This is a genomic window from Ectopseudomonas toyotomiensis (genome assembly GCF_900115695.1).
Taxonomy (GTDB): Bacteria; Pseudomonadota; Gammaproteobacteria; order Pseudomonadales; family Pseudomonadaceae; genus Aquipseudomonas; species Aquipseudomonas toyotomiensis.
Window position 1 is genome coordinate 446969 of record NZ_FOXK01000002.1, and the last position, 189701, is coordinate 636669.

The following is a 189701-nucleotide window of genomic DNA, read 5'->3' on the forward strand; positions in this document are numbered from 1 at the left end:
GCCAGGGCTTGAGCGGCTCGTCATCGTCTTCACGCAGGTCTGCTTCGTCGAAGTCATGCTCGGCGCAGGGCTCTTGCGGTTCGTCGAAGCGCTTGTCGTCCTCGTCATGCAGATAGTCCTCGCTGTCATCCTCCAGCAGCGGCTCGTCATCGAGTTCCGGCTCGGGCTCCGGCTTTTCCGGTACCAGGCGCGCCTGTAGCTGGCGCGCTAGATCACCGATCTCGTCGTTGCGTCCGGCGCCCGGTGCAGGGTCGTCCGGGTCGCGCAGCCACAGGCGCATCTGCAGCAGTGGGGTGGAAATATGCCGGCCGAGGCGCATGCTCAGTGACAGTGTCAGGGCCAGCAGAATCAGGCTGAGAATGCCCATGCTCTGCAGGCTGATGGTCATCGGTTGCTGGAACTGGCTCATGTCCAGGCTGATGCGCAACTGCCCGGCCATCACCTCCTGGAAGGTGATGGGGGTGGTGTACAGACCCTCGGTCTCGCCCAGCACACTGCGCGTCGGACGCGCGCCGGCTTCGGCGAGGATGCGATTGTCCACGCTGTAGATGGCCGCATGGGCTACCAGCGGGTTCTTCGCCAGGTTGTTCAGCAGTACGTTGAGGCTGAGGATGTCGTTGGACACCAGCAGTTCGGTGGCCGAGGCCGCCGTCTGGGTGATCAGCGCCTGACCCAGTGCATCGGCCTGCTGCTGCATGGCTTGCTTGAACTGCATGCCCATGACCCACGCATAGATGACCATGGCCAAGGCCACCAGCAGCAGGCTGTGGCTGGCGATGCGCAGCACCAGAGGCACCCGCCGCTGACGCAGCGCGTGGAAGATCATGATGAAGAAGTTATCGGGTTTGACGGGCGCGGGCCGGTTCACAGAGCACGGCTCTTGTCGACTGAAGTTGCCGCGCAGTATAGCGAGCGCCCTGGGGCGGGCAAAGCGCATGGCTGCCCGGATTGGCGGGAAACTGGGTAGAATGTGCGCCTTTTCGTCGGTCAGTGGTCAATTCGCCGCTTGCCTGCCTCAATCGTTTGCCTTGGAGGGTGCGTCTTGCGCGAAATCGTCCTGATCAATATCACCGGCGAGGATCGCCCCGGACTTACCGCAGCCATCACCGGCGTGCTGGCTCAGGGCGGGGTGAACATCCTCGATATCGGCCAGGCGGTAATCCACGACACCCTGTCCTTCGGCATCCTCATCGAGATTCCTGACAACGGCCACTCCCAGTCGGTGCTCAAGGATCTGCTGTTCACCGCCTACGAGCTCGATCAGCAGGTACGTTTCACCCCGGTCTCCGAAGACGACTACCGCCAGTGGGTTGGTGGCCAGGGCAAGGCGCGCCATATCGTGACGCTGTTGACGCGCAAGGTCAGCGCCGAGCAGTTGCAGCGCGTCAGTGCCATCACCGCCAAGTACGGCCTGAATATCGATCATATCGACCGTCTTTCCGGGCGCATGCCACTGGACATGCCAGCCGAGCAGGGCAAGGGCTGCATCGAGTTCTCCGTGCGTGGCGAGCCAGCCGATCCTGCAGCCCTGCGCGCCGAGTTCCTCAGCGTGGCGCAGGAGCTCAACGTCGACATCGCCTTCCAGCGTGATTCGGTGTTCCGTCGCAATCGCCGTCTGGCAGTGTTCGACATGGATTCGACGCTGATCGAGGCCGAGGTGATCGACGAGCTGGCCAAGGCTGCCGGTGTTGGCGAGCAGGTAGCCGAGATCACCGAGCGCGCCATGCGTGGCGAGCTGGATTTCCGCGCCAGCTTCAAGGAACGTCTGGGCTTGCTGCAGGGCCTGTCGGAAGACGTGCTGGAAGAGATCGGCGCGTCCCTACGTCTGACCGAAGGCGCCGAGGTGCTGTTCGCTGAACTCAAGCGCCTGGGCTACAAGACCGCGATTCTCTCTGGCGGCTTCACTTACTTTGCCAAGCAGCTGCAGGCCAAACTGGGCATCGACTACGTGTTCGCCAACGAACTGCAGATCGAGAACGGCAAGGTCACCGGCGTGGCCGTCGAGCCCATCGTCGACGCGCAGCGCAAGGCGGATCTGTTGCGTGAGCTGGCGCAGAAGGAAGGTTTGCAGCTGGAGCAGACCATCGCCGTCGGTGATGGCGCCAACGACTTGCCGATGCTCGGGCTGGCCGGTCTCGGTGTGGCCTTCCGCGCCAAGCCGCTGGTCAAACAATCGGCCAAGCAGGCGATCTCCACCCTGGGGCTGGACGGCATTCTCTATCTGCTCGGCTTCCGTGACCGTGAGGGACAGGAATAAATACCAGCGCTGCGTCGGATATGAAAAAGCCGCCTGTTCAGGCGGCTTTTTTGTCGGTGGAATTTATTCGTCGCCGGCCGAGAAGTCGTAGTCCATCGACTGGCTCGGGCCCTGCAGGTAGTAACCCTGAATGAAGTTGACTCCGGCCTGCCACAGCGTGGCCAGTACGCTGGCACTTTCGACGAAGGGCACGATAGTCAGCTTGGCCTGGGCATGCAGGCTGCTGAGCAGGGTTTTCAGCGCTTCCTGGTTCTCTGCATTGCTCAGGTCCTGGGAGAACGAGCCGTCGACTTTGACGAAGTCCACTTGCAGGTGTTTGAGCGTATTGAACGGGTTCAGCGCACAGCCGAACTGGCTCAAGGCCACCTTGCAATGCAGTTCCGCCAGACCCTGGGTCAGCGCCTTGGCCTGCTTCAGGTAGGCGATGGCGTCCGGTTCGCTGAACTGGAACACCAGCGAGTCCGATGGCAGGCGCGCGGCTTTGAGTGCCACGCTGAGCCAGGGCAGCAGCGTCTGGTCCTGCAGGCTGGCGCTGGACAGGTGTACGAATAGACGGGTGTTATGGCCTCTAGAGCGGTGGTCTGCCAGTAGCTTGATCGAGTTGAGGATTACCCAGCGGTCGATCTTCTCGCCGAGGCCGGCATCCTTGGCGGCGGCGAGAAATTCCATTGGCGGCACCTCTGCACCCTGCGGATTGAGAAGGCGCAGCAGCACTTCATAGTGTTCGTGAGCATCGCCACGCAGGCTGATGATCGGCTGGAACAGCAGTCGGAAGCTGTTGTTCTCCAGTGCCTGCTGCACCATCGCCAGCAGGCTGCCGCGGTTGGCTGCTGCGGCGAGTTCATCGGCCGGGTTGAACACTTTGATGGCATTGCCGTCACTGAGCTCGTCGGCGCAGCGGTGCGCGCGATCGAGGACTTCCTGCGCCTTGGCGGTTTTCTCGCTAAGGCCGGCGACGCCAATCGACAGGGTGGTCTGCGCGGTGCGGCCGCTGACATCGAACAGGTGGGCTTCGACCTTCTTCAGCAGGGGCGCCAGGCTGGCTTGGCACTGCTCGGGCGTCTGGCCCGGGAGCAGGGCGGCGAACACGTCGTCACCGAAGCGGGCCAGTTGAGTGTCCGCCGGGAAATGTGCGCGCAGCAGGCCGGCCAGGTCGGTCAACAGCAGGTCGATACCGGCGAGGCCGATCTCGCCCTGCATGCTGGCATAGCGGTCGACACGGATGTACGCCAGGGTCGAGGGCTGACCGGTGTTGACGGCGCGCTCTGCGGCGCTGTCCATCAGCTCGAGGAAGTGATTGCGGTTGAACAGGCCGGTGACCAGATCCTGGCTGCTGATCTCGCGCAGTTTCTCTTCCAGTTCGGCATTGGAGGTTTCCGCGCGGATCACCACCTGAATGCACGGTTCGCCATCATAGGTGGCGGGGGAGAAGGTCATTTGCGCGGCGAAGCTGCTGCCATCGGCGCGTACGCCCTGGCAATTGAGCTCGGCATTGCCTTCGGCGCTCTGGTAGTTCTTCAGGAAATCCTTGAACGCAGCGTGATCGGCACTGGCGATCAGGTCGATCATCGGCATGCCTTCCAGCTCTTCACCATCTTCGTAGCTGAACAGCTCGAGATAGGCACGGTTGGCATAGATGTGCATGCCGTCGTGGACGTAGGTGATGGCGTCTACCGAGCTTTCCAGCAGCAGCTGGCAGCGCTTCTCTGCTTCACGCAAGGCCACTTCGGCGGCACGGCGGGCGCGACGTTCCTCGAGGTTGGCCAGCTCGCGCTTGGCCACCAGCACCAGACGCTCGTCCTCACCTTGCGGCAGGGCGTCTTGCGCGCCGAACAAGAGGGCTTCGGTGATGATCTCGGAATCATTTTCCTCGACCAGCTGGATGACGGGGATGTCCTTGGCCTGGCGGCGGATGGCACTGATCGCCTCGCCAGGATCGAGATGCTCGCTGCTCGCTGCGCAGATCAGCAGGTCCCAGGTCTGTTGCAGTGTTTCTGCCAGGTCATCGCTGGAGGTCAGACGATGCACACGAGTGGCATGCCCGGCGTTGCGGAACAGACTGACTAGGCGCTCTGCTTCGTTCTGCGAGTCTTCGAGAATCAGCAGGCGGATGGTTTTTTTTTCGATGGCCATAGAGGGGTCATTACCGCGCCGAACGGACGCGAAAAGGCGACAAATGGTGAGTTCGCCGGAGCCTACAGCGACTTCCAGAGCGAGTCAAAATCTTCCTCCCCCGCAGGCTTCTGGCTTTGCGAGGCTGTGACCGGTGTCCCGGGCGCGCTTTCCTCTTCGCCCACGCGGCGATACTCGAACTGACTGAAGCTGCCGGTACTGACCTGTCTGCGGGTCAGCAGGGCGCGGTGTTCTTCGCCGTGATCGTTGATCAGGACCTTGCTGCCCTCCTGGAATGGCAAGCGTGGAGTGATCAGGCTGGCGGGGCGAGAAATGGCGCTGATTTCCGGTAGCAGCAGGGCGCGCAGAAACTGGCTGTTCTGCTCGGCTTTGCGCAACAGTTGCAGGCCGCAGGGGCGCGCGTGCGGTGCGATCAGCTCGATACCCATCTGCGTGCCGCCGCCGCGCACTTGGCGAATCCAGCGCACGATGGCCACGCTCCAGCCCTGGCTGGGGTTGTCTTGTACGCCTAGCAGTTCACCAGCCTGCAGTTGGCTGGGGACGTCCTTGGGCCAGGACAGGCAATAGCCACCTGGGCTGTGATTGACGATGGGCAGGGGGAAGGTCGGGTAACTCTCGCCATTGCTCTCAGGCTGCGCCTGCTCACCGGGGGTTACCTTGGTGTACTGAATCTCTTCGAAGTGGATTTCGTCAGCCGCATTGCGCTGAGCATCGAAGGCGTTCGACCAGACATCAGGCTCGCCCGTGGACGGCTTGAATACCGCAGCGCCCAGCTCTACCGGGCGTTTCAGTACTTCAGCGAACGAGCAGCGTCCGGAGAGGAAGAAATGCAGCGCGGTCATACCGATGCACAGGGTCAGGCTGCCTTGCCCCGGCGTGCGCTGGAAGGTGCGCTCGGCGATGTCGCCCCAGGCTGCGGCAACGTGCTGTAGCAGATCGAGGGTAATGCCCTCCGGAATCATCAGGCGCGATTTGCTGCGCTCTTCTTCGGGGAGTTCCAGGTATTCCTTGATGGCATCGACCAGCGGCTGCGTATCGATGCCCAGCAGGTTGTGCAATTCGCTGCTCTGATACAACGACTTGTAGCGCGGCGGGCCGTCGACCTGCGGCGCCAGCACGAACAGGCTGTCGGCATGATCGCCTGGCTGCAGCTTGACCAGTGCGCTCCAGGGTTCCAGCGCTTGCGCCAGGCGGGCGATGCCGTTCTGGCGCATCTGGTTGGTGCGCGCGCAGCCGAGTAGCAGTGCGGTCACGTAGGTCTGCTCGGTGCTCAGGCCCTGAGTATGGCGTGCCAGTGGGTCGCGAATGACCTGACGCTGCAGGCGCTGCTCGCAGGCAATCTGATAGAGCTGGTGCAGCTCCAGCCAGAGCCCTTCCGGAACCGGGCAGTAAAGCTGACTGGCACGAATCAGCGGACTGCACAGGCTGTGGCTGGCGCGTTGCAGGGAGACGGCGAGCAACTGGTCGCGATCCTTGCCGCTGCGGGCGATCACGCGGGAAATGATCAGCTTGTAGCCGACGGCCAGGTGGTTCTGCAGCGCCTGGCACAGATTGGCCACCTTGCGCGGGCGCTCGTCGAGAACGATGGCCTGGTTGAGAAAGTGACGCTCCAGGTGTTGGCAGACGAAGCTGACTTCCGGGCGCAGCAGTTCGAGCAACTGCAGGCGATTTTCCGAAGGGGTGAGGAATTGATTGAGTTCCACCAGGCTCTGATACAACTGACGTGCGGTTTCACCGATGTTCGCCTTGGGCAGGCCTGCGATCCAGCGTTTCAGATCGCGGGGGCTGCCGTCGCAGAAACTGAGGCTCTGCTTGCTCGGCGTGGGAACGCGCAACAGTTGAAGGTGGGTACTCTGTCTATCCATCAAACTCGGATACTCCGGCCACGCAATACCAAGCGGCTCTAGTAATAGTCTTTCGAACTCTAGCAGTATCTGCCTGTGCTGGCAGCCCATCCGCGCGGACGGCCTGCCTCGCCAGAGTACGGATCTATGACCGAACGGTCGAGATGCGGGTTCCTTTTCTCAGCGGCTCAGTTCTGAACCGTGCCCATCAGCTGGCCCATGCGCACTGCGCTGCCTGCGCCCAGCTCCTGGGCCCATTGCACCTGATTCGGGCCGAACAGGACGATGGCAGTAGAGCCCAGTTTGAAGCGGCCCATTTCTGCGCCCTTGGCCAGTTCGATCGGCCCGCGTGCTTGCGCGTCATAGCGGGTGCTCTTCAGCTCGCGCTTGGGTGGCGTGACCAAGCCGGCCCATACGGTTTCCACGCTGGCAACGATCATCGCGCCCACCAGTACCACGGCCATCGGCCCGCGCTCGGTGTCGAACAGGCAAACCACGCGCTCGTTGCGGGCGAATAGTTCCGGCACGTTTTCCGCGGTGGTCTGGTTGACCGAGAACAGGCGGCCCGGCACGTAGATCATCTCTTTCAGCGTGCCGCCCAGCGGCATATGGACGCGGTGGTAATCCTTCGGCGAGAGGTACACGGTGGCGAACTGGCCGCCCATGAACGGTGCTGCACGTTCGGCGTCGCCGCCAAGGAGTTCGACCGCGCTGAAACTGTGACCCTTGGCCTGGAAGATGCGGCCGTGCTCGATGGCGCCGAGTTGGCTGATTGCTCCGTCGGCCGGGCTGAGAATGGCCCCGGGAGTTTCATCCAGCGGGCGCGCGCCGTCTTTCAGAGCGCGGGTGAAGAACGCGTTGAAATGTTCGTAAGCACGCAGGTCCTCGACTTGCGCTTCGCTCATGTTGACCTGGTACTGCTTGGCGAACCACGAGATCAGCGGATTCTTCAGCCAGCCGATACGGCATTCGGCAACGCAGCCGATCAGGCGCGACAGCAGGTGATGAGGCAGCAGGTACTGGCTGAGGATAAAAAGACGTTGTTTCATCGTGTTTCCTTGAAGGTTCTGAACCGGCATTGGCGTGGCCAGGCCGGGTGCAACTGAATGGTCGACGGACTCAGCGTTCGATGGGCGTGTCGGGCAGGTTGCCCCACTCGGACCAGGAGCCGGCATAGGCCTTCACGCGTGGATAGCCGAGTGCCTTGGCTACCACATAGCTGAAGCCGGAGCGGCGGTGAGTCTGGCAGTGGGTGATCACTTCCTTGTCGGGTGTGATGCCCAGGCCTTGCAGGATTTCTGCGATATCCGTGCGAATGCGCATACCGCGTTGCGGGTCCATGCCGGCGGTCCACTCGAAATGGGTGGCGCCGGGGATATGCCCGCCACGCGCTGAACTCAGTTTTTCGCCGCGGTATTCGTCCGCGCCGCGCACGTCCCAGATGGCCAGGTCGGTGGCGTCCAGGCGCGATTGCAGGTACTCGCGGGTGGCGGTGGGGGCATCGCTCAGCGTCAGCGATACGTCGGTGCGGGTTACTGCGGGCACCTCCTGGCTCAGCTTGAGGCCATCGCCGATCCAGGCCTGCAGACCGCCATTGAGGAAGTGGTAACGCTGATGGCCGATCACGTCGAGCAGCCAGATGAAGCGACCGGCCCAAGGGCCGCCCTCATCGTCGTAGACCACATAAACGGCATCCGCGTGATGACCGATATCGGCGAACAGCGCTTCGAGCTGCGCTCGCTCGGGCAGCAGACCGGGGGCGGGCGGCAGGCCCAGTTGCGTACGCTTGGCATCCACCCAGCGCGCGCCTGGGATGTGGCCGGTGGTGTAGCGCGCTGCGCTGCTCAGATCGAGCAGGATCAGGTCGGCTGCATCCAGGCGTTCGGCCAGTTGGGCTGGCTCGATCACCAGTGGCAAGTTGTCGAAGGCGGACATGACGGCCTCCTTGAATGAAAAGAGGTCGATTGTAGCGGAAACAGAGCGCTTCAGCGCCCGCGCCTGGAAAAGCTGCCCAGCGCGCGCTCGATGCACTGCACGGTCTTGGTAAAGGCCTGCAGGCTGACGTCATTGAGCGGTTGGCCGCCCTGGTCGGCCACGACCAGCATCACTACCCGACCGTTGTTGGCCACAGAGCGCAGCAGCAGATGCTCGCTGGGGAACAGGGCCTTGAGGTTGCCTGGCAGCAGTGCCGAAAACTGCGCCACGTTGCTGGGCGTCAGGCGCAGTTGTCCTGGCGCGCTGAGCAGGCGTTTCAACACCTGGCTTTGTGCCGGGTCGAGGCTCAGGGTGCTCGCGCTGGCATCGAGCCCCGCCTGTTGCTGGGTTTGCAGGCGGGTGTGCTGGCGATCGGCAAGAAGCAGCAGCACGCGCTTCAGGCCGCAGGCCTGTAAGGCGTCGCGGGCGCAGGCAGTCAGCTGCGGCACATTGGCAAAGGTGCTGGGCTCGGCGAGCAGGCGTGCACAGTGCTGGCGCCAAGTGGCCAGGTCATCGCGCTTGGGTGGCGCTGCGGTGCTGACGGCAGGCTTCAGGCGATGGGTGTCCCATGGCCAGATCAGTGCCTGGGCCGGGTGCCAGAGTGCGTGATCGTGAATCAGGCGTGCGCTGCTCACGGCGTGCTGGTGCACTTCCTGTTGTAGCTCATTCAGAGGGATCTGCAGGTAAAGTCCGGTAAGACGTTGCCAGCGCAGGCTGTGCGCGGTATCCCAGGCGTGGTGGGCGGATACTGCCAAGCCGTTGGCCAGCAGCACGCAGTTGCTCGGATGGGTGAGCCAGTGGCGCAGGGGGATGTCGGCGTCGAGCATTTGCTGTTGATGCAACGGATGCTCGTTGTCGCGAGCGATGTGCAGTGCCCGGACCAGTTGGCGACGATCACGCTCGAGCAGGCGGTAGCCGCGCACGATCCATTCTGGCAGTCGCCAGCGCTCGGCCAGTTTGACGCACAGCTGGATCAAGGTGACGCCGAGCAGCTCTTTCTCGACTGCAGCGGGTCGCTCACCCTTGAGCAGTACACGTTGCTCCCAGGCCTCGAACAACTGCGGATGGGCGCACAGCAATGGCCAGATGGGTGAAAGAAACAGCAGGCTGCAGCCGTGCAGTTCATTCCACAGGCGAGCCAGGCGTGCACCGAACAGGCCACGAGCTTGTTGGCTGGCATGCTGACTGATCAGCAAAATCTGCTTGAATGCTAGAGGGATGTCGCTTTCTGGCAGGGCAGGCGCCTGGCTGAGAAGGGCTTCGCAGCGGCTCAGGCCCAGGCGCGACAGCGCGGTTTCGACGCTCTCGGCTGGATCACTGAGGCTGTTGCTCGATTGGTTTGCCTCGCGCAGTACCTGCAGGGCGAAAGAGGGGCTGGACTCTATCGCCTCGGCAATTTCGCGCCAGGTCCGGCGACTGTCTGCCAGGATGCGACGCAGGCGCACATGCTGCTGCTGCTCGATAGGCAGTGGCAACTTGCCCAGATGTTGGACCCAGGCGTCCAGAGTGCGTGGCAGAGACTTTGACGTCGGCATATTGGCTCGAGTCGAACTGGCTTTTGACCATAACTGGCTATAGTCTGGCGTATAAGCTCCGATAATTAGAAGGGTTGTTTTTAATAACCCGTCCACTAGGCTCTACAAGCGTTTATTCCATGGTAAAAATCTTAGGCATCATTGTCGTCTTTGGCTGTGTGCTCGGCGGGTTCATACTCTCGGGCGGGAAGTTCATGGCATTGGTCCACCCCTTCGAGGTTCTGATTATTGGCGGCGCGGCGCTGGGTGCATTCCTCCAGGCCAACCCCGGCAGCATGTTCATGCAGGTTTTCAAGAAATCGCTGAGCATGTTTGGCAGTCGCTTTACCCACGCTTATTACCTCGAAGTGCTCAAGCTGCTGTACGAGATCCTCAACAAGAGTCGCCGCGAGGGCATGATGGCCATCGAGGCGGACGTCGAAGATCCCAATGCCAGTCCGATCTTCAGCAAGTATCCCGGTGTGCTCAAGGACGCGCGGATGACTGCGTTCATCTGCGATTACCTGCGCATCATGTCTTCCGGCAACATGGCGCCGCACGAACTCGAAGGCCTGTTCGACATGGAACTGGCCAGCCTCAAGGAGGAAGTGGAGCACCCGGCGCACGCTGTGGCCAAGGTCGCCGACGGCATGCCGGCCATGGGTATCGTCGCGGCCGTGCTGGGCATCGTGATCACCATGTCGATCCTGGCAGAGGCGGACAACGCGCAGATCGGTGAGAAGGTGGGTACTGCTCTGGTCGGTACCTTCCTCGGTATTCTCGCTTCCTACGGTTTCTTCGGCCCACTGTCGAACGCGCTGGAACATGACGCCAAGGAAGAGCTGAACCTTTACGAAGCGATCAAGGCGACCCTGGTCGCTTCTGCCTCGGGCATGCCGCCGACCCTGGCCGTAGAGTTCGGGCGCAAGGTGCTGTACCCGGCACATCGTCCGAGCTTCAGCGAGCTCGAACAGGCCATGCGCGGCAGCTAAGCCATGGAAAATAACCAACCCATCATCGTCAAGCGGGTCAAGAAGACCGCTGGCGGACACCATGGCGGTGCCTGGAAGATCGCTTTTGCCGACTTCGCAACCGCCATGATGGCGTTCTTCCTGGTCATGTGGCTGATGACATCGGCCACTCCGGAACAGAAGAAAGCCATTTCCGGCTATTTCCAGGACCCGATCGGTTTCACCGAGAGTGCCAGTCCATACGCCATCGACCTGGGCGGCACGCCTACGCCAGCGCCCGAGCGCACCCTCAATCCGGATATCTCCGAGACGCCGGAGAGTCAACCGGATGAGTCCGGCGTCAGTACCGATCAGATCGAAACCCTGGCGGAAAAGATGGAGCAGGAACGTCTGGAACTGCTGTTGCAGGAGCTGCAGAACAAGGTCGAAGAGAATCCCGAGCTGCAGCGTTTCAAGGACCAGATACTGTTCGAAATCACCCAGGATGGCCTGCGCATTCAGATCATGGACGCCGAGAACCGACCGATGTTCGCTCTCGGCAGTGCCAACCTTCAGCCCTATTTCGAAGACATCCTGCTGGCCATGGCCGACACCATTCGCGCGGTGCCGAACAAGATCAGCATCAGCGGTCACACCGATGCCAAGCCGTTTGTAGGGCGCGGCGATTTCGGCAACTGGGAGTTGTCATCCAACCGTGCCAACGCCGCGAGGCGCACATTGGTGGCGGGCGGGTACCCGGACGAGCAGGTGGCGCGTGTGGTCGGCTATGCCTCGTCGGCGCTGTTCGATCGCGAGGACCCATTCAATCCGGTCAATCGGCGCATCGATATCGTTGTGCTGACCAAGAAGGCGCAGCGCGCCATCGAGGGTGAACAAGGCGTCGAGGAAGGCACTGCGCCCGCGCCAGGCGAGGTTCCGGCGGACGCGGCGAGTGAGCCGCTAGCGCCAGAGCAACTGCAGCAGCGCCTGAATATCTTCGAAGAAGGCGCCTTGCAGTTCGATCAACTGAATAATCAGTAATCGTCTTCCGGCAGGCTGGCGATGATGTGCCGGTAGCTGGCCATGCGCTGTGGCTGCACGCGGCCGTCTTCCAAGGCCTGCAAAAGCGCGCACCCGGGTTCGCGATCATGCTTGCAGTCGCGGAAGCGACAGCGCCCGAGCAGGTCGTGGAATTCGATGAAGCCCGCTTCCACGTCATCACGGCTGACATGTCCGAGGCCGAATTCGCGAATGCCTGGGGAGTCGATCAGTTGACCGCCACCGGGAAAGTGGAAAAGCCGTGCGGTGGTGGTGGTGTGCGTCCCCTTGCCGGTCAACTCCGACAGCGCGCCGACACGCGTATCGACGCCGGGCAGCAGGCTGTTGACCAAGGATGACTTGCCCACGCCAGACTGGCCGACGAATACACTGACGTTTCCGTTCAGGCGATGTTTCAGCTGCTCCATGCCATCGCCCTGATGGGCCGAGACTTCCAACAGCGGGTACTCGAGCTCACGATAGACCTTGAGCAACGCGTCCAGCACTACCTGGTTCTGCTCATCGATCAGATCGGCCTTGTTCAGCAGCAGTAGCGGGCGAATGCCCGCGTGCTCGGCGGCAACCAGATAACGGTCGATCAGGTTGGCGTGCGGCTCGGGCAGCGGCGCGAAGACGATGACGATCTGGTCGACGTTGGCCGCCACCGGCTTGAGTTGGCCGCGCATGTCGGGGCGGCACAGTTCGCTGTTTCTCGGCAGTTGCGCGACGATGACGCCGTCACCCTGGTTGCCGGGGCGCCAGACCACCTGATCACCAGTGACCAGTGCCGGCAGGTTGGCGCGCAGGTGGCAGCGAAACACCTGGCCGGCCATCTCGCCCTGTAAACCTTCGATTTCCACCTGTACGCCGAAATGGGCGATTACCAGTCCGGTCTGTTCCGGGCCGAGGTCACCGCCTTCCAGTGCTTCCATTGCCCGTGATTCACGCTTGGCGGCGCGGGCGGCGCGCTCGCCTTGAATCTTTTCGATCCGCCAGTTCTGGCGTCGGTTGAGTTGGCGTTTGGCCATGGAGCATCCGGGTAGTGGAGTGTTGATCGCGGCGAGTTTAGCATGAGCGCTCGGCGGCCATTCGGCTGTCAGGAACAGAGGTCGGGAATGACGGCAGGCGAGGAACGAGCGGTGCTGCGGCTACCGCTATTGCGCGCTCTTTTGGCGCAGGGTCTGGCCCTGGCGCTGGTGGTGGTGCTGGTCTATCTGCTGGCGTTGCTGCCCTGGCGCATGTCGCTTTTTTCGGTGGCGCTGCTGCAAGGTGTTGTGGCCGCCGGGATCGGCTGGCGCCTGGGTCTGTCACGCTGGTGGTTGTGGATCAATCTGGCGTTTCTGCCCGCGCTGCTGGTAATGCAGCGCGCCGATTTACCGGCCTGGTTGTTCCTGCTGGGCTTCGTTCTGCTGCTACTTGTTAACTGGAACAGTCTGCGTGAACAGGTGCCGCTCTACCTGAGTGGGCGCAAGGCGCAGCAGCGTCTGCAGCAGTGCTTGAGCGAGCGTGAGCCGCCGCTGCGCTTCGTCGACCTGGGCTGTGGTACTGCTGGTACGTTGCTGCAACTGGCCAGACGGTTTCCGCGCGGGCAGTTCGTTGGTGTCGAGACGGCGCCACTGCTCTTCGCTTTCGCCTGGCTACGCTGCCTGCTGCAGGAGAACTGCAGCATTCGTTATCGGAGTCTGTGGCAGGTCGAGCTCGGCGACTTCGATGTCGTCTACTGCTTTCTCTCGCCCGTGCCGATGCCGCGTCTGTGGGCCAAGGCGCACGTCGAGATGCATGCCAATAGCTGGCTGATCAGCAACACCTTCGAGATTCCGGGCGTGCCGGCTGATCGCGAGCTCGAGATCAACGAAGGGCGGCAAACGTCCCTGTTTCTCTGGCGTATGAAGGGTCACGAGATCCGCTAGACTTGGCGCCTGAGCCAAGGAGCCTAACCATGCAAAACCCCAACAACCTGATCTGGATCGACCTGGAAATGACCGGGCTGGAGCCGGAGCGCGATGTGATCATCGAGATGGCCACCATCGTCACCGACAGCGAGCTGAACGTGTTGGCCGAGGGCCCGGTGATCGCCGTCCACCAGAGTGACGAAGCTCTGGCCGGCATGGACGAATGGAACACCCGCACCCATGGCCAGAGCGGCCTGACCCAGCGCGTACGTGAAAGCAAGATCGACACGGCTGCGGCCGAAGCACAGACCATCGCCTTCCTCGAACAGTGGGTGCCCAAGGGCAAGTCGCCCATCTGCGGCAACAGCATCGGCCAGGATCGCCGCTTTCTCTACAAGTACATGCCGGCCCTGGAAGCCTACTTCCACTACCGCTACCTGGACGTGTCGACGCTGAAGATCCTCGCTGGCATGTGGGCGCCAGCGGTCAAGGACAGCTTTCAGAAAACCGCCACCCACCAGGCGCTGGATGACATTCGCGAGTCCATTGCCGAGCTGCGCCACTACCGTGAGCATTTCCTCAAGGTGTAAATCAGCCACTCCGGCGCGTCGCGCGTACCGTGCAAGTAGCGTAGCCCGGATGCAATCCGGGGAAGCGGGCGGCGCCATTCCCGGATTGCATCCGGGCTACAGAGCACCGTGTCGCGCCAGTGCCCACTCGACATGCTCGCGCACTAGCTCCGACGGGTGTTCGCGGCGCGCCTGCAGAGCCTGTAGTACCGGGATGGTGGATGGCGCGTTGCCCAAGCCGACTGCCAGGTTACGCAGCCAGCGCTCGTAGCCGGCGCGGCGTAGCGGCGAGCCTTCGGTGCGGCTGAGAAACTCCTCTTCCGTCCACATGAACAGCTCGGCCAGGCCGCTGTTGTCCAGGCCGTGGCGCGGTTGAAAGTCGCCCTGGTCGGTGGGGCGAGCGAAGCGATTCCAGGGGCAGACGATCTGGCAGTCGTCGCAGCCGAACACGCGGTTGCCGATGGGCGCACGCAGCTCTTCGGGGATCGAGCCTTTCAGCTCGATGGTCAGGTAGGAAATGCAGCGCCGGGCATCCAGCACGTAGGGCCCGGCGAAGGCTGCAGTGGGGCAGATATCCATGCACGCGCTGCAGCGTCCGCAATGCTCGCTGGCGTGTGGGGCATCCACCGGCAGTGGCAGGTCGACGAACAGTTCGCCGAGAAAGAAATAGCTGCCGGCCTTGCGGTTGAGCACCAGGGTGTTCTTGCCGATCCAGCCGAGACCGGCTTTTTCGGCGATAGCCTTTTCCAGCACCGGGGCGCTGTCGACGAAGGCGCGGTAGCCGAACGGACCGATCTGCTGCTGGATGCGTTCGGCCAGTTGTTGCAGGCGCTTGCGGATCAGTTTGTGGTAGTCGCGGCCCAGGGCGTAGCGCGACACGTAGGCCTGCTCCGACTCTTTGAGGCGCTGGGCCATCTGCGTGTCGCCGGGCAGATAGTCCATGCGCAGCGACACCACGCGCAGGGTGCCAGGTACCAGTTCGTCCGGGTGTGAGCGCTTGCTGCCATGGGCGGCCATGTACTCCATCTCGCCCTGATAGCCAGCTGCCAGCCAGCGTTGCAGGTGCGCCTCGTGTTCGCCCAGCTCGACATCGGTGATGCCGACTTGCTGAAAGCCCAGCTCACGTCCCCAGTCCTTGATGGACAGGGCCAGAGCATTGAGGTCGAGGGTTTGATCGGACATGGGCGGGCGCAGGCGATGGACGTAGGTATAATTCTGCCAGACATCCGTGGTGAGCGAGCCATGCATCTATTACCAGCCTCTTTGCCGTTGAGCCTGCACAGTGCCGAACAGGTGCGTGCGCTGGATGCGCAGTTGATCGCCGCCGGCACGCCCGGTTTCGAGTTGATGCAACGCGCCGCCCATGCGGCCTGGCGCGCGTTGCGCAGACGCTGGCCGGATGCCGGCGAAATCACCGTACTGGCCGGGCGTGGCAACAATGCCGGTGACGGCTACCTGATTGCGGCTCTGGCTCAGCGTGCCGGTTGGCGCGTGCGCGTGCTGGCAGTGGGTGATCCCGCTGCTCTGAGTGGCGATGCTGAGCAGGCCTGCGCCGAGGCGCGAAGGGCGGGTGTGGATCTGCTGCCCTGGAGCGAATGCGCGCCACTGGCTGGCATCGTGGTCGATGGGTTGCTCGGCACAGGTCTGGCTGGCGCGGTGCGTGAGCCTTATGCGCAGGCGATTCGCATGCTCAACCAGAGTGGCTTGCCGGTGCTGGCGGTGGATATTCCTTCTGGTTTGCACGCCGATAGCGGCGCGTGCCTTGGCGTGGCCGTGCGCGCCGATCTGACCGTGACCTTCATCGCCCTCAAGCTCGGCCTGCTCACGGGCATTGGCCCGGAGCTGTGCGGCGAGCTGCAGTTCGACGATCTGCAAGGCGATGCCCAGCTATTGGTCCAGGCGCCCAGCGTGGCGCAGCGTCTCGACCCGGCCAATCTGCCGCGCCTTGCGGCGCGGTCGCCGGTGGCGCACAAGGGCCAGTTCGGTCACCTGCTGGTGATCGGAGGCGATCTGGGCATGGGCGGCGCCGCGCTGCTCTGTGCCGACAGTGCCCTGCGTGCCGGCGCTGGCCTGGTGTCACTGGCGACACGAGGTGAGCATGTCACGGCCGCTTTGGTGCGGCGGCCTGAAATCATGTGTGCGGCGGTGGCTTCGGCCAATCAGCTGTTGGCACTCACCGAGCGAGCCGATGTCTGCGTGGCAGGGCCTGGCCTGGGTCAGGGGGGCTGGTCGCGCAGTTTGCTGTCTGGCGTCTGTAGTCTCGATATGCCTCAGGTCTGGGATGCCGATGCGCTCAATCTGCTGGCTGCCGGGCAGGTCGCCGCGCCTGATCAGGGCGTGCTCACGCCGCATCCGGGCGAAGCGGCGCGTTTGCTGGGCATCGATACCGCGAGCGTGCAGGCTGATCGGCCGGCTGCCGTGCGGGCCCTGGCGCACCGTTTTGGCCTGGTGGTAGTGCTCAAGGGCGCAGGCAGCCTGGTCGCAGCACCGGACGGGCGTATGGCGCTGTGTGATCGTGGTCATCCGGCCATGGCGGGCGCGGGGCTTGGGGATGTGCTGGCCGGTTTGATTGGCGCGCTGCTGGCGCAGGGCATGGCAGCGTATGATGCGGCCTGCCTGGCGGTATGGCTGCATGCACGTGCCGGTGAGGTGCTGGCTGCGCAGGGGCGCGGGCTGGCTGCCGGTGATCTGCCCTGCACCATTCGTCACTTATTGGAGGAGTTGTGTCCTTGTGTGAAGTGAAACTCGAAGCGGCCGACGAAGCCGCAATGCTGACTCTGGGGGCGCGGATCGCCAAGATCAGTGGGGGGCAGGGCATCATCTATCTGCATGGTGATCTGGGCGCCGGCAAAACCACCCTTTCACGCGGAATTCTGCGCGGCCTGGGCCACGCTGGCGCGGTCAAGAGCCCGACCTTTACCCTGGTCGAGCCCTACGAAATTGGCGACGTGCGCGCCTTCCATTTCGATCTTTATCGTCTGGTCGACCCTGAGGAGTTGGAGTTTCTCGGCATCCGCGATTACTTCGAGGGGGATGCCTTGTGCCTGATCGAATGGCCGCAGCGTGGCGCGGGCGTTTTGCCAAAGCCCGACCTGGACATTACCATTAGCCCCCAAGCGAGCGGCCGTTCGCTGTTGCTGCAGGGGCGTGGGGCTCGAGGGGAGGCCTGGTGCAAGGCCCTGAGCAGCAAGGAATGAATAAGAAGCGATGGGGTTGGTTATGCGCATAGGCGCGCTGGTTACAGCTGTGGGGGTGTTGTTGGCGGCCCTGGCTGCCGAGGCCCTGGCTGCCTCCGATATACGGAGCGTGCGTTTGTGGCGTGCCCCGGACAATACCCGTCTGGTCTTCGATCTGTCTGGCCCGGTACAGCACAGCGTGTTCACCCTTGCCGCACCTGATCGCATCGTTATCGACGTCAGTGGCGCCAAGTTGGCTACCAGTCTCGAACAGCTTTCGCTGGCCAATACCCCGATCACCGGTGTGCGCTCGGCCCAGCGCAGCGCTGATGACCTGCGCGTGGTCATCGATTTGTCGGCGCCAGTGTCGCCGAAGAGCTTTACCCTGGCGCCTAACCAGCAATATGGCCATCGCCTGGTGGTCGATCTGTTCGATCAGGGCAGTGCGCCACCCGCCACGCAGACGCCCAGCATTGCCGCCAGCGCACCTCCTGTGCCGGTCACGCCGACCCAGCCACCACCGAAGTTGACGCCTGTGCCCAATGGCAAGCGCGATATCGTCGTCGCCATTGATGCCGGCCATGGTGGTGAGGACCCGGGGGCGCTGTCGCCGGTCAAGGGGCAGTATGAAAAGCACGTGACCCTGGCCATCTCCAAAGAGTTGCAGCGGCAGATCAATGCCGAAAAGGGTTTCCGTGCCGAACTGGTGCGCACCGGTGACTATTTCATCCCGCTGCGTAAACGCACCGAGATCGCGCGCAAGAAAGGCGCGGACCTGTTCGTGTCCATTCATGCCGACGCGGCGCCGCGGGCTTCGGCGTTCGGCGCTTCGGTCTATGCCCTGTCCGAACGGGGTGCTACGTCCGAGACGGCGCGCTGGCTGGCCGACGCCGAGAACCAGTCCGACCTGATCGGTGGCGCCGGCAATGTCAGTCTCGACGACAAGGACAAGATGCTCGCCGGCGTGTTGCTGGATCTGTCGATGACCGCTTCGTTGTCCTCCAGTCTCAATGTCGGGCAGAAGGTGCTGTCGAACATGGGCGGCATCACCCCGCTGCACAAACGGCGCGTCGAGCAGGCAGGCTTCATGGTGCTGAAATCGCCGGATATTCCCTCGATTCTGGTTGAGACCGGTTTCATCTCCAACCCCAACGAGGCCAAGAAACTGCATAGCGCCAGCCATCAGCAGGCGCTGGCGCGTTCGATCACTACCGGGGTCAAGCAGTTCTTCCATGAGAACCCGCCGCCTGGCACCTACGTTGCCTGGCTGCGTGACGAAGGCAAAATCGCCGCTGGTCCGCGTGAGCATGTGGTGGCACGCGGCGAGAGCCTGGCGCTGATCGCCCAGCGCTACCAGATCAGCCTGGCGTCCCTGCGCAGTGCCAACAAGCTCAATGGTGACGTGATCAAGGTCGGCCAGACATTGCAGATACCCGCCACAGCGCTGGCAGCCCAGTAGTGAGTGTCATGTCCCGTATTCATTTGCTCAGCCCGCGCCTGGCCAACCAGATCGCTGCGGGAGAGGTGGTTGAGCGCCCGGCTTCGGTCGCCAAGGAACTGCTGGAAAACAGCCTGGACTCCGGGGCGCGGCGTATCGATGTCGACGTCGAGCAGGGCGGTGTCAAACTGCTCAAGGTGCGCGACGACGGTGGTGGTATCGCCCCAGACGACCTGCCGCTGGCGTTGGCGCGCCATGCCACCAGCAAGATTCGTGAGCTGGAAGACCTCGAAGCCGTGCTCAGCATGGGCTTTCGTGGCGAGGCGCTGGCGTCGATCAGCTCGGTGTCGCGCCTGACCCTGACCTCGCGTACCGCCGACGCCGACCAGGCCTGGCAGGTGGAAACCGAAGGCCGTGATATGGAGCCGCGCGTGCAGCCTGCTGCGCACCCGGTGGGTACCTCGGTGGAAGTGCGTGACCTGTTTTTCAATACCCCGGCGCGGCGCAAGTTCCTGCGTGCCGAGAAGACCGAGTTCGATCATCTGCAGGAGGTGATCAAGCGCCTGGCGCTGGCGCGGTTCGATGTGGCTTTCCATCTGCGTCACAACGGCAAGACAGTGTTTGCCCTGCACGAGGCTGGCGACGAAATCAGCCGTGCGCGCCGCGTTGCTTCTGTCTGCGGCCCGGCTTTTCTGGAGCAGGCGCTGCCCATCGAGATCGAGCGCGGTGGCCTGCGCTTGTGGGGGTGGGTCGGCTTGCCGACCTTCTCCCGCAGCCAGGCGGATCTGCAGTATTTCTACGTCAACGGCCGCATGGTGCGTGACAAGCTGGTGGCCCATGCGGTGCGCCAGGCCTATCGCGACGTGCTGTTCAATGGCAGGCACCCGACCTTCGTGCTGTTTCTGGAAATCGATCCGTCGACGGTGGACGTCAACGTTCACCCGACCAAGCATGAAGTGCGTTTCCGTGACAGCCGCATGGTTCACGACTTCCTATACGGCACCCTGCATCGCGCCCTGGCCGATGTACGCCCAGAAGATCAGGTGGCGGCTCCGGCAGCCATTTCATCCGTGGCGCGTCCGACCGGCATGGCTGCCGGAGAATTTGGCCCGCAGGGCGAAATGGGTCTGGCGGCCAGCATTCTTGAAACGCCGGCTCCCAGCGTGCAGCCAGCCTGGCGCGGCAGTGGTGCCGGGTATCAGCAGTCGGCAGGTAATCCCTGCGTATCCGCTGGCGAAGCCCAGGCTGCATATCGCGAGTATTTTTCGCCACTGCCGACTGCCCAGGTTCAGCCCATGCCCCAGGAGCAGGGCGACATTCCACCACTCGGTTATGCCGTGGCGCAGCTCAAAGGCGTTTACATCCTCACCGAAAACGCTCAGGGCCTGGTGGTGGTGGACATGCACGCCGCGCACGAACGCATCACTTACGAGCGTCTTAAGCACGCCATGGCCAGTGAAGGCTTGCGCGGCCAGCCGCTGCTGGTGCCTGAGTCCATCGCCCTCAGCCAGCGCGAAGCCGATTGCGCCGAGGAACATGCCGAGTGGTTCCAGCGTCTGGGCTTCGAGCTGCAGCGCCTGGGTGAGGAAACCGTGGCGATTCGCCAGATTCCGGCGTTGCTCAAACAGGCTGAGGCCACCCAGTTGGTGCGTGACGTGCTGGCCGATCTGCTCGAGTACGGCACCAGCGACCGTATCCAGGCGCATCTCAACGAGCTGCTGGCGACCATGGCCTGTCATGGCGCGGTGCGCGCCAACCGGCGCCTGACCATTCCCGAAATGAACGCCCTGCTGCGTGATATGGAGCAGACCGAGCGCAGCGGCCAGTGCAACCACGGGCGTCCGACCTGGACGCAGTTGAGCATGGATCAGCTCGACAAGTTGTTCATGCGTGGTCAGTAATTGAATGAAGCCCTGAGTCAGGGGCGCCCGTCTTCGTGTTTCGAGCCATATCGATGTCTTCGCTTCCTCCTGCAATCTTCCTGATGGGCCCGACTGCCGCCGGCAAGACCGATCTGGCCCTGGAGCTGGCGCGCGTATTGCCGTGTGACCTGATCAGCGTCGATTCGGCGCTGGTCTATCGCGGCATGGATATCGGCACGGCCAAGCCTGAGCGCGCCATTCTTGATGAATTTCCCCACGCGCTGATCGACATCCGCGACCCGGTCGAGAGTTATTCGGCGGCGGAATTTCGCGCCGATGCCCTGGCTGCCATGGCCGAGAGCGCCGCGCGTGGGCGTATTCCGCTGCTGGTAGGCGGCACCATGCTCTATTACAAGGCGCTGTTGGAGGGCTTGGCCGATATGCCCAGCGCTGACCCGGCCATCCGCGCCGAGCTGGAAGCAAGGGCCGCAGCCGAAGGTTGGGAGGCGCTGCATCGGGAGCTGGCTGAGGTCGATCCGCAGTCCGCCGCGCGCATCCATCCCAACGATCCGCAGCGTCTGACCCGGGCACTTGAGGTCTATCGCGTGAGCGGCCTGAGCATGACCGAGCATCGCCTGCGCCAGGCTGCAGGAAATCCCGATGCGGGCACATCAGGCACCGGGCAATTACCCTATACTGTTGCTCAGCTTGCTATCGCACCAGCGCAGCGTCAGGTTTTGCATGACCGCATCGCTCAACGATTTCGGGTGATGTTGGAACAGGGTTTCGTGGAAGAGGTCGAAGCCCTGCGTAGACGAAGTGACTTGCACGCGGGATTGCCGTCTATACGGGCGGTGGGTTATCGCCAGGTATGGGAATACCTCGATGGCGAGCTGTCCCGGGACGATATGGTCGAGCGGGGCATCATCGCCACTCGGCAATTGGCCAAGCGTCAGTTCACCTGGCTACGCGGTTGGGAGAACTTGCATTGGCTCGATAGCCTGGCCTGCGACAATCTGTCTCGCGCCTTGAAATACCTGGAAAGCGTCTCCATATTGAAATGAGACCTTGCCGCTGGTCGTCTATCCTTGGGGGTGGGGCGGCCTGAAGCCATTGTTTACCTACTAAAATTATTGAAATTGATCCTCGAAAGGAGTGCGGCACATGTCAAAAGGGCATTCGCTACAAGACCCTTACCTGAATACCCTGCGTAAGGAACGCGTCCCTGTTTCCATCTATCTGGTCAACGGCATCAAGCTGCAGGGCCAGATCGAATCCTTCGATCAGTTCGTCATCCTGCTGAAGAACACTGTCAGCCAGATGGTCTACAAACACGCTATTTCAACCGTCGTACCCAGCCGTCCGGTGCGTCTGCCGAGTGCTGGCGACGCCGAACAGACCGATGGCGAGCCGGGTAACGCCTGATAGGGGGCTGCATTGTTCTTCGAGCGTCATGAGGGCGGTGAGCGGGCCATCCTGGTTCATCTGGAAGGCCAAGACTCCGAGGCGAGCGAAGATCCCCAGGAGTTCCAGGAATTGGCCATGTCGGCAGGCGCCGACATGGTCGCTTTCTTTAGCGTGCCCAGCAGTCGTCTGACTGCCAAGTTCCTTATCGGCAGCGGCAAGGTCGAGGAGCTGCGCGACCAGGTCAAGGCCATCGAGGCCGATCTGGTCATCTTCAATCACACCCTGACCCCGAGCCAGGAGCGCAACCTCGAGCGCGCCTTCGAGTGTCGTGTGCTCGATCGTACCGGGTTGATCCTCGATATCTTCGCCCAGCGTGCGCGCACCCACGAAGGCAAGCTGCAGGTCGAGTTGGCCCAGCTCGATCACATGAGTACGCGCCTGGTGCGTGGCTGGACCCACCTTGAGCGGCAGAAGGGTGGTATCGGCCTGCGTGGTCCGGGTGAAACCCAGCTGGAAACCGACCGCCGCTTGCTGCGTGTGCGTATTCGCCAGATCAAGCAGAAGCTCGAGAAGGTGCGCAGTCAGCGCGAGCAGGCGCGCCGTGGGCGCAGGCGCGCGGATATCCCTTCGGTTTCCCTGGTGGGTTACACCAACGCCGGTAAGTCCACGCTGTTCAATGCGCTCACCACCTCCGAGGTCTATGCGGCCGACCAGCTGTTCGCCACGCTCGACCCGACCTTGCGGCGTCTGCAACTCGATGACCTGGGTCCGATCGTGCTGGCCGACACCGTTGGTTTCATTCGCCACCTGCCGCACAAGCTGGTTGAGGCCTTCCGCGCTACGTTGGAAGAGTCGAGCAACTCCGATCTGCTGTTGCACGTGATCGATGCCCATGAGCCCGAGCGTATGGCGCAGATCGAGCAGGTGCAGAACGTGCTCAAGGAGATCGGCGCACACGAGTTACCGATGCTCGAGGTATACAACAAGCTGGATTTGTTGGATGGTGTCGAGCCGCAGATCCAGCGCGATGCTGATGGCAAGCCGCTGCGTGTCTGGCTGTCGGCCCGCGAGGGGCGTGGTCTTGAGCTGTTGCGTCAAGCAGTGGCGGAGCTGTTGGGCGAAGATTTGTTCGTTGCTACTCTGCAGCTGCCGCAACGTCTGGGGCGACTGCGTGCGCAGTTCTTCGCGCTGGGGGCGGTGCAGAGTGAAGAACATGACGAGTTGGGGCGCAGCCTGCTAGCGGTACGTTTGCCGCGAGTCGAGCTCAATCGCCTGGTGAGTCGCGAAGGTTTGGAGCCTCAAACCTTCATCGAGCAACATACTTTGCAATAAAGCCTGGGACGGTGGCTTTGCTGTCACCATAGGGCTTTGGGTAGCATTGGCCGGCGCGCCGTGGGCGCGCCTTCGCTTTATCAGTACGGAGAACGCTATGGCTTGGAATGAGCCGGGTGGCAACTCGAACAATCAAGACCCTTGGGGCGGCCGCAAAGGCGGTGGCCGGCAGGGGCCGCCGGATCTCGACGAAGCGTTCCGCAAGCTGCAAGAAAGCCTCAACGGGCTGTTTGGCGGTGGCAAGAAACGTGGTGACGACGACTCTGGTCGCAGTGGCGGCGGTGGCTTCGGCCTGCTGTTCGTCGGCCTCGGCCTGTTGGCGGTGGTATGGCTGTACAGCGCGATCTACGTGGTGGATGAACAGGAGCAGGCCGTTGTGCTGCGCTTCGGTAAGTACCACGAGACCGTTGGTCCGGGCCTAAATATCTATTTCCCGCCAATCGATCGCAAGTTCCAGGAAAACGTCACGCGTGAGCGCGCCTACAGCAAGCAGGGCGCCATGCTGACCGAAGACGAGAACATCATCGAAGTGCCGCTGACCGTGCAGTACCGGGTGAGCAACCTGCAGGACTTCGTGCTCAACGTCGACCAGCCGGAAGTCAGTCTGCAGCACGCCACCGACAGTGCCGTGCGCCACGTGGTGGGCTCCACCGAGATGGATCAGGTGCTGACCGAAGGTCGTGAACTGATGGCCAGCGAGGTGCGTGAGCGCCTGCAGCGTTTCCTCGACAACTACCGCACCGGTATCACCATCACTCAGGTGAACATCCAGAGCGCTGCGGCGCCGCGTGAGGTTCAGGAAGCCTTCGACGACGTGATCCGTGCCCGTGAAGACGAGCAGCGCGAGAAGAACCAGGCCGAGTCCTACGCCAACGGCGTGATTCCGGAAGCGCGTGGTCAGGCCCAGCGTCTGCTGGAGGAGGCCAACGGTTATCGTGATGAAGTCATCGCTCGCGCCCAGGGTGAGGCTGATCGCTTCACCAAGTTGGTCGCCGAGTACCGTAAGGCACCCGAGATCACTCGTGAGCGTCTGTACATCGACACCATGCAGGAAGTCATGAGCAACACCAGCAAGGTTCTGGTCACCGGTGACAAGGGGCAGAACAACCTGCTCTATCTGCCGCTGGACAAGATGATCGACAGCCGTGGTGGTGCTTCTTCCTCCAGCTCTGCCAACAGCAGCAATTCGACAGCGCGTGATCCGGCCGTGCCGCTGAGCAGCGATATGTCCCAGCGTAACCTGCGTACCCGGGAGGGCCGTTGATGAACAACAAGTCCCTGATCGGCCTGATCGTGGCCGTGGTTGTGGCCCTGGTGGCGTGGAACAGCTTCTATATCGTGGCGCAGACCGAGCGTGCGGTGCTGTTGCAGTTCGGGCGAGTGGTTCAGCCTGATGTGCAGCCCGGCCTGCATGTGAAGATCCCCTACGTCAACCAGGTGCGTATCTTCGACGGTCGTCTGCTGACGCTGGACTCGACGTCCTCGCGCTTCCTGACCCTGGAGAAGAAGGCGCTGATGGTCGATGCCTATGCCAAGTGGCGGGTGAAGGATGCCGAGCGCTTCTATCAGTCCACCTCGGGTATGAAGCAGGTCGCTGATGAGCGTCTGGCGCGTCGTCTGGAAGCATCGCTGCGTGACCAGTTCGGTAAGCGCACCCTGCATGAATCGGTATCCGGTGAGCGTGATGCGCTGATGGCTGACGTGACCGCGACCCTCAACCGCGCCGCCGAGCGTGAGCTGGGTATCGAAGTGGTCGATGTTCGGGTCAAGGCCATCGACCTGCCGCGGGAAGTGAACCGCAGCGTGTTCGAGCGGATGAGCACCGAGCGTGAGCGTGAGGCCCGCGAGCATCGCGCCAAGGGTCGTGAGCTGGCCGAAGGTATTCGCGCCGATGCTGATCGTCAGCGCCGCGTACTGCTGGCTGAAGCCTATCGTGAAGCTGAAGAGCTGCGCGGTGACGGTGATGCCCAGGCTGCCTCCATCTACGCCAACGCTTTCGGTCAGGATCAGGAGTTCTACTCCTTCTACCGTAGTCTGCAGGCTTACCGCGAAAGCTTCGCTGACAAGCGTGATGTGCTGGTGCTGGACCCGGGTAGCGATTTCTTCCGCTACCTGGAAAAGTCCAGGCCTTGATTGGAAACCCTGGCGGCGCGATGCGTCGCCAGGGTGACCTCAAGGTAAAACGTGGTATCATGCGGCAGCCGGGAAAATCCCGGCTTTTTTGCGTCTGTGGGAATCATGTGGCAGGAACTCGGCATCGCGTTGTGTCTGGTATTGGTGCTGGAAGGCATCCTGCCCTTCCTCTATCCGCGCCATTGGCGCGGAGCGGTCATGCAGGCAGCTCGTCTGCCCGACCGCCGACTGCGCCTTATGGGGCTGGCCAGCATGCTGCTGGGTACGGCCCTTCTATATCTGCTTCACTGAAGGCTTGTGCCGCCCGGATCGAGAGGGGAATGGCGAAATGGCAACGGTAGACCGCTGGCTGCTGCCAGATGGCATCGAAGAAGTACTGCCGCCGGAAGCGGCACGCATCGAGGCGGCACGCCGTCAGGTGCTGGATCTGTTCCAACGTTGGGGTTACGAGTTCGTCGTCACCCCCCATATCGAGTACCTGGAATCCCTGCTGACTGGCGCTGGCCAGGATCTCGACCTGCGTACCTTCAAGGTCACCGATCCGCTGTCCGGTCGGCAGATGGGCTTTCGTGCCGACATCACCCCGCAGGTGGCGCGCATCGATGCGCACACCATGCGCCGTGAGGGGCCGAGCCGTCTGTGCTATGCCGGCAGCGTGTTGCATGCGCAGCCGCGTGCACTGACTACCTCGCGTAGCCCGATCCAGCTGGGTGCCGAGCTCTATGGCGACGCCAGTCCGGCCAGCGATATCGAGGTGATCAGCCTGCTGGTCGAGACCCTCGAGCTGGCTGCGGTGCCGGACGTGCACATGGATCTCGGTCATGTCGGTATCTACCGTGGTCTGGCGCGTGCCGCCGGTCTGTCCGGTGAGGCCGAGCAGCAACTGTTCGATGCGCTGCAGCGCAAAGCCATGGATGAGATCGAGAGCCTGACCGCCGCGTTGCCGGCGGGCCTGGGCAGCATGCTGCGTTCGCTCGCCGAGCTGTGTGGCGGCCGGGAAGTGCTGGATCTGGCCCAGGCCGTTCTGGTTGAGGCGCCGGATGCGGTGCACGCTGCGCTCGATGAGCTGGTGGCCATCGCCGATGCGCTGGAGCTGCGCTATCCGGAGCTGCCGCTGTACTTCGACCTGGGCGAGTTGCGCGGCTACAACTATCACACCGGCGTGGTGTTCGCGGCCTTCGTGCCGGGTGAGGGCGGTGCCATCGCTCAAGGCGGTCGTTATGACGATACCGGCGCGGTATTTGGTCGTGCGCGCCCGGCAACTGGCTTCTCCACGGACCTGAAGACCCTGGTAACCCTGGGTGACATGCATGTGGATGAGGCGGTCAGCGGTGTCTGGGCGCCGGACAATCATGATCTCTATCTGTGGCAGGCCGTTCGTCGTCTGCGTGGTGAAGGCGAGCGCGTGGTACAGGCGTTGCCCGGGCAGAGCGAGGCGGATGCGCGTGAAGCAGGCTGTGATCGCCTGTTGACGCTGCGCGATGGACGTTGGCAGGTGGCGCCCCTGGCGTCCTGAATTCATTTTCGCCGGCTCGCAGCCGGCATCGAAGCTTGCGCGAAGAGGACAAGTTTATGGGTAAGAATGTCGTCGTCCTGGGCACCCAATGGGGTGATGAGGGCAAGGGCAAGATCGTCGACCTGCTCACCGAGCAGGCCGCTGCAGTCGTGCGTTATCAGGGCGGTCACAACGCAGGTCACACCCTGGTGATCAACGGTGAGAAGACCGTCCTGCACCTGATTCCGTCCGGCATCCTGCGTGCTGGCGTCGAATGCCTGATCGGCAACGGTGTGGTCGTCGCTCCCGATGCTCTGATGCGCGAAATCACCAAGCTGGAAGAGAAGGGTGTACCGGTGCGTGAGCGCCTGCGTATCAGCCCGGCCTGCCCGCTGATCCTGTCCTATCACGTGGCGCTGGACCAGGCGCGCGAAAAGGCCCGCGGTGACGCCAAGATCGGTACCACCGGTCGCGGTATCGGCCCGGCCTACGAAGACAAGGTCGCGCGTCGCGGCCTGCGCGTCGGTGACCTGTTCCACCGCGAGCGTTTCGCCGCCAAGCTGGGCGAGCTGCTGGATTACCACAACTTCCAGCTGGTCAATTTCTACAAAGAGCCGGCCATCGACTTCCAGAAGACCCTGGATGAGTGCATGGAATACGCCGAGCTGCTCAAGCCGATGATGGCTGATGTGACTGCCGTGCTGCATGACCTGCGTCGTGAGGGCAAGGACATCATGTTCGAAGGTGCCCAGGGTTCGCTGCTGGACATCGACCATGGCACCTACCCCTACGTGACCAGCTCCAACACCACCGCTGGCGGTATCGCCACCGGCTCCGGTTTCGGTCCGCTGTACCTGGATTACATCCTCGGTATCACCAAGGCCTACACCACCCGTGTCGGTTCCGGCCCGTTCCCGACCGAGCTGTTCGATGATGTCGGTGCTTTCCTGGCCAAGCGTGGTCACGAGTTCGGCGCCACCACCGGTCGTGCCCGTCGCTGCGGCTGGTTCGATGCGGTGATCCTGCGTCGCGCCATCGAGATCAACAGCATCTCCGGCCTGTGCCTGACCAAGCTGGACGTGCTCGATGGTCTGGAAAGCATCCGTATCTGCACCGGCTACAAAGATGCCAACGGCCAGGTGCTGGTCGATGCGCCGACCGACGCCGACAGCTACATCGGCCTGCAGCCGGTCTACGAGGAAATGCCCGGCTGGAGCGAATCCACGCTGGGCGCCAAGACCCTGGAAGACCTGCCGGCCGCTGCTCGTGCCTACATCAAGCGTGTGGAAGAGCTGGTTGGTGCGCCGATCGACATCATCTCCACCGGCCCGGATCGCAACGAGACCATCGTACTGCGTCATCCGTTTGCCTGATCGAGATGCTCTCGAGTCGCACAGGAGCCGCCTTCGGGCGGCTTTTTTGTGCCCGTCCGTACCGGCGCTCCTGCATAGGAGCTGGGCATGCGCTTTGCTTATATTCAATAAATCCCGGAAGTCGCCGTTATAGCTATTACGGTTGTTGAGGAGTGTCCCCAGTGTTCGCCATCGTTTCCATGTTGCGTAGCCGTTTGTTGCGCCCGGTGTTCGTTGCGCTTGGCCTGGCCATGTTGGTGCAGGTCGGTTTGGCTGTTTGGCTGATGCGCGCCTCGGTCGACGGTATGGTCGAGGATCTGGCGCAGCGCCTGGGTGGTGAGAGCCGCCGCCTTGGCGAAGAGCTGAACATGGCTGAGCGCGAGATGAGCCAGGGTCTTGCGGCGTTGGCGAGCAGTACCCGCACTCGCCTGGGCGAAGGGCTTTCTGGCCAGTTGAAGAGTGAGCAGGCGCAACTGCGTGCGGTGCTCGAGGGCAATCTCAAGCAGTCCGGCCAGGCGCTGGCGCAATTGCTGGCTGGGGTGGCGCCGAAGTCCATCTGGGATCTGGATATTCCAGCGCTCACGGCACTGACGCGCATCGCCCAGCAGGACCCAGCGGTGCTGTTCGCCATCATCTATGACGCCGAAGGCAAGCGCCTGACGCGCAACTTCAATCGCAGTAATGCGCAGGTGCGCGAGCTGGTCGCTGCCGGGCAGGGTGACTCGCCGCTGGATAAGTTGGTGGAGGCGGCCTCGCGTGATCCGCGTGTATACGTGGTCGAGGCGCAAATCAGTCCGATGGGGGCGTCGATCGGCAAGGTGCAGATGGGCCTGTCGCTGGATCTGGTGGAAAAGGAGCTGACGGCGCTGGACGGTCGTTTCGCGGCGCTGGTCAGTGGTGCGGGTGAGTTGGTCGACAGCAGTCTGGCTGGCGCTTCCGAAGAGGCGACCGGTGCGCTGCGCGAGCGTCTGCAGTCGGCCGAGCGCTACACCCAGGAAATGGCGCGCAACGGTGGTGAGTCGGTGCGCGTGGCGGCGGATTCGCTGCGCTGGAACATCGCCCTCGGCCTGTTGATCGTGGGGGCGCTGGCAATGCTAGTGGTCGCCCTTGTGTTGGGTTGGCGAGTGCTGAGTCGCTTGCGCTTGCTTAGTGCAGCGCTCAATGACCTGGCGGCGGGCGAGGGCGATCTGACGCGGCGTGTGAGCATCGACAGTCAGGACGAGGTCGGCGAGATGGCCGATGCGGTCAATCGCTTTATCGCCAAGCTGCAGCCCATCGTGCGTGAGTCGGGTGAGGTGGCGTTACGTACCGGTGAGCAGATTCGCAGCTTGACTCAGCGCGGCGTGGCGGCCGAGGCGGCTGCCGGGCGGCAGCGCGATGAGGTGGCGGGCAGCCTGCAGGCGTTGGAGCAAATGGCCGACGAGGCGCAGGCGGAAAGCCAGGCCATGCAGGACGCGTTGCAGCGCGTCGACACCATCCGCCAGGCGGCGCACGAGAACGCGGCTATCGCTCAGCGTCTGTCCACGCTGATCGAGGGCTTGGTGGCGCGGGTGGCCGATGGTTCGGCGGTGATCGAGCGCCTGGCCAAGCAGAGCGAGCAGATCGAGGTGGTGCTGACGGTGATTCAGTCCATCGCCGAGCAGACCAACCTGCTGGCGCTCAATGCCGCCATCGAGGCGGCACGCGCTGGCGAGAGTGGTCGTGGGTTTGCTGTGGTGGCTGACGAGGTGCGGGCGCTGGCGAGCAAGACTCAGCAGTCAACCGGCGATATCCAGACCCATATCGCTGCCCTGCAGCGGGGCGCGCAGGAGGCGGTCACCGCCATCGCCCAGGCGGGCGCGCAAGGTAGTGAAGGTCTGCAGGTGCTGCGTGACAGTGCGCGTCTACAGCAGTCGGTGCAGCAGTCGGTGGATGAAGTGCATGGCGCCATCAATGCAGCGACTCAGGCAGCGGCACACCAGGCGCAAGGAGCTGGAGCGGTACGCGGGCGTGTCGAGACCATCCATGCCGAAGCGCAGCGTGCGGCCGAGGCGGTGGCGGCGATTGCGGGTAACGCGCGAGCGCTGGATGAGTTGGCAGCGCAGCTCAAGGCCAGTCTGGGGCAGTTCAAAGTGTAGGGGGGCTGTGCGCACCTCGCTGCTCTAAGGTCTTGGCGGGTGCGCGCAGCGGCGCACCGTGCGAGGTGGCGCGCTTTTTCGTGGGCAATAAAAAACCGAGCCATTGGCTCGGTTTTTTGAAATTTGGTGCCCAGGAGAAGACTCGAACTTCCACGACCGTTAAGTCACTGATACCTGAAACCAGCGCGTCTACCAATTCCGCCACCTGGGCACTGCAGCAATGTTCGTCGTTGCCGACACGGAGCGTTGCATCCGTTTATTTGCAAAGTGGGTTATCAAGCCACTTCACGAAATTTGGTGCCCAGGAGAAGACTCGAACTTCCACGACCGTTAAGTCACTGATACCTGAAACCAGCGCGTCTACCAATTCCGCCACCTGGGCACAGAAACCGATGAATCATCATCTGCTTCGTGTTACAACGTCTGCTCGACGCTGTGGGCGCGAACTATACGGGCGGGCATTTACCTTGTAAACCCCTGACCCCAAAAAAATTATTGTCGCCGGAAAAGCTGCCTTGAATGACGTTTTCGCGCTTCAATAGGCAGATGGCATACACCTCTATAGATAAGCACAGGTAATCCTCCTTACATGGCCGATTGGCAATCCCTCGATCCCGAGGCCGCCCGCGAGGCGGAAAAATACGACAACCCCATTCCCAGCCGTGAGCTGATCCTTTCGCACCTGGCCGAGCGCGGCGCGCCCGCCAGTCGTGAACAACTGGTCGAAGAGTTCGGTTTGCATACCGACGATCAGCTCGAAGCCCTGCGACGCCGACTGCGCGCCATGGAGCGCGACGGTCAGCTCATCTATACCCGTCGTGGCACCTATGCCCCGGTGGACAAGCTCGACCTGATCTGCGGTCGCATCAGTGGCCACCGTGATGGCTTCGGCTTCCTCGTGCCGGATGACGGCAGCGACGACCTGTTCCTCAGCCCGGCGCAGATGCGCCTGGTGTTCGATCGTGATCGCGCGTTGGTGCGGGTGGCAGGTTTCGATCGGCGCGGCCGGCGTGAAGGCGGTATCGTCGAGGTGATCGAGCGCGCGCACGAGAGCATCGTCGGCCGCTACTACGAAGAGAACGGCATCGGCTTCGTCGTCGCCGACAATCCCAAGATCCAGCAGGAAGTGCTGGTCACGCCGGGGCGTACTGCCGGTGCGCGCATTGGTCAGTTCGTCGAGATCAAGATCACTCACTGGCCTACGCAGCGTTTCCAGCCGCAGGGCGACATCGTCGAAGTGATCGGCAACTACATGGCGCCGGGCATGGAGATCGACGTGGCGCTGCGCAGCTACGACATCCCGCACGTCTGGCCCGAGGCGGTAGTCAAGGAAGCGCGCAAGCTCAAGCCTGAGGTGGAGGAGAAGGACAAGGAGAAGCGCGTCGACCTGCGTCATCTGCCCTTCGTCACCATCGATGGTGAAGACGCCCGCGACTTCGATGATGCGGTCTACTGCGAGAAGAACAGCAGCCGCTGGAAGTTGTTCTCCGGTGGCTGGAAACTCTACGTGGCCATCGCCGACGTCTCGCACTACGTCAAGGTTGGCTCGGCGCTGGATGCCGAGGCGGTCGAGCGCGGCAACTCGGTGTACTTCCCCGAGCGCGTCGTGCCGATGCTGCCGGAAGAGCTGTCCAACGGCCTGTGCTCGCTCAACCCGCATGTCGATCGCCTGGCCATGGTCTGCGAAATGACCATGTCCAAGAGCGGCCAGATGGTCGACTACAAGTTCTACGAGGCGGTGATCCACTCCCATGCGCGCCTGACCTACAACAAGGTCAGCCTGATGCTGGAAGATCCCAAGAGCAGCGAGGGCAAGTCCCTGCGCAGCGAGTACAAGGACGTCCTGCCGCATCTCAATCAGCTCTACGCGCTCTATCAGGTACTGGTCGCCGCGCGTCACGAGCGCGGCGCCATCGACTTCGAAACGCAGGAAACTCGGATCGTCTTCGGTACCGACCGCAAGATCGACGAGATCCGTCCGACCCAGCGCAACGACGCGCACAAGCTGATCGAGGAGTGCATGCTGGCCGCCAACGTGGCCACCGCACGCTTCATGCAGGATCACGAGATCCCGTCGCTGTATCGCGTGCACGATGGCCCGCCGCCGGAGCGCCTGGAGAAGCTCAAGGCCTTCCTCGGTGAGCTGGGGCTGTCGCTGCAGCGTGGCAAGTCCAAGGATGGTCCGTCACCCAAGGACTATCAGCGGCTGCTGGAAAGCATCCGCGAGCGCCCGGACTATCACCTGATCCAGACCGTGATGCTGCGCTCGCTGAGCCAGGCGGTGTACAGCGCGCAGAATGAAGGGCACTTCGGCCTCAATTATGAGGCGTATACCCACTTCACCTCGCCGATCCGCCGTTACCCCGACCTGCTGGTGCACCGTGCCATTCGCAGCGTGGTCCGCTCCAAGCGCGACACCAAGCACGTTGAGCGTGCGGGTGCGGCGATCATGCCCAAGGCACGCATCTATCCGTACGACGAAGCGACCCTGGAGAAACTCGGCGAGCAGTGCTCGATGACCGAGCGCCGTGCCGATGAGGCGACGCGTGACGTGGTCAACTGGCTCAAGTGCGAGTTCATGCAGGATCGCGTCGGCGAGACGTTCGCCGGTGTGATCACTGCCGTGACCGGTTTCGGCATTTTCGTCGAGTTGCGCGATATCTACGTCGAGGGCCTGGTGCATGTGACCGCGCTGCCGGCCGACTACTATCACTTCGACCCGGTTCACCATCGCCTGTCCGGCGAGCGCAGCGGCCGCAGCTTCCGTCTTGGCGACAGCGTCGAGGTCAAGGTGATGCGCGTCGATCTGGACGAGCGCAAGATCGACTTCGAGCTGAGCCAGGACAAGGCCGGCAAGGCTGACGATGCGCGTCGCGGCGGCAAACCGAGTGGCATGGGCAATACCGACGTGCAGAAAAGCCGGGACGTGAAGAAGGCGCTGTTGGCTGGTGCCAAGGCTGGCAAGGGCGCGAGTGGCAAAGGTGCTGCCGGCAAGTCGGCGAGCAAGCCGGCCGGCGGTGCGCGCAAAGGCTCCGGGCGTGGTGACAGTGCCCCGCCGCCTGCCGGTAAGCCGCGCAAGCGTAAGGCCAAGTCATGAGTGATCTGGAAAAGATCTACGGCGTACATGCCGTAGAAGCCATGCTGCGTCATCACCCCAAGCGGGTAAAGCAGGTCTGGCTGGCCGATGGTCGCAGTGATCCTCGGGTGCAGCCCTTGCTGGAGCTGGCTGCGCAGTCTCGCGTAAAAGTGGGTCAGTGCGAGCGCCGTGAGATGGATGCCTGGGTCGAGGGTGTTCACCAGGGTGTGGTTGCCGATGTCAGCCCCAGTCAGGTCTGGGGCGAGGCGATGCTCGAGGAGTTGCTCGATCGCTGCGAAGGCCCGCCTTTGCTGCTGGTGCTCGATGGCGTGACCGACCCGCACAACCTGGGGGCCTGCCTGCGTACGGCGGATGCCGCCGGCGCTTTGGCGGTGATCGTGCCCAAGGACAAATCGGCCACCCTCAACGCCACGGTACGCAAGGTGGCCTGCGGTGCTGCCGAGGTGATTCCGCTGGTGGCGGTGACCAACCTGGCGCGCAGTCTGGAAAAGTTGCAGCAGCGCGGCCTGTGGGTGGTTGGTACGGCCGGTGAGGCCGAGCTGGAGGTCTATCAGCAGGACATGACCGGGCCAACGGTGCTGGTCATGGGGGCCGAGGGCAAGGGCATGCGCCGTTTGACCCGTGAGCATTGCGATTACCTGGTCAAGCTGCCCATGAGCGGCAGTGTCAGCAGCCTCAATGTCTCGGTTGCCACCGGCGTCTGCCTGTTCGAGGCGGTGCGTCAGCGTCAGGCCAAGCGCAAGGGCTGATTGTTCAAATAATCGCCAATTCGTCTTGCGTGCGGCAGGGGGCTTCTCTAGAATGGCGCCCCTTGCCGTGACGGCAGGCCTTTTCGCGCCTACCGCCTGGCAAGCTCATCATGAGAAAAACCCACTCCTTGCCTGACCACCTTAGTTGGCAGGCTACAACCCGTAAGGAGCATTTATGCGTCATTACGAAATCATCTTTCTGGTTCACCCGGACCAGAGCGAGCAAGTCGGCGGCATGGTCGAGCGTTACACCAAGCTGATCGAAGAAGACGGTGGCAAGATTCACCGCCTGGAAGATTGGGGCCGTCGTCAGCTGGCTTACGCCATCAACAACGTCCACAAAGCCCACTACGTGATGCTCAACGTAGAGTGCACCGGCAAGGCCCTGGCCGAGCTGGAAGACAACTTCCGCTACAACGACGCCGTGATCCGTAACCTGGTCATCCGTCGCGACGAGGCCGTCACTGGCCAGTCCGAGATGCTGAAGGCCGAAGAAAACCGCAGTGAGCGCCGCGAGCGTCGTGAACGTCCTGAAAACGCCGAGTCCAACGACGGCGATGACAGCGACAGCAACGACAGCGACAACGCTGACGAGTAATCCACGGATCTATTGAGGAGCCAATCACATGGCACGTTTCTTCCGTCGTCGTAAATTCTGCCGCTTCACCGCTGAAGACGTGAAAGAGATCGATTTCAAAGATCTCAACACCCTGAAAGCCTACATCTCGGAAACCGGCAAAATCGTTCCTAGCCGTATCACCGGTACCAAGGCTCGTTATCAGCGTCAGCTGGCCACCGCTATCAAGCGCGCCCGCTTCCTGGCCCTGCTGCCCTACACCGACAGCCACGGCCGCTGAGACCGGACAGTCGACAAGAGTTAAGGAATAGATCGCATGCGCGCCCTGGCTGAATACATCATGCGCGGCCGTATGCAGGCCACCCTCGTGGTGGTGGGATCGGCAGCGATGCCGCTGTTGTTCTGGTTGAGTGCCGCCGCTGGCAGCTTGGTGCTGTTGCGGCGTGGAGTCAGTGATGCCATCGGCATCCTGGCCTGGGCCATGCTACCGGCTATTGCCTGGTGGTATTTCGGCGAACCGCGCACCTTGCTGGTGCTGGTCGGCGCGCTGGGGTTGGCGTTGTTGTTGCGCGCCAACTGGACCTGGAACCGCATACTGCTGAGCAGTGTGGCACTGGGCCTGGTGTATGGATTTGTCCTTGGGGCAGTGTTCCGCGAACCCATCGCGGCCATGGCTGGTGAGCTGCAGAAGCTTTTGCCAACCATGTTCGATGGGGCTCACCAGCAGTTGTCGGTGAGCGAACGCGAGCGTCTCGAGGCACTGATCGCACCGGTGCTGACCGGACTGCTGGCAGCCTTGCTGCAGATCCTGAGCTTGCTGAGCCTGATTCTTGGGCGTTACTGGCAGGCCGTGTTGTACAACCCTGGCGGTTTTGGTCGCGAGTTTCGCGCCCTGAGACTGCCGCTGCCGCAGGCGCTGTTGCTGCTGGCGGGCATGATGCTAGGTCCCAATCTGGGGCCGCAGTTGGCCATGCTCACGCCGCTGTGCAGTGTGCCGCTGCTGTTCGCCGGGATCGCCCTGGTGCATGGCCTGGTGGAGAAGGGTGGGCTCGCTCGCTTCTGGCTGGTGGGTATGTACATCACGCTCCTGCTGTTCATGCAGCTGATCTATCCGTTACTGGTGGTCTTGGCCATCGTCGACAGTCTGTTTGATTTTCGCGGTCGCCTGGCGCGCAAGAACGGCCCGGGCTCTGCGAACGGTGAAGGTTAAAAGTTAAGAGGTAAGACCCAAATGGAAGTCATCCTGCTGGAAAAAATCGCCAATCTGGGCAACCTGGGCGACAAAGTGAACGTTAAAGCCGGTTACGGCCGTAACTTCCTGCTGCCGCAAGGCAAAGCCACCGCTGCCACCGAAGCCAACGTTGCTGCTTTCGAAGCACGTCGCGCCGAGCTGGAAAAAGCTGCTGCCGAGAAGAAAGCTTCCGCTGAATCTCGCGCTGCGCAGCTGGCTGAGCTGGAAGTCACCATCACCGCCACCGCTGGCGATGAAGGCAAGCTGTTCGGTTCCATCGGCACCCACGACATCGCTGACGCCCTGACCGCCTCCGGCGTTGAAGTGGCCAAGGCTGAAGTTCGTCTGCCGAACGGCACCATTCGCCAGGTTGGCGAATACGACGTCGCTGTGCACCTGCACACCGACGTCGAAGCCACCGTCAAGGTGGTTGTGGTCGCTGCTTAATCAAGTAGCCGCCAAGCGGGCTTGCGCTGTAGCGTAGGTCTGCTGACAATCGGGCACGGTATCGCTCTGCGATCCGTGCCCTTTGTTTTTTCTATCGCAGCATTTTCTCCCCGAGCCTATGAACGACATCAGCATTCCCGAGCAATACGACCTGCAGACTGCCGCCCTGAAAGTGCCACCGCACTCCATCGAGGCGGAACAGGCGGTGCTCGGCGGCCTGATGCTCGACAACAATGCCTGGGAGCGCGTGCTCGATGGGGTGTCCGATGTCGATTTCTACCGCCACGACCACCGGCTGATCTTCCGCGCCATCTTCAAGCTGGCCGAGCGTAACGAGCCCTTCGACGTGGTGACCCTGTCCGAGCAGTTGGACAAGGAAGGACAGTTGTCGCAGGTCGGTGGCCTGGCTTATCTCGCCGAGCTGGCCAAGAACACGCCGTCGGTGGCCAACATCAAGGCCTATGCGCAGATCATTCGTGAGCGCGCCACGCTGCGCAAACTGATCAGCATCAGCAACGAGATTGCCGACAGTGCCTACGCCCCGGAAGGCCGCACCGGCGAGGAGATTCTCGACGAGGCGGAGCGCCTGATCTTCCAGATCGCCGAAGACCGCCCCAAGACCGGCGGCCCGGTGGGTATCAACGACATTCTGGTCAAGGCCATCGACCGCATCGATACGCTGTTCAACAACGGTGACGCGATCACCGGTCTGTCCACCGGTTTCGACGATCTGGATAACCTGACCAGTGGCCTGCAGCCGGCCGACATGATCATCGTCGCCGGCCGTCCGTCGATGGGTAAGACCACCTTCGCCATGAACCTGGTGGAAAACGCGCTGATGCGTAGCGACAAGGCGATTCTCGTCTACTCGCTGGAGATGCCGTCGGAGTCCATCGTGATTCGTATGCTCGCCTCCTTGGGGCGCATCGATCAGACCAAGGTGCGAGCCGGTCAGCTCGACGATGACGACTGGCCGCGCCTGACCAGCGCGGTCAACCTGCTCAATGATCGCAAGTTGTTCATCGACGATACCGCCGGTATCTCCCCGAGCGAGATGCGTGCGCGCACCCGGCGTCTGGCGCGCGAGCACGGCGAGATCGGTCTGATCATGGTCGACTACCTGCAGCTGATGCAGATCCCGGGCTCCAGCGGCGACAGCCGGGTCAACGAGATTTCCGAGATTTCGCGCTCGCTCAAGGGCCTGGCCAAGGAATTCAACTGCCCGGTCATCGCCCTGTCGCAGCTCAACCGTGGCCTGGAACAGCGCCCCAACAAGCGCCCGATCAACTCCGACCTGCGCGAATCCGGTGCGATCGAGCAGGACGCCGACATCATCCTGTTCGTCTACCGCGACGAGGTGTACCACCCGGAGACCGAGTACAAGGGCGTGGCCGAGATCATCATCGGCAAGCAGCGTAACGGCCCGCTGGGCACTGCGCGCCTGGCCTTCCTCGGCAAGTATTCGCGTTTCGAGAACCTGGCGCCGGGTAGCTACCAGTTCGAAGACGAATAGGTCGTTTCCGCGCTCGTTGCGGTTTCCACCGCAACGCGGCAGCGGCACAGATCAATGAAAACGGGCGCCCAGCGGTTAAGATGGACGCCCGTTTTTCGTTCAGGCCTTCTGTCATGCGTCCGCTTGCCGCCATCGTCGACCTCTCCGCCATCGCTCATAACTACGCTGTCGCCAAGCGCTGCGCGCCCGGGCGCCAGGCCTTCGCCGTGGTCAAGGCCAATGCCTACGGACATGGCGTGCGTGAGGTGGTAACGGCGCTGTACGAGGTTGCCGATGGCTATGCCGTGGCCTGTCTGGAAGAGGCAGCCGAGGTGCGTGCCATGCATGACAAGGCGCGCATCCTGCTGCTCGAGGGCTGCTTCGAGGCCAGTGAATATGCCATCGCCGCGCAGCTTGGCCTGGATGTGGTGGTGCAGAGCGCGGCGCAGGCCGAGGCGCTGATTGCCGCTGAGTTGGCGCGTCCGCTCAACGTCTGGCTCAAGCTCGACTCCGGCATGCATCGCCTCGGTTTCGATGCCACCAGCCTGCGCCAGTGGCATGCGCGGCTGGAGGATGCTGAACAGGTCGCGGAACTCAACCTGCTCAGTCATTTTGCCTGTGCCGACGAGCGCGGCCATCCGCTGACCGAACAGCAAGTCGAGCGTTTTCTCGACCTGCTGGATCTGGATTTCAATCATCGCTCACTGGCCAATTCGGCGGCGGTGCTGACCATTCCGGCGGCGCATATGGACTGGCTGCGCCCTGGCATCATGCTCTACGGCGCGACGCCGTTCGCCGAGCTGAGCGCACACGAACTTGGACTTAAACCGGCCATGACCCTGGCTGCGCGGGTGATCGCCGTGCGTGAGGTGGCAGCCGGTGAAAGCGTTGGTTATGGCGCGACCTGGGTGGCCGAGCGGCCCTCGCGTATTGCCACGGTCAGCTGTGGTTATGCCGATGGTTATCCGCGCCATGCGCCCAGCGGTACGCCGGTGCTGGTCGAGGGACAGCGTGTCGGGCTGGCGGGCAGGGTGTCGATGGACATGCTGGCGGTGGATATCACGGATCTGCCCGAGGTCGATATCGATTCGCCGGTGGAGCTGTGGGGCAGCCAGCTGCCTGTGGATGAAGTGGCCATGGCGTGCGGCACCATCGGCTACGAGTTGCTGACCAAGGTCACCGCGCGGGTGCCTCGGCGCTATATCGGCTAGCAGGCTGTTGAAAAACTACCTGCGTTGCCATTGCTGCGTTAAAAGCAGGCTCAAAATGCTCATTTACAGTTTGTAAACTCCGCTTTTTCGCCTGTTTTTGCCTTGCACTGGCTGCCTCGCATACGTTTTTCAACGGCCTGCTAGCCTAGGCCAGCCCGCTCGGGACTTTCAGTACGTCCAGCTCCAGACAGGCCTGTTCGCTGAGCTCGCCATCGTCGCCATGCACGCGTGAACCGGAGCGACCCAGTTCCTTTACCCGGTAAAGGGCCATGTCTGCCGCCTTGTACAGCCCGGTGAAGTTTCTCGCATGACGCGGATAGAGCGCTACGCCGATGCTGATGGTCACGCGTAGGCGTTCGGCACCGTAGTGCACCGGCGTGGATAGTTCTGCCAGCAGGCGTTCGGCGATCTCCCTGGCCTGACTTTCGGCATCGCTGCCGCAGATCAGGGCGGCGAACTCATCGCCGCCCAGGCGGGCAACCGCATCGCCTGCGCGAACGTGCTCGCGCAGGCGCTTGGCGATCACCTGCAGCATTAGGTCACCGGCTGCGTGACCAAAACGGTCATTGATCGGCTTGAAGTGATCCAGGTCGATCAGCAGCAAAGCCACGCTCTCCTTGTGCCGCTCGGCGTGAGCCAGGGCCGATTCGCAACGCTCGACCAGATAGCGGCGGTTGGGCAGTTCGGTCAGCGAGTCATGGAAGGCAGCGTGCTGCAGTTCGCGCTCGCGGTCGCGTAGCTGTTCGTTGGTCGCGGCCAGCTCGGCGGTGCGTGCGGTCACCGCTGCTTGCAGCTCATCGGCGCTGGCCTGTAGTTGCGCCAGGCGAGCGGTTTTCTCACGGTCTGCCTGTTGCAGGGCAACGGCGCGCTCCTGCTTGAGTATCTGGATGCGATACGCCAGGGCAAAGGAGAACAGGATGGATTCGGCCGCCACGGCCAGCGGGAATACGTAGGCATTCCATTCGGCCGGTTGCAGCACCCCGGTGGTGCGCAGCAGCAGGATGGCGACGCTGCCCAGGACCAGACCATAACCGTAAAGATACAGCTGCGCCGGGAAGAACCCCTGGCGCCAGCGGATCACGGCGCTGCCCAGGGCTGCAGGGATACTGGTCAGCGACAGCAGGGCAATGGCCCAGGCGGCCAGGTAACGTTGATCGAACAGGGTCAGGGCGATGGCGATGAGGTAGATCACGCAGGCCATGTTCAGCAGATGATGCGCCCAACGTACGTAAACGCGTGTCTGCAGCAGCGTCTGGGTGAAGCGGCTGGCGAACAGGCCCCACAACGACGGCAAGGTGATGCGGTCGAGCCACGCCGGCACCGGGTGGTTGGGCCACAGGTACTGCGCGCCATGGCCGGTCATGCTCATGATGAACAGCAGGGCGAAGGCGGTGGTCAGCACATACCAGAAATAGGCCTTGTCGCGCAGCGAGATGAGGATGAACAGGTTGTACAGCAGCAGTGCGAAGACCACGCCGTAGATGACACCGAGCGCTAGATTCTCGCGGGTGGCCAGTTGCGTGAGGTCGTCGAGCTGCCAGATGCGCAGCGGGAAGGAGTTGCCCGCCGGGTCGAAGGCGCGCAGGTAGAAGGTCGTTGGCTGTTCACCCAGGGTTGGCAGGTCGAACACCATGCGTCGGTAGGGGTGGTCGCGGTTCTCGCTGAAGGCGACGCGCTCGCCAGATTGACGCACCAGCCAGCCGCCCTGGCCGTCGGGTTGATGGAGCTGCAGGTCGAGTTGGGTCACCGAGCCCACTTCCAGTACCCAGTGGGCGGGGGCACGCATATCGCGTTGCAGGGTGAGCTTGATCCACCAGGGATTGAGGCTCTGGCCGACACTGGCACGGCCATTGGCCGGTTGAAAGCGCGACTGCAGCTCAGGGGTGGCAAGGTCATCGATGGTCAGAGTGCCCTGAGCGTCCTCCAGCAGCTCGATATGCGCATTGAGCGGCATGCCGCTGCTGGCGTCGGTGAGCACCACGGACGCCGCCGCCAGGCCCGTGGTCGACAGTCCCAACAGAAGAGCGAGCAGAAAGGCGAAGCGCTGCAGCATAGATGTCCTAGAGTCGGATGACCGAGTACTTGAGTATATGCACAGGATTGTTATCGGACGAAAACAAATATGGCGTATGGCTACTGCAGGAAAATGTTTGATTTTTCTATTCTTTCTTTCCCCAGGTCGGTGCTGCGCCAGAGCCGATGCCCGGACCATTGAGCCAGGCGCGTGCTTGAGCGTTCGTCGCAGTGCGTGCAGGCGGTATTAAACCCAGTGCAACAGTCTGGTTTGGTCAATATTTGTGCTATTATCCGCGCCCCTCGTGATAGCCCATTGATCAAAAAATATGCAAGCCGCCAAGCCGCTGTTCGACTATCCCAAGTACTGGGCCGAGTGTTTCGGGCCTGCGCCCTTCCTGCCGATGAGCCGGGAAGAGATGGATCAGCTCGGCTGGGACAGCTGCGACATCATCATCGTCACCGGTGACGCCTACGTCGATCATCCGTCGTTCGGCATGGCCATCATCGGTCGCCTGCTCGAAGCCCAGGGCTTTCGCGTGGGCATCATTGCCCAGCCGGACTGGCGCAGCAAAGACGACTTCATGAAGCTCGGCGAGCCGAACCTGTTCTTCGGTGTCGCAGCCGGCAACATGGACTCGATGATCAACCGCTACACCGCCGACAAGAAGATTCGCTCCGACGACGCCTATACGCCCGGCGGCCTGGCCGGCAAGCGCCCGGATCGCGCCAGCCTGGTCTACAGCCAGCGCTGCAAGGAGGCCTACAGCCACGTGCCGGTGGTGCTGGGCGGCATCGAGGCGTCCTTGCGCCGTATCGCCCATTACGACTACTGGCAGGACAAGGTGCGCCGTTCGATTCTGATGGACGCCACCGCCGACATCCTGCTCTACGGCAACGCCGAGCGCGCCGTGGTCGAGATCGCCCAGCGTCTGTCGCGGGGCGAGCAGGTCGAAGCCATCAGCGATGTGCGCGGTACGGCCTTTATTCGTCGCGACACGCCCGAAGGCTGGTACGAGGTCGACTCCACTCGTATCGACCGTCCGGGCCGCGTCGACAAGATCATCAACCCCTACGTCAATACGCAGGACACCGAGGCCTGTGCCATCGAGCAGGCCAAAGGCGAGGTCGAAGACCCCAACGAAGCCAAGGTCGTACAGATTCTCGACAGCCCGCGTATGACCCGCGACAAGACGGTGATCCGTCTGCCGTCGTTCGAGAAGGTGCGCAACGACCCCGTGCTCTATGCCCACGCCAACCGCGTGCTGCACCTGGAGACCAATCCGGGCAACGCCCGTGCGCTGGTGCAGAAGCATGGCGAGGTGGATGTGTGGTTCAACCCGCCACCCATTCCGATGACCACCGAGGAAATGGACTACGTGTTCGGCATGCCCTATGCGCGCGTGCCGCACCCGGCGTATGGCAAGGAGAAGATCCCGGCCTACGAGATGATCCGTTTTTCGGTGAACATCATGCGCGGCTGCTTTGGTGGCTGCACCTTCTGCTCGATCACCGAGCACGAAGGCCGCATCATCCAGAACCGCTCGCACGAGTCGATCATCCGCGAGATCGAGGAGATGCGCGACAAGGTGCCGGGCTTCACCGGCGTGGTCTCCGACCTCGGTGGGCCGACCGCCAACATGTACCGCATCGCCTGCAAGGACCCGGAGATCGAGAAACACTGCCGCAAGCCGTCGTGCGTGTTCCCCGGTATCTGCGAGAACCTCAATACGGATCACTCCTCCCTGATCGAGCTGTACCGCAAGGCGCGCGCCCTGCCGGGTGTGAAGAAGATCCTGATCGCCTCCGGCCTGCGCTACGACCTGGCCGTGGAGTCGCCGGAGTACGTCAAGGAGCTGGTCACCCACCACGTTGGCGGCTACCTGAAGATCGCCCCGGAGCACACCGAGCGCGGCCCGCTGGACAAGATGATGAAGCCTGGGATCGGCAGCTACGACCGCTTCAAGCAGATGTTCGAGAAGTACTCGAAAGAAGCGGGCAAGGAGCAGTACCTGATCCCGTACTTCATCGCCGCGCATCCGGGCACCACCGACGAGGACATGATGAACCTCGCCCTGTGGCTCAAGCGCAACGGTTTCCGTGCCGACCAGGTGCAGGCGTTCTACCCGTCACCGATGGCCACGGCCACGGCCATGTACCACTCGGGCAAGAACCCGCTGCGCAAGGTGACCTACAAGAGCGACGGCGTCGAGATCGTCAAGAGCGAGCAGCAGCGTCGCCTGCACAAGGCCTTCCTGCGCTATCACGATCCGAAAGGGTGGCCGCTGCTGCGTGAAGCGCTGGAGCGCATGGGCCGTAGCGATCTGATCGGCAATGGCAAGCATCAACTGATCCCCACCTACCAGCCGCAGAGCGACGAGTACCAGAGCGCCCGACGCAAGAACTCGACGCCCGCCGGCAGCAAGAAAGTGGGCAAGATCCTGACCCAGCACACCGGCTTGCCGCCTCGTGCCAGCGACGGCAGCAAGCCCTGGGACAAGCGTGAGCAGGCCAAGGCGGCGGCTGAGGCGCGTAACCAGCAAGCCGCGCGTGAACGTGCGGGCGCCGCCAAAGGCAAGGGCAAGAAGCACGGGAAGAAGCCAGCGGTACCGCGCTGAATCATCAGCAGCACTCACGAAAACGCCAGCACTGTGCTGGCGTTTTCGTTTCAGAAGCCCTAGCCAGCGCCTCGTAGGGTGGGCTTCAGCTCACCATTGTCGTGTGAGGTGTGGCTTGTCTCAGTCCGTGCTGAAACGGCAGGTCAGGTAGCGATTGCTTGGGCCATAGCGCAGGATCGACCACAAGCGCCTGAACAGATAAAACGGGTGGCTGCGGTAATACGCCAGTACGGCATTGCCGACACCTTCCGAGCGGTGCTGGCGTGCCTCCCTTTTCTCCGGCTTCTTGAACAGCCCGGAAAACTCCCAGCGCTGGATCTGCTCGAAACGCTCATGCGGGCGCAGCCCATGGCGACTGAACAGGCGCGCGAAGCTGGCCGGGCTGAAGTCATGCAGGTGGTGCGGGTTGCCGTCGAGTGTCGGTGTGGTCGGCACCGAGGCAATGATACGGCCACCCTGGGCCAGCAGTCGTACGAGGTTTTCTGCCAGGCGCAGCGGGTCTGGTAGATGCTCGATGGTTTCCAGGCTGACAATGCTGTCGAAGCCTGAACTGTCGGCGAAGGTTTCGGCATTGGCGCACTGATAGCGCAGGTTGGGTCGCTGATAATTCGCCTGCGCGTAGGCAATGGCTTCGGGATCGATGTCGATACCGGTGATCTGCTTGTCCGGATGCCGTTCGGCCAGCAATGCACTGCCATATCCACAGCCGCACGCCATATCGAGCACGCGCGAGCCTGCCAGCGAGTCGCTGGCGAATTCGTAGCGCTGCATGTGCAACTCGAGAGTGGCCAGGTCGGCGGCCAGGCGATCATCCATCTTCAAGGGATAAATGCGTTCGAGGGTGTGCATGGCGGCCTGTCCTTGGGCTGCGAAAGTGTTCGTAGTCTGTTGTTTCCCGGTGGGGGCTGCAAGCATCTGGCTTGGTTTCATGGCGCAGCTTGCGGAGGTTGGCTTGTTCGCTTGTTGGTACTATGGTTCCATAATATAAAAACAACAGTGGAGTCCCATCATGCGCCTTGCCGCCACCTCGTTTATTGCTCTGTCCTTGCTGCTGACAGCATGCGGGGAGAGCGAAGCGCCGCCCGTGGCCAGTCTCGACTTTCAGAAGCAACTGCAGACGCAGCTGATCAAGGCCAAGCCGGGTGAGGTGATCGAGATTCCCGCCGGCACCTGGCAGCTCGACCGCAGCCTGAGCCTCAAGGTCAGCGGTGTGACGTTGCGCGGTGCTGGCATGGATCAGAGCATCCTCAACTTCAAGGGCCAGAAGTCCGGCGCTGAAGGGCTGTTGGTGAACGCTTCCGACTTCACCATCGAGGATCTGGCCCTGGAGGACACCAAGGGCGATGCGCTCAAGGTTGTTGGCGGCCAGAACATCATCATCCGTCGCGTGCGCACCGAGTGGACCAATGGTCCGGCTACCGAGAATGGTGCCTATGGCATCTACCCGGTGCAGACCGAGAACGTGCTGATCGACGGCGTGGTGGCCATCGGGGCCTCGGACGCCGGCATCTACGTTGGCCAGTCGCGCAACGTGGTGGTGCGCAACAGCCGTGCCGAGCGCAACGTCGCCGGTATCGAGATCGAGAACACCATCGGTGCGGACGTTTACGACAACGTCGCCACCGGTAATACCGGCGGCATCCTGGTGTTCAACATGCCCAACCTGCCACAGCCAGGTCACACCACTCGGGTCTACCGCAACAAGGTCGAGAGCAACAACCACAAGAACTTCGGCCACAAGGGCACGCCGGTCGCCAGTGTGCCGGCGGGCTCTGGCGTGTTGGTCAACTCCAACGACAAGGTGGAGATTTTCGATAACGATATTGGCGACCACCGCACGGCCAACGTGATCGTCAGTAGCTACTTCAGCACTGGCTACACCGACCTCTCCACCGAGGCGGACTTCGATCCCTACCCGGAGGCCATTCATATTCATGGCAACCGCTTCGGACCGGGCGGCGACAGCCCCGACAACCTCGAGCTGAAAGCGCTGAGGCTGGCCAAGTTCGGTCTCAATGGCCGCCTGCCGGACATCCTCTGGGATGGTTACGTGAACCCTGAAAAACTGGTCGATGGCAAGCTGCCGGCTGAGTTGGCCATCTGCATCGACAATGGCGATGCCGGCATCGTCAACGTCGACGGCCCCGGCGGCTACAAGAACATCAGCACGGACATCGAGCCGCACCGCTGCGAGCTGCCTCGTCTTCCTGCCGTCGAGCTGCGCGCAGCCCTGGCCGAGGCAGGTAAGTAAGCATGAAGTGCGCCTGGCTGTTGATCGCCGCCTCTCTGCTCGGCGCCTGTGAGCAAGCGCGTACGCCCCTGTATCTGCCCAGCAGTGAAGACTATCCGCACAAGCTCAGCGCCTGGGGTGTGCTGCAACAGCGTGACGGCCAGTTGCAGCCAGTCGAAGGTGTACAGCCCTACGATCTGAATACGCCGCTGTTCACCGATTATGCGCACAAGCTGCGTACGATCTGGCTGCCCGAAGGGAGCCATGCTCGCTATGGCGAAGCACGTTTCGATTACCCCGTTGGCACCGTGCTGAGCAAAACCTTCTACTACCCGATCGATACCCAGGGCCGGTTGCAGCGCAGCGAGCAGCACGATGTCGAGGCGGTGGAACTGAAGCGGGTACGGCTGATCGAGACGCGCATCCTGCTACGTCAGGAACAGGGCTGGGTCGCCCTTCCTTACATCTGGGACGAGGCGCAACGCGAGGCCACGCTGGACTGGGCAGGCGCCGGCTTCGATCTGCAACTGCATGATGAAACTGGCGAGGTGCTGGCAGTCGACTATCAGGTGCCCGATGCCAACCAGTGTGCGGGTTGTCACGAGGAGCAGGCGGGCAAGGGCGTACAACCCCTGGGGCCGAAGGCGCGTCATCTGAACAAGGATTTCGCCTATGCCGATGGAACGGCCAACCAGTTGTTGCGCTGGCAGGGTATCGGTTTTCTGCAAGGCGTTCCGGCTGACATGGCCGGCGTTCCACGCAACGCCCTGTGGGGCGCACCGCATGAAGGGGAGAGTCTGGAGCATCAGGCGCGTAGTTATCTGGATGCCAACTGCTCGCACTGCCATAACCCCGAAGGGCCGGGGCGTACCTCAGGTTTGTATCTCGATCCGGCTACGCCGCTGAGCATCGCCTATGGCCTGTGCAAGCAGCCAGTAGCTGCGGGCAAGGGCTCAGGTGACCGACTGGTGGACATATATCCCGGTGCGCCGGAGAAATCGGTGCTGAGCTTTCGTCTGCACAGCACCGACCCCAGCATCATGATGCCCGAGCTGGGGCGTTCCACCTCCCACCGCGAAGGTCTGGAGGTGATCGACCGCTGGATCGCCAGTCTCGATGGCGAGTGCTGACAGGCTAGAGCTGACCTGCCTGCCACTGCGCTTCGCGGCTGGACAGCGCTGCAGCGATATCCGCAACGCTGTCGGACGCGACGCTCTCGGGCAGCGGGTCGAGGCCGACGCTGGCGAATAGCTGGCCATAGCTGTTACGCAGCTCGGCGTAGGCCAGGTCACGGCGCAGATCCGCCTGTAGTGTATTCAGCTCGCCCTGGATCAGTTCCAGCTCGCCAATGCCCTGGGCCTGGTAGCGATTACGCAGTTGCTCGACGATCTGCCCATCCAGGCCGGCGAGTTGCTGGCTGGTCTGGAATTGACGTTGGGCTTCGCGGAAGTTGGCGTTGGCAACGTGCAGTTGGGCGAGGATCGCCATAGACATGGCCTGACGCCGCGCATCGGCGACCTCCTGGCCTGCTTTGGCAACGTCAATGGCGGCTGGCGCGGAGAGCACGTTGAACAGGTTCCAGGTGACTTTCACGCCGTAGTCGGCCCAGCTTTGGTTCACCAGGAACGAGTTGCTGTCGTAGTGTCCGCCGGCGGAAAACTCCAGGCCTGGCAGCAGACGGAGCATGGCTTTGCGTGTTTCTGCGGCGCTGATGCGCGCCTGGTAATCCTGCTCGCGCAGTTCGGGACGACTGGCCAGAGCCTCCCGCTCCAGCGTGTCCAGCGCCACCTTGAGTTCCGGCATCTGATAACCGGCGTCAGGCGCCAGTTCGACCTGAGTGCCCAGTGGCAGGTTGATCAGGGTAGCCAGCTCGGTCTTGGCCAGCGACAGGGCGCGGCGTTGTTCCTCCAGCTGGCGGGTGGCCTCGATCAGCGCGCGCTGATAGCTCAGGGCCTGGATCGGGTCGCCGATGCGTTGTTCGCTCAGGCGCTGGCTGTTGTCGCGAGCCTGGGCGACGCGGGCCATGAGGCTGTCGATCTGAGTTAGCAGACGATCTGCCGCCACGGCACGCCAGTAGGCGGAGCGCACATCCTGAATGATGGTGTGCACCACCTTGCGCCGGCGCTCTTGCACGATCAGGCGCTGGTCCCCCTGTTGCTTGGCGCTGACGTAGCTGACACCGAAGTCCAGCACGTTCCACACCATGGTCAGATCCGCCACGCCACGGTCGCGGTCCTGCGAGGTGGACGGCTCCAGAGACTGGGTGCCGGTTTCGATGCTCTGGCTGCTTGAGGCGCTGACGTTGTTACGTCCGGCATAGCCGGCGGACAGCGCCATGCGTGGCAGCATGTCGAAGGTGGCCAGGTCGACCTGGCGCTGAGCCATGGCTTCTTCCATGACCTTCAAGCGCGCCTCGAGGTTGTACTTGACCGCGCGGGCCATGGCTTCGTGCAAGGTAAGTGGGCCGCTGAGCGGTTCCTGATCCTTGAACATGCTCGCCAAATCCTGCTGCGCGCGTTGCTCGCTGACGCTGCGGTCGATGGGTTGGCTGGTCACCGCGCATCCACCAACGGCTAGAGCCAGTAGACTGATACTGAAAAATTTCGCTGCTTTGCTCATCCTTGGGCCGCCCCCTGGTATGGCACTCATTCGATTCTTATCTGTCTTGTCGATTACGCTTGTGGCATCTGCAACGGAATTTCTCCCAACGCCCAGGCAAGCTCTCTTATCTGGCGTTGTTCGCTTTCACCGATCTCCTGCAGTTGCTGGCTCAGAGTCGGTGCTCCGAGAACCTCTCCCCCGCCCAAGCCATTGCCGCTGGAAGTCCCCCAGCGGAGCTGGATTTCGCCTGATTCCAGCGGTACGTCCTTGTTGAACATGCTGGAGAAACTGCTGGTACCGAACACGCCGCCGTCGCCCCCGCCAAAGCCGAGGAAACCAATGCCGCTGCCATTGCCGGCACCGCTGTCGCTGCTGGCAAAGACCTGGGCGATGAAGCTGGGCGCCAGCGCACCGTTGTTGATGAAGATGTTGCCCACCGTGGGTACGCCGCTACCGAGAGTCGGTTGCTCGAACAATGGCGGCGGCAACAGTGGCGAGGTGGTGCTGGAGGGTGGCGCGCCGGGCACACTGGGTTGAGCCGGTGCGGTCGGTGTAGTGGGTAAGTTGGGCGTCGGGTTAGCGCGGAACTCCGGATCGCCGGTATTGAGCCCGCCCAGCGTGTAGCCGGCGCTGGAGAAGTTGCTCTGCATGGCGTTACCGACGGCATCAACGATGCCGCTACCAGCGGCCGTGAGTGACAGGCCAAGCGTACCCTGGCCCGTCACGCCGCCGACGCTGATGCGATAGGTACGTGCATCGATCTGTACCAGCGAGAGCAGGGTACCGTTGGCGCTGCCCGTGGTGGCCAGAGCGAAGTCGGTCAGATCGACGCCATTGACGTCCTCGCTGAAGGTAACGGTGAAGCCGAGGGTGGTATTGGTGGTGGGCGATGTGCCGTCGAGGGCGATGCCGGTCACCTGTGGCGGTGCGGCATCCACCAACACGTCTGCTGTGGAGGGAACGTTATTGAGCGCGGTCTGGGTATCATTGCCGGCGGCATCGCGCAGGGTCGCGCCGTTGCTCTGGAAGTTGGTGCCGATGGCAATGCCGTTGCTGTCCTGCTGGCCGTTGGCGACGGTCAGGCGGAACACCAGCGCGGTGCTGCCCGATCCACTCAGGTAGTTGGCGTAGACGGTGCCGCCGGTATCCAGGGTAATCGCCAGGCGCGGTGTGCCGCCAGCGGTATCAACGGTTACGGCTTCGTCGAAGTTCACCGTGAAGTCGAGGGCGTCACCCGCCACGTAGGTGCCGTTGGCTGGCACGTTGACCGAGGTGACAGTCGGTGCCCTGCTGTCGATGGCGTAGTTGCCCGAATCGGTGCTGCCGACGCCGGTGTTGCCGGCGGCATCGGTGTAGCCGGTGTTGTCCAGGGTGATCAGATTGGTGGCATCGGTGACGTCGGCGTCAGGTGTCAGGGTTGCCGTCCAGGTGATGCCGCCATCGCTGGAGCCGAGGTCGCTGAGTGCACCATTGGCCACGCTGAAGTCGGTCGTGGTCAGCCCGGTCACCGCCTCGCTGAAAGTGATGGTGACCGTGGTGCTCTGCCCAGCCTTGAGCGCGGTATCGGTGATCACGATGCCGGCCGTCGGGAGCAGGGTGTCGATGGCGTAGTTGCCCGAATCGGTGCTGCCCGTGCCGGTGTTGCCGGCCTGGTCGGTTACACCGGTATTGTCCAGGGTGATCAGGTTGCTGGCGTCGGTGACGTTTGCACTGGGCGTCAGGGTGGCGGTCCAGGTGATGTTGTCCGAGGTGGACAGGTTGCTGAGGGTGCCATTGGCCACGCTGAAGTCGGCGGTGGTCAGCCCGGTCACCGCCTCGCTGAAGGTGATGGTGACGGTGGTGGTCTGTCCGGCCTTCAGGGCGCTGTCGTTCACCACGATGGTGGCGGTGGGACGCTGGGTGTCGACCACGTAGTTGGCCGAATCCGTACTGCCGCTGCCGAGGTTACCCGCCAGATCCATCACGCCGCTGTTGTTGAGGGTAATGAGGTTGCTGGCATCGGTGATGGTGGCGCTCGGAGTGAAGGTGGCCGTCCAGGTCAGGCCACCGTCACTGCTGCTGGGGTTGCTGAGGCTGCCATTGGCTATGTTGAAGTCGCCGACGTCCAGGCCCTGCACGGCTTCGTTGAAGGTCACGGTGACGGTGGCGGTCTCGCCGATGCCAAGGGTTGTGTCGCTGAGGGTGATGCTGGTGGCGGCAGGCCGAACGCCGTCCACCACCAGGGCCTTGTTGGCCCCCAGGGAACCTGCCGCGCCAGGTGTTGGCAGGGTGAGGATGGCGGCCTGGCTGGCGCCGTCCTGAATGCTGCCGCCGTTGAGGCTCAGGGCCGAGGTGGAGGCGTAGTCGAGGTCGGCGGAGCTGTCACCGGCCTGTATGGTGTAGCTGAAGCTCAGGGTGTCGCTGCCCGAGCCGGAAAGGTAGTTGAGTACGCGATCGGTGGTGCCGGTTTCCAGGGTTAGGGTCGGGGTGCCGGTGACGTCGACCGCGCTGTCGAACTGCACGTTGATGGTGATGGTGTCACCGATCTTGTAGGTCCCGTTGGCCGTGCTGGACGAAACGCTGGTGACCGTCGGGGCGTTGGGGGCGGTCAGGGTCAGATCATTGCCGGTGTCGCCGGCATAGCTTGTGGTCAATTGGGTACCATTGCCCGCCGCGTTGAAGGTGCTGCCTTCGCTGAGGCCACTGAAGGTGCCGGTGATCGCATCGGCGGCGTCATTGAGGATGACCTTGTAGATCTCGCCATTGCCGGCGGCATAACCATGGTTGACCGTCAGGGTCGCGCCGGAAACGTCGACGGAGCCATTGACCACGACCTGGTCGTAGCCGGTGCCAGCACTGGCGCCATTGATATCCAGTGCCAGGGTGCTGCCTGCATCCAGGATCAGATTGCCATTCACGGTCAGGGTGCCGGCACCGCTGTTGCCCGGGGAAAGGGTACCGCCGTTCTGCACGATGACGTCGCCACCCAGGGTGCCGCCGCCGGCCAGGGTGGCGCCATTGGCCACAATGGTAGCGCTGCTGGTGCTGCCGTCCACGACCAAGGTGCCGGCAGACACGCTGGTCGTGCCCGTGTTGGTGTTGCTACCCGACAGGGTCAGGTTGCTGGAGCCCGCCTTGGTCAGGCTGCCCGAGCCACTGATGGTGCCGGACAGGGTAGAGGCCGCGCCGGCATTGATGGTGGCCACGCCGGTCAAGGCCAGGGCATTGTCGATGGTGGTGTTGCCGGTGATCTGTAGGGTGGTGCCGTTGGCCAGGTTGAGGTTGCCGGCGCCGAGGTTGCCGTCGCTGGCAATGCTCAGGGTGCCTGCACTGACGCTGGTGCTGCCGCTATAGGTATTGCTACCGCTCAGCGTCAGGGTTGCTGTGCCGGTCTTGGTCAGATTATTGCTGCCGCTGATCACGCCGGAGAGCGTGGTATCTGCGCCAGTGCTCATGGTGGCGTTGCCGCTCAGGGCGATGGCGTTGTCGATGGTGGTGGCGTTGGTCACGGTCAAGGTCGAGCCGGCAGCCAGGGTCAGCGTGCCGCTGCCCAGGTTGGCATCGCTGGCGACCCTCAGAATGCCAGCGCTGACGGTGGTGGCGCCGTAGGTGTTGCTGCCATCCAGGGTCAGGGTCGCGGCGCCTGCCTTGGTCAGGGTGTAGGCACCGCTGACCACGCCGGACAGGGTGGCGTTGGCTGCGGCAGTGACCGTGGCATTGCCGCCAAGGACGATGGCGTTGTCGACGTTGGTCGCGCCGGTGAGCGCCAACATGGTGCCGGCGGCCAGATTGACCGTTCCAGAGCCCAGGTTGCCGTCGCTGTCCACGCTCAGGGTGCCGGCATTGACAAAAGTGGCGCCATAGCTGTTGCTGGCGGACAGGGTCAGGGTGCCGGCGCCGGTTTTCGTCAGGGCGTAGGCGCCGCTGATGGCGCCGCTGAGGGTGGTGGCGTCACTGTTGTCGATGGTGCTGTTGCCGGTGAGGGCGATGGCATTGTCGATGGTGGTGGCACCGGTGATTGCAAGCGTGCTGCCAGCCAGGGTCAGGCCGCCACTGCCCAGGTTGCCGTCGCCGGCGATCGACAGCGTGCCGGCGGATACGGTGGTGGTGCCGCTGTAGGTGTTGCTGCCGTTCAGGGTCAGGATGCCGCTGCCCTGCTTGATCAGTGAGCCGCTGCCGGAAATAATCCCGGAGACGCTGGTTGAAGCATTGTCGCCCCCACTGGTGAGGGTGTAGCTGCCGAGCTGGATGCTGGCGTTGGTGTTGTTGCTCGCCAGGCTGCCGATGGTCTGATCCGAGAGCAGGGTCAGCACGCTGTTGCCGTTGACCCGTACCGCACTGCTGCTGGACATCGAGGCGTCGCCATCGAGTCTCAGCCAACCGTAATTGAGCAGCGTGGTGCTGCCGCTGTAGCTGTTGCTGCCGGAGAGGGTCAGGGCATGGCTGGCCGAGCCTGTCTGGTTGATAGACAGGCCACCGTTGCCACTGATATTGCCGGAGAAGGTGGTGTCCGCAGTCTGGGTCGTGGTCAGGGTGCTGCTGCCCAGGTTGATCGCCCCCGCCCCGGAGAGATTGCCGATGGTTTCGTTACTGTTCAGCGCCAGGGTGGCGCCTGCGGCGATCGACAAGCTGCTGTTGTTGGCAATGGCATCGCCATTGGCGACGGTCAGGATGCCGTCAGCGATGCTGGTGGCGCCGGAGAAGCTGTTGGCACTGCCGGCCAGGGTCAGGTTGCCGGCCCCCGCCTTGGTCAGGGCGCCGCTGCCGGCGACCACGCTGACGATGGATGCAGTGTCTCCCGAACCGTTGGTGAAGATCTGGGTGGTGCCGCCGGCCAGGGTGATGGTGCCGCCGGTGAGCGTGAGACCGCTCACCTGATCCATGTCGAAGGTCAGGCTTTCGTTGAACGATACGACATTGAGGTTGAGCGTCTGGCCTGCCAGGGAGCCATCGAAGACGATGGTCTGGCTGCCGGTGTTGTCGGCGGCGGCAATGGCCACGGCCTCGCTGAAGCTCACGCCGTTACTGACGTTGATGGTGGCAGTGTCGGTGTTGTTGGTCACGTATATGAAATCGCTGGTGACCGTGACATTTGCGGTTGTCGCAGTGCCTCCGTCGCCATCGGTCAGGGCAAAGCTGATCGTGGCATCGCCGGCTGGGGTATCGCTGCGATAGGTAATGCGTTGGACAACGTTATCGACCAGTGCGCTGGTCGCCGTTGTACCAGTGCTGGTAAAGGTGATGGTCAATACACCGTTGGTGTTGGTGAAGGTCGCGAAGGTTTGACCGCCGGATTGCAGATCGCTACCGCTAACCGTAAACAGTGCCCCTGACGTGTTGAAACCAAAAATATCCGACGTAATGGCCATGCCAGAGCGTTGGACAGTCAGCGTGGCATCTGCCCAGTTGCCATTGCCACTGTTAAGCGCATCCAGTTCCGCGTCGGCTAGATTGGCATTGCCACTGGCATCCAGCGACACGGTGTTGCCTACACCGGCCCAGGCGACGCTGTCGCCGTTGAGGCCGTTGACTACGGGAGCCGCATTGGAGCTGCCGATCACGACATTGTTGAAGCCGTAGTACATGCCATTGTTGGTACCGGCATATCCAAAAACGATCTTGTCGGCTGACTGAAAGCCTATGTGGCTGAGTACGTTCGTCTGGTTGATGGTGTAGATGCCGCTGGCTGTGTTCGGCGGTATGAAAAACTCCGCGTAGGCAACCTGTGCTCCATCCCTGTAGGCCGTGACGGTCTGCAGAATGTCGTCGTTGGTCCATTGGGGATTTAAGGTAAACCACTGATGGTCGATGAGGGTGATACTTTCGAAGTTGAATTCACTGCCGTCGGCAGACTCTATGACCATGCGATCAGGGCGTGGATTGGGGTCTCCGCCTACGCTCCAGTAAATATCCGATGCAAGCGTAGGTAATTCAGGATATTGGCCAGGGTAGTCGTTTGGATGCCAGCCGATCACGTTGCCAGCGGTGTTTCCGGACGAGTCGATGAAGTAGATGTTCAGATCAACTTCCGACAGGTTCAGGGTGCCACCTTCGCCATCGTTGAATACTGATCCGAAGTTCTGGTCACCCGTCATGCTGTAGGCAAGGGTGCCGCCATCGAGCTTTGCCTGATAGGACTCCAGCGACAGCGCTGCCGCTTCCACGCCGCCGATGTGCACTTCCAGTTCGCTATCGCCGCCAATGCTGCTGGACCCGGAGTCATCGTTGCTCGCTGCCACGTCGGTACCCGTAGCGCTTGCCAGGCGTTGAATGAAGTCGGCGCCCTTATCGCCGCTGGCGACATCGCATCCGTAAAGCAGGAGATCGCCCTGTTCGCTGAATACGCGTCCAAGCTGGTTCAACACATCGCTGCGGGCATTGAGTGTGCCTGCATCAATCCAGGTGTTGCCAAGCAATAGCTTGCCTGCGCTGCCGTGGCTGAAAATATGCACCGCGTCGATGCCTTCACGTCCCTCTAGGTAGTCAGCGATCTGCTGCAAGCCATCCTCGCTGCTATCGAGCACGACCACTTCGGTGCCTGGTGCGAAGCCCTCGATCAATTGCTGCTTCTTGGTGACCTGGCCATCGATGAACACCACTTCCTGGCGCTGGTCGGCGGTGCCGGCGGTAGGCGTGGCTGCCAGCCCGTCGTGGCTGGCGGTATCGGTGGTGGTGCTTTCCTGGGCGCTGGGTGTCGCGGCGGGCTGATTGGCCGCAGCATCGGCCACGGTGGCGGCAACCGCGCCGTCGAACAGCATGCGCGGTTCCAAGGATATGGCTAATGGTGTTCTAGGCGTGGCGACTGGGGAACGAGGCGATGACTTCTTATCATTCCAGAACATGACGTAACTCCCTTTGATCGCATCGTGCCATTAGCTGGGTAACCGGATTAGGATCGCGTTGAGTCTAGATGTCAATGGCCGCCAGTTCGGCGTCTGGCGGAGGGCGTAGGCCAGTAATTAAAAACCACTTTCGCGCACGCCGAGCGCCGCGATCCGCCGCCAGGCAGCGCCGAGTAGCGACTGCCGCTCTCCGTCCAGTATCACCACGCCGCGCAGGGGGTGATCGGGATGGATGTCGTTATCCAATAGCGTCAGACGTACGCCGTACTGTGCTTGCACAGGTTCTGCGCGGCGCTGTGCGTCACGGCGTACGGCAATGGGACCGCCGTGATCCGAGCTGAGCGCTTCCAGTTCCAGATAGGCGACGCCGGTGGCGTCCACTTCGTCCAGGCGCACTTTCACCGCCGGGCGTGCCGGGTCGTCAGTGATGAAGCGTCCTTCGCTGCCCGTTTCGACCCGCCAGAGGTTTTCTTCGGCCAGATAGCCGCGCAGGCGTAGTCCCGGCTCGACGATGCGTGCAAGTGATTCGGCAGGGTGCAGCCAGCGGTCCGCGCTCAGGTCGCGTTGCAGGTCGCGTACCACGCCGGCCTGCGGTGAGCGCAGTTGCAGGCGCTCGCGCTGGGCGGCCAAACCGCGGTATTCGGCCACGGCCTCGGCCAGGCGTTGTTCGAGGATGCCGGCATCGGCTGCCGTTTCGCTGCGTGCGGACTGGCGGCGCAGTTGCAGCTGAAGAATTTCGGTCTCGCGCCGGACGATGGCCTGGCGCGAGTCCAGATCGGGCGAATCCAGCTCCAGCAGCAGGTCGCCGACTGCCACGCTCTGCCCGTCTTGCACGTGCACGGCTTTCAAGCGCGCGGCCACCGGCGCATGCAGGGCGCTGGTGCGTGAGGCTTCGAGCACTGCAGGGATTTCCACCGAGCTGCGCCAGGGCACGATGAGCACCAGCATTACCGCGCCAAGGCTCAGGCCGGTGATCAGCACCTTGCGTGAGTCGGCCTGCTCACGGCGTTGCCACCATTCGCCCAGCTCGCGCCAGATGGGCAGGCCAATGAACCAGAGCAGTTCAACCACCATCAGGAAGATGCCGAGCACCTTGAAGAACAGGTGATAGACCGCCAAGGCGATGCCGAGGAACAGGATTGTGCGCCATATCCAGGAGCCGTAGCCCCAGATCAGCAGACGCCGGGTCATGCTGGGTGACCAGGGTTCCGGTGCCGGTTCGCCATAGCCGAACAGGGCTTCGCGCAGGCGCCAGCGACACAGGGCGAAGGCACGGTTCTGCAGGTTATCGACGCCCCACAGATCGCTGATCAGGAAGTAGCCATCGAAGCGCATGAAGGGATTGAGGTTGATCACCAACGTGGTGATCCAGGTCGCGCTGGCCAGCATGAAGGCTGAGGTACGCAAGGGGCCGTCCGGCAGCAATGACCAGGCCAGCAGTGCCAGCACCGCCAGCAGCAGTTCGGCGAACACGCCGCCTGCACCTATCAGCAGTCGCGAACGCCGGTCGCGCACGCGCCAGGCATCGCTGACATCGGTGTAGAACATCGGCAGCAACACCATGAAGGCCAGGCCCATGCTCTGTACCCGGCAGCCGGCGCGCTTGGCCATGAAGGCGTGGCCGAACTCGTGACAGAGCTTGGCGAAGGTCAGCGCGATGCCGAAGGCCAATGCGCCTCCGAGGCTGAACAGATGGGGGAAGGTGGCGAGGAAGCGCTGCCAATCGCGCATCACCAGGAACAAGCCCAGTACAAAGACCAGTGGCAGGCCCCAGCGCAGCAGCCAGGGGCCGTGGCGTTCGAGCACGGGCCAGGCGCGATTGAGGAAAGGATCGGGCCGCCACAGAGGAATGCGAAAGAACAGGTATTGATGCAGCACCCGTTTCCACGGACTTTGGCGCTGGGTGGCGGCTTTCATCGCGTAGCTGGCGCGCTGTTTGTCGTCCAGGGCAGCGATCAGGTCATGGCTGCTGAGAAAGCGCAGCATGTCCTCAAGTTCGGCCTGACCCAAGGGCAGGCCAGGCTCTGCATTGGCCGCCGCCAATACACGCTGCGGTTCGCCCAGTGTCCAGTGGCGCAGCAGGCGCACGGCGGCGGCGCCGAGTTTGAAGTAGCGACCGCGTAACGGGTCGGCCAACGTCCATTGCGGGGCGCCGTCGAGGCCAGGCGCCGCCGGTGAAAGCTGCAGATCGGGGCGCAGGGCAGGCAGCATCAGAAACCCAGGCTCTGGCGGGCCGCGGCCAGGGGCCGGCGCAGCAGGTAATAGGCCAGCGGCGCACGATCACCGAACAGCTTGGCGGTGCCACGCAGCCCTACACGTGGTGGGGTATCGACGAAGCGCGCATCCAGGCGGTAGGCCAATTGCCCGGCGGCGGTGGTCTGGGCTTCATAGGCGGAACGCTCCAACTGAGCCTCATGGCGATTGAGTGGATCGCTGTCGAGAAACAGCGCTACTTCAGCGCCAGGCTGCAGGGCGACGGCGTCACCCACCGGCAGCTCGATACGCAATTCGGCCTGGCTCGGGTCGGCGATCTGCATCAGCCGTTCGCCGGTCTGCACCGGTTTGCCGGTCAGGCGCTCGGCGTCGGCGAAAACGGCGATGCCTGAACGCTCGGCGCGTACTTCGCTGCGGGCCAGCAGTTGCCTGGCATAGTCGCGTTCGGCGCGCTTCTGTTCGACGCGTGCGGCCAGCAGGTCGAGGCGGGCGCTGGATTCGGCATCGGCGAAGGCGCGCTGGCTGTTGGCCTTGAGTTCGGCCTCGGCCACGCCCAGGGCGCGTTCGGCCACATCGGCCTGGGCCTTGAGGCTGGTGGCCTCGAAGCGCACCAGCCGGTCACCGGCGGCGACGCTTTGATTGGGCTTGACCAGAAATTCGGCGATCACGCCATCCAGCGGCGCGGCGACCACCCGGCCACCCAGCGGGACGACTTCGGCAGGTGCCAGTACCGACTGGCGTACCGGAATCAGCAGCAGGAGCGAGAGCGCCGCCGCGACGGCCAGCAGCTTCTTGCGCGGCCAGCGCATGCGCCAGGGCTTGCGCGGTTGCAGCGCCAGCCAGGCGTGGGCGTAGGTATCGGCCAACTGCCTGAGCAATGATTGCTCCGCTTCGCTGAAGGGGGTGTCGCGAGCCAGCCACAGGCCGCCGAAGGTTTCGCCGTTGCGGCTTTTCAGCGGCAGCCAATAGGCATGTGGGGCGGACAGGTCGTTCATGTCGGCGCGGGCCTGCTCGTCCAACTGGGCAGGGTCGATGCTGTGTCCTTCATCCAGTCGGCCGTGCTTGAGCAAGGCCGAGGTGGCGCGTTCGACGAAGGCAACGAACGGTGCATGCGCTTCCACCACGCTGATGCCGGTCAGTGCCTGCACCCTGCCGGCGATCAGCAGGGCGGCGTGGCGGAAGCCGAACAGTGCCTGGCCGTCATTGACCATGGCGAAGGCCAGTTGCTCGGTATTACCGGCCTTGCGCGCCTGTTGCTCGAGCCCGAGGAACAGGGCGAATACACGTTCGGCCGTACTGGGCAGCGGTGCGTTCATTCCGTCACCTGGAACTGGGCCGTGCCACTCATGCCGGCGAGCAGGCCCTTGGCATCGTCGGACAGGCTGCCGATCAGCAGAAGGGTTTGGCTGCCCTCATCGATACGCGCGCCCAGGCGCTTTACCGTGGCCTGGAGCGGCTTGCCGGTTTCGTCGGGGGTGAAATCGAAGGTTTGGCCTGGCTGCAAGCGGCTAAGCCAACTGGACGGCACCAGCAGATAAATTTCCAGCGTGCCGTTATCGACGACATCCAGCAGTGGGGTCCCACTGGCCACGCTTTCGTGGGGTTGCGCGCGGCGTAGAACCACACGGCCATTGAAGGGCGCGACGACGCTGCAGCGCTTCACTTGTACCTGATACACCTGGGTTTCCGCCTGAGCCTGGGCCTGCCGAGCCTCGGCCAGCGCCACTTCGAAGCGGCCGACCGAATTGAGGGCGGCCAACTGCTTCTTGTGGTTCAGCTCTTCACGGGTGGCGCGAGTGGCGGCTTGGGCCGCATTGAGTTGGGCCTGGTAAGCGCTGCAGTCAAAGCGCACCAGAACGTCGCCCTTGTTGAAATCCTGGCCATCGCTGAATGGCATTTCGATGATGCGGCCAGGTAGTTCGCTGGACAGTACCGCCTGGTTTTGCGCGCGCAACACGCCGCGCACCTGGCGCTCACCGGGTTGGGTGGCGGTGGGAGTCGGTGAATCGAGCAGCGGGTCGTCGGCCCAGAGTAGTGGGCTGAACGCAAGGATCAGCAGGCCGAGGAGGGTCGAAAGAGAGCTGTGACGCGGCATGGCATACGTCCTTGCATGAAGTCAGCGCAGTCTACGGCAGAAGTCGGGCCCGGCAAATTGGCCGTAACTGCGCATCTATATGGTGCATGATGTCGACTCTGGTGCGCGCACGGCCTGCTTCTGGTGCGTGGGCTGTCTGGCCGGCCTAGCTGGCGCGTGGTCTGAGCCCTGGCATAAGTCTTGCGCTGCACTGAGTATCGTCCAGGCTAGCAGGAGGCCGCCGTGTCGATTCATGTCGCGCTGCACCACGTCACCCACTACCGCTACGACCGTGCGGTGAACCTTGGGCCACAAGTCGTACGTTTGCGGCCGGCGCCGCACAGTCGCACACGCATCCTTTCCTATGCGCTGAAGGTCGAACCGGGCCAGCACTTCATCAACTGGCAGCAAGACCCGCAGGGCAACTACCTGGCGCGCCTGGTGTTTCCCGAAAAGACTCGGGAGTTCAAGGTCGAGGTCGACCTGGTCGCCGAGATGGCGGTGTTCAACCCCTTCGACTTCTTCCTCGAACCCTACGCCGAGCGCATTCCCTTCGCTTACACCGAGGGCGAGCAGCGCGAGTTGGCGCCGTACCTGGTTAAGCTGCCGGCCACGCCGCTGTTCGCCAAGTACCTGGCCGGCATTTCCCGCGAGCCGGTGCCCAGCATCGATTTTCTGGTCGAGCTGAACCAGCGCCTGTCGGCTGACATCCGCTACCTGATCCGCATGGAGCCGGGCGTGCAGACGCCGGAACAGTCGCTCGAGCTGGCCGCTGGTTCGTGCCGCGACTCGGCCTGGCTGCTGGTGCAACTGTTGCGTCACCTGGGTCTGGCGGCGCGCTTCGTCTCTGGCTACCTGATCCAGCTCACCGCCGACGTCAAAGCTCTCGACGGCCCCAGCGGCACCGACAAGGACTTCACCGACCTGCATGCCTGGTGCGAGGTGTACCTGCCTGGTGCCGGCTGGGTCGGTCTCGACCCGACCAGCGGCCTGTTCGCCGGTGAAGGCCATATTCCGCTAGCCTGCAGCCCGGAGCCATCCTCGGCGGCGCCGATCACCGGCGGACTGGACGAGTGCGAGGTGGAGTTCGAGCACCTGATGAGCGTCGAGCGTGTGTGGGAGGCACCGCGCGTCACCAAGCCCTACAGCGAGGCGCAGTGGCAGGCGATCCAAGCGCTGGGCCGGCAGATCGACGATGACCTGCACAAGCACGACGTGCGCCTGACCATGGGTGGCGAGCCGACCTTCGTCGCCCTCGATTACCCTGATGACGACGAGTGGAATACCGCCGCACTGGGGCCGAACAAGCGCCGCTTGGCCGCCGATCTGTTCTACCGTCTGCGCAGTCACTATGCGCCCAAGGCGCTGGTGCATTTCGGCCAGGGCAAGTGGTACCCCGGCGAGCAGTTGCCGCGCTGGTCGCTGAACTGTTTCTGGCGCCGCGATGGTGAACCGCTGTGGCACGATCCCAAGCTGCTGGCTGACGAGAAGCGCGGTTATGGCGCTACGGCAGAAACGGCCTCGCGCTTTCTCGCCACCCTGGCGGCACATCTGGGCGTAGATGGCGGTAACGTTTTCCCGGCCTATGAGGACTGGTTCTACTACCTGTGGCGCGAGCGCAAGCTGCCGGACAACGTTACCCCGGATGATCCACGCCTGAGCGACCCACTGGAGCGCGAGCGCCTGCGCAAGGTGTTCGATCAGGGCCTCGACGCCGTGGTTGGCCACGTGCTGCCGCTGGCGCGTCAGGTGGTGGGCGATGGCTGGCAGAGCGGGCGCTGGTTCCTGCGCGACGAACATTGCCGCCTGCTGCCCGGTGACTCGGCGCTGGGCTATCGCCTGCCGCTGGATTCGCTGCCCTGGGTCAGTCAGGCCGACTACCCCTACGTCAATCCGGTCGACCCCAGTCAGGCGCTGCCGCCGTTGCCCAGCCCGGCGCAGATCCAGCGTCAGCTGCGCGGTGTCTGGCGCGGTGCGAGTGCCGGCCCACAGAGCGCGCGTCCGGCCAGTGGGCAATCGGCTGCCGGCATCGTGCGCACCGCGCTCTGTGCCGAGCCGCGCGAGGGGCGCCTGTACCTGTTCATGCCGCCGCTGAGCCATCTCGAAGACTACCTGGAGCTGGTCGCGGCCATCGAGGCCGTGGCTGCCGAGCTCAATTGCCCGGTCTTGCTGGAAGGCTATGAGCCGCCGCTGGACCCGCGCCTGCAGTACTTCCGTGTCACCCCCGATCCGGGTGTGATCGAGGTCAACATCCACCCAGCTGCCAGCTGGGATGAGCTGGTCGAGCGCTGCGAATTCCTCTACGAGGCAGCGCGCCAATCGCGGTTGTCCAGCGAGAAGTTCATGATCGACGGACGCCACACCGGCACCGGCGGCGGCAACCATTTCGTTCTCGGCGGCGCGACACCAAGCGACTCGCCCTTCCTGCGCCGCCCCGACCTGCTGCGCAGCCTGATCAGTTACTGGCACAACCACCCGTCGCTGTCCTACCTGTTTAGCGGTCTGTTTATCGGTCCGACGTCTCAAGCGCCGCGCGTGGATGAAGCGCGCAACGATGCGCTGTACGAACTGGAGATCGCCTTCGCGCAGATGCCCGAGCCGGGCCGCGACTGTCCGCCGTGGCTGGTCGATCGTCTGCTGCGCAACCTGCTGGTGGACGTCACCGGCAACACGCACCGCGCCGAGTTCTGCATCGACAAGCTGTACTCGCCGGACTCGGCCACTGGTCGCCTCGGCTTGCTCGAGCTGCGCGCTTTCGAGATGCCGCCGCATGCGCAGATGAGCCTGGCCCAGCAACTGCTGCTGCGTGCGCTGATCGCGCGTTTCTGGCAGGAGCCCTACCAGCCGGCGAAGCTGGTGCGCTGGGGCACCGAACTGCATGACCGCTACCTGCTGCCGCATTTCGTCGAGCAGGATTTCGCCGACGTGCTGCAGGAGTTGGGCAGCTTCGGTTATCGCCTGCGCAGTGAATGGTTCGCCCCGCATCTGGAGTTCCGTTTCCCCAAGGCCGGCGATTTCGTGGTCAAGGGCATCGATCTGGAGCTGCGCCAGGCGCTGGAGCCCTGGCATGTGCTGGGCGAGGAGGGAGCAGTCGGCGGCACCGTGCGTTACGTCGACTCGTCGCTGGAGCGCATGCAGGTGAAGGTTAACGGCATGGCGCCGGATCGCTACGTGCTGACCTGCAACGGCGTGCCGGTGCCGTTGCGACCGACCGGCAAGGTTGGCGAGTTCGTCGGGGGTGTGCGTTTCCGCGCCTGGCAGCCGGCCAGTTGCCTGCAACCGACCATCGGTGTGCACGCGCCGCTGGTGTTCGACCTTGTCGACACCTGGATGCAGCGCTCGCTGGGCGGTTGCCAGTACCATGTGGCACATCCGGGCGGTCGCAACTACGACAGCCTGCCGGTCAACGCGTACGAGGCCGAGAGCCGGCGCCTGGCACGCTTCTTCCGCCTGGGCCACAGCCCGGGCAAGCGCCCTGTCATGCAGCCGATAGACAATAATGAACTGCCGATGACCCTGGATCTGCGTCGCGTTTGACGACATGTTGCTCACCTGAGTGTCGGCTACCGCGATCAGTCCCCTCGCCCCTCTGGGGAGAGGGTCAGGGAGAGGGGAGAGTGGGCGACTTCGCGCTTTTTTCAGCCCTCTCCCCGGCCCCTCTCCCATAAATGGGAGAGGGGAGTTTAAAGCCGCACCGCCTTGCCACTGCCGAGCCTGCCATGCACGACCTGCTAGCCGATTACCCGCCGCCTAACGGCGCCTACCACGAACTGCTCGACGCCAAGGGCAACGTGCGCCCGCACTGGCGCCGCCTTTATGAACAACTGGTACGCAGCCGCCCGGAGCACCTGGCGCAGCGCGAGGCCATGCTGGCGCGGCAGATCCAGGAAAACGGCGTTACCTACAACGTCTATGCCGACCCCGACGGCGCCGACCGCCCCTGGGAACTGGACTTGCTGCCCAACCTGATACCGGCTGACGAGTGGCAGCAGATCGCCGCCGGCGTTGCGCAGCGCGCGACCCTGCTCAACCGTGTGCTGGCCGATCTCTACGGTCCGCAGAAGCTGATCGCCGAAGGCCTGCTGCCGACCGAGCTGGTATTCGGCCACAACAACTTCCTCTGGCCGTGCCAGGGCATGCAGGCGCCTGGAGGCACCTGGCTGCACCTGTACGCGGTGGATCTGGCCCGGGCGCCGGATGGTCGTTGGTGGGTCACCGCCGACCGCACCCAGGCGCCCTCCGGTGCCGGTTATGCGCTGGAGAACCGGCAGATCGTCTCCCGCGCCTTCCCCGAGCTGTACCGCGATCTGCGCGTGCAGTACCTGGCCGGTTTCTTCCGTACCCTGCAGGACACCCTGGCACGCCAGGCGCCGAGCGGCGGTGAGACGCCATTGGTGGTGCTCCTCACGCCAGGGCGTTTCAACGAAAGCTACTTCGAACACCTGTACCTGGCGCGTCAGCTCGGCTACCCGCTGGTCGAAGGCAGCGACCTGACCGTGCGCGATGCCACTCTCTACCTCAAGACCCTGGCCGGCCTGCGCCGCGTGCACGCGGTGCTGCGCCGTCTCGACGACGACTACTGCGACCCGCTGGAGCTGCGCACCGATTCCGCCCTCGGCGTGCCCGGCCTCCTTGAAGCCGTACGCCGTGGTCGCGTGCTGGTGGCCAATGCCCTGGGCAGCGGCGTGCTGGAGTCGCCCGGCTTGCCCGGTTTCCTGCCGGCGATCAGCGAGCATCTGTTGGGTGAGGAACTGCTATTGCCGTCCATCGCCAGTTGGTGGTGCGGCGAGCCGCCGGTGCTGGACGAGGCGCTAGAGAAACTCGACCAGTTGCTGGTGCGCCCGGCGTTCCCCTCGCAGAGCTTCACGCCAGTGTTCGGCCGCGATCTGGACGAGGCGCAGCGCGCCAAGCTGGCCGAACGACTGCAGGCACGCCCCTACGCCTATGTCGCGCAAGCGCGGGCCAAGTTGTCGCAGGCGCCGGTGTGGGATGGTAGCGGTTTGCAGCCGCGGGCCATCGGCATGCGCGTGTTCGCCGTGGCCAGTGCCGATGGCTATCGGGTGATGCCCGGTGGCCTGACCCGCGCGGCCGCCGAGGCCGATGCGGAGGTGGTGTCGATGCAGCGCGGTGGGGCGAGCAAGGACACCTGGGTGCTGGGCACGCGGCAGAGCGGCGGAGAGCCCTGGCAGACGCAACGCACCCTGGGCACTGCCGACCTGGTGCGCAGCGACCCCTTCCTGCCTTCACGCGTGGTGGAGAACCTTTACTGGTTCGGTCGTTACGCCGAGCGCTGCGAGGGCAATGCGCGCCTGCTGCGTATCATGCTGGCGCGCTACGTCGATGACGATGACGACCCGCAGGCGCTGCAGAGCGCGTTGGCATTGGCGCAGGATTTGGGACTGCTGGCAGATCCCGAGGAGGGCGAGCTGGCTGAGCGTCTGCTACAGGCGCTGCTGGGCAGCGACTGGCCGGCCAGCCTGCGCTCCAATCTGCAGCGCTTGCAGTGGGCCGCTGGCAGTGTGCGTGGCAAGCTGTCCCAGGCCAACTGGCAGGCGCTGGTGGAATTGCAGCGCGAGGCGCAGCTGCTCGAGGACCAACCGGCCGACTTTGGCGAGCTGCTGGATTTTCTCAACCGACTGTTGATGTCGCTGGCGGCGCTGTCGGGCTTCGCCCTCGACGACATGACCCGCGACGACGGCTGGCGCTTTCTCATGCTCGGCCGCTATATCGAGCGTTTGCAGTTTCTCTGCGACAGCTTCGCCGGCTTCCTGCGCAGCGGTTCGGCCACTGACCAGTCGGCGCTGGAATGGCTGCTGGAACTGGGCAATAGCAGCATCACCTACCGCACCCGTTACCTGGCTTCGGCGCAGTTGATTCCGGTACTCGACCTGTTGCTGCTCGATGAGCAGAACCCGCACGCCGTGATCTTCCAGATGCGCACCCTGCTGCGTTCGCTGGAAGGGCTCAACGAACGTTTCGAGCTGCCAGCCGAGCGCTACCTGGTCTATCTGGAGCAGCAGCTCACCGCCTTCAGCCTGGCCAGCCTGGAAAACCCATTGTTCGGCCCCGGTAGCACTCGGGCGGTGCTTGAAGGCCTGGCCGATTTGCTGGTGGCCATCAGTGAGGCCGCCGGCGCGGTCTCCGATCATCTCGGGCTGCGTTTCTTCGCCCATGTCGATGTCAGCCAGCGGACGCAATCCTCATGAGCAGCGCGTTGTATCAGGTGCTTCACGACACCCATTACCGATACTCGGCGCCGGTTTCCCTGGCCCAGCAGCTGGCGCACCTGTGGCCGCGTGACTGCCCCTGGCAGCGCTGCCACGAGCAGGAGCTGCGCATCGACCCGCAGCCCTGCCAGCGCCGCGACGGCCTGGACGTGTTCGGCAACCCACTGACTCGGCTGGTGTTCGAGCGCCCGCATGAGCAGCTCAGCGTCAGCGCACGGTTGCGCGTCGAGGTGCTCACGCGTGTGCCGCTGGAGCTGGACGACTCGCCGAACTGGGAGGCAGCGTGCGCCGCGCTCAGCTACAGCGGCAAACGGATGGAGCCTGCATTGCTGGAGGCGGCACGCTACCGTTTCGAGTCGCCCTACGTGCGTCTCAAGCAGGTATTCGCCGACTACGCCGACGATTGCTTCACGCCGGGGCGCCCGCTGCTGCAGGCATGTCAGGCGCTGATGCAAAAGATTTTCGACGAGTTCAGTTTCGATGCCGAAGCCACTCAGGTGGCGACGCCGCTGCTGCAGGTACTGGAGGAAAAGCGCGGGGTCTGCCAGGACTTCGCCCACCTGATGCTCGCCTGCCTGCGCTCGCGTGGCCTGGCGGCGCGTTACGTCAGCGGCTACCTGCTGACCCAGCCACCACCCGGCCAGCCACGCCTGATCGGCGCGGATGCCTCGCATGCCTGGGTGTCGCTGTATTGCCCGCGGCAGGGTTGGGTGGACTTCGATCCGACCAACAACGTGCGTCCGGCACTGGAGCACATCACCCTGGCCTGGGGCCGGGATTTCTCCGACGTGTCGCCGTTGCGTGGGGTGATTCTGGGGGGCGGCAGCCACGACCCGGACGTGCAGGTTACGGTGCTGCCGCTGGGATGAGGTTCGTGGGAGGGCGCGACAGGCGCATCTCCCACGGTTTGTGGTGGCCTCAGTCGACCAGGGCCAGACTGCCTTTCATCAGCGAGTAGTGGCCAGGGAAGGAACAGAAGAAGCTGTAGTCTTCGCCTGCCGCCAGCTTGCTGACATCGAAGGTTACCGAAGTGCTTTCGCCGCCGCCGATCAGATCGGTATGGGCGATCACACGCTCGTCGCCGGCCTTGAGGTAGCTGGCATCAGGGCCGGCAGAGATGCCGTCGGTGGCCACGCCGGGCATGTCGGCGGTCTTGCTCAGCACCCAGTTATGGCCCATCGCGGTCTTGGGCAGCGAGCCGGTGTGCTTGAGGTTGACGGTGAAGGTCTTGCAGCTCTTGCTGACGGAGATGGCCTGGGTGTTGAAGGTCATCTGATCGGTCGACTCGACATCCACCGCGCATTCGGCAGCCAGAAGCGGTGTGCTGGCAAGTCCGAGCAGCGCCAGCAGGGCAACGTTACGCAACATCTTGATTCCTCCAGTTTCTGATAACCCGGTCAGGTCTGAAGAGACTCGCACAGCTGCCTGCGCTTATGGATGCGACCGAACGCCACGCCTGGTTATCCAGAAAAGCTGTGGATAATTCTGTGGGGAAGCTCTGTGATGCCAGCTCGAGGCCTGTTTCCGCGGGCTTTCTGGGTATCTGGTCAGCTTTTGCCCAAGACACCTGCTCGCCACTGAAAAATGCTTTGAAATGAATTGCTTGAGCGAGAAGTCAAGGCTTCTGCGCATGTCTGGACAGCCACTGGCCGGTTATCCACGAAAGCCGTGGAGCAAGCTGTGGATAAGCTTGGGGAAAGCCGGCCTCGACTGCGCCCGGCAAGGGGCGCAGACGATTGATGAGAAAGTGAGCGTTTTCTTAAGCGGACTGCGGTTTGCGCAGGGCCTGCCACAGGCGTGTGGCGAGGCTGACCAGCGGTACGCTGAGCAAGCCGGCGACGACACCCAGCAGGGCATTGAGCAGCGTCGGCACTATCGCCGAGAGCAGGAGGCCGGCGTCGCGCGCGACCCATTCGGCGGCGTGATGCACGGCACTTTCCACAGGCGGCAGACCATGGCTGAGAATGCCGCCACCGACCATGAACATGGCCGCGGTGCCGATCACCGACAGTGCTTTCATCAGCCAGGGGGCCAGGCGCAGGATGCCGCGGCCGCAGGCCTGGGCGAAGGCGCTGGTGCGCTGGCTGAGGTAGAGCCCGGCGTCGTCGAGCTTGACGATGCCGGCCACCAGGCCATAGACGCCGACGGTCATCAGCAGAGCGATGCCGCTGAGCACCAGCACCTGATTGAGGAAACTGGCAGTGGCGACGGTGCCCAGGGTGATGGCGATGATCTCGGCCGACAGCACGAAGTCGGTACGTACCGCGCCACGGATCTTCTCGCGCTCGAATGCCACCAGGTCCACCTGCGCATCGGCGATGGCCTCCAGGTGTGCCTGTTGTTCGTCATCCTCATGCTTGTGCAGCAGTTTGTGCAGCAGCTTCTCGGCGCCTTCGTAGCAGAGGAACAGGCCACCGAGCATCAACAAGGGCACCACTAGCCAGGGCGCCACGGCGCTGATCAGCAGCGCCGCCGGCACCAGGATCGCCTTGTTGACCAGCGAGCCCTTGGCCACGGCCCAGACCACCGGCAGTTCGCGATCCGCCTTGACTCCGGTGACCTGCTGGGCATTGAGTGCGAGGTCGTCGCCCAGTACACCGGCGGTCTTGCGCGCGGCGATCTTGGTCATGGTGGCGACGTCGTCGAGTACCGTGCTGATGTCGTCGATCAGGGCGAGCAGGCTGCTTCCGGCCATGTTGCGGCTTCCATGAGAGAGAGAAGCCGCAGAGCGTAGCATTGTGTTACATGTCTGCGTACAGGTTCAGACGGGCGCGCGATCTACCCACTTCGGCGCCGCGCTGGGGCGCCATTCGCTGAGGGCATCAAGCAGGTTCTGCGGGTTGCCTGCGATCTGCAGCATCTCGCGGTGCTGTGGGCGAACGAAGCGCTCGGCGACCAGATGATCGAGGAAGTCGCCGAGTTTGCTGTAAAAACCCTTCACCTCCAGCAGGCCCAGCGGTTTGGCGTGGTAACCCAACTGGCCCCAGGTCCACACCTCGAACAGCTCTTCCAGGGTGCCGAGGCCGCCGGGCAGGGCGATGAAGGCATCTGACAGCTCGGCCATGCGCGCCTTGCGTGCATGCATGCCGTCCACTACTTCCAGGCAGGTCAGGTTGCGATGGCCGATTTCGGCGCGCTCCAGGCTTTGCGGGATGATACCGATCACTTCGCCACCGGCGTTCAACGCCGCATCGGCGACCACACCCATCAGGCCGACGGCGCCGCCACCATAGATCAGGCGAATGCCGCGCTCGGCCAGGTGCTGGCCGAGCGCTTCGGCAGCCTCGCGGTAAACGGGACTGGCGCCAGGGCTGGCACCACAGAAGACACAGACACTATGCAGGGACATGCAACGACTCCTTGGGCAAATAAGCCAAGGGTAACCAGCCGCTGCGTTCGCACCAAGTATCAGTGCCGCGTATCAATGCCGCAGGTGGCGCAGGCGTAACTGGCGAGCAATTGCTTGAGCAGATCGTTGAGGTACATGGCGCGGCTTCCTGACGCGGGGACATGTGGTTCAGGCTAGTCCCGTTGCTGGCGCCGCGCCGTTAGATTGTTTCGATGATGGCAATAGTCGCGGCTCGCTCAGACCAGTTCCATCGCACTCATCCCGGCCAGACCCAGCAGCACCACGCCGCAGGCTGCGTAAGTCAGGCGGTGCCAGAGCAGCGACGCGGCGCGGCGAAACCAGTCCACCAGGCCGGCGCAGATGAAGCACCAGAGCAGCGAGGACACCATGAAGCCGGCGAAGAACACCGCCAGGTGCGTCGGCGTTGGCTGGGCAACGCCGATGGCCGCCATCGCCCCGCCCATGGCGGCCCAGTAGACGATGTTCTGCGGGTTGGTCAGCGACAGCGCAGCGCCAGCGGCGAATGCGCCTCCGGCCGCGACCTGACCATCGTCGCTGGGTTGCGGCGGGCGATGGGCGTCGCGCAGCGACTGGTAGCCGAGCCAGGCCAGATACAGTGCGCTGGCCAGAGTCAGCGGGTAACGAATCTGTGCGCTGTCGAGCAGCAGCGCCAGGCCGGTCAGGCCCAGGGCGGCCCAGGTAGCATCGCCCACCAGCGAGCCGATCTGTACCAACAATGCCGGTTTGTAGCCGTCACGCAGCCCACGGCGCAGGGTTTCGCTGAAAACGGCACCTGGCGCGGCGTTGAAGACGAAGCCGAGGAGCATGGCAGCGAGGAAGAAACTGAACATGAAGTGTCCTTACGAGAAGAGGCAGGGCAGGGAAGCGTGAGGTTCATAGCAGGTGGCGTGCCAGACGCCGATAATAAAGTTTTCCACGGGGTCTGTGGATATCTCTGTGGTTAAGCTGGTAGTGCTCCTCTGCTGGCCTCGTCGTGCGTTGCTCCGGCCATGCTGACGAATATTTGAGCAACGGAATTTTTCCTTTGTACACAGTGGGTTGACAATTGGAAGGGAGTTTTTCGGGCTGTTGTTGGTTGTCCACGATGTCTGTGGATAGTTTTGTTGGTAAGCGCTGTAAGCATTGCTGAGGGCTCGATTTGGCGGGTCTTTCAGCGCTTTGCTGGTTTTTTGATCAGCGCCTTTGAAGACTCGAGCGAGAGCGAAGGCGGGTCGGTTTGTCCAGCGTTTTCGCCGGCTGCTCTGTGGGCACAGCAGGTTATCCCCGGATTCTGTTGGCAGGTCTGTGGATAAGCTGGTGGCAAGGCCACCAAGCGCCTGTCGGGCGGGCTCGAAGAGCAAGTGGCGAGTTGCTCGCCATCATTGTGGCTGCAGCGCGCCGAGCTGTGTGGAGCGGCCGAGCAGCTGCAAGGCGCGATCCGGGTAGTCGGTGATCAGCCCGTTGGCGCCCATTTCCAGTAGTCGCCGCATTTCCGGCTGTTCGTTGATTGTCCACAGCTGTACGTGCAAGCCACGCGTCTGTGCATTGCCTATGAGGCGCGGGGTGGCCAGGGTCAGGCCGCTGTGCTGGGGCGGAATCTGCAGTACCGGGTAGGAGGGTGATAGCAGGTCGCTCAGACCCAACCAGTTCAGCGCCAGCAACAGGCGCACCGAAACCGGTCCGGCCGAGGTGGCGACCTCCGGACAGAGCTCACGAAAGCGCTTGAGGCTGCGCTCATGAAAGCTGCCGACGATGACCCGATCGAGTTGGTCATAAGCCGCCAGCATTTCGCAGAGCACAGCTTCCATGCCGACATCGGGCACCTTGATTTCGAGCGCCTTGGGGATCAATGGGAAGCGCTCGAACACCTCTTCCAGCGCGGCGATGCGCGTACCCTGGCCACGGTAGGGATAGCTCTGGCCGCCATCGGCCGTCCATTTGTAGCCGGCATCGAGCGCTTGCAGTTCGGCGAGGCTGAAGTGCGCGACCGGGCCCTGGCCATTGGTGGTGCGTTCCAGGGTTTCATCATGGATCACCACCAGCTTGGCGTCCTGACTCAGGTGCAGATCCATCTCCAGCATGTCGACGCCGAGAGCAGCGGCGCGTTCGAAGGCGAACAGGGTGTTCTCCGGCCATAGCCCCTTGCCACCGCGATGGGCGATCACCAGAGGGCGTTCGCCGAGGTCTTCGAGCACCGCAGGCATGCTCGCCTGACGGCTGGTCAGCGTCAGTACCAGCACGATGATGCCGATCAGCAGCAGCGGGACGAGCAGAAATCGGGTGAAGCGCAGCATGGGCCGGGTCTCGAAAGCGGTTCGGGACTTTGTGCCCCAGCGCAGGGGGCGTTGGCAAGTGCTGTGGTGGCGGTCGGTAAGGTACGTCGCGCACCGCAGTGTTCGCGATGGACGAGTCGACATTGGTGCGCATGGCGCACCTTACCGATTGCCGGCGCTTAGCTGGCCAGCAGCCAGACGCCAGTGGCGGCTGACGCAGCGCCAGCGATGCGCACCAGCGGTGCGGCCGCTCGCGGCAGAAAGCGCACCAGGGCGAAGCCGACAGCGTGCAGTGCTGCGGTGGCGACGATGAAGCCGATGGCGTAGCCGAAGGGGCTGGCCAGGTCCGGCAGCTCCAGGCCATGGGCGACGCCGTGGGTCAGGGCAAATACTGCGGTCAGGGTCATGGATGCGGCCATTGGCAGGCGCGCCGCCACGGCCACCAGCAGACCGAAGGCCAGCACCGAACCGGCGATGCCGGTTTCCATCAGCGGAATTTCCACCCCGGCGAAACCCAGCAGGCCGCCGATCAGCATGCTGCCGACGAAGGTCGCCGGCAGCGCCCAGCGTGCTGCGCCACTCTGCTGCGCGGCCCACAGGCCAACGGCGAACATCGCCAGCAGGTGATCCAGGCCAAACACCGGGTGGGCCAGGCCGGCCATGATCCCGGAGTCACCATGCCCTGGGTGGGCGAAGGCCAGCGCCGGGGTGCAGAACAGGGCGATGGCGTAGAGGGTTTTGCGCAGATTCATGTGGATCTCCTTGAGGTGGAATCAGGCCGCCGTGAGCATGCCCTGGCGTTCTATGAAGGCGATGATCTCGTCGAGACCCTGGCCGATTTTTTGATTGCTGAAGACGAAGGGCTTGTCGCCGCGCATCTTCAGCGTGTCGCGCTCCATCACTTCGAGCGAGGCGCCGACCATGGGGGCCAGGTCGACCTTGTTGATCACCAGCAGGTCGGACTTGCAGATGCCTGGGCCGCCCTTGCGTGGCAGCTTGTCGCCGGCGGATACGTCGATCACGTAGAGGGTCAGGTCGGACAGCTCGGGGCTGAAGGTGGCCGACAGGTTGTCGCCGCCGGACTCGACGATGATCAGGTCCAGGCCAGGGAAGCGGCGGTTGAGCTGCTCCACGGCTTCCAGGTTGATCGAGGCGTCCTCGCGGATAGCGGTGTGCGGACAGCCGCCGGTTTCCACGCCGATGATGCGCTCGGGCTCCAGGGCCTCGTTGCGCACCAGGAACTGGGCGTCTTCCTGGGTATAGATATCGTTGGTGACCACGGCGATGTTGTAGCGCTCGCGCAGGGCGCGGCACAGGGCCAGGGTCAGGGCGGTCTTGCCGGAACCGACCGGGCCGCCGATACCGACCCGCAGAGGTTGGCTGTTCATGTGCTGATGTTCCTCGTCAGGAGCGGAAGAGACGCGAGTACTGGCGCTCGTGCGCCATGCTCGCCAGGGCCAGGCCGAAGGCGGCACTGCCCCAGTGTTCGGGAGAAAGGCTGGCGGCCTGCTGCTGGGCGGCCTCGAGCGTTGGCAGCAGGCGGCTGGTCAGGCGCTGGGCGGCCTGCTGGCCCAGCGGCAGCACCTTCATCAGGACGGCCAGCTGGTTTTCCAGCCAGCCCCAGAACCAGGCGGCCAGGGCATCGTCCGGGGTGATCTGCCAGGCGCGCGCGGCCAGAGCCCAGGTCAGGGCCAGGCCCGGTTCGTCCTGGGTTGCGAGCAGTTTACGCGCCGCCTTGTCCAGCTCGGGCAGGCCTTCGAGCAGTTGCCGCAGCGAATAACCCATCTGCCGGCTTTCCAGAGCCAGCTCGCGGGTTTCACGACTGGCGCGGTGCTGTTCGGCCAGCGCCTGCAGGTGCGGCCAGTCACCCTCGTGTGCAGCGCGGCAGTGAGCCAGCAGCAGCGGTGCTTCGAAGCGGGCTAGGTTGAGCGTGAGTTGATCGGCCAGCCAGCGCTCGGCGCCTGTGGCATCAGTGATCAGGCCACTGTCGATGGCCCATTCCAGGCCTTGCGAGTAGCTGTAGCCGCCAATCGGCAACTGCGGGCTGGCCAGACGCAGCAGAGCCCAGGCGGGTTTCATGAACTGGCCCCGATACGCGCGGGCGACGGCGCTTGGCTCACTTGCGCACACCGAACTGGTGCAGGCGCGGGCCGTAGTTGAATTCCTCGTCGCCGTGATGGGAGTGATGATGACCGCCGCCATAGGCGCCTTGCTCGGGCTGATAGGGCGCTTGGACGGCTTCGACCGTGGCGCCGAGCTGCTCCAGCATGGCCTTGAGCACGTAGTCGTCGGGCAGGCGCAGCCAGCCGTCGCCCAGTTGCAGGGCGACATGGCGGTTACCCAGGTGGTAGGCGGCGCGCATCAGCTCGAAGGGGCTGGCGCAGGTGACATGCAGCAGCGGCTCGGCTTTGGCACGCACGCGCACGATGCGCCCGTCCTTGGCTTGCAGGCATTCGCCGTCGGCCAGTGCCGGCTGGCCCCGCTCGAGAAACAGGCCGACTTCTTCACCGCTGGTGGTGAAACAGCGCAGGCGGCTTTTGCTGCGTGCTTCGAAGGTCAGTTCCAGTTCAGCGTCGCAGGCATTTTGCGGCGCGATTCGGGCGTGGATCACCAGCATCTGTGTTTATTCCGGGGCAATGTGCCCGGAAATAGTGCAAGTGGCTTGCCAAGGCTGGAGAGTGGCGCAAGGCAGCGCATTTCTGCGTGCTGTGGATAACTTGGTGAGGTGGTCAGGATTTATTTGGTGCGTTTTCGCTGTCGGTGCACGATTGTGGTGCGCGCTACTCGGAAGGCTTGCCCAGGCCCAGCCAGTGCTTGCCACCGACCATGATGAAGCGCAGCTGCTGAATGACCTTGGCTTCTGCCGTGAGGTGCGCCGGCAGGGTTTCAGCGGGCGGGTCGATCAGTTCGGGCAGGGTGGCGAATACCGTCTTCACCACCAGATCCGACACCACGTCGAGCGCTGCATCATCGAGGTGCGGCATGCGATTCATCAGCTTGAGGTCGGCGGCCAGGTCGCTGGTGATGCGTTCGCGCAGGGCCGCAACGGCCTGGCGCACCGGTTGCGAACCGCCATACTGCTCGCGGGCGAGAAAGAGGAACTGAGCGCGATTGGCAGCCACTTCGGCAAGGAAGATACGCACCGAGGCGTCGATCATGCCGCGCATCTCGAACTCATGGCGGCGCACCTGGCGGATCGCCGCACGGAAGGTTTCGCCTACCTCCGCCACCAGCGCCAGGCCCAGCTCGTCCATGTCGGCGAAGTGGCGATAGAAACCGGTGGGCACGATGCCGGCGACGCGGGTCACTTCGCGCAGGCTCAGGCTGCCAAAACCACGGCCGCTCTCCATCAGGGTGAGCGCGGCTTCCATCAGGGCCTGGCGAGTCTGCTGTTTCTGTTCGGCGCGTGGCGTCATGCGAAATCGGGTCATTGAGCGATGCCGCACTCTAGCAAATGCACGGCGCCAGCGTCGAACCGCGCGAATGTAGTTCGGTGAACGACTGTTGACTGAAATACAGGCTATCTGTCAGCCTCGTGCACAAGTGTTCACTGGAATTCATTCATGGCTCTGCTTTCCCTGGCGCTGGCGCGGCATGTCGCTCGCGGTCTGCAACCGCTGCGCCGGCTCTGTGCGGTCGGTTGGTTGCGTGAGGCAGATGTCGATCTGTGCTTGCGCCTGCTGCACCCGGCACTGCGCCTCAATCGCGTGTTCGCCCAGGTCGAGGCGCGCCGTTGGGTGGCCGACGACATGCTGGCACTTGAGCTGCGCTGCAACGGCAATGCGCAGGACTGGCGAGCCGGGCAACACGTTCACCTGTATCTGGATCAGGACGGCGTGCGTCACGGGCGCAGTTACAGTCTCACGTCAGTGGCTGCCGACGGGCGCATCGAGCTTGCGATCAAACGCCAGCCGGGCGGGCGCCTGTCCAATCGGCTGCTCGATCATCTGGAGGTGGGTGAGGTGGTCGAGTTGGGTCAGGCATTTGGCGATTTCGCCTGGCCGCAGGAGCAGAATGCGGTGTTGCTGCTGGCGGCTGGCAGTGGCATCACGCCGTTGTTCGGTTTGTTGCGTGATGCGCTGGCGCGTGGCTTTTCTGCGCCGGTGACGCTGCTGCACCAGGTACGTCGCCGGGGGCAGCAGGCCTTTGCCGAAGAGCTGCAGGCGCTGGCTGCGCGTTACACCAACTTCCAGGTGCGCTGGGCCTTCAGTGGTGAGGATGGTGGCCGCCTGACGGCCGAACAGCTGGCGGCGCTGTCGGGCGCGCACCTGTTGATATGCGGCCCGCGTGGTTTCGTCGATCAGGCGTGCGGCTGGTGGCGCGACGCCGGGCGCGGGCGCAGCCTGCAGGCGGAAAGCTTCAGCCCACTGCCGGTGCTGGCTGAGGCCGATACCGGCGAGGTTCGTCTGCGCTTTGCGCGCAGCGGCCAGCAGGTTTCGGGCAACGGCAACGCCAGTCTGCTGGAGCAGGCCGAGGCCAGCGGGCTGCGCCCGGCTCATGGCTGTCGCCAGGGCATCTGCACCAGCTGCACCTGCCTGCTGCTGGCCGGCACGGTGCGCGATCTGCGCAGTGGTGAGCTTTTCGCCGAGCCCAACCAATCCATTCGCTTGTGCGTCAGCGCCCCGCATGGGGATGTGGAGATCGATCTGTGACGGCTCGTGTTGATCGTGAGTTGAACCCCGCCGAACTCGAAGCCTTCGGCCAGGAGCTGGATGCTCTGCGCCAGCGCACCCTGGCTGATCTGGGCGAGGCCGACGCGCGCTATATCCGTCGCGTACGCGCGGCCGTGCGTTGGTGTTGCTGGAGTGGTCGCGCGCTGCTGATGTTCGGCTGGTTCCCGCCGACCTGGCTGCTCGGCACCTTCTTGCTGGGGCTGGGCAAGATCCTCGAGAACATGGAGCTGGGCCACAACGTCATGCACGGCCAGTACGACTGGATGAACGACCCGGAATTCGCCGGGCGCCAGTACGAATGGGACATCGTCGGGCCGGCCGATTTCTGGCGGCATACGCATAACCACGTGCATCACACCTACACCAACGTACTGGGCATGGACGATGACGTCGGCTATGGCGTGGTGCGCCTGTTCCCCGAGCAGCGCTGGAAGCCGTTCTACCGCTGGCAACCCTTGTGGGTGACGATCCAGGCGCTGCTGTTCCAGTACGCCGTGGCCATCCAGCACCTGCGCCTGGACAAGCTGGTGAAAGGCCGCATCAGCAAGGAGGAAGTACGGCCGCTGGCGCGTCAGTTCGGCGCCAAGCTGGCGCGGCAGTGGGGCAAGGACTATCTGGCGTTTCCGCTGCTGGCCGTGCTGCTCGGCGCCAATGCACTGGCCGTACTGACCGGCAACCTGGTGGCCAATCTGCTGCGCAATCTGTGGACCTTTCTGGTGATCTTCTGCGGCCATTTCACCGAGAAGGCGGCGGTGTTTGCACCCGAAGTATTGGAAGGGGAGACGCGTGGGCACTGGTACCTGCGCCAGCTGCGTGGTTCCAGCAATCTGTCCGGTGGGCCGCTGCTGCATATTCTGACCGGCAACCTCAGCCATCAGATCGAGCATCACCTGTTCCCCGATCTGCCGGCTCGGCGCTATGCCGAACTGGCGCGCGAGGTGCGCCTGGTCGCCCAGCGCTATGGTCAGCATTACAACTGCGGCACCTTGTGGGGACAATTTGCGACCGTGCTGCGGCGTATCTGGATCTACCGTTTACCCGCTGCCGGGATGGCGTGACTCGCGTGAAAGGCATAAAAAAGCCCGGCATGCGCCGGGCTTTGGGGGTGTGACTACAGGGCTCAGGCCGTGTGGCCACGCTGCTTGATCAGGCGACCGGAACCACCCTCGGCCAGCTGAACACGCTGGGCGCCCGGCGTGCGCTCGTAGCCGCCTTCGGCCAGCTGGATGCGCTGTGCACCCGGGGTACGGTCGGAGCCGTCTTCGGCCAGCTGCAGGCGTTGCGCGCCGGGGGTGCGGTCATAACCGCCTTCAGCCAGTTGAACGCGCTGAGCGCCCGGAGTACGCTCATAGCCGCCCTCTACCAGTTGGATGCGCTGGGCACCTGGGGTGCGCTCATAGCCACCCTCGGTCAGCTGGATGCGCTGGGCACCCGGCGTGCGGTCGGAACCGTCTTCGGCGAGCGGTGCGATGGGTTGCTGTTGTACCTGGCTGTCCTTGGCTTCGCCCACCAGAGGGAAGGGCGCGCTGCTCGATGCGGCGAATACGCTGGTGGTGATCAGACTAAGGGCCAGAGTGGCGAGGGTCAGTTGAGCTTTCATGTCGATGTCTCCTTGGGGAGTAATAAGTGGCGTCGGAGTCAATTCTTGAGGACATGAGCGCAGATAAGAACTTGACTGGCCTGATAGTGAACATCGACCCTCTCAATACTCGATCGGAAGGCTCTATCTCGGGGCTTGTGGGCGGGCGTTACGCGTCGCGACGAATGTTTAGCCAGGCATCGCGCTGAATGCCGGGCGCGCGTATGCTTGGCGACCCTTGCGGGTCGTGCTCGATCCGTCCTCTTTTGCAGTTCCCTGGAGGCAGGCTCAGCAATGCTCGCGGCACAGGCAATTTTGCCGATCTTCGCTTTGATCGTTCTCGGCTATCTGCTCGGCTGGCGCCAGTGGCTCACCAACGAGTCGGCGGCCGGTCTGGCCAACATCACCTTCAAGCTGTTCATGCCGACGCTGCTGTTCGCCGGTATCGCCAAGGCATCGCTGGCCGAAGGTCTGTCGCCGATGCTGCTGTTGGCCTACTACCTGCCGGTACTGCTGGTGTTCGGCGCGGTAAACGTACTGGCGCACTGGCGTCGCGGTACGGCGACGCCGCTGGGATTGGTGGCGGCGTTCTCCAACAACGTGCTGGTGGGCATTCCGCTGATCGCCAGCCTGATGGGCAACGACGGCCTGCTCTACGTGTTCGCCATCCTGGTGTTCCACAGCCTCACGCTGTTTTCCCTGCACAGTTTCTATGCCGCTTTCGGTAGTCAGGAGCGTGTCGACGGTCGCGCGCTGCTGAAGAACCTGGCCAACCCGATGATCATTGGGCTGGGATTGGGCGCACTGCTCAACCTGTCCGGGCTGCAGGTGCCGGAGAGCCTGTGGCGGGCGATCACCTGGCTGGGCCAGGCTGCCTTACCTTGCGCCTTGATCGTGCTCGGCGCCAGCCTGTCGCGTTATCGTCTGCGCCCTACCGGCGAGGCCTGGGGCGTGGCCTTGGCCAAGCTGCTGCTGTTCCCGGCGCTGGTGTGGTGGCTCAGCGGCCAGCTGCCGGGCCTGAACGAGACGGCGCGCAGCGTGCTGGTGCTGCTCGCGGCCTGTCCCAGCGGGGTCAACGTGATGGCCTTTGCCCGTACGGCCGAAGACAGCCGCAGCGTCAGCGCGGCGATCTCGCTGTCGACGCTGTTGGCGGCGGTTTCACTGCCGTTGTGGATGCTGCTGGTAGGGTTCTGATTGTTCTGTCTGGCGATTCCCTCTTCCGGGCGATAGGCGTGTTCGCGGTGGCCGGCTAGCATCGCGCTTCCGATCCATTCAGGACTGCCCAGATGAAACGCCTCGCCCATGTGCTGCTCGGCCTGCTGTTGGTGGTCGGATTGACCCTTGCCACCTTAGTCGCACTCAGCTGGGCCCCGGATCGCCCGCTGGACGAACTCAAGGCGCGCTGGGCGCCACCGCCTTCGCAGTTCGTCGATATCGATGGAATGTCGGTGCACCTGCGTGATCAGGGGCGGCGCGATGACCCCGAGCCCATCCTGCTGTTGCACGGCACCTCCGCCAGCCTGCATACCTGGGACGGTTGGGTAAAAGAGCTGGCCAAGCAGCGTCGCGTGATCAGCCTGGACTTACCTGGTTTCGGCCTGACCGGGCCATTTCCCGATGGTGATTACCGCGTCGAGCACTACACAGGCTTTCTCCGCAGTCTGCTCGATCATCTGCAGGTGAGCCGTGTAGTGCTGGTCGGCAACAGTTTCGGCGGCCAGTTGGCCTGGCGCTTTGCCCTGGCCCATCCCGAACGCAGCGCGCGTCTGGTGCTGGTGGATGCAGCCGGTTATCCGCGCAACGCCGAATCGGTGCCGATAGGATTTCGTCTGGCCGGCATCCCGGCCTTGGCGCCGTTGATGAGCCGCTTGTTGCCGCGGAGCATGATCGAGTCGAGCGTGCGCAATGTTTATGGCGATCCAGACAAAGTCGATGACGAACTGGTCGAGCGTTACTACCAGCTGACCCTGCGTGCCGGCAATCGTCAGGCCTTGCGTCAGCGCTTCGCCCAGGCCCCCAGTGGCGAGCTGCATGAGCGCATCGGCGAACTGCAATTGCCGACGCTGATCATCTGGGGTGGGCGTGATCGGCTGATTCCGCCGGACAATGCCGAACGTTTCGCCGCTGACATCGCCGACAGCCAGTTGGTGCTGTTCGACGACCTTGGCCATGTGCCCCAGGAGGAGGAGCCGCAGCGCACCGTTGCGGTGCTCGTTGCCTTTCTGCAGCGCTGAGGCTCTAGCACGGTATTTTCCAAGCCTTTGATTTTATTCGTGGAAGCGCTGGCTGTTAATGGCTGGCGCGTTTCCTGCTATGGCTCGGCGGGGCGGTTGGCTTTGGCGAATCTTCGTCTAGGCTGACGGGATAACGAACAAGAAAAGCAGGAAACTGCATGCGCAAGGGCATTAGAGCTTTCGTCCGGGTAGTGGACGCATTCAACCGGAGGGTCGGGCGTTTCGCCATGTACCTGATCTTCGCCATGCTGGCGGTGCTCCTGTACTCCTCCATCAGCAAGACCTTCTTCACCCCATCGATATGGACCCTGGAAAGCGCCCAGTTCCTCATGGTCGCCTACTTCCTGCTCGGCGGTGCCTACTCGATGCAGCTCGACGCTCATGTGCGCATGGACCTGGTCTACAGCGCCTGGTCGCCGCGCGCCCGCGCCGTGGTCGATGCGATCACCGTGTTGATGCTGATCTTCTATCTGGTGATGCTGCTGATCGGCGGCATCTCCTCCACCGAGTACGCCATCGAATACAAGGAGACCAGCTACTCGGCCTGGTCGCCCCATATGGCGCCGATCAAGATCGTCATGTGTTTCGGCATCGCCCTGATGCTGTTGCAGGCAGTCGCCACCTTCTTCAAGGACCTGTACGCAGCCCGTGGGGAGACGCTCTGATGAGCTACGAGCTGATCGCGCTGTTGATGTTCTCCTCGATGATGTTGCTGCTGCTGACCGGTAAGCGGGTCTTCGGCGCCATCGGCTTCGTCGCTGCGGCTGCTGCATTGCTGTTGTGGGGCGATGGCGGCTCGGAGATGGCCTTCAGCGCGGCCATGAAACTGATGAAGTGGTACCCGTTGCTGACCCTGCCGATGTTCGTGTTCATGGGTTACATGCTCTCCGAGTCGGGCATCGCCGAAGACCTGTACAAGATGTTCCATGTGTGGATGGGCCCGCTGCCGGGCGGCCTGGCCATCGGCACCATCTTCCTCATGGTGGCGATCTCGGCGATGAACGGCCTGAGCGTGGCCGGTATGGCCATCGGCGCCAGCATCGCCCTGCCCGAGCTGCTCAGGCGTGGCTACGACAAGGTCATGATCACCGGGGTGATCCAGGCTGGCAGCTCGCTGGGCATCCTCATTCCGCCCAGCGTGGTGCTTGTGCTCTACGGCATGATCGCGCGCCAGCCGGTGGGCCAGCTGTGGCTGGCCGGGGCGATTCCGGGCTTGATGATGGCCGGCATGTTCATGCTCTACATCGCCATTCGCTGCCGCCTGCAGCCGCATCTCGGCCCGCCTCTGGCACAGGCCGAACGTGAGCAGATCAGCATGCAGGAGAAGCTGCGGCTGCTCAATGCCGGGTTGGTGCCGGTGTTCATTTTCCTGTCGATGACCGGGCTGTTCCTGCTGGGGTACACCAGCCTGGTGGAAAGCTCGGCGGTGGGCGCCAGTGCTGCGACCCTGGCGGCTTTGTTCAAGGGGCGGCTGAGCGGCAAGGTGATGGAGGAAACGCTGCGCAAGACCCTGGCCATCAGCTGCATGTTCATGTGGATCATTCTCGCCGCGCTGTGCTTCGGCGCGGTGTTCGACGGCCTCGGCGCGGTCAAGGCCATCGAAGGCTTCTTCGTCGACAGTCTGCACCTGGGGCCGTGGCAGATTCTCATCCTGATGCAGATCTCGTTCATCGTGATGGGCATGTTCCTCGACGACACCGCCATGCTGGTGATCGTCGCGCCACTCTACATCCCGCTGGTCGGTGCCCTGGGCTTTGACCTGATCTGGTACGGCGTGCTCTACACCATCACCTGCCAGATCGCCTACATGACCCCGCCATTCGGCTACAACCTGTTCCTCATGCGCGCGATGGCACCACCGGAAGTGACCCTGCGCGACATCTACGTCTCGGTCATACCCTTCGTCTTCATCATGGTCCTGGCGCTGACCCTGGTCATGGTCTTCCCGCAGCTGGCGCTGTGGTTGCCGCAACTGCACTACGGCGGTTGATCAACGGAAATCGGCGCGTCCACGCGCCAGCAGTCGAGCCGGATCGTCCGGCCACTGGTAAGGCCGTCAGCTCTGGCGGCATTGAGCGGTTGTATTGCATCTGCATCGACATTACGGAGAGACCAGCATGAGTACGAGACGCGATTTCCTGAAAACCGCCGCAGTTGGTACCGCGGCCTTGGGCTCGGCGCACATCTACGCCGCCGAGCCGAAGAAGATCACCTGGCGATTGCAGACCTACGCCGGCGCGGCACTGGCCGAGCACGTGATCAAACCCTCGATCGACGCCTTCAACAAGGCCGCCAATGGCCAGATGGAGATCCAGCTGTATTTCGCCGACCAGTTGGTGCCGACTGGCGAGCTGTTCCGCGCCATGCAACGCGGCACCATCGATGCGGTGCAGAGTGATGACGACTCGATTGCGGCGCCAGTGGACGTCTCTGTATTCGGCGGTTACTTCCCCTTCGCCACCCGCTACAGCCTCGATGTGCCGGTTCTGTTCGAGCAGTACGGGCTCAACGAGATCTGGGCCGAGGCCTATGGCGAGGTCAAGGGCGTCACCTGGCTCGGCGCTGGCGCCTGGGACCCTTGCCACTTCGCCACGGTCGAGCCGATCACCAAGCTCGAACACCTCAAGGGCAAGCGTATCTTCACCTTTCCTACCGCCGGCAAGTTCCTCTCGCGCTTCGGCGTGATCCCGGTGACCCTGCCCTGGGAGGACATCGAGGTGGCGATCCAGACTGGAGAGCTGGACGGCATCGCCTGGTCCGGCATCACCGAGGACTACACCGTCGGCTGGGCCAACGTCACCAAGTACTTCCTCACCAACAACATCTCCGGCGCCTGGTGCGGTTCCTACTTCGCCAACTCGGACAAATGGGCGGAAGTGCCGGAGCACCTCAAGACCCTGTTCAAACTGTGCATGGACAGTTCCAACTACTACCGTCAGCACTGGTACTGGGGCGGCGAGGCGCAGCTGCGGGTCGAGGGCGGCAAACTGGAGCTGACCTCCATCCCCGCCGAGGAATGGGCCACGGTGGAGGCCGAGGCGCTGAAGTTCTGGGACGAGATCGCCAAGACCAGCCCGCGCTGCGCCAAGGTGGTGGATATCTTCAAGAAGTACAACGCACTGATGGCAAAGGCGGGGGCGCCTTATCGTTGATGTCATTTGAGTAAGCCAGAGCGCCCGTACCGAGCGGTACGGGCGCGGTTCTATCCCGTACAGCATCGCGCCAGCCAGATTTTTCCCGCCGCTTCCCTGCCATCCCGGCAATCCTGTACCACACTCTATGAGCCTGAAACGGACGCTGTCACACGCGTCGTGCTGCGCTCGTGCGTCGTCGGCCTTGCCTGGCCGGTCATGGATGCCCAGCCCTGCGCTGAACCCGTTGGCCATAACAACAAGACACAGGGGTTAGCATGTTCAAACCACGGGATGTAAAGACCCTGGGCGATGCCCGGCGCATCGTCGAGGAGCGTGGCCTGAGCCACGTCAAGGTCGGTCTGTTCGATAACGACGGGGTGATGCGCGGCAAGTACATGAGCCGCAGCAAGTTCTTCTCCGCCCTTGAGCACGGTTTCGCTTTCTGCGATGTGGTGCTCGGCTGGGACGTCAAGGACCAGCTCTACGACAACGCTCAGTACACCGGCTGGCACAGTGGCTACCCGGACGCGCCGGTGCGCATCCTGCCGCACACCTGCCGCGAGATCCCCTTCGAGAACGGCATGCTGCTGTTTCTCGCCGAATTCGATCAGCAGGCCGAGTCGGTGTGCCCGCGCGGTACCCTGCGCCGGGTGATCCAGCGCTGCCAGGACATGGGCTTCGAGCCCTATGCCGCGCTGGAATACGAATTCTTCATGTTCGATGAAACCCCGGACTCGGCAAGGGCCAAGGGCTTTCGCGATCTGAAGCCATTCACCCCGGACTGGTTCGGTTACTCGATGATCCGCAACTCGGTGCATGCCGAGCTCTATCACCAGATTCTCGAAATGGGCGAGGCGATGGATTTCCCCATCGAGGGCCTGCACACCGAGACCGGGCCGGGCGTGCTCGAGGCGGCAATCGCCTATGACCGCGCCGAGGCGGCGGCGGACAAGGGCGCGCTGTTCAAGACCTTCATGAAGGTGCTGGCCCAGCGCAACGGCCTTATGGCCACCTTCATGGCCAAGTGGTCGGGCAAGTATCCGGGGCAAAGCGGGCACATACATGTCTCATTACGTGATCGCAAGAGCGACAAATCGGCCTTCTACGACCCCAGCCAGGCGCACAACATGAGCAAGTTGCAGCGGCATTTTCTCGCCGGGCAGCAGCGCCTGATGCCGGAGTTCCTGTGCATGGTGGCGCCGACCCTGAACAGCTATCGGCGCCTGATCCCCGGTTTCTGGGCACCGACCGACGCCACCTGGGGCGTGGAGAACCGCACCGCAGCGCTGCGGGTGATCCCTGGGAGCGACAAGTCGCAGCGTCAGGAGTACCGCCTCGGCGCCGCCGACGGCAATCCGTTCCTGGCGCTGTCGGTGGCCATCGGTTCGGGCTTGTACGGCGTCATGCAGGAGTGGGAGCCGACCGAACCGGTCAGCGGTAACGCCTACGCGGTCAAGCATCCAGAGGATCTGGCGTTGCCGCGCACGCTGTGGGACGCCGCGCAGCGTCTGAAGGGCTCGCAGGCCGCCCGCGAACTGTTCGGTGATGCCTTCGTCGAGCACTTCGCCGCCAGCCGCGAATGGGAAGAGCGCGAGTACCGTCGCCATGTCAGCGACTGGGAGCTGGATCGCTACTTCGAAATCATCTGAGCGCTCCCCCTCTCCCCAACCGTCTCCCCGGAGGGGCGAGGGGGCCGAGCGCGCACGCGATCCACCGCGTGGGTCGCGATTCCTCTTACGGAGCACCTTATGAGCAAACTGCAATGTATTTCCCCCATCGACGGTTCGGTCTACGTCGAGCGTCATCTGGCGTCGAATCCCGAGGTGCTGGTCGCGCTGGCCAAGGCCGAGCTGGCGCAGCAGGCCTGGAAGCAGACGCCGCTGCGTGAGCGTATCGCCATCGGCCGGCGCGCCATCGAAGCCTTCGCTGCACGTGAGGCGCAGCTGGCCGAAGAGTTGTGCTGGATGATGGGCCGGCCGATCCGTTACGCCGCCGGCGAGATCCGTGGTTTCGTCGAACGTGCCAGCCATATGGCCGATATCGCCGAGGGCTCACTGGCCGATATCCGCCTGCCGGAAAAGGCCGGTTTCACCCGTTTCATTCGCCGCGAGCCGCTGGGCTTGGCGTTGATCATCGCGCCCTGGAACTACCCCTATCTGACCGCCGTCAACGCGGTGATGCCGGCGCTGTTGGCGGGCAACGTGGTGCTGCTCAAACACTCGGCGCAAACGCCGCTGTGTGCCGAACGCATGGTCGAGGCCTTCGCCGAGGCCGGTCTGCCCGAAGGCGTGTTCCAGTACCTGCACCTGAGCCACGGCGAGACCGAGGCGCTGATTCGCTCGCCGAGTATCGACCACGTTGCCTTCACCGGTTCGGTGCCCGGCGGAGCGATGGTCGAGCGTGCTGCTGCCGGGCGCTTCATCAGTGTTGGGCTCGAACTGGGTGGCAAGGACCCGGCCTACGTCCGGGCCGATGCCGATCTGCAGCACGCGGTGGAAACCACCATCGACGGCGCCTTTTTCAACTCCGGGCAGTCCTGCTGCGGCATCGAGCGCATCTACGTGCACGAGTCATTGTTCGATGAGTTCGTCGAGCGCGCGGTGGCGCTGGTGCGCCAGTACAAGCTGGGGCGTTCGGATGATCCAGAGACCACCCTGGGGCCGCTGGTGCGCAGCGACGCCGCCGACTTCGTCCGCGCCCAGATCGCCGAGGCGGTCGAGCAGGGCGCCAGGGCGCATATCGACCCGGCCGAGTTTCCCCTGGATGCGCCAGGTACGCCCTACATGGCGCCGCAGGTACTGACCAACGTCAACCATGAAATGCGCGTGATGACCGAGGAATCCTTCGGCCCGGTGGTGGGTATCCAGAAGGTCGCCAGCGACGAGGAGGCGCTGGCGCTGATGAACGACAGCGAGTTCGGCCTGACCGCGGCAATATTCAGTCGCGACGTCGATGCCGCCATGGCCCTGGCTGATCGGGTGGAGGCCGGCACGGTGTTTCTCAACCGCTGCGACTACCTCGACCCCGGTCTGGCCTGGACTGGGGTGAAGCACTCCGGGCGCGGCTGCACCCTCTCAAGGGTCGGTTATGAGCAACTGACCCGGCCGAAATCCTTCCACTTCAAGACTCAGCTGTGAGGCGTTCAATGACTCTCGATCAGTACCGTATGAACTGGAACTACCCGACCTCGATGCGCGTCGGCGTCGGCCGCATCAGCGAGCTGGCCGAGGCCTGCCGTCAGCTCGGCATGCGCGCGCCGCTGCTGTGCACCGACCCCGGTCTGGCCGCGCTGCCGATGATCGACGCGGCGCTGCGCCAGTGTCGCGATGCTGGCTTGAACGCAGGGCTGTTCTCGGCGATCAAGGGCAACCCCACCGGCGCCAACGTGATGGACGGTGTGGCGGCGTTCAAGGCCGGCGCTCATGACGGGGTGATCGCCTTCGGCGGCGGTTCGGCGCTGGATGCCGGCAAGGCCATCGCCCTGATGGTCGGCCAGGAGCGGCCGCTGTGGGATTTCGAGGACGTCGGCGACAACGCCAGTCGGGTCAATGTCGCCGGCATGGCGCCGGTGGTGGCAGTGCCGACCACTGCTGGTACCGGCTCGGAAGTCGGCCGCGCCTCGGTGATCACCGATGACGCGGCGCATATCAAGCGCATCATCTTCCACGCGCGCATGCTGCCGGCGCTGGTGATCCTCGACCCCGAGCTGACCGTCGGGCTGCCGGCGAAGATCACCGCCGCCACCGGTATGGACGCCCTGTCGCACAGCCTGGAGGCCTTCTGCTCGCCGCTGTTTCATCCCATGGCCGAGGGCATCGCCCTGGAAGGCATGCGCCTGGTGCAGCAGTACCTGCCACGTGCGGTCAGTCAGGGCGCCGACGTCGAGGCGCGGCTGCAGATGTTGGTGGCCTCGAGCATGGGCGCCACCGCCTTCCAGCGCGGCCTCGGCGCCATGCATGCGCTGGCGCATCCGCTGGGGGCGCTGTACGACGCCCACCACGGCCTGCTCAACGCAGTGCTGATGCCTTACGTGCTGGTGGCCAATCGCGGTGCCATCGAGCCGCAAATGGAAAAGATGGCGCGCTATCTGGCGCTGCCAGGCGGCTTCGATGCGGTACTGGAGTGGGTGTTGGCGCTGCGCAGCGAGGTGGGTATCGCCCACAGCCTGGGCGAAATCGGCATCGACGATGCACGAATCGAGCAGGTGGGACGGATGGCCGAGGTCGATCCCTCTGCCGGCACCAACCCCATCGCCTTCAGCGCCGCGCAGTACAGCGCGTTGTTCGAGAAGGCGCTGCGTGGGGCCTTGTAGCCCGGATGCAATCCGCGAGCGATTGGCCTGCTTTGCCCCGGATTTCATCCGGGCTACGGGCTGAGCAGTGAGTGCGTCAGCGGTCAAGAACCTGGCTGAAACGTAGCAGGTAACCATCCGGGTCCTGGATCATCAGCTGGCGCACCCTGACCCAGCTGTCGCCAGTGCGGTATTCCACCGTCTCCGGTGGCAGGCGCAGCGGTACGTCATTGGCGAGCAAAGCCTGATACAGCGGCTGTAGATCAGCCACGTCGATCTGCAGATTGATGCCGCGTCCCAGCGGTCGGTCGAGCGGCATTATCGTCCAGGGATCGTTTGGCCGAGCGTGCTGGTCGATCTGCTCCAGCATCAATGCGGCTTCACCCAGAACGATGGCTGCAAAGCCATTCTCGGGGCGTTGGTACAGCAGGTTGAAACCCAGTACCTGCTGGTAGAACGTCAGACTGGTCAGCAGATCACCGACCTGTAGTTCGGGCGTCAGGGCCGGCAGGCGTGTTTGGCTCATGCCTGGTCTTGCGCTGCCTGCAGGGCTTCCAGCGCTGGCGCGGCATAGATGCCTACTTCCACCGCCAGCTCCATCACCCGCGGCAGATCGCTGGCGTACACCAGTACCGCCTGCAGCTCGTCGTCCAGCGGTTCGCTGAAGTCCACCAGCACATAGCCGCCGGTTTCCGGCGACAGCGCCGAGAGCTGCACCTGAATACGGTTGAGCGCCTTGAGCGGTTCGGTCTTGGCCAGTTGCTTGGCCTTGAGCACGAACTGCACTTGTGGGCCGAAGGACTCGGTGATGCGCTGGAACAGCTCCTCATAGCTGTCGGCCTGGAACAGCACGGTATCCGGCAGGCTGCCGACCACCACCCATTCGCCCAGCGCAATGGGGAATTCGTCGTCGTAGTTGACGTCCGGGTTGGCGGCGAGGAAGGCGGTCGGGTCGGCGTAAGCCTGGGTGGCCTCGTCGGCGATACGGGCGATCTCGTCCTCGGGCAGGCAGCCGGAGCTTATCTTGGCGATCAGTTCTTCCAGCTGGGCTTTCATCGAGGCATTCCTGTTCGGGGGGCAAAGGCGCGCAGGATAAGTCAAAGCGCGCTGCGCTAGAAGTAGGCCAGCAGGCGGCCCAGGCTCATCACCAGCAGCCAGATCAGAAGCGACAGCGCCGCCTGCAGCCGACCTAACAGTGGTGCGTGCGTATCCCAGTCGCCCAGCCGAGCACTCCATAGCTGGCGAAACAGCAGGGCGTTGCCAATACCCATGGCAATCAGCAGCAGCTTGAGTTGTAGCAGTCCATCGGCGCTCAGAGGTCCCGCGTCGGCGGCGAACAGGCAGAAACCGCTGCCAAGCAGCAACACAAGACCGAACACTGCCAGTGGCGTCAGCGCCCGCGACACGGCAGGCAGGGAGAAAGTACGGCCGGCGCCTAGCAAACGCGCATCGAGTAGCAGCATGGGCCCAAGCAGCAACACCAGGCCAAGCAGATGCAGCAGGTTGAGCGCCGGGTAGAGCAGTGCCGAGCTGCGCATCTGCTCGCCCAGCGCCGTGGCTTCGAGCCAGGCGGCCCAGGCGATCAGACTGTCCATCTAGCGCAGTTCGATGGTGCGCCCGTCGACGATGATACGTTCGGCGCGGATCTCCGCGGTGCCGTCCTTGCGCGGGTAGCCGACTATGGTCACGGTCTTGCCCGCCGTCAGGTCGGATTCCGGCAGCCCACGCGCCTGCAGGCGGCTGATCGGGGCGAGGATCACCTGCCAGGTGCGCCCGTCGTGCTCGATGCTCACGTCGGCGTGCGGGTTGCGGTAGTTGACGGTCTGTAGCGGCACTTCCAGGGTCAGGAGCTGATCGGCGTCGTAGGAGCTCCAGCCATGGTGAGCCTGGGCGAGGGCAGCGGTCAGCAGCAGGCCAAGTGTGGTGGTGAGAAGCAGCAGTTTCTTCAGCATGGCGATCACCCGGTGGACTGATGGAACACCGGGTAAACCTAGACCCTGTAACCGATGCTGCGACGTACGGGCAGCATTTGGAAACAGAATCGGCTCAGCCGTAGCGCTTCTTTGCTTCGATGGCCAGACCACTGCCGATGCTGCCAAAGGTATTGCCTTCTACACTGCGCGCGTTGGGCAGCATGGCGGCCACGCTCTGACGCAGCGCCGGCACGCCACTGGAGCCGCCGGTGAAGAACAGTGTGTCGACCTGATCGGCGCTGACTCCGGCATCGGCGAGCAATTGTGTGAGGCTGGCGCGGATGCGCTCGAGCAGCGGCTCGATGGCGTTCTCGAACAGCGGCCGGGTCAGCTCGGCGACCAGGCCCGGCTCGACGCGCGACAGATCGATGGGCCGCGCGTCCTGTTCGCTCAGGGCGATCTTGCTCTCTTCCACCTGCATCGCCAGCCAATGCCCGGCGCGCTGTTCGATCAGGCCGAACAGGCGGTCGATGCCGGTGGCGTCGACAATGTCGTAGCGCATGTTCTGCAGGGCCAGCTGGGTCTTCTGCGCATACAGCGCGTTGATGGTGTGCCAGGTCGCCAGGTTGAGGTGATAGCTGGTGGGCATGAAGGCGTCGCTCTTCATCCGGCTGCCGTAGCCGAACAGCGGCATCACGCCGGCCAGCGACAGCTGCTTGTCGAAGTCGGTCCCGCCGATATGCACGCCGCCCGTGGCGAGGATGTCGTCCTGGCGCTCGGCCAAATGGTGGCGCTCAGGGGCCAGACGCACCAGAGAGAAGTCTGAGGTGCCGCCGCCGATATCGACGATCAGCACCAGCTCCTCGCGCTCCAGGTTCGACTCGTAGTCGAAGGCCGCGGCGATGGGCTCGTACTGAAACGACACCTCCTTGAACCCGAGCTTGTGCGCCACGGCCACCAGGGTGTTCTGCGCCTCCAGGTCGGCGACCGGGTCGTCATCGACGAAGAATACCGGGCGACCCAATACCACTTCCTCGAAGGCGCGCTCGGCCTGGGCCTCGGCGCGCTTCTTCAGCTCGCCGATGAAGAAGCCAAGCAGGTCCTTGAATGGCAGGGCGCTGCCCAGCACCGTGGTTTCGCTTTTGAGCAGCTTGGAGCCCAGCAGGCTCTTGAGTGAGCGCATCAGGCGCCCCTCGTAGCCCTCCAGATACTCGTGCAGGGCCAGGCGGCCGTATACCGGGCGGCGTTCCTCGGTGTTGAAGAAAATCACCGATGGCAGGGTGATCTTGCCGTCCTCCAGTGTCAGCAAACTGTCCTGGCCGGGGCGCAGCCAGCCGACGGTGGAATTGGAGGTGCCGAAGTCGATGCCGCAGGCGCGGGCAGGAGTGGAAAAGGACATGGAACGCAGAGCCGCAAAAATGGCCGCGCATTCTATGTCAGTAGCGCGGCGACGGCGAGTCGTCAGGACGGCAGGTTGCCGCTCTGCTGCTTGCTCTTCCACTGGCTCCACTCGAAGCCCAGCACTACCAGTAGCGACAGGGCGAAGGGCAGCAGCAGGTAGAACACGCGAAACACGATCAGCGCGGCCAGCACGTCGGCGGCGGGAATTTCTGGCAGGGCCGCCAGGAAGGTCACTTCCAGCACACCCAGGCCACCTGGTGCGTGGGACAGCAGCGCCAGCGAAAAGGAGGCGAGGAATACGCCGAGCACGATCAGATAGCCGGGGTGATTGTCGGCTGGCAGGGCGAAATAGATGATCGCCGCCGCACAGAGCAATTCCAGCGGGCCAGCTAGCAACTGCCGACCGACGATGGGCAGGCGCGGATATTCCACGTGCAGCTTGCCCAGGGTCCAGGGTTTGAACTGGCGCCAGGAGCCCAGCACGTAGAGGCCGACCAGGCTCAGCAGCACACTGCCGATGACCACCGAGACCAGCGGCGTGATGTTGGCGACCCGGTGGATCAGGTCGGGTTGGGCGATCAATACGCAGCCGCTGGCCAGCAGGGTGCCAAGGGCGAAGGTGAAGGAGCAGAAGACGATGAGGATGCCGATTTCCTGAGGCGTCAGGCCCTTGCTGCGATAGGCGCGATAGCGCACCACGGCACCGGAGAACACCGAGGCACCGATATTGTGGGCCAGGGCATAGGTGGTGAAGGAGCACAGGGTGATGAAACGCCAGGGAATCTGCTTGCCGAGGTGGGCGACGGCGATGCGGTCGTACCAGGCCAGTGCCCAGTAGGCACCGAGGGTGGCGGCGGCGGCGAGCAGCCAGTTCATGTGGGAGATCGCCTCGAGGCTGCCCTTGATCTGGTCGAGGGAAATGTTGCCCAACTCGCGGTAGAGCAGGAAGCCAGACAGCACCACGGCACTGAGCCCGATCAGCGTCCAGATCAGGTCGCTGCGCTTCAGTTTGGGTTTGGCTTCTACGACAGACACCGCTATTCCTCGCTCACCAGGCCCGGGGTAGTGGGGCCGTATGCCTCTGACGAGGCGGCTGTTCACCGGCTTGCCGGCCGCTCGCAACGGCCGTTGGCGGATCGTGCCCGCGCGGCGCGCTGCGCAGTATCAGGGAGCCGCCGCCAGTACTCAACTGGCAAGCATGCAGACGCCCCTCAATAGTTGTGTCAGCGATTGTTCCGATATGTTCATATCCAGGTCAGGGTCAGCGCTGCCAGCACCGCGTAGCGGCCGGCTTTGGCCAGGGTGACGATGAGCAGGAATATCCACAGGCGTTCGCGCATCACACCAGCGACCAGCGTCAATGGGTCGCCGATCACCGGCATCCAGCTGAGTAGCAATGACCAGCGCCCGTAACGGGCGTACCAGGCCTGCGCCTGCTGCAAGCGGGCCGGGTTGACCGGGAACCAGCGGCGCTCGCGATGGTGCTCGATGGAGCGGCCCAGCAGCCAGTTGACCCAGGAGCCCAGCACATTGCCCAGGGTAGCTACCAGCAGCAAGGCCCAGAGCGGATGCTGGCCGGCCAGCAGGAGGGCGACCAGCACGGCTTCGGACTGCAGCGGCAGCAGCGTCGCCGCGCCGAAGGCAGAAAGAAACAGTGCCGGATAGGCGGACAGACTCAGCATGACAGGAGCGCGCCGGCCGCAGGGCCGGCGGGGGTCAGGACTGCGATTCCTGGCCGCTGTTGGCCATGATCTCTTCCAGGCTCAGGCCGGTCAGGCCGTGAATGGTCTTCCACAGGTAGTAGAAGATGGCCATCAGCATGATCATCGAGGGAATGGCGATCATCGGGTAGCTGAGCAGGGTCATGCGCCCCAGTTCATCATTGAAGGCCTCGGTGCCGGCCGGGCTGACCACGATCCACTTGGCCAGCACGTAGTTCATGAACGAGGAGAAGAAGAAGGTGCCGCTGAGCCAGTAGGTCGCGCGCATCAGGCGCGTCTCGAAGTGCTCGACGTGGCCGCCTTGCTCCAGGCGATCATGGATCTTGTCGATATTGAGCACCGTCTTGTTGAACAGCAGGGTGCGGATCAGCGGGTAGCGGGTGCGGGTGGAGACCAGCACGGCAATGCCGATCAGGCCGGGAATCAGTGCTTCCTTGACTGCCAGCCACTGAGTGTCGAGCTTGAGCAGGCCGATACCGCCGGTCAGCGCTACGCTGATCAGGCCGAGCAGGGCGATGAAGTTGAATTTGCGATATTTGATCAGCTCGAACGCGCCCCAGCCCAGCGGGAACGCCAGGGCCAGGATCAGTGCGCCATCGGCGCCGAGGCGGTGCTCGCCGCTGAGCTTCATCAGGATGAACGAGGGAATCAGGATGCTGATGGCCAGGTCGATCAGCGGGCGGGGCTTGTGCGTCGGGGTACGGCTGTCAGTAGTGGCGGTCATGGTAGCTGGAGTCTGCGTAGGAAGGCCGATGATCGCCTGCCCGGCGCGCCAGGGCTAGCCCGACCGTCGGTTTTGAATGTGAAAAAGTATGAGTCGACAGCCATCCGACAGGAGAGAAGAGCTGGCTGGCGATGCTAAAGTGATGGCAAGGCCTGGGAGTCGAACATGCCAAGAATCATCCCTTTCATTTGCCTGTTGCTGGCTGCTGTTTTCCTGACGCCTGTGCCGGCCTGGGCGCGGGACTGCATCGGTATGGTGCCGGCCGGCACATCGGCGTTCTGGAGCGAGCTGGAAGCCGGCGCGAGACGCACCGCTGACGATCTGCAATTGGAACTCTATACGCGCGGCCCGACCCAGGAGGGCAGCGTCGAGGTGCAATTGCAGCTGATAGATCGTGTGCTTGCACAGGGCTGCAAGGCGCTGATCATCGCCCCGGCTGGCGATGCCATCGATACCCGGATAGCGGCCTTGCGTGACGAAGGTATTCCCACCGTCTATGTCGACCGCGGCGTTGCGGGAGATGGCGCTTATGCGCTGGTGGCGACCGACAACTTCCTCGCAGGTCAGTTGGCCGGGCAACAACTGGCCGAGCGTCTCGGGCAGGGTGGCAGGGTCGGGGTGTTGCGTTTGCGTCCCGGGCTGCAATCGACCGAGGAGCGTGAGCGCGGCTTTCTGCTGGCGGCACAGGCGTCAGGGTTGCAGGTGGTATTCGACACCTACCTGGGTGATGACCGCCAGCGCATCGCCGAGGCCCTGAGCGAGCAGTTGCCCAGGCTCGACGGCCTGTTCAGCCCCAATGGCACCAGCAGCCGGGCGACACTGGCGGCTCTGCGCCAGTTGGGCAAGGCCGGTACGGTGGACTTCGTCGGCTTCGATGGAGGCGAACTGCTGTTCGATGCCGTGAGACAAGGACAGATTCACGCCCTGTTGCTTCAGCAGCCGCAGGCCATGGGTGATCATGCGGTGCGCCTGGTGCATCGGGCCCTGAGTGGCGAACGCGCCATTTCACGCCTGCAACTGTTGCTCGAGCCACGGGTACTGACCGCCAGGGAATTGGCCGATATGACCGCGCCGCAACAGCCTTGGTGATGGGCAGAGCGCGGGTTTATGATCCTTGTCCTGGCCGCCCTGAATTCGCTGTAGGGCGCGCTCTAGACGGTGGCGTGCAATGAACCTGAAGTACCTGCTCGCAGCTCTGTTGTTCTGCAGTTTTTGCGTCCACGTGACGGCTGCCGAGTTGCGGCTGTATACCGAAGACTATCGACCTTTCAGCTATCTTGAGAATGGCAGGCCGAGTGGCATGGCTGTGGCGGTGGTCGAAGAGTTGATCCGCCGTACCGGTGAGCAGGCGCGCATCGAACTGGTGCCCTGGACACGCGGCTATCACCAGGTTCGTCATCAGGCCGACACCGCGTTGTTTTCTACCGTGCGCACGGCGCAGCGCGAAGCCGAGTTTCAGTGGGTCGGGCCGATCGCGCGAGGCTATACGCGCTTCTACACGCACAAGGATGCCGGGCTGCGAGTCACCAGCCTGGACGACGTGCGCCAGCTCGGCACCCTTGCGGTGCCCAAGCAGTGGTACAGCTACGAACTGCTGCGTGAGCAGGAGCTGGATAACCTGTATGGCGTGCCGACGCCTCAGGACATGCTGCGCATGTTTCGCCATGGCCGGGTCAAGCTGCTGCTGGCCAACAACCTGACCCTCGACGGCATGCTTGCCGAACAGGGCATGCATGCCGGGCAGCTGCAGGCGCAGTTCGACCTGATGCCCAATGACTCCTATATCGCCTTTTCCCTGCAGACGGATGCCGCTCGTGTCGCGCGATGGCAGCAGGCGCTGCAGCAGATGCGTCATGACGGTAGCCTGGAGCGGATCTATCGACACTGGTTTCCGACGGCCGATGAGCGGACGTTGGTCGATTTGCTGCGCCTCGAGTGAAGCGGCTGCATGGCGCTCCACGTCTTGCTAGGCTGCAAGCGGGAGGGGCGGTGATGGCCAAGTGTATTAATCAATGGCTGTGTATCCTGCTGCTGGTGCTGTGCGCTCCAGCGGCGGCACAGCTGCGTCTGCTCACCGAGGATGCGCCGCCGATGAGCTTCTTGCGCGAGGGCGAGCCCAGCGGTTTCTCCGTCGAGGTGGTCAGAGCGTTGCTGGCGCGCACCGGCGACAACGGTCAGATCGAACTGATGCCCTGGACGCGAGCATTGCATCTGGCTCAACAGGAGGAAGATGTCGCGCTGTTTTCCACCGTGCGTACTGCCGAGCGCGAGAACAGATTTCAGTGGGTCGGGCCCATCGTGGTCGGCACCACCAGCTTCTATTCGCTCAAGTCGCGCGACCTGGTCATCGACACCTTGGAGCAGGCCGCGGCCAGCGGGCCACTGGCGCTACCCAAGCAGTGGTACACCTTCGAGACCCTCAGCGCGAGGGGCTTTACCAACCTCTACGGCGTGCCCAGTTCGAAACAGATGGTGACCATGCTCAAGCATGGCCGGGTCAACCTGATTGCTACCGAAGACCTGACCCTGGCTGGCGAGCTGGCTGCTGTCGATCTCAAACCGCAGGACGTCACCGCGCACGTGCCGTTCATGCGCTCGGCCTATTACATCGCTTTCTCCCCGCAGACTTCGGTGGTGCGTGTGGTGCGCTGGCAGCGCGCCTTGCAGCAGATGCATGAGGACGGCAGCCTGGAGGCGATCCTGAAACGCTGGTTGCCGCATGCGCCGATGCCGCCCATCGCTCCGTAGCGCCTCGCGCGGCGACTGGTTAACCTGAGCGCTGCAATCCACCGAGTCCGATCATGTCGCGTCGTCATCTCACTCTCGATCTGCGCAGTCGCGCCGGCTTGTTCGCTCACCTTGGCGCGATGGAGCGGGCTGGCGTGCCCATTGATCGAGCGCTGGCCAGTCTGGATCTCGGTGCGCACCATGAGGCCGCCGTCAAGCGCCTGCGACAGATGGTCGGCGGCGGACGCGACCTGGCGACTTCCGGCCAGTTGAGTGGCGTGTTCACGCCATTGGAAAGCGGCCTGGTGCGCGCTGCGCAGGAGGCCGGTGCTCTGGCGCATATCTACGAGCAATTGGCGCAGCGCTATGACGAACAGGCGCGTTATGCCGCAGAGTTGAAGTCACGTCTGCTATTGCCGGCCGGGGTTTTGCTGTTGGCGCTGGCGGTCAAACCCTTGCCTGCTTTAGTTGGGGGAAGTCTGAGTGGCGCGGGCTACCTGGCGGCTGTGCTGATGCCGATCTTGTGGCTGTCGGCATTGCTGTTCGGTGCACGAGCGTTGTGGCGACGCTGGCAACAGCGGCGAACCGATCAACCGGGCCCGTTGGACGATCTGCTGCTGGCTCTGCCGGTGTTGGGCAGCCTGCAGCGCCGGGCGGATGTCCGTAATTTCTGCGACAGCCTCGGGCTGCTGCTGGAGGCCGGGATGCCCGTGCTCGACGCCTTGCCGCGTGCCTGCAGTGCAGTGAGCGGCGCGCGGCTGCGGCGGGATTTCGCCAACCTGGCACCACGGGTTGCGGCTGGGCAGTCGTTGGTGCGGGCGTTCGACGGGCTGAGTTTTCATGGCAAAGCCATGCTCATCGGCGTGCTCAATACCGGCGAAGCGACCGGCCGGCCAGGCGAGGCGCTGCTGCGTTTCGCCCGCCTGCAGGCGCAGCAGCTGGCTGCGAGCCAACAGATGCTGGCGAGCTGGGCGCCACGGCTGTTCTATTTGGCGGTCGCCGGCTGGATGGCATACGGCCTGCTGACCGGTGGCGGTTTCTTCCCGGCCCTGCCCGCGGAGCTGGCTGGCCGATAATTTGCTGGTTATCGACCACGGCGGTCCGTTTGAAAGCTGGCAGCAAGTGCCTTGCGCTAGCATTCGTCACGTCTACGCCATTACTAAAAAGAGAAAAAAGCGATTCAACCGACTTTGGAATACGCCCCATGCCCATCCTGCAACGTGCATCCCACCATGAGCTACGCAGTGCCTTCCGTGCCCTGCTGGCTTCCGACCGCTGTTACCACACGGCTTCGGTCTTCGATCCCATGTCCGCCCGCATCGCCGCCGATCTCGACTTCGAGGTCGGTATTCTCGGCGGCTCCGTCGCCTCCCTGCAGGTACTCGGTGCGCCGGACTTCGCCCTGATCACTCTCAGCGAATTCGTCGAGCAGGCCGCGCGCATCGGCCGCGTCGCGCGTTTGCCGGTGATCGCCGATGCCGACCACGGCTACGGTAATGCGCTCAATGTGATGCGCACCGTGGTCGAGCTGGAACGCGCCGGCGTCGCCGCGCTGACCATCGAAGACACCCTGCTGCCGGCCCAGTTCGGCCGCAAGTCCACCGACCTGATCTCTATCGAGGAAGGCGTCGGCAAGATCCTCGCTGCGCTGGAGGCGCGTGTCGATCCGGAGCTCTCGATCATCGCCCGTACCCATGCCGGCGTACTGGAGGTGGACGAAGTGATCCGCCGCACTCGCGCCTATGAGGCTGCAGGCGCCGACGGCATCTGCCTGGTCGGGATCAAGGATTTCGCCCATCTCGAGCAGATCGCCGCAGGCCTCAAGGTGCCGCTGATGCTGGTCACCTATGGCAATCCCGAACTGCGCGATAACCAACGCCTGGCGCGCCTGGGCGTGCGCATCGTGGTCAACGGCCATGCTGCCTACTTCGCCGCGATCAAGGCCACCTACGACTGCCTGCGCGAACAGCGCGGTGCACAGCCGTGCGACCTCAACGCCACCGAGCTGACCCACAAGTACACCATGCCCGAGGATTACATTCTGTGGGCCAAGGAGTTCATGGAAGTCCGCGAGTAGCCTGTCGCGACCGGCTGCACTTGCACTTCGCATTCTCCGGGCGCATATCTGTTCGGAGAGTGCGAGGAGGTCGAACATGGCAGGTGGTTGGGCAAGCGACGACGCAGTGCAGGAACAGATCGACAGCAGCATCGAGGACGCCGTTGCGCGTGCTCGCAGCCAGCTACCAAAGGGTGAGAGCCTGAGTCATTGCGAGGAATGCGATGCTGCCATTCCCGAGGCCCGGCGTCAGGCGATTCCCGGCGTGCGCCTGTGCGTCAACTGTCAGGCCGAGCACGACCGGGAGAACGCCGTCTACAGCGGCTACAACCGTCGCGGTAGCAAGGACAGCCAGCTGCGCTGAGCAAGCGGTACGGCACCTATTCGAGTCCTGATGGTCTAGTGCTACTAGACCGTGACTCAGGAAGAGGTGCCTGCATGACGATTTTCGAAGCCTTACGCATCAGCCACGATATCCAGCGCGAACTGGCGCAGAAACTGATCGCCACCCAGGGCGACAGCGCCGAACGCCACGCTTTGTTTTCTCAGCTCAAGCAGGAACTGGCCGTGCACTCGGTGGCCGAAGAACGCCATTTCTATATTCCCCTGATGCAGCAGGACGCGGGCGTGGATCTATCGCGCCACGCGATCGCCGAGCATCACCAGATGGACGAAATGATCGAGGACCTGGAGGAGACCGACCCCAGCAGCCCGAGCTGGCTGGCGCAAGCCAAGGCCCTGGCGGAAAAGGTCGAACACCACCTCAAGGAAGAAGAACACACCTTCTTCCAGATGGCCGGCAAGCTGCTTCGCGACAAGGAGAAACAGCAACTGGCGGGTGACTATCTCAGCGCCTACGACGAGATGAAGCAGGCGTCCTGACAGACCGATAAGAGCCGGGCGCAACACCCGGCTCTTGCATCAGAACAGGAAATAACGCTGCGCCATCGGCAGCACCTCGGCCGGCTCGCACCAGAGCAACTGGCCGTCGGCCCTGACCTGATAGTTCTGCGGGTCGACCTCGATGTTCGGCAGGTAGCCGTTGTGGATCAGGTCGGTCTTTTGCACCTCGCGGCAGCCTTTGACCACGCCGATTTTCTTCTGCAGACCGAGCTGTTCGGGCACACCCGCTTCGAACGCCGCCTGGCTGATGAAGGTGATGCTGGTGGCATGGCGGCTGCCGGCGTAGCTGGCGAACATCGGTCGGTAGTGCACCGGTTGCGGTGTCGGGATCGAGGCGTTGGCGTCGCCCATCAGGCTGGCGGCAATCGCGCCACCTTTGAGGATCAGCGTCGGCTTCACGCCGAAGAAGGCCGGGCGCCAGAGCACCAGATCCGCCCACTTGCCCACTTCGATGGAGCCCACTTCATGGCTGATGCCATGGGTGATCGCCGGGTTGATGGTGTACTTGGCAATGTAGCGTTTGGCGCGGAAGTTGTCGTTGCCCGGCGCGTCTTCAGGCAGCGGGCCGCGCTGCTGCTTCATCTTGTCGGCAGTTTGCCAGGTACGCGTGATCACCTCGCCGACGCGGCCCATGGCCTGGCTGTCGGAACTGATCATGCTGAAGGCACCGAGGTCGTGGAGGATGTCTTCGGCGGCGATGGTTTCGCGGCGGATACGGCTCTCGGCGAAGGCCACGTCCTCGGCGATGCTCGGGTCGAGGTGATGGCAGACCATGAGCATGTCCAGGTGCTCGTCGATGGTGTTCTTGGTGAACGGTCGGGTCGGGTTGGTCGAGGACGGCAGCACGTTGGGGAAGCTGCAGGCCTTGATGATATCCGGGGCGTGGCCGCCGCCGGCACCCTCGGTGTGGTAGGTGTGGATGGTGCGGCCTTTGAACGCGCCGAGGGTGGTCTCGACGAAGCCGGATTCGTTCAGCGTGTCGGTGTGAATCGCCACCTGCACGTCGTATTGGTCGGCCACGCTCAGGCAGTTGTCGATGGCCGCCGGGGTGGTGCCCCAGTCCTCGTGCAGCTTCAGGCCGATGGCGCCGGCCTTGACTTGCTCGATCAAGGGCTCGGGCAGCGAGGCGTTGCCCTTGCCGGTAAAGCCCAGGTTCATCGGAAAGGCGTCGGCGGCCTGCAGCATGCGCGCCATGTGCCAGGGGCCGGAAGTGCAGGTGGTAGCGTTGGTGCCGGTGGCCGGCCCGGTGCCGCCGCCGATCATGGTGGTCACCCCGCTCATCAGCGCCTCTTCAATCTGCTGTGGGCAGATGAAGTGGATATGGGTGTCGATGCCCCCGGCGGTGAGGATCATGCCTTCGCCAGCGATCACCTCGGTGCCGGCACCGATGGCGATGGTCACATCGGGTTGGATATCAGGGTTGCCGGCCTTGCCGATAGCAGCGATGCGCCCGTCCTTGAGACCGACGTCGGCCTTGACGATGCCCCAGTGGTCGATGATCAGCGCGTTGGTGATCAGCGTGTCGACCACATCGGCGGCACACAGTTGACCCTGGCCCATGCCGTCGCGGATCACCTTGCCGCCACCGAATTTCACTTCTTCGCCGTAGGTGGTGAAGTCCTTTTCCACTTCGATCCACAGGTCGGTATCGGCCAGGCGCACCTTGTCGCCGACGGTGGGGCCGAACATCTCGGCGTAGGCTTGGCGGGAAATCTTCATTGGAAGTCCTCGTAGGGTGCGCTGTGCGCACCGTTGCTATCTGTGTCGTTGCTGGTGCGCACGGCGCACCCTACGGGCTATAGATCGCCCATGATCCGGCCGGCGAAGCCGAACACCCGGCGCTGGCCAGCCAGATCGACCAGTTCCACTTCACGGCTCTGCCCTGGCTCGAAGCGCACTGCGGTGCCGGCGGGGATGTTCAGGCGCATGCCACGCGCGGCAGCACGGTCGAACAGCAGGGCGTCGTTGGTCTCGAAGAAGTGGTAGTGCGAGCCGACCTGGATCGGCCGGTCGCCGCTGTTGGCTACGGAGAGGGTCAGGGTGCGGCGACCGGCATTGAGCTCGATCTCGCCATCGGCAATCTGGTATTCGCCGGGAATCATGGTGAAGGCCTCGCAAGCGTCTTGTAGTAGATGGCATTGGCCCGGTAGGTGCCGTCCGGGCCGCAGGCGTAATCGGGTAGGCCACCAATGCACTGGTAGCCGAGGTGGCGATAAAGCTGTTCTGCGTCACTGCCAGCCTCGGTGTCGAGGTACAACAGGCCGCGCTTGCGGGTCGCCGCTTCCTGCTCGACGGCCTGCATCAACAGACGGGCGATGCCGCGACGACGTGAGTCGCTCAGTACCAGCAGTTTCTGAATCTCTGCGCGGTTCAGTCCGTTGGGTTTCTGGCACAGGCTCAGTTGCACGCTGCCCAGAACGCGGCTCTGCTCATGGGCCACCCAGAGCAGCAGAGAGCCGTCCGTCATGGCCGCATGCACCTGGGCGAAATATTCAGCGGCTTCTCGTTCGTCTAGATCGGCGAGAAAACCTATCGATGCACCATCGTTGATCGCATCGAGCAGCAGGACGATCAAACCTTCGCGGTAGTTGGCGAAGTTGGTGCTGTCGAGTCGCTGTAGCGTCACGGCCACGGGGTCACTCCTTGGCGCCGAGGATCAGTTGCATAAAGGTCAGATCCAGCCAGCGCCCGAACTTGCGGCCGACCTGGGGCATCTGCCCGGTGGTGATGAAGCCGAGGCGCTGGTGCAGGCGAATCGAGGCGGTATTTTCCGACTCGATGGCGGCGACCATGACGTGCAGGTTGGCGGCGCGAGCGCGCTCGATCAGCGCCTGCATCAGCGCCGGGCCCAGGCCCTGGCCGCGTTGGTCGGCGCGCACGTAGACCGAGTGCTCGACGGTCTGACGGAAGCCTTCGATGGTGCGCCAGGTGCCGTAGCTGGCATAACCGACTACCTCGCCGGCGGCGTCATGCGCGACCAGCACCGGGAAGCCGGCCGCCGTGCGTTCGACCAGCCAGGCACGGCGGTTGGCCAGGTCTACCAGGGTCTCATTCCAGATTGCTGTGGTGTGCTGCACCGCGTCGTTGTAGATGGCCAGGATGCCGGGCAGGTCGGCTTCGCCGGCATTCACTATGTCGAAACTCATGGTTCAGGCGATCGGTTGGTGGACGGTCACCAGCTTGGTGCCGTCGGGGAAGGTGGCTTCGATCTGGATCTCCGGGATCATCTCCGGCACACCCTCCATCACCTGATCGCGGGCCAGCAGGGTGGTGCCGAAATGCATCAGCTCGGCGACCGTCTGGCCGTCGCGTGCGCCTTCGAGCAGGGCGGCGGAGATGTAGGCCATGGCCTCCGGGTAGTTCAGCTTGACCCCACGCGCCAGGCGGCGCTCAGCCACCAGGCCGGCAGTGAAGATCAGCAGCTTGTCTTTTTCTCTTGGTGACAAATCCATGACGGCTCCAGTCTTGGAGCGGCAAGGCAGTGCCTTGTCCGCGATAGTGCTTCGGTTGCTTGGTGGAAAGCGGCGTGCGCTGTTCCACTCTGGCGTGGCTGTACTGCAATTTGTAGGAGCCGGCTCGCCGGCGATTAGGCTTCTGTTGATCGCCGGTAAGCCGGCTCCTACGTGTCCGTTGTGCTCATGTGCTCCAGATTCGGGGTGGCACTGCTTCGCGCCCCAGCAGCGCCGGACGCAGCAGGCGCCAGAACTCGATCAACCAGGCGCGTGCCTTGAGTGCTTCACTGGCCAGGCAGCGCGCTATAAGCAGGCCTGAAATCTGGCTGAGGTCACCGCGTACACCGTCGATCTTCAGCTCCCGGCAGCGCTCCAGCAAATCACTGTCTACATCGCCGCTGATCAGCAGGGTGGCAAACACCGGCTGGCCGTCGAGGCCGATGGGCGAGTCGAGCAGGCCGTCGCCGCCAGTCAGGCGCTGACGTTCGTGCCAGAGCAGCTTGCCATCGCGGCGGACATCCAGCACGGCCTGGAAATGGCCGCTGGCAAAGCGCTCGTCGGCGGCGGGGCGGCCGAGGGCGACGATATCCCAGTAGAACAGGCGAGCATCGCCGTGCAGCTCGATCTGTGTGTGCAGTTCGGCCTGAGCGCCGGCATAGATGATGGTTTCCTGCGGCAGCCACTCCAGGGTGGCGCCGGTCTCGACGTTCAGGCGCAGAACCTGGCGGGCGACACCTGCTGCGCGGTACCACTTGGCCGCGCCAGGGCTGGTGAGCTGTACCCAGCTGCGCTCGCCGGCACGGGCCGAGATGTTCAGGGTGTCGCCGCCAGCGATGCCGCCAGGCGGATGAACGATGATGTGCTGGCAAACCTCCGGGCCTTCGGCATACAGATGCTTCTGCACTCTAAGTGGGCCGACATGGCGTCGCTGCACTGGTGTGGTGCGTTCGCCGTGACGTGCGTAAGCCAGCTCCAGCTCGGCAGGCCAGCTTGGCGTGAACAGGGCAGCAGGCAGATTCATCAGTGCCAGGGTTCCACGGGATAGTTGACCGAGTGGGCAAGCAAGAGGCGTGCCCTGAACCAAGTCGGTGCGCTTGCCTGCACGCTCACGTGGCCAGTCGAGGTGCTGCATCTGGCTCTGCCTCAAAGCGTCTCCCCGGTTCTAGAGTCGAGCGTCGATTCGTTGGGAGCACTCATGTTTTTTATCATCGCCTTCGCCGCCGGCCTGGTGCGCGGCTACAGCGGTTTCGGTTTCGCCATGCTGATGGCGCTCGGGCTGATGCTGCAGTTGCCGCCAGCCGAGGCGGTGCCGGTGGCGTTGATTCTCGACGTGGCCTGTAGCGTGACGCTATGGCCGGCCGCGTTGCGCGCCGTCCATGGGCGCGTGTTCGGGCGCCTGCTGCTGGGCATGCTGCTGGCGGTGCCGCTGGGCGCATGCTTGTTGCTATGGCTACCTGCAGGCGTCATGGCGCCGTTGGTGGCCTCGCTCTGCTTGTGTGGTGGATTGCTGGTGCTGTGGCGCCCGCCCGTTGGTAAGGCGCTAGGCCAGGGCTTGGCCTGGTTGGCAGGGCTGGCATCCGGTCTGGCGACGACCATGGCCTCGGCCGGTGGCCCGCCACTGATGATCTACCTGCTGCGCAGTGGTCTGGATGCGCGGCAATTGCGTGGCACGGCGGTGCTGTTCTTCCTGGCCAGCAGTTTCTCTGCGTTGATCGGGTTGGGTGTCGCTGGCGTGTTGACCGGCTCGCTGTGGCGACTGGCGCTGGAACTTGCGTTACCGGCGCTGGCCGGCAACCTGCTTGGCCAGTGGCTGTATCCGCGCTGGCAACCTTTGTCGCTAAGGGTGTTGGTAGGTGGGTTGCTGGTGCTGTTGTCGCTGGGAAGCCTGCTGAAGGCGATCTGGTAGGGTGCGCCGTGCGCACCGAAAACGCGTGCTCTCGCTGCGGATCGGCAGAACGTATGCGTTGTTGCGGAGTTACTGCGGCCGCACGGCGCACTCTACGGGCGGGTTCGGTGTCGATGACCCGCCCTGCGAGGCGCGCTCTTCAATCGCGGTCGATGGCGAAGGGCGACCAGGCCTGGCGGCTCGGCATGATTTCCAGGCGGTTGATGTTGATATGGTCGGGCAGGGTGGCGACGTAGAAGATCTGCTCGGCGATATCTTCGGCGGTCAGCGGTGTGGTGCTGCCATACAGCGCGTCGGAGGCAGCCTGGTTGCCCTTGGTGCGCACCAGGGTGAATTCGGTTTCGGCCATGCCTGGTGCGATGTCGGTGACGCGCACGCCGGTAGACACCAGGTCGCAACGCAGGTTGAAACTGAACTGTTTGACGAAGGCCTTGGTGGCGCCGTACACGTGGCCGCCCGGGTAGGGCCATTCGCCGGCCACCGAGCCGATGTTGATGATGCTGGTGCCCTTGCCGATTGCCAGCAGCTTGGGCAGCACCGCGTGGGTGACATTGACCAGGCCGGTGACGTTGGTGTCGATCATGGTGTGCCAGTCTTCCAGTGCGACCTTCTGCGCAGCCTCCGGGGCCAGCGCCAGGCCGGCGTTGTTGACCAGCACGTCGATACGGTCGAAGGGCGCCTGCAGGCCGTCGACCAGCGCCTTCACCGCCGCAGCATCACGCACGTCGAGCGCAGCGATGTGCACCGGCACCTTGTCCTGCAGTTCGGCCTTCAGCTCTTCCAGGCGCTCCAGGCGTCGGCCGCTGAGCACCAGCGCCCAGCCCGCCTCGGCGAAGCGTCGTGCCGTGGCGCGGCCAAAACCGGATGTCGCGCCTGTGATGAATGCCACCTTGCTCATGGATAACCTCGTTTTGCTATCAGGATTCATGGCCTGCTCCTGCATCCACTGTCGGGCGCAGCGAGAACAGTCCTATTGGGGCGGTGCATCAGTGTATGGCCTTGGCCGTTAGGCCGCGCGCCACAGCTGGCCGCGGATTCATGCGGACAGTTCGAGGAACTTGCGCACGCGTTCGGTTTCCGGGTTGGTGAAGAACTTCTCTGGCGCGGATTTCTCGATCAGCAGGCCCTTTTCCAGGAACACCACCTGATCCGACACCGCTCGGGCGAATTCCATTTCGTGGGTGACCACGATCATGGTGTAGCCCTCGCTGGAGAGGTTCTTCATCACCGTCAGCACTTCGCCGACCCGCTCCGGGTCGAGTGCCGAAGTCGGCTCGTCGAACAGGATCACCTCCGGGCTCATGGCCAGGGCGCGGGCAATTGCCACACGCTGCTTCTGCCCACCGGAGAGGGTGTAAGGGTAGGCCTCGGCCTTCTGCTCCATGCCGACTTTTTCCAGCAGCGTCTGGGCGATGGCGCGGGCCTCGTCCTTGCGCATCTTCTTCACCTGCATCGGTGCTTCCATGACGTTCTGCAGCACGTTCAGGTGCGGCCACAGGTTGAAGCTCTGGAACACCATGCCGGTTCTGGCGCGAATCGCCGCCAGGTCGCGGTTGTTCATGCGCTTGCCCTGGGCATCCACGCCGATGCGCTGGCCGGCGATGTGAATACTGCCGCGATCCGGCTCTTCGAGCCAGTTGATACAGCGCAGCAGGGTGGATTTGCCCGACCCGGACGAGCCCAGCACGCTGACCACCTCGCCCTTGTTCACGGTCAGCGAGATGTCGCGCAGCACCTCGACGCCGTCGAAGCTCTTGGACAGATTGTCGATCTGTACCGCGGGTACGTCAGGCATGTTCGAAACCTCGTTTGGCGCCGAACCGGCTCGCCCACTTGAGCGCCAGTTCCAGGCAGATGCTGATGATCCAGTACAGGGCGATGACCACGATGAACGCCTCGGTGGGGATGAAGTAGGTGGCCTGCACCGAGTTGGCTGCAGCGGTCAGTTCCTGCACGGTAATGATGGTGAGAAAGGCGGTGTCCTTCAGCGCGTAGATCAACTGGTTACCGAGCAGTGGACGGGTGCGGATCACCAGTTGCGGCAGGATGATCCGCCAGTACAGGCGAGCGGGGCGGAAGCCATGGGCCTTGGCCGCCTCGACCTGGCCGAGCGGCAGCACCAGGCGCGCGCCGCGCAGTATCTCGGCGAAGTAGGCCGCGTGATAGATGGCCAGCGCCACCAGGCCCGCGCCCCAGGCGCTGGGTTTGATGCCCAGCGCCGGCAGGCCGTAGTAGAGCAGGTAGGCCAGCACCAGAAAGGGCAGCATGCGCATCAGGTTGATCGCTCCGCGCAGCAGCGTCGACAGCCAGTTGCGGCCCTCCAGCAGGTATACGCTGAAGCAGCCGATGACGAAGGCCGCCAGCACTGACAGGACGAACAGGATCAGGGTGTTGAGTGCGCCGTTGAGGAAGGCGCCGCGCGCCTCCCAGATGATGCTCCATTCGGTCATGGTCGCGTCCTCACATGGCCAGTCGGTTGGCTTTCTTCTCGGCGATGGCCTGCACCTTGAGCAGCACGCCGATGATCAGCATGTACAGCAGGGCCGCCGCGAGAATCGGTGGCAGCGGCTCGTAGGTCACGGCGCTGATGCGGTTGGTCACGCGGGTCAGGTCGACGATGCCGATCACCGCGATGGCCGGGCTGCTCTTGATCAGGAAGGACATCTCGTTGACCAGGCCGGGCAGGCTGCTGGTGATCATCTGCGGCAGCATGATGCGGCGGAAGAACACACCGTTGGTCATGCCGCAGGCCAGCGCCGCTTCCTTCTGCTCGCGGGAGAAACTGATGAACGCCGTGCGCCAGACCTCGGCATTGAAGGCCGCGGTGTTCAAGGTGAGGGCGAGGATTGCCGCCGTGTTGCGGTCCATCGCCAGGCCGAAGGTCGGTGCCGAGAGGAAGATGAACAGCACCAGGGTGACCAGCGGCGTGGCGCGCGCCAGGCTGACGTAGAGCACCAGCGCCTGTTCCACGAAGGGAATGCGCGCCATGCGTAGCAGGGCAATGCCCAGGCCGATGACGACGCCCAGGGCGATGGCGATCGAGGAGATCCACAGAGTCGTCCAGGCGCCTTCGAGCAGCAATAACCAGGCTTGTCCGTTCATGTCGGGCTCCAGGGAAAGGGATGGGGTGTTGCAAGCAAGGTCAGGGCCAGGGCTGGCCCTGATAGACGGCAGTGCGTTGGCGATGAGCATGTAGGGTGCGCCGTGCGCACCGAAGCGCTGGCACCTTTGAGGCTGATGCGCGCGGCGCACCCTATGCGGCCATGTCAGAGACTTGGCCGCGGCCCGCTGTCACATGCCGGCCAGTTCGTGGAACTGCTCGACCTTGGTGATCGGCTCCTTGGGCATGGCTGGGAAGGCTTCGCCGAACCACTTGGTCTGCAGCTCGGCCAGGCGACCGCTATCGCGCACCTCGGTCATGAAGCCGGTGAGAAACTCCAGCAGCTCGGGGCTGCTCTTGGGCACCGGCCAGGCGGCGAAGCCGTCGCCGGATACGGCGATGCCCTTGGCGAAGGTGTCGCCACGGGTCTTGACCAGGTCGTTGACCGAAATCAGCGCGTTGATCACGTAGTCCAGACGGCCGTTGGCCAGGTCGGCGTAGGCCTCCGGGTAGGACGGGTATTCGGTCACGGTGCCTATCTCGCAGCCTTCGGCAGCCATCATCTTCTTCAGCTCCGGCAGGCGCGCAAGCAGGGCGCTGCCGGCCTGCAGGCCGACGGTCTTGCCACACAGGCTGGAGATATCGCTGAGGCGGTCGTCACCGGCGCGTTTGACGTAGAAATGCTGCGCCGAGGCAAAGGGCGGGGCGAAGTTGAACACGCGCAGGCGGTCGTCGGTGACCAGGGCGCCGGTGAAGGCCATGTCGTACTGGCCGGCCGAAACCGAGGCAAGCAGGCCGGTCCAGGGCAGGATTTCCTGCTTCACGTCGAAGCCCTGCGCTTTGGCGTAGATCTTCAGGTCTTCCAGCAGTTCCTTGTGAAAACCTTCCGGCTTGCCATCGACGATGAAGTTGAACGGCGCGTAGTCATCCTCGGTGGCGACGGTCATCACGCCCTTGGACTTGATCTCGTCGAGGTCGGCGTGGGCGCTCAGCGAGGCGCCGACCAGGCAACTGGCCAGGGCCAGCTTGCGCAGCAGGCCGAAGGGTTTGGAATCGGTGTTCGATGGCTTCATGGGCGTGCTCCAGAGGTGTCGACAAGGGTTGTCCAGGCCGCTCGGCGGCGGTTTCGTTTTCACCTTAGAGAGGCCTGGCGAGCCGGCGATAGGGGCAGTTCCGGCCTTTGTTCTGGCCAGCGACAGTGGCGCGCTACTTGCTACATCCCAGGGTTGTTTGGCTGTTGGAGGGCGCCATGATCGATCACTTCTACCACCTCGATTTCGACCGTCAGCGCGGCCTTCAGGAGCAGCTTCGCGAGTCGTTGGTGTCGGCCATTCTCGGTGGCGGTTTCCCTGCCGATGAGCCGCTGCCGTCATGCCGCAAGCTGTCCCAGCAGCTGTCGGTCTCGCGCAACACCGTGGCACTGGTCTACGAAAGCCTGCTCGACAACGGCTACCTGATCAGCCGCCCGCGCAGTGGCTACTACCTGCACCCGGACTATTGCGGGCAGGCGGGCGAGGCGGTGCTGCGCATGACCCCGCTGCGTAAGCTGGAGCAGTCCGACGCCAGCAGCGCTGCCACTGCCCCGGATTGGACCGCGCGCTTTCGCATGCAGCCCAGTTTGAAGCACGGCGTGCTGCGCCCGAGCAACTGGAGCCGCTTCACCTACCCGTTCATTTACGGCCAGCCGATCAGTGAGCTGTTCCCGCTGGAGCGCTGGCGCGAGGTGTCGCGCAAGAACCTCAGCGGCGAGCGCGACCAGCTGTGGCTGGGCGACCGTTTCGACCGTGACGATGAGCAACTGATCGAGCAGCTGCGCACCCGTGTGCTGCCCAAGCGCGGCATCTGGGCGCGTGCCGACGAGATCCTGGTGACCCTCGGTTCGCAGAACGCCCTGTACCTGCTGGCCAGCCTGCTGATGGCGCGCGGGGTGCGAGTTGGTGTGGAAAATCCGGGTTTTCGCGACGCGGCGAGCATCTTCGACCTGCACGGCGCCAAGGTGCACCTGCAGGATGTCGACGATCAGGGCCTGGTGGTGGACCGCCGGCTGGATGACTGCCAGTACCTCTACGTAACGCCGGGGCACCAGGTGCCCACCGGTGTGGCGATGAGTGCGGCACGGCGCGAGCAACTGCTGCGGCAGGTTCGCGAGCACGACCAGGTGTTGATCGAGGACGACTACGACGCCGAATTCAACCTCGACAATCACCCGCTGCCGGCGCTCAAGGCCAGCGACAGCAGTGGCCGGGTGATCTACCTGAGCAGCCTGTCCAAGGCTTTTTCGCCAGGGCTGCGCATCGGCTACATGGTCGCCGACGCCGAGCTGATCGACGAGCTCCGTGCACTGCGCCGGCTGATGTACCGCCACCCGCCGCTGAACAACCAGCGCATGCTCGCCGACTTCCTCGCCCAGGGGCATTACGACGCGCACCTGCGGCGCTTTCGCGAGGAACATTGTCGCCGCCGCGAGCTGCTCTACCAGGCGCTGCGCAGCGACCTGAGCGATTGCCAGCCTATGGGCAGCCCCGGTGCCAGCGCCTGCTGGCTGGCGGCACCACGCGGTGTCGATACCCAGCGCCTGGCCTGGGCGGCGGCGCAGCAGAGCGTGTTGATCGAGTCCGGGGCGCAGTTCTTTCTGAGCGACGGCGCGGCACCGACGAACTTCATGCGCCTGGGTTTCCATGCCATCGATGCCGAGCGCATTCGACCGGGTGTGCAGAAACTGGGAGAGGTGTTGGCTGGGTTGTGATCGCTTGTCTCCCCTCTGCCGCTTGCGGGAGAGGGGCGGGGGAGAGGGCTTGCCTGCGACTCCGATCTGCCGCACTTGCCCTCTCCCCGACCCTCTCCACTAGGCGTGCCCCCAATAAATGGGAGAGGGAGCCGTCCGCGGCCCGGACAGAGTCAGGCAAAGCGCGGCGCGAACAGGGCGAACACCTCGTCGAAGATCGCCAACGCCTCGTTCACCTGCGCGGCGCTGACGATGCACGGCGGCACCACATGGATGCGGTTCTCCACCACGAAACTGAGCAGCCCGCGCGCGGTCAGTCCCGCCTTCATTTCCAGCATCACCGCTGCCGGCATCGGGGTCTTCTTCTGCACGTCGCTAACGAACTCCAGTGCCCAGAACAGGCCGACGCCGCGTGCCTCGCCGATCATCGGGTAGCGCTCGGCCAGTTTCTTCAGGCCCGGGCCGAGCACTTGTGCGCCGATATCACGGGCGTTCTCCACCATGGCTTCCTCGGTCATCGCATCCAGCGTGGCGACGATGGCGGCCATGGCCAGCGGGTGTCCAGAGTAGGTCAGGCCACCGGGGAAGAAGTGAGTGTCGAAATGCGCGCAGATCGGCTGCGAGATCATCACCCCGCCAGCCGGCACGTAGCCGGAGTTGACGCCCTTGGCGAAGACGATCAGATCCGGCACCGCGCCGAAATGCTCCAGCGCCAGCCAGGAGCCGGTGCGGCCGAAACCGGCCATCACTTCATCGAGGATGAGCAGGATGCCGAACTCGTCGGCCAGCTTGCGCACGCCCTGCATATAGCCTGTCGGCGGTACGAGGATGCCGGCAGTACCAGGAATGCTCTCCAGCAGGATGGCGGCGATGGCGCCCGGCCCCTCGCATTCGATGACCCGGCGCAGGTGCTGCAGGGCACGCGCGCATTCTTCTTCTTCGTTCGCCGCATTGAACTCGGTGCGGTACAGGTAGGGGTTGAAGAAGTGCACATGTCCACGGGCGTATTCGTTGGGCACGCGGCGCGGATCACCGGTGGCGACTATGGCCGCGCCGGTGCTGCCGTGGTAGGAACGGTAGGCGGAGAGGATCTTGTCGCGACCGGTATACAGGCGCGCCATGCGCATGGCGTTCTCGTTGGCATCGGCGCCGGCGTTGGTGAAGAACACCTTGGAGAAACCGGCTGGTGCGCGGGCGAGAATTCGCTTGGCCGCTTCACCGCGCATCAGGTTGGCGGTGGCCGGAGCGATGGTCACCAGGCTGCCAGCCTGTTCCTGGATGGCGGCGATGACCTTCGGGTGCTGGTGGCCGATGTTGGTGTTGACCAGTTGGCTGCTGAAATCGAGGTAGCGTTTGCCGTCGTAATCCCACAGCGTGCAGCCCTCGCCACCGGCGATCACCAGCGGGTTGAGGGCGCCCTGGGTCGACCAGGAATGGAAGACGTGCTGGCGATCCAGATCGTGGACGTACTGGTTGCTGATCGGTGTGCTCATGATGACCTCGGGCTGGCCGTTGCGGATGCCTGCACCTTAGGAACAAAGCGGTCGTTGGCCGTAGGGCCAGATGCCGGAAGTGGCCGGGTCAGCGCGTCTGGCTCACCGATGCCTGACAACTGTCCCTAGGCGCTGTGTGTGCACAGGCTAGGCTGGAGGCATCCGTTTTCAGGAGTGAAGCCATGGCCCACGCATTCGAGATCAACACCGCCCCCGTGGCGTCCAGCGAAGGCTTGAACAGCCCCGCGATCGCCCAGGCGCGTATCGACCTGGCCGCCTGCTTTCGCATGGCGGCGCGGCTCGGCATGGGCGAGGGCATCTGCAATCATTTTTCCGTGGTGGTGCCGGGGCGGCCGGAGCTGTTTCTGGTCAACCCCTATGGGCTGTCCTTCGCCGAGGTCACTGCTTCGTCGCTGCTGATCTGCGATTTCGACGGGCGCGTGGTGCTGGGCAATGGCCGCCCTGAGGCCACGGCGTTCTTTATCCATGCCCAGTTGCACCGCCTCAACCCGCGCGCCACGGCAGCCTTCCACACCCATATGCCCAACGCCACGGCGCTGTGCATGCTGGAGGGCGAGCCCTTCGTCTGGGCCGGGCAGACCGCGCTGAAATTTTACGAGCGACTGGCGGTGGACGAGGATTACCAGGGCCTGGCGCTCGACTACGCCGAAGGCGAGCGTATCGCCCGCGCGGCAGGCGATGCCGATGTGCTGATGCTGAAGAATCACGGCCCGTTGGTACTGGGGCCGAGCATTGCCGAAGCCTGGGACGATCTCTACTACCTGGAGCGCGCTGCCGAGGTGCAGCTCAAGGCCATGGCCAGCGGTCGGCCGTTGAAGGCTGTGGCACCGGCGATTGCCAGTGCGGCGTGCCGGCAGATGCTGCAGGGCAACGCCGAAAGCGCGCATCTGCATCTTGAGAGCGTGAAACGCCAGTTGCTGCGCGAGGAATCGGATTTCGCCGAGTAGAGCAGCGAACCTCTGTGGGGGGCGCTTAGCGGCGACTGAGGCGATCACCGGGTCGCGGCTAAAGCCCCTCCCACAGGCGGGCGCAGGTCAGATCGCCACCAGCCCGCGCACGCCTTCGGCTTCCATGTTCTCGCCACGGCCCTGCTGGACGATCTCGCCACGGCTCATCACCAGGTACTGGTCGGCCAGCTCGGCAGCGAAGTCGTAGAACTGCTCCACCAGCAGGATGGCCATGTCGCCGCGAGCGGCGAGCTTCTTGATCACCACGCCGATCTCCTTGATCACCGAGGGCTGGATACCTTCGGTGGGCTCGTCGAGGATCAGCAGGCGCGGCTGGCTGGCCAGCGCGCGACCGATGGCCAGCTGTTGCTGCTGTCCACCGGAGAGGTCGCCGCCACGGCGATGCTTCATCTCGCGCAGCACCGGGAACAACTCGTAGATGAATTCCGGCACGGCCTTGGCCTGGCTGCCGGGAAAACGCGACAGGCCCATCAACAGGTTCTCTTCCACCGTCAGGCGGCCGAAGATCTCGCGGCCCTGGGGCACGTAGGCGATACCGGCGTGTACGCGCTGGTGCGGTTTGAAGCCGGTGATTGGCTTGCCTTCCCATTGCACGCTGCCGTCCTTGGCCGGGATCAGGCCCATCAGGCATTTGAGCAGGGTGGTCTTGCCCACGCCGTTGCGGCCGAGCAGGCAGGTGACCTCGCCGACCTTCGCGTCGAACGACAGGCCACGGAGGATGTGGCTGCCGCCGTAGTACTGGTGGAGTTGTTGGACTTGCAGCATATCGATGTCCTTAAGCATGCGGTGCGCGCGGCGCACCCTACGGAGCGCCAGCCTTCTCCCCTCTCCCGCTTGCGGGAGAGGGGCCGGGGGAGAGGGGCTTTTCAGCGACCCAGATAAACCTCGATCACCCGCTCATCATTCTGTACCTGCTCCAGCGAGCCTTCGGCCAGCACGCTGCCCTGATGCAGCACGGTGACATGGTCGGCGATGGAGCCGACGAAGCCCATGTCGTGCTCCACCACCATCAGCGAGTGCTTGCGCGCCAGCGACTTGAACAGCTCGGCGGTGAACTCGGTTTCGGCGTCGGTCATGCCTGCCACCGGCTCGTCGAGCAGCAGCAGGTGCGGCTCCTGCATCAGCAGCATGCCGATCTCGAGAAACTGTTTCTGGCCGTGGGAGAGCAGGCCAGCGGGGCGGTTACGCGAGGCTTCCAGGCGGATGGTGGTCAGCACTTCCTCGATACGATCCTTCTGCTCGCCGCTGAGTCTGGCGCGCAGGCTGGCCCATACCGACTTGTTGGTCTTCTGCGCGAGCTCCAGGTTTTCGAACACCGTCAGCGCTTCGAACACCGTGGGCTTCTGGAACTTGCGGCCGATGCCAGCCTGGGCGATCTCCACTTCGCTCATGGCGGTCAGGTCGTACTGCTCGCCGAAGTAGGCGACACCGTTGTCCGGGCGGGTCTTGCCGGTGATCACGTCCATCATGGTGGTCTTGCCGGCGCCGTTGGGGCCGATGATGCAACGCAGCTCACCGACGCCGATGTACAGGGTCAGGTTGGTCAGCGCCTTGAAGCCATCGAAGCTGACGTTGATGTCTTCCAGGGTGAGGATGGTGCCGTGTCGAACGTTGACGCCCTTGCCGACGTTCTTGCCGGTGTCCAGCGCCAGGCCGGTGGGGTCGAAGGCGGCTTCGAGCATGGTCTCGGGCAGGGGAGTGGCTCTCATTGATCCTTCTCCTTCTTCAGCAGGCCGACGACGCCTCGTGGCAGGAACAGGGTGACGACGATAAACAGCGCGCCCAGGGCGAACAGCCAGTATTCCGGGAAGGCCACGGTGAACCAGCTTTTCATGCCGTTGACCAGGCCGGCTCCCAGCAACGGACCGATCAGCGTGCCGCGACCGCCCAGGGCGACCCATACGGCAGCCTCGATGGACTGCGTCGGCGCCATTTCGCTGGGGTTGATGATGCCCACCTGCGGCACGTACAGCGCGCCGGCCAGGCCGCACAGCACTGCGCTCAGCACCCAGATAAACAGCTTGTAGCCGCGCGGATCGTAGCCGCAGAACATCAGGCGGTTCTCGGCGTCACGCAGGGCGGTAAGCACGCGGCCGAACTTGCTGCGCGCCAGGCGAAAGCCCAGGTACAGGCTGCCCACCAGCAACACCACGGTGGCGAAGAACAGCGCAGCGCGGGTGCTCTGCGCGGTGATGTCGAAGCCGAGGATGCGGGTGAAGCCGGTGAAGCCATTGTTGCCGCCGAAGCCGGTTTCGTTGCGGAAGAACAAGAGCATGCCGGCGAAGGTCAGCGCCTGAGTCATGATCGAGAAGTACACGCCCTTGATCCGTGAGCGAAAGGCGAAGAAGCCGAACACCAGGGCCAGCAGGCCAGGCGCCAGCACCACCAGGCACATGGCCCAGAGGAAGCTGGAGGTGCCGTACCAGTACCAGGGCAGCTCGTTCCAGGCCAGGAAGCTCATGAAGGCCGGCAGGCCGTCGCCCGCCGACTGGCGCATCAGATACATGCCCATGGCGTAGCCGCCGAGGGCGAAGAACAGGCCGTGGCCCAGCGACAGCATCCCGGCGTAACCCCAGACCAGATCCAGCGCCAGGGCAACGATGGCGTAGCAGAGGATCTTGCCCACCAGGGTCAGCGAATAGGCCGAGACGTGCAGGACATGGTCGGCCGGCAGCAGGTGCAGCAGCGGCATGGCGAGCAGCACGGCCAGCACCAGCAGGCCAATGGCGATGGACACCTGCGGGCCGAGCTTGGCGCTGGCGCGGGCCAGCAACGTTTGATTGAGTGGCATGGTCATCAGTCGATCACCCGTCCTTTGAGAGCGAAGAGGCCTTGCGGGCGTTTCTGGATGAACAGAATGATCAGCGCGAGGATGAGGATCTTGCCGAGCACCGCACCGATCTGCGGTTCGAGGAACTTGTTCACCACGCCCAGGCCGAAAGCCGCCAGCACGCTACCGGCCAATTGGCCGACGCCGCCGAGCACCACCACCAGGAAGGAGTCGATGATGTAGCTCTGGCCTAGGTCCGGACCGACGTTGCCGATCTGGCTCAGGGCCACGCCGCCAAGACCCGCGATGCCTGAACCGAGGCCGAAGGCCAGCATGTCGACTCGCCCCGTTGGAACCCCACAGCAGGCGGCCATGTTGCGGTTCTGCGTCACTGCACGCACGTTGAGGCCCAGGCGCGTCTTGTTCAGCAGCAGCCAGGTCAGCACCACGACGAACAGCGCGAAGCCGATGATGACGATGCGGTTGTAGGGCAGCACCAGGTTTGGCAACACCTGCACGCCGCCGGAGAGCCAGGCCGGGTTGGCCACTTCGACGTTCTGCGCGCCGAAGGTGACGCGTACCAGTTGAATCAGGATCAGGCTGATGCCCCAGGTGGCCAGCAGGGTTTCCAGCGGCCGGCCATAGAGGTGGCGGATCACCGTGCGCTCCAGGGCCATGCCGATGCAAGCCGTGACCAGAAAGGCGATCGGCAACGCGGCCAGCGGGTAGAGCGTCAGGTATTCGGGGGCCAGGCGCTGGAAGCTCAGCTGCACCACATAGGTGGTGTAGGCACCGAGCATCAGCATCTCGCCGTGGGCCATGTTGATCACCCCGAGCAGGCCGAAGGTGATGGCCAGACCGAGGGCGGCGAGCAGCAGGATCGAACCCAGCGACAGGCCGCTGAAGGCCTGGCCGAGCAGTTCGCCGATCAGCAGTTTGTTCTTCACCTGGGCCAGGCTCTGCTCGGCGGCAGTGCGCACGGCGGCATCGTTTTCCTCACCATCGAGCAGGCTTTGCAGGCGCGTGCGGGCCTGCGGGTCGCCGGTTTCGCCCAGGCGCTCCACAGCGGCCAGGCGCACGGCCGGGTCGCTGGCCTCCAGCTGCAGGTTGGCCAAGGCCAGGGTGATGGCGTCACGTACGTTCTCGTCGGCTTCCATGCTCAGGCGGTTTTCCAGCAAGGGCAGCAGCGCCGGCGGCGTGTTGCGTTGCAGTTGCTGGGCCGCAGCGAGGCGCACGGCTGCATCGTCGTCGAGCAACTGATGGCTGGCCACGGCGAAGGCGATCAGGCCGCGCAGGCGATTGTTCAGGCGCAGTTTGCGTGGCGTGCCGTTGGCTTCGGCTGCGCCATCGGCGGCTTGCCAGGTGCCATCCTGTTCGATGAATGCGCGTTTGTCGGCATCGCTGCCGATGCGGCCCTGCTGCAGGGCTTGCAGCAGCGGTATACGCTCTGGGCTGGGCGCGGCGGCCCAGTCCTGCAGCAGTTTGGCCTGCTTGCTGGCGTTGGCGGCGACGAAATCGTCGGCCTCGCCAGCCTGCGCCGCCAGTGGCAGCAACAGCAGCAGGCTCAGGAAAATTCGGGTAAGGGCAGTGGGCATAAGGATGTCCTTGGCGTAGCCCGGATGAAGTCCGGGGCGAGCTTCCCGGATTGCATCCGGGCTAAGGCGGCCCTCTCCCCCGGCCCCTCTCCCGCAAGCGGGAGAGGGGAGACAAGCGGCACTGCAAGCCATTGACGAGCTGTGGTTGCCGCTTGCAGGAGAGGGCTTTTGCCTCAGTTCGACTTCACCGGGGTATCGGCTTTCTTGTCGTTGCCTTCGATGAAGGGGCTCCACGGCTGGGCGCGAACCGGGCCGTCGGTTTCCCAGACCACGGAGAACTGACCGTCTTCCTGGATTTCGCCGATCATCACCGGCTTGTGCAGGTGGTGGTTCTTCTCGTCCATCTTCAGGGTGAAGCCGCTCGGCGCGGCGAACTCCTGGCCGGCCATGGCTTCACGCACCTTGTCGACATCGGTAGTGCCGGCCTTCTCGACGGCCTGCGCCCACATGTGGATGCCCACGTAGGTGGCTTCCATCGGGTCGTTGGTCACCACGGTGTCGGCGTTCGGCAGCTTCTTGGCCTTGGCGTAGGCTTTCCAGTCGGCGACGAACTTCTCGTTGACCGGGTTCTCCACGGACTGGAAGTAGTTCCAGGCCGCCAGGTGACCGACCAGCGGTTTGGTATCGATGCCGCGCAGTTCTTCTTCACCCACGGAGAAGGCCACCACCGGCACTTCGGTGGCTTCCAGACCCTGGTTGGCCAGTTCCTTGTAGAACGGCACGTTGGAGTCGCCGTTCACCGTGGAAACCACGGCAGTCTTGCCGCCAGCGGAGAACTTCTTGATGTTGGCGACGATGGTTTGATAGTCGCTATGACCGAAGGGGGTGTAGACCTCTTCGATGTCCTTGTCGGCGATGCCCTTGCTGTTGAGGAAGGCGCGCAGGATCTTGTTGGTGGTGCGCGGGTAGACGTAGTCGGTGCCGAGCAGGAAGAAGCGCTTGGCGGCGCCGCCGTCTTCGCTGAGCAGGTATTCCACTGCCGGGATGGCCTGCTGGTTTGGCGCCGCACCGGTGTAGAATACGTTCGGCGACATCTCTTCGCCTTCGTACTGCACCGGGTAGAACAGCAGGCCATTGAGTTCTTCATAGACCGGCAGCACGGATTTACGCGATACCGAGGTCCAGCAGCCGAAGGTCACCGCGACCTTGTCCTGGGTCAGCAACTGGCGGCCACGTTCGGCGAACAGCGGCCAGTTGGAAGCCGGGTCGACCACCACCGCTTCGAGCTGCTTGCCGAGCACACCGCCCTTGGCGTTGATCTCGTCGATGGTCATCAGCGCCATGTCTTTCAGCGAGGTTTCGGAAATGGCCATGGTGCCGGACAGCGAGTGCAGGACGCCGACCTTGATGGTCTCGGCGGCCTGGATGGACCAGCTCAGGCCCATGGCGGCGATGGAAGCGGAAAGGGTAAAGGCCTTGATCAGGCTGCGACGTTGCATGGTGCGATCTCCATTCACATATGTGAGTAAGTGGACAGCTCGTTATCGGGCCTTACATGCCTTGCTGCGCTAGCCCAGGCTGCGTTGAAAAGGGGTTCGAAATGCTCATGTACAGCTCGTACACTCCGCTTTCTCTCCCCTTTTCGCCTTGCCTGGCCGTCGCTCGCGACAGGCGTGTAAGGCCCTTTGTGTGGCAGTGATTCAAAGGTCATTTACGTCACCCTTGCGCCGGCAGTGCCCGTTGCCGGGCGCTGTGCAGCATGTGCAGGGTGATCTTGCGCACTTCCGCTTTGCTGACCTCTATGTGGGTCTTGAGCAATAGCTGTGCCTCTTCGCAGCGACGCGACAGGATCGCGCCGAGGATGCGGGCGTGTTCCTCGTAGGTGAGCGCCACGCGCGGCCCCTGGGTGAAGTCCAGGCGCCTGATAATTCGGATCTTTTCGCTGATTTCGGCATGCAGCCGGGCCATCTCGCGATTGCCGGCGGCTTCCACCAGTTGGCAGTGAAAACGCTCGTCCAGACGCGAGACTTCGCGGCCGTCTTGCAGACGCTGTTCGGGTTGCACCATCCAGGTGCGGCGCAACTGTTCCAGTGCATCCGGCAGCTCGTCATTGGGGCGTTCGCACAGACGCTTGACCGCCTCCAGTTCGAGGACGATGCGCACCTCGTAGAGCTCTTCGAAGTGGGCGAAATCGAACGGCTTGACCTGCCAGCCGCTGCGGAAATACACCTCCAGATAGCCCTCGCGCTCCAGGCGATACAGCGCCTGACGTACCGGCGTGCGGCTGGCGGCCATGCGCTCGGCGATCTCGCCTTCGGAAAAGCGGTCACCCGGCAGCAGGCGAAACTCGAAGATGTCGTCCTTGAGCTGCAGGTAGATACGCTCGGCGAGATTCTCCGGGCGCTCCTTGCCGCGCTTGGCCGGGCTGACCAGTTGCATCTCAGGCCGCCTCGTTCGGGGTCAGCAGGAGCAGGGCATCGCCCGGCGTCACCGCCTTGCCGGGGGCGCAGCGCAGCGCCTTGACCGTGCCGGCCACCGGCGCAGTCACCGCCAGCTCCATCTTCATCGCCTCGACCACCAGCAACGGCGTGCCGGCTTCCACATGCTGGCCGGGCTCGACCAGCACCTTCCACACGCTGCCACTCATCTCGGCGGCGACCAGATGGCCGTCCACATCGGCGTCGTCATCAGCCATGGCGCTCAGTGCCTGCGCAGCGCTCGGATCGTCGTCCTTCCACAGCTCGACTTCGGCATCGAAGGCGGCTTTCTGCTGGCGCTGGAAGGCTTCGATGTCAGCGGCGTTGTCGGCGATAAAGCGGTTGTAGGCGGCGAAGTCGAATTCGGTTTCCTCGATGCGAATCTGCGCGCGACCCTCGCGGAAGGCTTCGCGGAATTCCTCCAGCTCGGCCTCGCTGACCGGGTAGAAACGCACCTGATCGAAGAAGCGCAGCAGCCAGGGCTGGCCATTCTCGAACTGGGGGTTCTTCACGTACTTGTTCCAGATCGGCAGGGTGCGGCCGACCAACTGATAGCCGCCGGGCGAGTCCATGCCGTAGATGCACATGTACATGCCGCCGATGCCCACGGTGCCCTCGGCGGTGAAGGTGCGCGCGGGGTTGTACTTGGAGCTGAGCAGGCGATGACGCGGGTCCAGCGGCACGGCGCAGGGTGCGTCGAGGTAGACGTCGCCGAGGCCGAGGATCAGGTAGCTGGCGTCGAACAGGATGTCTCTGACTTGTTCGCGGCTGGCCAGGCCATTGGCGCGCTGGATGAAGTCGACGTTGTTCGGCAGCCAGGGTGCTTCGCTGCGCACGGTTTCGCGGTAGCGTTCGACGGCGGCCAGCGTTGCGCTGTCCTCGAAGGCCATGGGCAGGTGGACGATCCGGGTTGGCACCTTGAGGTTGGCCACATCGCCAAGGTTTTCCTCCAGACGCAGCAGATGTTCGAGCAGGGTGCGCTGGTGCAGCACGCGGCTGTCATAGCGCAGTTGCAGCGAACGCACGCCGGGGGCGAGCTCTTCCAGGCCACGCAGCGGCTCGGCCTTGAGTGCCTCCATCAGCAGGTGCACGCGCAGGCGCAGGGCCAGATCCAGTACGTTGTCGCCGTATTCGAGCAGGATGTAGGCGTCGCCGGCCTGGCGATACACCGCACGCGGGCGGCTGCCATTGGCCGGCAGCTCGGCCAGCACGGTGGCAGAAACCGTAGTGTCCGGTTGCAGTGACGGCGCCGGCAGGGTCACTGCGCTGATTGCCGCCAGTGCCTCGATGCTGCCCAGTTGCGCCTGCTCCAGGCTCTGCGCCTGCTGGAAGCCGATGGGGTGAAAGCGCAGCTTGTCGCCAGGTTTGACCTGGCCGACCTTCCACAGCTCGGCCTTGGCGATGGTCACCGGGCAGACGAAACCGCCGAGGCTGGGGCCGTCCTTGGTCAGGATCACCGGGAAGTCACCGGTGAAATTGATCGCGCCGATGGCGTATTCGCAATCGTGCACGTTGGACGGGTGCAGGCCGGCTTCGCCGCCGTCGGCCCGCGCCCAGCTTGGTTTCGGGCCGCTCAGGCGCACGCCGAGGCGGTTGGAGTTGTAGTGCACCTCCCATTCGGCAGCGAAGAACTCCTCGATGGCGTCGGCCGTGAAGAAGTCCGGCGCACCGTGCGGGCCATAGAGCACGCCGATGTTCCAGGTGCTGCCGTAGCTGGGGATCAGGCTCGGGTGAGCCGCCTGCGGCGGGGCGACTGGCGCTGGCGTGGTGCAGGCCGGCAACTCGGGCTGGGAGATGGCCAGCATGTCGGCGGTACGCAGGGTGCGCCCGGCATGCCCGCCGAACTGGCCAAGGGCGAAGGTGGAGCGGCTGCCCAGGTACAGCGGCACGTCCAGCCCATTGCGCACGGCCAGATAAGTGCGGCAGCCGCTGACCGCGCGGCCCAGCTTGAGCACCTGGCCGGCCTTGACCTCGATTGGCTGCCAGTAGGCCACCGGCGCATCGTCCAGGGTGGCCGGGCAGTCGGCGCCGGTCAGGGCGATCAGCGCGTCGCTGTGAAAGCGCAGGGTCGGGCCTTGCAGGGTAAATTCCAGGCCGGCCGCTTCGGCCGCGTTGCCGACGATGCGGTTGGCCAGGCGGAAGGCGAAATCGTCCATCGGCCCGGACGGCGGCACACCGATATCCCAGTAACCGAGACGGCCGGGGTAGTCCTGCACGCTGGAGTAAGTGCCTGGCTCCAGCACTTCGATGACGCTGGCCTTGAAGGAAAAACTGTCGAGCAGACGCGTCCACACTTCACCTTGGGCGAAGCGTTCGTCGGCGACCACTTGGCGCAGGTAGTCGAGGTTGCTGGCGATGCCGTGCAGGCGGGTTTCGCCCAGGGCTTTTTGCAGCTTGGCGATGGCTGCATCGCGTGTGTCGGCATGGACGATCAGCTTGGCGATCATCGGGTCGTAGAAGGCCGACACCTCGCTGCCTGTGCTGACCCAGCCGTCGACGCGCACGTCGTTCGGGAAATGTACGTCGGTGAGCACGCCCGGGCTGGGCTGGAAGTTCTTCAGCGGATCTTCGGCGTAGATCCGCACTTCGATGGCGGCGCCTTGCGGGGCGCGGTCGAGCGTGGGCCAGTCCAGCGCATCGCCTGCAGCCACGCGCAGCATGCACTCGATCAGATCCAGGCCGGTGACCATCTCGGTAACCGGGTGCTCGACCTGCAGGCGAGTGTTCACTTCGAGGAAGTAGAAGTCGTCGCGGGCGGCGTCGTAGATGAATTCCACGGTGCCGGCGCTGCGGTAGTTGACCGACGCGCCAAGCTGTACGGCAGCGGCATGCAAACGCTCGCGGGTGGCCTGCGGCAGGTTCGGCGCCGGGGTTTCCTCGACCACCTTCTGGTTGCGCCGCTGCAGCGAGCAGTCGCGCTCGCCGAGGGCGGCGACGCGCCCGGCACCGTCGCCGAAAATCTGTACCTCGACGTGGCGCGCCTGATCGACGAAACGCTCGAGGAACACCCCGGCATCGCTGAAGAACTGCTCGCCCATGCGCTTGACGCTTTCGTAGGCGCTTTCCAGCGCGACGGCGTCGCTGCAGCGGGTCAGGCCGATGCCGCCACCGCCGGCAGTGGTCTTGAGCATCACCGGGTAACCGATGTTCTCGGCGGCGCTCAGCGCTTCTTCCAGGCTTTGCAGCAGGCCGGTGCCCGGCGCCATCGGCACCTGGGCCTGGGCGGCCAATTCGCGGGCCCGGTGCTTGAGGCCGAACTCGCGAACCTGCTCGCCGGTCGGGCCGACGAAGGCGATGCCGGCTGCCTCGCAGGCATCGGCGAACTCGGCGCTTTCCGAGAGAAAGCCGTAACCGGGGTAGATCGCCTGGGCGCCGGTTTCCTGCGCGGCGGCGAGAATCTTGTCGATACGCAGGTAGCTGTCAGCCGGCTTGTCGCCGCCCAGGGCGATGGCGATATCGGCGTCACGTACGTGCCGGGCATTGCGGTCGGCGTCGGAGTAGACGGCGACGCTTTTCACGCCCAGGCGCTTGAGCGTGCGGATGGCGCGGACGGCGATCTCGCCACGGTTGGCGATCAGTACGGTATGAAACATGGGGCTATCCCTTCCTCAGTTCTTGGCGGCTTGTAGGCTGGCGATATAGGCGCGCCAACCACCAAAGCTGGTGATGTCACGCGCGCCATCCAGCGCATAGGGCTCACAGATGAAGCCCTTGACCCAGCGGCCGTCGGCCAGCTCCAGGTTGCCGATGCCCAGCGGTGGCGGGATCTCGGCGACGAACTCGCCGAAGCGCGCCTGCGGTACGTCCCACAGCTCGACGATGATCGCCGCGCCGTCCTCGGCGACACGCGCCAGGCCTGGCTTGGGCGGCACGGTGCCGGGCAGCGCGTAGAGGCGGTAATGCGCGGCGCTGGTGGTCTGCTCCACCAGCACGGCATCGCGGCTGGTGAGCTGGAAGTTCAGCGGCATGCCGGTCAGGTGCGCGCCGACTACGGCGACGCGGATGCAGCCCGGCGCTGGTTTATCGCTGGCGGTTTGCGCTGGCAGCGGCTTGCCAGTGGCGCCCAGCGGCAGATCGAGGGCCTGCTGCCAGCGCTGACCGAAGGCCGCCAATGCCTGGTCATGCCAGGCTGGGGCGAGCAGGGTGATGCCGGCCGGTAGACCGTCGGCGCGCAGGCCAGCCGGCACCGCCAGGGCGGCCAGGTCGGCGAGGTTGGTGAAGTTGGTGTAGGTGCCGAACTGGCTGTTGAACAGCACAGGTTCCGCTTCCATCTCGGCCAGGGTGCGGATGGTTGGTGAGGTCGGTACCACCATGGCGTCGAAGCCGGCCAGGGCGTCGTTGATCACGCGGCTCAGTTCGGCGCGGATGTACTCGGCCTTGTAGGCGTCGCAGGCGCTGTATTTGTGGCCGTTGTCGACGATGCCGCGCACCACCGGGTTGATGTGCTCGGGGTTCACGCCTTCCACCGCGACGGTGCGTTCGGCGACCCAGGGGCCGTAGTAGAGCTGCTCGGCCAGTTGCTGGAAGGGGGCGAAATCGATCTCCACCAGCTCGGCGCCCAGTTCGCGCAGTTTGCCCAGGGCGGCCTCATAGACGGCCTGGTTCTGGCTGTCACCGAAGAACTCGGGGTTGGCCGGCACCGCCAGGCGCGGCTTGGCCGGCATGCCGACCTTGGCGCTGTTCGGGTTCTTGCGGCTGTAGGCATCGGCGGCGTCATAGCCACCGGCGATATTGGCCACGGCCAGGGCGTCGCCGACGGTCAGGGCGAATACAGAGATGCAGTCGACCGTGCGGCAGGCCGGCACCAGGCCGGTGTTGGGCAGCCAGCCCTTGGTCGGCTTGAGCCCGACGATATTATTGAAACCAGCCGGCACGCGGCCCGAGCCTGCGGTGTCGGTGCCCAGCGAGAAGGGCACCAGGCCACGGGCGACCACACTGGCCGAACCGGAGCTGGAGCCGCCGCTGACGTAATCCGGGTTGAAACTGTTAGGCACCGCGCCGTGAGGCGAACGGGTGCCGACCAGGCCGGTGGCGAACTGGTCGAGGTTGGTCTTGCCGATAAGGATGGCGCCAGCGGCGCGCAGGCGTGCGACCACGGTAGCGTCGGCCTGGGCCTGGTAGGCGAACTCGGGGCAGGCCGCCGTGGTGGGCCAGCCGGCGACGTCGATGTTGTCCTTGATGGCGAAGGGCACGCCGTACAGCGGCAGCTTGTTCAGATCACCTGCTGCACCTTCCAGTGCGCTGGTCAGGGCATCGAGCTGGGCATCGAGCTGCGCTTCGCTGGTCAGGGCGATCCAGGCGCTGTCATCGCTGCGCAGTTCCAGGCGCAGGGCGTGCAGCAGTTCGGCAGGGGATTGGCCGTTGCGGTAGGCCTGTTGCCACTGCGCGAGGGTGAAAGCGATAGGTGCGTTGGACATGCTTAGAGATTCCATCTTGTATCCAAGTTGGAATTGCTAGAGCAATGAGGGTGCCAGTTTTGCGTAGGCCTCTATTTTCGGGGTTCTCAGGGCAACTGCAGGGGCTTTGGCGAGAGGCGTTGCACCGAGGTGGGGCTGGCCTGCAAGCGAATGGTGCAAGGCTTTAAGGACTCGCGGTGCGCATAGCGCACCCTACGGGATCGTGGCGCCAGTGGCGTAGCCCGGATGAAATCCGGGGCAGGTCATACGCTTATCGCGGCGTTACGGCACCAGGTAATTCTTCACCCCGGTGAAGATGATCTGCGCGGCCAGGGCGCAGACGAACAAGCCCATCAAACGGCTGACGATCTGCAGCCCCTGGTCGCCGAGCAGGCGCTCGAACTGGTTGGACAGGTACAGCACCACGCCCACGGTGAGGCTGGCGAGGAAGATCGCAGCCACCGCCACCAGCTTGTCGTCCCAGTGCGGCTGGCTGGCGCCCATCAGCAGAAGCGCGCCGATGGTACCGGGGCCGACGGTGATGGGAATGGTCAGCGGCACGATGGTCACGTCCTGCTGCACGTTATCGCTCTGCACCGCCGACTTGCCCTGGGCCATGCCGAGGGCTGAGATGAATAGCACCGAGCCTGCGCCGATACGGAAGGCGTCGATGGTGATGCCGAACAGGGTGAAGATGTGCTTGCCGAACAGATAGAGCAGCACGCTGGCGATCAGCGTGGCCAGCGCCACCTTCCAGGCGAGGCGCTTGCGCTCCTTGAGGGTGTAGCCACGACTGAGGCCGATGAAGCAGGAGAGGACGAAGAAGGGGCTGTAGAGCACCAGCATCTTCAGGTACAGGCTGAACAACTCGGACGCCATGGCGGCAGGCTCGCAGAAAGGCAGAGAAGGTAAATAAGACTATCAGTGTGGCAGCGCGTCACGCTGGCGGCGCAGCTCGCGCTCGGCGATCCAGTGTTCGATCAGTTCGCGCAGCTGCGACAGCTCCACCGGCTTGGACATGTGACCGTCCATGCCCACGGCGCGCGCGCGTTCCTTGTGTTCGCTCAAGATATGCGCGGTCAGCGCCACCACCGGCGTGCGCGGACGCTTCTCGCTCTTTTCCCAGGCACGCAGCTGTTCGGTGGCAGAGAAACCATCGAGCACCGGCATCTCGCAATCCATCAGCACCAGATCGTAGGGCTGCGCCTTCATCGCGCTGAGGGCTTCCTCACCGTTGCTGGCGGTGTCGGGCTTGAGGTTGAGCTTGCCGAGCATGCCGCGAATCACCTTGGTGGAGATGCTGTTGTCTTCGGCCACCAGAATGCGGAAGTCGGTCGGCACGTTCAGCGGCGTGCTCACCGGTGTCGGCGCGGCCTGTGCGGGCGTGTCGTTGGGGCGCTGGGCCAGTTCGTCGGCCAGGGTAGTCTTGAGCGTGTAGCCCGCCACCGGCTTGGCCAGGATGCGCTTGATCCCGGCGTTGCGTGCGATCACCTTGCTCGGCGCGTTGCTGATGCCGGTGAGCATGATGATCAGAATGTCGTGATTGAGGCTCGGGTCTTCTTTGATCTTGGCGGCCAGCTGCATGCCGGTCATGCCGGGCATGTCCTGGTCGAGCAGCACCGCGTCGAAGTATTCGCGCATGTGTGCCTTGGTACGCAGCAGGGCCAGGGCCTCCTTGCCGGAGGGCACGGCGCTGACCTGCATGCCCCAGGCATTGCACTGCTGCATCAGTACCTTGCGGCAGGTGTCGTTGTCGTCCACCACCAGCAGGCGTGCACCCTGTAGCGGACTGTCCAGGTCGGTTTCCGGCTGTTCCAGGCGGGCCGCGTCCAGCGGCAGGGTCAGCCACAGGGTGGTGCCCTGGTTGCCGCTGCCCTGGATGCCGAACTCGCCGCCCATCAGGCGTACCAGTTGGCGCGCGATGATCAGGCCGAGACGCCCGCCCAGGCGGGTGGCAGAAAGGAAGTCGCGGCTCTGCAGTTCGGCGTTGAGCAGGGCGTCGCGCTCCTCCGGCAGCAGCGGTCGGCCGCTGTCCTGCACGGCGATGCGCAGGCGGTGCTGGCCGTCGCTGCTGTCGAGTGCGGCGACCAGCAGGATCTCGCCCTCGTCGGTCTGCTTGAAGGCATTGTCCAGCAGGCTGAGCAGGGCCTGGCGCAGGCGCGTCGGATCGCCGCTGATCACCCGGGGTACCTGCGGCTGGATGAAGCTGATCAGCTCCACGCGCTGTTGTTCGGCCTTGGCGCGGAAGATGTCAAGGCAGTCCTCGATCAGCGCGCCGAGATCGAATTGCACGTCGTCCAGCTCGATCTGCCCGGATTCGAGCTTGGAAATGTCGAGGATTTCGTTGATCAGGGTGAGCAGCTCGTTGCCCGAACTGTGGATGGTCTGCACGTAGTCACGCTGCTTGGCCGACAGTGGCGTGCCCAGCAGCAACTCGGTCATGCCCAGCACGCCATTCATCGGCGTGCGGATCTCGTGGCTGATCTTGGCCAGGAACTCGGCCTTGGCCTTCAGCTCGGCGCTGCTGGCGGCCAGGGCGGTGCTTTCCTGCAGGGTGTCGCGCTGGATCTGCCGCTGCCGCTCGGTCAGCGACACGCTGAGAATCAGGCCGGCCAGGGTGGCAACGCTGAACACGCCCAGCACCAGCCAGCCCGGATTGAGCTGATCGAAGCCGAGCAGCACCGGCACGAAGAAGCCGAAGCCCAGGTTGAAAACCAGCATGCCGATGGTGATCAGGCGTGCCGGCTGATAACCGGCGCGCCAGTGCCGGCTGCTCACCAGCAGCAGATTGATTGCACTCAGGGCCACCAGCAGGTAGACCAGCGAGCTGAACCAGAACAATCCGGTGACGGCAATACACAGGGCGTAGGCCAGGATCAGCAAGGCATTGCCCTGCAGCAGGCGGTTGAGCGGGCTGCGCTGCACGGGGGTGCCATGCATGAAACTCAGGCCGAAGGCCAAGGCGCTGAAGGCAGCGAACAGCGCGGAGAGGTCGGCGATCAATGACTGGTTGTAGCCCAGGCTGGGTAGCCACTGGGCGAAAATGCCGAGGTTGGCCGACGAGCACACGGCCAGGCCGATGTTCACCCCGGCCAGCCACAGGCCGCTGGCGCTGCGGCTGTAGATGAAGCGGATGAGGTTGTACAGGGTCAGCAGCAGCAGAGCACCGAACAGCATGCCGTAGAGGTAGGCGGGTTTTTCCAGGCTGACCAGTTCGGCCTGATCCATCACCTTGAACCAGGTCATCAGCGGGTGGTTGGAGGTCAGGCGGACATAGGCGACGCGGGCCTGACCGTCATTGGGCAGCGGCATCAGGTAGAAGCGCGACGGCAGCGGTCGCGAATCCAGCGGCATGGCCTCGCCGGTGTGCAGGTTCTGCTCCAGCTGGCCATCTCTCAGCAGGTAGTAATCGAGGTACTGCACCCGCGGCGAGAATATCCACAGCCAGGCGGGCTGCTGCTGCGGTGCGAATTCGGCACGGAGCCAGACGGCGTGGTCACTGGGCGGGAAGGTAAAGGATTGTTTGCTGAGGGGCTTGAATTGCTGGCGCTGGGCGCGGACTTCTTCGAGGCCCAGGCGGGCGCTGGCGTCGACCATATAGGACCAGCTGTGCGCGCTTGGCGGGACCGAGTTCGCACTGGCTGTCAGCGCAAGGCTGAGAAACAGCATGCTGGCGAGTAGTCCGATGGCAATCCTGAGCCGGCGCACGGGCAAAATCCTTCTAAATGAGTGGCCGGATTATAGCCAAGCATCTGCTCGCGGGAACATGGTGCAGCCAGGCATTTTTAAGGCTTTCTGCTGGTAAAAGCCGCCTTTTACCGGGCTGCACCCTGTTTATCAGTCCTCGCCGCGCTCGCGGGCGATGGCCCGATAGCCGATGTCGTTACGGTGGAACATGCCGTTCCAGCGAATCTTCTCGGCCAGGCGGTAGGCCTGCTGCTGGGCATCGGCAACGCTGGCGCCGATGGCGGTGGCGCAGAGTACGCGACCACCAGCGGTGACGATCTGGCCGTCCTTCAGTGCGGTACCTGCGTGGAACACCTTGCCGTCGAGCTTGGCGGCTTCATCCAGACCTTCGATGACATCGCCCTTGGCGTAGTCACCCGGGTAGCCACCGGCGGCCAGCACCACGCCGACGGTCGGACGCGGGTCCCAGGTCGCCTCGACCTTGTCCAGCGCCTTGGCCAGGGCAGCCTCGACCAGCAGCACCAGGGAGCTTTCCAGACGGCACATGATCGGCTGGGTTTCCGGGTCGCCGAAGCGGCAGTTGAATTCGATGACCTTGGGCTTGCCCGCCTTGTCGATCATCAGGCCGGCATAGAGGAAGCCGGTGTAGACGTTGCCTTCGCTGGCCATGCCGCGCACGGTGGGGTAGATCACCTCGTCCATCACGCGCTTATGTACTTCGGCGGTGACTACCGGGGCTGGCGAGTAAGCGCCCATGCCGCCGGTATTTGGGCCGCTGTCGCCGTCGCCGACGCGCTTGTGGTCCTGGCTGGTGGCCATCGGCAGCACGTTCTCGCCGTCGACCATGACGATAAAGCTGGCTTCTTCGCCGTCGAGGAACTCTTCGATCACCACGCGCGAACCGGCGTCACCGAAGGCGTTACCAGCGAGCATGTCGCGCACCGCGTCTTCGGCCTCCTGCAGGGTCATGGCGACGATCACGCCCTTGCCTGCGGCCAGGCCGTCGGCCTTGATCACGATCGGGGCGCCTTTCTCGCGCAGGTAGGCCAGGGCTGGCTCGATCTCGGTGAAGTTCTGGTAGTCGGCAGTCGGGATCTTGTGACGCGCCAGGAAATCCTTGGTGAAGGCCTTGGAGCCTTCCAGCTGGGCGGCGGCGGCGGTGGGGCCGAAGATGTCCAGTTTGCGGCTGCGGAACAGATCGACCACGCCTTTGACCAGCGGCGCTTCCGGGCCGACGATGGTCAGTTGCACGTTCTTCTCGGCGAAGTCGGCGAGCTGCTCGATGGCCAGCACGTCGATGGCGACATTCTCACACTTGGCTTCCACCGCAGTGCCGGCGTTGCCCGGGGCGACGAAGACCTTCTCGACGCGTTTGTCCTGCGCCACTTTCCAGGCCAGGGCGTGTTCACGACCGCCGCTGCCGATGATCAGTACGTTCATGTCTGTCTCCTTGTGGAGGCGGGCTGTTGGCCCGGTTGGTGGATAAGAAAAGCGTTATCCACCCTACGAATTCCGAGGTCGCGATGAAGCCGGTAGATGCTAGGTCCCCAGGTTTCGACAAGCGCAGTTGCCGACTGGCAATGAGCATTGGCGGAACCTGGGGCAACAACGCAGATGCCGGTTTCAGTGCGGCCGATTTTAGTGCCTGAAGTGGCGCATGCCGGTAAACACCATGGCAATGCCGGCTTCGTCGGCCGCCGCGATCACCTCGTTGTCGCGCATCGAACCACCCGGCTGGATCACCGCAGTGATACCGGCCTTGGCGGCGTTGTCGATGCCGTCGCGAAACGGGAAGAAGGCGTCCGAAGCCATCACGGCGCCCGGTACGGGCAGGCCAGCGTGCTCGGCCTTGATCGCGGCGATACGGGCGGAGTTGACGCGGCTCATCTGGCCGGCACCGACACCCACGGTCTGACGGTTCTTGGCGTAGACGATGGCGTTGGATTTGACGAACTTGGCCACTTTCCAGGCGAAGATCAGGTCGTGGATTTCCTGCTCGCTCGGCGCACGTTGGGTGACGATCTTCAGGTCGGAAGCTGCGATCATGCCGATGTCGCGGCTCTGCACCAGCAGACCACCATTGACGCGTTTGAAGTCCCAACCCGCAGCACGCTCGGCCGGCCACTCGCCGCATTCGAGCAGGCGCACGTTGGCCTTGGCGGCCACCACTTCACGGGCGGCGGCGCTGATTTTCGGGGCGATGATCACTTCGACGAACTGACGCTCGACGATGGCCTTGGCGGTTTCGCCATCCAGCTCGCGGTTGAAGGCGATGATGCCGCCGAACGCCGACTCGGTGTCAGTGGCGTAGGCCAGGTCGTAGGCCTTGCGGATGCCGCCTTCGTCTTCCGGTACCACGGCCACGCCGCAGGGGTTGGCGTGTTTGACGATGACGCAGGCCGGCTTGACGAAGCTCTTCACGCATTCCAGCGCGGCGTCGGTGTCGGCCACGTTGTTGAACGACAGTTCCTTGCCTTGCAGCTGCACGGCGGTAGAAACGCTGGCTTCGCCTTTCTTCGCTTCGACGTAGAAGGCTGCGCTCTGGTGCGGGTTCTCGCCGTAGCGCATTTCCTGCGCCTTGACGAACTGGCTGTTGAAGGTGCGCGGGAAGGCGCCACGGCCTTCGGTGGACAGGGTGCCCGCCGCCTGGTCGATGGTGCCCAGGTAGTTGGCGATCATGCCGTCGTAGGCAGCGGTATGTTCGAAGGCCTTCAGCGCCAGGTCGAAACGCTGGGCGTAGCTCAGGCCGCCGGCCTTGAGGGAGGCGACGATGCCGGCGTAGTCGCCGGTATTGACCACGATGGCGACGTCCTTGTGGTTCTTCGCCGCGCTGCGGACCATGGTCGGGCCGCCGATGTCGATGTTCTCGATGGCGTCGGCCAGGTCGCAATCAGGCTTGGCCACGGTGGCTTCGAAGGGATAGAGGTTGACCGCGACCAGGTCGATCGGCTTGATGCCGTGCTCGTCCATTACCGCGCCGTCCAGCGCACGACGGCCGAGAATGCCGCCGTGGATCTTCGGGTGCAGGGTCTTCACGCGGCCGTCCATCATTTCCGGGAAGCCGGTGTAGTCAGCCACTTCCACTGCGGCTACGCCGTTGTCCTTGAGCAGCTTGTAGGTACCGCCGGTGGAGAGAATCTCGACACCGAGGGCGGCCAGTTCGCGAGCGAATTCGAGGACACCGGTCTTGTCGGAAACGCTGATCAGCGCGCGGCGGACGGGCAGAAGGGTGGTCTGGTCGGTCATTTCACTATCCATCAGAGCGGGGATATCAGCAAAAAAGGCGGCTCATGCGGGCCGCCCTTTTCGGGAGTTCAGGGTTACAGCAGGTCGTACTGCTTGAGCTTCTTGCGCAGCGTACCGCGGTTCAGGCCGAGCAGTTCGGAGGCCTTGGTCTGGTTACCTTTCACATAATTCATGACGGTTTCCAGCAGCGGCGCTTCGACTTCGGTGAGCACCAGGTTGTACACGTCGGTGACGTCCGCGCCCTCGAGGTGGGCGAAGTAATTGTGCAGCGCCTTCTCCACGGCGCCGCGCAGGGTCTGGCCCTCTTCGCTCGGCGTGTTCAGGTGCTGTTTAAGGCTGGTGTTGTCACTCACGGGTGCAATTCCACTCACTAGGGTCTCTGTCATCAACGTCATGCGGCCACCTCGTTTCCATCGTTGTGCCGTTCGCGGAAGAACGCGCGAACGTGGGCGCACTGTGCGTCCGTACTGTCCAGACGGTTGAACTGGGCGCGAAACTCCCTGGCGCCCGGCAGGGTTGCCAGATACCAGCCGACATGCTTGCGGGCGATACGCGTGCCCATCAATTCGCCATAGAAGGCGTGCAGTGCAGCCAGGTGCTCTAGCAGAATGCGTTCCACTTCGAGCAGGCTCGGTGCCGGCAGGGTTTCGCCGGTACGCAGGTAGTGCTCGATTTCACGGAAGATCCATGGCCGCCCTTGGGCGGCGCGACCAATCAGCAGGGCGTCGGCGCCAGTGGCGTCGAGCACGGCCTTGGCCTTCTGTGGAGAGTCGATGTCGCCATTGGCGAACACCGGAATCGATATCGCCTGCTTGATGGCGGCGATGGTGTCGTACTCGGCTTCGCCGGTATAAAGGTCGGCGCGGGTGCGGCCGTGTACGGACAGTGCAGCAATGCCGGCATCTTCGGCGATTTTCGCTACGGTAATGCCGTTCTTGTTCTGGCGGTCCCAGCCGGTACGAATCTTCAGGGTCACCGGCACGTCCACCGCACCGACCACGGCAGCGAGGATTTCCCGTACCAGCGGCTCGTCACGCAGCAGGGCGGAGCCGGCGGCCTTGTTGCAGACCTTCTTGGCTGGGCAGCCCATGTTGATGTCGATGATCTGCGCGCCTAACTCGACGTTCTTGCGTGCTGCGTCGGCCATCATCTGCGGGTCGCCACCGGCGATCTGTACCGAGCGCGGCTCGGGATCACCGGCGTGCAGCAAACGCAGGCTGGACTTGCGGCTATTCCACAGGCGCACATCGCTGGTGACCATCTCCGACACCACCAGGCCGGCACCGAGACGGCGGCACAGCTGGCGGAACGGGCGATCGGTGACGCCGGCCATGGGAGCCAGGATCAACCGATTGGGCAATGTGTAAGGGCCAATACGTGGGGCCGACATGGGGCGTCCCTGCTTGTTGGTGCGCAGTTGAGACAAAGGGCGATCAACACCTGCCCTCCACTGTGTCCTCAGGGGAAACTGCGGTGGGTCGGTGCTCGCGAAAGGGTGGGCATGATACCCGCTCTGGATGACCGGATAAAGGTCGTTTTGAACAAATTCTGAACAGCTATGGGCTTATCGCCAGGAGTTAGAAGGAAGGCCTGCGACCACGGGTCGCGCCGTCTTCAGACTACTCGGGCGAGTGGAAGCTCAGGCTGTAGTTCACCGCGCGGGTGCCCGGATCAAGGATGTCCAGGGAGATGTGTATGGGCGTCTGCGGTGGCATCTCGCTCTGTCCGGCCAGCTCGCCGGCCAGGTACTCGCTGGGTTTGAAGCGACGACTGGCGACCAGTTGTCCGCCCAGGTCGGCGAAGCGCATCTCCAGCAGCGGGAAGGGCTGGGCGAAGGAGGCACGGTTGTAGAGGATGGCGTCGACGATCAGTGCGCCGGAGAACTCCGGGTGGCTACGTACCACCAGGTTGCTGCTGCGAATCTGGCTGATGTCGACTTTCGAGGGCAGGGTGCAGCCGATGTTCGGGCACAGTTGTTCGAACCAGGGGCGATAGCGGTCCTGGCGTGCCAGCTCATCGAAGTTGTAGGCAGCGTATTGTGCCAGCAGGCCGCCAGCCGCCAGCAGATTGAGCAAGCCCCAGCCAAACAGGCGGCCCCATGATGTGCCCTGTGGCTGGCGCCAGTCGAGTTGCAGGGGTTCGTCGTCCAGTTCGAACAGACGTTCCTCGCGCAGCCCCGGCTCGTTGCGCACCATCTTGGGTTCTTCAGGTGCCGTGCGCAGGTCTTCGTCCTGGTGCTCCGGTTCGGTCTGCTCGTCATCGAGATCACCCAGGCGCGGCTCAACGGCTTCGTCGCGGTCATCGGCGATGGGCTGCTGCTTGCGGGGTGTGGGGGGCGAGACGAACTCAATGGCTGCTTTGGGTTCAGGTGCAGTGATCGGTTCAGGCTGCTCTTCAGTCGGTTGCAGTTCGAAGCTGTCGCGCTCGCGCTGCACCGGCTCGTCACGCAGTAGGGCCTCGGCCCAGGCTTCGTCATGCACGTCGTCGGGTTCGTCCGTCGCGCGGTTGCCGAAATTCTCGGCGTAGCGCGGCGCCTGTTCCAGTGCGAGGAACTGCTGCGACAGCTGCTGTTCCTGCTCCTCCAGTCTGGCCAGTTCCTCATCGAGGTTGAGGCTGTCCAGGTCGAGGTCGTCATGAATCCACAGGGTATCGTCGGCGGGCTTGCTCGCTGGCGGCTTGGTGCGTGTGTCGGGCTGGGCTGTGGTCGGAGCGCTCACCGTTTTGGCTGCCGCTGGCGCAGGTGCGGCGGCACGCGGGCCGAACAGTTGTTCGGCAGCATTGAACACGTGCAGGCAGGCACCGCAGCGTACTGCGCCATGGGCAGCAGCCAGCTGCGCCTGGCTGACGCGGAAGCTGGTACGGCAATTGGGGCACTGGGTGACGTGGCTTTCGCTCATGCGCGGGTCCGGAAAATCCAAGCAGCTAGTCTATCGCAACGACTGCGCGCGGTTCAGCGCTTGACGCCGCTGATGCGCACCCAGCCGTCCTTGACGGCCGTTGGGTCGAGGTCGAAGGCGCTTGCGTAGGCGGCGCGGACTTCCTCGGCCTGTTCGGCGAGGATACCCGACAGCGCCAGGCGCCCACCGCCTTTGACCAGCGCAGTGATCTGAGGTGCCAGGGAAACCAGCGGGCCGGCGAGGATGTTGGCGACGACCACGTCGGCAGGCTGCTGTGGCAGATCGGCAGGCAGATACACCGGGAAGCGCGCTGGATCGATGCCGTTGCGCGAAGCATTGTCGCGCGAGGCTTCCAGCGCCTGCGGGTCGATATCGGTGCCCGCTGCCTGCGGCGCGCCTAGCAACAGGGCGGCGATCGCCAGGATGCCCGAGCCGCAACCGAAGTCGAGCACGCTGCAGTTGTCCAGACTCTGGCTATCGAGCCATTCCAGGCACAGTGCGGTGGTCGGATGCGTGCCGGTGCCGAAGGCCAGGCCCGGATCGAGCAGCAGATTGACCGCGTCCGGCTGCGGCGCGGCATGCCAGCTTGGCACGATCCATAGGCGCTGACCGAAACGCATGGGCTGGAAACCATCCATCCAGCTGCGTTCCCAGTCCTGATCCTCGATGCGCTCGACATGATGCTCCGGCAGCGCGCCGCCACACAGCAGTTGCAGGTGGGCGAGCAGTGCGGTCTCGTCAGTGTCGGCCTCGAACAGGGCCAGCAGGTGGGTGTTCGACCACAGCGGCGTGGTGCCCAGATCCGGCTCGAAGATCGGCTGATCTTCGGCGTCCATGAAGGTTACCGATACGGCGCCGACTTCCAGCAGGGCATCCTCGTAGGTTTCTGCCTGCTCAGGAGTGATGGCGAGACGGACTTGTAACCAGGGCATGGAAAACCTCATGAAGGGCGCGCGTTTGGCCGCGCAGCTTACTTGAAGGGGCGGGCGGCTTGCCAGTTCGACCGCTGAAACGACAGGGGCCGCCCGAAGGCAGCCCCTGTTGAGCATTTCAGTCATGGCCTCGCGAGCTAGAGCGGAACAAGGCAAAAGTGACTGAGGAAGCGGAGTTTACTGTTGTAAATGAGCATTCCTCGGTCACTTTTAACGCAGGGCCGCCGACGCGCAGCAGGTCATGGACTCAGTGCTTGTCCATACCCAGTTTCTTTTCCAGGTAATGGATGTTCACGCCACCTTTGACGAAACCCTTGTCGCGGGTCAGGTCGCGGTGCAGTGGCACGTTGGTCTTGATGCCGTCGACCACGATCTCGTCCAGGGCATTGCGCATACGGGCCATGGCCTCGTCACGGTCCTTGCCGAAGGTGATCAGCTTGCCGATCAGCGAGTCGTAGTGCGGTGGAACGCTGTAGCCGCTGTACAGGTGCGAATCGACGCGCACGCCATTGCCGCCCGGAGCATGGAAATGCTTGACCTTGCCGGGGCTGGGCATGAAGTTGTCCGGGTCTTCGGCGTTGATCCGGCACTCGACCGAGTGACCGAGGATCTTCACGTCTTCCTGCTTGATCGACAGCTTGTTGCCAGCAGCGATGCTGAGCATCTCCTTGACGATGTCGATACCCGTGACCATCTCGGTGACCGGGTGCTCTACCTGAACACGGGTGTTCATCTCGATGAAGTAGAAACGACCGTCTTCATAGAGGAACTCGAAGGTGCCGGCGCCACGGTAGCCGATCTCGACGCAGGCATCGACGCAGCGCTTGAGCACTTCGGCGCGGGCCTTCTCGTCGATCAGCGGAGCCGGAGCCTCTTCGATCACTTTCTGGTGACGGCGCTGCAGCGAGCAGTCACGGTCGTACAGGTGAATCGCGTTGCCCTGGCCGTCGGACAGCACCTGGACTTCGACGTGGCGCGGGTTGCCGAGGAACTTTTCCAGATAGACCATCGGATTGCCGAACGCAGCACCGGCTTCGGTGCGGGTCAGCTTGGCCGATTTGATCAGGTCTTCTTCCTTGTGCACCACGCGCATGCCGCGACCACCGCCGCCGCCAGCGGCCTTGATGATCACCGGGTAGCCCACTTCACGGGCGATGCGCAGAGCTTCTTCCTCGTCTTCCGGCAGCGGGCCGTCGGAACCGGGAACCACCGGGACGCCAGTTTTGATCATGGCTTCCTTGGCCGATACCTTGTCGCCCATCAGGCGGATGGTGTCGGCTTTCGGGCCAATGAAGGCAAAACCGGAGTTCTCCACCTGTTCGGCGAAGTCGGCGTTCTCGGCGAGGAAGCCGTAGCCCGGGTGGATGCCCGTGGCACCGGTCAGTTCAGCTGCGCTGATGATGGCCGGGATGTTCAGGTAAGACTGAGCGCCGGCTGCCGGACCAATGCAGACGGACTCGTCGGCCAGGCCCAGGTGCATCAGTTCGCGGTCGGCAGTGGAGTGCACGGCAACCGTCTTGATACCCAGCTCTTTGCAGGCGCGCAGGATACGCAGCGCGATTTCGCCACGGTTGGCGATAAGGACTTTTTCCAGCTTCTGCATTGCAGGCTCCCCGTGCATCAAACGATGGTGAACAGGGGTTGGTCGTACTCAACCGGCTGGCCGTTTTCCACCAGGATGGATTCGATCACACCGCTGGCTTCGGCTTCGATGTGGTTCATCATCTTCATCGCTTCGACGATGCAGAGGATGTCGCCTTTCTTCACGGTCTGACCGACTTCGACGAAGTTGCCCGAGGTCGGCGAGGCGGCGCGATAGAACGTGCCGACCATCGGCGAACGCGCCACGGTGCCGTTCAGTTTCGGTGCGGCGGCCGGGGCGGCTTCAGCGCCCGGAGCGGCTGCTGCGACAGGCGCTGCGATCGGAGCCGGTGCCGGTGCGTACATCGGCTGTGGGGCATAGGCCGGTTGTTTGCTGTGACGGCTGATGCGTACGGACTCTTCGCCCTCTTTGATCTCCAGCTCGTCGATACCGGACTCTTCCAGCAGCTCGATCAGTTTCTTGACTTTACGGATATCCATGAATGGTCAACTCCCAGAGGTGAGGTAGGACTTGTCTACCAGGCTACGCGTCAGGCGCGCCTGGTCAGTTGTTCGAGTGCCGCTTCCAGGGCCAGCCGATAACCGCTGGCACCAAGGCCGCAGATCACCCCTACAGCAACGTCGGAAAAGTAGGAGTGATGGCGGAAAGGTTCACGCTTGTGCACGTTGGACAGGTGCACTTCGATGAATGGGATGCTCACTGCCAGCAATGCGTCACGTAATGCGACGCTTGTATGGGTAAAAGCGGCAGGATTGATCAGGATGAAGTCGACACCTTCACCCTTTGCGGCGTGAATGCGGTCGATCAGTTCGTACTCGGCATTGCTTTGCAGGTACAGCAGATGATGGCCCGCCTCGCGTGCGCGGCGTTCCAGATCCTGATTGATCTCGGCGAGGGTGGTGGCACCGTATTTGTCGGGCTCGCGGGTACCCAGCAGATTCAGATTGGGGCCGTGCAGCACCAGTAGGGTGGCCATGGTCGCGTTCCTTGTTGTTCAGGCTGCGCAGGACTATGCCGCAGCTGCGCGATGTCAGCAATAGTCGACACGATGCCTGCTGTTTACGGCAGAAATATGACTATAGCGTTGGTTTTGGTCGTTGCCAGGACATTTGCAACGTGCGGGCGATGATCGCGTCGACAGCGCTCAACGACCTGCCAGGCGGCTGCTGGCCTGATCCAGGCGGCCAGCGAAGGTGGCGGCATCGACTTCACCTACGACACGCAGATCGAGCAGTTCGTCACCATTGCCGGTGAACAACTGGATGGCAGGCGGGCCGAACAACTTGTAACGGTCCAGCAGGGCGCGCTGGGCGGCGTTGCTTTCGGTGATATCGAAGCGGATCAGGCGCCAGTCAGCGAGCTTGCTGCCGACTTCGGCATTGCCGAATACTTCGCGCTCGATGACCTTGCAACTGATGCACCAGTCGGCGTACCAGTCCAGCAGCAGCGGCTGACCGGCGGATTTGGCCGCGGCCAGTGCGGCGTCCAATTCGGCGGGGCTGCTCAGGGTTTGCCAGGCACCGCTCTTGGCGCTGCTCTGGCTGGCACCAGCCTGCAGTTGGCCGAGTGGCTTGAGCGGATCGCTCGCACCCTGTAGGGCACCGACCCAGGCTGCCAGGGCATAGACCAGCAACGCCAGGCCGGCGATCTGGCCGAGCTTCTGTCGATGCGTCTTGGGGCCGAACTCCAGCGCGCCGAGGAATACTGCCACGCCACCCGCCAGCAGGCCCCACAGGGCCAGGCTCAGACTGCCCGGCAGCACGCGCTCGAGCAGCCAGACCGAAACGGCCAGCAGCAGCACGCCGAAGGCATTGCGTACGCTGACCATCCAGGTACCGGTTTTCGGCAGCAGCGCACCACCGCCAACGGCGAACAGCACCAGCGGCGTACCCATACCGAGGCCGAGCGCGAGCAGCTTCAGGCCACCGCCCAAGGCATCGCCACTGGCACTGATATAAAGCAGTGCACCGGCCAGCGGCGCCGAGACGCAGGGGCTGACCAGCAGGCTGGACAGCACGCCGAGCAGGGCTGCATTAAGATGCGAGCCGCCATGGGTTTTGCCTGCCAGGCGATCCAGCGGTTCACTGATGAAACGAGGCAGGCGCAGCTCGAACAGGCCGAACATGGCCAGCGCGAAGAAGGCGAAGAAGGCGGCGAAAGGCACCAATACCCAAGCCGATTGCAGGCGAGCCTGCAGATTGAGGCCCGCGCCGAACAACCCCATCAGCGTGCCGAGAATGGCGAAGCAGGCGGCCATCGGCAGGACATAAGCCAGTGACAGCGTCAGGCTGCGCAGGCCACCCAACTGGCCGCGCAGTACTACGCCGGAGAGGATCGGCAGCATCGGCAGCACGCAGGGGGTGAAGGTCAACGCCAGACCGCCGAGGAAGAACAGCGCCAGCTCTTTCCAGTTCCAGCCTGTCGCGACAGGCGCCACATCATTGCTGGTGGCGGCAGGCATATCACCGATCTCGATATATTCGGTTTCCGGCGGATAGCACAGGCCCTTGTCGGCGCAGCCCTGATAGCCGACCAGCAGGCGTAGCGGGCGGTTATCCGGGTTGTCCAGTGGCACGCGGATATCCAGCACGCCGTAGTACACCTCGACATCGCCGAAGAATTCATCGTGCTTGGCCTCGCCTGCTGGCAATTCGGTGTCGCCGAGCACCAGGTCCGCCGGTTCGACGCTGAAATTGAAACGATGGCGATAGAGGTAATAACCCTCGGCCGCGACGAAGCGCAGCGTCACTGCCTGTGCATCGCTGCTCACCAGGCTCAGCTTGAAGGCTTCACGCACCGGCAGAAAATCGCTGCTGTTGTTCAGGGGGGCGCCAATCGGCGAGGCAGCAGGGCGCTGGTCGAACAGGTTGGCGCTGGCGGGCAGGCTCAGGCAGAGCAGAAGCAGGGGAAGCAGCAGTCGACGCAGTGACATCGGGCGAATATCTCGGCGAAAGGTGGCGGCATGATACCGGAAAGCGCCCACCCGTATCGTCGTCGCCGCGCCGGGGCGTCGATTGCCGGGGATGAGCGGAACCTTGGAGAAGGCCGGCCTTGTCGAGTTCCCGTGCAGATCAAGCCTGCGCTGCCGTGTCGCAGGCGCTTAGACGCGAAACGCCTGTACGGCGCTGTGCAACTGGCCACCCAGGTGCAGCAGGCGTTCACTCTCGCTGCGTCCGTTGGCGATCAGGCCGAGGTTGTCGTCGCCCAGTTGGTGGATGCGTTCGCCGTGTTCGCGAATCTCGCTGACCGCATCGCTCTGCTGCGCGGTGGCCTCGGCGATACGCTCGGCCATGCTGGCGATGGTGCGGATGGCGCTGACGATCTCGTCCAGCGCACCATCGGCCGCTTCGGCCTTGCCCGCGGTAGCTTCGGCATGTTCGACCTGCGCCCGCATGGCCTGTACCGACTGGTGCGCAGCCTGTTGCAGGCGGCCGATGACATCCTGGATCTCTGCCGTGGCGCTGCCGGTGCGCTGCGATAGTGAGCGCACTTCGTCGGCGACTACGGCGAACCCGCGGCCGGCCTCGCCGGCGCGTGCAGCCTCGATGGCGGCGTTGAGGGCGAGCAGGTTGGTCTGTTCGGCGATGCCGCGAATCACCGTAAGCACGCTGCCGATGGTGGCGGTCTCGTCGGCCAGGCGTTCGATGGCCTGGGCGTTGTCCTGCACCTCGGAGACCAGGGCGTGCAGCCCTTCCAGACTCTGGCCGATGACCTGCTGGCCCTGGACCAGGGCGCGGTCGGCGTCGCGGCTGGCGTCGGCGGTCTGGCTGGCGTCCTGGGCAACCTGGCCGATGGTCGCTTCCAGCTCGCTCAACGCGTCGCGGATCAGGGCGGTATCGCCGGCCTGGCGTTCGGCTCCGCCGTGCAGGCCGCCACTGAGGTCGGCCAGGGTACGGCTGGAGCCGGCGACATGCTCGGCGTGGCCGCGGATGCTGGCGACCAGCTCCACCAGATAGCGGCGCAGGTGATTGAGCGAATCTTCGATATCGCGCAGCTCGCGGGTGCGGGAATTGATGCTGATCGGCGTCGCGAAATCACCTTTTGCCCACTGCGACAGCGCCGGTACCAGGCGCTCGAGTACCTGTGACAGGCGCCGCTGGATGCGGTCGATGAGCAGGGCGATCAGCAGGATCAGGCCGATCATCAGGCCTTGAATCAGCCGGACCTCACCCTGAATGCGCGCGTATTCGCCTTTTACCAGGGGCTCCAGCGCCGCCAGTGCCTGTTGTACCTGCGTCACGCGTTCGGTGGTGGTCACGGCCAGTTGCTGACGTTGCTCGACCAGCTCGCGGGTGCGCTGCAGTTCGCTGGGGTAGCGGCGTACCAGGGTGCCCAGTTCGCGTTTCAGTTCGATGCCACGATCCTGCGTCTGTTGCTCCTGCTGTGTTTCATCCAGGCCTAGCAGTGCAGCGAAACCAACGCTGGCAGAGCTGTCGGCCTGTTGCACGCCGAGTAGCGGCAACTTATCCAGCGCCTCTGCCTGCTGAGCAAGAGCCTTGAGTTCGCGTTCGACGTCGCCGAGCAGCTCACTACGACCCTGGCTGGTGAAGCGTTCACGGGCGTGGGCCAGCCTCAGCAGGCGCGAACCGGCTTCCTGCAGCGGTTTGCGGTAGTCACCAGCGGCTGGGCTGCTGGCATCTGCGACGTACTGGGTCAGTTGTTCCAGCGCGGCGAGCATCTCGCGTTCGGCCTGCAACAGCAGTCCCTGCGGGTCACCGGCCAGTTTGCCGGCCGCCAGCAGCTGATTGGCGCTGAAGTCGCGCAGTTGCTCAAGGCTTGAGCGCAGCTCGGTGGTCAATTGTTGCGGCAGTTGTTCGAGGGATTCGTCGAAGGCGTCGATGGCCTGGGTCGCACTGCTGTGTTGCACCGCGTTGCCACTGGCCAGATAGGCCTGAATGTTGTCGGCCACCTCGCGCTGGAACTGCTGGGACAGCGTCAGGTAGCGCTCCATCAGTTGCACCGGTTGCTGCAACGCGCGCTGCGACCACCAGAGCGTCGCCGCCAGCGCGACGCAGACGGTGACCAGCAGCAGGGTGTTTAGGTTGGTGAGCAGCTTGAGGCGCATGACGGGCTCGATCGACGACTGAACGATGCCCGCGAGCTTATTGCGGTTTGGTTACAGGCTGATGACGCCGTGAGCTGCGTCACGTTCTGCAGCGAGTCATTCGCTGCTGTACAGCTCCACCCGGTTACGACCACCGTGCTTGGCCTTGTACAGCGCCTCGTCGGCACGCTTGGACAGGGCATTGCCATCCAGGCCCGGTTGCAGCATGGCGATGCCGCAACTGAAGGTGCAGGACAGGTCCTGCGGCTGGGCCGGGTAGTGAATCTCGGCGAAGCGCTGGCGAATCTCCTCCAGTACCTTGAGCGCCGATTGCTCGTCGGTATCCGGGAGCACCACGGCGAACTCTTCACCACCGTAGCGGCCGATGTAGTCGGTCTTGCGCAGGCGCTGCTTGAGGAACAGCGCCAGGCTCTTGATCACCCTGTCGCCCATGGGGTGACCATAGGTGTCGTTGACCTTCTTGAAGTGGTCGATGTCGAGCATGGCGAAGGCCAGCGGCTGCTCTTCGCGGCGTGCGCGAAAGCAGGCGTCATCGAGCAGTTGCAGGGTATGGGTGTGGTTGTACAGACCGGTCAGGCTGTCGCGCACCATGCGCGCCTTGAGGTTGCGCGCACGGGCCGCGCGGTTGCGCACGGTGGCGATCAGGTGGCGTGGTTTGATCGGCTTGGTGAGGAAGTCGTCGCCGCCCTCGCTCATGGCGTCGAGCTGCTTGTCCAGGTCGTCCTCGGCCGACAGATAGATGATCGGTACGCTGACATAACGATCGTTATGGCGGATCACCTTGGCCAGCTCGGTGCCGTTGCACTCGGGCATGTACATATCGAGGATTATCAGGTCCGGCTGGAATTCGGCCAGCGCGTCCATCGCCTGGATCGGCTCGGTCAGAGTGTGGGTGAGGATGCCGGCGCTGTTGAGCACGCGCTCGGTATGGGTCGCCTGGGCCTTTGAGTCGTCGACGATCAGCACCTTGTACGGGTCGTACTGCGAGACGTGGGTCAGTACCTCGATACGTTCGAGCAGGCTGGAGGCATCCAGCGAACCGGTAAAGAACTCCTGCCCGCCGGCGCGCACGGCGGCCAGGCGCGTTGGCGTGTCGGTATCGCAGTGGCTGAAGAACAGCAGCGGAATCTTCTGCTCCAGACCCTCTTGTACCGAGTTGGCAAGTTCCAGGCCGGCACCGGCGAAGTCGACGTCCATGACGATGGCCGCCGGGTGGCGCTCGCTGATGGCGGCGCGGAAGGCGAGCTCATCACCTAGGGCCTGCGCGGCCAGGCCGAAGAAATCCAGTTGCTGGGCCAGACGCTCGGCACGCTGAGCATCCTGCAAGGCCAGGTACACCGGTTTGCGCAGTGGTGGCAGGAAGGTCTGTTCGAAGGCATCGCTATGCCGCAGACCGGTTCTCGACAAGCGCTGCATGGCCTGATTGAGACGGGCGATCAACGTGCTGTTGAGGCGGCCGCGATTTTCCACCACTTCATCGAGGCTGAGGCCAATGCTTTGCGCCAGCTGCGCGTGCTCGATCTGCTCGAAGCGCTCGGCGTAACGCAGCAGTCGCAGGTTGGCCTCGGTCAGCTCAGCCATGCCGGCATCGTTCCATTCGCTGCGTTGCAGGCGCTGCCAGACTTCCAGCACCTGGCGTGCCTGGTGAATCACGCGCTGGGCGAAATGGTGCTTGAGGCGATCTCGACTGGGATCCGGGTGCTCGGTCATGGGCCGACTTCTATAGATGGTTAAGTCAGTGGTGGCTTGATGCTATCACTTGCTGGAAGCGCTGACATTGCCGTCGATCAATTGGCGTCGGTATTTCTGTCGAATAAGCGACAGAAATGTAGTTTTCCCTTACCAGCGGTAAGTTTGCCCCTCTGCCCTGCGTTTTGCTGTGGGCTTGCCTTATAGTGCGTAGCAGGTCGCAACCCGTTGGTCGGGTTGTGGTCGAACACTCGAATTCGTTTGAAAAGGACACTGCCATGCTGGATTGGAAGAATCGCGCGACGAACTCGCCAGACGACGCCGCCAAGACCTCAGGGGGCAGTCGCACTGGCGGCAGCCTGATCGCTCGCGCTCTAGGCAGTCTGATCGGTGTCTATCTGCTGATCGCCCTGGTGGTCGGTTGGTACTGGAGTCAGGAACCGTCTGCCTTCCAGGTCCAGCAGCATGCGCAGAATTCGGCGCAGCAGGCGCAACGGCAGATGGTCACCGGCTACACCTCGGTGGAAACCCTCAAGCAGGTCGCCAGCACGCTGCTCGACAAGCCAGGTGGTTATCTGTCCAACGATCTCGCGCCGCCCGGCCTTTGGCTGGACAACATGCCGAGCTGGGAATACGGCGTGTTGGTGCAGGTACGCGACTTTTCGCGTGCGTTGCGCAAGGACTTCGCCCGTTCGCAGTCGCAGTCCACCGAGGACCCGGACCTGGCCAAGGCCGAGCCGCGTTTTCACTTCGACAACAAGAGCTGGGCGTTACCGGCGTCCGAGTCCGAGTACCGCGAGGGCATCAAGTCGCTGGACCGCTACCTCGCTCGTCTGGCCGACCCGGCGCAGAGAAACGCGCAGTTCTATGCCCGTGCCGACAACCTCAACAACTGGCTGGGTGATGCCGGCACACGTCTTGGCTCGCTGTCCCAGCGCCTGTCCGCCAGCGTGGGTCAGGTGCGCCTGAATGAGAAACTACAGGTCGGCAACGATGCCGAAGAGTCCGGGCTGATTGGTGAAGGCGGCGTTTACGAGACGCCCTGGCTGCAAATCGACAACGTGTTCTACGAGGCTCGCGGCCAGGCCTGGGCGCTGGCTCATCTGCTGCGCGCCATCGAGGTGGACTTCGCCGACGTGCTGGCGAAAAAGAACGCCACCGTCAGTGTGCGCCAGATCATTCGTGAGCTGGAGGCCGCGCAGGCCACCCTGTGGAGCCCGATGATCCTCAACGGCAGTGGCTACGGCGTTCTCGCCAACCACTCGTTGGTGATGGCCAACTACATCTCCCGCGCCAACGCGGGTCTGATCGATCTGCGCCAGTTGCTGAGTCAGGGGTGATGGTCGCGATTTCGGCAGCGGAGGCGGCGCATCGTGCTGCCTCTGACCGCGAGCGGGTGGCCTGGGTCGACGAGCATGATCGGCCACTGGGTGGTGTTTCCCGGGCCGAGATGCGCGAGCGCCGGCTGATCGGGCGCGGTACCTACATTCTCCTGTTCAACACGGCTGGTCTGCTGTGCGTGCATCGGCGCACCCTGAGCAAGGCGCTGTATCCCGGTTACTGGGACGTGGCGGCCGGCGGCATGGTGCTTGAGGGCGAGGACTACCGCCTCTCAGCCGAGCGAGAGTTGGCCGAGGAACTGGGCATCGTCGATGCCGAACTGGTCGAACATGCGCACTTTCTCTATGACGCTCCGGAAAGTCGCCTGTGGTGCATGGCCTATTCGGCGGTATCCGACGCGCCGCTGGTGCTGCAGCCGGAAGAAGTACTGGAAGCGCGTTTTATCAGCGTCGAGCAGGCGCTGGAAGAAACCCATCGTCTGCCCTATTGCCCCGATTCGTTGGCGGCGCTGGAGCGCTACATAAAAAGGCCATAAACAGGCCGCCTGCGGCTAGCTGATGTCCTCTCCCATTTATGGGAGAGGGTGCCCGAAGGGCGGGAGAGGGTGTTTGTCTCGCCTCCTGTGTGTCGTCGAACTCGTAGGGTGCGCTGTGCGCACCGGCTTTACTCGGATGTGGGACCATGGTGCGCACGGCGCACCCTACGGGCCGAGCTCGCTACGGCGTCGCGGATTCCGAGCGCGCCGTGTGCGATGGTGAACAGCGTCGCCAAAGTGCCGCACAATGACGCAAATTTGGTCTTAGCAAGCCTGGCCTTTGCCGTTACACTGCGCGGCCTTTTCGGCGGACGTCTGTCCGCTTGCGCTGCCCCTGCCTGAGTGGGGCTTCGCGGCTGAACCCGTTCAGCCAGTCGCTATCCTGACCCCTACGAGGACAAGCCGGTGGTCAAGAAAGCCTCTTCATTTGCCGCCCTGAGCGGTCTCGTCTATTCCACCGATGGCGGTCGCCATTGCCCGGATTGCAACCAGGCGGTGGATGCCTGCATCTGCAAACAGACACGCATTCCCGATGGCGACGGTATTGCCCGTGTGCGCCGTGAGACCAAGGGTCGTGGTGGCAAGACCGTCACCACCGTCAGCGGCGTGCCGCTGGCCGAGGAGCCGCTCAAGGAGCTGGCCAGCGCCTTGAAGAAACGCTGCGGCACCGGTGGCGCACTCAAGGACGGGGTGATCGAGATTCAGGGTGATCACGTCGAGCTGTTGTTGGCCGAGCTGAGCAAACGCGGATTTACCGCGAAGAAGTCCGGCGGCTGATAAGTCCTTTTCTAAACTTCGACGATGCTCGTGCGGTCAACCGCCGAGCAAATGTCATCTTGCTTTCATAATTTCTAAACTGGCCGCCAGCAAGGTCAGGCTTTTCTCATGGGAGAACCCGATGTCCGCACGACGCACCCGCAAAGACGACGGCAGCCAATGGACGGTAGCCGATAGCCGTAGTGTCTATGGCATTCGCCATTGGGGCGCCGGTTACTTTTCGATCAACGATGCCGGACGTATCGAAGTGCGTCCCAATGGGCCGGACAGCCAGCCCATCGATCTTTATCAGCAGGTCGACGAGCTGCGTCAGAGCGGCCTGTCGCTGCCGCTGCTGGTGCGTTTCCCGGACATTCTGCAAGATCGCGTGCGCCGCCTGACCGGTGCCTTCGATGCCAGTATCGAGCGCCTGGAATACCAGAGCCGTTACACCGCGCTGTACCCGATCAAGGTCAACCAGCAGGAAGCGGTGATCGAGAACATCATCGCCACGCAGAACGTCTCCATCGGCCTCGAGGCCGGCTCCAAGCCCGAGCTGCTGGCCGTGCTGGCACTGGCGCCGAAGGGCGGCACCATCGTCTGCAACGGCTACAAGGACCGCGAGTTCATCCGCCTGGCGCTGATGGGGCAGAAGCTCGGCCACAACGTGTTTATCGTCATCGAGAAAGAGTCGGAAGTCGCCCTGGTGATCGAGGAGGCCGCTGACCTCAAGGTTGCGCCGCAGATCGGCCTGCGCGTGCGCCTGTCCTCGCTGGCATCTTCCAAGTGGGCCGACACCGGTGGCGAGAAGTCCAAGTTCGGTCTGTCCGCCGCGCAGATCCTGCAGGTGGTCGAGCGCTTCCGCGCTGCCGGGCTGGATCAGGGCATCCGCCTGCTGCACTTTCACATGGGTTCGCAGATCGCCAACATTGCCGACTACCGCAAGGGCTTCCGCGAGGCCATCCGCTATTACGGTGAGCTGCGCGCCATGGGCCTGCCGGTCGATCACATCGACGTCGGCGGTGGCCTCGGCGTGGACTACGACGGTACTCACTCGCGTAACGCCAGCTCGATCAACTACGACATGCAGGACTACGCCGATGCCGTGGTCGACATGCTCAAGGAGTTCTGCGACCGCCAGGAAATCCCCCATCCGCACATCTTCTCCGAGAGTGGCCGGGCGATGACCGCGCACCATGCCGTGCTGCTGGTGCAGGTCACCGACGTCGAGCGGCACAACGACAAGGTGCCGGAGATCGATGCCGGCGCCGAACAGCCGGAAGTGCTGCAAGTGCTGATCGAGCTGCTGGAAGACAGCGACCCGGAAATGGTCGCCGAAACCTACTGGCGCGCCACCCACTACATCGAGGAAGTGGCAGCGCAGTATTCGGCCGGCAAGCTGAGCCTGGCGCAGAAGGCCCTGGCCGAGCAGTGCTACTTCGCCATCTGCCGTCGTCTGCACAACCAGCTCAAGGCGCGTCAGCGTTCGCACCGTGCGGTGCTGGACGAACTCAACGACAAGCTGGCCGACAAGTACATCTGCAACTTCTCGGTATTCCAGAGCCTGCCGGACACCTGGGCCATCGGCCAGATTCTGCCGATCCTGCCGCTGTCACGCCTGGACGAAGAGCCGCTGCGCCGCGCCGTACTGCAGGACCTGACCTGCGACTCCGACGGCAAGATCCGTCAGTACGTCGACGAGCAGTCGATCGAGACCAGCCTGCCGGTGCACGAGATTCGCGAGGGTGAGGACTATGTGCTGGGCATCTTCCTGGTCGGCGCCTATCAGGAAATCCTTGGCGACATGCACAACCTGTTCGGCGATACCGACTCGGTGAACATCTACCAGGGCGCCGATGGCAGCGTGGTGCACGCCGGCATCGAGACCCACGACACCATCGAGGACATGCTGCGCTATGTGCACCTGTCGCCGGAAGAGCTGATGACCCACTACCGCGACAAGGTGGCCAGCGCCAAGATCAGCGCCCGTGAACGTACGCAGTTCCTCGATGCCTTGCGTCTGGGGCTGACCCGCTCGTCCTACCTGGCTTCGTAAGCCGTCAGCGGCAACTTCGATAGCCCGGATGCAACCCGGGGGTGGCGCAACGTCGGGCATCGTTCCCGGATAGCATCCGGGCTACGGTGCTTCCTGAGGCCCTTGGTGCGCGCGGCACACCCTACTGTAGGGTGCGCCGTGCGCACCGAGCCGAAGATTCAGCCGATCATCCCGTAGCCACGCGCCATCAGCGTCGCCAGCAGTGGTATCACCAGCAACAGCAGCAGTTCGATGTGGATGCTCCAGGTCACCAGGCGTACCTGCCGAGCGCTCGGAGTGGGCACCTGGCCTGCCTTAACGGTTTTGCGCCATTTGATGAACACCACCGTGGGCAGGATCGACAGCAGGCCGACCAGGATGAACAGCCCTAACTTCGCATGCAACAGGCTGTTACCCATGTAGTAGGCGGCGCCCTTGCCGAACCACAGCACGCGGGCGACACCGGTGGCCAGCACCAGACCGGCACAGATGCCGTAGACCAGGTCGGTGATCATCAGGCTGCGCGCACGGGACAGATCCAGCGGCGCCTTGAACAGCACGTGCTCGATGCTGAGCAGGGCGAACAGGGCGAAGATCGACAGGTAGTGCAGGTAAGCGACGAACGCGGCAGCCATGATTGCTTCCTTTCAGTGGGAACTTGGGGCGATTTCACTGCGGTTGCGGCCGCCATGTTTGGCCCGGTAGAGCGCCTGGTCGGCGCGTTTGAGCGCATCCACGCTGCTCTCGCCGGGGCCAAGCAGCGTGCAGCCCAGGCTGATGGTCTGCTGCAGTTGGGCGTGCTCCAGTTGCATCGGCTGGCTGGCGATGGCCAGACGGATGCGCTCGGCGATCTGCAGCAGTTCCTGGTCATCGTGCACCTGGGTGAGGATGACGAACTCCTCGCCGCCATTGCGGGTCACCACATCCTGCGGGCGCACGGCACTACTCATGCGTCGCGCGCTTTCCCACAGCACGTGGTCGCCGCCATCGTGGCCATGCCTGTCGTTGACCTGCTTGAAGTGGTCCAGGTCGCAATAGATAACGCCCAGGCGCAGCTGGCTGCGTTCGGCAGTGGCCTGCTCCAGCGGCAGAAAGTGCAGCAGCCCGGCGCGATTCCACAACTGGGTAAGCGGGTCGAGCATGCCCTTGCGCTGCTCGCGGCTAAGGGCGTCGCGCAGGTCGTTGGCCTGTTGCGAGCAGTGCTGCAGGTGCAGATAGTTTTCGGTCAGGTAGGCCAGGTCGCGCAACTGGCATCTCTCCTGACTGCCGAACAGGCGAGGTTTCGGGTCGGCCAGGCACAGCGTCCCCAGCGGCAGGCCATCGGCGTCGTGCAGCGGCCAGCCGGCATAGAAGCGCACATCCGGCGTGCCGCGGGCCAGTTCGGTACCAGCAAAGCGCTCGTCCACCTGGCTGTCCTCGACTATCAGCGGTTCGTCGCGCAATACCGCATGAGAACAGTAGGACAGACTGCGCGGCGTCTCTGCTACATCCAGCCCCTGGCGGCTCTTGAACCACTGGCGATCTCGGTCGACCAGCGTCACCAGTGCGGTTTTTACCTGGAACAGGTCGTGCGCCAGGCGCGTCAGGGTATCGAGGTAAGGGTCGGCAGGTGTGTCGAGCAGTTCCAGGCGATCAAGGGCCTGCTGGCGTTCGGCTTCATTGGCGGGCAGCGGGACGTTGAGCATGAGCGATCTCTCCTAATGCCGGGGAAGGGAACCACTGGTCGCGACGGCTCAACTTCCAAGCATAGCCAGCCAATACCAGGCTGCGCAGCCCCATGAAACTCAGAAATGCCAACCACAGCCCGTGATTGCCCAGGCCTTGCAGCCCCCAGGCCAGCGGCAGGGCCAACGCCAGGGCAATGAGCATGGCGTCGCGCATTTCCCGGGCGCGGGTGGCACCGATGAACAGACCGTCGAGCAGGTAGCTCCACACCGCCAGCAGCGGCAACAGCGCCAGGTAGGGCAGGAAGTTCAGGGCCAGCTCGCGGACCTCGGCGATGTTGGTGAGCATGCCGACGAACCAGTGCCCGCCGAACAGGAAGAACAGCGCGAAGCCGGCGCTAGCCAGCAGCGACCAGGTACCGGCTACCAGCAGCGAACGGCGCAGCGCAGCGCGATCACGCGCGCCCAGCGCATGGCCGCATAGGGCCTCGACGGCATGTGCCAGACCGTCGAGGGCGTAAGCGGTCAGCGTCAGGCCATTGAGCAGCAGCGCGTTGGCCGCCACCGTGGCATCGCCGAGGCGCGTGCCTTTCACGGTGATCAGGAAGAACACCAACTGCAGCGCCAGGGTGCGGATGAAGATATCGCGGTTGACCGCCAGCAACGGACGCCAGTTGCTCCAGCGTTTCAGCGCGCTACTGTCGAGGTGGCCGGGAAAGTGTGCGAGCGCACCGCGGGCCAGCCACAGGCCGAGCAGGGCGCCACTCCACTCGGCGATCACCGAGGCCCAGGCCGTACCGGCCACACCCCATTCGAGCCCGAGCACGAACAGCAGGTCGAGCGCCACGTTGATCAGGTTGGCCGTCAGCAGAATGGCCAGAGGACCACGGGCGCTCTGCGTGCCCAGCAGCCAGCCGATCAGGGCGTAGGTCGCCAGGCTGGCGGGCAGGCCGAGCAGACGGATATGGAAATACTGGCGCGCCAGTTGATCCAGTTCGGCCGAGGGTTGCATCAGGCTCAGCGCGGCGTTACTGAACGGCAACGCCAGCAGGCCCAAGAGCAAGGCCAGCAGTACACCCAGGCCAAGCCCCTGCACCAGTACCTGACGCAGGGCGCTGCCATCCTCGCGGCCTGCAGCCTGGGCGGCGAAACCGGTGCTGCCCATGCGCAGAAAGCCCATGGCCCAGGTCAGCAGGGTGTAGAGGCTGCCGCCCACCGCCACGGCAGCCAACTGGTGGGCATGCGGCAAGTGGCCGACCACGGCGGTGTCGACCAGCGCCACCAGCGGCACCGAGAGGTTGGAGAGAATCATCGGCGCCGCCAGTGCCCAGACCTTGCGCTGGGTCGGGGTGTGGCGCCAGGCATCGAGCAGGGCGGACATGGGCGGCTCCGGCAAAGCGCCGATTATAGGCACAGCGCCGGGGTGGTCGCACGTCGCCTCAGGACTGTGAGTGGCTTGGCGAATTCTTCTGCACGGCTCGTCGTCGGCAGGGCGCCTCGGCTATAGTTGTCGGTCTCTGCGCCCCCTGATTCCGGAGCCCGCAATGCCGAACAAAGGACTGCTTCTGGCCTTGGTGCTGACCCTGCTCAGCGCCTGTGATTCTTCTGAACCCCCTGCCACGGTGACCCCCGCTGCCCCTGCTGCGCAACAGCCACAGGCGCCCAAGCCAGCGGTCGACCGCGACGCGCTGGCCAAGCGCTACGCCGGGCGCGAGCTGGAGGTGGTCGACGTTTCCGAGGTGCAGCTCGACGGTGCCAGTGCGCTGTCGGTGACTTTCTCTATTCCGTTGGACCCCGACCAGCCCTTCGCCGAGCGCCTGCACCTGGTCGACAGCACTGCCGGCAAGGTCGACGGCGCCTGGGAGCTGACCGACAACCTCAGCGAGTTGCGCCTGCGCCACCTGGAGCCGCAGCGCAAACTGGTGCTGACCATCGATGCTGGCCTGAAGTCGATCAATGGCGGCAAACTCGCCAAAGAGCATGTCAGCCGTTTCGAAACCCGCGACCTGCAGGCCAGCGTCGGTTTCGCCAGCCGGGGTTCACTGCTGCCGACCCGCCTGGCCGAAGGCCTGCCAGTGATCGCGCTGAACGTCGACAAGGTCAACGTCGAGTTTTTCCGCATCAAGCCCGAGGCGCTGCCGCGCTTTCTGTCGCGCTGGGGCCGGGCCAGCAACCTGGATACCTGGGAAGCCCGCGAACTGCTGCCGATGGCCGATCTGGTCTATGGCGGGCGTTTCGACCTGAACCCGGCGCGCAACACCCGTGAAACCCTGCTGCTGCCTATCGCCGGCCTGGAGCCGTTCAAGCAGCCGGGCGTTTACCTGGCGGTAATGCGCGAAGCCGGCAGCTACAGCTATTCGCAGCCGGCGACGCTGTTTTCCCTGAGCGATATTGGCCTGTCCGCGCATCGCTATCGCGACCGTCTCGACGTCTTCACCCAGGCGCTGGAGGGCGGCAAGGCGCAGTCCGGTGTGCAGCTCGAGCTGCTTGATGGCGATGGCGCGCTGCTGGCCGAAGGCAAGACCGATTCGGCCGGCCATGCGCAACTACCGCTACCAGCCAAGGCCCAGGTGCTACTGGCCAAGCAGGATGAGCAGACCAGCCTGCTGCGCCTGAACAGCCCGGCGCTGGACCTGGCCGAGTTCGACATCACCGGCCCGAAAGCGCACGCCCTGCAGTTCTTCGTGTTCGGTCCGCGCGATCTGTATCGCCCCGGCGAGACCGTATTGCTCAACGGCTTGCTGCGCGATGCCGACGGCAGCCCAGTCAAGGCCCAGCCGGTCAGCGTCGAGGTGCGCCGTCCGGACGAGCAGATAAGCCGCAAGTTCGTCTGGAATGCCGGCGATGATGGTCTCTATCAGTACCAACTGCCGCTCGCCGAAGAGGCCCCGACCGGCCGCTGGCAACTGCTGCTCGACCTCGGCGACGGCAACCCGCAGCTCTACGAATTCCTCGTCGAGGACTTCCTGCCCGAGCGCATGGCCCTGGAGCTCAAGGGCCAGGACCAGCCCTACGCGCCGGGCGACAGCGCCGAGTTCGCGGTGACCGGACGCTACCTCTATGGTGCGCCGGCCGCTGGCAATCGTCTGACCGGCCAGCTCTATGTGCGTCCACTGCGTGAAGCGGTGGCGAGCCTGCCGGGTTACCAGTTCGGCGACATCACCGAGGCCGATCTAAGCCAGGATCAGGAACTCGACGAGGTCAATCTCGACGACCAGGGCCGCGCCGTACTGCGTCCGGAAAACCGCTGGGGTGATGCCAAATCGCCGCTGCGTTTGATCCTCCAGGCCAGCCTGCAGGAGTCCGGCGGCCGTCCGATTACCCGCCGCATCATTCAGCCTGTATGGCCCGCCGAGCGTTTGCCGGGGCTGCGCGGCCTATTCGACGGCGAGGAAGTCGACGCCGATAGCCTGGCCGAGTTCGAAATACTGGTGGCCGACGCCGCCGGCAACAAGCTGGCGGCCGACAACCTCAACGTGCGCCTGGTGCGCGAACGCCGCGACTACTTCTGGAGCTTCTCCGACGGTGAAGGCTGGCGTCATAACTACAACGAGAAATTCCTCACCCTCAGCGATGAGCCGTTGAAGATTAACGCGGGCGGTACCGCCAAGGTCAGCTTCCCGGTGGAGTGGGGCCCGTACCGGGTCGAGGTGGTGGACAGCCAGACCGGTCTGGTCAGCAGCCTGCGCTTCTGGGCCGGCTACCGCTGGCAGGACAACGCCGACGGCGGCGCGGTGCGCCCGGACCAGGTCAAGCTGGCGCTGGACAAGCCTGCCTACGCCGCGGGCGACGTGGCCAAGATCACCGTCACCCCGCCGGCTGCCGGCAACGGCTACCTGCTGGTCGAGTCCAGCGACGGTCCGCTGTGGTGGCAGGGAATCAGCGTGCCGGCTGAAGGCCAGACCTTCGAACTGACCATCGACGAAAAATGGGCGCGTCACGACCTCTACCTTAGTGCTCTGGTGATTCGCCCTGGCGAGCGCAAGGCGCAGGTCACGCCGAAGCGCGCCGTCGGCCTGCTGCACCTGCCACTGGAGCGCGCTCCGCGCAAGCTGGCGCTGAGCCTGGAAGCGCCGGAAAAAATGCGTCCGAAGCAGCCGCTGAAGGTCAAGGTCAGTGCGCGCAACGCCGACGGCAGCATCCCCGACAAGGTGCATGTGCTGGTCGCCGCGGTGGACGTGGGCATCCTCAACATCACCAGCTACGCCACGCCCGATCCTTTCGCCAACTTCTTCGGGCGCAAGGCCTATGGCGCTGACCAGCTGGATATCTACGGTCAGCTGATCGAAGCGCAGGGGCGTGTTGCCAGCCTGGCCTTCGGCGGTGACGCCGGCCTCGCCGCGGGTGGCAAGCGCCCGGATACCAGCGTGCTGATCGTCGCGCTGCAGAGCGATGCACTGAAGCTCGACGACAAGGGTGAAGGCGAAGTCAGCCTTGATATCCCCGACTTCAATGGCGAGCTGCGTCTGATGGCGCAGGCCTGGACCGACGAGCGCTTCGGCATGGCCGAAGCCAAGACGGTGGTCGCAGCGCCGCTGATTGCCGAACTGTCGATGCCGCGCTTCCTCGCCGGTGGTGATGAAACCACCCTGGCGCTGGACCTGACCAACCTGTCCGGTGCCGAGCAGCAACTCGACGTGCAACTGGGCGTCGAAGGTCAGCTGCGTCTGCTCGGCAAGGGGGACTCGCCGATCAGCCTGAAGGATGGCCAACGTACCACCTTGCGCATTCCGGTGCGCGCCGAAGGCGGCCTGGGCCAGGGCCGTATCCATGTCGAGGTGCAGGGCCTGGCACTGCCGAACGAGGCGCTGGGCGACTTCAGCCGCGAATGGACGCTGGGTATTCGCCCGGCTTACCCGGCGCAACTGCAACACTTCCGCGCCGTCCTGGGAGAGGGCGAGCCCTGGAGCATGCCGGCTGGCACCCTCAACCAGTTCGAGCCTGCCGGGCTGGAGGCCGTGTTGGCCCTGTCGAGCCGGCCGCCGCTGAACCTCGGTGAGCAGATTCGTGCGCTCAAGGCCTACCCCTACGGTTGTCTGGAGCAGACCACCAGCGGCCTGTACCCGTCGCTCTACGCCGACGCCGCGAGTCTCAAGCGCCTTGGCCTCGAGGGTGAGCCGGACGAGCAACGCCGCAAGAGCATCGAGCTGGGTATCGAGCGTCTGCTTGGCATGCAACGACACAACGGTGGCTTCGGCCTGTGGAGCGCCGAGAGCGAAGAGGAATACTGGCTGACCGCCTATGTCACCGACTTCCTCCTGCGCGCTCGCGAGCAGGGCTTCGGCGTACCGGCCGAGGCGCTGAAGAAGGCCAGTGATCGCCTGCTGCGCTACCTGCAGCAGAGCAGCCTGATCGAGGCCAGCTACAGCCAGGACTTCGCCCACACCCGCTTCGCCGTGCAGGCTTACGCGGGCTACGTGCTGGCACGCAGTCAGCAGGCCCCGCTGGGCGCGCTGCGCAGCCTGTTCGACCGGCGCAGCGAGGCGCGCTCCGGCCTGCCGCTGGTACAACTGGCCGCCGCACTGAAGCTGATGGGCGATGCGCCGCGTGCCGAGCAGGCGTTGAATCAGGGCTTGATCCAGCAGCGCGATGGCGAACGTTGGATGGCCGATTACGGCAGTCCGCTGCGCGACCAGGCGCTGATCCTCGCCCTGCTGGAAGAGCACGACCTGGCTGCGGGCCAGCGTGAGCAGCGCCTGTTCAACCTGGCCGATGAGCTGGCTGGCCAGCGCTGGCTGTCGACCCAGGAGCGCAATTCGCTGTTCCTCGCCGGTCGCGGCATTCTCGGCAAGCCGGAACAGGCTTGGAGCGCTGCGCTTAGCAGCGGCGCCTTCCAGTTCGAGCTGAGCAACCAGCAGCCCGGCATCAAGCTGGAGCGTGGCGAACTGGCCGAACCGCTTAGTGTGAGCAACGCCGGCAGCGCCAAGCTGTATCAGCAACTGACCCTGTCCGGTTACCCGACTCAGGCGCCGCGCGCCGGTGGCGAGAACCTCAGCATCGAGCGCGAGTACCTTGGCATGGACGGCCGTCCGCTCGATCTACAGCGTCTGGACAGCGGTGAGCTGGTACTGGTGCACCTGGCTGTGCGGGCCAAGCAACGCGTACCGGACGCGCTGGTGGTGGACCTGCTGCCGGCTGGCCTGGAGCTGGAGAACCAGAACCTGGCGCAGAGCGCGGCGAGCCTCGATGACGCTGGTAGCAACGTCAAGGAATGGCGTCAGTCGATGCAGAACGCGCGGATCAAGCACCAGGAATATCGCGGCGACCGCTATGTGGCAGCGGTGGATGTCGAGGAGTATGGCACCACCCATCTGCTCTATCTGGCCCGTGCCGTGACACCTGGCAGCTACCGCGTGCCGCCACCTCAGGTGGAGTCCATGTACCGGCCGAGCTGGCAGGCGCTGGGCAGTGCGCCGGAGAGTCTGGTCGTCAGGGGGCGATGAAGCGATCCCGGATTCATTTGGGCTACAGTCTGCGTAGCCCGGATGAATCTGGGAGCTTGTACTGACCATGCCATTCAAACGCTGGCGGCGTTGGCTGCTGATCCTCCTGCTTCCCCTCGCCCTACTCTGGCTAGCCGACCGCCTCTTCCCGCTGCCTCTGCCCGAAGACGACCTGGCTCGCGTCGTGCTGGCTGAGGACGGCACGCCGCTGTGGCGCTTCGCCGACCACGACGGCGTATGGCGTTACCCGGTGACGCCCGAAGAAGTCTCACCCTATTACCTCGAAGCCCTGCTGACCTACGAGGACCGTTGGTTCCGCCAGCACCCCGGCATCAATCCACTGGCATTGGGGCGCGCGGCCTGGCAGAACCTCACCGGCGGGCGCGTGGTGTCCGGCGGCAGCACGCTGTCGATGCAGGTGGCGCGGCTGCTCGATCCGCATGGCCGTGACCTTCCAGGCAAGCTCAAGCAACTCTGGCGCACGGCGCAGCTGGAGTGGCACCTGTCCAAGGACGAAATCCTCACCCTATACCTCAATCGTGCGCCCTTCGGCGGCACTCTGGAGGGCGTCGCGGCGGCGAGCTGGAGTTACTTGGGCAAGCCGCCGAGCCAACTGACTCGCGCCGATGCCGCGCTGCTCGCCGTGCTACCGCAGGCCCCCAGCCGCTTGCGCCCGGACCGCCACCCCGAGCGCGCCCAGGCCGCGCGTGACAAGGTGCTGCGGCGCCTGGGCGAATTTCAGGTATGGCCGCAGACGCTGGTGGACGAGGCGCTGGAAGAGCCGGTATTCCTCGCCCCGCGCCGTGAGCCGAGCCTGGCGCCTTTGTTGGCGCGGCGGTTGAATCGCGCCGGCAGTCCGCCGCTGATTCGCACCACGCTGGATGCCGGTTTGCAGCTGCGCCTGGAGGATCTGCTGCTCGGCTGGCGCGCGCGCCTGCCCGAGCGCACCTCGGCGGCGATCCTGGTGGTGGAGCACGAAAGCATGGCCGTGCGCGCCTACCTGGGTTCGGTGGATATCGCTGACACCGCGCGCTTCGGTCACGTCGACATGGTGCGCGCCCTGCGCTCGCCTGGTTCGACGCTCAAGCCCTTTCTCTACGGCATGGCCCTGGATGCCGGGCTGATTCACTCCGAGTCGCTGCTGCAGGACGTGCCGCGGCATTACGGCGACTACCGCCCCGGCAACTTCGCCGCCGGCTTCATCGGCCCGGTGTCGGCCAGCGAGGCACTGGCCACCTCGCTTAATCTGCCAGCCGTGCAACTGCTCGAAGCCTATGGGCCGAAGCGCTTCGCCGGCGAGCTGCGCAGTGCCGGCGTGCCGATTCGCCTGCCGGCGCTGGCCGAGCCGAACCTGGCGCTGATCCTGGGGGGCGGCGGCTCGCGCCTTGAGTCGCTGGTGGCTGGCTACAGCGCCTTCGCGCGTGGTGGCATGGCGGCCAAGCCTCGCCTGCAGCCGGGTGATGAGCTGCGCGAACGGCGCCTGCTGTCGCCCGGCTCAGCCTGGATCATCAGGCGCATTCTCAGCGGTCAGGCACGGCCTGATCGTGACCCACGCGCACAGCTGGCGCAGCGCCCGACCCTGGCCTGGAAAACCGGCACCAGCTACGGCTTTCGCGATGCCTGGGCCATCGGCGTCGGCCCGCGCCATCTGATCGGTATCTGGATCGGCCGCCCGGACGGCACCCCGGTGCCCGGCCAGTTCGGCCTGGCCTCGGCCGCGCCGCTGCTGCTGCAGGTGCATGATCTGCTGGTCAATCGCGACAGCCAACGCGGCATCGCTGCACCGGCCGACCCGCAGCCGGCCGAGGTCGGCGTGGCCGCCATCTGCTGGCCGTTGGGCCAGCCAATGAGCAAGGACGATCCCAACTGCCGTCGCCTGCGCTTTGCCTGGACGCTGGAAGGCACCACGCCCCCCACGTTGCTGGCAGCCGATCAGCCATTGGGTAGCGGCCTGCGCGAGCGCTATTGGCTCAATGCCGAAGGGCGGCGCGTTGGTCCAGGTTGTTCCGGCGCCGAGGCGCGTGAACTGGCCTTGTGGCCAGCGCCATTGGAACCCTGGCTGCCACGCCGTGAGCAGCGCACGGCACGATTGCCGAGCGTCGATCGAAGCTGCCCGCCACCGCGCAGCAGCCAGGTGGCGCCGCTGTCCATCGTCGGGGTGCGCGATGGTGATCGTCTGCGTCGCCCGCAAGGCAATCACGAGCCACTGCGGCTCAGCCTTTCGGCGCTAGGGGGAAGTGGCCGGCGCTGGTGGTTCCTCGATGGCCGACCGCTGGGTGACACTGCGCTGGATGCGCCCTTCAACCATGCCTTCGACAGCGGCAGGCATCAACTGAGCGTGCTCGATGAGGGTGGCCAGACCGCTCGTCTGGAATTCAGCGTAGGGCCGTGACGCGACTCGCTGGCGGTGTGCGAGCGCCGACCGCTCTGGCCTGAGCCCTGATCATCCCTGCAAATAATGCCGCCTAGAGCGAATAAAGCTTGGTCGTGAGCCGCCGATATGAAATCTGGCGGTAACCGATTTGCAATTTGTGTACATTTTTGTATCCAATTGCTCGGCGAACTCAAAATAATAACCGGGAGTAGCCCCCATGCGCCTCTGGCAACGCAGTATTCAGTGGCAGTTGATCCTCAGCATGGGCGCTGCCCTGTTGGCCAGTATTCTAATCGTCGTCGGCATCTACTCGGCGGTGGTCAATCGCCTGACCGAGCGCTACCTGATTGAGGAGGCCTTGCCGGCGCGGGTGCTGGCGATCCGCAACGACCTGGAGCGGGTGCTGACTGCGCCCATTACCGCCAACGCCTCGATTGCCGAGAACAGCCTGGTACAGGACTGGTTGGCCGCTGGCGAGGACGCGGCCCGGCGTGACGAGTTCGCGCGCTATCTGGAGGGCGTGCGCGCCCAGCAGAACGCCATGACCACTTCCATCGTCGCTCTGGCCAGTGGCAACTACACCACCGGTGAAGGGCTGATGCGCACCCTCGATCGCAGTCAGGCCGAAAACCAGTGGTTCTATCGCCTGGTCGACAGCGACCGTGATCGGGTGCTGGAAATCGATATCGACAAGACCACGCGGCTGCCCACGCTGTTCATCAACCAGCGCATCAAGCGCGGTGGCAAGACTCTTGGTGTTTCCGGCCTGGGCTACAACCTGGCGGACATGTCGAAGATGATCAGCGAATTCCGCTTCGGCGAGCGCGGCCAGGTGTTTCTCATCGACAGCCAGGGCAGCATCAAGGTGCACCCGCGTTCGGAGCTGAGTGGCAGTGGCAAGCTCGCCGAACTCTTCGGCGCCGATGCCAGCCGTCAGGTGCTTGCAGGCGATAGCCGGGCGGTACGTTTCGAGCGCGATGGCGAGACCTATCTCGCCGTGGCGCAGAAGTTCGCCAGTATCGACTGGCTGCTGGTCAGCGAAGTGCCCGAGGTCGAAGTCTACGCCGAGGCACGGCAGGCGCTACTGATGACCAGCCTGATCGGTGTGGCTGTGGCGCTGTTGTTCCTGGGGCTGGTGGTGCTACTGGCTCGCGGCCTGGTGCGGCCGATCCGTCAGGTGACTCAGGCGCTAGTGGAGATCGGTGGCGGTGGTGGCGACCTGACGCGGCGCCTGGATGAATCGCGGGCCGATGAGCTGGGTGACCTGGCGCGGGGTTTCAACCGCTTTCTCGCCAGTCAGCGCGATCTGATCGGCGATGTGCTGGCCACCAGCGAGCGACTGCGTACCGCGGTCGGCCAGGTGGCGCGGGTGGTGGAGAACACTGCAGGGCGTGCTGTGCAACAGCAGGAAATGACCGACATGGTGGCCACCGCCGTGCACGAAATGGGCCTGACCGTGCAGGAGATCGCGCGCAACGCCAGCAACGCCGCGCAGTCCTCGCACAGCGCGCGCGACGAGGCGCAGAGTGCGCGTCAGGTGGTGGGCCAGTCCATCGCCCATATCGAGCGCATGTCCGCCGATATTGGCAGCGCGGCGGGAGCGGTGACCGAATTGGCCGAGCAGGTCGCGTCGATCGATCAGGTGCTGGCGGTGATTCGTGGTATTTCCGAGCAGACCAATCTGCTGGCGCTCAACGCGGCCATCGAAGCCGCGCGCGCCGGGGAGATGGGGCGCGGCTTTGCCGTCGTGGCAGACGAGGTGCGCACCCTGGCCAGCCGCACCCAGGCCTCCACCGACGAGATCCAGCAGATGATTCAACGCCTAAAGCAGGGCGCCGAAACTGCCGTCAGCTCCATGCATGCGGGACAATCGGCCACCGGTACCGGCGTCGAATCCAGTCAGCGCACCGGGCAGTCGCTGGGCGCCATCACCGAGCAGGTCGAGCGCATCAGCGACATGAACACTCAGGTGGCTGCGGCGACCGAAGAACAGAGTTCGGTGACCGAGGAGATCAACCGCAACGTGCAGGGCATCGCCGACCTGGCGCACGCCACTGCTGGTGAGGTGCGCGTCTGCCGTGAGGATTGCCAGACCCTGAGCCGCCTGGCCGATGATCTGGCCGGGCAGATGGGCAAATTCAGGCTGTAGTCCTGAGGTCCGTTCTCAGTGATCGGCTGCAACCAGGCGGTTGCGGCCCTCGCGTTTGGCGCGATAGAGCGCACCGTCGACGCGCTTGAAGAAGGCATCGGCGTCGCCGTCATGACTGCTGCTGAAACAGCCGACGCCCAGACTGGTGGTCAGCTCCAGGCGCTGGCCGGCCAGCATCAGGCCTTCTGTTTCCAGTTCCTGGCGAAAGTGCTCGGCCAGATCCCACGCCTGGGCCAGGGTGGTGCCCGGCAGCAGTACGCCGAATTCTTCGCCACCCAGACGCAGCAGGGCGTCGGCATCACGGCGAAACACCTTGCGCATGCGTTCGGCGAAGGCGCTCAGGCATGCATCGCCACCGGCGTGGCCGTGTTCGTCGTTGACCTTCTTGAAGAAGTCGATATCCATGAGCACCAGTGACAGCGGCTCGCCCTGGCGTACCGCATTGGCCACCAGGCTGGGGAACAGGTTGTTGAACTGATAGCGGTTGCCCAGCTGGGTCAGACTGTCGGTGCGGCTGAGCAGATCGAGCTGACTCTGCTGCTCCAGCAGCTTCAGCTCCAGATCGAGGGTGGCGCGGTATTCACGGTGATTTCGCCCCAACACCAGAATCAGATAGCCGAGGTAGAAGGTCAGGGTGATCAGCATCGCATGCTTCTGCTGCCAATTCAGCGCCATCACTGTCAGGCCCGGCAGGTAGAGCAGGGCCAGCGCCAGCAGGGCGCGGCCGCGGCGCATGGCGAAGTTGAAGGTCATTGCCGTGGCGAAGGCTACCGTGGCCAGGGTAGCGATCATTTCCGAGTCATTGTAGGCGTCGCTGTACACCGCCAGCGCATGGGCCTGGCCCCAGCACAACGAAGTCAGGAGGATCAGACCCCAGTGACGATCCAGCCAGCACTGCAACTGTTCAGGGCTGTCGAGGCCATCGGGGCGGTGCAGCAGGCGCGCAGCCAGGAGTACGACGAACACCGTGCAGCCCAGCACGCCGCTGACCATCAGGCTGCCCGGTGCCGCACTGAATACCCAGGTCAGCAGCCAGGCGAGGACGTAGAAGAAACCTCCCAGGCGCGTACGGATGCGAGTGTCATCCACTTCACGCCACAGGGCGAAGGTATTGGGCTGGCGCGGTACTTCGGCGTCGGTCATTTTTGTGATCACAGAATGCTCTCGTGTGAGCATAGCGCTTTTTGATTGCAGCAAGGGTGTCGATTGGCCAGCATCCTGTGCCTTTCGGTTCTCAACACCTTGTTACCTTTGCCGCCCGTTCGCAGCGAACCCACCGCTCTGTAGGCAGTCAGACCCGAGGCTTTGCTGTCTCGAACGACTGCAACAAATCCGCCGCACACTGCCCCATCCACCTTCATGCGAGCGCTACGCGATGATGTCCGCAGCCAAGGGGATGCTTGGAAAGCTTCCTGTTCTGAGTCCATGGAAATGGGCGTTGCTGCTGGGGGCCGTGCTGGCTGCCTACCAGATGAAAGCGATGCACCTGGACGACCGTCTCTATTTCTGGATCACGACGTCCTGGCATCAGGATGACTGGGCTAAACGTAGTCTGTGGCTACCGGAGTATCGGGTCGAGGTCGATGCCAAGCCGGTCGTCGGCGTTTCCGATAATTTCTCTGGTCTTAGCTATGACGACGACCGCCATCAGATCTGGGCCGTGCTCAACAACCCGGAGCAATTGCTGAGGCTGAGCGTCGATGGCGAGGTTTTGGGCCGCTATCCCCTGCATGGCTTTCAAGATGTCGAGGGTGTGACCTACCTCGGTGATGACCTGTTGCTTCTGGCCGAGGAACGCAAGCATGCGTTGGTCGCAGTATCTGTGCCGCACCGTGAGGGTACCTTGCAGCGTGCCGATTATCGCGCACTGACCCTTGGCATCGATCTGAGTGGCAACCAGGGCTTTGAAGGGCTCGGCTACGACCGGGCTGGCGACCGTCTGTTCGTCGTCAAGGAACACTCACCGCGCAAGCTCTATGAGATTCGTGGTCTCAAACGCAGCCTGCAGGGCGAGTTCGGCCTTGAAGTGATCGATCGCCAGGACTGGATAGATCACCGGATATTCGCGAGCGATCTATCGTCTGTACATTTCGATGAGCGCACTGGCCATCTGGTGTTACTGAGCGACGAATCGCGCTTGCTGATTGAACTGGGCAAAGATGGGCAATTGATCAGCTTCCGTTCCCTGCTTCGAGGTTTCGCAGGGTTGCGTGGCAGTGTGCCGCAGGCCGAAGGTGTCACCTTCGATGCACAGGGAAATCTTTACCTGGCCAGCGAACCCAATCTCTTCTACCGGCTGCAACGCCAATGACTTTTCACCCCCGGCGGATCAGCCAGATGCCGGCAACGATCAGCAGCAAGCCCGCCACCTTGCTGAAGGTTATCGGCGCTTCACGAAAGCCTGCCCAGCCGAAATGATCGAGGGTGATGGCCATGGCCAGTTGCCCGGCGATCACCAGCACCATGAACAGCAGCGCGCCCACGCGTGGTCCGGCGAAGGCGGCGGTGGCGATGAAGAATGCGCCTAGCAGGCCGCCGCTCCAGTGCCACCAGGTCAGCTCCTTGAGTGCACCAAGCCCGGGCATCTCGCGCTGGCTCAGGGTCATCAGCAACAACGCCAGGCTACCGACGGCAAAGGAGATCAGCGCCGCGGCGAAGACGCTGGACAGATGGCGGGCGAGTTGGCCGTTGATACCGGCCTGCAATGGCAGTACCGCACCGGCGAGAAAGGGCAGGGCCAGCAGCCAGCCACTGATGTGGTTCATGGGTAACTCCAGCGAGGAAGGGAGGATGGGGCGAGGCGTTACGGCAGGGCTTTTTCCAGTTGCACCAGCGCCACGCGGCTGCCATTCGGGGCTCGGCGTTCGACGATGCCGACGGTCTGGTAGCCGAGGCGGGTGTAGAGCAGCAGGCCGCCAGCGTTGGCGTTGAAGCAGGACACCTTCATCAGTGGCGCCTTGTAGCGCTCGTGGGCGATCTGTTCCATCACTTCCACCAAGTGTTGAGCCACGCCCTGGCTGCGCGCCCAGGGCGCCACCATCAGGTTGCCAAGGGCACAGAACTCGCTGTGTTGCCATTGGTAGAAGTTGGCGAAACCGGCGACTTTCCCATCCAGTTCCACCACGGTGCTTTCGCGCCGTTCAGCGATGGCGGCGGCGAGCTGGCCGACGTTGAGCGGCCAGATGGCCTTGGGGTAGCAGAAGAACAGTTCATCGATGTTCTGCGGGAAGCCGACCACGTCGCCCAGGTCGGTGGCCGTGGCCGGGCGGTGTTGCAGGTGTGCGTTCAAGCCGGGTGGTCCTTGTTCAGCGCGGTGGATATTGCGAGAGCACCTGGGTAACGGTTTCGCGGATCGCTCGTTCGCGTTCGGCCGGCGTCGGTGGTTGGCTGCGCATGACCTGCTCACCGCTGCCGCGCCAGACCAGTTTGCCGTCTTTGGCGTCGTACAGGTCGATCTGCAGGGTCGCGACCTTGTAGTCCACGCGGCGCGTTTCGGTGAAAGCCGGGCCGCCCCAATAGCCACCCCAATAGCCGCCCCAGCCACCGCCGTACTGGGTGGTGATCTGATCCTGGCGCTCGTCGACGATCAGTACGCTCTGGACTTTCAGGTCACCGTTGCCGTCGGCTGCCTGGCGCAGGCCGCGTTGGTCGAGTTGTTCGGCGACGGCCTGGCTGATGCGCGCCTCGGTGATATCGCTCTTCAGGCGCGCATCATTGGGTTGGTAGGCGAGCTTGTCGTCCATCCAGCTCCAGCTGCGGTAGGCGCCGAAGTCGCGGCTGGGGTCGAAGTCGCGCTCCAGGCTGACGCTGGCGCAGCCACTCAGCAGCAGGGCCAGGATCAGGTAGGACAGGTTACGCATGATGCTCTCCGGGGCAGTCGATCAATAGGGGGGATAGCCGTCCAGCGCGCTGCGGATGGCCGCGCGCATGGCGTCGGCCTGCGCCGCCCGGTCCTTGCCGGCCACGGCTTCGCCGCTGCCTGACCAGACCACCTGGCGGTCGCGTGGGTCGATCAGTTCGATGCGCACTACCGCTACTTTCTGTTCGTAGGTGCGCATGATAGGGACACTACCGTAGGCGCCGTAGCGGCGGTCCCAGTGGCTGCCGGTGCCGTAGTAGCCACCGACGTTGTCCTGATATTGGCGCAGGCGGATTTCCTGGCTGATACGGGCGTTGACCAGCACGTCGCCGGGACCATTGAGTGCCGGACGTAGGCCGTACTGGTCGAGGCCGGCGCTGACGCTGTCGGCCAGTTGATCACCGCCTGGCGCACGGCCATCCAGCCAACTCCAGCTGCGGTAGCGGCCGTAGTCGCGCGGTGCCGCTGGATAGGCGCTGCGGTCGAAGGTCGTCGCCGCGCCAGGCGGTGCTGGTGGCATCGGCAGTGATTCGGCCTGGTACGGGTTCTGGCTCTGGCAGGCGGCCAGCAGCGGCAGGATGAATATGGCTATGGCGGTGCGCATGGTTGTCTCCGTAGTCGCGCGCGACATCCCCGATGGCTTCAGGCTACGCCGGACTGCCGGCTTCGTCCAACGCGCTCAGCGTGGTCGGCAGATCCAGTGCAGGTAGCGACCCAGGCCGGCGAAGCTGGGGTGGCGGCGGTGCGCCAGTTCCATTTCCAGCAGGTCGATCAGTTCGGCCTTGGCCTGAAATTGCGGCGGCATGTAATCGTGGAATACGCGTACGCCGCTACGGCTTTCGACCTGCCAGTAGGCCGCGAGTTGCGTGGCCAGTTCGCGTGGGTCGACCGGTCGCTGTGGGGTCAGGCTCTGTTTCTCGCCGGCGAAGTGTTCCTTGCGCAGCTTGCGAAAATGGCCCTTGAGCAGGTTGCGGTAGATCAGCGCGTCCTTGTTGTAGAAGGCCAGCGACAGCCAGCCATCTTTGGCCGTCAGTTGGTGCAGCACCGGCAGGATGGCTGCCGGCTCGGCCAGCCACTCCAGTACGGCGTGGCACAGCACCAGATCGAAGGGCTCTTGCAGTTGGCCGAGCAGTTCCTGCCAGGGCGCCTGGATGAACGTGGCGTTCTGGCCTGCTTCTGCAAAACGCTGGCGCGCACCTTCGAGCATGGGTTCGGCAGGCTCGGCCAGGGTAATCTGGTGACCACGCTGGGCCAGCCACAGGCTCATATGACCCAGGCCGGCACCTACGTCCAATACGCGTAGCGGGCGATCCGGCAGCGCCTCGGCCAAATCGGCCTGCAGCACGGCGAGGCGGATGGCACCCTTGGCGCCGCCGTAGATCTTCTCGGCGAAGCGGGTCGCGAGTTCGTCGAAGTGGCGGTCGCTCATTTGAGGAAGCGCCGTTCGTTGTCGGCGAGCTTGTCGAGCACCGCCTGATTCATGTCGATACCCAGTTCACTGCACAGCTGCAGTAGATAGAGCACCACGTCAGCCACTTCCTGGCCGGCATGGGCGAGCTGTTCGGCAGGCAACTGGCGCGACTGCTCCTCGCTCAGCCACTGGAAGATTTCCACCAGCTCGGCCATCTCTACGCTGGCGGCCATGGCCAGGTTCTTCGGGCTCTGGTAACGGCGCCAGTCGTTGTGATCGCGAATGGCGTGCATGCGGGCGGTGAGTTCGGCAAGGTTCATGGTACGGCTCCGTTCGAGCCGCATAGCTTCGGCCCGAACGGGGCGCGCTGCAAGTTACCGAGTGCTTTTATCCACTTGTAGGATCGGCTTCAGCCGCGATCCATTTCGCGGCTGAAGCGGAATGCCGCCCAGCCGCTCCTACAGGAAGTGGAGATCAGCTTTCCAGCGGCTGCCAGCTACCGGCCATATGCGGCGTGTCGTTCTCGCCGATCAGGCGAAACTGGCCGCTCGGGCCAGGCTCGCTGGCTTGCAGGGCCACGTGGGTGGGCAGCAGCACCGGCTTCTGGAAACGCACCTCGACCATGTAGCCGGCCTGTGGCAGGTGGGCATGCAGGGCCGCCAGGCTGCGCGCCTTGTTCCACAGGCCATGGGCGATGGCGCGCGGGAAGCCGAACAGGCGCGCCGTTGCGGTGTACAGGTGGATCGGGTTGTAGTCGCCGGCCACACGCGCGTAGCGCCGGCCGGTATCGGCGGGTGCGTCCCAGTCAGCCAGTGGTGTCAGTTCCAGCGGCGGCCGTTCGGCGCGCAGTGGCGCCTGCCCTTCGAGACGCAGGGCGCGGCAGAGAATGCGGCTGTCACCTTCCCAAAGCAGGCCGAGCTGATCTTCCAAGCGGGTGATCAGGCTGAAGGTGGCGCCCTTGTCGTGCGGTTGCAGGTCGGTGACCTGCACGCTGATCTGGAACGGCCCCAGCCCACCCAGTGGACGCAGCACACGGATACGATTTTCCAGATGCACCAGGCCCAGCAGCGGGAAGGGAAAGCGGCGGTCGGTGAGCAACTTCATCTGCAGGCCGAACGCGAGCACATGCGGATACACCGGCGGCAGGTACGGGCTGTTTTCGATGGTACACACCTGGCGATAGCGCGCCAGGTGCTGCGGCTCCACCTCAACACGGCAGCGCAGACCGATATTGGGTAACTTTCGGCCAGTCACCTTGCGACGCAGGGCTGCGCGCAGGAACAGGCCAGGCAGGGCAGGTGGTGTATCGAGATCGAGCCAGTCGATGGCCATCGGCGAACTCCTTGGCGAATGAATGACAGCAGCTTAACCCTCAGACCCGCGCTGGCATTGGCTGTTCTGCCCAGCGTGTGGGCAGGCTAGCCAATCCGTCTGCGACGTGGTTTGCGCGCGGCGGCTCGCTGCCCCTAAGATGGCGCCGTTCACGAGTAATGCTCACTAATAAGAAGAACAGCAGGAATCATGCGTGACCTGACCGACGATGTGGCGCTGATGCGCCCGGTAATCGATGCCCTGCGTGCCAGCGGAACCGATCCTGACCGCGTGCTGGTGCGCGTTGGCCTGCCTCCTGGCGGGCTGCCGGCTGGCCGCTTTCCCCATGCGGCCCAGGCCGCGTTCTGGAAGGCTGCCAGCGAAGAGTGTGGCGAGGAGCACGTCGGCCTGTACCTGGCCCAGCACCTGCCCGCCTTCCATGGCCTGCTTCTGGAATACCTGTTTCTCTCCAGCGAAACCTTTGGCGTTGGCTTGCGCCACGCGCTGCGCTACGTGCGCCTGCTCTCCGACACCCTCAGCGCGCGTCTTGACGTGGACGGCGATATGGCCGTGCTGACGTTGGGCGTGGAGGCCGACACGCCGCGTCATTTCCCGGAGATGTTGGCAGGGGCGGTGATCCGCCTGTTCGCGGCCTTGACCGAAAACGATTTCCGCCCACGTGAAGTGCGTTTCATGCATGCCGAGGGCGCATCCGCTGAGCGCTATCAGGCGGTTTATGGCTGCCCGGTGCGCCTCGGCGCCGAAGACTGCGCGCTAGTGTTCGACGCTGCAGTTCTGGACAAGGCTTCGCGCCACGCCGCCCCGGAATTGCTGCGCATGCACGAGTCGCTGGCGCGGCGGCAATTGGCGGAAGTGGAGAGGCTGGACCTGGTGCGCCAGGTGCGAGAGTTGATCGCCGAGTTATTGGTCAATGGTGGCGCCACCCTGGAACAGGTAGCAGCGCGCTTGAACATGCCGGCGCGACGCTTGCGCGAGCGCCTGGCCATGGCTGGGGTGCGCTTCAACGACCTGATCACCGACTACCGCTGTCGCCTGGCCAAGGAGCTACTGCTCAAGACCGACGAGCGCATCGAAGTGATCGTCGAGCGCACTGGCTTCTCCGAGCCGAGCACGTTCTACCGCGCGTTCAAGCGCTGGGTCGGGGAAACGCCGGTGGAGTTTCGCAAACGCGGCAAGATGTGAAGTCGTAGGGTGCGCCCAGGCAGTAGGGTGGGCCGGGCGGCGATCCGCTTCAGCCCACCAGCGCAGCGGTCTCAGGCGCCCAGCAGGCTCTGCCCACACACGCGTAGCACCTGCGCGGTCACCGCGCCCGAGCCCGGTTGGGCGAACCAGGCCACGGCTTCGGCGACATCCTGCGGCAGGCCACCCTGACTCATCGAGTTCATCCGTCGCCCGGCTTCGCGAATGCCCAGCGGAATGGCGGCGGTCATCTGGGTTTCGATGAAACCGGGGGCCACCGCGTTGATGCTGATGCCTTTCTTTGCCAGGGCCGGCGCCCAGGCCTGAGCCAGGCCGATGACGCCGGCCTTGCTCACCGCGTAGTTGGTCTGGCCCATGTTGCCGGCGATGCCGCTGATCGATGCGATCAGCACCACGCGACCATTGTCGTGCAGCTTGTCGGCGTCCAGCAGCGCCTGGGTCAGCACCTGCGGCGCCATGAGGTTGACGTCGATCACAGAGCTCCAGAACGCATCGCTCATCTTCGCCAGGGTCTTGTCGCGGGTGATGCCGGCGTTGTGCACAACGATATCCAGGCCCTCGGGTAGCGCCTCGACCAGGCGCTGTGGCGCATCCTCGGCGCAGATGTCCAGGGTCACCGCCTGCCCACCCAGGCGCGCGGCCAACGCCTGCAGCGCATCGGCCGCCTGTGGTACGTCGAGCAGCACCACCTCGGCGCCGTCACGGGCCAGCACTTCGGCGATGGCAGCACCGATGCCGCGCGAGGCGCCGGTGACCAGGGCCTTCTTGCCGGCCAGCGGGCGCGTCCAGTCCTTGACCTGTTCGCCGCAGGCGCCCAGGCGCAGCACCTGGCCGGAGACATAGGCGCTCTTGGGCGAAAGGAAGAAGCGCAGCGCGCCTTCCAGTTGTTGCTCGCCACCCTTGCCGACATAGAGCAACTGCACGCTGCCGCCGCGACGGATTTCCTTGCCCAGCGAGCGGGTGAAACCTTCCAGTGAACGCTGCACGCTGGCGGCGATCGGGTCTTTGATCGACTCGGGCGCACGCCCCAGTACCACCACGCGAGGGCTATTGGCCAACCCCTTGAAGGTGGGCTGGAAGAAATCGCGCAGCTCGATCAGCTGTTCGAAACGGGTCAGGTGGCTGGCGTCGAATACCAGCGCCTTGAGTTTGGGGCCGTGCTCGGCGGTCCAGCGGGGCAGGTCGAGCTGGCCGTCGCGAGCTGAGAACAATTGATCGGTGAGCTTGTTGGCGAAGGGCATCACGGCCTGGAGCAGTTCGCCTTCACCACCGAGCAGCAGGGCGCCGTCCACAGGTCGTACGCGGCCGGCCATCCAGCGTTCCAGGCGCACAGGCGCCGGTAGGCCGAGGGCGCCAACCAGGCGGCGGCCGGTGGCGGAGTTGGCGAAAGCGAGGTAACGATCGGACATGAAGGGCTCCTGCGGGCGAATCGAAAGTCGTGTCACTGTACGCGGCAGTTGGCAAAGCGCAATTGACTCTGTCGCCTCACATGCCGGCAAGGCGGCCAATGTTCGCAACTGTCTGAGGTTTAGCCTGTGCGGCCAGAAGGCTACAGTGTCACTCTCATGTTTCTGGGAACCGGCTGACGGGCAATAGTTCGCCACAGGTTTCTTCGATTTCTCGACCAGCAAGGAGTCCTCATGACCCAGTTGCGCCGGGTCGCCATCGTAGGCGGCAACCGTATCCCGTTCGCCCGTTCCAACACCGTCTACGCCAGGGCGAGCAATCAGGAGATGCTGACCAGCGCCCTCGAAGGGCTGGTGGAACGTTTCAATCTGCATGGCGAACGCCTCGGCGAGGTGGTGGCCGGTGCCGTACTCAAGCACTCGCGGGACTTCAACCTGACCCGCGAGTGCGTGCTGGGCTCGCGCCTGGCGCCGGAAACCCCGGCCTACGATCTGCAGCAGGCCTGCGGCACTGGGCTGGAGGCGGCGATCCTAGTGGCCAACAAGATCGCCCTCGGGCAGATCGACTGTGGCATCGCCGGCGGTGTTGACACCACGTCCGACGCGCCCATCGGCGTTAACGAAGGGCTGCGTCAGATTCTCCTTGAGGCCAATCGCGGCAAGAGCACTGGCGACAAGATAAAGAGCCTGCTGAAGATTCGCCCGCGCCACCTGGCGCCGCACATTCCGCGCAACGGCGAGCCGCGTACCGGGTTGTCGATGGGCGAGCACTGCGAGCTGATGGCGCAGCGCTGGGCCATCCCGCGTGACGAGCAGGATCAGCTGGCACTGGCCAGTCACCAGAAGCTCGCGGCGTCCTACACCGAGGGTTGGCACGATGACCTGATGACGCCGTTTCTCGGCCTGACCCGCGACCAGAATCTGCGCCCGGACATCAGCGCCGAGAAGCTCGCCACCCTCAAGCCCTGCTTCGAGCGCGGACCGCGTGGCACGCTGACCCCGGCCAACTCCACGCCGCTGACAGATGGCGCCTCGCTGGTGCTGCTGGCCAGCGAGGAATGGGCCAAGGCCCGCGGCTTGCCAGTGCTGGCTTACCTGCGCGATGGCGAGGCAGCGGCAGTGGATTTCGTCCAGGGCAAGGAGGGCCTGCTCATGGCCCCGGTGTACGCGGTGCCGCGCCTGCTGGCGCGCAATGGCCTGACCCTGCAGGACTTCGACTACTACGAGATCCACGAGGCCTTCGCCGCACAGGTGCTGTGCACGCTCAAGGCCTGGGAAGACGCCGAGTACTGCAAGGAGCGCCTGGGCCTGGATGCGCCGCTGGGGTCCATCGACCGCAGCAAGATGAACGTCAAGGGCAGTTCGCTGGCTGCCGGCCACCCATTCGCAGCCACTGGCGGACGCATCGTCGCCAGTCTGGCCAAGCTGCTGTCGGTGGCTGGAGAGGGGCGCGGTCTGATCTCCATCTGCGCGGCAGGCGGTCAGGGTGTGACCGCAATCCTCGAGCGGTAATCCAATACGGGTGGTCGTAAGTCATCGCGATCACTCGATGTAAGCAACTCCGTGATTCGGGCGGCCCGCGTAGCGCGTGGCCGCCCTTTTTTTGCATGCCGCTTGGCTGTGGGAGGGGCTTTAGCCGCGATGACCGCCAGCAATGAATGGTCGCTGCGGTGGCCTGTCGCGCGGCAAATCACCACAGCGCCAGTTAGGCCTTTAGCGGCTAGTCTTTTAGTGCGCATTGATCCAGGTCAATACGCCTTTTCGCGCTTTACCCAGCAGCTTCTCGGCTGCACACCACTTCCATAAGAACAATTTCAGCTCGTTTGACTCCAACACCAGGAGTCTATGGATCGGCTTTGCGTGCTGGGGCCGAAATAACCCTGAATGAGGATGTGACATGTTCGGCCTAGAGGCGCTTGATCTCGCCCGAATCCAGTTTGCCTTCACCATTTCCTTCCACATCGTCTTTCCGGCCATCACCATCGGTCTGGCCAGCTACCTGGCGGTGCTCGAAGGGCTGTGGTTGAAGACCAGCAATACGCTGTACCGCGATCTTTACCACTTCTGGTCGAAGATCTTTGCGGTCAACTTCGGCATGGGCGTGGTCTCCGGTCTGGTCATGGCCTATCAGTTCGGCACCAACTGGAGTGCGTTCTCCGACTTTGCCGGGGCGGTCACCGGGCCACTGCTGACTTACGAGGTGCTCACCGCGTTCTTCCTCGAAGCGGGCTTCCTCGGCGTCATGCTGTTCGGCTGGAATCGCGTCGGGCCGGGCCTGCACTTCTTCTCCACGGTGATGGTGGCCATAGGTACGCTGATCTCGACCTTCTGGATTCTCGCCTCCAACAGTTGGATGCACACGCCACAGGGCTACGAGATCATCGATGGCCGGGTGATTCCGGTGGACTGGTTCGCCGTGGTCTTCAACCCCTCGTTCCCCTATCGCCTGGCGCATATGGCTACGGCGGCGTTCCTCGCCACCGCCTTCTTCGTTGGCGCCTCGGCGGCCTGGCACCTGCTGCGCGGGCGTGACAACCCGGCAATCCGCAAGATGCTCTCGATGGCACTGTGGATGGCCCTGCTGGTGGCGCCGGTGCAGGCCTTTATCGGTGACCTGCACGGCCTCAACACGCTCAAGTATCAACCAGCGAAGATCGCCGCCATCGAGGGCCACTGGGAGAACGTCGGCGACGAGCCGACCCCGCTGATCCTCTTCGGCTGGCCGGACATGCAGCGCGAGGAAACCCGCTTCAAGGTGGAGATCCCCGCGCTCGGCAGCCTGATTCTCACGCACAGCCTGGACAAGCAGGTGCCGGCGCTCAAGGACTTCCCGCCGGAAGACCGGGCCAATTCCACCATTGTCTTCTGGACCTTCCGCGTCATGGTCGCCATGGGCCTGATGATGATCCTCACCGGCCTGTGGGGCACCTGGTTGCGTCGCGGCGAGCGGTTGTACACCTGCCGGCCGTTCCTGCACCTGGCAGTGTGGATGGGCCCCAGCGGCATCGTCGCCATCCTAGCGGGTTGGTACACCACCGAGATCGGCCGCCAGCCGTGGATCGTCCATGGCCTGATGCGTACCGCCGATGCTTCATCAGGGCATAGTGCGGCGCAGCTGGGCTTCACTCTGGCGCTGTTCGTGGTGGTTTATTTCGTGCTGTTCGGTGCGGGTATCGGCTACATGCTGCGCCTGGTGCGCAAGGGGCCGAAGATCGACGGGGGCAAGGAAACCTCAGAGGGTGGGCCTGGCAAGCCTCGTACACCAGCGCGTCCGCTGTCGGCTGCCGAAGAAGGCCTGGAAGATGGCGAAACCGACACCTTGCCGGAGAGGAGCTGAACATGGGTATCGACCTTTCGCTGATCTGGGCGGTGATCATCGCCTTCGGTGTGATGATGTACGTGGTGATGGATGGCTTCGATCTGGGCATCGGCATCCTCTTTCCCTTCGTTCGTGACGACGGCGAGCGCGACGTGATGATGAACACCGTCGCGCCGGTATGGGACGGCAACGAAACCTGGCTGGTGCTCGGCGGCGCCGGTTTGTTCGGTGCTTTCCCGCTGGCCTACGCGGTGATACTCGACGCCCTGTACCTGCCGTTGATCCTGATGCTGCTGGGGCTGATCTTCCGCGGCGTTGCCTTCGAGTTTCGCTTCAAGGCCAAGGCCGCCAAGCGCCATCTGTGGGATAAGGCCTTCATCGGCGGCTCGCTGACTGCCACCTTCTTCCAGGGCGTGGCACTGGGTGCCTATATCGACGGTTTCGAGGTGGTCAATCGCAGCTTCGCCGGCGGTGCGTTCGACTGGCTGACGCCATTCTCGGTGTTCTGCGGCCTGGCGTTGATCGCTGCCTATGCGTTGCTCGGCTGCACCTGGCTGATCATGAAAACCGAAGGTCGTCTGCAACAGCAGATGCATGATCTGGGGCGCCCGCTGGTATTCGTGGTGCTGGGCGTGACCGGTATCGTCAGTCTGTGGACGCCGTTCGAACACCCGGCGATCGCCGAGCGCTGGTTCAGCCTGCCGAACCTGTTCTGGTTCATGCCGGTGCCGGTGTTGGTGCTGCTGTGCACCTGGGCGCTGCTGCGGGCCGTGGCCAGCAACGCCAACTACTCGCCGTTCCTGCTCACCCTGGCGCTGATCTTCCTCGGCTACAGCGGCCTGGGCATCAGCCTGTGGCCGAACGTGATTCCGCCGTCGATCAGTATCTGGGAGGCCGCCGCACCGCCGCAGAGCCAGGGCTTCATGCTGGTGGGCGCGTTGTTCATTATCCCCTTCATCCTCATGTACACCGCCTGGAGCTATTACGTGTTCCGCGGCAAGGTGACGGTGGATGATGGCTACCACTGAGGGGCGTGAAATGACCAAGGCCGAACAGGATAAAAAGCCGCTGTGGCAGCGTCTGGGTTGGCTGGTGCTGATCTGGGCCTGCAGCGTCACTGCGCTGGGTATCGTGGCCTGGCTGTTGCGCCAGTTCATGAGTGCGGCGGGGTTGGGGACGCCGGGCTGAGCCCGGCGATCCAGCCAATTGCCATTTGGCCTATAGGGTCGAATGGATATATTTGAAAATGATTTGCGCTTGTAATATTTTCTCGGGCTTTCCCGGCACCGAGAACCCTTCGTGTCCCTGCCTGTCGATCCACTGCCCCCTGAAGAGCTATTCCGACGTCATTCCTCGGAGCTGCTGCGCTTCTTCACCCGGCAGACACGCTGCAGCGAGCTCGCCGCCGATCTGCGCCAGGAAACCTGGCTGCGCTTGCAGGGGCGTCGTACCGAGGAGATCGGTAACGTGCGCGCCTTTCTCTACCGCATCGCTCGCAACCTGCTTATCGATCACCATCGTCAACAGCAGACTCGTCCGCAGTCGGCACCGCTCGATGAAGCGCTGGAAAGCGAACTCCCCGAACCCGAACGCGCCATTGAGGACAGTCGCCGTTTGGCTCGTCTGCAAATACTGATGCATGAATTGCCTAAACACCTGCGCCAGGCGCTGTTGTGGAATCGCCTGGACGGCCTGACCCAGCGTGAGATCGGCGAGCGCTTGGGCGTCTCGGAAAGCATGGCCGGACGCTATATCCTCAAGGCCCTCGAATATTGCCAGGAACGCATGGATGACCGCTGAGGCTGATCTGCGTAGCCAAGCCCGGGAGTGGCTGGTGCTGCTGAATTCCGGGCGGGCCAGTGCCGCCGATCACGCGGCGATGGAGCGCTGGCGCCGGACCAGTGCTGAGCATGCCAAGGCGCTGGCGGAAGCGGAAAACCTCTGGGCGCTGCTCGGTCAGGTCGAACGGCCCGCCGCCATCGTGCAGGCCATGCCCAGACGCAAGCGGCGTTGGCCGCTACCACTGGCTAGCGCGGCCTGCCTGCTGCTGGCGCTATGGCTGACCCCGCCAGGCTGGCATGCCGATTTACGTACTCAGGCCGGAGAAATCCGCGAGGTAACGCTGGAGGATGGCTCGCGACTGCAGCTCAATGGCGCCACAGCTATGGACTGGAACGCCGATGCGGACGGCCAGCGCCGGGTGCGTCTGTATCGCGGTCAGGTCGATTTTCAGGTAGCGGCCGATGCTGTCCACCCCTTCGTGATCGAGGCCGGTGAGGCGCGTATTCGCGTCACCGGTACTCGGTTCGACGTCAACCTGCTGGGTGATCAGGTGTTGCTGGCGGTCAGCGAGGGGCATGTACAGGTCAGCGACGCCGACGGTCGCGAGCAAGCCGTTCAGGCTGGCGAGCAGATCGCCTGGCTGGCTGGTCGTCTGCAATCACCGCAGCCACTGGATGCCGCGCGGGCCTTGGCCTGGCAGCGAGGGCGGCTGGTATTCCGCGATCGCCCGTTGACTGAAGTATTCGAGGAGTTGCAGCGCCAGCAAACTCAGCAGGTGCTGTTTCTCGATGCAGCGGCGCGTGAGCTGAAGGTCACCGGCGTATTCGCCTTGGATGATCCACAGGCCTTACTGCGCGCCATCGAGACCGCTCTGCCGGTCAAGCTGACTCACTTGCCGGGCGTGCTGCTGGTGTCGTCCGACGGCTGATCATCCTATCTGACAGCCGCCGGATTGCATCCGGGCTACGACTGGGTGATGCCGCGAATCTTTTTTCGAAATATTTGCTGCTCCGGTTCAGGAATGCGAATTACCTTCGTCTTCTGTTTCTGCAAATGCGACTTTTTCGCATGAATAGCCAGCAGAGCACAGGACATCCGCATGCGTTCGATTCCCTTCCTTCCGACATTGATCGCGCTTTCCCTCGGCCTCACTGCCGCGCAGGTGCAGGCCGTCGAGCTCGACATCCCGGCCCAGCCTCTGGATTCGGCGCTCACCGATTTTGCCGAGCAGGCTGGCATTCGCCTGCTCTACGACGCCAGCCTGACGCGCGGGGTCAGTGGTCGCCAGGCACTCAAGGGGGATTATTCCGTCGGCGAAGGGCTGCAGCAGTTGCTGCAGGGCAGCGGCCTGACTTTCAGTATCGGCGCCGACGGCACCGTCACGCTGATCCCGCGTCCTGATAACAGCGATGTGCTGGAGCTGGGTGCTACCACCGTCAGCGGTCAGCTCGATGGTCGCCGCGACCTGCCGGCCATCTATGCCGGCGGCCAGGTGGCGCGCGGCGCGAACATCGGCCTGCTGGGCAACCAGGACATGCAGGACGTGCCCTTCGCTTTTTCCAGCTACACCTCCGAGCTGATCGAAACGCGCCAGGCGCAGACCCTGGCCGACGTGCTGGCCAGCGATCCGGGTGTGCGCCAGTCCTACGGCTTTGGTAACTTCTCGCAGGTCTTCGTCGTTCGCGGCTTCCAGCTGTACAGCGACGACATCGCCTTCAACGGTCTGTACGGGATATTGCCGCGGCAGATCATTTCCACCGAGTCGGTCGAGCGCGTCGAGGTGTTCAAGGGCGCCAACGCCTTCATCAACGGCGTGGCGCCTGGCGGCAGTGGCGTCGGCGGGGCGATCAACGTGGTCTCCAAGCGCGCCGAGGACACCCCGACTCGCAGCTTCACCCTGGACTACGCCAATGACAGCCGCGTGGGTGGGCATCTTGATCTGGGGCGCCGCTTCGGTGAGGACAATCGCTTCGGTGTGCGAGTCAACCTGGCGCAGCGTGAAGGGGAGACGGCCGTCGACGACGAGCATTCGCGCTTCAGCCTGGCCACCGTTGCCCTGGATTACCGTGGCGAGCGCCTGCGCCTGGCAGCCGACCTTGGCTACCAGAAGCAGCGCGTCAACGAGGGACGTTCAGTTGTCTACCTGACCACCGAATCCAACACCACCGTCACCAGCACTCTCAATGGCAAGGTGCCGTCCGTGCCTGACTCCAAACATAACTACGCGCAGCCCTGGAGTTGGTCGCAGCTGGAGGACAGCTATGGCATGTTCAGCGCCGAGTACGATCTGTCGCCGTCCTGGACCGCCTACCTGATTGGCGGCGGCAAGTACACGCGGGAGAACGGTGTGTACGCCTCCAACTACGTCTATGGCGCCGATGGTGCGGCCCGCATCGGCCGCCTGTATTCGCCGCTCGATCAGGAGACCCTGAGCCTGGCCACCGGCCTGCGTGGCGAACTGCAGACCGGCCCCGTCAGCCACAAGGTCAATCTGGCGGCCAACGGCATCTGGCAGGAAAAGCGCAACGCCTTCGAGTCCACCACCGCCGGCAACCGTGGGCACGGCAACCTGTACGAGGGGCTGCCCGTGCCCGTGCCGACTGCCAGTCTGCCTTCCGGCGATCTGCATGACCCGGATACCACCGCCAAGGTGCAGAACAAGAGCCTGGCGATCTCCGACACCCTGGGTTTTGTCGATGATCGTGTGCTGCTGACGTTGGGCCTGCGCCGGCAGACCATTGGCGCCGACGCCTGGAGCGCGGCCAGTGGCGCCCGTACCTCTAACTACCAGGACAGCATCACCACGCCCGCCTATGGTCTGGTGATCAAACCCACCGAGTACCTCTCGCTCTATGCCAACCGTGTGGAGTCGCTGCAGCAGGGGCCGACCGCGCCCAACGCCGCGAACAACCGCGGGACGATGTTCGCGCCATACCGCTCCAAGCAGACCGAGGTGGGGGTGAAGCTCGACTGGGGGCGCTTCGGGGGCAACCTGAGTGTTTTCCGTATCGAGCAGCCGCAAGGTGTGCTCGACGGCAGGGGCAACTACGGGGTGGATGCCGAGCAGCGTAACCGTGGTATCGAGCTGAGCCTGTTCGGCGAGCCACTCAGCGGGTTGCGCCTGTTGGGAGGGGCGACCTGGACCGAAGCCGAGCTGCGTGGCACGGCCGGTGGGGTCAACGATGGCAACCAGGCCGTCGGGGTGCCCGAATTCCAGTTCAATGTCAGCGCCGACTGGGATGTGCCGGGCGTGCCAGGGCTGAGCCTCAATGGTCTGCTGTTGCGCACCGGTGGTCAGTATGTCGATACCGCCAATGACTACAGCATCCCGGCCTGGACTCGCGTCGATCTGGGCGCGCGCTACAAGACCCGTCTGGACCAGCGCGCCGTGACCTTCAACGCGATAGTGGAGAACGTCGCCGACGAGAACTACTGGGCCTCGGCCAATGGTGGCTACCTGACCCAGGGCGCGCCGCGTACCTTCAAGGTCTCGGCCACGGTCGATTTCTGATCGGGAGCGGGGCGGCGTCTGGCTTTTGCTTGCCGGTCGGCGGTTGATCCCGGTGCGTGCTTGTTCCCATACTGGCCTCCTTTCGTCGCCAGCCAAGGAGGCCCGATGTTCGCCCTCAGCGATACCCTGCAGCGCCGCTTCGCCGCGCTGAAATCCAGCGCTGATTTCTGGTCGCTGCGCCATGTGCAGGAAAGCCGGGCGTCCTACTGGGTACGCCGGCATGTGGCGCAGGCGCCGTCCTTCGTCGACGATACCGGCGCCATGCTCACCGTGCGCATCGCCGGTGTCGAAGCCTATGCGGCCACCAGCGATATCAGCCAGGCCGGCTTGCAGGCTGCGCTGGAGCGCGCCGAGCAGATGGCCCGTGCCATGGTCGGACATAACCTGCTGGATCTCGCCAGCCTGTCGTACCCCACTGAGCAAAGCGACGATGTGATGCCGGGTTACGCGCAGCCGCTGGCGGGCGCCGCTCACTGGTTCGAGCTGCTGATGGCGGAGTCGGCGCTGATTCCCCAGGATGCGCGTCTGGTCGACAGCCATGTTGGCCTGACCTTCACCTGCCATGAGCAGATCTACCTCAACAGCGCTGGCGCCTGCCTGCGTCGTGCCCAGCGTTACGTCTTTCCGCAGGTAGGTGTCACCGCCAGCGATGACGGCGACAGCCAGAGCCGCAGTTTCGGCGGCACCCATCTGGCGCGGCAGGGCGGTGCCGAAGTACTGCAGCAGTTGGGCGTGATCGGCAGCGCCGCGCACATTGCCGACGAGGCGTTGCAGCTGCTGCTGGCGCCCAACACCCCGAACGGTTCGCGCGACCTTTTGCTGATGCCGGACCAGATGATCCTGCAGATCCACGAGTCCATCGGTCATCCGCTGGAGCTGGACCGCATCCTCGGTGACGAGCGCAACTTCGCCGGCACCAGTTTCATTCGCCAGGAAGATTTCGGCCATTACCCATACGGCTCATCGCTGCTCAACGTGACCTTCGATCCGGGCGTGCCAGGCGAGCTGGCCAGCTATAGCCATGATGACGACGGCAGCCCGGCGCAGCGCCACTACCTGATCCGCGATGGCATCCTCCAGCGCCCGCTCGGCGGTGCGCTGTCGCAGTGGCGCAGTGGCCTGCCGGGTGTGGCCAACAGCCGTGCGTGCAACTGGAACCGGCCGCCCATCGATCGCATGGCCAATCTCAATCTGGAGCCGGGTGACAGGACTCAGGCCGAGCTGATCGGCGGTATCGAGCGCGGCATCCTGATGAGCAACAACCGCTCCTGGTCGATCGACGATGCGCGCAACAAATTCCAGTTCGGCTGCGAATGGGGCCAGTTGATCGAAAACGGCGAACTCAAGGGCGTGGTGAAGAACCCCAACTACCGCGGCATCAGCTCGCGGTTCTGGCGCAACCTGCGTGCGGTAGGCGACGCCAGCACCTTCGAGGTGATGGGCACGCCCTATTGCGGCAAGGGCGAACCCAACCAGGTGATCCGTGCCGGGCATGCCTCGCCGGCCTGCGTCTTCGCCGATATCGACGTTTTCGGAGGGGCTGCCTGATGGATGCACGTCAGCATTTCAGTGCGTTGCTGGAGCACCTGCAGGCGCAGGTCGTGGGCAAGGAGGGCTTCACCCTGGCCTACGGCGCCGAGGTTTCCAGCTTTATCCGTTTCAACCAGGGCCAGGTGCGTCAGGCCGGCGATGTGCAGCAGATCTACGTCATCCTGTCGCTGTACCAGGGCCAGCGCCACGCCGAAAGCAAACTGGCGCTCAGTGGCGTGCTCGATGAGGATTTGCCGCGCCTGCAGCAGATAGTGCTGCGCCTGCGAGGCGTGCTGCCAACCTTGAGTGACGACCCTTATCTGCGCTTGAATCGTGAGGCCTGGCGCAGTGAGTTGGCGGGCGAGGCGGCGCCCCTGGATAGCGCGGCCATGGCACAGCAGATCGTCGTTGCGGCGGCTGGCCTGGATCTGGTCGGCTTTCTGGCCGTGGGGCCGCAGTACCAGGGCTTCGCCAGTTCCTGGGGCGCCTTCGGCTGGTACGCCGCGAGCAGTTTCAATTTCGAGTTCAGCCTGTTCCACGACAACGGCCAGGCCGTGAAAAGCACCTATGCCGGCGAGCAATGGGACGCCCAGGCGTTCGCTCGCAAACTCGATGGCGCGCGACAGCAACTGGCGTTTCTCGGGCGTCCGGCCAAGGCGCTGCAGCCGGGTGCCTATCGCGCCTATCTGACGCCGGCTGCGCTGGAGGAACTGGTCAGCCTGTGCTGCTGGGGCTTCGGCGCCCAGGCACTGGCGTCGGGTGGTAGTCCCTTGCAGCGTCTGTTCAATGGCAAGGCCGAACTTAGCCCGTTGGTGACGATCGACGAACGCATCGAGGGTGGCTTGGCGCCGGCTTTCACCTCCGAAGGGCCACGCCAGCCGCTGCGCCTGATCAGCCAGGGGCGAGCTGGTGAGCGCCTGGTCAGCTCGCGCAGTGCCGCCGAGTACGGGTTGATCGCCAATGGTGCATGCAGTGGCGAATATCCGCTGTCCTTGCACATGCGAGGCGGTGAGTTGGACGAGCCCGACGTGCTGCAACGCCTTGGCACCGGCCTGTATATCGGCAACCTGTGGTACGGCAATTTCTCCGACCTGCCCGCCGCACGCCTGACCGGCATGACCCGCTTCGCCACGTTCTGGGTCGAGGATGGGCAGATCCAGGCGCCGCTGAACACCATGCGTTTCGACGACTCGCTGTTCGACTTCCTCGGCCCGCAACTGGAGGCGCTGAGCCGCGAACCGGAGCTGCTGTTGCCAGGCGGCACCTACGGCGCCAGGCAGTCGGGCTCGATGGCCTTGCCGGGCGCCTTGCTGTCGCGGTTCACCCTGACTTTGTAGGGGCCTATTTTCTTGCCCTGAGCACCACGAACTTCGGGTTGGCCGCGACCTGCTCGACACCACGGAACAGCCGCCCCAGCTTGGCGTGGTAGCCCAGGTGGCGGTTGCCGACGATCCACAGTTCGCCGCCGGTGACCAACGCCGCGCGGGCCTGCTGGAACATGCGCCAGGCGAGAAAATCACCGACCACCTGCTGCTGGTGGAAAGGCGGGTTGCACAGCACCAGGTCCAGCGAGTCAGCCGGCTGCTCGGCCAGGCCGTCGCCAGCACGGATCGTTACAGGTCGATTACCGAGGGCCGCCCGCCAGTTTTCCTGCGCCGATTGCACGGCCATATAGGACTCGTCCACCAGCGTCAGTTCCGCTTGCGGGCTGCCCAGGGCGTAGGCGATGCCGAGCACGCCATTGCCACAACCGAGATCGGCGACGCGCACGCGCCCGAGATGACGTGGCAGATGCGGAAGAAAGGCGCGGGTACCTATATCCAGGCCGTCGCGACAGAATACGTTGGCGTGATTGACCAGCTCCAGCGCCGGTTTATCCAGGCGGTAGCGGGTCGGGTAGGGCGAGTCCGGTGCTGCCTTGGTTTCAGGCGTGGCGACCAGCAGGCGGGCTTTCTTCACTGCCAGCGAGGCCTGCACCGGGCCGATGTATTGCTCCAGCAGATCACCGGCGGCGCGCGGCAGGTGTTTGATCATCGCCCCAGCGACCACGCGGGCATTTGGCGCCAACTGGCCATGCAGGCGAATCAGTTGCTCCTCCAGCAGTGCCAGGGTCTTGGGCACACGAATCAGCACCCAGTCGAACGGCCCTTGCGGTGTTTCGCAGCTCGGCAGAAAGGTCACCGTATCGCCACTCAGGCCATTGCTGGCGAGGTTCTTCTGCAGGGCGAGAAAGCCCAGGTGCGAGTCACCGCTGCTGGTCACCTGGCAGTGTCCGTCCAGCGAACAGGCGAGGGCGCCGAAGTTGTCGTTGAGTAGCAGCACGCGGCTGCCTGCCTCGATACCTTGCTCATGAAGATGACCCAGCAGGTATTCGTCGGCGGCATCGAAGGCTTGGAGCGGCTCATTCGCCTGGTGCGGCTGACGCTGCAGTTCGAGGCTGGCGAAGGGGGTGTCGAGAGTAGGCATGCAAACCTTCGGTGTTTGTCGCTGGCCGATTGCGCCAGACTGGACGGGTATTCAATGAAGGGGGGAGATTATGACCGTCAGCGAGGACAAGTTCACCCGTCAGACGCTGCTTGAGGTACACAGCCTGACCCCGAGCCTGTTCACCCTGCGCACCACGCGGGATGCGGGCTTTCGTTTTCGCGCCGGGCAGTTCGTACGCCTGGGCGTGGAGAAAGCCGATGGCAGTGTGGTTTGGCGCGCCTACTCGCTGGTGTCCGCGCCGCATGATGAGTTCCTCGAGTTCTTCTCCATCGTGGTGCCGGGCGGCGAGTTCACCAGCGAGTTGAGCAGACTGCGCGTTGGCGACAGCTTGCTGGTGGAGAAGATGGCGACCGGCTTTCTGACCCTGGATCGTTTCGTCGATGGCCGCGACCTCTGGTTGCTCGGCAGTGGCACTGGCATCGCGCCGTTCTTGTCGATCCTGCAGGACTTCGAGGTGTGGCAGCGCTTCGAGCGTATCGTGCTGGTGTACAGCGCGCGCAGCTTCGCCGAGCTGGCTTATCAGCCGCTGATCCGGAGTTTCGCCGAGTTGGAACACCTGGCCGAATTCGCTCACAAGCTCACCTACCTGCCGGTGGTCACTCGCGAGCAAGCGCCGGGCTGCCTGAATGCACGTATCACCGAGCTACTCGACAAGGGTGAGCTGGAGTGCGCCGCCGGGCTCGAGCTGACGCCTGAATATTCGCGAGTGATGATCTGCGGCAACCCGCAGATGATCGACGACATTCGTCAGCGTCTGAAGGTGCGCGGCCTGAATCTGAGCCTGACCCGGCGGCCGGGTCAGGTGGCGGTGGAGAATTACTGGTGATCAGTCTTCGCGGATTGCCTTGAGTCGATGTTCCCAACGGCGCTTGGCGAAGCGGCGCATGTTGGGGATATCGTCGGTCTCGTCGAGAATCGGCTTGCCGATGATGGTTTCCATGATGTCTTCCAGCGTCACCAGGCCGTGCCAGCTACCGAACTCGTCGTACACCAGACACATGTGCTGACGCTCCTGCATGAGCAGGGTCATCAGGTTTTCCACGTTCATGCTGTCCGGCACGACCTTGAGCGGCTTCATGATCTGGGTGATCGGTTCGCCATCGTTCTCGGCCGCCAGGGCGTCATAACGGAACACCACGCCCAGCGGCGACTCGTCCTCGCCAATCACCGGGTAACGGGAGAACTGGCTCTCGCGGGCACGTGCCTTGAACGCAGCGATCGATTCATCCGGTGCGGCGGATTCGCAGACGATGCGCGGGGTCATGATGTCGCGTAGACGGATCTCGTGCAGATCGAGGATGTTGCTGATCACCCGCTGTTCGTCTTCGTCGAGCTTGCCCACTTCGCGGCCAAGCAGGGTCAGCGCCTTGATCTCCTGGCGAATGTCGTGCTCCGGCTCCTTGCCGCCGAACAGACGCATGATCAGGTCCGACATGACGATGAACGGCTTGAGCAGCAGGATCATCGCCCGCAGCAGGCTGGGCAGGATAGGCGCCAGGGCACGCCAGTAACGGGCACCGATGGTCTTCGGTAGAATCTCCGAAAGCACAAGGATCAGCAGGGTCATGACCGCCGAGGCGATACCCAGGTAACCGTCACCGAAGACGATCGCCACCTGCGCACCAACGCCGGTAGCACCAACGGTATGCGCCACGGTGTTGAGGGTCAGGATGGCTGCCAGCGGCTGGTCGATCTTGTCTTTGAGCTCCTTCAGCCTTTCGTACAGCTGCGGTTTTGCGACCTTCTGCTGAGCGATGTAACTGGGCGTGAGGGAGAGCAGAGCGGCTTCGAGGATGGAACAGATGAACGAAACCAGAATGGAGAGGACAGCGAACGCTATCAGGAGTGTCATGTAGAGGGATAAGTTGCCAAGGGTCGGTCAATTTAGCGCAAGCGCAGTGGAAAAAGCAGAAAAGCTGCAACATTTCATGTCCTGATGCTGGCGCGGTTGCAGTTCGCTGCCTGAGGTCTTGTCTGCCGATAGTTCACTGGCTGCACGTAGCCCAGCTTCGACTAGGCTAAAGGAACACTATCTGGGGAGGTCCTCCATGCCGCTTGAACATCACCCGTTGACTCGCGAATTCCCTCAGCAAGGCGACGTCATGCGTAAGCTGATGCAAAGTCACCCGCACTTCCCTCGCCTGGCTGGCGAATATGAAGCGCTGGACAAGCGCATCTACGAAATAGAGGACGGTCGCGAGGCTGTCGACGACCTGACCTTGCAGGGGCTCAAACTGCAGCGTGTGGGCCTCAAGGACGAGATCGCCGATCTGCTGCGCAAGGCGGGCAGTGCTTGACCCGGATCAAATGAACGGTCGACGTGCAGCGCTAGGCTGGAGCCATCTTCCCTGTCAGAGGCTTCCTCATGCACGTCGACCACCATCCGCTGGTTCATGATTTTCCCGAACTGCGCAACGAACTGCAGCGTCTGCGGCAGAGCGATGAGCAGTTCTCTCGCCGGGCCGAAGAATACGAAGCGCTGGACAAGCGCATCTGCCGTATCGAGGACGGTATCGAGTTGCTCGATGACGTCACCCTCAGTGCGCTGAAACTCAACCGCGTGGCAATGAAGGACGAACTGGCGCGCCAGCTCAAACGCGCGGCGGGGCAGTGCTGCGGTTGTGGCAATGGCTGCAAGGGCTGAGTCGTAGAAGCCGGCTTGCCGGCGTGTTGGTGAAAGGCTGATCGCCCGCACATGGGCTCCTGCGATCAGGCGTTTTCAATGTACGGGCGGGTTGATCAGATAAGTGAGCAGCCCGTCCGCCTCTTCTTCTGTCCACACTTCGCGCGCCGGTCTGGGCCATTCGCTCAACAGCTGCTGCCAAAAGGCACAGGCCAACTCATCCTGACGGTAGAAACGCAGCAGCCAGGGCCTGCCGTCGCCCATCACCTGCTGTACCAGGGCGCGACCGATGCCCTGGCGACGATACTTTTTCAGGATGAACAGGTCGGCGAACTCCGGCACATCAAGACCGGGTAACTCGCTCTGTTCGATCAGCAGGAAACCGGCAATGAAGCCATCGGCCAGTATCAGTTGCGCACTCCAGCCCGGCTCCTGCCAATAGCGCTCCAGGTGGGGGTGGTGGATGTAGAAGCGACCGTCCGTCTCCACGTCTTCTTGCTCCCAGTCCGAGCTTTCGTAGGCGTAGAACTGGTAGAGGTTGGCCAGTAGCGGCAGCTGTTCGGCACTGGTGGGTAGCAGTTGGATCTGCATAGGTGCATTCCGGGCAAAGTGGCTGTGGTCTGTAAATTTATCCAGTTGTTCGGTATCGTTCCAGCCTTCGTTCAGCGGCAGGATTGATCGCAATGGCCAAGGCAAAACGCATGTACGGCTGCACCGAGTGCGGCGCCACCTTTCCCAAATGGGCAGGGCAGTGTGGTGAATGCGGCGCCTGGAATACCTTGGTCGAAACCGTGGTCGAGGGCGCCACGCCCAGCGGGCGCACTGGCTGGGCCGGCGACAAGGCCAATATCAAGACTCTGGCTGAAGTCAGTGTCGAGGAAATCCCGCGCTTTTCCACCGCTTCCGGTGAACTCGATCGGGTGCTCGGTGGCGGTCTGGTGGATGGCTCGGTGGTGCTGATCGGTGGCGACCCAGGCATCGGCAAGTCGACCATTTTACTGCAGACCCTGTGCAATATCGCCACGCGTTTTCCCGCCCTCTATGTCACTGGCGAGGAATCGCAGCAGCAGGTGGCCATGCGTGCGCGGCGGCTGGATCTGCCGCAGGACAAGCTCAAGGTAATGACCGAAACCTGCATCGAATCGATCATCGCCACCGTGCGCCAGGAAAAGCCCAAGGTCATGGTCATCGACTCGATCCAGACCATTTTCACCGAGCAATTGCAGTCTGCCCCCGGTGGCGTCGCTCAAGTGCGTGAGAGTGCGGCGCTGCTGGTGCGCTTCGCCAAGCAGAGCGGCACGGCGATCTTTCTCGTCGGTCACGTTACCAAGGAAGGCGCGTTGGCCGGCCCGCGCGTGCTGGAGCACATGGTCGACACCGTGCTGTATTTCGAGGGCGAGTCCGACGGTCGCTTGCGCCTGCTACGGGCGGTGAAGAACCGTTTCGGCGCGGTCAACGAACTGGGCGTATTCGGCATGACCGACAAGGGCCTCAAGGAAGTCTCCAACCCCTCGGCGATCTTCCTCACCCGCGCGCAGGAGGCGGTGCCCGGCAGTGTGGTGATGGCCACCTGGGAAGGCTCGCGACCGATGCTGGTGGAGGTGCAGGCGCTGGTCGACACCAGTCATCTGGGCAACCCGCGTCGCGTCACCCTGGGCCTGGATCAGAACCGCCTGGCCATGCTGCTGGCGGTACTGCACCGCCACGGAGGCATTCCGACCTATGACCAGGACGTGTTTCTCAATGTGGTTGGTGGGGTCAAGGTGCTGGAAACGGCGTCCGACCTGGCGCTGATGGCGGCGGTGATCTCCAGTCTGCGCAACCGGCCGTTGCAGCACGACTTGCTGGTGTTCGGCGAGATCGGCCTGTCCGGCGAGATTCGTCCGGTGCCGAGTGGTCAGGAGCGTTTGAAGGAGGCGGCCAAGCACGGCTTCAAGCGCGCCATCGTGCCCAAGGGCAATGCGCCCAAGGAGGCGCCGCCTGGGCTGCAGATCGTCGCCGTTACGCGCCTGGAGCAGGCGCTGGATGCGCTGTTCGAATAGAGGAGGGCGTAGCCCGGATGCAATCCGAGACTTTTGTGGTGCTGTTCTTACCGGATTTCATCCGCGCTACTGGACTGCGGCGTTCTGCCGCGATCAGGCACCGGCGAAAATTGACCGAGGTCAATAGGTAGCAGGCTATCGGCGCGCAGCATGAAGGCGTATCCACTGAAGGAGACGCCATCATGTTCCTGTTCTTCGATTTCTTTTCCCGGGCTTTCAACTTCGACGCCAAGGCCATCGAGTCGCGCGATGCACGCCGTCAGGCGCAGCGTATTCAGGCGCGTCGCCAGCGTCGTGAACAGGCTGAGGCTGCCTGCTTGCGCCATTGACTGCTAGGCTCTGTACGAAAAGTGCCTGCGCTCGGTGATGCTTCGTTAAAAACCGGTTCGGAATGCTCATTTACCACTCGTAAACTGCGCTTCCTCACCGGTTTTTGCCTCGCCTGACCTTCGCTCGACGACTTTTCGTATAGAACCTAGTCGTCTTCGCCCAATGCCGCCAGTTCGCGCTCCAGCAGCTGTTCATCGCCGAGGTTGAGTTCGACCAGGCGGCGCAGGTGGCTGATGGAATCCAGGTCGATATGGCGGCAGACGAAACCGAGAGACTGCGGCTGGGTGCGCGTCAGTACCACTTCCATCTTCACCTTGGCTTCGTCCCCCAGTTCGATAAGGGCTTCGAAGGGCTGGTTCGGGTCCCCGTTCCAATCACGAGGGGTCTTGATCAGCAGGCCCTTGAGAGAGATATCGTGCAGAGCTGCCGACCATTGCCGCTCACCCTGAGCGATGACGGTGGGGGCGTCGAAGGCAATGCGCTGAAAGCGCCGACGCTCGTTGGCTGATTCACTCATGCCCATACTCCTGAAGGATTTACATCACTATAGCCAAGGCTGACGGCCCCGTGCTTCGTCCCTGTGTCGCAGGACGCAACCGAGACGCATGAGTTTGACAGGTGGCCAAGTCTCGCCAAAGCTCCTTGTGTAGTTTTTATTACTCGATATTGCGGAGCGATAGACATGAGCAAGCGACTGCTAGGCAAAGGTTTGGTCTTCGGCCTGTTGAGCATGGCCAGTGTTGGCGCATTTGCCGACGCTGCGGGCGGCAATGGCTGCGGCTGGGGCAACATGCTGTTCGAAGGGCAGCGTGGCATGGCCCCGCACTTCTTGGCCACCACCACCAATGGCACCTCGGGTAATGCCACCTTCGGCATGACCTCCGGTACCAACGGTTGCGACACCAGTGGTGCGCTGGGCTACAACGGCCGCTCCATGCTGGCGATGAATGGCATGCTCGATTCGATTGCCGAAGACATGGCCATGGGCCAGGGCGAGGCGCTGGACGCCTACGCAACCTTGCTGGGTGTGGAGGCTCAGGATCGTGCGCACTTCGCCAAGGTCACTCACGACAACTTCGGCAGCATCTTCAGCAAAGCCGACGCTACCAGTGAGCAGGTGCTGGCAGCCACGCTCGAGGTGATGAGCCGTGACGCGCAACTGGCGCGCTACGTAAAACAGCCGGCCTGAGGCAAATTGAAGGCAAAAAGAAGCCCGCCAATCCAGAGCGTGTGAAAACGCACTGACGCCAGAAAAATCCAACGCCCCGACTGGTTCGGGGCGTTGGTGTTTTTGAAGCATGGAAATGGAAAGCGGGATTTACCCCAACAGCTCGATCAACCGACGGGCACCCATCACATTGATGGCACGCTTCAGGTTGTAGGCGTTGACCGCCAGGGCCATTTCCGTCCGAGCGCCCTGCAGTTGTCGGAGCAGGAAGCGACCATTACCCAAAATCCATTGCTTCAGGTTGCCGAAGGGATGTTCGACGATGGAGCGGCGCCTGACCATCATCTCTGGATGCACCTGCATCCGCTGATGCATGCGT

161 protein-coding genes and 2 tRNA genes (1 of these 163 cut by a window edge) are annotated in these 189701 nt (G+C 63.8%); 76 read left to right on the top strand and 87 right to left on the bottom strand.

The window, feature by feature from the left end; translation table 11 throughout:
* Positions 1-868, bottom strand: partial view of an AhpA/YtjB family protein gene (locus BM186_RS05355; RefSeq protein WP_074913793.1) — the 5' portion only. It extends 662 nt beyond the left edge of the window; the window shows 868 of its 1530 coding nt (coding positions 1-868); its start codon is at positions 866-868; its stop codon lies off the left edge, out of view.
* A 174-nt stretch (positions 869-1042) separates the two neighbouring features.
* Here BM186_RS05355 and serB point away from each other — a divergent pair, with 174 nt between their 5' ends.
* Entirely contained in the window at positions 1043-2257 is a 1215-nt protein-coding gene (gene serB, locus BM186_RS05360) for a phosphoserine phosphatase SerB (protein ID WP_074913794.1), read from the top strand.
* A gap of 63 nt (positions 2258-2320) precedes the next feature.
* On the opposite strand, the gene BM186_RS05365 is transcribed toward serB, so the two are convergent.
* The 5 genes from BM186_RS05365 to BM186_RS05385 all read right to left on the bottom strand — a co-directional run bounded on the left by BM186_RS05365 (position 2321) and on the right by BM186_RS05385 (position 9743).
* The gene (locus tag BM186_RS05365; protein ID WP_074913795.1) at positions 2321-4390 is read right to left on the bottom strand and encodes an EAL domain-containing response regulator; all 2070 of its coding nucleotides are present in this window, start codon (positions 4388-4390) and stop codon (positions 2321-2323) included.
* 62 nt (positions 4391-4452) lie between these two features.
* Positions 4453-6255, bottom strand: a complete 1803-nt coding sequence (locus BM186_RS05370) for a molecular chaperone (protein ID WP_074913796.1) — start codon at positions 6253-6255, stop codon at positions 4453-4455.
* Between the two features lie 167 nt (positions 6256-6422).
* A complete protein-coding gene (gene asd / locus BM186_RS05375) occupies positions 6423-7283 on the bottom strand; it encodes an archaetidylserine decarboxylase (RefSeq protein ID WP_074913797.1) in 861 nt (286 codons plus the stop codon).
* A gap of 70 nt (positions 7284-7353) precedes the next feature.
* A complete protein-coding gene (locus BM186_RS05380; RefSeq protein ID WP_074913798.1) occupies positions 7354-8169 on the bottom strand; it encodes a rhodanese-like domain-containing protein in 816 nt (271 codons plus the stop codon).
* Positions 8170-8219: 50 nt separating this feature from the next.
* Positions 8220-9743: an HDOD domain-containing protein gene (locus tag BM186_RS05385; protein WP_074913799.1), complete on the bottom strand. Its 1524-nt coding sequence runs from the start codon at positions 9741-9743 to the stop codon at positions 8220-8222.
* Positions 9744-9862: 119 nt separating this feature from the next.
* On the opposite strand from BM186_RS05385, the gene motA reads away from it, so the two are divergent.
* Positions 9863-10714, top strand: coding sequence for a flagellar motor stator protein MotA (motA, locus tag BM186_RS05390; RefSeq protein WP_021487864.1), 852 nt, complete (start codon positions 9863-9865; stop codon positions 10712-10714).
* A gap of 3 nt (positions 10715-10717) precedes the next feature.
* The gene (gene motB, locus BM186_RS05395) at positions 10718-11713 is read left to right on the top strand and encodes a flagellar motor protein MotB (protein WP_074913800.1); all 996 of its coding nucleotides are present in this window, start codon (positions 10718-10720) and stop codon (positions 11711-11713) included.
* Here the strand turns inward: motB and rsgA are convergent.
* Positions 11707-12738 (bottom strand): small ribosomal subunit biogenesis GTPase RsgA, encoded by a 1032-nt coding sequence (rsgA, locus tag BM186_RS05400; protein WP_074913801.1) that lies wholly within the window; start codon positions 12736-12738, stop codon positions 11707-11709. The genes motB and rsgA overlap by 7 nt on opposite strands.
* A gap of 87 nt (positions 12739-12825) precedes the next feature.
* Here rsgA and BM186_RS05405 point away from each other — a divergent pair, with 87 nt between their 5' ends.
* Both BM186_RS05405 and orn read left to right on the top strand, forming a co-directional pair.
* Complete coding sequence (locus BM186_RS05405) at positions 12826-13620, top strand: class I SAM-dependent methyltransferase (protein ID WP_074913802.1); 795 nt, start codon at positions 12826-12828, stop codon at positions 13618-13620.
* Between the two features lie 29 nt (positions 13621-13649).
* Entirely contained in the window at positions 13650-14192 is a 543-nt protein-coding gene (gene orn / locus BM186_RS05410) for an oligoribonuclease (protein WP_017678658.1), read from the top strand.
* Between the two features lie 96 nt (positions 14193-14288).
* On the opposite strand, the gene queG is transcribed toward orn, so the two are convergent.
* Positions 14289-15353: a tRNA epoxyqueuosine(34) reductase QueG gene (queG, locus tag BM186_RS05415; RefSeq protein WP_074913938.1), complete on the bottom strand. Its 1065-nt coding sequence runs from the start codon at positions 15351-15353 to the stop codon at positions 14289-14291.
* 60 nt (positions 15354-15413) lie between these two features.
* Between queG and BM186_RS05420 the strand changes: the two genes are divergently transcribed.
* The 13 genes from BM186_RS05420 to BM186_RS05480 all read left to right on the top strand — a co-directional run bounded on the left by BM186_RS05420 (position 15414) and on the right by BM186_RS05480 (position 30483).
* On the top strand, positions 15414-16913 hold the full coding sequence (locus BM186_RS05420; RefSeq protein ID WP_074913803.1) for a bifunctional ADP-dependent NAD(P)H-hydrate dehydratase/NAD(P)H-hydrate epimerase: 1500 nt from the start codon (positions 15414-15416) through the stop codon (positions 16911-16913).
* Positions 16901-17368 carry a tRNA (adenosine(37)-N6)-threonylcarbamoyltransferase complex ATPase subunit type 1 TsaE gene (tsaE, locus tag BM186_RS05425; RefSeq protein WP_074913937.1) on the top strand — a complete coding sequence of 156 codons (468 nt, stop codon included), beginning with the start codon at positions 16901-16903 and terminating at the stop codon, positions 17366-17368. Before BM186_RS05420 ends, tsaE begins: the two co-directional genes overlap by 13 nt.
* Before the next feature lie 10 nt (positions 17369-17378).
* Complete coding sequence (locus BM186_RS05430; protein ID WP_204378737.1) at positions 17379-18806, top strand: N-acetylmuramoyl-L-alanine amidase; 1428 nt, start codon at positions 17379-17381, stop codon at positions 18804-18806.
* A gap of 8 nt (positions 18807-18814) precedes the next feature.
* On the top strand, positions 18815-20686 hold the full coding sequence (gene mutL, locus BM186_RS05435; protein WP_074913804.1) for a DNA mismatch repair endonuclease MutL: 1872 nt from the start codon (positions 18815-18817) through the stop codon (positions 20684-20686).
* 53 nt (positions 20687-20739) lie between these two features.
* Positions 20740-21711 carry a tRNA (adenosine(37)-N6)-dimethylallyltransferase MiaA gene (gene miaA, locus BM186_RS05440; RefSeq protein ID WP_074913805.1) on the top strand — a complete coding sequence of 324 codons (972 nt, stop codon included), beginning with the start codon at positions 20740-20742 and terminating at the stop codon, positions 21709-21711.
* A 100-nt stretch (positions 21712-21811) separates the two neighbouring features.
* Entirely contained in the window at positions 21812-22072 is a 261-nt protein-coding gene (hfq, locus tag BM186_RS05445) for an RNA chaperone Hfq (protein WP_074913806.1), read from the top strand.
* Between the two features lie 12 nt (positions 22073-22084).
* A complete protein-coding gene (hflX, locus tag BM186_RS05450; protein WP_074913807.1) occupies positions 22085-23386 on the top strand; it encodes a ribosome rescue GTPase HflX in 1302 nt (433 codons plus the stop codon).
* Between the two features lie 97 nt (positions 23387-23483).
* Positions 23484-24650: an FtsH protease activity modulator HflK gene (gene hflK / locus BM186_RS05455; protein ID WP_072423282.1), complete on the top strand. Its 1167-nt coding sequence runs from the start codon at positions 23484-23486 to the stop codon at positions 24648-24650.
* Positions 24650-25519: a protease modulator HflC gene (hflC, locus tag BM186_RS05460; protein WP_017678667.1), complete on the top strand. Its 870-nt coding sequence runs from the start codon at positions 24650-24652 to the stop codon at positions 25517-25519. Before hflK ends, hflC begins: the two co-directional genes overlap by 1 nt.
* Positions 25520-25624: 105 nt before the next feature.
* The gene (locus BM186_RS05465; protein WP_003459207.1) at positions 25625-25810 is read left to right on the top strand and encodes a DUF2065 domain-containing protein; all 186 of its coding nucleotides are present in this window, start codon (positions 25625-25627) and stop codon (positions 25808-25810) included.
* Between the two features lie 37 nt (positions 25811-25847).
* A complete protein-coding gene (locus BM186_RS05470) occupies positions 25848-27035 on the top strand; it encodes an ATP phosphoribosyltransferase regulatory subunit (RefSeq protein WP_072423280.1) in 1188 nt (395 codons plus the stop codon).
* 56 nt (positions 27036-27091) lie between these two features.
* On the top strand, positions 27092-28387 hold the full coding sequence (locus BM186_RS05475) for an adenylosuccinate synthase (protein WP_072423279.1): 1296 nt from the start codon (positions 27092-27094) through the stop codon (positions 28385-28387).
* Between the two features lie 161 nt (positions 28388-28548).
* On the top strand, positions 28549-30483 hold the full coding sequence (locus tag BM186_RS05480) for a methyl-accepting chemotaxis protein (RefSeq protein ID WP_072423278.1): 1935 nt from the start codon (positions 28549-28551) through the stop codon (positions 30481-30483).
* Between the two features lie 124 nt (positions 30484-30607).
* On the opposite strand, the gene BM186_RS05485 is transcribed toward BM186_RS05480, so the two are convergent.
* Positions 30608-30694: transfer RNA gene (locus tag BM186_RS05485), tRNA-Leu, on the bottom strand.
* 84 nt (positions 30695-30778) lie between these two features.
* A tRNA-Leu gene (locus BM186_RS05490) sits at positions 30779-30865 on the bottom strand.
* Positions 30866-31072: 207 nt separating this feature from the next.
* On the opposite strand from BM186_RS05490, the gene rnr reads away from it, so the two are divergent.
* The 8 genes from rnr (at position 31073) to alr (ending at position 39287) form a co-directional block, all read left to right on the top strand.
* Entirely contained in the window at positions 31073-33580 is a 2508-nt protein-coding gene (rnr, locus tag BM186_RS05495) for a ribonuclease R (protein WP_074913808.1), read from the top strand.
* Entirely contained in the window at positions 33577-34329 is a 753-nt protein-coding gene (gene rlmB, locus BM186_RS05500; protein WP_072423276.1) for a 23S rRNA (guanosine(2251)-2'-O)-methyltransferase RlmB, read from the top strand. Before rnr ends, rlmB begins: the two co-directional genes overlap by 4 nt.
* Positions 34330-34504: 175 nt before the next feature.
* A complete protein-coding gene (rpsF, locus tag BM186_RS05505; RefSeq protein ID WP_003246846.1) occupies positions 34505-34927 on the top strand; it encodes a 30S ribosomal protein S6 in 423 nt (140 codons plus the stop codon).
* Between the two features lie 28 nt (positions 34928-34955).
* The gene (gene rpsR, locus BM186_RS05510; protein ID WP_003246847.1) at positions 34956-35186 is read left to right on the top strand and encodes a 30S ribosomal protein S18; all 231 of its coding nucleotides are present in this window, start codon (positions 34956-34958) and stop codon (positions 35184-35186) included.
* Between the two features lie 36 nt (positions 35187-35222).
* Positions 35223-36116, top strand: coding sequence for a YybS family protein (locus BM186_RS05515; protein ID WP_074913809.1), 894 nt, complete (start codon positions 35223-35225; stop codon positions 36114-36116).
* 21 nt (positions 36117-36137) lie between these two features.
* The gene (gene rplI, locus BM186_RS05520; protein ID WP_017678673.1) at positions 36138-36584 is read left to right on the top strand and encodes a 50S ribosomal protein L9; all 447 of its coding nucleotides are present in this window, start codon (positions 36138-36140) and stop codon (positions 36582-36584) included.
* Between the two features lie 118 nt (positions 36585-36702).
* Complete coding sequence (gene dnaB, locus BM186_RS05525; protein WP_004423263.1) at positions 36703-38097, top strand: replicative DNA helicase; 1395 nt, start codon at positions 36703-36705, stop codon at positions 38095-38097.
* A 113-nt stretch (positions 38098-38210) separates the two neighbouring features.
* Positions 38211-39287 carry an alanine racemase gene (gene alr / locus BM186_RS05530; RefSeq protein WP_074913810.1) on the top strand — a complete coding sequence of 359 codons (1077 nt, stop codon included), beginning with the start codon at positions 38211-38213 and terminating at the stop codon, positions 39285-39287.
* 145 nt (positions 39288-39432) lie between these two features.
* Here alr and BM186_RS05535 read toward each other — a convergent pair whose 3' ends face one another.
* Positions 39433-41340, bottom strand: a complete 1908-nt coding sequence (locus BM186_RS05535; protein ID WP_074913811.1) for a diguanylate cyclase — start codon at positions 41338-41340, stop codon at positions 39433-39435.
* Positions 41341-41629: 289 nt separating this feature from the next.
* Between BM186_RS05535 and BM186_RS05540 the strand changes: the two genes are divergently transcribed.
* Positions 41630-43918 carry a YgiQ family radical SAM protein gene (locus BM186_RS05540; RefSeq protein ID WP_074913812.1) on the top strand — a complete coding sequence of 763 codons (2289 nt, stop codon included), beginning with the start codon at positions 41630-41632 and terminating at the stop codon, positions 43916-43918.
* Positions 43919-44038: 120 nt separating this feature from the next.
* Here BM186_RS05540 and BM186_RS05545 read toward each other — a convergent pair whose 3' ends face one another.
* A complete protein-coding gene (locus tag BM186_RS05545; protein ID WP_074913813.1) occupies positions 44039-44767 on the bottom strand; it encodes a class I SAM-dependent methyltransferase in 729 nt (242 codons plus the stop codon).
* Between the two features lie 160 nt (positions 44768-44927).
* Between BM186_RS05545 and BM186_RS05550 the strand changes: the two genes are divergently transcribed.
* Together BM186_RS05550 and BM186_RS05555 are read left to right on the top strand one after the other, a co-directional pair.
* Positions 44928-46169 carry a parallel beta-helix domain-containing protein gene (locus BM186_RS05550; protein WP_074913814.1) on the top strand — a complete coding sequence of 414 codons (1242 nt, stop codon included), beginning with the start codon at positions 44928-44930 and terminating at the stop codon, positions 46167-46169.
* A 2-nt stretch (positions 46170-46171) separates the two neighbouring features.
* A complete protein-coding gene (locus BM186_RS05555) occupies positions 46172-47278 on the top strand; it encodes an SO2930 family diheme c-type cytochrome (protein WP_074913815.1) in 1107 nt (368 codons plus the stop codon).
* Between the two features lie 4 nt (positions 47279-47282).
* Here the strand turns inward: BM186_RS05555 and BM186_RS05560 are convergent, their stop codons facing one another.
* From BM186_RS05560 to BM186_RS05580, 5 genes are all read right to left on the bottom strand, one after another.
* Complete coding sequence (locus BM186_RS05560) at positions 47283-48767, bottom strand: TolC family protein (RefSeq protein WP_074913816.1); 1485 nt, start codon at positions 48765-48767, stop codon at positions 47283-47285.
* A 53-nt stretch (positions 48768-48820) separates the two neighbouring features.
* Entirely contained in the window at positions 48821-55486 is a 6666-nt protein-coding gene (locus BM186_RS05565) for an Ig-like domain-containing protein (RefSeq protein WP_074913817.1), read from the bottom strand.
* Between the two features lie 201 nt (positions 55487-55687).
* A complete protein-coding gene (locus BM186_RS05570; RefSeq protein ID WP_174892479.1) occupies positions 55688-57784 on the bottom strand; it encodes an efflux RND transporter periplasmic adaptor subunit in 2097 nt (698 codons plus the stop codon).
* Complete coding sequence (locus BM186_RS05575) at positions 57781-59100, bottom strand: efflux RND transporter periplasmic adaptor subunit (RefSeq protein WP_074913819.1); 1320 nt, start codon at positions 59098-59100, stop codon at positions 57781-57783. The genes BM186_RS05570 and BM186_RS05575 overlap by 4 nt, the downstream gene beginning before the upstream one ends.
* Positions 59097-59879 carry an efflux RND transporter periplasmic adaptor subunit gene (locus BM186_RS05580; RefSeq protein ID WP_074913820.1) on the bottom strand — a complete coding sequence of 261 codons (783 nt, stop codon included), beginning with the start codon at positions 59877-59879 and terminating at the stop codon, positions 59097-59099. Before BM186_RS05580 ends, BM186_RS05575 begins: the two co-directional genes overlap by 4 nt.
* A 222-nt stretch (positions 59880-60101) precedes the next feature.
* Here BM186_RS05580 and BM186_RS05585 point away from each other — a divergent pair, with 222 nt between their 5' ends.
* The 3 genes from BM186_RS05585 (at position 60102) to BM186_RS05595 (ending at position 66954) form a co-directional block, all read left to right on the top strand.
* Positions 60102-63395, top strand: a complete 3294-nt coding sequence (locus BM186_RS05585) for a transglutaminase family protein (RefSeq protein ID WP_074913821.1) — start codon at positions 60102-60104, stop codon at positions 63393-63395.
* A 182-nt stretch (positions 63396-63577) separates the two neighbouring features.
* Positions 63578-66064: a circularly permuted type 2 ATP-grasp protein gene (locus BM186_RS05590; RefSeq protein ID WP_074913822.1), complete on the top strand. Its 2487-nt coding sequence runs from the start codon at positions 63578-63580 to the stop codon at positions 66062-66064.
* Entirely contained in the window at positions 66061-66954 is an 894-nt protein-coding gene (locus BM186_RS05595; protein ID WP_072423256.1) for a transglutaminase family protein, read from the top strand. The genes BM186_RS05590 and BM186_RS05595 overlap by 4 nt, the downstream gene beginning before the upstream one ends.
* A gap of 49 nt (positions 66955-67003) precedes the next feature.
* On the opposite strand, the gene azu is transcribed toward BM186_RS05595, so the two are convergent.
* From azu to fabR, 10 genes are all read right to left on the bottom strand, one after another.
* Positions 67004-67453, bottom strand: a complete 450-nt coding sequence (gene azu / locus BM186_RS05600) for an azurin (protein ID WP_017678694.1) — start codon at positions 67451-67453, stop codon at positions 67004-67006.
* Positions 67454-67844: 391 nt separating this feature from the next.
* The gene (locus tag BM186_RS05605) at positions 67845-68780 is read right to left on the bottom strand and encodes a DUF808 domain-containing protein (protein WP_074913823.1); all 936 of its coding nucleotides are present in this window, start codon (positions 68778-68780) and stop codon (positions 67845-67847) included.
* A gap of 66 nt (positions 68781-68846) precedes the next feature.
* Positions 68847-69434 carry an LOG family protein gene (locus BM186_RS05610; RefSeq protein ID WP_074913824.1) on the bottom strand — a complete coding sequence of 196 codons (588 nt, stop codon included), beginning with the start codon at positions 69432-69434 and terminating at the stop codon, positions 68847-68849.
* 236 nt (positions 69435-69670) lie between these two features.
* Positions 69671-70285, bottom strand: coding sequence for a LysE family transporter (locus BM186_RS05615; RefSeq protein WP_074913825.1), 615 nt, complete (start codon positions 70283-70285; stop codon positions 69671-69673).
* A gap of 528 nt (positions 70286-70813) precedes the next feature.
* A complete protein-coding gene (locus BM186_RS05620) occupies positions 70814-71728 on the bottom strand; it encodes a glycerophosphodiester phosphodiesterase family protein (protein ID WP_074913826.1) in 915 nt (304 codons plus the stop codon).
* A 158-nt stretch (positions 71729-71886) separates the two neighbouring features.
* On the bottom strand, positions 71887-72459 hold the full coding sequence (locus BM186_RS05625; protein ID WP_072423251.1) for a HupE/UreJ family protein: 573 nt from the start codon (positions 72457-72459) through the stop codon (positions 71887-71889).
* A gap of 21 nt (positions 72460-72480) precedes the next feature.
* Entirely contained in the window at positions 72481-73095 is a 615-nt protein-coding gene (gene ureG / locus BM186_RS05630; protein ID WP_003246865.1) for an urease accessory protein UreG, read from the bottom strand.
* 16 nt (positions 73096-73111) lie between these two features.
* Positions 73112-73786 (bottom strand): urease accessory protein UreF, encoded by a 675-nt coding sequence (locus BM186_RS05635; RefSeq protein WP_074913827.1) that lies wholly within the window; start codon positions 73784-73786, stop codon positions 73112-73114.
* Between the two features lie 37 nt (positions 73787-73823).
* Complete coding sequence (gene ureE, locus BM186_RS05640) at positions 73824-74324, bottom strand: urease accessory protein UreE (RefSeq protein ID WP_074913828.1); 501 nt, start codon at positions 74322-74324, stop codon at positions 73824-73826.
* 163 nt (positions 74325-74487) lie between these two features.
* Positions 74488-75123: an HTH-type transcriptional repressor FabR gene (gene fabR, locus BM186_RS05645; protein ID WP_074913829.1), complete on the bottom strand. Its 636-nt coding sequence runs from the start codon at positions 75121-75123 to the stop codon at positions 74488-74490.
* 147 nt (positions 75124-75270) lie between these two features.
* Between fabR and BM186_RS05650 the strand changes: the two genes are divergently transcribed.
* Together BM186_RS05650 and BM186_RS05655 are read left to right on the top strand one after the other, a co-directional pair.
* A complete protein-coding gene (locus BM186_RS05650) occupies positions 75271-76359 on the top strand; it encodes a ferredoxin reductase (RefSeq protein WP_074913830.1) in 1089 nt (362 codons plus the stop codon).
* Positions 76356-77438 carry a fatty acid desaturase family protein gene (locus BM186_RS05655; RefSeq protein ID WP_072423246.1) on the top strand — a complete coding sequence of 361 codons (1083 nt, stop codon included), beginning with the start codon at positions 76356-76358 and terminating at the stop codon, positions 77436-77438. Before BM186_RS05650 ends, BM186_RS05655 begins: the two co-directional genes overlap by 4 nt.
* Before the next feature lie 62 nt (positions 77439-77500).
* Here the strand turns inward: BM186_RS05655 and BM186_RS05660 are convergent, their stop codons facing one another.
* Positions 77501-77980 (bottom strand): hypothetical protein, encoded by a 480-nt coding sequence (locus tag BM186_RS05660; RefSeq protein WP_072423245.1) that lies wholly within the window; start codon positions 77978-77980, stop codon positions 77501-77503.
* Positions 77981-78253: 273 nt separating this feature from the next.
* On the opposite strand from BM186_RS05660, the gene BM186_RS05665 reads away from it, so the two are divergent.
* The 8 genes from BM186_RS05665 to BM186_RS05700 all read left to right on the top strand — a co-directional run bounded on the left by BM186_RS05665 (position 78254) and on the right by BM186_RS05700 (position 87639).
* Positions 78254-79153 carry an AEC family transporter gene (locus tag BM186_RS05665; protein WP_072423244.1) on the top strand — a complete coding sequence of 300 codons (900 nt, stop codon included), beginning with the start codon at positions 78254-78256 and terminating at the stop codon, positions 79151-79153.
* Positions 79154-79245: 92 nt separating this feature from the next.
* A complete protein-coding gene (locus BM186_RS05670; protein WP_074913831.1) occupies positions 79246-80193 on the top strand; it encodes an alpha/beta fold hydrolase in 948 nt (315 codons plus the stop codon).
* A 158-nt stretch (positions 80194-80351) separates the two neighbouring features.
* Positions 80352-80858, top strand: a complete 507-nt coding sequence (locus tag BM186_RS05675; RefSeq protein ID WP_074913832.1) for a TRAP transporter small permease subunit — start codon at positions 80352-80354, stop codon at positions 80856-80858.
* Entirely contained in the window at positions 80858-82183 is a 1326-nt protein-coding gene (locus BM186_RS05680) for a TRAP transporter large permease (protein ID WP_074913833.1), read from the top strand. Before BM186_RS05675 ends, BM186_RS05680 begins: the two co-directional genes overlap by 1 nt.
* A 127-nt stretch (positions 82184-82310) precedes the next feature.
* Positions 82311-83345 carry a TRAP transporter substrate-binding protein gene (locus BM186_RS05685; protein WP_074913834.1) on the top strand — a complete coding sequence of 345 codons (1035 nt, stop codon included), beginning with the start codon at positions 82311-82313 and terminating at the stop codon, positions 83343-83345.
* Positions 83346-83602: 257 nt separating this feature from the next.
* Positions 83603-84976: a glutamine synthetase family protein gene (locus tag BM186_RS05690; protein ID WP_074913835.1), complete on the top strand. Its 1374-nt coding sequence runs from the start codon at positions 83603-83605 to the stop codon at positions 84974-84976.
* Between the two features lie 99 nt (positions 84977-85075).
* Positions 85076-86464: an aldehyde dehydrogenase family protein gene (locus tag BM186_RS05695; RefSeq protein ID WP_074913836.1), complete on the top strand. Its 1389-nt coding sequence runs from the start codon at positions 85076-85078 to the stop codon at positions 86462-86464.
* Between the two features lie 8 nt (positions 86465-86472).
* Positions 86473-87639: an iron-containing alcohol dehydrogenase gene (locus BM186_RS05700; protein ID WP_074913837.1), complete on the top strand. Its 1167-nt coding sequence runs from the start codon at positions 86473-86475 to the stop codon at positions 87637-87639.
* Between the two features lie 76 nt (positions 87640-87715).
* On the opposite strand, the gene BM186_RS05705 is transcribed toward BM186_RS05700, so the two are convergent.
* The 8 genes from BM186_RS05705 to BM186_RS05740 all read right to left on the bottom strand — a co-directional run bounded on the left by BM186_RS05705 (position 87716) and on the right by BM186_RS05740 (position 93377).
* Positions 87716-88144 (bottom strand): bleomycin resistance protein, encoded by a 429-nt coding sequence (locus tag BM186_RS05705; RefSeq protein WP_072423236.1) that lies wholly within the window; start codon positions 88142-88144, stop codon positions 87716-87718.
* Entirely contained in the window at positions 88141-88674 is a 534-nt protein-coding gene (locus BM186_RS05710) for a hypothetical protein (RefSeq protein WP_074913838.1), read from the bottom strand. Before BM186_RS05710 ends, BM186_RS05705 begins: the two co-directional genes overlap by 4 nt.
* 56 nt (positions 88675-88730) lie before the next feature.
* Positions 88731-89213, bottom strand: a complete 483-nt coding sequence (locus BM186_RS05715; RefSeq protein WP_072423234.1) for a hypothetical protein — start codon at positions 89211-89213, stop codon at positions 88731-88733.
* The gene (locus tag BM186_RS05720; protein WP_072423754.1) at positions 89214-89570 is read right to left on the bottom strand and encodes a DUF6152 family protein; all 357 of its coding nucleotides are present in this window, start codon (positions 89568-89570) and stop codon (positions 89214-89216) included.
* A gap of 94 nt (positions 89571-89664) precedes the next feature.
* Positions 89665-90930 carry an Hsp70 family protein gene (locus BM186_RS05725; protein ID WP_074913839.1) on the bottom strand — a complete coding sequence of 422 codons (1266 nt, stop codon included), beginning with the start codon at positions 90928-90930 and terminating at the stop codon, positions 89665-89667.
* 62 nt (positions 90931-90992) lie between these two features.
* Positions 90993-91967, bottom strand: coding sequence for a lysylphosphatidylglycerol synthase transmembrane domain-containing protein (locus BM186_RS05730; protein ID WP_072423232.1), 975 nt, complete (start codon positions 91965-91967; stop codon positions 90993-90995).
* 209 nt (positions 91968-92176) lie between these two features.
* Complete coding sequence (locus BM186_RS05735; protein ID WP_074913840.1) at positions 92177-92614, bottom strand: YqaA family protein; 438 nt, start codon at positions 92612-92614, stop codon at positions 92177-92179.
* Positions 92615-92648: 34 nt separating this feature from the next.
* A complete protein-coding gene (locus BM186_RS05740; protein WP_072423230.1) occupies positions 92649-93377 on the bottom strand; it encodes a VC0807 family protein in 729 nt (242 codons plus the stop codon).
* A gap of 165 nt (positions 93378-93542) precedes the next feature.
* Between BM186_RS05740 and BM186_RS05745 the strand changes: the two genes are divergently transcribed.
* From BM186_RS05745 to BM186_RS05775, 7 genes are all read left to right on the top strand, one after another.
* Complete coding sequence (locus BM186_RS05745) at positions 93543-94466, top strand: substrate-binding domain-containing protein (protein ID WP_072423229.1); 924 nt, start codon at positions 93543-93545, stop codon at positions 94464-94466.
* A 79-nt stretch (positions 94467-94545) separates the two neighbouring features.
* Entirely contained in the window at positions 94546-95316 is a 771-nt protein-coding gene (locus tag BM186_RS05750) for a substrate-binding periplasmic protein (protein ID WP_074913841.1), read from the top strand.
* A gap of 53 nt (positions 95317-95369) precedes the next feature.
* Entirely contained in the window at positions 95370-96125 is a 756-nt protein-coding gene (locus BM186_RS05755; RefSeq protein WP_074913842.1) for a substrate-binding periplasmic protein, read from the top strand.
* A gap of 53 nt (positions 96126-96178) precedes the next feature.
* Complete coding sequence (locus BM186_RS05760) at positions 96179-97180, top strand: type II secretion system F family protein (RefSeq protein WP_074913843.1); 1002 nt, start codon at positions 96179-96181, stop codon at positions 97178-97180.
* A 137-nt stretch (positions 97181-97317) separates the two neighbouring features.
* On the top strand, positions 97318-98181 hold the full coding sequence (locus BM186_RS05765) for an isocitrate lyase/PEP mutase family protein (protein WP_092380492.1): 864 nt from the start codon (positions 97318-97320) through the stop codon (positions 98179-98181).
* A gap of 76 nt (positions 98182-98257) precedes the next feature.
* Complete coding sequence (locus BM186_RS05770) at positions 98258-98524, top strand: DksA/TraR family C4-type zinc finger protein (RefSeq protein WP_074913844.1); 267 nt, start codon at positions 98258-98260, stop codon at positions 98522-98524.
* A gap of 74 nt (positions 98525-98598) precedes the next feature.
* Positions 98599-99042 carry a hemerythrin domain-containing protein gene (locus BM186_RS05775; protein WP_017360672.1) on the top strand — a complete coding sequence of 148 codons (444 nt, stop codon included), beginning with the start codon at positions 98599-98601 and terminating at the stop codon, positions 99040-99042.
* Between the two features lie 39 nt (positions 99043-99081).
* Here BM186_RS05775 and ureC read toward each other — a convergent pair whose 3' ends face one another.
* The 6 genes from ureC to BM186_RS05805 form a co-directional block, all read right to left on the bottom strand.
* Entirely contained in the window at positions 99082-100782 is a 1701-nt protein-coding gene (gene ureC / locus BM186_RS05780; protein WP_074913845.1) for an urease subunit alpha, read from the bottom strand.
* Between the two features lie 77 nt (positions 100783-100859).
* The gene (locus BM186_RS05785) at positions 100860-101165 is read right to left on the bottom strand and encodes an urease subunit beta (RefSeq protein ID WP_074913846.1); all 306 of its coding nucleotides are present in this window, start codon (positions 101163-101165) and stop codon (positions 100860-100862) included.
* Entirely contained in the window at positions 101162-101695 is a 534-nt protein-coding gene (locus BM186_RS05790; RefSeq protein ID WP_074913847.1) for a GNAT family N-acetyltransferase, read from the bottom strand. The genes BM186_RS05785 and BM186_RS05790 overlap by 4 nt, the downstream gene beginning before the upstream one ends.
* Before the next feature lie 4 nt (positions 101696-101699).
* Positions 101700-102209: a GNAT family N-acetyltransferase gene (locus BM186_RS05795; RefSeq protein WP_072423221.1), complete on the bottom strand. Its 510-nt coding sequence runs from the start codon at positions 102207-102209 to the stop codon at positions 101700-101702.
* Between the two features lie 3 nt (positions 102210-102212).
* Positions 102213-102515: an urease subunit gamma gene (ureA, locus tag BM186_RS05800; protein ID WP_004425162.1), complete on the bottom strand. Its 303-nt coding sequence runs from the start codon at positions 102513-102515 to the stop codon at positions 102213-102215.
* A gap of 184 nt (positions 102516-102699) precedes the next feature.
* Positions 102700-103536 carry an urease accessory protein UreD gene (locus BM186_RS05805; RefSeq protein ID WP_074913939.1) on the bottom strand — a complete coding sequence of 279 codons (837 nt, stop codon included), beginning with the start codon at positions 103534-103536 and terminating at the stop codon, positions 102700-102702.
* A 174-nt stretch (positions 103537-103710) separates the two neighbouring features.
* Between BM186_RS05805 and BM186_RS05810 the strand changes: the two genes are divergently transcribed.
* Positions 103711-104421 (top strand): sulfite exporter TauE/SafE family protein, encoded by a 711-nt coding sequence (locus BM186_RS05810; RefSeq protein ID WP_074913848.1) that lies wholly within the window; start codon positions 103711-103713, stop codon positions 104419-104421.
* A 139-nt stretch (positions 104422-104560) separates the two neighbouring features.
* On the opposite strand, the gene BM186_RS05815 is transcribed toward BM186_RS05810, so the two are convergent.
* The 5 genes from BM186_RS05815 to BM186_RS05835 all read right to left on the bottom strand — a co-directional run bounded on the left by BM186_RS05815 (position 104561) and on the right by BM186_RS05835 (position 108594).
* Positions 104561-105319 (bottom strand): SDR family NAD(P)-dependent oxidoreductase, encoded by a 759-nt coding sequence (locus BM186_RS05815; RefSeq protein ID WP_072423218.1) that lies wholly within the window; start codon positions 105317-105319, stop codon positions 104561-104563.
* 138 nt (positions 105320-105457) lie between these two features.
* Positions 105458-106216 (bottom strand): amino acid ABC transporter ATP-binding protein, encoded by a 759-nt coding sequence (locus BM186_RS05820; protein WP_074913849.1) that lies wholly within the window; start codon positions 106214-106216, stop codon positions 105458-105460.
* Positions 106209-106871, bottom strand: coding sequence for an amino acid ABC transporter permease (locus BM186_RS05825; protein WP_074913850.1), 663 nt, complete (start codon positions 106869-106871; stop codon positions 106209-106211). The genes BM186_RS05820 and BM186_RS05825 overlap by 8 nt, the downstream gene beginning before the upstream one ends.
* A 10-nt stretch (positions 106872-106881) precedes the next feature.
* Positions 106882-107523: an amino acid ABC transporter permease gene (locus BM186_RS05830; RefSeq protein ID WP_017678737.1), complete on the bottom strand. Its 642-nt coding sequence runs from the start codon at positions 107521-107523 to the stop codon at positions 106882-106884.
* A 189-nt stretch (positions 107524-107712) separates the two neighbouring features.
* The gene (locus BM186_RS05835) at positions 107713-108594 is read right to left on the bottom strand and encodes a transporter substrate-binding domain-containing protein (RefSeq protein WP_074913851.1); all 882 of its coding nucleotides are present in this window, start codon (positions 108592-108594) and stop codon (positions 107713-107715) included.
* 176 nt (positions 108595-108770) lie between these two features.
* Here BM186_RS05835 and pdxR point away from each other — a divergent pair, with 176 nt between their 5' ends.
* Positions 108771-110267 carry a MocR-like pyridoxine biosynthesis transcription factor PdxR gene (gene pdxR / locus BM186_RS05840; RefSeq protein ID WP_074913852.1) on the top strand — a complete coding sequence of 499 codons (1497 nt, stop codon included), beginning with the start codon at positions 108771-108773 and terminating at the stop codon, positions 110265-110267.
* Positions 110268-110419: 152 nt separating this feature from the next.
* Here the strand turns inward: pdxR and BM186_RS05845 are convergent, their stop codons facing one another.
* Entirely contained in the window at positions 110420-111739 is a 1320-nt protein-coding gene (locus BM186_RS05845) for an aspartate aminotransferase family protein (RefSeq protein ID WP_074913853.1), read from the bottom strand.
* A 182-nt stretch (positions 111740-111921) separates the two neighbouring features.
* On the opposite strand from BM186_RS05845, the gene BM186_RS05850 reads away from it, so the two are divergent.
* Positions 111922-112707 (top strand): aldolase, encoded by a 786-nt coding sequence (locus BM186_RS05850; protein WP_074913854.1) that lies wholly within the window; start codon positions 111922-111924, stop codon positions 112705-112707.
* An 87-nt stretch (positions 112708-112794) separates the two neighbouring features.
* Here BM186_RS05850 and urtE read toward each other — a convergent pair whose 3' ends face one another.
* From urtE to BM186_RS05960, 22 genes are all read right to left on the bottom strand, one after another.
* Positions 112795-113493: an urea ABC transporter ATP-binding subunit UrtE gene (gene urtE / locus BM186_RS05855; protein WP_074913855.1), complete on the bottom strand. Its 699-nt coding sequence runs from the start codon at positions 113491-113493 to the stop codon at positions 112795-112797.
* Positions 113494-113594: 101 nt separating this feature from the next.
* Positions 113595-114437: an urea ABC transporter ATP-binding protein UrtD gene (gene urtD, locus BM186_RS05860; protein ID WP_072423210.1), complete on the bottom strand. Its 843-nt coding sequence runs from the start codon at positions 114435-114437 to the stop codon at positions 113595-113597.
* Positions 114434-115525, bottom strand: a complete 1092-nt coding sequence (gene urtC / locus BM186_RS05865) for an urea ABC transporter permease subunit UrtC (RefSeq protein WP_074913856.1) — start codon at positions 115523-115525, stop codon at positions 114434-114436. The genes urtD and urtC overlap by 4 nt, the downstream gene beginning before the upstream one ends.
* Complete coding sequence (urtB, locus tag BM186_RS05870) at positions 115525-117093, bottom strand: urea ABC transporter permease subunit UrtB (protein ID WP_074913857.1); 1569 nt, start codon at positions 117091-117093, stop codon at positions 115525-115527. The genes urtC and urtB overlap by 1 nt, the downstream gene beginning before the upstream one ends.
* Before the next feature lie 173 nt (positions 117094-117266).
* Entirely contained in the window at positions 117267-118532 is a 1266-nt protein-coding gene (gene urtA, locus BM186_RS05875) for an urea ABC transporter substrate-binding protein (RefSeq protein ID WP_017678746.1), read from the bottom strand.
* Between the two features lie 217 nt (positions 118533-118749).
* Positions 118750-119472, bottom strand: a complete 723-nt coding sequence (locus BM186_RS05880; protein ID WP_074913858.1) for a GntR family transcriptional regulator — start codon at positions 119470-119472, stop codon at positions 118750-118752.
* 1 nt (position 119473) lies between these two features.
* Entirely contained in the window at positions 119474-123103 is a 3630-nt protein-coding gene (uca, locus tag BM186_RS05885) for an urea carboxylase (RefSeq protein WP_074913859.1), read from the bottom strand.
* A gap of 15 nt (positions 123104-123118) precedes the next feature.
* Positions 123119-124927, bottom strand: coding sequence for an allophanate hydrolase (gene atzF, locus BM186_RS05890; RefSeq protein WP_174892477.1), 1809 nt, complete (start codon positions 124925-124927; stop codon positions 123119-123121).
* 261 nt (positions 124928-125188) lie between these two features.
* Positions 125189-125785 carry a MarC family protein gene (locus BM186_RS05895; protein ID WP_072423203.1) on the bottom strand — a complete coding sequence of 199 codons (597 nt, stop codon included), beginning with the start codon at positions 125783-125785 and terminating at the stop codon, positions 125189-125191.
* A gap of 42 nt (positions 125786-125827) precedes the next feature.
* Positions 125828-128614, bottom strand: coding sequence for a hybrid sensor histidine kinase/response regulator (locus BM186_RS05900; RefSeq protein WP_072423202.1), 2787 nt, complete (start codon positions 128612-128614; stop codon positions 125828-125830).
* Positions 128615-128743: 129 nt separating this feature from the next.
* Positions 128744-130033 carry a phosphoribosylamine--glycine ligase gene (purD, locus tag BM186_RS05905; protein WP_072423201.1) on the bottom strand — a complete coding sequence of 430 codons (1290 nt, stop codon included), beginning with the start codon at positions 130031-130033 and terminating at the stop codon, positions 128744-128746.
* A 198-nt stretch (positions 130034-130231) separates the two neighbouring features.
* Positions 130232-131839: a bifunctional phosphoribosylaminoimidazolecarboxamide formyltransferase/IMP cyclohydrolase gene (gene purH / locus BM186_RS05910; RefSeq protein ID WP_072423200.1), complete on the bottom strand. Its 1608-nt coding sequence runs from the start codon at positions 131837-131839 to the stop codon at positions 130232-130234.
* Positions 131840-131913: 74 nt separating this feature from the next.
* Positions 131914-132234, bottom strand: coding sequence for a DNA-binding transcriptional regulator Fis (gene fis, locus BM186_RS05915; protein ID WP_026088753.1), 321 nt, complete (start codon positions 132232-132234; stop codon positions 131914-131916).
* Positions 132231-133229 (bottom strand): tRNA dihydrouridine synthase DusB, encoded by a 999-nt coding sequence (gene dusB / locus BM186_RS05920; protein ID WP_072423199.1) that lies wholly within the window; start codon positions 133227-133229, stop codon positions 132231-132233. Before dusB ends, fis begins: the two co-directional genes overlap by 4 nt.
* A gap of 229 nt (positions 133230-133458) precedes the next feature.
* Positions 133459-134736: a DUF3426 domain-containing protein gene (locus tag BM186_RS05925; protein WP_074913861.1), complete on the bottom strand. Its 1278-nt coding sequence runs from the start codon at positions 134734-134736 to the stop codon at positions 133459-133461.
* A 53-nt stretch (positions 134737-134789) separates the two neighbouring features.
* On the bottom strand, positions 134790-135668 hold the full coding sequence (gene prmA / locus BM186_RS05930; protein WP_074913862.1) for a 50S ribosomal protein L11 methyltransferase: 879 nt from the start codon (positions 135666-135668) through the stop codon (positions 134790-134792).
* Positions 135669-135915: 247 nt separating this feature from the next.
* Positions 135916-137271, bottom strand: a complete 1356-nt coding sequence (accC, locus tag BM186_RS05935) for an acetyl-CoA carboxylase biotin carboxylase subunit (RefSeq protein WP_074913863.1) — start codon at positions 137269-137271, stop codon at positions 135916-135918.
* 17 nt (positions 137272-137288) lie between these two features.
* A complete protein-coding gene (gene accB, locus BM186_RS05940) occupies positions 137289-137750 on the bottom strand; it encodes an acetyl-CoA carboxylase biotin carboxyl carrier protein (RefSeq protein WP_074913864.1) in 462 nt (153 codons plus the stop codon).
* Between the two features lie 50 nt (positions 137751-137800).
* Positions 137801-138247 carry a type II 3-dehydroquinate dehydratase gene (aroQ, locus tag BM186_RS05945; RefSeq protein WP_074913865.1) on the bottom strand — a complete coding sequence of 149 codons (447 nt, stop codon included), beginning with the start codon at positions 138245-138247 and terminating at the stop codon, positions 137801-137803.
* 168 nt (positions 138248-138415) lie between these two features.
* Positions 138416-140203 (bottom strand): protein-disulfide reductase DsbD, encoded by a 1788-nt coding sequence (gene dsbD / locus BM186_RS05950; RefSeq protein WP_074913866.1) that lies wholly within the window; start codon positions 140201-140203, stop codon positions 138416-138418.
* Between the two features lie 168 nt (positions 140204-140371).
* On the bottom strand, positions 140372-142336 hold the full coding sequence (locus BM186_RS05955; protein WP_074913867.1) for a methyl-accepting chemotaxis protein: 1965 nt from the start codon (positions 142334-142336) through the stop codon (positions 140372-140374).
* 96 nt (positions 142337-142432) lie between these two features.
* Positions 142433-144046, bottom strand: a complete 1614-nt coding sequence (locus BM186_RS05960) for a response regulator (protein WP_074913868.1) — start codon at positions 144044-144046, stop codon at positions 142433-142435.
* A gap of 257 nt (positions 144047-144303) precedes the next feature.
* Between BM186_RS05960 and BM186_RS05965 the strand changes: the two genes are divergently transcribed.
* From BM186_RS05965 to speA, 4 genes are all read left to right on the top strand, one after another.
* Positions 144304-145365, top strand: coding sequence for a DUF2333 family protein (locus BM186_RS05965; protein WP_074913869.1), 1062 nt, complete (start codon positions 144304-144306; stop codon positions 145363-145365).
* Entirely contained in the window at positions 145365-145901 is a 537-nt protein-coding gene (locus tag BM186_RS05970; protein WP_072423192.1) for an NUDIX hydrolase, read from the top strand. The genes BM186_RS05965 and BM186_RS05970 overlap by 1 nt, the downstream gene beginning before the upstream one ends.
* Before the next feature lie 405 nt (positions 145902-146306).
* Positions 146307-146678: a translation initiation factor Sui1 gene (locus tag BM186_RS05975; protein WP_072423191.1), complete on the top strand. Its 372-nt coding sequence runs from the start codon at positions 146307-146309 to the stop codon at positions 146676-146678.
* A gap of 121 nt (positions 146679-146799) precedes the next feature.
* Positions 146800-148713, top strand: coding sequence for an arginine decarboxylase (gene speA, locus BM186_RS05980; RefSeq protein ID WP_074913870.1), 1914 nt, complete (start codon positions 146800-146802; stop codon positions 148711-148713).
* 158 nt (positions 148714-148871) lie between these two features.
* On the opposite strand, the gene BM186_RS05985 is transcribed toward speA, so the two are convergent.
* The 3 genes from BM186_RS05985 to BM186_RS05995 are packed head-to-tail and all read right to left on the bottom strand — an operon-like array spanning position 148872 to position 151737.
* Complete coding sequence (locus BM186_RS05985) at positions 148872-149327, bottom strand: DUF2214 family protein (protein ID WP_074913871.1); 456 nt, start codon at positions 149325-149327, stop codon at positions 148872-148874.
* A 12-nt stretch (positions 149328-149339) separates the two neighbouring features.
* Positions 149340-150377: a GGDEF domain-containing protein gene (locus BM186_RS05990; protein WP_074913872.1), complete on the bottom strand. Its 1038-nt coding sequence runs from the start codon at positions 150375-150377 to the stop codon at positions 149340-149342.
* Positions 150349-151737, bottom strand: a complete 1389-nt coding sequence (locus tag BM186_RS05995; protein WP_074913874.1) for an MATE family efflux transporter — start codon at positions 151735-151737, stop codon at positions 150349-150351. The genes BM186_RS05990 and BM186_RS05995 overlap by 29 nt, the downstream gene beginning before the upstream one ends.
* 163 nt (positions 151738-151900) lie before the next feature.
* Here BM186_RS05995 and BM186_RS06000 point away from each other — a divergent pair, with 163 nt between their 5' ends.
* The 3 genes from BM186_RS06000 (at position 151901) to BM186_RS06010 (ending at position 161322) form a co-directional block, all read left to right on the top strand.
* Positions 151901-156799, top strand: coding sequence for an alpha-2-macroglobulin family protein (locus BM186_RS06000; RefSeq protein WP_074913878.1), 4899 nt, complete (start codon positions 151901-151903; stop codon positions 156797-156799).
* A 67-nt stretch (positions 156800-156866) separates the two neighbouring features.
* Positions 156867-159191 (top strand): peptidoglycan glycosyltransferase PbpC, encoded by a 2325-nt coding sequence (pbpC, locus tag BM186_RS06005; RefSeq protein ID WP_074913879.1) that lies wholly within the window; start codon positions 156867-156869, stop codon positions 159189-159191.
* Between the two features lie 199 nt (positions 159192-159390).
* Entirely contained in the window at positions 159391-161322 is a 1932-nt protein-coding gene (locus BM186_RS06010) for a methyl-accepting chemotaxis protein (protein WP_074913881.1), read from the top strand.
* A 15-nt stretch (positions 161323-161337) separates the two neighbouring features.
* Here the strand turns inward: BM186_RS06010 and BM186_RS06015 are convergent, their stop codons facing one another.
* Positions 161338-162465, bottom strand: coding sequence for a GGDEF domain-containing protein (locus tag BM186_RS06015; protein WP_074913885.1), 1128 nt, complete (start codon positions 162463-162465; stop codon positions 161338-161340).
* A gap of 232 nt (positions 162466-162697) precedes the next feature.
* Here BM186_RS06015 and BM186_RS06020 point away from each other — a divergent pair, with 232 nt between their 5' ends.
* Positions 162698-163633, top strand: a complete 936-nt coding sequence (locus tag BM186_RS06020; protein WP_072423183.1) for an SdiA-regulated domain-containing protein — start codon at positions 162698-162700, stop codon at positions 163631-163633.
* A gap of 4 nt (positions 163634-163637) precedes the next feature.
* Here the strand turns inward: BM186_RS06020 and BM186_RS06025 are convergent, their stop codons facing one another.
* The 7 genes from BM186_RS06025 to BM186_RS06055 all read right to left on the bottom strand — a co-directional run bounded on the left by BM186_RS06025 (position 163638) and on the right by BM186_RS06055 (position 167924).
* Positions 163638-164087, bottom strand: coding sequence for a DMT family transporter (locus BM186_RS06025; protein WP_072423182.1), 450 nt, complete (start codon positions 164085-164087; stop codon positions 163638-163640).
* Positions 164088-164125: 38 nt separating this feature from the next.
* The gene (locus BM186_RS06030) at positions 164126-164611 is read right to left on the bottom strand and encodes a GNAT family N-acetyltransferase (protein WP_074913887.1); all 486 of its coding nucleotides are present in this window, start codon (positions 164609-164611) and stop codon (positions 164126-164128) included.
* A gap of 16 nt (positions 164612-164627) precedes the next feature.
* Entirely contained in the window at positions 164628-165185 is a 558-nt protein-coding gene (locus tag BM186_RS06035; RefSeq protein WP_238597256.1) for a DUF4136 domain-containing protein, read from the bottom strand.
* Positions 165186-165203: 18 nt separating this feature from the next.
* Entirely contained in the window at positions 165204-165785 is a 582-nt protein-coding gene (locus BM186_RS06040; RefSeq protein ID WP_074913891.1) for a DUF4136 domain-containing protein, read from the bottom strand.
* Positions 165786-165860: 75 nt separating this feature from the next.
* Complete coding sequence (locus BM186_RS06045) at positions 165861-166610, bottom strand: methyltransferase domain-containing protein (protein WP_072423176.1); 750 nt, start codon at positions 166608-166610, stop codon at positions 165861-165863.
* On the bottom strand, positions 166607-166912 hold the full coding sequence (locus BM186_RS06050; protein WP_072423175.1) for a nucleotide pyrophosphohydrolase: 306 nt from the start codon (positions 166910-166912) through the stop codon (positions 166607-166609). Before BM186_RS06050 ends, BM186_RS06045 begins: the two co-directional genes overlap by 4 nt.
* Before the next feature lie 154 nt (positions 166913-167066).
* Positions 167067-167924: a MaoC family dehydratase gene (locus BM186_RS06055; RefSeq protein WP_074913893.1), complete on the bottom strand. Its 858-nt coding sequence runs from the start codon at positions 167922-167924 to the stop codon at positions 167067-167069.
* Between the two features lie 189 nt (positions 167925-168113).
* Between BM186_RS06055 and BM186_RS06060 the strand changes: the two genes are divergently transcribed.
* Positions 168114-169106 carry an AraC family transcriptional regulator gene (locus tag BM186_RS06060; RefSeq protein WP_074913899.1) on the top strand — a complete coding sequence of 331 codons (993 nt, stop codon included), beginning with the start codon at positions 168114-168116 and terminating at the stop codon, positions 169104-169106.
* Between the two features lie 71 nt (positions 169107-169177).
* Here the strand turns inward: BM186_RS06060 and BM186_RS06065 are convergent, their stop codons facing one another.
* Positions 169178-170533 carry a 3-oxoacyl-ACP reductase gene (locus BM186_RS06065; protein WP_074913900.1) on the bottom strand — a complete coding sequence of 452 codons (1356 nt, stop codon included), beginning with the start codon at positions 170531-170533 and terminating at the stop codon, positions 169178-169180.
* A 231-nt stretch (positions 170534-170764) separates the two neighbouring features.
* Between BM186_RS06065 and BM186_RS06070 the strand changes: the two genes are divergently transcribed.
* From BM186_RS06070 to BM186_RS06110, 9 genes are all read left to right on the top strand, one after another.
* Positions 170765-172042: an acetyl-CoA C-acetyltransferase gene (locus tag BM186_RS06070; protein ID WP_074913902.1), complete on the top strand. Its 1278-nt coding sequence runs from the start codon at positions 170765-170767 to the stop codon at positions 172040-172042.
* 385 nt (positions 172043-172427) lie between these two features.
* The gene (locus BM186_RS06075; RefSeq protein ID WP_074913903.1) at positions 172428-173867 is read left to right on the top strand and encodes a cytochrome ubiquinol oxidase subunit I; all 1440 of its coding nucleotides are present in this window, start codon (positions 172428-172430) and stop codon (positions 173865-173867) included.
* A gap of 2 nt (positions 173868-173869) precedes the next feature.
* Positions 173870-174877: a cytochrome d ubiquinol oxidase subunit II gene (gene cydB / locus BM186_RS06080; RefSeq protein WP_074913904.1), complete on the top strand. Its 1008-nt coding sequence runs from the start codon at positions 173870-173872 to the stop codon at positions 174875-174877.
* Between the two features lie 10 nt (positions 174878-174887).
* Positions 174888-175037 (top strand): DUF2474 domain-containing protein, encoded by a 150-nt coding sequence (locus tag BM186_RS06085; RefSeq protein WP_045734034.1) that lies wholly within the window; start codon positions 174888-174890, stop codon positions 175035-175037.
* 111 nt (positions 175038-175148) lie between these two features.
* Complete coding sequence (locus tag BM186_RS06090) at positions 175149-175649, top strand: RNA polymerase sigma factor (RefSeq protein ID WP_074913905.1); 501 nt, start codon at positions 175149-175151, stop codon at positions 175647-175649.
* Positions 175639-176559, top strand: coding sequence for a FecR family protein (locus tag BM186_RS06095; RefSeq protein WP_074913906.1), 921 nt, complete (start codon positions 175639-175641; stop codon positions 176557-176559). Before BM186_RS06090 ends, BM186_RS06095 begins: the two co-directional genes overlap by 11 nt.
* Positions 176560-176730: 171 nt before the next feature.
* The gene (locus BM186_RS06100; RefSeq protein ID WP_074913907.1) at positions 176731-179142 is read left to right on the top strand and encodes a TonB-dependent receptor; all 2412 of its coding nucleotides are present in this window, start codon (positions 176731-176733) and stop codon (positions 179140-179142) included.
* Between the two features lie 105 nt (positions 179143-179247).
* A complete protein-coding gene (locus tag BM186_RS06105; RefSeq protein ID WP_074913908.1) occupies positions 179248-180690 on the top strand; it encodes a TldD/PmbA family protein in 1443 nt (480 codons plus the stop codon).
* Entirely contained in the window at positions 180690-182009 is a 1320-nt protein-coding gene (locus BM186_RS06110) for a TldD/PmbA family protein (RefSeq protein WP_074913909.1), read from the top strand. Before BM186_RS06105 ends, BM186_RS06110 begins: the two co-directional genes overlap by 1 nt.
* A gap of 4 nt (positions 182010-182013) precedes the next feature.
* On the opposite strand, the gene BM186_RS06115 is transcribed toward BM186_RS06110, so the two are convergent.
* The gene (locus BM186_RS06115; protein WP_074913910.1) at positions 182014-183138 is read right to left on the bottom strand and encodes a methyltransferase; all 1125 of its coding nucleotides are present in this window, start codon (positions 183136-183138) and stop codon (positions 182014-182016) included.
* 70 nt (positions 183139-183208) lie between these two features.
* On the opposite strand from BM186_RS06115, the gene BM186_RS06120 reads away from it, so the two are divergent.
* On the top strand, positions 183209-183985 hold the full coding sequence (locus tag BM186_RS06120; RefSeq protein ID WP_074913913.1) for a ferredoxin--NADP reductase: 777 nt from the start codon (positions 183209-183211) through the stop codon (positions 183983-183985).
* Here BM186_RS06120 and BM186_RS06125 read toward each other — a convergent pair whose 3' ends face one another.
* Positions 183986-185011 (bottom strand): CNNM domain-containing protein, encoded by a 1026-nt coding sequence (locus BM186_RS06125; protein ID WP_074913914.1) that lies wholly within the window; start codon positions 185009-185011, stop codon positions 183986-183988.
* A gap of 196 nt (positions 185012-185207) precedes the next feature.
* Here BM186_RS06125 and BM186_RS06130 point away from each other — a divergent pair, with 196 nt between their 5' ends.
* Both BM186_RS06130 and BM186_RS06135 read left to right on the top strand, forming a co-directional pair.
* A complete protein-coding gene (locus tag BM186_RS06130) occupies positions 185208-185456 on the top strand; it encodes an HP1242/YdcH family protein (RefSeq protein ID WP_017678808.1) in 249 nt (82 codons plus the stop codon).
* 68 nt (positions 185457-185524) lie between these two features.
* Positions 185525-185803, top strand: coding sequence for an HP1242/YdcH family protein (locus BM186_RS06135; protein WP_072423160.1), 279 nt, complete (start codon positions 185525-185527; stop codon positions 185801-185803).
* 75 nt (positions 185804-185878) lie between these two features.
* On the opposite strand, the gene BM186_RS06140 is transcribed toward BM186_RS06135, so the two are convergent.
* Entirely contained in the window at positions 185879-186373 is a 495-nt protein-coding gene (locus BM186_RS06140) for a GNAT family N-acetyltransferase (RefSeq protein WP_072423159.1), read from the bottom strand.
* Between the two features lie 92 nt (positions 186374-186465).
* On the opposite strand from BM186_RS06140, the gene radA reads away from it, so the two are divergent.
* The gene (radA, locus tag BM186_RS06145; RefSeq protein ID WP_017678811.1) at positions 186466-187824 is read left to right on the top strand and encodes a DNA repair protein RadA; all 1359 of its coding nucleotides are present in this window, start codon (positions 186466-186468) and stop codon (positions 187822-187824) included.
* A gap of 182 nt (positions 187825-188006) precedes the next feature.
* Positions 188007-188153: a hypothetical protein gene (locus BM186_RS26570; protein ID WP_017678812.1), complete on the top strand. Its 147-nt coding sequence runs from the start codon at positions 188007-188009 to the stop codon at positions 188151-188153.
* 146 nt (positions 188154-188299) lie between these two features.
* Here BM186_RS26570 and BM186_RS06150 read toward each other — a convergent pair whose 3' ends face one another.
* Positions 188300-188671 (bottom strand): PilZ domain-containing protein, encoded by a 372-nt coding sequence (locus BM186_RS06150; protein WP_055984121.1) that lies wholly within the window; start codon positions 188669-188671, stop codon positions 188300-188302.
* A 165-nt stretch (positions 188672-188836) separates the two neighbouring features.
* Here BM186_RS06150 and BM186_RS06155 point away from each other — a divergent pair, with 165 nt between their 5' ends.
* Positions 188837-189343 (top strand): DUF3015 domain-containing protein, encoded by a 507-nt coding sequence (locus tag BM186_RS06155; protein ID WP_004425035.1) that lies wholly within the window; start codon positions 188837-188839, stop codon positions 189341-189343.
* 129 nt (positions 189344-189472) lie between these two features.
* Here BM186_RS06155 and BM186_RS06160 read toward each other — a convergent pair.
* Positions 189473-189701 (bottom strand): transposase (locus BM186_RS06160; protein ID WP_139228001.1); only part of this gene is annotated, 229 nt, incomplete at its 5' end.

What these genes read in the sequence shown, in the direction of transcription:
- BM186_RS06140 (WP_072423159.1), bottom strand. Translation starts at nt 186,373, where the DNA reads ATGCAGATCCAACTGCTACCCACCAGTGCCGAACAGCTGCCGCTACTG.
- purH (WP_072423200.1), bottom strand. Translation starts at nt 131,839, where the DNA reads ATGACCGACCAGACCACCCTTCTGCCCGTCCGCCGCGCGCTGATCAGC.
- BM186_RS06060 (WP_074913899.1), top strand. Translation starts at nt 168,114, where the DNA reads ATGCGTGACCTGACCGACGATGTGGCGCTGATGCGCCCGGTAATCGAT.
- urtC (WP_074913856.1), bottom strand. Translation starts at nt 115,525, where the DNA reads ATGACCATGCCACTCAATCAAACGTTGCTGGCCCGCGCCAGCGCCAAG.
- cydB (WP_074913904.1), top strand. Translation starts at nt 173,870, where the DNA reads ATGGGTATCGACCTTTCGCTGATCTGGGCGGTGATCATCGCCTTCGGT.
- BM186_RS05805 (WP_074913939.1), bottom strand. Translation starts at nt 103,536, where the DNA reads ATGAATCTGCCTGCTGCCCTGTTCACGCCAAGCTGGCCTGCCGAGCTG.
- urtB (WP_074913857.1), bottom strand. Translation starts at nt 117,093, where the DNA reads ATGCCCACTGCCCTTACCCGAATTTTCCTGAGCCTGCTGCTGTTGCTG.
- BM186_RS05835 (WP_074913851.1), bottom strand. Translation starts at nt 108,594, where the DNA reads ATGAAGCCATCGAACACCGATTCCAAACCCTTCGGCCTGCTGCGCAAG.
- ureE (WP_074913828.1), bottom strand. Translation starts at nt 74,324, where the DNA reads ATGCTGGTGATCCACGCCCGAATCGCGCCGCAAAATGCCTGCGACGCT.
- BM186_RS05690 (WP_074913835.1), top strand. Translation starts at nt 83,603, where the DNA reads ATGTTCAAACCACGGGATGTAAAGACCCTGGGCGATGCCCGGCGCATC.
- hflK (WP_072423282.1), top strand. Translation starts at nt 23,484, where the DNA reads ATGGCTTGGAATGAGCCGGGTGGCAACTCGAACAATCAAGACCCTTGG.
- BM186_RS06000 (WP_074913878.1), top strand. Translation starts at nt 151,901, where the DNA reads ATGCCGAACAAAGGACTGCTTCTGGCCTTGGTGCTGACCCTGCTCAGC.
- aroQ (WP_074913865.1), bottom strand. Translation starts at nt 138,247, where the DNA reads ATGGCCACCCTACTGGTGCTGCACGGCCCCAATCTGAATCTGCTGGGT.
- BM186_RS06120 (WP_074913913.1), top strand. Translation starts at nt 183,209, where the DNA reads ATGACCGTCAGCGAGGACAAGTTCACCCGTCAGACGCTGCTTGAGGTA.
- BM186_RS05405 (WP_074913802.1), top strand. Translation starts at nt 12,826, where the DNA reads ATGACGGCAGGCGAGGAACGAGCGGTGCTGCGGCTACCGCTATTGCGC.
- atzF (WP_174892477.1), bottom strand. Translation starts at nt 124,927, where the DNA reads ATGTCCAACGCACCTATCGCTTTCACCCTCGCGCAGTGGCAACAGGCC.
- rplI (WP_017678673.1), top strand. Translation starts at nt 36,138, where the DNA reads ATGGAAGTCATCCTGCTGGAAAAAATCGCCAATCTGGGCAACCTGGGC.
- BM186_RS05720 (WP_072423754.1), bottom strand. Translation starts at nt 89,570, where the DNA reads ATGCTGAAGAAACTGCTGCTTCTCACCACCACACTTGGCCTGCTGCTG.
- azu (WP_017678694.1), bottom strand. Translation starts at nt 67,453, where the DNA reads ATGTTGCGTAACGTTGCCCTGCTGGCGCTGCTCGGACTTGCCAGCACA.
- BM186_RS05970 (WP_072423192.1), top strand. Translation starts at nt 145,365, where the DNA reads ATGGTCGCGATTTCGGCAGCGGAGGCGGCGCATCGTGCTGCCTCTGAC.
- uca (WP_074913859.1), bottom strand. Translation starts at nt 123,103, where the DNA reads ATGTTTCATACCGTACTGATCGCCAACCGTGGCGAGATCGCCGTCCGC.
- BM186_RS05475 (WP_072423279.1), top strand. Translation starts at nt 27,092, where the DNA reads ATGGGTAAGAATGTCGTCGTCCTGGGCACCCAATGGGGTGATGAGGGC.
- BM186_RS05385 (WP_074913799.1), bottom strand. Translation starts at nt 9,743, where the DNA reads ATGCCGACGTCAAAGTCTCTGCCACGCACTCTGGACGCCTGGGTCCAA.
- dnaB (WP_004423263.1), top strand. Translation starts at nt 36,703, where the DNA reads ATGAACGACATCAGCATTCCCGAGCAATACGACCTGCAGACTGCCGCC.
- BM186_RS06130 (WP_017678808.1), top strand. Translation starts at nt 185,208, where the DNA reads ATGCCGCTTGAACATCACCCGTTGACTCGCGAATTCCCTCAGCAAGGC.
- BM186_RS05755 (WP_074913842.1), top strand. Translation starts at nt 95,370, where the DNA reads ATGGCCAAGTGTATTAATCAATGGCTGTGTATCCTGCTGCTGGTGCTG.
- BM186_RS05850 (WP_074913854.1), top strand. Translation starts at nt 111,922, where the DNA reads ATGGCCCACGCATTCGAGATCAACACCGCCCCCGTGGCGTCCAGCGAA.
- purD (WP_072423201.1), bottom strand. Translation starts at nt 130,033, where the DNA reads ATGAACGTACTGATCATCGGCAGCGGCGGTCGTGAACACGCCCTGGCC.
- BM186_RS05740 (WP_072423230.1), bottom strand. Translation starts at nt 93,377, where the DNA reads ATGACCGCCACTACTGACAGCCGTACCCCGACGCACAAGCCCCGCCCG.
- BM186_RS05760 (WP_074913843.1), top strand. Translation starts at nt 96,179, where the DNA reads ATGTCGCGTCGTCATCTCACTCTCGATCTGCGCAGTCGCGCCGGCTTG.
- hfq (WP_074913806.1), top strand. Translation starts at nt 21,812, where the DNA reads ATGTCAAAAGGGCATTCGCTACAAGACCCTTACCTGAATACCCTGCGT.
- BM186_RS05750 (WP_074913841.1), top strand. Translation starts at nt 94,546, where the DNA reads ATGAACCTGAAGTACCTGCTCGCAGCTCTGTTGTTCTGCAGTTTTTGC.
- BM186_RS05470 (WP_072423280.1), top strand. Translation starts at nt 25,848, where the DNA reads ATGGCAACGGTAGACCGCTGGCTGCTGCCAGATGGCATCGAAGAAGTA.
- BM186_RS05545 (WP_074913813.1), bottom strand. Translation starts at nt 44,767, where the DNA reads ATGCACACCCTCGAACGCATTTATCCCTTGAAGATGGATGATCGCCTG.
- BM186_RS05700 (WP_074913837.1), top strand. Translation starts at nt 86,473, where the DNA reads ATGACTCTCGATCAGTACCGTATGAACTGGAACTACCCGACCTCGATG.
- accB (WP_074913864.1), bottom strand. Translation starts at nt 137,750, where the DNA reads ATGGATATCCGTAAAGTCAAGAAACTGATCGAGCTGCTGGAAGAGTCC.
- rlmB (WP_072423276.1), top strand. Translation starts at nt 33,577, where the DNA reads ATGAGTGATCTGGAAAAGATCTACGGCGTACATGCCGTAGAAGCCATG.
- BM186_RS05665 (WP_072423244.1), top strand. Translation starts at nt 78,254, where the DNA reads ATGCTCGCGGCACAGGCAATTTTGCCGATCTTCGCTTTGATCGTTCTC.
- hflC (WP_017678667.1), top strand. Translation starts at nt 24,650, where the DNA reads ATGAACAACAAGTCCCTGATCGGCCTGATCGTGGCCGTGGTTGTGGCC.
- fabR (WP_074913829.1), bottom strand. Translation starts at nt 75,123, where the DNA reads ATGACGCCACGCGCCGAACAGAAACAGCAGACTCGCCAGGCCCTGATG.
- BM186_RS26570 (WP_017678812.1), top strand. Translation starts at nt 188,007, where the DNA reads ATGTTCCTGTTCTTCGATTTCTTTTCCCGGGCTTTCAACTTCGACGCC.
- BM186_RS06065 (WP_074913900.1), bottom strand. Translation starts at nt 170,533, where the DNA reads ATGTCCGATCGTTACCTCGCTTTCGCCAACTCCGCCACCGGCCGCCGC.
- BM186_RS06150 (WP_055984121.1), bottom strand. Translation starts at nt 188,671, where the DNA reads ATGAGTGAATCAGCCAACGAGCGTCGGCGCTTTCAGCGCATTGCCTTC.
- BM186_RS05965 (WP_074913869.1), top strand. Translation starts at nt 144,304, where the DNA reads ATGCTGGATTGGAAGAATCGCGCGACGAACTCGCCAGACGACGCCGCC.
- urtA (WP_017678746.1), bottom strand. Translation starts at nt 118,532, where the DNA reads ATGCAACGTCGCAGCCTGATCAAGGCCTTTACCCTTTCCGCTTCCATC.
- BM186_RS05960 (WP_074913868.1), bottom strand. Translation starts at nt 144,046, where the DNA reads ATGACCGAGCACCCGGATCCCAGTCGAGATCGCCTCAAGCACCATTTC.
- BM186_RS05595 (WP_072423256.1), top strand. Translation starts at nt 66,061, where the DNA reads ATGAGCAGCGCGTTGTATCAGGTGCTTCACGACACCCATTACCGATAC.
- BM186_RS06115 (WP_074913910.1), bottom strand. Translation starts at nt 183,138, where the DNA reads ATGCCTACTCTCGACACCCCCTTCGCCAGCCTCGAACTGCAGCGTCAG.
- BM186_RS05985 (WP_074913871.1), bottom strand. Translation starts at nt 149,327, where the DNA reads ATGGCTGCCGCGTTCGTCGCTTACCTGCACTACCTGTCGATCTTCGCC.
- BM186_RS05825 (WP_074913850.1), bottom strand. Translation starts at nt 106,871, where the DNA reads ATGACCGAATGGAGCATCATCTGGGAGGCGCGCGGCGCCTTCCTCAAC.
- BM186_RS06125 (WP_074913914.1), bottom strand. Translation starts at nt 185,011, where the DNA reads ATGACACTCCTGATAGCGTTCGCTGTCCTCTCCATTCTGGTTTCGTTC.
- urtE (WP_074913855.1), bottom strand. Translation starts at nt 113,493, where the DNA reads ATGCTGCAAGTCCAACAACTCCACCAGTACTACGGCGGCAGCCACATC.
- BM186_RS05625 (WP_072423251.1), bottom strand. Translation starts at nt 72,459, where the DNA reads ATGAATCTGCGCAAAACCCTCTACGCCATCGCCCTGTTCTGCACCCCG.
- BM186_RS05995 (WP_074913874.1), bottom strand. Translation starts at nt 151,737, where the DNA reads ATGTCCGCCCTGCTCGATGCCTGGCGCCACACCCCGACCCAGCGCAAG.
- BM186_RS05580 (WP_074913820.1), bottom strand. Translation starts at nt 59,879, where the DNA reads ATGCCGCGTCACAGCTCTCTTTCGACCCTCCTCGGCCTGCTGATCCTT.
- BM186_RS05430 (WP_204378737.1), top strand. Translation starts at nt 17,379, where the DNA reads ATGGGGTTGGTTATGCGCATAGGCGCGCTGGTTACAGCTGTGGGGGTG.
- BM186_RS06055 (WP_074913893.1), bottom strand. Translation starts at nt 167,924, where the DNA reads ATGGCCATCGACTGGCTCGATCTCGATACACCACCTGCCCTGCCTGGC.
- BM186_RS05650 (WP_074913830.1), top strand. Translation starts at nt 75,271, where the DNA reads ATGGCTCTGCTTTCCCTGGCGCTGGCGCGGCATGTCGCTCGCGGTCTG.
- BM186_RS05990 (WP_074913872.1), bottom strand. Translation starts at nt 150,377, where the DNA reads ATGCTCAACGTCCCGCTGCCCGCCAATGAAGCCGAACGCCAGCAGGCC.
- alr (WP_074913810.1), top strand. Translation starts at nt 38,211, where the DNA reads ATGCGTCCGCTTGCCGCCATCGTCGACCTCTCCGCCATCGCTCATAAC.
- BM186_RS06095 (WP_074913906.1), top strand. Translation starts at nt 175,639, where the DNA reads ATGACCGCTGAGGCTGATCTGCGTAGCCAAGCCCGGGAGTGGCTGGTG.
- BM186_RS05685 (WP_074913834.1), top strand. Translation starts at nt 82,311, where the DNA reads ATGAGTACGAGACGCGATTTCCTGAAAACCGCCGCAGTTGGTACCGCG.
- orn (WP_017678658.1), top strand. Translation starts at nt 13,650, where the DNA reads ATGCAAAACCCCAACAACCTGATCTGGATCGACCTGGAAATGACCGGG.
- BM186_RS05725 (WP_074913839.1), bottom strand. Translation starts at nt 90,930, where the DNA reads ATGTCCTTTTCCACTCCTGCCCGCGCCTGCGGCATCGACTTCGGCACC.
- BM186_RS05715 (WP_072423234.1), bottom strand. Translation starts at nt 89,213, where the DNA reads ATGGACAGTCTGATCGCCTGGGCCGCCTGGCTCGAAGCCACGGCGCTG.
- BM186_RS05535 (WP_074913811.1), bottom strand. Translation starts at nt 41,340, where the DNA reads ATGCTGCAGCGCTTCGCCTTTCTGCTCGCTCTTCTGTTGGGACTGTCG.
- BM186_RS06020 (WP_072423183.1), top strand. Translation starts at nt 162,698, where the DNA reads ATGATGTCCGCAGCCAAGGGGATGCTTGGAAAGCTTCCTGTTCTGAGT.
- BM186_RS05955 (WP_074913867.1), bottom strand. Translation starts at nt 142,336, where the DNA reads ATGCGCCTCAAGCTGCTCACCAACCTAAACACCCTGCTGCTGGTCACC.
- BM186_RS05615 (WP_074913825.1), bottom strand. Translation starts at nt 70,285, where the DNA reads ATGTTCAGTTTCTTCCTCGCTGCCATGCTCCTCGGCTTCGTCTTCAAC.
- mutL (WP_074913804.1), top strand. Translation starts at nt 18,815, where the DNA reads ATGTCCCGTATTCATTTGCTCAGCCCGCGCCTGGCCAACCAGATCGCT.
- BM186_RS05380 (WP_074913798.1), bottom strand. Translation starts at nt 8,169, where the DNA reads ATGTCCGCCTTCGACAACTTGCCACTGGTGATCGAGCCAGCCCAACTG.
- BM186_RS05575 (WP_074913819.1), bottom strand. Translation starts at nt 59,100, where the DNA reads ATGAACGCACCGCTGCCCAGTACGGCCGAACGTGTATTCGCCCTGTTC.
- rnr (WP_074913808.1), top strand. Translation starts at nt 31,073, where the DNA reads ATGGCCGATTGGCAATCCCTCGATCCCGAGGCCGCCCGCGAGGCGGAA.
- BM186_RS05880 (WP_074913858.1), bottom strand. Translation starts at nt 119,472, where the DNA reads ATGCAACTGGTCAGCCCGGCCAAGCGCGGCAAGGAGCGCCCGGAGAAT.
- BM186_RS05925 (WP_074913861.1), bottom strand. Translation starts at nt 134,736, where the DNA reads ATGAGCGAAAGCCACGTCACCCAGTGCCCCAATTGCCGTACCAGCTTC.
- BM186_RS06010 (WP_074913881.1), top strand. Translation starts at nt 159,391, where the DNA reads ATGCGCCTCTGGCAACGCAGTATTCAGTGGCAGTTGATCCTCAGCATG.
- queG (WP_074913938.1), bottom strand. Translation starts at nt 15,353, where the DNA reads ATGTCCGATCAAACCCTCGACCTCAATGCTCTGGCCCTGTCCATCAAG.
- BM186_RS05705 (WP_072423236.1), bottom strand. Translation starts at nt 88,144, where the DNA reads ATGAGCCAAACACGCCTGCCGGCCCTGACGCCCGAACTACAGGTCGGT.
- BM186_RS05560 (WP_074913816.1), bottom strand. Translation starts at nt 48,767, where the DNA reads ATGAGCAAAGCAGCGAAATTTTTCAGTATCAGTCTACTGGCTCTAGCC.
- BM186_RS06050 (WP_072423175.1), bottom strand. Translation starts at nt 166,912, where the DNA reads ATGAACCTTGCCGAACTCACCGCCCGCATGCACGCCATTCGCGATCAC.
- BM186_RS05550 (WP_074913814.1), top strand. Translation starts at nt 44,928, where the DNA reads ATGCGCCTTGCCGCCACCTCGTTTATTGCTCTGTCCTTGCTGCTGACA.
- BM186_RS05620 (WP_074913826.1), bottom strand. Translation starts at nt 71,728, where the DNA reads ATGCTGCGCTTCACCCGATTTCTGCTCGTCCCGCTGCTGCTGATCGGC.
- asd (WP_074913797.1), bottom strand. Translation starts at nt 7,283, where the DNA reads ATGAAACAACGTCTTTTTATCCTCAGCCAGTACCTGCTGCCTCATCAC.
- miaA (WP_074913805.1), top strand. Translation starts at nt 20,740, where the DNA reads ATGTCTTCGCTTCCTCCTGCAATCTTCCTGATGGGCCCGACTGCCGCC.
- rpsF (WP_003246846.1), top strand. Translation starts at nt 34,505, where the DNA reads ATGCGTCATTACGAAATCATCTTTCTGGTTCACCCGGACCAGAGCGAG.
- BM186_RS05775 (WP_017360672.1), top strand. Translation starts at nt 98,599, where the DNA reads ATGACGATTTTCGAAGCCTTACGCATCAGCCACGATATCCAGCGCGAA.
- BM186_RS05770 (WP_074913844.1), top strand. Translation starts at nt 98,258, where the DNA reads ATGGCAGGTGGTTGGGCAAGCGACGACGCAGTGCAGGAACAGATCGAC.
- BM186_RS05810 (WP_074913848.1), top strand. Translation starts at nt 103,711, where the DNA reads ATGTTTTTTATCATCGCCTTCGCCGCCGGCCTGGTGCGCGGCTACAGC.
- ureA (WP_004425162.1), bottom strand. Translation starts at nt 102,515, where the DNA reads ATGGATTTGTCACCAAGAGAAAAAGACAAGCTGCTGATCTTCACTGCC.
- BM186_RS05515 (WP_074913809.1), top strand. Translation starts at nt 35,223, where the DNA reads ATGCGCGCCCTGGCTGAATACATCATGCGCGGCCGTATGCAGGCCACC.
- BM186_RS05680 (WP_074913833.1), top strand. Translation starts at nt 80,858, where the DNA reads ATGAGCTACGAGCTGATCGCGCTGTTGATGTTCTCCTCGATGATGTTG.
- BM186_RS05795 (WP_072423221.1), bottom strand. Translation starts at nt 102,209, where the DNA reads ATGAGTTTCGACATAGTGAATGCCGGCGAAGCCGACCTGCCCGGCATC.
- pbpC (WP_074913879.1), top strand. Translation starts at nt 156,867, where the DNA reads ATGCCATTCAAACGCTGGCGGCGTTGGCTGCTGATCCTCCTGCTTCCC.
- BM186_RS05540 (WP_074913812.1), top strand. Translation starts at nt 41,630, where the DNA reads ATGCAAGCCGCCAAGCCGCTGTTCGACTATCCCAAGTACTGGGCCGAG.
- BM186_RS05635 (WP_074913827.1), bottom strand. Translation starts at nt 73,786, where the DNA reads ATGAAACCCGCCTGGGCTCTGCTGCGTCTGGCCAGCCCGCAGTTGCCG.
- BM186_RS05610 (WP_074913824.1), bottom strand. Translation starts at nt 69,434, where the DNA reads ATGTCCCTGCATAGTGTCTGTGTCTTCTGTGGTGCCAGCCCTGGCGCC.
- accC (WP_074913863.1), bottom strand. Translation starts at nt 137,271, where the DNA reads ATGCAGAAGCTGGAAAAAGTCCTTATCGCCAACCGTGGCGAAATCGCG.
- dsbD (WP_074913866.1), bottom strand. Translation starts at nt 140,203, where the DNA reads ATGTCACTGCGTCGACTGCTGCTTCCCCTGCTTCTGCTCTGCCTGAGC.
- BM186_RS05365 (WP_074913795.1), bottom strand. Translation starts at nt 4,390, where the DNA reads ATGGCCATCGAAAAAAAAACCATCCGCCTGCTGATTCTCGAAGACTCG.
- BM186_RS06100 (WP_074913907.1), top strand. Translation starts at nt 176,731, where the DNA reads ATGCGTTCGATTCCCTTCCTTCCGACATTGATCGCGCTTTCCCTCGGC.
- BM186_RS05830 (WP_017678737.1), bottom strand. Translation starts at nt 107,523, where the DNA reads ATGAACGGACAAGCCTGGTTATTGCTGCTCGAAGGCGCCTGGACGACT.
- BM186_RS05420 (WP_074913803.1), top strand. Translation starts at nt 15,414, where the DNA reads ATGCATCTATTACCAGCCTCTTTGCCGTTGAGCCTGCACAGTGCCGAA.
- BM186_RS05370 (WP_074913796.1), bottom strand. Translation starts at nt 6,255, where the DNA reads ATGGATAGACAGAGTACCCACCTTCAACTGTTGCGCGTTCCCACGCCG.
- BM186_RS05660 (WP_072423245.1), bottom strand. Translation starts at nt 77,980, where the DNA reads ATGAAAGCTCAACTGACCCTCGCCACTCTGGCCCTTAGTCTGATCACC.
- pdxR (WP_074913852.1), top strand. Translation starts at nt 108,771, where the DNA reads ATGATCGATCACTTCTACCACCTCGATTTCGACCGTCAGCGCGGCCTT.
- dusB (WP_072423199.1), bottom strand. Translation starts at nt 133,229, where the DNA reads ATGTCGGCCCCACGTATTGGCCCTTACACATTGCCCAATCGGTTGATC.
- BM186_RS05735 (WP_074913840.1), bottom strand. Translation starts at nt 92,614, where the DNA reads ATGCTGAGTCTGTCCGCCTATCCGGCACTGTTTCTTTCTGCCTTCGGC.
- BM186_RS05675 (WP_074913832.1), top strand. Translation starts at nt 80,352, where the DNA reads ATGCGCAAGGGCATTAGAGCTTTCGTCCGGGTAGTGGACGCATTCAAC.
- BM186_RS06135 (WP_072423160.1), top strand. Translation starts at nt 185,525, where the DNA reads ATGCACGTCGACCACCATCCGCTGGTTCATGATTTTCCCGAACTGCGC.
- ureG (WP_003246865.1), bottom strand. Translation starts at nt 73,095, where the DNA reads ATGAACAGCCAACCTCTGCGGGTCGGTATCGGCGGCCCGGTCGGTTCC.
- BM186_RS05695 (WP_074913836.1), top strand. Translation starts at nt 85,076, where the DNA reads ATGAGCAAACTGCAATGTATTTCCCCCATCGACGGTTCGGTCTACGTC.
- BM186_RS05710 (WP_074913838.1), bottom strand. Translation starts at nt 88,674, where the DNA reads ATGAAAGCCCAGCTGGAAGAACTGATCGCCAAGATAAGCTCCGGCTGC.
- BM186_RS05745 (WP_072423229.1), top strand. Translation starts at nt 93,543, where the DNA reads ATGCCAAGAATCATCCCTTTCATTTGCCTGTTGCTGGCTGCTGTTTTC.
- BM186_RS06155 (WP_004425035.1), top strand. Translation starts at nt 188,837, where the DNA reads ATGAGCAAGCGACTGCTAGGCAAAGGTTTGGTCTTCGGCCTGTTGAGC.
- motB (WP_074913800.1), top strand. Translation starts at nt 10,718, where the DNA reads ATGGAAAATAACCAACCCATCATCGTCAAGCGGGTCAAGAAGACCGCT.
- BM186_RS06040 (WP_074913891.1), bottom strand. Translation starts at nt 165,785, where the DNA reads ATGCGCACCGCCATAGCCATATTCATCCTGCCGCTGCTGGCCGCCTGC.
- BM186_RS05845 (WP_074913853.1), bottom strand. Translation starts at nt 111,739, where the DNA reads ATGAGCACACCGATCAGCAACCAGTACGTCCACGATCTGGATCGCCAG.
- urtD (WP_072423210.1), bottom strand. Translation starts at nt 114,437, where the DNA reads ATGAGAGCCACTCCCCTGCCCGAGACCATGCTCGAAGCCGCCTTCGAC.
- BM186_RS05465 (WP_003459207.1), top strand. Translation starts at nt 25,625, where the DNA reads ATGTGGCAGGAACTCGGCATCGCGTTGTGTCTGGTATTGGTGCTGGAA.
- speA (WP_074913870.1), top strand. Translation starts at nt 146,800, where the DNA reads ATGTCCGCACGACGCACCCGCAAAGACGACGGCAGCCAATGGACGGTA.
- radA (WP_017678811.1), top strand. Translation starts at nt 186,466, where the DNA reads ATGGCCAAGGCAAAACGCATGTACGGCTGCACCGAGTGCGGCGCCACC.
- rpsR (WP_003246847.1), top strand. Translation starts at nt 34,956, where the DNA reads ATGGCACGTTTCTTCCGTCGTCGTAAATTCTGCCGCTTCACCGCTGAA.
- motA (WP_021487864.1), top strand. Translation starts at nt 9,863, where the DNA reads ATGGTAAAAATCTTAGGCATCATTGTCGTCTTTGGCTGTGTGCTCGGC.
- BM186_RS05785 (WP_074913846.1), bottom strand. Translation starts at nt 101,165, where the DNA reads ATGATTCCCGGCGAATACCAGATTGCCGATGGCGAGATCGAGCTCAAT.
- BM186_RS06045 (WP_072423176.1), bottom strand. Translation starts at nt 166,610, where the DNA reads ATGAGCGACCGCCACTTCGACGAACTCGCGACCCGCTTCGCCGAGAAG.
- BM186_RS06110 (WP_074913909.1), top strand. Translation starts at nt 180,690, where the DNA reads ATGGATGCACGTCAGCATTTCAGTGCGTTGCTGGAGCACCTGCAGGCG.
- BM186_RS06015 (WP_074913885.1), bottom strand. Translation starts at nt 162,465, where the DNA reads ATGACCGACGCCGAAGTACCGCGCCAGCCCAATACCTTCGCCCTGTGG.
- BM186_RS05895 (WP_072423203.1), bottom strand. Translation starts at nt 125,785, where the DNA reads ATGGCGTCCGAGTTGTTCAGCCTGTACCTGAAGATGCTGGTGCTCTAC.
- prmA (WP_074913862.1), bottom strand. Translation starts at nt 135,668, where the DNA reads ATGCCCTGGTTACAAGTCCGTCTCGCCATCACTCCTGAGCAGGCAGAA.
- BM186_RS05565 (WP_074913817.1), bottom strand. Translation starts at nt 55,486, where the DNA reads ATGCTGTTCGACGGCGCGGTTGCCGCCACCGTGGCCGATGCTGCGGCC.
- BM186_RS05815 (WP_072423218.1), bottom strand. Translation starts at nt 105,319, where the DNA reads ATGAGCAAGGTGGCATTCATCACAGGCGCGACATCCGGTTTTGGCCGC.
- BM186_RS05555 (WP_074913815.1), top strand. Translation starts at nt 46,172, where the DNA reads ATGAAGTGCGCCTGGCTGTTGATCGCCGCCTCTCTGCTCGGCGCCTGT.
- rsgA (WP_074913801.1), bottom strand. Translation starts at nt 12,738, where the DNA reads ATGGCCAAACGCCAACTCAACCGACGCCAGAACTGGCGGATCGAAAAG.
- BM186_RS06075 (WP_074913903.1), top strand. Translation starts at nt 172,428, where the DNA reads ATGTTCGGCCTAGAGGCGCTTGATCTCGCCCGAATCCAGTTTGCCTTC.
- BM186_RS05820 (WP_074913849.1), bottom strand. Translation starts at nt 106,216, where the DNA reads ATGCCTGACGTACCCGCGGTACAGATCGACAATCTGTCCAAGAGCTTC.
- BM186_RS05590 (WP_074913822.1), top strand. Translation starts at nt 63,578, where the DNA reads ATGCACGACCTGCTAGCCGATTACCCGCCGCCTAACGGCGCCTACCAC.
- BM186_RS06085 (WP_045734034.1), top strand. Translation starts at nt 174,888, where the DNA reads ATGACCAAGGCCGAACAGGATAAAAAGCCGCTGTGGCAGCGTCTGGGT.
- BM186_RS05605 (WP_074913823.1), bottom strand. Translation starts at nt 68,780, where the DNA reads ATGGCCGGAAGCAGCCTGCTCGCCCTGATCGACGACATCAGCACGGTA.
- BM186_RS05670 (WP_074913831.1), top strand. Translation starts at nt 79,246, where the DNA reads ATGAAACGCCTCGCCCATGTGCTGCTCGGCCTGCTGTTGGTGGTCGGA.
- BM186_RS06025 (WP_072423182.1), bottom strand. Translation starts at nt 164,087, where the DNA reads ATGAACCACATCAGTGGCTGGCTGCTGGCCCTGCCCTTTCTCGCCGGT.
- BM186_RS06070 (WP_074913902.1), top strand. Translation starts at nt 170,765, where the DNA reads ATGACCCAGTTGCGCCGGGTCGCCATCGTAGGCGGCAACCGTATCCCG.
- BM186_RS06105 (WP_074913908.1), top strand. Translation starts at nt 179,248, where the DNA reads ATGTTCGCCCTCAGCGATACCCTGCAGCGCCGCTTCGCCGCGCTGAAA.
- fis (WP_026088753.1), bottom strand. Translation starts at nt 132,234, where the DNA reads ATGACGTTGATGACAGAGACCCTAGTGAGTGGAATTGCACCCGTGAGT.
- ureC (WP_074913845.1), bottom strand. Translation starts at nt 100,782, where the DNA reads ATGAAGATTTCCCGCCAAGCCTACGCCGAGATGTTCGGCCCCACCGTC.